Genomic DNA, 230,686 nt, shown 5'->3' on the forward strand with positions numbered 1-230,686 from the left:
ATCACTGGAATAGTCACAATGCCTCAACAATTTCCGTTTGGAATAATTATTGAAAGAAATCAGGAAAATCATCCGTTATGAAATACATACTCAGCCTTTGTGCATTTATATTCTTATTTTCCTGTACAACACAGAAAACGAATTCAAAATATTCTAAAATTGAATATGAAGCAGGTGTATGTTTTGGATCGTGCCCTATTTTCACCATGACGATCAATCCGGACAGGACAGCTGTGCTTGAGGCTGAACATTTCAACTTCTCCAAAGATTTTTCGAAAGGTGAATTTTCCAAGCCCCGTGAAGGGACTTTTAAAGCTACAATCAAAGAAGCAGATTACAATAAACTGGTTACTTTGCTGAACAGCCTTGACGTTAAAAGCCTGAAAGACAAATACGGATCAAGAAACGTAACAGACCTTCCCACTTCATACCTGAGAATTAATTTTACAGACGGAACCTCCAAAAATGTAGAAGATTACGGCAAAAACGGAAGCGAAAAACTGAGAGAAGTCTATACCTTCATTGAAGAACTGAGACACAACCAGCAGTGGACAAAAGTAAAATAATCCGTTTAAAAATATTTAGACTACCTTTGTATCCTATAATTCCTTCACATTGAGGGAATTTTATTTTAAATTAAAAAACAATTCATTTGAATTTTACAGACCTAAACTTAATAGAACCTATTGCCAAAGCAATTCAGGAACAGGGATATACCAATCCAACACCCATTCAGGAGAGATCTATTCCTGAAATCCTAAAAGGAAGTGACTTTTTAGGATGCGCACAGACAGGAACAGGAAAAACAGCGGCGTTTGCAATTCCTATTCTTCAGAACTTATCAAAAAGCAAAACCAAAAATAATCATATAAAAGCCCTGATCTTAACGCCGACAAGAGAACTTGCCATCCAGATCGAGGAAAACATCAATGCCTACGGAAAATACCTTCCGCTTAAACAGCTTGTCATTTTCGGAGGTGTAAAGCAGGGAAATCAGGAAGCAGCCTTAAGAAAAGGCATTGATATCCTGGTAGCTACCCCGGGCAGGCTTCTGGATTTTATTGCCCAGGGGATTATCAGTTTGAAAAACATCGAGATCTTTGTTCTTGATGAAGCAGACAGAATGCTTGATATGGGCTTCGTACATGATGTAAAAAGAGTGATCAAGCTTCTTCCACAGAGAAGACAGACTTTATTCTTTTCAGCAACAATGCCTTCCGAGATCCAGAAACTGGCAGATTCTATCCTGAACAATCCTGTGAAAGTAGAAGTTACCCCGGTTTCTTCCACTGCAGAAACTATCAAGCAGTCGGTTTATTTTGTGGATAAGGAAAATAAGCTGAACCTTCTTTCCCATATTCTGGAAAATGATATTGCAGATTCAGTACTGGTATTCTCCAGAACGAAACACGGTGCTGACAAAATCGCCCGAAAACTTCAGAAAGATAATATCTCAGCGGAAGCCATTCACGGGAACAAATCTCAAAATGCAAGGCAGAATGCCCTAAATAATTTTAAGTCCGGAAAAACAAGGATTCTGGTAGCCACAGACATCGCTGCAAGGGGGATCGATATTGATGAGCTTAAATATGTCATTAATTTTGAACTTTCCGACGTTTCTGAAACCTATGTTCACAGAATCGGAAGAACGGGAAGAGCCGGAGCAGAAGGATCTTCAATCTCTTTTGTAGACAGCCTTGACCTCCTGAACCTGAGAAATACGGAAAAACTGATCGGAAAGAAAATTCCTGTGGTAAAGGACCATCCTTTCCATACCGATAATCTGGTCGCTCAGAAAAGGGACTCCAATAACAAACCTATGGCTGCAGGCGGTGGAGAAAGAAGATCTTCGAGATCTCCAAAACCTCAGAATAACAATAAACCAGCAGGCAGTACACCTACTACAGGATTTAAAAAACCTAAGAATAAAAATTTCACCAGAAAAAAATAAGAAAAAGCTTCTCAATGAGAAGCTTTTTTGATCTATATATCCAAAACTCAAAAGGGTATTTTATTTTCAATATACTTCAGCAGATATTCCTTTGAATTTCCTGAACTGTCATATTGTATATGAAGGAAAAAAACAATGAAGAAAAGAATGTTTATAATGAATAACGAGCTATTGAATTTCCCTTCTACATATGGCATTTTCGAAGTATTATCTGGTAAAGCGATAATTATCAATACAATAAGCAGTAATGCATAAATATGATTCCACCGAAACCAATCTGCTCCCAATATATAAATCGGACTTACCCAAATCAGGGATATCAGAATAAAAATTTTAAAATTCTTAACCTGCTGCGGCAAATATTTTTTTACAAAGACAAAAGATAAGAATATCATAAACAGCAGTTCCAAACCGAACAGAATATAGGACGGATAAGCATTCATCATTCCTCTTCTTTCTTTAATCACATCATAGGTAAAAATATTCAGCCTGGTAAACTGTATTCCTCGCTGCTTTAAAAGCTCTATGGAATTTCCCTGATTAATTTCTCCTCCCCAGAAGTATAATATTAAAATAACTGATGTAGAGACCAGAAACAAAGTGCCCAGATATTTAAAATCAACTTTATTGGTCTTTAAAATATAAGCAGCCATTACAAAAGGCAAATAAAAATAAAACAGCTCGTGCAGGAACAATCCTACTATAAAGCCAACGAAAAGTATATATTTTTTTAATTCACTCTGCTTGCCATAAACAAAAAACAAAACGAGTACTATTAAAACTATTTCTTTCCTCCCGGAATTAAAAATATTAACAGGGATAAATAAAAGGCAAAGCGGTGAGCACAATAAAATCAAAAGGTCCCAGTTCAATTTTTTAGAAATGATTAAGCGGACCAATAAATAAAAAATAAGGATAAAGAAACATGACTGGATAACAAAGATCTGCGTATTAAGCGGAATCTTCAAATTATCCTGAATAAAAAACAAAAAACTTCCTGATAGCCCCCTTCTTTTGAATCCTCCATCCTCATAATTGATCAACCAGTCTGATATTGTCCAGCCCAGTTCTGGAAGATGTGATTTAATGTAAAACTGGGCAATTATATACACTAAAATTACTCCAAGAAATCCTATGTAAGCATAAAACTTTATTTCTTTACCTGTTCTGATCATATTTTAAAGTAATTAATTCAAAACTTCCCTGTCCGCTTCTCTTTTAACCGAGAAACAGTACCCAATTATACAGAAAGGAAGACAAGCTGCCAGATAAGTTGTCGGAAAAAAATTGTCCTGAAAGCCAATCCCAAAATACAGATACTTTTCCAGCACGAAACTAAGCATAATAAAAAATACAATATATGACGAAAAATAAAATACTTCATTTATCTTTTTAGCATAAAAAGACAAGAAAATGGCAGCTGCCAGAAAAAACAACATGACCAATTTATTACTTTGCCCCTGAAGTTTCAGCGGATTATGTTGGAAAATATAATCAAAGTTATTGGCAGGAAAGAAAATAGTCACAAGAAGTATCGCTACAGTGATCAGAAAAGTTAGTACTGTTCTTATCTGAAGTGTTTTATTAGCGGCCAGAAAAGGTTTCAGCAAAAATATGATCAAGGGAATAACAGCTACACTCCTGGTTAAGAATAAAACACCAAGGCAAACTCCTAATAGTACAGGCTTTTGAAAATAATTATCTTTAAATTTACTGTGCCAGAAAAGAATAAATGCAGCCGAAAATATAAAAGAAGAAATAAAATCACTCTTGCAGACTGCTTCATAAATATAAGACAAAGATATTCCCAACATGAGTATTGCTGTAAACCTGATCAGATTACTTTTAAATTCCTTCAAAACTGCCCCGGCAAACAACAAAAAAGCCATCACCTGTACATATCCAAGATTTCCTAACAGGTAAGAAGGAAGAGATAACAAAAGCTGGCCCGGAAGATAAGAGGACAGATTCCCCATGAAATTACGCTTGGTATAAATATATTGGCCATGAATCCAGTAATCCATTGAAAAATCGAGAGTCTGCCAGCGGTCTATATTCATTTTATAAGGATCTTTCATAATATGACATAATGCAATATAGAAAACAGTAAAAGCACATGCCAGCAGATAAACAGATTTTTGATTCAGATTTTTTGACAAAAACCGGTTTTTTCTAAAAAAAAATATTAAAAAGTGTACAATAATAAATCCAACAATCAAAATACTGATGGGAACAACCGACTGTCGGATACCGTATTTTGTAAGAAATAAAAAATTAATTACGAAATAAATAATAAATAGCATCAAGCTGGTCGCTGTGCTATATTTTGTAAGGTTTAAATTTTTATTCATCTAAAAAGAATTAACTGCTAAAAATCTTCTTTGCGTTTTGTGTAGTAATTTTATCTATTTCGGAAAAGTCTTTACCATAAATATCCACCAGTTTTCCTGCAACCAGATCAAGATAGGAGCTTTCATTTCTCTTTCCTCTGTGTGGAACCGGGGCAAGATATGGAGAATCTGTTTCCAGAACGATCTTATCCAAAGGGATTTCTTTTAAAAATTGATCTATTTTTCCGTTCTTAAAGGTCACAACCCCTCCTATTCCCAATATAAAATTGAGATCAATGGCATGTTTGGCCTGCTCCAGATTTCCTGAAAAGCAGTGAAAAATCCCACGGAGTTTCGGATGTTTTTTTCTTTCCAGTACTTCAAATGTTTCATCAAAGCTTTCTCTTGTATGGATAACAATAGGAAGGTCCATTGCTATGGCCCAGTCGATTTGCTGCTCAAAAGCTTTTACCTGAATATCAAGCGTTGTCTTATCCCAGTAAAGATCGATACCGATCTCTCCTATTGCAGGAAAATTTCTCTGATCGAGATAATTTTTAACAATTTCCAGCTCTTTTTCCCATGATTCCGGCTTTACATAGCATGGATGAAGTCCCATCATAGAAAGGATCTGTCCCGGATATTCATTTTCCAGCTGAAGCATTTTTTCATGAGACTCCGAATCGATGGCAGGAAGATAAAACTTTGTAACTCCTTTATCCAGGGCTCGCTGAATAGCTTCTCTTCTGTCTTCATCAAATTCTTCTGCGTATAAGTGGGTATGTGTATCAATCATTTTCTTAAAATTTTAACAGATCTTTATACGGGTTTTTCAAGTCCATCAATAAACCGAATGCCGGCTCAGTCTTGATTCCCTTTTTCTTAAGTTCTATTATTTTATATTTGAAATCTTCTCCTTTTTCTTTTAATATTCTGTATTCAGCCATCATATGCTGATAAGCATTCTGGGCGAGCACCGGTTTATTCTGTCCGAAAATTTCTATTGGAAATTCTTCCAGCATAAAATTAATAACAATACTTTTTTCGCCATCTATGGTAACGTTTTCAACCTTTACCTCTGCATCTGCAGGAATTAGACGGCTAAACATAATATCATCCAGAAAATCTTCTTCAAAACTAAGATCTACTTCGCAAATAATGTCCAGGTCACTGCTTTCAATATCGATCCCGATAGGAATAGTTCCTGCCAGCACCGGGGAATAAGGCTTCAGCTTTTCAAAGACCTTATACTTCGTAAGAACTTCATACACTCTTTTCTGCTTTTCATTTCCAGACCTTAGATAGTCAAGGGTAGTGAAATCAATCATCTGAAAATATTTTATGCCTTACTTTTCCTCTCTGAATTTCAATTCTCTGGCTTAATTTTTCTCTGAATTCAATATATTTAGGATCCTTTTCATCATCCGTCCTGTGCTCCAGTGCTCTATTGATTTTAAAATTTTCTTTGATAAAGCTTTTCGTATCTTCTGAAAAATAGGCTTCACCGAATTTATCAAAGATATAGCTGACCGCCTGAGAAGTAGGATGAAGCATATCTTCCTTGTAAAAACGGTAATCACGCAGATCATCCATCATTATTTCATAAACAGGAAGATAATGGCAGTTTTCTAGTTGTGAAACAGCCTCATGAACTGCTGTGATCAGCTTGGATTTACTTAATTGATTCTCAACCATTCCATCTTTTGTGTGGCGGACCGGTGAGACGGTAAACAGGATCTGGACATCATCACGGCAGATATCTTTCAGGTTTAAAACCGTATTGTAAATGGAATCTGTAAGCTCCTGATGAGAAAGCAGTCTTTTTTCAAAAAACTTCTGAGGAATTTTATGACAGTTCGCTGCCAGCTTTTTTTTCGGAATAAATTCATAAATAAATGAAGTCCCGTAAGTAATAATGACCCAGCCTGCATCCTGAAGAAATCTGTTTCCCACCTCTATCCCGGCATTGATTACATCCAGGGTCTGATGAATATATCTTCTGTCGAAGCTGCTGTGATGATCCAGGGAGATAAATTCGTCATTAAAAGTGATCAGCTCGTCTTCTGTATAGAACTCTGAATCATGGAGCCTTTTAACGGCATTACTGATCGAAAAAGGATTAAAAATAGTTCCAAAGGGATTATTAACGGTCTGAAGCTGGCCCTGTCCCAGCAAATCTGTCATTTCCGAAGCAAAACAGGATCCTATTGAAAATATTTTATCTTCAACTTCAATCTTTTTCTCCGACTTCGGAATGTCAACTTCAGTTCTGAATTTCATTGGTAAGGGATTAGGATTTAGGAATTAGGGCTAAGATAACTGCTACAAACAACTAATCCCTAAGCCCTAAGTCCTTTTACCTTTAATTAGCTCTCTCTTCTCAACAGATAATTAGCCAGTTCTATAAAAGGCTTTTTCTTTTCTTCAGGAATATTGATCTTTTCCAGGTAGCTCTGCCCTATTTCGTTATGCTTTTCGATCAGGCGTAATGCTTTTTCATCTACTTTGGTTCTTCTGAAAATCTTTTCAACACCGTATACTTTGTCGATGTTATCTGTTTTTTTACTATACCAGTGGTCCAGTTCTTTTCTTTCTTCCTCTGTAGCGTGTTCCCTCGCTAAAAGATAAAGTACGGTCTTTTTGTTCTCATAAATGTCTCCGGCATGCTTTTTACCAAACTGGGCCTGATCTCCAAATACATCCAGGTAATCATCCATAATCTGGAAAGCAATACCAATATGTTTTCCGAAATTGAAGATCGCTTTGGCATCTTTAAAATTGGCTTTGGCAATAAGAGCTCCTATTTCAAAGGAAGAGGCACTTAAAACACCTGTTTTATAGGTAATCATTCGAATGTAGTCATCATAGGTAACATCCTCCTGAGTTTCAAAATTAATATCGTACTGCTGTCCTTCGCACAAAAGAAGTCCTGTATGGGTAAAGATCCTGATACATGCCTTGAAAATTTCAGGTTCAAGATCTTCAAAGAATTTATAAGCCTTAAGCATTAATCCGTCCCCTGAAAGGATTCCAACATTAATCCCGTGAAGGGTATGAATGGTAGGCTTGTTTCTTCTTAACGGAGCTTCATCCATAATATCGTCATGGATCAGGGTAAAATTATGGAAAAATTCAATAGCCAGCGCCGGTTTTATAGCCTGTTTAAGATCTCCTCCGAACAGGTCGCAGGCCATCAGTACCATAATAGGACGAAGGCGCTTTCCACCGTGTGAAATGATGTAGTTCATAGGGTCATAAAGTTCCGCAGGCTTGTCTTTAAAAGTATACTTCGTGATGGCATCAGCAACGATCTGCTGGTATCTGTCTAAAAATTCCATAAAATCTTTTAATTTGAACAAAAATACAATTTTTCGAGGCTTTATAAAACAAAAAACTTTGCCCGGAAGGACAAAGTTTATATATGTATTCTAATCTTTTAATTAAGTTAGAAAAGTTACAATAAGATAAGTAGCTCCTGCCACAACAGCCGAAATCGGAATGGTAAGTACCCACGCCCAAAGAAGGCTTACTGTAATTCCCCATCTTACGGCAGAAACTCTTTTCGTTAACCCTACTCCAATAATAGACCCTGTGATCGTATGGGTAGTAGATACAGGAATACCGAAGTGGTCCGTGATGAATAATGTAATAGCTCCTGCTGTTTCAGCACTTACTCCCTCAAGAGAAGTTACTTTCGTAATTTTGGTTCCCATCGTTTTGATGATCTTCCATCCTCCACTCATGGTACCTAAACCGATGGCTAAGAAAGAAACTAACGGAACCCAAAGGTAATGTTCTGCAAAATAATCAAAACGTCCTGCAGAAGGAATATTCAGGTAAATAGGGTCCTGCAGCATTTCTACGTGATAGTAGATCAAAGCTGCTCCAATGATTCCCATTACTTTCTGGGCATCATTCAGACCGTGTCCCAAGCTGAATAAAGCTGATGAAGCCAGCTGTAATCTTTTGAAAGACTGATCTGCCTTATGCGGATTGGATCTTTTGTATAAATGAACGATGATCAGTGTAATAATGATCGAAATGATCATCCCTATTATCGGAGCCATAAAAATGAACAGGAAAATAGGAATTACTTTATCAAATTTTACAACACTTTGTGTCGTTACCTGATGAAAAGCATGTTTACAGGTTTCAATAAAACCTAAATTGGGTTGTGTTGCTACTATATCATGGTAATCCATCATGAAGGCATGCATAAGAGCTGCACCTAAAAACCCTCCGATCAGGGTATGTGATGATGAAGAAGGAATCCCAAACCACCATGTTAAAAGATTCCATGCAATAGCGGCTACAAGACCTGAAAATATAACTTCAAGATTGATAAAGTTTTCATTAACAGTCTTTGCAATGGTATTACCAATTTTAAATTCACCAATAATGTATGCGGCGATAAAAAAAGCGGCAAAGTTCCATAATGCTGCCCAAAGTACCGCCTGAAAAGGGGTTAAAACCTTGGTAGAAACAATGGTTGCAATTGAATTGGCTGCGTCATGAAAACCATTGATATAGTCGAAAATTAAAGCTAACGCAATAATAACCGTAAGTAAAATCGGAAATTCCATTTCTGTGAGTTATAATTGTATTAAGCGTATTTAATCATGATGTTCTCAATCGTGTTGGCAACATCTTCTGCTTTATCAGTTACTATTTCAAGATAATTAAGTACGGATGAAACTTTGATGATGTTAATTGCATCATTGGTTTCAAACAGATCCACCATTGAGTTGGATAGCAGGTCATCTGCAATGTTTTCAATAGAGTTTACTTTGATACATGCTTCCTTTACCTGATCCATATTTTTGAATCCTTTAAGGTTTTTCATCGCATTCTGGATCTCAAGACAAGCTTTGTGGATCAGCAATGAAAAATCTGAATAGGCTTTCATTTCAGGCGATTTGTACAGGAAGATGTATTTTGTGGAAGCGTAGATATAATCTGCAATATCATCAAGGCCGGTAGCCAGTGTGTGGATATCCTCACGGTCGAACGGTGTAATGAAGTTTTTTCCTAATTCAACGAAGATCTCATGGGTAAGTTCATCATTTTTATGCTCATAGTCGCTCATTCTTTTCAGCATTGTATCATCGTTAAGATCGAAATCTTTGATACCGTTGTTAAAGTCTTCAGACATTGCAACTAGGTTTTCAGTTACTTTTTCAAAAAGTACAAAGAAAATTTTATCTTTTGGTTGAAAAGCGTGGAAAATATTACCAATTCCCATTTTTATGTATTTATAATTTTGTGCAAATTTCCTAAAAAAGGATTTGCCCTGAAACAATCTAACGTTAAGTTTTGTTAACATTCGGTTAACACTTGATTATCAAATAAAAAAACCGGCCAAAAGCCGGTTTTATATATTCTGAGAGATCTTAGTTTGCCACTTCAGCTCTCATTTCTTTCCCTCTGAATTTCATTGAAGGAATATTGCTCATTACATTTTCCTGGAAAGATTTTTCCACTTCAAAGAAAGAGAATTTTTCTAAAATTTCAATATCACCGATTTCTGCTCTTTTTTTGCTTTTTCCGGCTGTCGCTTTATTGATGATATCTAAAACATCAAGCTTTTTCAACTGATCTTTTTTCCCCAGATTGAAGAAGAATCTTACCATATTCTCATCTTTTCTTCTAGGTTTTCCGCCACGGTCTCTTCCATCTCTGCTTCTGCTGTCACGGTCGCGGTCTCTTCCTCTGTCCCTGTCTCTGTCACGACCTCTGTCTCTTCTTGAATAGTCGTCATCTCTGCTGCTTAGTTTCTGCTCAACAAGATCATGCTTGTCTTTGTAATAAAGGGCAAGATCTTTCAGCTGGAACTGCAATAGCTTATGAACCAATTCTTCTTTGGTGAACGCACTCAGATCCGGGATCAGGCTGTCATCAAATTCAAAGATATCTTCTTCGTGTTCTGTAAATAATTTTTCGAAAACACCTCCCACCTGGGCTTTGATGATATCATTACCGGTTGGTATTGTTTTCTCTACGATCTCAATCTTCGTTGCAGATTTAATCTGTTTCAGCTTTCTGCTTTCTTCAGGCTTAATCAATGCCATTGAAACTCCATCTTTTCCAGCTCTACCGGTTCTTCCGCTTCTGTGAACGAATACTTCCGGATCATCAGGTAAAGAATAGTGGATCACGTGTGTCAGGGAATTTACATCCAATCCTCTTGCTGCAACGTCTGTTGCTACAAGGATGTCGATGTTTTTCAGTCTGAATTTCTTCATTACCGTATCTCTCTGCGCCTGGGAAAGGTCACCGTGGAGCGCATCTGCGGCATAACCATTCTGCATTAAGAAATCTGCCACTTCCTGGGTTTCCATTCTTGTTCTGCAGAAAAGAATAGAATACTGGTTTGGATTGGCGTCAATTAATCTCTTAAGAGCTTCTTTTTTCTGACGGTATCCTACCACATAGTATTCATGTTTAATGTTCTTCTTAACCTCGTTAATAGAACCTACAGAAATACGGTGCGGGTTGGTAAGATAATTTTTGGAAATTCTTTCCACTTCTTTATTCATCGTAGCCGAGAATAAGAAAGTCTGCTTTGTGTCCGGTGTTTCGCTCAGAATTGTTTCCAACTCATCTTTGAAACCCATAGAAAGCATTTCATCAGCTTCGTCCAAAACTAACCAATGAATCGCAGAAAAATCAAGCGCTTTTCTGTTGATAAGGTCGATTACTCTTCCAGGAGTACCTACAATGATTTGCGGTTTATCCTTTAAAGAACGAATCTGATCCATAATACTGCTTCCACCGTAAACCGCTGTGGTTTTGATGTCTTTCATGTACTTGGAGTAATTTTTTATGTCTTTAGAAATCTGAAGACATAATTCCCGTGTCGGACAAAGCACCAATAATTGGATTTTGCGACTCGTATCGTCAATCATATCCAAAATCGGAAGCGAAAACGCTGCTGTTTTGCCTGTCCCTGTCTGCGCAAGTGCGATCAAATCGCGAATATCTGAAAGAATGAAAGGGATAGTCTGTTTTTGGATTTCTGTCGGGCTTTCGTAACCCAGTTCGCCAATTGCCTTAAGAATGTCAGGACTTAAATTGGACTCCGTAAATAAATTCATTAAATATTTTAAAATTTTTGCAAAGATACAATAAATATTTGATTTGTTTTTGAATAAAGTTTTAAATATGTAAACTTTAATTCAGAATCCTTTAATATTTTTTTATTTTTTTAAAAATTAAATCCAAAAAAACGTGCCTCGCGTTAAAAAGATGTTAAACATTATTTTTTTTTATTAAATTGGATTGATTTTTTCGGTATTATTTATGAATTTTCAAAAATAACATGATTCAACATAAAATTTTTATTTTAAAACGTCACATGTTTTAACCGGGTTCATCCCTTACTATCACTAGATTTAACAGCCATTCATTAATCCGGAAGCTGTGTATCATAAACGGTGTGTCTTTAAGGTATTTAACTCTCAAAAATTCTTTCTAAATTTTTAATACATTCGTTATATTGTATAATTTTGGTCAGCCTAAGTTTATTTTTTAACTTGGTTAAATAAATAAACAACACACCTTATTAAATTTTAAAAACATGAATAGCATCAAGCCGGAAACCCTGAAATTTCTACAAAATCTTACTGTCAACAACAACCGTGACTGGTTTAATGAAAACAAATCCGCTTATACGGAAGCCCAGGAAAATGTTATTACTTTCCTTGACGGCCTGATCAAAGAAATGTCCGGTTTTGATGAGGAACTGGGGAAAATCGACGGCAAAAAATCATTGTTCAGAATTTACAGAGACACACGGTTTTCAAAAGACAAATCACCCTATAAAACTAATTTTGGCGCCTCCCTGGGAATGGGTAAAGGCAGTCAGAAAGGTGGCTATTATCTTCATCTGGAACCTGGGAAATCTTTCCTGGCGGGTGGTATTTATATGCCGGAATCTTCGGTCCTGAAAGAAGTAAGAAAGGAAATTTCTTTATACAGCGAGGATTTTCTTAAAATTATTAATCAGAAAGACTTTAAAAAACATTTTCCAGAGCTTGACCAGGATGATAAACTGAAAAAAATTCCCCAGGGATTTGAAAAGGAAGATCCAATGGGAGAATATCTGAAACTCAAGAATTTCATTGTAGTATATCCCCTGAAAGATGAAGAAATCCTGGACAAAAATGCTATAAAAAACTTAACGAAAATCTTTAAACTGATGAAACCGTTTAATGATTTCCTGAATGCTCCTTTTCAGTAAAACATTCAATATTTTGAACTAAAAGATCATTGCAGAAGTTTTTCTTAAACTGACTTTTTAACTTGAAGTTCAAAAAGAATCTGCGTGATCTGCGAGCGAAAAAACTCTCGCAGATTTAGCAGATCACGCAGATGTTTGTGTCATATTTTTTTAAAACCTCATTACATCCTTCACTACTCCATTTTTCTGAGTGTGTTGCAGCAATTCGGTTTCGATGAATGCTTTGATCTTATCTTCGGTTCCGTTGTTGGGGAACAGAAGATGAACGTTGGCACCGGCGTCCAGCGTGAAGAACAACGGCAGGCCAGTTTCTTTTCTAAAATCCCAGATTTTATTGATTACCTCCAGTGTTCCGGTTTTCATCAGAATAAAGGCAGGATCACTCATCATCATCATGGCATGAAGGGTAAGTGCCTCATGTTCTACCAATTTGATAAATTCTTCCAGGTTGCCGTTTTTAAGAATTCCCTTCATGGGAACAAAGTTTTCTCTTGCTTCCTGAAATCTTCTTTCCGCATACGGATTGGTATTCATCAGGCCATGCCCTACGGTTGAGGATACACTTTTCTGGCCTTCATGAATTAATAAAACCCAGTCATTAAAGTTTTTAAATATTTCATGAATTTCATTATCGGGGTATTTCACAGCAAACAGATCTGAGCTTCCTTGTACCTCATCCGACTCTCCCCACACTACAAGCCCGTTATACAAACTTCTGCAGGCACTTCCACTGCCCAATCTGGCCAGAAATGAGGCTTTTCTTAATGATTCTTCCTCAGATGATTTTCCTGAAAAAGTTTCATCCAGCTTCATCAGGCACTTTGCAATGGCTCCAAATCCGGAAGCAGAACTTGCAATCCCGGAACTGTGCGGAAAGGTATTTTCTGTTCTGATGATATATTTTCCTTTCAATATCCACGGAAGGTATTGTTCAATATTTTTAAAGTATTTTTCTATTTTTTCAGCAAATTTCGTTTCTTCATTGCCCGCCAGGAAAGTTTGCACAGAAAAGGCTTCATTGGCAAAAAACTCTATGGACGTATTGGTTTTGCAATGATTTAAAGTAAAACTGATGCTTGGGTTTGCAGGGATCTGATCAGCATATTTGCCCCAATATTTAATCAGGGCGATATTGGAAGGACAGCTTTCTGAAACTGTCTGATTATTGATGGTGAAATTTTGTTTTCCCAGAAATTCTTGTGTTGTCATAATCTGATTTAAAATAAAAAACGGTACATCTGTCGTAAGGCATTAAGGTCTGTGTTTAATACATACTCTCAATAATATCCGCATATTTTTTAAGAACCACATTTCTCTTGACTTTCAGTGTCGGAGTTATTTCTCCGGTATTGATATCAAACTCTGCAGGCATTAGTGTAAATTTTTTCACTTTTTCATAATCTGCAAGATGCACCTGTAATTCTTTAATTTTTTCTTTATACAAAGCAATAACTTTCTCGTCCTTCACTGCTTCTTCCCAGCTGGTAAAAGGAATATTATTTTTTTTGATAAAATCCTGCAGAAATTCAAAATTCGGAACGATAAGCGCGGAAACAAACTGTCTTCCCTCTGCCACCAGCATGATCTGCTGGATAAAGTTATTATTGGTAAGAAGGTTCTCGATCTGCTGTGGTGCCACATACTTCCCGTTGGAGGTTTTCATCAAATCTTTGATCCTGTCCGTGATAATCAGGTTGCCTTTATCATCGAATTTTCCGGCATCTCCGGTTTTAAACCATCCGTCTTCTGTAAAGACTTTCTGTGTTTCTTCAGGCTTGTTGTAATATCCTTTCATAATGCCGTTTCCTTTAGCCTGGATCTCATCACCTTCACCAATACGGATTTCTACACCTGGTAAAGGTTTTCCGCTGGTTCCATGCTCAAAATGGGTCAATGGGAAAAGGGTCAGTGTAGCGGTTGTTTCAGTCAGTCCGTATCCTACTGTGATGTGAATTCCCACTGAATCAAAGAATTTGGTGACTTCCGGCGAAAGCGATGCTCCTCCACAAGGTAAAAACCACAGCCTGCCGCCCATTCTCTCTTTAATTTTACTGAAAACCAGCATATCTGCAACGGATTCCTTCAGTTTCAATCCAAAAGGAACCGGTTTTTCATTTCTTCTCAGCTCTGCAGTCTGCCAGCCTGTTGCCAGCGCCCAATCGAAGATCTTTTTCTTCAGTGAAGAGCCTTCTTCGGCTTTCTCGAGAACTCCGGCATATACTTTCTGAAAAAATCTCGGCACAGCACACATTGTGGTAGGCTTTACTTCCTCCAGAGCCTTTGCAATATTTTTAGGATCTTCCAGGAAATATACTCTTGCACCGCCATACAGGCAAAGCAGGCTCCAGCTTCTTTCAAAAACATGGCTTAATGGAAGAAAGGCCAGCGACAGTTCTTCTTCAAAGTTTTTAAATTTAAAAAACTCAAAATGGGAATCGAAAGCTTTGATGAAATTCCCATGAGTAAGCATAACGCCTTTAGGAGTTCCCGTTGTTCCTGAAGTATAGATCAGGGTAGCTGTATCGTCATATTCTTTTTTACAGATTTCCAGCTTGGGGGATGATTTTGCAATAAAATCCTCAAGGTAAAAACTGTTGAATTCTTTTTTAATCCAAACCGATTTTTTAGAAACAATAATGGTTTCCAACTCGTTTTCTTCTTTCTGTAAGATCTCCAGACAGGCATCATACTGTTCCTGGCTGCCGACAAGCACAGCTTTTGCTGAAGAATCACTGATGATATATTCTGCCTGTTCTGCATTATTCGTAGAATATACAGGTACAGTAACGGCACCAATGGCCATTGAAGCAAGATCAACGGTCATCCATTCGGAAGAGTTATCCGAGTAGATGGCTACTTTATCATTTTCCTGAATTCCTGCATTTTTCAGTGCATTAGCTGTTTTAAAAACGATCTCACCGAATTTTTTCCAGCTCAGCTCTTTCCATACTTCATCTTTCTTTTTAAAGCCTATTGCTGATTTTACCGGATGTTTTTCTACATTTTTAAGGATAATTGCTGCTGCAAGATTCATGAATTCAGCTTTTTGTCGTTAATATAATTTTTAAGATGAAAATCAACACTTTCCTTTACAGGAATAAACTGATAATCAAGCTCTTTTTTAATTTTCTGATTGGAAATGGTATTGAGCGATGATATGGCTTCAATATTTGATTTTGTAATGATTCTCAGCTTTGGAATCAGCCAGCCTAAAAGAATATTGGCTAACCGTCCCAGGTTCAGTTGAGATTTTGTAAGGATTTTTGCTTCTTTCAGTCCAAGCTGAGACCTGATCTGTTTTCCGAGCTCTGCATATTTCTGATTTTCGGAAATAAGAATAAAACGTTCCCCGAAAGCATTTTTTTCCATCAGCTGAATGGCAATCCGGGCTGCATCTCGGACGTCTACATAACTGGTTCCACCGGAAAAAGTAAAGCCATTATTTTCAAAAGTGGGAAATATATCGCCACTGCTTTGACCCCAGTTTCCGCTTCCGATGATCATTCCGGGATTCACGATAATGGTATTCATCCCTTCCGCAGAGGCTCTCCACACCTCCATTTCTGCAAGATGTTTAGAAATGGCATAAGCAGAATGCTCTTCTTTGGGATTAAACTCTGAATTTTCGTCTAATTCTCCTTTTTCATTAAAAATATCCAAAACAGCAATACTACTCACATGAAGAAATTTTTTCACTCCCGAACCCTCACAGGCAAACAGTAAATTTTCTGTACCTTTTACATTGGTATGGTACATTTCTTTTTCGTCTTTAGGATGGAAACCTACTTTTGCGGCACAGTGATACACCTCATCCACATCTTTTAACGCCTCCTGAAGAGCATCAATATCATCAAAATCTACATCTACCCAATTGATCTTATTAAAAAAATCATCAGGATTATCTGTATAGAAGCTGTAAGAATGCCTTACATCGTTTAAATTGCTGCCCGGTCTTTTGGAGGCACGAACGTTTTTCCCTTTTTTCAGAAGTTCCAAAACAATCACCCTTCCCAGGATTCCGGTTGCACCCGTTACAAAAATCATTAATTATGTACTTGATTGCTGACTAAAATATAACAATATTTCCTATCCGGCAATTCTTCATTTTTCCAGTAAAGTTTATGAAAAACCGCGTATGCAAATTTGCGATTTTTAAAGCAGAATTCCACTTTATTTAACCAATATTATCATTTTACAGGGAAAATCATTAAGCATTTTTTGGAAAATAAAGATTTCAATCGACAGATATTTGTCGGATCATAATTCCCCTCCCCTGGAGGGGTGGCGAAATTCATAGAATTTTTGACGGGGTGGTTAAGCACAACCCCACACCGCTACTAAACACAAAAAAAGGCACAAAAGCTAAATACCAACCTTTTGTGCCTTTTATATTTAAATTGTATTTCTATTTAAGCCATAACCATATTGTTTCTTCTCGGAGCCTTATCACAAAGAACATCCGCAATACTCTTGGAGATCTGATTTTCTTCCGTCAGATTATCCAGCCAGAAAAACTCACCTGCAGCATTGATCTCAATGAAATAATATTCATCTTCAGGGGAAACAATGATGTCTATAGCGCCATAATCCACATTGTATACATCTAAAAGTTCCAGAAGCTTCGATTCAACATCTGCCGGAAGTTCTGTTCTCACCCATTTTGTAAGCAGGTTTACCCCGTCTTTTCTCCAATCGACTTTCGCATCCTCGGACTGTTGGGAATCTATTTCAAAAGCATAAACATCCCTTCCTACAATGGTAACGCGAAGTTCTTTTTTCTTTTCAATTTTTTTCTGAAACTGCATTGGGCAATACACCAACGAGTCCAATTCCTCCAGCTTGTCTTCGTTGACGACATTGGTAAAGACCACACTTTCCACTCCGTCTTCATAAATCGCAAAACCGGTCTGCATTTTAGCGATCACATTCTGATGTTTAAGGATGAACTGCCTTGCTTCTTCCGGATTGTTCGTCAGACAGGTTTCAGGAATCTTAAGTCCTAATTTAACTGCAATTTTAAGCTGCTCTTCTTTACTATCCAGCCTTCTGTAAATGCCGGGTTTCCCCAATGCATAAGCATCCACAGATTCTATAAATCCGAAAAGCGTATTGCGGATCTCCCCCATTGCAGCACCATAGAATTTTTTATCCATTTCTTCTTTTACTCCGCTTCCGATATTATAGGCTCTCCTGTACCATACGGCAGCAATATCATCCAGACGGTATTTTGCCTCTTTTGTTTCAAGAACACTGATCCACTCTCCATCCTGATATACTGTTGAAAGTTTATTTTGTATCGGGTACAGGTCCACATCGAAACGGATGACCTCGCAGCCATTTTTTTCTATATATTCCGTTACTTTTTCAATTGAAAAGTTATCTGCTGTATGCGTAATGATTAATATTTTATTCATGGGTTATTGATTCTTTTTATAAGGTTATCGGCGATTTTTTCTGCGATGGGAAATCCCAGCTCTTTCTGCAGCATTCCCCATTCTCCCTGCGGGTTTACTTCCAGGAAATAATATTCCCCGTCTTTTCCTCTGATCATATCTATTGCTCCTATATAAAGCCCCATTTCCTCCATCATGGAAGCAAGACCGGCTTTGATATTTTCCGGCAGTTCATAGGCTGACCAGACATAGTTTCCCTGTGCCAGTCTCCAGTCTGCATTTTCACTGTTATTGATCTTTCCGGTAAAAAACTCTCCGGCAATATAAACAATCCTCAATTCATATTCTTTGTCAATATAGGGCTGAAAGATCATCGGACAATATGTAATATCCGCAATATGCTCCAGGGTATCTTCTTCAATGATCATTGTTGAAATAAGATTCTCCCCGCTCATAGTTTTTGCAGTCAGGCTGTGCAGTTTTGCCACTGCCTTTCCATTACAGAACTTATGAAAAAAGGCTGTGATCTTTTCTTCATCATTGGAGAAAATAGTTTCAGGAACAGTTAATTGATGTTCTTTGGCGGTTTTCAGCTGAAGCATTTTATTTCCATCAATTTTTCTTTCATTTTCATAAGGATTGATCCATGGAATATTTTCTAAAACAGTAATAAGGTTATAACGGAGGTTAGCGTAACCGCTGAGGAATATTTTTTTGTAATCTTCATCCAGTTCTTCAGGAACGGGGATTCCCCAGGCTTTTCTGTGCCATACTCCTTTGATATCTTTTGAATGAATGGTATTTCCGGATTCATCGGTCAGTTCAAATGAATCTTCATTCACACTGATCTTCTGGAGGTGATTCATGCGGTCAGAATTCAGCCTGAAGTACGGAATATTTTTAGAGGCCAGATATTCAAAAAAAAGATCAATATTGTAAAAATCTTGGGAATGGGTAATACAGAGAATCATTTGCCGGTTTTTATTAAAAAAGGAAACTTAATGGTAAGTTTCCTTTGGGTATGTGATGATTGTATTAATACGATTAGTATTTCATTTTTTTAATCCAGTGGAATAGTTGGTGCATCATCATCTCCGTCAGACGGATATTTCAGCGTGTGCATCATATCATCTTTAGGGGAAGTTACCACATCAACAGATGGCTTGGTGATGGAATCTTTTAAAGTGTCGGTGATAATCCCTGTGTCTCCTCCTTTAATGGTTTCAGGATCTTTAAGCTGCTTTTCCAGGAATGACGCAAAGAACGGCTTCTTTTTTGAATTCTTGTCTTTCATAATAATTTAGTTTTGGTTGAAAATATACTTGTAATTGTGTATTCTGTAGAAATTTAAACCACGTCATCATCACCGTCTGAAGGATACTTCATTGTTACCAAAAGATCTTTGCTCGGATGGGTAACATGATCAAAAATCTGTGCGGTAACGTTATCAATAGAAGGTGCGGTAACGACGTCATTATCTGTGTTTGAAATAATGCCGCCTCCCTGAATGGTTTCCGGATCTTTAACCTGCTTCTCCAGGAATGAGGCAAAAAACGGCTTCTTTTTTGAATTTTCGTCTTTCATAATCTTGAGTTTGGTTATTGTTTTTTATTCCGGTTTAAAGAATATCTAATTCTCCAGACTCATCACTGTCAGACGGATACTTCATGGTTACCACCTGATCCTTTAACGGCGTTGTAGCATTGTCGAGAAACGGTGATGTTGTAACATTATCCCTTTCAGGTATAGTAACAATATCTGTAGTAGGTGTAGTAACTGCCCCACCCTGAATTTTTTCAGGATCGCTGATTTGTTTTTCTAAAAATGAAGCGAAGAACGGTTTTTTTGAATTTTTCTTTTCCATAAGTTATTATATTTAGTTTTTATATAAAACTAAAGTACAAAAAATTTCAACACACAGGGAAATAATATTTTTATTTTAAGAAAAATTTAACTAAATCAATAAAAAGACGGAAATAAATTAATCCAAATTCAAAAACTCTTTGACAACTTTCGCAAAATCTACCGGATTTTCAGCCTGAACCCAATGCCCGGCGTTTTTAACCGTCACTATTTTAGCTTTTGGAAACTGCTGTTTGATTCCGTATTCATCCTGCGGAAGAATATAATTTGATTTTTCTCCTGCAATGAATAAGGATTCGCCTTCAAAAACCCCAAATTTAACGGCATTGGAAACAAATTCGTTATATTTTTCAGATAAGGTTTTGAGATTAAATCTCCAGTTCAGCTTTTTGTTGTCATCCCAATACAGATTCTTTGCTAAAAACTGGATGGTAGATTTTTCAGGAATATACTGGCTCAATACAGCTTCTACTTCGCCTCTTGAGTTTACAGTATTGAAATCTACAGTCTCAAGGGCTTTGATAATTCCCTGGTGATGCGGTGGATAGGCTTTTGGTGAAATGTCTACCACAATGAGTTTTTCTACCCTTTCAGGATATTTCAGGACAAACTGCATGACTGCTTTTCCGCCTAGAGAATGGCCCAGGACATGCGCTTTCTGAATCCCATAATGATCCATATAGCGGGCAATGTCATCAGCCAGATCGTCATGCGACATACTTTCGGAATGAAAACTTCTTCCGTGATTTCTAAGGTCGATCAGATGTACGGGAAGGTATTCACCAAGGTCTTTCCCGAAACTTCCCCAGTTATCCAGCATTCCAAATAGTCCGTGAAATACAAGAAGCGGCGTTACCGTAAGGTTTTCGCCAAATATTTTTGAGTTTAAGATGTCCATTTTTTTGATTTAGAAATTAGAAGTTAGGGGTTAGAAATTAGGGATTAGGGATTAGGGATTAATTAAATAAATTTTTATTATTAGTTTCTAATCTCTAATTTCCAACTTCTTTTACCACACTGCCAGTCTTTTCAGATATGCCTGAACCGTATTTTCAAGCCCCATATACAGTGCTTCAGAAATCAAAGCATGTCCTATGGAAACTTCCAGAAGATTCGGAATATGATCAGCAAAATATTTTAAGTTTTCAAGGCTTAAATCGTGTCCGGCATTGATTCCCAGGCCAAACTCCGTTGCTGCCAGTGCCGTTTCATAATAAGGTTTTATAGCCTGTTCTTTGTTCGTAAGGTAATTTTTTGCGTAAGCTTCAGTATACAGCTCTATTCTGTCGGCTCCGGATTTTGCAGCATATTCTACAAGTTCCGGCAAAGGATCAAGAAAAACAGAGGTACGGATTCCTGCATTCTTAAATTCTGCAATAATTTCTGTCAGGAAATCCAAATGCTTTTTAGTATCCCAGCCTGCATTGGATGTAATAGCATCGTCTGCATCAGGAACCAGCGTTACCTGCTCCGGCTTTACCTCGAGAACCATATCAATAAAAGAGCGGTGAGGGTTTCCTTCAATGTTGAATTCAGTGGTAACCAAAGGTTTCAGATCGTACACATCTTTCCTTGTGATGTGTCTTTCATCAGGTCTTGGGTGGATGGTGATTCCCTGTGCACCAAATTCCTGTATTTTCACTGCCGCTTCTGTTACACTTGGTGTTTCGCCTCCTCTTGCATTTCTTATCGTCGCAATTTTATTAATGTTTACGCTTAGTTTTGTCATTTTTTTATTGAGATGTTAGATAATAAGGATGGAAGTTCGAATTCAATCATTCCATACCGGACTTTTGTTTCCTTAATTATCATAATTTAATTAATTTTAAAGATCTGATGAGTGGGTTTCATCAGACTTTTACACTTATCTGCATAACCTGAAGATCAAATTCCTTGGAAGCAACCAGCAAATGGTCAAAAATATCTGCCTGAATCTGTTCGAAATGCTCCCACTTGGAATCATTCGAGAAGCAGTACACTTCCAACGGAAGCCCCTGCGGAGTAATGTCCAGCTGGCGGACCATTTTTGCTCCCTTCTGATCTATATCAGGATCATTTTCTATATATTTCTGTGCATAATACCTGAAAACTCCGATATTGGTAAGCTGTCTTCCGTTGATGGTTTTATCATTATGCTGCAGATTTTGTTTTTCCCTTTCAATTTCCTTTGTTTTCTCTTCCAGATAATCTGAAATCAGGTTGATTTCTTTCAGCCTCTCAATATCTTCTTCATTCAAAAATTTAAAAGAATTGATATTGAAATAAATAGATTTCTTGATCCTTCTGGTATTGGATTCAGACATCACCTGAAGGTTTTTAATTTCCGTGGTCAGGAGGTCATAAGTAGGAATGGTTGAAACTGTTTTATCGAAATTGGTGATCTTCGTGGTCAGAAGGCTTATATCAGTAATATTTCCTTCAATGCTGTATTTTGGAATACTTACCCAGTCCCCTACTTTGAGGTTTTTAGAAGTTGCTACATGGATCCCGGTGACAAAACCTAAAATGGTATCCCTGAAAACAAGAACCAAAACAGCAGTAATGGCTCCCAAACTTCCCACAATAGTTGTTCCTTTGATTCCGAATATTACGCAGAGCCCTACCACCGAAAAAATAAAGATTCCCAGGATCTTGACGGTTTCTGAAATGGCATTCAGTGCCATGATCTTATAAAAATCCTGCTTTATGGTGAAGAAATACCTGAAGCCCGTTAATGACCTGTAAAGCATACCTGCCAGAATCATAACCAAACCTAAATTGATAGATCTGTTAATAAAAATATTGGTTTTAGGAAGTGCTGTGGCAGGGAATATGGAAGGATGGACGGCTCCTACAACCAGAAGTGCTGCAAAATGAGCAACAGAATTAGAAATCTTAGACTGATAAACAGAGCGTATAACCGGATATTTTTCATCACTTTTAAAAAATCTGAAAACAAAATTAATAATGAATTTAAAAATAAAATCCACTACTAAAAACACGGCACACAAAAGCCCCAGCTTAACAATAATATGAACGACCCAATCCATACCGCCGGGTGTCACCTGACTGATATAAATATAAAGCTGATCGCTTATTTCCTGCAAAAAGCTTTTTGTATCCTGTATTTCGTCTTTCATTACAGCAAATTTATAAATAAAGAATGATGATGTAACTATTGACAATCAATTTTCATCCCAAATTTGAAAAAGACTCCTGCAAATTTTCTTTTTCCTATCTTGCATAGATAATTTTAAAGAATGGATACAGCCTTAATTAATATTCTCTGTCTTATTTTACTTGTTTTAGGAATACTTGGGACTTTCCTACCTGTACTTCCGGGACTTGTACTGAGTATCTGCGGTCTTCTGATCTATAAATTCGGGACAGATGCGGACCTGCCTATGATCTATATCTGGGCTTTTGTGATCCTGACACTTATCTCTGTAGTACTCAGCTATGTAATTCCTGCGAAAACGAACAGGAAATACGGAGGAACGCGCTGGGGAAGTATCGGGTCGATCATTGGGACCATTGTCGGAATTTTTATTCCTATTCCCTTGGGATTCCTGGTAGGAATGTTTGCAGGCGTATTTATCGGGGAACTTCTTCATGACAGCAAGGATATGAATAAAGCTCTGCAATCGACAAAAGGTGCATTTATCGGCTTCATTTACGGAACAGGTTTCAGTCTTGTGGTAGGTGTGGCAATGTTTTTGGTAGTAGTATTGAATATGCTTGGTATTATTTAAACAATATAGCATGAAAGTTTAGACGGATGCTGGAAAAGATGGATGGAATTTAATGCAGGATGCCAGATTTCCGGCATTGCAATTTGACAGATTAATTATAAATAAATTCACATCAAAAAAAGAAAAATATGTTTCATAAAGCCATTATATTAAGTTTGGGAATGCTGACCTTAGCCGGCTGCAATGCCCAAAAGAAAACAAAAACCCCTGAAATAAAAGCAGGAACAGCTTCCGATATGAAAAACACCAAGGCTTCAGAAAAAGAAGGTATCATTTATTTTAACCAGGGAGAAAATAAATTTCTTCCAAAATATCAAATGAATGTAACATTCAAAGGGATTTCCGAAGACAGCCGCTGTCCTGAAGGGGTCAACTGCATCTGGGCAGGCGTTGCCATAGCACAGGTAGAAGTAATGAGCACTACTTCCAGACCTGTCACTTTAAACCTTGCCACGATGGATAATACCGGAAGAAATTACCACAAATCCGAAGGATTCAATGGATATACCATTTCACTGGAAGAGGTAAGCCCATTCCCGAAATCTGACGGAGGGGCAAAAGCTTTGGAAGGAAAATATAGAATAGGAATCAAATTCACCAAAACCGGAGCAACAAGATCCGAAACTACCAGGAAATAGGTTTCTTTCCTTTTGAAATAAGGTACTCGTTAATTTTCGAGAAGGGTTTGCTTCCGTAAAAACCTCTATACACAGAAAAAGGTGACGGGTGCGCTGATTTTAAGATAAAATGCTTGGCCGGATCAATGAGTTCGGCTTTTTTTTGTGCAAAAGCTCCCCAAAGAACGAAAACAACATTTTCTTTTTTATCTGAAATTTCTTTGATGATAAAATCTGTGAATTTTTCCCATCCTAAATCCTTGTGGGAATTGGGTGAATGGGCACGTACCGTTAAAGTGGCATTCAGCAGTAAAACGCCCTGCCTGCCCCAGTCGTCCAGTTCTTTGGAAGTTCTTTCAATGCCAAGGTCATCTTTTAATTCTGTAAAGATATTTTTAAGGGAAGGCGGCGCCGCTACCTGTTCTGAAACGGAAAAACACAAACCATTGGCCTGATAATCATTGTGATAAGGGTCCTGCCCAAGGATCACCACCTCAACATCTTCAAAGGGAGTAATTTCCAACGCTCTGAATATCTGATTTTTTGGCGGAAAAACTTTGGTTGTTGCATATTCCTGCTTTACTTTTTCCCAAAGGTTTTTAAAATATTCCGTATTTTTTATCGGGGCTAAAACTTCTGTCCAGGTCATTTTTTATCTATTTATTACAATATTCGTACACTCTGTCTTTGGCTAAAACAATATGGTTGATGGCTGCCATCTGGTAATCAAGATGTACCTGTCTTGAAGCTACAATTCCGCTGTTTTTACCTTCCAGCTGATGATCAATCATCCCTACCGGCCGCGAATAATTTTTATTGATTATAAAAAGTGTAGCATTCTGATCATCGCTAAGCTCAGTTTCATCATATTTTACATAGTCTCCTTTGACATATTTTTCATTACAGTCGATACTGTTAATATCAAAATCAACAACTTGCTGGTACTGCTTAAAGGGCGCAGGCTGAACGGGAAGATTACAGACAATCATATGATTATCTTTATCGTACGTACCTTTTTCCACTCCAAAATACTCGTCCATATCTTCATCTTTTACGTCCATATAGATTTTGAAAACAGCCTGATTACTCATGATATTATTTCCATTGTACCAGGTGAAAACCTGAAGAACAACAAAGAAAACTGCGGCCAATGCCACAATACCTATTACAACTTTTTTCATGGTTAGTCTGATAAAAAATCAAATATAAAATTAAATATCTGCAATATCAAATTTCGCCTGTCTCTGGCTGTAAAGTTTAATGGTTTAAATTCTCAAACTGAAAACAATATTATCAGGAAAGTCTTCATCTTTTCTCTCCTCTTCCAAAACAAAATGATGCTTCAGCAGAAGATTTTTCGAGCTTTCATTAGACTTGTGAGTCATTGCCACTACTTCCTGAAGATGCAGTTCATTAAATCCGAATTCTAAAACCGCTTCTAAGGCTTCCGACATGATGCCTTTTCTGTGGTAATCAGGTAAGAGCTCATACCCTACTTCGGCAGTTTTCCTGTCTTCAGAAAAGTTCCAGAGGCAGATCGTTCCGATAAGATTAGGCTGATCTTTTAGAGAAATTCCCAAATAAATGGTTTGGTTATTTTGAGTCCTTTCCTTAATGGTTAAGATAAACTGAAGCGCATCATAATTGTTTTTGGGTGGATTTCTCGCCAAAAACTGGTTGATGACTTCATTACTGCGAATCCTCAGGATATCTTCAACATCGGTTTCATTGATGTTTTTTAAAATTAAGCGTTCGGTTTTAATCATTTTTATAATGTGACATTTGATATTCTATTTTCTCAGGCGAATGATATTTTTCTTTATAGGATTTCCCTGCATTGTAGCTTTCCTGATTAAAACAGCTTATGACAGCCTCAATTAAAGCTCTTCCATAAGTATTTTTCCGGAAACTGTCAATAATGTGAAAACCTGCAAAAGTTATTTCAAAAATAAAATTTAAATGTTTCCCTTTAAGTGCTGAAATATAAGAAGCAATAAAATCAGCATAATCTTTTATTTCTTCAAGATGAAGATGGTAAAGTTCTTTTGGAAATATATTTTCATCTACTTTCCAATCAATATTTGAACAGTAATCAGACGGAAATCCTTTATTTATTTTATTCTTATAATTTTCTAATTCATAAAGATTCAGCTCAATGAAACCATAGCGATCGTGTGCTCTCCATTTCTGCATACCATGGCGCTTTTCTAAGTTCCAGTCAATTATTTCGCTATTTATTACCAATAATTTTTCTGAATTATAAATTTTCCTATCAATTCTTTCCATCTAATTCTAGAATGTTTCGGGGTCAAAATTTGTAAATATCTCAAATATACATAATAATCACATTTTCTCACTAAATTTGCAATGTGTATATAAATAAAGAAGATTTAAACGAATTAGAGTTTCCGCAATTGCTCGCGGAGATCTCTCCATTTGCGTATTCTCCGAAAACGAGAGAAAAAATTCTTCAACTTCGTCCCATGGAAATTGACGAGGCGGAACTTTCCCTGAAAAAAACGTCGGAATATCTTTCGAGTTTTGAGAGTTCAAATGCAATTCCGTTCGATGAATACGAAGATATCGAAAGTGAGCTGAAATTAATGCTGATCGAGAATTACCGTCTGGAAAACAGTGCTTTCATCAAAATAAAAACCTTAACTGAACAGATAGGAAAGCTTCAGAAGTTTTTCCCAACCATGCCCGACACTTTTCCTAACCTGATAAAAGATGTTTCTGAGCTGGAATTCAAAAAAGAGATTATTGATAAGATAGATAAGGTCTTTAACCGTTTTGGGGAAGTAAAAAGTGATGCTTCTCCTGCTCTGAAGGAGCTTCGTTCTGAAATTCAGGTGGCTAAAAAAGCCATTCAGGAGAATTTCAACCGTGCTCTTTTCAATTACGGGCAAAGTGAATTTCTGGATGATATTCGGGAAACGATTATTGAGGATCAAAGGGTTTTAGCAGTAAAATCCGGATTCAAGAAAAGGGTGGCCGGAAGGGTCCTTGGAATTTCAAAAACCGGCTCTATTACTTACATCCAGCCGGACAGTGTGGTAAAACATTACTTCAAGCTTCGTGAAAATGAAGAGGAAGAGAAAAAAGAGATCGACAAGATCTTAAGAAAGCTTACTGCTGAACTGGCAGAGTTTCAACCCCAGCTGTGGAGATACCAGGTCTATATTTTTGACCTTGACCTTACGAGGGCAAAAGCAAAATTTGCTGAAATGGTTAACGGAATCCTTCCCAAGATCAACCGTCACAGAACATTAAAGCTTAAAGACGCATTCCATCCGCTGTTATGGCTGAGAAATAAGGCAGAAAATAAGACTATCTTCCCACAAACTCTGAGTTTAACGGATCAAAACAGAATCATCTGTATTTCCGGACCGAATGCAGGAGGAAAATCTATCACCCTGAAAACCGTTGGACTGCTTCAGCTGATGATCCAGAGCGGAATTCTGGTACCGGTACATCCAAGATCTGAAATGTTCTTTTTTGAAAAGATCATGACGGATATCGGTGACAACCAGTCGATTGAAAACCATCTTTCAACTTATTCTTCTAGACTGAAGAAAATGGCCGGAATTATCCGAGAAGCTGATGGCAATACCCTGCTTCTTATTGATGAATTTGGTACGGGATCTGATCCCGAGCTTGGTGGTGCGCTGGCGGAAAGTTTCATGGAATATTTCTATGATAAAAAGAGCTTTGCGATCATTACCACACACTATACAAACATCAAGCTTGTGATAGAACAGCTTCCGCATGCTGAAAATGCAGCGATGCTTTTTGATGAAGAAACACTGGAGCCCATGTACAAACTGGAAGTGGGACAGGCAGGAAGCTCATTTACTTTTGAAGTGGCCGAGAAAAACAGAATTCCAAGGTTTATCATCCATGCTGCGAAAAAGAAGGTGGAACACGACATTGTGAACCTGGACAAAACCATTGTAAAACTTCAGCAGGAAAAATTCGAGGTTGAAAAACTGAAAACTGATCTTGCTGAAAGAAAGGAGTCCGTAGAAGACAAACGGGATAATCTTCAGAAGCTGAACGAGCAGCTGCAGCAGAAACTTTTCAATTTCCAGAAACTGTATGAAGAGGAACACCGTAAGCTTCAGTTCGGGAACAAAATTGAAACCTTCATCGACAGTTATGTGAAAGGAAAATCGAGAAAAGATGTGGTGAAAGATTTTGTGAAACTTCTTGAACAGGAGAAATTCAGGAAAATAGGTGCTGATAAAGATGAATCAAAACGTCTTCAGGTGGTAAAAAGAAAAATTACGCAGCAGCTGAAAAAGGAAGAAGTGATCGAAAAGATTGCCGAAACCAATGAAAAACTGGAAGAAAAACGCAAAACCGACCGTGCCGTCTGGATGAAAGAAGGTCAGCGCGTACGTATTGCAGGAAGCACCAGCGTAGGAACCATTGAAAAAATTTCAAAAAATAAAGTGATCGTGAATTACGGAACTTTCAAGACGACGATCAATGCGGATGAGCTGGAAAGGATCTAATTATTTGCAATTTTATAGTTTTTAAACTAAAAAATAGTGCTGAAAACATCAGCGCTATTTTTATTTTCATGAAACATTAATTATACAACCGGAATTTTATTTTTATTTTTGATTTATGGGTAAAAATTTATCGGTTCTGTGGATTTTTTACAGGAAGCTAATCATTCCTGCTGTTTTATTTTCACTTTTGATCTCTTTCTTAAGTCAGTTCAGTATTGAAAATTTTGGACTATGTTTTTTCCTGATTTTTCCACTTCTTCATTTCTTTATTTATGATATAAGGCTTAAAAGTGAATATTATTTTATGCTCATTTCGGTTTCTCAAAACTTTTTTTGTGGGTGGTCACTTTGTCGTTAGGTTTAATTATTAAAATCATGACCAAATTTTTATGAACAGGCTTCATGTTGACAGTATTACCAAATCCTTTGGCCAGAGAAAAATCTTGCAGGATGTCTATTTAAGTTGTGAAACAGGAAAAATATCGGCACTTTTTGGTTCATCCGGCAATGGAAAATCTACGCTGCTGGAAATTATTTTCGGAACTGTAAAAGGAGATACACAGTTTATTAAGTTTAATGATTCCATTCTTAAAAATCAGTCTGACAGAAAAAACAAAATTGCCTATCTGCCGCAACGGTCCTCCTTTCTTCCCAAAGAATGCAGCATACGAAAGCTTATCCCTTTATTCTGCACCCAAGAAAATACAGAACTTCTATGTGGTTTAAAAATGATGCAGCCATTTCTGGATAAAACTTCCAGAAATCTTTCAGGTGGCGAGAAAAGAATTGTTGAAACATTGATCATTATTTATTGCGATTCCGCATTTATTCTTCTGGATGAGCCTTTCAGCGGTGTTTCTCCAAAAGCCGTAGAGGAATTGAAATTAATCATTAAATCCCAATCGAAAAATAAAGGAATCATTATCTCTGATCATAATTATAGTGTAATTTTAGATATGGCTGATGATATTTACCTTCTGTCCGGAACTTATCTGAGGAAGATAAAAGATGTTAAAGAGCTGCAGCAGTTTCATTATCTTCCCAAAAGCTGAAACCGTTTAAAATATTTTAAAAATTGCCTGCGAAATAATTCAGACGAAGTTCCTGATGAAGAATTTCATACAATTTTCAGGAAATATTGATAATTTTAATCAAATCCCTTTATATTTTACAGATCAAAAAAGCATTTAATTTATATATTTGAAGGATCAAAAATTTCATAGAATGATTTCCGTAAACAAAGCATTGTACTTATCCGCTTTCAGTCTATTTTCCTTATCATTTGTGAAAGGACAGAATAAAGTTCCTTTCGGCGTTGTAAAAGCTGAAGAGGGCTACGCCAATGTGCGTGTTCATAAGGACGACTACAGAAAAATTGTAGACAAGATCCGGATGCGTAAAGGGGATGTATTTGTTTATGTAAAACCTGCACCGGGAGAAACGGAATGGATATGGATCAAATATCCTGAAAAGCAGGATGAAGAAAAGCCTTTTGTAAGATACGAGAATCTTGATAAGGAAGGAATGGTCAACAAGGGACGTGTTGCCTTCATCGATCAGCTTCCTCAGTTTACGCCTTCAAAATCTAAAAACGGGAAATCACTTATCTTCACAGACAACAGCAATCCAAAAATCCCGACTGCCCAAAGAACGAAGGTTGTTATCGATATTTATCCTTCCAATGCCGGTTACAGAAAGCAGGAAAAAGATGCGGACGGAAAAATTCTTACCATCGATAAAATAAAGCCGTGGGGAATTAAAGATGCGCTTCCTGAAGGAATGACGGAAATTAAATCCATCAGGGTTCAGCAACCGGGAAGAGGTTCTGTTTTTGTAAGAGAAGCCATTAAAAATATGTTCCAGCCCACCATGGATTTCAACAATATCGGCGTAACTGCCCTTGACAATGACCATATCTATCTTTACATGATCAATGGTTCCGGTGAAAACAGGTATACCACACTCTGGACGATCAAGGAAGGCAAGGTTATGAGCCAGATTATTTACAATAGTCCGGAATAATTGCCATTTTTTTCTGTAATATTCTTATTTTTGCCCTGAAAAAGTTTTAACGCTAATTCATCACAGAAACTGGTTCTGCTTAACGCAGATTAAAAGGGAACCGTGTGAGAATCACGGACTGTCGCGCAACTGTAAGTAACTTAAGTCTTTATCAAAGGATCCACTGTGCAGGGCACGGGAAGGAGATAAAAGATGTTACAAGTCAGGAGACCTGCCTATTTCTTTAAACAAGAAACTTTCGCGATCTGAAGTTTATTGATCTGATGGACTGTTTTCAGGGATTCCTTTGATTCCTGTATCTGCTCTGTTATTTTAATAATATTTCATTTCGCATTAATTAATAATGAAATATGACTACAGAAGAAAGAATTGCAGCATCCGAAACCAGAATTTTTAAAGCGGTTTTCCCGAATACCACCAACCACTACGATACTCTTTTCGGAGGTACAGCCATGCAGCTGATGGATGAAGTTGCTTTTATCACCGCAACACGTTTTGCAAGAAAAAGAGTGGTAACCGTAAGCAGCGATAAGATCGATTTCAAAAAACCTATTCCTGCCGGAACAATTGTTGAGCTGATCGGAAAGGTTGCCTATGTGGGAAAAACCAGTATGAAAGTGAATGTTGAGATCTATACGGAACAGATGTACTCTTATGAAAGAGAAAGAGCTATTGTAGGCGATTTTACGTTTGTAGCCATTGATGAATTTAAAAAGCCGATCAGGATCATGTAATGATGATTATAAAAAAAAGTTTTCGGGCGGCCTGCGGCCGCCCGAAACTTTTTTTAACTTTATCAGAGGTCTATCTGATCACTTTTTCTGTCTCCAGACTTCTACTCAGCAACATTTCAAAGGCCTCTCCCATTTCATCTGATGCTCTTGTGATGGCATTTTCAAGCATATTTCTGATCTGTTTTTCGGTAACACCAGCTTCCGTCCAGCTTTTCCCTGAAGTATGGGAATTCAGGATAAAGGGCATAATACGGTCAATAGAACAGGCAAAAATAGCATCAGGGGTCTTTTCTTCCTCAAATTCAAGCCAAAGCTCAAAAAATTCAGTACGTAAAGGCTCGTCCAGGATTCCAAAAATTTTCTGGGCTGAAACTTTCTCTCTCTCGAATTTTCCTACCATTGCTTTTTCATCGAAAAGAAAAGTATCACCCGCCTCTATTTCCACCAGATCATGAATGGAAAGCATTCTTATAACCCGTAAAAGATCAATATCTACACGGTTTTTGGCGTATGGATAAAGAATCTGAGCCAGAATAATGATCTGCCATGAGTGTTCGGCCGTATTTTCCCTTCTGGAATCGTCGGCATTATAATTTCTTCTTTGTACGTTTTTCAGGGCATCCACTGCCAGGATAAAATCGATTTCCTTCTGTATCTTCATTGTTAATTTTTGTAATATTCGTTAATGGGATAGGTTTTAATATTCTTTGTCCATTGATCGTTGATGAATTCTTTTTTGGTCACCTTTACTGTTTCGCCTCCGGTTGCATCTTCTTCCAGCTCATATACTTTAAACAATCCCCGTTGCGGAACTACCGTATATTCCGTTGTGAGGTGCCAGCAGCAGCCTGATTTAGAATAGGTAATCAGTCTTTTTCTCTCAGAATCCGTATTGAACATTCCCAGGTTTTCGTGGGCCAAAGCAGTTAATTCGTCACTCGGAACAAATTGCTTTTTCGTAATATTAAATACATAAACGTCATAAGAAGGACCTCCATAGCCGCTTTCATTTCCGTTTCTGATGGCTACATCTTCTGTTCCGTCAAAATTGAAATCATCAAAAATCAGCGGACTTTGTTCGTTGTATAACTGAATGATATTCGCAGTAGGCTTCTGATCCTCGTTCAAATAGAAGTTTAAATTGTCTGAAGTTAGGGTCTGGAATTTTCCGGAAGTCTTTTTATCCCAAAGCTCAACGGTTGATTTTCCACTGCATTCATTGTTTTCGCAGGTTTCCACATTGATTTTTACATTGTAATTCTTGGAGGCATCTTTTAACTCAAACTGATTCTGAGCCAAATAAAAGTTTCCGAAAAGGATAATAGGCAATATTATTTTGTGATTCATCTGAGTTGTGCTTGTTTTAAATAATTTCACTGAATTCTTTCTGTAAAATCTTTCTCAAAAGTACAAAAAATTAAAATCTCAAAGCCGATTTTAACTGATTTCAAATTCATGACAAATTGCAACTAAAATTTATACAACTGAATATCAATAAGTTAATGTAAAATTCAAAATAATTTCACTACTTTGTATTGCATAATACCATTTTATTTACATATCTTTGTAATGTAAAATCGGAATAGGTTTATCTAGCTAGGAACATTATTCTGAAAATATAACTAATTAACAAAACTTATTAAAGATGAATACTGAAAATACCAAAGCGCAAATGCGTAAAGGAATTCTGGAATTCTGTATTTTAAGTCTCATCAATCATCGTGAAATGTATGTTTCCGACCTTATCGATGAACTTAAAAAAGGAAAACTGGATGTAGTGGAAGGAACCCTCTATCCTCTCCTTACAAGACTGAAAAATGGCGAGTTCCTTTCCTACAGATGGGAAGAGTCTACCGGAGGACCACCAAGAAAATATTACCAGATCACAGAAAAAGGAAAACTCTTCTTGGACGAACTTCAAAATACCTGGGCAGAACTGACAGATTCAGTAAACCAAATCACACAAAAAAATTAAAAAACAAAGCTATGAACAAGACACTCTCAATAGGACTCGCAGGTTTTTCTTTCACTATAGAAGAACACGCATATATAAAGCTCAGCGATTACCTGAATGCTCTTAGAAGCTCGTTGGACGCTTCGGAAGCAGAAGAGGTAATGCACGACATAGAAATCAGAATGGTTGAAATCTTCAAAGATTCTTTAGGTAAAAGAGAAGTCATCAACGATGGAGACGTAGAAAGAGTAATTGCTCAGATCGGTACTCCTGAAAAGATCGAAGAGCAGGAAGAAGCTTACTATTCTGAAAAAAACAGTAACAGACAGAATACTACAGGAACTACATATTCCGATAAAAAGCAATTGTTCCGTGACCCTGAAAAACAAAAGATCGCAGGAGTTTGTGCCGGTTTAGCTGCCTACTCTGGTATGGACATTACCTGGATGAGATTAATTTGGGTGGGTGCATTTCTTTTTCTTTGGGTTGCTCCCGGGTCTTCGTTTTTAGTTGTCCTTTTATATTTTATTCTCTGGGCAGTATTACCTAAAGCAGAAACTGCATCAGACTTTTTGAAAATGAAGGGAAAACCATTGAATTTTGATAATTTAAAGGAAGAATCCAGTAAAATTGTGCAATTCGCCAACGAGACAACAACCAGAGCTGGTGAAATTTACACTGAAAATAAGCCTTACATCAGCAATGCTGGAAGCGGAGTCTGGAATGTTTTAAAATATATCATTGGAATCTTTTTCGCATTTATGGCTTTAAGCAGCATTATAGGAGTATTTGTAGTCTTTGGTCTTTTCGGAATTGACTCAAACTTTCCCGGAGCCGATGAAATGAAATTCCTTCTTGATAACGATGGGCTTTACAATGTATTTTTAGCATTAATTATTGTTGGATCTTTAATTCCTGCAGTTCTTTTCAGCCTGCTAAGTATTAAGATCTTTTCACCAAAAACCAAGTTGAGAAATATCGGTTGGGTTTTAGGAGCATTATTCCTGGCAGTAATATGTTTGGGAACCTTCTTTGGAGTAAGCATGGCTAAAAAAGAAATGTTCCTGAAAGGACACAAGGAAGATACAGAAGAAGTTTCTATCAATACAACTTCAGATACTCTATATGTGGATGTAAAACAGGTGGCAATTCCTCAAAACTTCACTGGGTATGATGATGATCTTTACTCCGACAAGGTTTCGGTTTACAAAAAAGACTGGATCCATGTAGAGGTGACAAGAAAAGTTGACATTAAAACTCCATATCTGATCATTAAAAAAGAGGCAAAAGGATACAACCTTCCATTGAACGTCAATGTTCCGGTAGAGATCATCAACAATAAGATCATTCTTCCCAACTATGTAAAATATCCTTATGAACACAGATTCAGAGATTACAGCATTGATTATGAGTTGGTGGTTCCTGCAAAATCAGTAGTAATCCCATTAAAAAATGACAGAATGGATTTCGACGGGGATTTAAACGGAGACGGCATCAATGATAACGACCAGGAGCATGACGAAGACGGTAAAATCAGAATAGAAAAGAATAAAATTTCTGTAAATGGTTCTACCATAGAATATAACTCTGATGATAAAGACAGCCTGATCATCAACGGGAAAAAAGTTCCGAAAGCACAGGCAGACCAGGTCATCGATTCCATGAAGTCTACCATCAAAAAGATGAACAAAAACGTAGACATCAAAATCAAAGACGGAAAAGACGAAATTTCCATACAAACTAAATAATTAACTTCAGAGAGTGCAGGAGGTGTGAATGGAAGGCAACCGTTTGAAATTCACACTCTTCTTCTCTCAGAGATTGGAAAAAAAACTTATTATTTAGTTCGCTATGTTAAAAAAATGTCATACATTCGTATAGTTAAAAAATAATTAACCAAATCATTAAAAAACACCTTAACCATGGTACAAGTTGCATTAGAAATTGTTATGAAGATCGTAGATTTAATCAGCGGTTTGTTTTAAGAGCGATAATATTTCAATATATTTGTAAAGTATAACCAAATAGGTTATACTTTTTTGTTTTTAATCTGAAGATATATGAAAAAACTGATAGGTAAACTGATGTTAAAGATGCTGGGCTGGAAAGTCGTCCTGCAGGGCGATGCAAAAAGCCTGAACCGATGTATCCTTGTGGTAGCCCCCCATACCCACAACATGGAATATCTGTTAGGAAATCTTGCCTACTGGTCTTTAGAAAAGCCTTTGAAAATCATCATTAAAGATGCCCACACCAAAGCATGGTATGGAAGTGTGGTAAAAGGGCTTGGGGGCATTGGTATCGACAGAAGCCAGAAAAATGACCTGGTGAATTTTGTTGCCAGACAATTTGAAAAGGAAGATTTCAGTCTTGTTATTACTCCTGAAGGAACACGAAGCTGGGTACCGAAGTGGAGAAAAGGGTTTTATCATATGGCCCTGGCTGCAAAAGTTCCCATCGTCCTGGCAGCAGGTGATTTCAAAAGAAAAATTGTTTATCTGGGCTATACCATCCCTTATGAAAGAATTGCTTCAGTTCCGTTTTCCGAGATTATGGCAGAAATCCAGGATTACTATGTAAAATACGACATCGTTCCTAAAATTCCTGCAAACTGGAATCCGAATATCATAGGCAACGGCAGCGAAGAAGAAGTTAAAAGATAACGGAATTACTTTTTCATCCATTTATTATTCATCATTAATCAATCATCATTCATCATTTATACAATGAAAGGTCAGACCAAAGAAGAGCTCCTTACGTTCCTAAACAACTGGGGAAACGGGGTAACACTAGCCAAAACACTTGAAATACAATTCATAGATATTGACGTTGAAAATGAAACTCTGACTGCTACCATGCCGGTACAACCAAAAGTACACCAGCCATTCGGGATCCTTCACGGAGGAGCAAGCTGTGTGCTGGCGGAAACTTTAGGTTCAAGCCTGTCCAATATTTTCATCGACGGCAGTAAGTATTACGGAGTGGGAACGAATATCAATTCCAACCATCTTAAGAGTAAAAAAGACGGCATTGTAACAGCTACGGCACGCTTTATCAGAAAAGGAAAAACAATGCATGTTTCTGAAATCGAGATCAGGGATGAAAAAGGAGTGCTCATCAACCATACAACGATGACGAACAATATCCTTCTCAGATAATCCTAAAAATATCAACTACAATAAAGACTCAAGAAAAATTGGGTCTTTTTTTATTTCCGGAATATAATATGAGAAATGTTTCGTTAAAAAACAGTCTTTATATTTTGACATTTTTAAGACTAGTAATACCTTTGCTGAAAGGAAAATTACCCCGGAACTTTTCTGTTATATTTCAGCAGGAACGATTTTCAAAACCTATCCACAGCGCATGATTTACTTCAAACTTCCCTTCGACGAAACATTATATTCAACAGATCAGAACCAAAACGGAGAATCCGTTCAGTTTCATTCTTTTGACCTTTTAAGGCAGATCGGTTTTGAAGGTGGTATTATCAATGCTTCCGAAAAGTTTGAACGGGAAATCATTACCAATGAGACTCTATTGAAAGACGAAAGCTTTTTCAATGCAGAAACCAAGGAAGAATATATTGACAGTCTTCATCAGGTTATTTCGGTGATTAAAGATCATAAGCTTCCAAAGCTGGTGTATTCGAGAAGAAATATCTTCAGGGATTTTAATCAGATTGATTTTAAAGAGAGCTTTAAAAAACTTTGTACTTCTTACCCTAATGCCTTCAGATATCTATTTAATGACGGACAAAATGCCTGGATGGGAGCTTTTTCAGAAACTTTAGGAAAATTCAACAAAACAACTCATGAATTTGAAACCATGAGCCTTGCAGGAACACTTCCTGTGTCTGAAGAATGGACAGAAAAGGAAATCGAGGAACAGAAACCTGTAACTTCCTATATTCAGGATACACTTAAAAATTATTCCGGAAATATAGAAATATCAGAGACTTACGACCATATTTCGGGAAATATCAAACATTTGCGAACAGATTTTAAAGCGCAAATAAATCCTGAAGATCTGGACAGCCTTATTAACGACCTTCATCCTACTCCTGCCGTGTGCGGTATTCCAAAGGATTTCTGTAAAAAAAGCATTCAGGAACTGGAAAAATTTCCGCGTGAATTGTATTCCGGCTTCATTAAAGTAGAAACAGAGGAAAGTGTAATGTATTTTGTTAATCTCAGATGTGCAAAGCTTTACAAGGATTCTGTACATGTATTCATAGGTGGTGGCATCACAGCCCAGAGCAGCCCGGAAAAAGAATGGAGAGAAACGGAGCTGAAATCGGAAGCAATCTTAAAAAATCTGGTTGTTTTTTAAGGTAAGGTGGCTTCGAGAACCTCAGCCACCTTCCATCAGAAAACAAAAAAGCCTCCTTCCAAAGAAAGAGGCCTGTTATATAGAATAATGTAATTCTGAATTATTTCTTAGCTCCGATCCTGCTCCATGTATCCAGTACAAAAAGCAAAATAAGGCCAATAACCGCTGAAGCAATTGAAAATACAAACTTCAGGTTATCTTCTGATAAAAGATCCGTCTGCCAGTCTAATGCATAAAGATTGATGGCAATAAACACGATAAACACAACTAGAAATACTTTATAAAACTTCTGCATGATACTTAAAAATTAATATAGTTTTGCACCAATTGGGCAAAGTTAGCGGTGAATAATTTAATTGAAATCGCTAAAAGGATAATCCCGAAAACTTTCTGAAGAATAGACAGGGTAGCCTCCCCCATTCTGTTTTCCAGCCACTTCGCTGATTTCAGCACCAAATATACGAAAATTGTATTGAGAACAATTCCTAAAATAATATTAATATCGTGAAATTCAGCTCTGAGCGATAGCGTAGTCGTCAGGGTTCCCGCTCCTGCAACCAGCGGAAACGCAATAGGGACGATGGATGCAGCTTTAGCTTCTGTCGTTTTGTTGATCTCAATTCCAAGGATCATTTCCAGGGCTATGATAAAAATCACAAAAGCACCGGCAATCGCAAAGGAATTCACATCCACTCCTATCAGTTTAAGGATTTTATTTCCTACAAAAAGAAAAACAATCATGATCAGTCCGGCAGTAATCGATGCTTTTCCTGCTTCTATCTGTCCAAACTTCTGCTGAAGGCTTACGATGATAGGAACAGAACCGATAATATCAATTACGGCAAAAAGAACCATAAAGCAGGTAACAATCTCTTTAATAGAGAAATCATTAAGTATTTCCATCTCTTTGTAATTAAAAATTTCGCAAAAATATGAAAAAAAATTGATTATTTGCTAATCTGTGAATACAAATTAACAACTGCTTTTAAAAGATCTTCCATTCCTTCTGCAGATTTCAAAGGAGAGTATTTCTCTACCTGAATCCTTTGTAAGAGATTCCTGTATTCTTCAGCAACAGCCAAACCTTTATAGCTTTCCAGGAAGAGTCTGAAATCCTGGGAAGAACTCTGGAAATACTGTTTTCTCACATCAATATCCATCTCTTCCAGGGTATCGAAAAATTTCTGATAATCTTCATTATCTTTAAGATTTTCCAAATAGCTGAAATAATCATTAATATCTGTTTTCAGCGTTTCTCTGATCTCTTTTTCTGTTTCAGCCACAGATCCCAGCGGTTTCGGGGTTGCTGTTTCTTTAACTAACGCTCGTTTTTTTTGCCATGTCTTAAATAACAGATACATGATAAATAACCCGACAAGAATAGAAATGTTGGTTAAAAGGATATTCCAGTGGAATTTACTTTTCTCTTTTACTTTAAACGTCGTTGTTTTCAGAACCGGAGTATCCACCGTTTCAAGAAGCGTGTTGGTATATTCGTTTACCTTCTCAACGGTAGTACGCGATTCCAGGATCTGGTCATGGGAAAATGCATTCAGGTCAAGCGTTTTCTGGCCAAGGTCTACATATTCGCGGCTGGCCGGATCAAAGAATGCAAATTTCTCAGTCTGAATCGAAATAGGTCCTGCCTTTTTAGGAATCACAACATAACTGGCCAAAATTTCCCCTTTCATTCCCGTAGTTCCAGGAACTACCTTAGAGGTAATCTTAGGAGCAAACACTTCATAATCAGGTGAGGAAACAATCTTAGGCAAGTGCATATCCGGAAGATTGCCTTCGCCTGAAACTTTAACCACTACATTAATCGGTTTTTTAACTTCTATTTTCTCTTTTGATGCATTGTAAACACTTACATTGAAGTTCCCAACCGCATTTTTAAAGTAATCGGGTGATCCTTCAGGGAGTCTTTTTACATTAAGCTTTACCTTATTGGAAACAATTTTATTCTTATTGGAATAGGTGCTTACCGATGCCGACACAGACGGAACCTCAACATACCCTGCTTCATTAGGAAATACCATAAATACAGCCAGAACCTGCGAAGCCATATTATTTGATCCCGAAGGATCTATTTCCGATTTGCTGAAGCTGATAGGATGCACATTGATATTATTCTGACGGGGAAGATGAACGTCCTTTACTTTTCTTAGGTTGTCCATATTCTTAGAATACACCTTCAATACAGCTACTGTAGGCTGATCCTGATAAACCTCACGGTCTTCTATCTCCATATTAAGATAGACTTCATTGGAAAGATTACTGGCAAGAGATCTTTTATCAATAATATCCTTAATATTTACATCAAAAGGCTCAGTCTTGTAAATTTTATTATTGACGGTTACCAAAACAGATCCGATCTTGATTTTACCTCTTTTCTTCGGCTCAAGGGCAATTCTTGAAATCTTCTGGGTAATCAGTGTATTGGTGGCAGGATCGATCAACGTATTGGTCATTGATCCGCTTCCTATAATATTAAACTTTGAGAGATCAGGAAGCTGAAAGCGGGTTTGAGGTTCAAGATCAATCCCGTTAAGCTCCAGAACTATGGTAAGGTTTACAATATCCTTTCCGTTGTATTCTGATTTATCAGATTCCATAAAAAGATTAACCTGTCCGTAAGAAATCACGGAGGTCAAAAGGAATAATATGTAAATCAGTTTTTGCTGCATCACCAATCTTTTTCGTTGCTCTGCGGCACCGAATAAGAATTCTTATTTAAGATTTTTCTGGCGGTTTCTTTTTCTTTTTCGTTGACTTTATCTAATATCGCATTTTCAAGGTTCTTAGGCATTTTTCCCTCATCATCCTGGTTTTGCTTAGGAGTATTTCCCTGTTCGCTTTTTCCTTCATTCTGCTGGCCGCTGCCCTGATCCTGCTTCTGATCTTTCTGGTCTCCTTTCTGATCATCATTTTTATTCTGATCATTTCCACCGCCGCCTTTTCCTGAATTGTTCTGTTCGTTTTTCTGCTTCTGCTGTTTTTCTTTTTCTTTCAGCTTGGCAATTTCATAGTTCTTCCGGGTTGCTTCATTATAAGGATCCTGTTTCAGGGCCTGCTTATAATAATCAGCTGCTTTTTCCGGCTGGTTCATCTGCATGTATGCATTCCCCAGGTTATGAAGGGCAGCCGTTTTATCCGGTAGCGTCTGCGAAAGCTTCTGGGCTTTGTCAAACTCTGCTTTAGCCTCTTCATACTTCTTACTTTTATATAAGGCATTTCCCAGGTTATAATGCGCGGTAAAGTCTTTTTCATTCACTTTTACGGCTTCCATATATTTGGAAGACGCTCCGTCATAGTCTTTTCCGTTAAATTTCTGATTACCTTCATAGACTAAAGTTCTATAGTTTTCCTGCCCAGACAATACGTTTGAGAATGTAAAAACAATAAGAAACGATAAAAAAATGATTTTAGTATTCATTACCTGCAAAATTATTCCTTTATATGTTAATAAACAGACTTCTATTTGTTAAAGTTCGGTTAAAGTACTTATTTAAAATCTTGATAAACAAAGTATAAAAACTAAATATTGAAATCTTTTTTCGGATTCAAGATATAAATTAAAAAGAAAAAGAAAATAGAAACTATTAAAAAGTACTGATAGTAATGATTGGCATTCTGAGATTTCACCAGCGTCTGTGCAGATGAAGATTTCCTTTTCATGGCATCAATGATCTTATCCGGAGCTTCATTAATGTTATTTCCGTCTATATAATCTCCTCCTGTAGATTCCGCCATTTTTTTAAGGGCTTCCGTCTGTCTTTTGGAAATTACCGTTCCTCCGTCCATATCGGTTTTATAGCCCATCAGCTGTCCGAAAACGTATTCCGGAACCGGAGCGCCTTCATCTGTCCCTATTCCTACCGATGTTATGGATATTCCTTCTTTATTGGCCAGTCGTATCGCCGCATTATCATTGCCTTCGTTATCTTCCCCGTCACTCAGCAGAACAACTTTTCTTGAGCCTTTGCTTACATTTTTAAATTTCTCTACAGCAGCCTGCATTCCTTTCAGGAAATCGGTCCCCTGAATCTTCATTGAGCCTGTTTCCACAGCACTTATGTAAGTTTCCGCAGAACCGTAATCTGTGGTAAGCGGCATAATAGAAACGGCTTCCCCTGCAAAAATGACGATTCCAATCTTATCATTCTTAAGCTTCTGCATCATGGCAGTCATCAGATTCTTTGCTTCCGAAAGGCGGCTGGGATCAATATCTTCCGCATTCATTGAATTGGAAACATCAAGCATAAAGATGACATTATTAAGCTTCTGGTTGGTTTTTACTTCCTCGGAACCATTCAACAGATCTATGATCGAAAATATCAGGAAAAGTGTTCCCAAAAGGTATAAAGCCGGAAAGAATTTTGTAAACCCGGATCTTTTTTCAAACAGACTGTCATGAAAGCGGCTGTCTGCAAAGATCTCCCTTCTTTTCTTTTTCCATTTCAAAAAACGGATCAAAAAGAAAGAGAGCAGCGGCAAAAGCAGCAGCAATAATAAATACCAGTAATTTCCTAACGACCAATTCATCAGCTTAAAAATTTATATAACACCCATCGCAGCAGTGCATCAAAAAACAGCATTCCCAATGCGATCCAAAGGAAAATTTTAAAATATTCATCATAATTATACAGCTTGGAAACCTTGATATCTGTTTTTTCCAATTGGTTGATTTCATCATACACCTCTTCTAGACTGCTGTTGGAAGTAGCCCTGAAGTATCTTCCTCCCGTTGTCTGTGCAACTTCTCTCAATGTATTCTCATCAATCGTTACTGCCGTTTCCGTAAAGATCAGGTCACCAAAAATATCCTGTGAGGTAGGCATCAGCGCAAAACCGTTGGTTCCGATCCCGATGGTATATACTTTTATATTATTATTTTTGGCAAGTTCTGCGGCCATCTGCGGAGGAATTGCATTCTGGATATTGCTTACCCCGTCCGTCATTAAAATCACCACTTTACTTTTAGCCTTGCTTTTAATCAGGTGGTTTACCGCTACGGAAAGCCCTTCTCCAATAGCTGTTCCGGGTTCAAGACCTGCGGAATTCAGATTTTTAATTTCATCTATAACGACCTGATGATCGGAAGTCACCGGAACTTTTGTGAAGGCTTCCGCAGCATAAGCTACGACCCCTATCCTGTCGTTCGGACGTTTTTGAACAAATTTTACAGCGATATCTTTTAATGCTGTAATACGGTCCGGATTGAGGTCTTTGGCAAGCATACTCAGGGAAACGTCTATGGAAAGCATAATATCGACTCCTTTGGTATCGTCCCTGTCCTGGGAAACTGTAAATGTTCTCGGTCTGGCCATTGCAATAATCAGCGCAGAGAGAATAATATATTTTGAAACTTTAAGCAGAGCAAGCACAGCACGGATTCCTCCACTGTCATCCATATTCCGGACGGTAGGAACTTTGATCCCTTTCTTTCGTTTTCCACCCGCATCTTTTATAAAAAGAGGAATGAACAGCAGGAAAAGCAGCAGGAACCACGGACTGTAAAATTCAAAATCAAGCATCCTTTCTTAAGTTTTCAAATTCTAAATCTTTTGATGATCTCTTCACAAAATCTCGGATATCAGCAAAATCTTTCTCCATCGTGGTCTGATCAGGGAAGGTTTTGGCAAACTTTACCAGATCGCCTCTTAAAAAGACATCTTCCACTATCCTTTCGTTTTCCTGGGAGATGGTATTATTCTTTTTCAGGACGTCGATAAGATCATCTGTAAGAAGAACGTCTGCAGGAAGCTGATACTGTCTGCTAATGAATTTTCTTGATATATCTATTAATTCAACATAGAACGAACGGAAATCGCCTCCTTCTATATATTTTTTCTTTTTCAGGGAATCCAGTTCCTTTAAAGTCTGGTTGGTGGCAACAACAGGCGAACTTTTTGATTTTCTGCCCCATTTGACAAACATAATGATTGCTATAATCAAGGCAATAACCGCTAAAGCTGCAAGAATATAAAACTTGTAAAGCTCCCAGTAATCCTTGGTTTCAAGCTTCACCTCCTTATTCTTCATAATGTCATTGATCTGGTCTCCCTTTTGGGCAGTATTCACAACATCAATTTCGTAAGGAATGGTTTTTAAGATCTTTCCTCCGACATTGAATTCCAGCTCGGGAATGGTAAATTTTCCTTCTTCATAGACTGAAAATTCAATTTTCCTTTCATAAGAATTCTGGTTTTGTCCGATGCTGTCTTTAATTTCTTCAAAATGGAAGGGAAGCAGCTCATTTTTGGGAGCTGAAACCACCTGTAGCTCGTGAATATTGTCTATTTTAATCACCAGACGGTTAACTTCACCTAAAGCAAGGGTCTTCTTCTCCAAATTGGAAGACAGTATCTGTGAAAAAGCGTTTCCACAGATTAAAAAAGAAAGTATTAAAAGTATTTTTTTCAATTTCAACTGATTGTAATTGCGGCCGGAGCCTTCATTTATTTTAAATTTACTTTTTCTGGAAATAATTATACAGCAGCTTTGAATAATCAGCGCCTGTGTTGATATTCATAAAACTGGCCGAACTGGTGGCAAAATCTTCTTCCAGAGCCCGGACTTTCTGTTTCTGAGCTTCAGCAAATGTGTATCTCCATCTTGCACTGGAAGTATTCGCCCAGATTTCTTTACCTGTTTCGGCATCATACAAAAGGGCATAGCCTATATCAGGTATTTCATTGTCTTTCTCGTCATAGATCCTCATCCCCAAAAGCTGGTGTTTTTTTGAAGCCACGCGCAGCATTTTAGAATCATAATCATCTTCAAAATCTGAGAACAGGAACACCAGTGATTTTCTTTTGAATATTCCCATCATATATTCCATTGCCTTGTCGATCTTCGATACGGCCGGGACATAATCTGCCATCAGAATATTGCTGATGATGGAAAGAATATGCTTTCTGCCTTTCTGAGGTGGTATTACTTTATATACTTTATCGGCAAACAGGATCAGGCCTACTTTATCATTGTTTCCGGCTGCGGAAAATCCAAGGCTGGCTGCAATTTCTGCAACATATTCTCTTTTGAGCTGGCCTTTGGTACCGTAATCCATAGAGGCAGAAATATCTACCAGCAGCATCATCGTCAGCTCCCTTTCCTCTTCCATTACCTTTACGAACGGTTCGCGGAAACGGGCTGTTTTGTTCCAGTCGATTCTGCGGATTTCATCTCCGAACTGGTATGGGCGGACTTCCGAAAACGTCATCCCCTGCCCTTTAAAAGCACTGTGATACTGTCCCATAAGTGAAGCTTCCGTCTTCTTTCTGGTACGGATCTCTATCTGCTTTACTTTTTTTACAATATCTTTTATTTCCATATGTGTTGCGGAATTCGGGTTACGAAATTCGGGTTGTGGGGTAACGTTCTACTCTTCTATCTTCTAATCTCTCAATTCAATCGAAACATTCAGCCATTCATCATCGAATTTCGGGCTGTATTTCTTATAAAAATTAATGGCGGGTTCGTTCCAGTTCAATACCTGGAAAACCATTCCGCTATACTGGTTTGCTTTTCCATATTCCAGAGTGGCATCAAACAGAAGTTTTCCTATCTGTTTGCCTCTCATTCTTTCGGTCACTACAAGATCTTCAAGATACAGCCTTCTTCCTTTCCAGGTTGAAAATCTGTCATAATATAGGGAAATCCCTACAATTTCGTCATTAACTTCAGCAACAAACGCTCCCCAGACCGGAGATTTTCCGAATCCGTCCTCTGTAAATTCATCCAGCGTTATGGTTACCTCATGAAGAGCCTTTTCATATTCTGCAAGCTCACGGATGAGCTCCAGCATCGAAGCGCAGTCTTCCTGAACAGCTTTTCGGATAATAACCTCACTCATTAGGGTGCCTGTATTTTTGCCAGAATCCTGTTGATAATCTCTTCCGATGAAATTTCTTCTGCTTCAGCCTCGAAGGTAAGACCAATTCTATGTCTTAGAACATCCTGTGCCAAAGCTTTTACATCTTCAGGAATTACAAAAGCTCTTCCTTTCAGGAATGCATAAGTTCTGGACGCAATAGCAAGGTTAATAGATGCCCTTGGAGAAGCTCCGAAACCAATATAGTTTTTAAGCTCAGAAAGTCCATAATTTTCAGGATAACGGGTTGCAAAAACCATATCCAGAATATATTTCTCAATCTTCTCATCCAGGTAAATCTGGTTGATCAGTTCTTTAGCATCTACAATATCCTGCAGGGATATCACCGGTTTGATGACAGGTTGGTGAGAGGTAGAAACCATTCTCATGACCGTTCTTTCGTCTTCAAAATTAGGATAGTCTATCTTACATTTCAGCATAAAACGGTCGCTTTGTGCTTCCGGCAGCAAATAGGTTCCTTCCTGATCGATTGGGTTCTGGGTAGCCAGTACCAAAAACGGTTTTGGAAGTTTCATGGTTTCATCACCAATGGTTACCTGCTTCTCCTGCATCACTTCCAGCAATGCCGACTGTACTTTTGCCGGCGCACGGTTGATCTCATCTGCCAGAACAAAATTGGCAAAAACAGGACCTTTTTTTATTGAAAAATCGTTGTCTTTGATATTGAAGATCATTGTTCCCACTACATCTGCCGGAAGCAGATCGGGAGTAAACTGAATCCTTGAAAATTCACCGTGAACAGCTTCTGCCAGGGTTTTGATCGCTAAAGTTTTTGCCAGTCCCGGTACTCCTTCCAAAAGGACATGCCCGTTACCTAAAAGACCTACCAAAAGGCGGTCTATCATATATTCCTGGCCAATAATCACTTTATTGATTTCCTGTCTGAGAAGGGAAAATAAGTAATTCTTTTCTTTTACTTTTTCCGTCAACTGGCGGATATCTTCAGCTTGATATGTATCTGACATAGCTTTAATTAAAATAGGTGGTAAATTTCTGATAAATACTGGCATTAATCAACATAATGAATGCCATATTAGAGTTAAAGTTTGTTAAATATTCCTTTATTAATAATGTATCCAAATAAGGAGCAGGAATTTGTGGTACTGATTTCTTTTAAAACAGTTTGATTCTCTGAAGACATATTGATTTAATGACAACTCGTGTTATCATTGAAAGTATGGCAATAAATGTTTAAAAACTAAAGTTTAGTAATGCTGATGGTAAAAACATTTTCCGGCATATCAACTGTTTCTTCATAAGCCCCGACATTTATAAAATAATCGGTTCCCGCAGTTGTTGTAAAGGTATAGGTTTCTGCTGCGCCACCTCCGCCGTTATCTACCGCATTTACACAGGTCAGACTGCCGCATGCTCCGCTGTAGATATCCATCTGAGGGTCATAGGTACTACCTGAAGGCATGGTTATTTTTACAGTAAACTGGCCACCGTCTCCGGTAAATTTAAACCAGGTTCCATCATTCATTGCATCAGGACACGTGGTTATAAATCCGCTGTTGTTAGTGGCAGACATGGCATCACTCTGGGTATAGGTATAAGGAAATGCTGACGCTGCAAAAGCTCCGGAACATGCATCGTTGAGGGGTACAGGAGGAACCGTACTAAAAACAACATCCGAACAGCCTGAAGATTGAAGGTTTCCCGTAACGGAAGTAACTTTCAGATAATAACTGGTATTCGGGTTAAGAGGTATTGACGGAGAAAACTCGGTAGCATTCACTGTCTGCTGGTTAATAACATCAGTTCCTCCCGCGCTTGTTCCCAGTGAAACTTTATAAGAATCTGCTCCGGAAACAGGAAGCCATTTAAAATTTGGAGTTAAAGATATAAACTGGGCATTATTAACCGGGAAATTAACAAAAGGACATGCAGGAGTAGGCTTAGGCGTTAATCCTGAAATGGTAACAGAAGATTTGTAATCCGCCCTTATTCCTCCGGGAGGAGATGCCGGGTCGATAACTGCACGGTCACCTTTATAATACAGGGTAGAATTGGGAACGTGGGGATACACATGGAAAGCTTCGTCAAAATTATTAATATCAATACTCTGAGAATTTTCTTTTGCCGCAATGACCAGATTATCCGTGTTATTATAAGCAAATGGCGTTGCCAATGTAATTTCAACCTTATTATTGGTCTTGGTCACTGTACCGGCAAACACCTGAGTGAGCTGAGAAGCGGGAATCCAGTCTGTTCCTGATGCAAAGGCTGTTTTTGAAGTATGCCCTATATAGACAGTCCAGTCCGAAGAATCATTGATAGTAGCCGAAGGATCTACATAAAATGTAAGGCCTGTGATATTTCCTGCAGCCGAAGCATTCAATTCCTGTTTAGGATAAATCTGCTGAACATAAGAATACGAAAAAAAACTACTTACCGGTGCCGTTCCGACAGCCGGGCTTCCAATGTTTAAACTGATCTGGGCCTTAAGTACTGATATTATTGACAACAAAGATAAAAGTAGAATTTTTTTCATTATTAATAATTTAAATTGAACGATTCGCTAATTTAATGATTAAATTTTAATTTTATCATTAAATTGTGAATTTTAATCAATACATAACAACACCTTATACTAATATTTAATATATTTGTAATAAACACCACCATATGTATCAAAAACTACTTTTTCTGAGTATCCTTTTTGCAGGCCTTATGAAATCACAGACCACCAACAGAATGAATCTGATTTCAGATGCAGTTTATTACGACGGGTATGCAGCCACAGTATCGAACCCTGTTCCTACAGGTCTCATCAGACTATCAAATACAAGATATACAAGAAAACTTACAGACGCTGAGCTTAACTCTTTTAAAGCTAAAATTGCCATGAGAGTGACCATAGGTGCTCTGTGCGATAATTACGACCGTTTGGGAAGTGTTTTTTTAACCATGGTCCCTAAAAGTCAGCCTACTTATACCATTGATGATACCAATGTGAAAAGAATTGAAGTGGGCAGATACATTACTCCCTTCATGAGTAAAAACCGTTCGCCTCTGGAGGTTCCTTATACATATGATTTAAGCAATCTGTACAGCATATTCCATGATGCTGCATTGCGTACCGCTTATGACATGTATATGGAACTGGATGTTTTTGGTGTTCCTTATGCAGCTCAGACTCAGGTCGCAGGATGTGCTGGCAGAATTGATGTTTTTTCCGGTTCACTTACTTTCTTTTCTACAGATACAGGGGCTACTCCTACAGATTACAATGCGGTGGTTCCAATATTAAGTTATAACAGATTAAATAATTACAACAGCACTGATGTTCCGGGTGAAACCGTAAGAATTGTCAGCTTCAATCTTCCCAATACCGTTACCAACGCCAATTTTTTCGTCATCTCTACTCCTCATGGAGCCAACAGTGGCGGTGAAGAATATGTCAGAAGGCAGAACTATACGTATATAGATGATGTACAAATGCTTACCTATACACCCGGAGGAATTTCCTGCGAACCATTTAGGGTTTACAATACACAAGGCAATGGAATTTATGGGGCAACCCCAAGATCACTTACAGAGTGGACTTCCTGGAATAACTGGTGCCCGGGCAATTCAGTCCCTATCAGAGGGTTTACAATGCCAAGCATCACGGCCGGAAATCACACACTGAAGCATACGATACCCACAGCCGTTTTTAACCAGCAGCAAGGCGATGTATATTTATCTGTTTACATGCAGGGAAAAAGCAATGCCGCTCTGGATGTAAAAGACATTAAGACCGTAGATGTAAGCATATATCCCAATCCCACTTCTGACTTTGTGAATATAAGATCCAAGGCAGATGTAGCGTCAATCAGCCTTTTCAGCATCGATGGAAAAAAACTGGCTGAAATCCATGGTGAAAACAGGATAGATATTTCCGCTTACAGTACAGGAGTTTATTTTCTGAATATTGTTCTGAAAGATGGAATAACGTTTAAGCATAAGATCATTAAAAAATAAAATAACCGGTGGCTGAGGATTTCGTTCAGCTGTCTATAATAATACAGAACTCCCTTGATATTTTCTAGGGAGTTTTTTTATGTTTTACAAAAAAAACGTCATCATTAACATTTTTTTTCACGGTTTAAGAACATTTAATTCAATCCTCTCTTCAAAAAATTGTCACTTCCAGTTTATTAAACTATTTTTGGTGATTAAAATTTTTGCAAAATGAATTATCATTTTCAAGCACACAGACAAGTGAGAAAGAACCTTTTAAGTATTCTGCAGAACACTTCCCACGAAGATCTTCTGCTGATTCCTGACGGTTTCAACAACAATATATACTGGAATATTGCCCATACAGTGGCTACCCAGCAGCTGTTACATTATTATCTGAGCGGAAATCCTTTCAGAATTGATAAATATTGGATCGAAACCTACAAAAAAGGCACTCTGCCCAACCTGAATGTACAAAAATCTGAAGTTGAGGATCTTGAGTTTTTACTCACTGAAACTTCAAAGATTTTAATGAAAGATTATGACAGCGATTTCTTTTCAGATTACACACCCTACACGACAAGTTTCGGGATGGACCTGAAAAGCATCCAGGATGCCATCATCTTCAATAATATGCATGAAAGCCTTCATTACGGCTACATCATGGCACAGAAAAGAGCAATACTCGGAGAGAAAGGAAGATAATTAAGGTTTAAAGTTTAAGGGTTTAAAGTTTAAAGTTATGGGAACAATAAGGAGATTTGAGGATTTAGAAATCTGGCAATTGTCCCGTGAACTTTGTAAAGAAATATATAATATTATTCAAGCGACCGATCTTAAAAATAATTTTAAACTTTGCAGTCAGATTGACAGTTCATCAGGTTCAATTATGGATAATATTGCTGAAGGATTTGAAAGAAACGGCACCAGAGAATTCATTCAATTTCTTTCCATTGCCAAAGCTTCTTGCGGTGAAACAAGATCACAGCTATACCGTGTTTTTGACAGAAACTTTATAAGTCAGGAATTATTTGAAACTTTACTTGAACGAACAGAAACTTTAAGCAAAAAGATTAGCTCTTTTATAAAATATTTAAAAATAACAGATTTAAAAGGAACAAAGTACAAACCTTGAAATTCAGTATAATCTCTGGACTTTAAACATTTGAACATTGAACCTTAAACATACAAACATAGACATTTCAATGAAAGACGATTTTATTTTCGGGCTGCGTCCCGTAATTGAAGCTATAGAAGCAGGAAAAACGATTGACAAGATCTTTGTGCAGAATGCACTTCAAGGTCCTATTTATGCTGAGCTGAAAACAATTTTAGCTAAAAATAAAATTCGTCCCAACTATGTTCCTATTGAAAAGCTGAACCGTTTTACAAGAAAAAACCACCAGGGTGTAGTTGCCTTCATTTCAGACGTTCCTTTTCACAGAGTGGAAGATATTGTCCCGCAGTTATTTGAAGAAGGGAAAACACCTTTCCTACTGATCCTGGACAGGCTTACAGATGTAAGAAACTTCGGGGCGATCTGCAGGACAGCAGAATGTGTAGGCGTAGATGCTATTATTCTCCCTGAAAAAGGTGCGGCACCGATCAATTCAGACGCGATCAAAACATCTGCCGGAGCACTGTATAATATTAAGATCTGTAAGGAGCCGAATCTTGCCCATGCAGTAGATTTCCTTCAGCAAAGCGGTATTTCAGTATTTGCAGCTACCGAAAAAGCCCAGAAACTGATCTATGATGTAAATTTCACAGAGCCTTGCGCCATCGTAATGGGTAATGAGGAAACCGGAATTTCTAAAGAAGTAATGCATCATTCGGATGAAAAAATAAAGCTTCCTATTGAAGGAAAAACGCAGTCACTTAACGTTTCTGTAGCATGCGGAGCCATCCTTTATGAAGCAGTAAGACAAAAAATGATAGCAGCTCCAAATCTTTAATCAGTCGGAACAGAAGTATTTTTGTGATGTTTTATGGTATCGTTATTGATGCAAAGAACAGAATCAATACAATTTAATTTAAAAAAAATCAAATGAAAAACGTAGCAGCAGCAATGCTTATCTCATCTATAGCCCTTATATCTTGTAAAAAGGAAACGGCAACCATCACTAAAGTAGATCCTAAAACAGGAAAAACAGTTACTGTAGAAGTTCCTGCCGATTCTGTTGCTAAAGTGGCGGAAAACCCTGCGATTAAAGATTCTGCGGGAGTTTTCACCCAGACATTCAAGCTGGAAAAAGGTAAGACCTACCCTCTTACCACTTACCAGAGAGATGTAAAAACAATGGAGGACCCTCAGGGAAAAACCATTACCGCAACCAGCGAATCTACGGATGAAATGAATATCACAGTCAATGATATCAAAGGTAATGTATATGATATGACGCTTAATCTGGTAGCTAAAAGAAACTCTCAAAGTGCCCAGGGAAAAACCGTGATCGTGGATACAAAACAGGCTATTCCGAAAGAAGACGACCTGAAAATGATCTGGAACATCAATAAAGCCCTTACCAGCAATAAGCTTAACATGAAAATGGACACTAAAGGAAATGTGATCTCCATTACAGGTTTTGATCCTGTCTATGCTAAAGTTACAGCAGCCGTAGGAACACTTATTAAAGATGCCAACCAGAAAGCCAGCGTTGTAGCCAGCCTTAAAGAAACTTTCAATGAAAAAGTGCTGAAAGACCAGCTGAATAAAAATTTAACGATTATTCCTAAAAAAGGAGTGAAAATCGGTGAAAAATGGAGTACTTCTGAAAATGCCGACCCAAGCGGAAGCATTAAGGTAAATTCAAACTATGTATTGAAAAGCGTAGGAAACGGTACTGCGGAAATCTCCGTAACAGGAGGAATTCCTAAAAAAACGGAAAAGAAAACGCAGGGACCAATCACCCACAGCCTTAGCAGCGAGCTTTCCCAGAACGGAACCATTAAGTTTGACCAAAGTACAGGATGGATCGCCAACCAGAACATCGATGTAAAAACTACACAGATCGAGACTATTTCAGACGGAAAGCAGTCGCAGTCTATGAAAAGTACATCCAAATCTTCTGTAATGGTAAATCCTTCTTCAAAATAATTGAATTAAAAAAGTTTCCGGGTCAGAATGTTTATATCAATGATCCGGAAACTTTGAATTTAAATCAGAAATTATGAAGTACATTCTTGAGTTAGTACTCACGGCTATTATTATTTTCTTTGTCTGGAATATCCTGAAAAGGATTTTTTTTAAAACCTTTTACAGCTACAGGTTCAATAATCCTAAAGAAAATAGTAAGCAGCAGGATATACACAACTTGAATAAGAATAAACAGAACCTCAACTGGGACGCAGAGACAGTTGACTATGAAGAGGTAAAAGAAACTAAAGACAAAAGGTAATTCCAAGAAATAAAAGATAATAACCCACATGGCTAAAAATAAAAACTTAATTTATATTGCAATTTCATTAGTTGTATTTATAGTTTTAGCATTTTTATACTCCACCCCTGTTTTTTCAGGGAAACAGCTTTTTCAGCACGATATCGTACAGTACAGAGGAGGCGCCAAAGAGCTTCTGGACTACAGAGCTGATACCGGAAACGAAACCTACTGGAGTGATTCCATGTTTGGCGGGATGCCCACTTATCAGATGGGAAGCCAGTTCAAAGGCGATATCATCAAAAAGATAGACAGCAATCTGAACTTCCTGCCAAGACCAGTTAACTATCTTTTTCTTCTTTTTGCAGGATTCTTTTTCCTGGGAATGGTAGCTGTCAGAAACTGGAAGTATGCACTGTTGGGCGCCACTTTCTTCGGGCTATCCACCTATTTTTATATCATTATTGCGGCCGGGCACAACGGTAAAGTAAATACCATCGAGTATTTTGCACCGCTGCTTGCCGGAATCCTGTTGGTTTACATCAGGAAAAACTATATCTGGGGATTTATTACCACTACCCTGTTTATGGGGCTTCAGATTGCGGCTAACCACCCGCAGATGACCTATTACCTGTTTTTGGCGTTAGGATTTTTATTCCTGTCTGAGTTAATCAGGGCGATCCAGAAAAAAACTCCGATGAAGCATTTCCTTATTTCATCCGCCATCATTGCAGCTTCGTGTGCAATAGGTGTCGGGATGAACTCCCAAAGGATTATGGCCAATTCCGAATACATTAAAGAAACCGTACGTGGAAAACAGATTTTAACGAACGACAGCCATACCTCAGGGCAATCAGGTCTGGATAAAACCAGCATCCTGATGTGGAGCTACGGGAAACTGGAAACACTGAATCTTTTCATTCCAAGACTAATGGGAGGCGGAAGCCAGGAACCGGAAGCTAAAGAAATGATGAACAGGGTTCAGGAACTTATCCAGGAAAATGTAGGATCACAGGCCGAAATGGACCGGATTTCAAAAGGATTCAATGGGGTAACCTATTGGGGAGACCAGCCCGGAACTTCGGGTCCTGCTTATCAGGGAGCTGTTGTATGTTTTCTTGCTTTATTAGGCTTCTTTTTTGCCTGGAAAAAATACCGTTACTGGATCCTTGGAGCATCTGTTTTAACTGTTTTGCTCGCATGGGGAAGCAACTTTATGCCGCTGTCTGATTTCTTTATCGACTACGTTCCTTTTTACAGCAAATTCAGGGCACCATCCTCTATATTGGTCGTAGTAGAATTATTGTTACCGTTAATCGCTATTATCGGGATCTACAGGTTCTTTACAGATGAAAAACTGACGGAAGAATACAAAAAGAAAATCCTTCTGTATGTAAGCGGGGGAACTTTGGGACTGTTACTGATTCTCCTGATTTTTGGAAAATCACTCCTTGGCTTTTATACAGAAGGCGAAAAAACCTATTTCCCGCCTTTCCTTTTGGATTATCTTACTGAAGAAAGATTTAAATTATTCAGAATTGATGCTATCAAAGCCTTGATTTATGTTGCTATAACGGCAGCTGTCCTTTTTATGACCATGAAAAAGAAGCTGAGCCAGAATATTGCTCTCATCATTATCGGGGCGGTAAGTTTATTTGATCTCTGGACCGTAAACAAACGTTACCTGAATGATTCCAACTACGTAGACAAAGTTTTTGCTGAAAACCCATTCCAGACAGAAAGTTCAGATCTTCTGGCTGAAAAGGTTCAGGGAAATCCGAATTTAGAATCTATTTTAGCTAACGTCAACGTTAATAAAACACTTGAAACTATTGCTGAAAGAGACAAGACCCATTACAGGATCTTCAATAATATTTTAGGCACATTCAGCGAAACCAATACGTCTTATTTCAAATCTTCAATCGGAGGGTATCATGCCGTAAAACTGAGAAGATATGATGACGTGATCAATGAATATTTCCAGATCATGGACTCTGTAAAAGTGCCGAATGTCCTTAATCTCCTTAATGCAAAATACTGGGTAATGGGCGGACCGGAACAGCCACAGGCCATGCCGAATCCTAAAGCCAACGGAAATGCATGGTTTGTAAGCGACCTGAAATTCGTCAATACTCCGGATGAAGAAATAAAATCTATCGGAGTGATCGACAGTAAGAAAACAGCTGTCATCGCTGCATCAGACAAGTCATATTTCAACAGTAAACCTGTACAGGCAGATTCTACAGCATTCATCAACCTGACGAAATATCAGCCGAACGAACTGGAATTCAAATCCCAGTCGAAAACACCTCAGCTTGCTGTATTTTCCGAAATCTACTATCCTCACGGCTGGAAAATGTTTGTAGACGAAAAAGAAGTTCCTTACATCAAAGCGGATTATCTGCTCCGTGCCGTACACGTTCCTGCAGGAAACCACAACATCAGGATGGTCTTTGAACCTGAAGTGATTGAAAAAGGGAAATGGCTGTCGCTGTTATGCTTCGGATTATTTATTGCACTGGCTGCCTTCGGGATCTTCTGGATGAATAAGAATAAGAAAAAAGAACAGCCTGTTGAGAAAACAGCTTAACATTTTAAAGTTTATTGTTCAAGATTAATGGAACAAAAAAAAATACTGATCATCACCTATTACTGGCCTCCTGCGGGAGGTCCTGGTGTTCAGAGATGGCTGAAGTTTGCCAAATATCTGCCGGAATCTGGCTGGAAACCCGTGATCTACACCCCGGAAAATCCAAGTTATCCCTTACTCGATGAAAGTCTTCTGAAAGACGTTCCTCAAAACTTAGAGATCATAAAAACCAAAATCTGGGAGCCTTACCAGCTGGCAGAAAAACTCAATAAAAGCAACAAAAAATTCAAAGCCGGACAGTTTGATGTGGGCAAAAACCAAAGCTGGAAATCTAAGCTTTCGATCTGGGTAAGAGGAAATTTCTTTATTCCGGATGCAAGGGTATTTTGGGTAAAACCCTCCGTTAAATTTTTAGAACAGTATTTAAAAGAAAACAAAATAGACGTGGTGGTAACCTCCGGGCCGCCCCACTCTCTTCATATGATAGGTCTTGGGTTGAAAGAAAAGTTCCCCAACCTGAAATGGATTGCCGATTTCCGTGACCCATGGACTGAAATCTCCTACTATAAACATTTAAAGCTCACTAAAAGCTCGGACAGAAAGCACCGTCAGCTTGAAAGTGCCGTTTTCAAAAAGGCTGATATTACACTGGCTACCAGCTATACGGATGCGGAAAATTTCAGGAAAGCAGGAGCTAATGCGGTTTGTATCACGAATGGATTTGATGAGGAGGCCAAAAAGCAAAAAAGTGAAATAGTAAAAGGGCAAAAAAACGAAACGTTTACTTTGAGCTATATCGGTGTTCTTGAGCAACTAAGAAATCCTGAAAATCTCTGGAAAGTTTTAGATGAACTTATTAAAGAAAATAAGGACTTTGCCAATAGCTTTACTTTAAAATTTGCAGGAAGAGTGGATGATAAAATTCTTCAGTTTATAGAAAATTCAAGCCTGAAAGATCACCTCCTGAATCTGGGCTATATTGCCCATGATAAAGCTGTGGAAGAAATGGCCAATTCCAGTCTTCTGCTGATTACCAATTTTCCGAATGAATCTTCCAAAGGGATTATTCCCGGAAAAATATTTGAATATCTCGCCACCGGAAAGCAGATTATTTCTTTTGGACCGGATGAAGCTGATGTCTCGAGAATACTTACGGAAACGGGAGCAGGAAAGCATTTCAACTATCAGGATTCTAAGGCAGTTAAAGAATTTATCCTTCATAAATTTGAGTTATGGAAAGACGGAAGCCTCCTCGAAAATACTCAGAATATTGAACAGTTCTCAAGAAAAAATTTAACCAAAAAGCTTGTTGAGATCTTATAGTTAGTAATTACATTATGCTAAAAAATCAATAGACAATATTATAGATGCTTCGACTCCGCTCAGCATGACAATGGGTAACTTTCAGTTACAATATTAATGATGTCATGCTGAGCGGAGTCGAAGCATTCGTTTTTAAATGTATTAACCAGATGTTTTAAATCGTCCACTGATCGCTCACAACCGCTACCAGATATTGTTTTCCCTGGAATTCCTCAAACACAAAACGAAGTGTTTTCCAATCCATTTTTCCATTTTCTTCAGTGCCTTTTATAAAATTTTCCGTGAAATCTTTACCGGGATATATTTCCTTTAAATTATTAAGTGAATTTCCTTTCCCCTGAAATGTATTCAATGAATAGTGGGAGGTTGTAAAATCTTTGGAAAATACCCATTTAGACAGATAATCGTTGATTGTCGCCTTATACGGATCCCCTGAACCATCTTGCGCTCCCCAGCTGAACACCGTTTTTGTAGGCTGGTATTTTTCAAAATCTTCTTTTGAGAAATGACGGTCCTCTTTTGGGTCCACAAAGCCGTACATGGAGAAAGTAATTCCTTTTTCCGGATGAATATAGGATGCAAAAGTTTTATAATCCTTACTTTTCAAGGCCTGCAGGATTTGGTCGTTAGCAGCCTTTACAGCTACCTCATCCGTTTTTTTCTTCTGAGCTGCTTCCTCAATATTTTTCTCTTTGGCCTGTGCCATAGAATCGATTACATTCGGAACCGGTTTCTCAGGATTTTTTTTACAGGCTGTTACTAAGGTCAATGCTAAAATTGGAATAATCAGTTTTCTCATCTTTCAATTTTTTAACTGTAAAAAACACCAAAACTGATGCCAATGCAATACTTTTAATAGATAAGTTCTGTTGCTAATTTTTCAACTCATATTACCGTTTTCAGTACATTTGTCTTATGGAAATTTTAGACATCCTCATCATCGGAGGCGGACCTATCGGTCTCAACTGTGCTCTTGAAGCTCAGAAAAATAACCTGACTTATCTGATCATAGAAAAAGGAACCATCGTGAATTCCTTATATCACTATCCTTTATACATGCGTTTTTTTTCATCAGCAGAAAAACTGGAAATAGATGGCATTCCCTTCATTTCAACGGCTCCTAAACCCGGACGGCAGGAAGCTCTTGAGTATTACCAGGGAATTGCCCGGCAAAAAGAACTGAATATCAATCTGTATGAAAAGGTCCTGAAAGTTTCCAAGACGGGTAATATTTTTGATATTGAGACCTCAAAAGCAGTGTATAAAGCAAAAAATGTGATTATCTCCACAGGGTTTTATGATATTCCGAACCTGATGAACATTACCGGGGAAAACCTGCCGAAGGTTAAACATTATTACACGGAACCCTATCCTTACGCCAAGCAGAAAGTGGTTGTGGTAGGATCAAGCAATTCCGCAGTGGATGCTGCCCTGGAAACCTATCGGAAAGGTGCTGATGTAACGATGATCATCCGCCACTCCGGAATTTCAGAAAATGTGAAATACTGGGTAAAACCGGATATCGAAAACAGGATTGCAGAAGGAAGTATTAAGGCTTACTTTAACTCAGAAATGATGGAAATTACTGAAAATACAGTCGTTTTCAAAGTTGGTAATGGTGAAGTCAGAGAAATTGAAAATGATTTTGTTCTGGCACTGACAGGTTATCTTCCCGATTTCGAATTTTTAAGAAATTCAGGAATAGAACTACAAGGGGACTGTCTGAATCCGCTGTATCATCCTGAAACCATGGAAACCAACGTCCCAGGTTTGTATCTGGCCGGCGTGGTCTGCGGAGGAAAAGACACCCATCTTTGGTTTATAGAAAACTCACGTGTTCATGCGCAGATGATCGTGAGTAACATACTTTCAAGATAATATTCATTGCTTGGAAGTAATTGGAATCTGTTAAAATTCAACATTTGCCCCAAACATAAAGTTCCTTTTTGCAGCAGGATTGTAAAATCTGTTTCCAAAAGCATTGATATCAAAACCGGCAACGTACTCTGTGTTGTAAAGGTTCTGAATCTGAAGGTGTATATTCAGTTGGGCACGGTCAATCTGTACCGGGAAACCCAGCCGGATATTTCCTACCAGGCTTGATTCCGACCATACAGAGTTGGCATCATTCAGAGGTATTTTTGAGGTATAGTAATGAGAATAATCTATACTAAGCTTTTTAAAAAAAACAAAATTAAATAAACTGCTTAACGATGTTTTCGGGACCCCTGTCACTTCATTTTCTGAAAAATCATTATCCAGCTGTTTGTAATTTTTGAATTTAAAATCATAAAAACTTCCGGACAGCCGGAACTTAAAGCTGCTGAACAGGTCATTTTTAAGATTAAAGCTTTTAGACTCCAAAAGAATTTCCACGCCTTTTTGGGCAATATTTCCCTGATTGGCAAAATACTCCTGCCCGCTTTCATTTTGTCTCCGTACGATGGCATCTTTCATCCTGAAATCAAAATAGCTTCCTTCAATAAAAACAGCATTTCCAAACTCTTTCCTTATACCAATTTCTTTGTTCCAGCCGTATTCAGGGACAAGATCAGCATTAAATTCCTGATTGGAAGACCGGATCTCTTCACTTGTAGGAGCTGAATTTCCTTTTCCTGCTTTTCCTCTTACCGAAAAACCTCTTCCCAGCAGATAAGTAATCCCGATGTTCGGAAGCCACTGTTTTTTAAATTTCACCCTGCCTTCTTCTGAAACGGGATAGATTCTCTCCCATTCGTAAGAATTCGAGTTTAAGCTTACCGAAATATCTGTAAAAAGCTTTTCATTAAAATTCAGTTTTTGTGACAGGAAATAAAAGCCTGAGTTATTTTTTAACTGATCAAAATTCTGAGGGTTCCCCTGTATTCCCTTATTGTTATTGTAATTTTTAACCAGAATATTTTGAGTTCCTCCCTCAAATCCCAATCTCCAGGCAAGAGATATATGGTCCCAGTTTTTTTCAAAATTAAAATGAGTCCTCAGGGCAAAATTCCTTTCAAACCTGTTTTCAAAATTCGTGATGAAAGGATTCTTAAAATCTACATAGGAGCCCTGCACCAAAAGGAAGTGAGAAAAATGTGAGTTAATAGCAGTTTCATGGGAGATTCCTGCCAAGACCATTTTATTACGGATTCCCGCATGCTGTTCCTTTGCACCTGGAAGGCTACCGGCAGAGGGTCTGGCCTGTTTTCTGTCAGATTCCATCTGTTTTAGGGTTAATCCGCCCGGAGTTTCATAATCCAGATCAGAAAGCAGCAGGATTGCATTGAGTGAAGCTCCCGGAGTGTAGGTAAAACGGTCTTTGAGATAGATCTGCTTCCTTTTCACAGCTGACTGCTCACGGTAAGAGTCTGCCTGGTAATAGTTTTGGAAAAGCTCAAAGAAATGTTTTCCTTCCTGACGGGCAATGTCAAAATTCTGTTCAAAAGTTCCATAACTTCCTATTGAAATTCCGGCAGATAAATGATCAGAGCTTCTGGTCTGCAAAAGCACCGTCCCACCTGTTACAGCACCATAATCTCCACTCTCTGGTCCTTTATAGATTTCCATCCTGTCGATAAGCCTGGGGGAAATCACATTAAAATAAGTATTCCCTGAAGCATCAGACAAAATGAAATCATCGAGATAAACTTTAATATTCCGCACTCCAAAGGGAGATCTCAGGGTGCTTCCCCGTATTGATATCCTGTAGCTGGCCGGAGAACGTTCTTCCATTCTGGCCCCTGCTATCTGATTAACGGCTTCCAATAGTCTTTCCGGAGGATTCAGCCCCAGAAGGTTTTCAGATACAACGGCCACGGATTTCGTAGATGCCATAAAGGGAACCTGTTTCTTATAGGCATCAATTCTGACCTCAGATATCAAAACGGCAGTATCCTTTTTCTGAGAAAAGAAAAAAGACATAGTGAGAATAAAAAAGAATGCTGATAATCTCGTCATCAGCACAAAGCTAGCAAAGTTTTACTGTAAATTGTATGGACAAGGTAAAAACCACAACTTTTAGCTTTTAATTTCTCTTTTTTTAAGCATCCATGGAATCACAAAATAAAACCCGGCAGCAATAGCTACAGCTACCAGTCCGGTTCCTATCCAGAGCATATTGAATCCGAACCGGTCCGCAGTCATTGTCCCGACATATGGAGTAATGATAAAAGCCAGGGCAACCGATATTCCGTTCAATCCCATATAAGCTCCTTTGTTATTCTCGCCTGAGCGCAAAGCAGTTATTGTAGATATAAACGGAAGGGTCCAGATTTCCCCGATACATAAAAGGGTCATGGAAACTACAAGAGTCAGAATAGAATAATCAAAAGCCAGCATAGCATAAGATATTCCACACAAAACAGTTCCAATAAACAAGGTAAAGGCAAGGCTGAAATATTTTTCAGCAACCTGTACAAAGCCCATTTCCAGCAGTACGATCAGAAATCCGCTGTACCCCAGGATATATCCGATACTTTGCTGACTTAAATGTGCCGTGTCCTTATAAAAGATAGTCAGTGTACTGAACAGCTGGAAGAAACAGATCGAAAAAAGCATACAGAAAAAGCTGTACAGCAGGAACTTTCCATCGCGGTAAGGGGAATTTTCTTTTCTAACAGCAACAGCTTCTTTCACTTTTTTAGGCTTTAATGAAGCCTGTTTGTTCCGTTTTCCGAAGAATCTGATGTACATTAAACCTGCCAACAATGCCGCCAATGCATTGGTAAAGAATAAAAATTCATAGGAAATGGCAGACAATATCCCTCCCAAAGCAGGGCCGATTGAAAAACCAAGATTGACAGCCATTCGGTTTAAGGAAAAAGCCCGTGTAATATTTTCCGGCTTGGCATATTTAGTAATCGCTACTGAATTGGCGGGACGGAAAGTTTCACTGACAATACTCTGGATTAAAATAATAGCCGCCAGCCCCGCTTCTGTTTTGAAAAGCGGGATTAAGCAAAATAAAGGCACACTGAGAAGTAAACTCAGACTTTGTACCCGGTATTCCCCAATTTTATCAGTGATCAGCCCTCCCAGCCATGAACCCAATACGGACCCTATCCCGAAAAAGCTAAGGATAATTCCTGAGTTTTCTATACTGAAATGAAGATAACCCGTCATGTATACTCCTAAAAACGGAAGTACCATAGAACCTGCCCGGTTGATAAGCATAACCAAGGCCAGCATCCAGCTCTCTTCCGAAAGTCCTTTGAAAGAACTCGTATATATGCTAATTAATTTCACAATATTATTTTTTTGAAAAACCAAGTAAGGCATAAAATTAGGAAAACAGCCTGCACTGTTTTTTCCAAATCCACTTCTTTTTATCGATATTGTTGATAGAAAGAAAATGATATCCCTTTACAAGGAATTGATACTTAAACATTTATTAAAACAAAAAAGGCAGGACTTTGGGAAGTCCTGCCTTTTATATCCAAATCATTAAGATTATTCGGGTTTAAAAGAGTCCTTCAATGTTACGGTACGGTTAAACACCAAGTTATCAGCCGTAGAATCCTGATCTTTGGTAAAATATCCGATTCTCTGGAACTGAAGCGGTTCTCCTACTGCTACATCTTTCAGACTTGGTTCTGCAAAACCTTTAACAACATTTACAGATTCCGGATTGATGAAGTTCAGGAAATCCACATCTTTTTCAGCATCAGGCTGCTCAACAGTAAAGAGTTTGTCATAGATTCTTACATCTACCGGGATCGCATGAGTGGCAGATACCCAGTGAAGCGTACCTTTTACCTTTCTTAAACTTTCTTCCGTTCCGCTTCCTGACTTGCTTTTTTCATCATAAGTGGCATAGATCGTAGTGATCTCGCCGTTCTCATCCTTCTCTACTCTTTCTGCCTTGATGATGTAAGCCGATTTTAAACGAACTTCGCCGCCTAATTTCAGTCTGAAGAATTTATTGTTTGCTTCTTCTTTAAAGTCTTCCCTTTCAATATATAATTCTCTTGAGAAAGGAATTTCTCTTGTCCCTGCATTTTCCTGTTCAGGATTATTTTCAGTTTCAAGCCATTCTTCCTTACCTTCAGGGTAATTTTCAATAACCAGTTTTACAGGATCCACCACTGCCATTACGCGTTTTGCAACCTTGTTCAGATCTTCACGCACGCAGAAATCCAGTAGCTGAATCTCGATCAGGTTTTCTCTCTTCGCAACTCCTACTTTTTCAATGAAGTTCTTGATAGATTCCGGTGTGAAACCTTTTCTTCTCATTCCTGATATAGTAGGCATTCTCGGATCGTCCCAACCTGTCACTACTTTCTCAGCAACGAGTCTTTGAAGCTTTCTTTTGGAAGTAATCATGTAAGAAACATTCATCCTTGCAAATTCTCTCTGTTTGTTTCTTACTTTGGTTTCATCATATACCTGATCAAGATACCAATCATAAAGCGGTCTATGGTTTTCAAATTCCAAAGAACACAGCGAATGCGAAATTTGTTCAATATAATCAGATTCCCCATGCGCCCAGTCATACATAGGGTAGATTTTCCATGCAGTTCCGGTTCTGTGGTGGGGCTTATTCAGAATTCTGTACATGACAGGGTCACGCATGTTCATATTCGGCGAAGTCATGTCGATTTTTGCACGAAGAGACATTGAACCGCTCTCAAATTCACCGTTTTTCATCCTTTCGAATAAATCTAAAGACTCTTCAACGGGACGGTTTCTGTACGGAGACTCTATTCCAGGTTCTGCCGGATTTTTTCTCTGCTCGGTAATCACTTCAGACGGCTGCTCATCTACATAAGCTTTTCGTTCTTTGATCATCTGTACGGCCCATTCATAAAGCTGCTGGAAGTAGTCGGATGCATACAGCTCTTTATCCCATTTAAAACCAAGCCATTCAACGTCTTTCTTGATAGAATCTACGAATTCCTGCTCTTCTTTTTCAGGGTTCGTATCGTCGAAACGAAGATTTACGGGAGCGTTGTATTTTTCGCCCAATCCAAAGTTGATGCAAATGGCTTTTGTATGGCCTATATGCAGATATCCATTGGGTTCAGGGGGAAAACGGAAACGGATCTGGTCTTGTTTCAGCCCGTTTGCCATATCATCTTCAATAATTTGCTCAATAAAATTGAGTGATTTTTTTTCTTCTTCCATTTAAATTAGCTTTTATAAAAAAAGTTTCACAAAGTTACGGAAAATTTGGGGCTTACGGAAATGATAATTTAGTGGTAAATTGATGATAATTCAATCTTTTTTGATTAATTTAGATAAAACTAAAAACCGTTTCTAAAAATTACCGACTATGGCTGTTTATATTTTAAGCAATCGTAAGATCGTCCGGCATAAGGGCGAAAAAGCAGATTCATTTTCCAATGATGAATACTCTATTCCCAATTTCAGAATCGCCAAATGTAATTTTGACACCTATAAAGAGCCCACTGCCGCTGCCAAAAAGAAGAAAGATTATACTAACCGCAACATATTAGATTACAAATTATTTTCCGAGCCTGAAAAGCAGGGTTATGAGGAAGTTCTGGAAGTCTTACGAAATGAAAAAGGCATTAAAAAATCTACACTGACAGCGAATAATCTTGGCGGGACACAAAGAATGTTTTATGAGCTGTATAAAAACATGTCCTCCACAAAAGACAGAAGTGATGTCCTGATTTTTATTCATGGATATGCCTATGATTTTGATGATGAACTCAAAGCCATCATTGACCTTAAAAAACTGTACATAGACCATCCTGAATCGCCTGTAGAGCACATTCTTTTTGTAAGCTGGCCTGCTTCGAGCAGCCTTGTACCACTAACTTATTTCGACGATAAGGCTTCAAGCATTAATTCAGGATCATCGCTGATGAGGCTTTTCTATTTTTACACCCAGTTTTTAAAGGACATTTTTTCAAACCGGGATCTGGCTCCTTGCAATCAAAGAATTCATCTTATGGCTCATTCCCTAGGGAACAGAGTTCTTCAAAGCATGCTGTACAGCCTTAAGAGGGAAAATATTCTGCGTGTTATTGATCAGGTTCTGCTATTAAATGCCGATGTTACGTATAAGGTTTTTGAAGATTCTGAAGATTCATATAATAAACTTCCACTGCTGGCCAATCGCATTTCCATTTATCTGAACAGGAAAGATACGATCCTTGGAATTTCACAATTTACCAAGAATATTCTTACGCCAAGATTAGGCAAGAACGGTCCAAGTGATATTGAAAAATTGAAGGATATTGTTTCTGTTATCGACTGCACTTTTGTAGAAGATGATATTCTAAACAGTTTTAAATATGAAGTGGGAAACCATTGGGGATATCTTTCCAGCTCTATGGTACAAAAAGATATTTTTCAGAATTTATATGGAATTGACAGAAATTTAATCACAGGAAGATTAAAAAATAACGAAAATATTTTCACAATTATTTCTTAATTATTAATTAAAAAAATGTTATGAAATTAATCATATGTTAAACTTTAATCACTATGCTTAAGTTGGCATAAAGATTGTAAATTTCATTATAACGAGAAATACACTTTTATCATGAAAAGAATTAAAAACAAGTTTTCTTATATAGTGAGATATATTAAGGAAGCAATTTTCGTAAAAGACGTAATTTAAAATGAATGTTAACCCATAGCCAAGAAAATATCCGAGCCTAATATTACTTTACCACAAATTTGATCTACAATCATAACTTCTATTATACTTTAGAAGTAGTTTTTCATGCTTATACTTCGAAATTGTGCTCGTAAATAAGAATTCAGCTACGGAATTAAATCCTTATGGGGTGATTTTAGTTAATTTAAGTTAAAATCTTGTGCAATACAAAAAAGAGATTGATATTTACTGTACCAAACAAATTAAAATCTTTACTATGAAAAACATGAGAAAGCTTAACAAATCAGATTTAAGAGTTATCAAAGGAGGAATTATACCTATTGGATGCAACAGTTGGGACCCAAAAGTTAGATGTTGCAGATCCTGGGATGCTGAGCATGCAGGTAACCCAACCTGTGCAGATTCTCCTCCTTCATTTGCATAGCTAATCAAGGCTATATTTTGAACCATAACAGCTCATTTCTGAGTTCCAGGTTTGATTCAAAATTATTTACAAATAAAGATCCGGTGCCCAAACCTTGCGGCATCGGATTTTTCTTTGTGTAGGTATATTGTGCAATAGCATTGAGCCCTATATTACTTTCCAGAGCGGAGGTGATCCACCAGCCGATATTTTGCTCCTCCGCAAGAGAAATCCATTCGTCTGAACCAGAAAAACCTCCTGCCAGAGCAGGCTTTAAAATAATATACTGTGGCTTAATACTTTCTAAAAGCTTTTTCTTTTCGAAAGGATCAGTAATCCCGATCAGTTCTTCGTCCAAAGCAATCGGTGTCGGAGTTCCGGCACACAATAATGCCATGGCATCCCAATTCCCGGCTTTTATCGGCTGTTCGATAGAATGAATATGAAGGTCTGCAAGCTGCTGCAAGACAATTTCCGCTTCTTCCCTGCTGAATCCGCCATTGGCATCTACCCGAAGTTCAAGCTCATCCTTTGAAAATTTTGATCTTAATTCCTGAAGGATTCTGTGCTCAGATTTCCAGTCAACTCCAATTTTCAGCTTAATACAGTGAAATCCCAGTTGAAGCTTTTCCCTGATCTGCTCCTCCATGTAATGAATATCTCCCATCCAGATCAGCCCATTGATCATAATGGAAGCTTTTCCTTCGGTAAATTCACTTGGGAAATACAGATTACCTCCGTGCTTCAAATTTAAAATGGCCTGTTCGTATCCAAACCATATTGAGGGAAATTCCATCAGCTGTTCTTTCAGATACTGGTCGTCCTGACTGATATTGTCACAAAGCCATTGCAGCTTTTCTTCATAATCCGGTCTGTCGTCAAAACTTAATCCTCTGAATATCGCACATTCACCCGTACCTTTTTTCCCGTTTTCTTCAACTTCAAAAATAAAGGTCTCTTTTTCATGCAAAACGCCGCGAGATGTTCCGCTCGGGCGTTTGAATTCTAATAAATATCTGAAATATTTTGCTGTCATTATTTTACGCTGTCGATCCTCATAAATTCCTCTGCTTTTTCTACCATCTGAATACTTCCGCAGAAAAACGGGATTCTCTGGTGGAGTTCCGTAGGTTCTACTTCAAGGATTCTTCTGAAACCGTCTGTAGCTTTCCCTCCCGCCTGTTCTGCAAGGAATGCCATAGGATTACACTCGTAAAGCAGCCTTAGTTTTCCGTTCGGAGCCTGGGAATAAGACGGATAAATGTAAATTCCTCCTTTCAGCATATTTCTGTGAAAATCTGCTACTAAAGAACCGATGTACCTTGAGGTATAAGGTCTGTCTCCTTCTTCCATCTGGCAATATTTAAGGTAATTTTTCACACCCTGCGGGAATTTGATATAATTTCCTTCGTTGATGGAATAGATTTTTCCATTTGTAGGAAACGTCATGTTCGGATGAGAAAGATAATAGGTTCCCAGAGATGGATCCAGCGTAAAACCGTTCACCCCGTTTCCTGTAGTATAAACAATCATGGTGGAAGAACCGTAAATTACATATCCGGCAGCAATCTGGTTGATTCCTTTCTGAAGAAAATCTTCTAACTGAACCGGAGTTCCGGGCTCTGTTACTCTCCTGTAAATAGAAAAAATGGTTCCTACGGAAACATTTACATCAATATTGGAAGATCCGTCAAGAGGATCAATCAGAACAACATATTTGCTCAGATGGCCGTTTTCTCCGCATTTAATGTCAATAAAATCATCATTTTCCTCGGAAGCAATACCGCAAACAACCTCTCTCTGAGACAAAGCCGTAATAAAAATCTCATTGGCAATCACATCAAGTTTCTGCTGCTCTTCTCCCTGAATATTCTGATTTCCGGCAGCTCCTGTTATATCTACAATTCCGGCTTTATTTACTTCTCTGTTTACCACTTTTGAAGCCAATCTTATCGCACTTAGCAGACGGGAAAATTCACCCGTAGAATACTGAAAGTCGTCCTGTTTATCAATAAGAAATTCTCCTAAAGTCTGTAATGGTTGATTTGACATATTTTTCTTTTTACGTTTTCCCCAAATTTCGGAAAATTTATCGGAGAAAGAAAGCTTTTATTAGAAAAGACCTTATACATTGTATTTCAGAACAATACAAAGCCAACAAAGGTATATCCTTAAAATTATCAGGGCATAATTAATCCCCATTTGATGACAATAAATCAATGAAATTATGATAATATTCATCAAGTCTCAATTTTAATAAAATCTTAATTCCTTCCAAGCGGGAGACACTTTCATATCTCGTTGTAAATTTATAATTTTGACGTCCGTAAAAAACTCATGTAATTTTTAATCTAACAATTTTATTTTAAACAAATTAATGAAAATTTTCAAGTTTGGTGGTGCATCTGTGAAAGATGCCGAAAGTGTAAAAAATGTGTCCATGGTTTTGCAAAGCCAGGGGTTTGCCAAATGTCTGCTGGTGATATCAGCAATGGGCAAAACGACGAATGAGTTGGAAAAGGTTGTAGAACTTTATTTCAAGAAAGATAACTATCAAACTGAGATTGAAAAGATAAAACGAAAACACATCGAGATTGCGGAAGGTCTGTTTCCTGAAAACCATGCAGTTTTTGCTGAGATCAATTTATTTTTTGACGATATCGATTCTTTCTTAAGAAGAAACAAATCTCCGAATTACAGCTTCGTCTATGACCAGGTGGTAAGCTGCGGGGAAATGATCTCTACTAAAATCTTAAGCGAATACCTTAACGAAATTCAGTTTACCAATCAATGGTTGGATGCCAGGGATTTTATCAAAACCGACAGTTCTTACAGGGAAGGTGTGGTAGACTGGGCAAAAACAGAGGAATTCATTTCAACCCTGAATAAGGATATCTGCTACGTAACACAGGGATTCATCGGTTCTGATGACAATAATTTCACGGTAACTTTAGGAAGAGAAGGTTCTGACTATTCTGCCGCTATTTTTGCATATTGCCTGAATGCAGAAGCCATGACCATCTGGAAGGATGTACCGGGTGTAATGACCGGAGATCCTAGAAAATTCAGTGATGTTTCTCTTCTTTCCAACATTTCTTATGAAGAGGCTATTGAAATGGCTTATTACGGGGCAAGTGTAATTCACCCGAAAACTTTGCAGCCATTACAGCAGAAAAACATTCCTTTTTATGTAAAATCTTTCGTAGATCCTACTAAACCAGGAACAAAGGTGGGAGGATCAGACAAAAACCAGCATGAGGAATCTTATATATTAAAGGAGAATCAGGTTCTTTTAAAAATATCAACCAGAGACTTTTCTTTCATTGCGGAAGACCATATGAGCCTTATTTTCGGATACCTTTCCAAATACAAGATCAAAGTGTCTCTTATGCAGAATTCTGCTATTTCCCTGGCGCTATGCCTGGAAGACAAATTCGACAATGTGGATGAATTTAATGAGGAACTTCAAAAAATATTTAAAACCGAAGCGGTTAAAAATGTATCTTTATTTACAGTAAGAAATGCAAATATGGATCATATTGATAAATTTTACCAGGAAAAAAATGTATTATTGGAGCAGATTTCCAAAAATACGGTTCAAATGGTAACACAATAATTTTAACTGCGACTAAACACATATGAGTTTAATTTCGAAAAACGATCTTATCACAGCTTCCGGCTTAAGCAAAATCGGGTTCCTCAAGAACCCGGTTGCTGCTGCCGTGATGAGCATTGCCAAAATAAATGAAGTAAATAAATTATACGACAAATTAAAGGACAAAGAAGGCAAAGATTTTTTCGACTCATTTGTAAGAGAAAGAAACCTAAGCTATATCGCTTTTGAAGAGGATCTGGCAAAGGTTCCAAAAACAGGACCGTTTATTCTGGTTTCTAATCATCCGCTGGGAGCTATTGACGGGATATTAATGTGCAAAATTCTTTCAGAGGTACGTCCGGATTTTAAGGTTATGGGAAATTTCCTTCTGGAAAAGATCAAACCGATGGCACCGTACGTAATTTCCGTAAATCCTTTTGAAAACAGAAAAGATGCATACAGCAGTACTTCCGGAATGCGGGAAACCCTGAAACATCTCCAGGAAGGAGGCTGTGTAGGCATTTTCCCTGCAGGAGAAGTATCGAATAAAAATAATCCTTACGGGGAAATTCTCGACAGAGACTGGGAGAAACCTGCCCTAAAGCTGATCAGAATGGCTAAAGTACCGGTAGTTCCCTTATATTTTCATGCTAAAAACAGCCGCTTATTCTATCAGGTGGCCAAACTTCATCCAAGCTTACAGACTTTGATGCTTCCTGCCGAAATGATGAACGACAGAGAAAAGCCGATCAGAATAAGAATAGGAAAACCCATCACGGTAAAAGCAATGGATGAAATGGAAACCATTGAAGAACTGGGTGAATTCCTGAAACGCAAAGTGTACATGATGAAATCTTATTATGAAAAGAGAAAATCATTGGCACAGAGCATCAATCTTAAAAATTTAACGGTCAAATTTCCTCTTTTAAAAGAAGAAAATATTGTACAGAATATCATTGATGAGACACCGAAGGAAGATATTCTTAAAGATATCATCAAACTGAAAGGTACAGATAAAATGCTGTTCAGTAACGGGAATTATGAGATTTATTTCACGACTTACGAAGAAATTCCTTCTGTCATGAGAGAAATCGGGCGCCAGAGGGAGCTTACTTTCCGTGCTGTGGGTGAAGGAAGTAACCTTCCGTTTGACCTTGATGAGTATGACAAGCATTACCATCATCTCTTCCTTTGGGACAACAGCGCTGAGAAACTTGCCGGTGCCTATAGAATGGCTTTGGGTAAGGAGGTGATGAAGAAATACGGCATCAAAGGATTCTACACCAGCTCTTTATTTGAATTTGAACAGGACATCCATCCGTTCTTTAAAAAGGTAATTGAAATGGGTCGCGCCTACATCTGTGAGGAATACCAGCAGAAGCCGCTTCCGCTTTTCCTTTTGTGGAGAGGAATTGTACATGTTTGCTTAAGAAACTCGGATCATAAGTTCCTGATGGGCGGAGTAAGTATTTCCAATAAATTTTCTGAGTTTTCCAAATCTCTGATGATTGAATTCATGCGTTCAAATTATTTCGATTCAGCAGTGGCACAGTACATTACACCAAGAAACGAGTACAAAGTAAAGCTGCGGGACAGGGATAAAAATATTTTCTTTGAGGAAATGGAGTCTGATCTGAACAAGCTTGACAAAATCATTGATGATCTTGAACCTGAATTGAGGCTCCCTGTTCTGATCAAAAAATACATTAAACAGAACGCTAAAGTAATTGCTTTTAATGTAGATCCGAATTTTAATGATGCCATCGACGGATTGATGTATATCCGTATCAGCGATCTTCCTGAAAGTACGATAAAACCAGTACTGGAGGAGATGAGTGACCATATCAGAAAAGAACAGGAAAATAATTCGGCTGAAAATCAGTAAGTTTTATTTTTATTAAAAAAAAGTACCGTTAATACTTGCTTCATATAAGAAAACTTACTACTTTTGCATCACTTTAAAACAACGAAGTAAGTCAACAAAAATATAATGGTTTCTTAGCTCAGTTGGTAGAGCAATGGATTGAAAATCCATGTGTCCCTGGTTCGATTCCTGGAGAAACCACTAGAAATTAAATAATTTCTGTAAACCCCACAAATTGTACAATTTGTGGGGTTATTTTTTATTGTATAAAAAGACGGCTTGACTTGAAATTTCACCTCTTCACCGGAATCATCAATTTTTTTCTGAAAATTTATAATCTTTCAAATAAAAGATCCTTAAGACTAAAACTATCCCTAACCGGATATTGAAAAAATATATATTCATTTGTGAATTTAGAATTTTATGTTTTGGTTAGGGATATGGAGTAATTACAGCGTTAAGTATTGTTAGTCCAATTGGATTATTGTAAACGCTGAATAGTTATTCTTATATGGTGGTAATCTGACGGAGTGGGTACCGTTTGCGAATCAGATACACTGTAAAATTCAATCCTGTACCAACGGGCTTTATTGATGACAACATTCATTTTGAGTACTCTGGCCGTAGATGGATTCCAGCTTCCCGTATTTCCCTGCCCTACATCAAGATAGCTGTTTGCTGCGATATTTCCTGCTGCTGACACTGTAGTTCCTGATGAATATCCTTCTACCTGCCAGTTAAGCCCCATTGCATTTGATGATGTGTTATATAAATAAGGTGTGTAAGTGAATCCTCCGGTTATTTTTCTGATATCAATTCTAAGTCCTTCTATCACCGGAAGATCTGATGTAAATGTACTGGCATACTGCCCATCTGCCATTGCCGACTGCAGGATTCTGGTATAATATCCGTATACCTCCCCCACTCTCAATATGTCTCCTGTAAGCTTTGCCACACAGTTTTGATTCAGAAAGCTTATATTAAAAATGGCCGGATTGGGAGAGGATTGGGATGGAATCCCTGTCAGATCATAAATCAGCTCACCATTTCCATTGGAAAGATATCCGGGACGTAATTTTGCGCTTAATCCTGTATTTCCTGTAGAAGCAACGGGCGTTCCTGCGCCATAAGCCCCACCATTACCTCCGGAGTATGGAATGACCATCACCCCGTTATAGGGTGCTCCTGATATAAAAGTAGGCGGATTGAAAGTAGCGTCCGAGCAATTAAGTCCCTGCACTGACGGAGTAATGGTGGAGGAAGAATTAAAAACCCTCCATTCACTTCCATTCCAGTAATGATATCCTTCCGTCTGAAGTCCGCCTGTTCCTAAATTATAAACCAGCAATCCTGTTGCGGGATTAGGAATGGTAATTTGATCAACTGATGTTTTAAGGGCAACTTTTGGTCCTAAAAAACCTTTCTTGCCATCAAGAGGCAAGGAAGTAACATCAAGATGTAAGATTGAAGAATTATCCGGCGTTGGTGTACCAATACCAACTTGTCCATAAAAGCCTGCAGAAAATAAAGTAAGAAGTAGAAAGGAATAGTTTTTCATGCGAAATAATTATTGGTTTGAATGCACAAAAAAATAAAACCGACAGGATTTTAAACTAACAAACTGTCAAAAACAGGAATGACAAATTGTAAATTGAAAAACAACAGGTTGAATATTAACAAAATATTTTATATTTTAGAGAATAATAATAAAACAGTGCACCCTATCGCTAATACTTTTTTTCTCTCCTTCTATTTGATTTCCGCTTTGGTATGTTGCACCCTTTTGATCTATTCCTATAACAGAAAAGAAGGCAATAGAGAGAGTAGTATCAAAAAAGTTTTAATACTGTATTTTGGTATTATACTAATATTCGGATTGTTTACCGGGCTTCGGGAAACCAAGGTGATACAGCCAATGGGTAGAGCTTATCCTTTTATAGCTTTGTATTCAGCAGCCATTAGTGTATTATTTTTTCATTTTATCTTTCTTTTAACGAATAAAAAACAAAAAATCGCTATACCTACCTTCAACTATACGCTTCCGGGTGTCATATTTATTGTTACCGCATTTTTCTTTTATTTGCTTTATCCCAGAATTGGGTCTCAAAAAGAGCTGAATCAGTATATGTTACCCTACTTTTCACTCTACACCTTATTGTATCAGATGTATTATGGCATCCTGTCGTTAAAATATATCCTTTCATACAAAAAAGAAATAGAAAGAAGGAATATTGAAATTGATAAAAACATTAACTGGCTTTATTCTTTAATAGTAATTAAGGCCTGTTTTATTCTACTTATTATTTTCCAGATAATATTGGGTTATTCTTTTCTTATGCTTTCTGCATCGTACATTCTCAGTAGTTTTTTGTTTATTATTGTTTTATTTAATGTATTGGAAAAAAATTATTATTTTCTGCCTCATTTAAAAAATAATACGGTGCTTGCCCCTACCGGACATATTTTCCATGAATCTTATCTGAATGAAGATGTACCACAAAGTGATCAAAAAAATGTCATATTCAGCCAAAAGGATTTTGAAAATTATTTTCATGAGCAAAAGCCTTATCTCAACCCTATTTTTAAAATTGATGATCTTAGTTTAATTTTTAATACAAACAGAACCTATATGTCGAAATTTATAAACGGTACCTATGACATGAATTTCAATCAGTTTGTTAACTCATGGAGGTTAAATGAGGTAAAAGAGCTTAAATTATTAACCCTACATAAAAATAAATCTATCGAAGAACTTGCCCGGCTGGCAGGCTTTGGAAGTCTGAGAAGCTATTTAAGAGCTGTAAAAGCTGCCTCTGAAAAACAAACAACAGATTTTAACGGATGATCCCCTACCTGCTTTTCCTGTCTTCTTTTGCTTGTGTTTCTGGAAGTATATTCTGTATTTTTATGTTTCCCGGAAAATTAATGGGTCAGAAGCATGCTTTTAGAACAAAAATAGTATTCGTTATCGGTATTTGCTTTTTGCTGATACTGGGAATGCTGCATACAACTCATATTATTTATTCTGTTTATAACAATCTGCCAATCAAAAGCATTAGAGCTGTTAATTTATTTTGCCTGACTTTACTCCCTATCCTGCTGAACCTATTTATTTCCGTATTAACCGGAAGAAATCTGAAGGATAAGAGTTTTTTAATCAAAAACTATATATTTCCTATCAGTCTTATTTTAACAATAGGATTGGGAATAGCATTAGCCTTGCAGAACACTGATTATCAACCGGATATAGAAAAGACATATCCTGAGAACAGTATAATCTGGTTCCGGAAACCCGGCCATGTAGATTTATATATGAGCTTATTCACTATTCTGTTCTATCAATATCTGTCTGTAAGATCAATTGCTGTTTTCCGTAATAATAGGGCTGACCGATCTATACTTTCTAAAACTTCTCCGGCACGATCGGTTTTAAATATCGTTTTCCTGTTAACAGTTATGAACATACTCTACTTTTTGCTGAGTTTGATTTCCATAAACATACCGATTCTTTATAACGCCGGTATTTTTTCATTCAACATAATATCTTTTATTCTTCTTACTACTTTCAGTTATAATTTATTCACTTATAATTACCTAACCTCATCCGTTCCGCATAAAGCCGAAGCAAAGAAAAAGATCAATAATTCTGAAGTAATCAGTAAAGAAAAATTTGAAAGATATCTGCAGGAGCACAAGCCCTTTCTGAATTGCGAGCTTAAATTATCTGATGTAACCCAGTATATGGGAACCAACAGAACCTATTTATCCCTTTTTATCAATGAGAACTATGGAATGAGTTTCAGCCATTTCATCAATAGTTTAAGAATTGAAGAACTGAAACAGCTTAAGCTATCTCCCCATTATAAAGGTACTCCTGAAGAAGAATTAATATATATCGTAGGATTCAAGAGTTATAAAAGTTATCAGAAAACTATTGAGAATGTAAGTAATAACATCCCTTTAAGTTAATTACCTTGTTCTTTACCTTACAATTCCTGTAATAACTTTTCTGAATTCCAAACGGAAGCAAATTCTTCATTCAGATTAGCCAGAGCAGTCAAATGGATCAGTTCGGCATTATATTTCTCTCCATTAATTCCAATTCTGTCAAAAGCAGCTGTGGCATCAGAAATCAAATAGGTTTCATATCCAAAATTCCCGGCCATTCTTACCGTCGTTGATACACAGTGGTTCGTGGTTATTCCTACAATTACCAGAGTATTTATGCCGTGTTTATCTATTCTTTCTTTTAAATCGGTTCCGATAAAAGCACTGTTCACATTTTTTGTAATAACAGGCTCATCATTTTGAGGGAGAACATAGTCATTAAACTGAAAGCCCGGATCAGCCTCATGCAGTTTAGATTTCGGGTTAACCGAACTGTGTCTGATATGAAAAATGGGAAGCTCCAATTCCCTCCACTTTGTCAATAAGATTCCGCTGGTCTTTTCAGCTTCTTTATTATTCCTGTTCCCGCCCCAGTAGTCTTCGTCCAAAAATCCTTTTTGAATATCGATCAGTAGCAGAGCCGGTCTCCTATCCCTTAATTTCGTCATTTTATATTTTTAATAATTGAACATACGGCTGTAAAGAAACTCTTTATATCTGTCATTTAAAGGAGAATCAAACAAATCAAATACATGCAACGCGCCGGGTATCACCCACAATTCGGTCCTGACGCCTGCCTGATATAAAAGACTGGCATATTCTATATTTTCGTCCCTTAAAGGATCCAGTTCACACGCTACAATTGTGGTTCCGGGAAGATTACCGAAATCATCGTAATAGGTCAGGTCCGCATATCTAATGCTTTTATCCTTATCATTGTTTCCTAAAAAATGAAGCCAGGCGATCTCTGCATATTTTTTATTCCATAAAGGAGCATCTGTGAATTCATTCATGGAAGGCGTATTAAGCTTGTTGTGGATCACCGGATATAATAAAAACTGGTGCTTTATATTCTTTATCCCGTTATCATTTGCCATTTGAGTAACAGATGCGGCTAAATGCCCACCGGCACTTGCTCCGAAAACAACGATCTGCCCCGGGTCAATTTCCAGTTGTTCTTCTCCGTTTCTGATAATCCACTGAAGCGAATCAAATCCGTCTTGTATCGGAATGGGAAACTTATATTGTGGGGAAAGCCTGTAATCAACCGAAATTATTGTTGCATTTAGTTTTTCTGCCAATTCAAACATCTGTGGATCTACCTGTTCCGGAAGGCCGAAGACATATCCTCCTCCATGAAAATAAAGGATCGTCCTGGTTTTATCAAATTTTTTCGACTGATAGATATGAAGCCTTATTTGATGATTATCAAAAGAGCTTTCTATGAAGATATCTTTCACCTTAATATCATCCGCTCCTTTAAACGGGTTTTCCTTTGCAAACTGTATTTTTTCTTTCTGAATGATCTCAGGATGGCTGAGAAATTCTGTTTCATTAATTTCCAATGAAAATGGAAAACGGTCTATACTTTCCCTCAGACCTTTATCAATTCTATTTAAATCCATTATTTGTATAATTTTTTGGATGACAACCATAAGCTTTCACCCATTATTTTTATTTTGTAAATTTATATGATGAATATCGTGCCTGCAAAAACTCCATCAATTGTGCGGAACGAACAAAATTGTAAGTATGAGTATTAAAGAGTCCTCGACGAATAATGAGAATAAAAAAAAATTAGAACAAAGCTGCTCGGAAATTTATGCCGTCAATCTTATCAGCGGAAGATGGATACTTTCTATCTGCTATTGCCTGAAGCAAGGAAAATTGAGGTTTTCAGAACTGAAAAATAAGATCCCGAATATCACGGAAAGAATGCTCACGATGCAACTGAAGAAAATGGAGGAAGAACAATTGATCGTAAAAAAAGTATATGCTGAAGTCCCTCCCAGAGTAGAATATGAATTAACACAAATAGGGACACAATTGATTCCTGTTCTGGATGAACTGGAAATGTGGGGTAAGGAACACAAAAAAATAAAAAACAGCTCAAATTAAAACAACACTGGCATTCAGCAATATATACCCTGTTCAAAAATTTAAAATAGTATTCTTTTAAAACATTATCTATATTTATCAAAAAAACTTGCACAATATTGCAAAAAGTTCTATTTTTGCACCCACGTTAAACAACGAAACAATTGGTTTCTTAGCTCAGTTGGTAGAGCAATGGATTGAAAATCCATGTGTCCCTGGTTCGATTCCTGGAGAAACCACTTAAAACCTCTAATTTATTTAGAGGTTTTTTTGTTTTTAAAGGGTACTTGAAAAATTATTAACGTTGTTTTCCAAGAATGATAACAATCTTAAAGTTTCGTTAATAAAGAGCCTCCTGGAGTAAATTCACCGTCTATTTTTTGGAAAATACCTATCTTCGCCTATAAATTTAATTTGAAAATGAGGAAGATCATCTCCGGAATATTTGTTTTCTGCTCCGTTGCTATATTGGCTCAGGAATCCATACAATTTCAGGAATTACCGTTCAAAGACTTAATAGCGAAGGCAAAAAAAGAAAAAAAACTGGTTTTTGTCGATGCCTATGCTTCCTGGTGCGGGCCCTGCAAAATGATGGAAAGAAATGTATTTACCCAGAAAACTGTTGGAGATTATTTCAATACAAATTTCGTTAATGCCAGATTTGATATGGAAAAAGGAGAAGGAAGGGAAATTGCTGCCAAATATGGGGTACGCTCCTATCCTACTTATCTGTTCCTGAATGGAGAGGGTGAGCTTGTCTCTCAGAATTCCGGGTATATGGATGAAAGTCTTTTTGTAGCCATGGCCCAGAACATTAATTCCCCTGGCAATAACAAAGGTTCCTTAAAAGAGCGTTTCGCAAAAGGAGAAAAAGATCCTGAATTCCTGATCAATATTATGAAATTGAACTCTTCTTCAGATTATGATTTTGCCAAAAAAGCTTCCGAACGGTATTTTGAAAACAAAAAGAAGACAGAAGAAATCACCAAAGAAGAAATAGGCTTTCTCCTGTTCTTTGTAAAATCAACAGAAGACAGCAATTATAATACATTTGCTTCAAGAAAGGCCGAAATTATTAAATATCTGCCTGAAGAAACTTATAACGAGTTTAATAATCAGTTGAAACTGTCAAAAATCGTAGAGCAGTCTATTGATGATAAGAATAAAAGGATCAACGACGAATATTTCATGAAAACAGCTGAGCCATTAGTAGGAAAACAGCTTGCCCAATCAAAACTGAATCAAACAAAGCTAAGCTATTACGAACAAAACGCTAATTTCCCTGAATTTGAAAAAGCTGCTTTGGAATATTATAAAAATTCTGATGCCTTCGAACCTAACGAACTGCTGAGGGCAGCCTGGGTATTCAGTGACCATATCAAAAATCCTGCATCCTTGAAAAAAGCTACGGAATGGGCAGAAAAATCTGTCATGCGCAGCGAAACGCCAGAAAATACATACATTCTTGCAAAACTTTATTTTCTGACCGGAAATAAAGAAATGGCAAAAAACTATGCAGAAATGTCTAAAAATATGGCCGTTCAAACCAACAAGGATTCCAAACTTGCAGAAGAATTATTGAAACAAATAAAATAAATGCTAAAACACAAATTTCTTACCACATCCATCACACTCCTTTCCGCAGCTTTGCTTACTGCGCAAGAGCAGCAACAGGAAAAAGGACTATATATTAAAGGAAATGCCCTTCTGGCCCCAATCGGACTCATCAATATTGGTTTGGAAAAACAACTGAGTCAAAAAATTACTCTGCAGGGTGATGTTTTGGTATCTCCCTGGAAATCTTTTGCCGGACATGAATTTCAGTATTATTCTGCATCCTTCGAAGGCAGATATTATTTCAATGAAGCCTTCAGCCATTGGTATGTAGGGGCAAACGTAGGAGTATCATCATTTGTTTTACAAAAATGGAACTATTGGAAAAGTATTCCTTATACCAATAGCAATAATGAAGTATTTGTTAAATCTAATTTATACCAAAAAGGATATTCTTTTTTAGTGGGTATTACCGGTGGATATCAGTTTAAGGTATCTGACCGCTGGAATATTGATGTATATGCAACCGTTGGTTCATCAACAGATTTCTATAAAGGATATGACCGAACTACCGGTAAGCGGTATGAAACTGCTCAGAAATATAATAAAAGCGGAGAAATCCTTCCTTACAGAGGAGGCGTAATGATCTCTTATAAACTAAAATAACAGCATGAAACTGTTCGGAAAAAATCATATTATTATTTCAGTCATCACTTTTGTGATTCTTTTTTTAATGAATTATATCGGAAATGATTTGCCTGATAAGCTGGAAAGAGCATTAATGACAGCTTTTGCCGGAGTTATAGGCTTATCGCTGGGGCTCTTCATTCTTAATAAGGGAAAGAATGACAACAAGCCACCACAGAATTTTGACTGATAAAAAGTAAATGGTCAATAGTCAATTTAGCTTCCAGTGAATTTTATCATGACACATGGTTACTCTTGACCAGCGAAGCGAAATTGACTATTGACTTTTAAAATCAGTTCTCGTAAATAACATATTTGCTGCGGATTTTTTCAAATTTCTCTAAATCGTTTTTCCATGAAGCTTTGATTTCCTGAATTGATTTTCCGGCTATAATCTGCTTTCTGAATTCATCCGTTCCGGCCAGCTTATCAAAAAATAAATTTTCAAGGAAAAAGCCCTGGCCAGGATTTTTATATGCTTTATAAGATTTGATCAGCCATTCAAGGTTCAGTTCCCTGAGATCTTTCGGATAAGCTGAAAGATCTTCACCGTAGCAAAGTTTCCCATTCAGGAAAGGGTCTTTTGCTCCAAAATTAGGTTTTGGTGTAAACTGATAAGGCAGTTCCTGCGTCCAGGGAGAACCGTAAATCTGAAATGGAAGATTGGTCCCTCTTCCTACAGAAACCTGAGTTCCTTCAAAGAAGCATAAACTGGGATACAGATTAATAGACTTATCGTTGGGAAGGTTTGGAGAAGGCTTATCCAAAACAGAATAACGCTGTTTTTTATGATAATTTTTCATTGGAATCAGGGTGTATTTTGCCTGAACTCCATTTTTCAGCCATTTTTCGCCGTTGACCATTTTTCCGTATTCTCCGATTGTCAGTCCATACACTACAGGAACTTCATGCATTCCTACAAAGCTTGACCATTTCTTTTTCAAAACCGGTCCGTCAATATATCCATCATGTGGATTAGGGCGGTCGAGTACCATGATTTCCACATTATTTTCTGCTCCGGCCTCCATTAAATAAGTTAAAGTTGAAATGTAGGTATAAAATCTTACTCCCACATCCTGAATGTCGAAGATTACAATATCCAATCCTTTTAATTGTTCCGGTTTTGGTTTTTTATTGTTTCCGTATAAAGAAATAATAGGGATACCGGTTTTGGTATCAACTCCGTTTTTTACTTTCTCCCCGGCATCTGCATCTCCCCTGAAACCATGCTCAGGAGCAAAGATTGTTTTAATTTTAATATTGTTCTTCACCAGAAAGTCTACCACATAGTTTTTATCGCTCATCAAACCGGTTTGGTTGGTCACTACCCCTATTGTTTTGTTCTTCAGCAGAGGCAGATAAAGTTCAGGCTGGTCTGCTCCGGTTTTGAAATCCGGTTGAACTTGAGTCTGAGAATAATATTGATTGAATACTCCTAAAAAAATTAGGCAAATAAGAAGTAAATTTTTAATTTTGAAATCTAAATTCATAAGCTTGAAATTTCCTTTATATTTCTCTAGAAAAATAGCGTTTTCCAAAGATAACAAAAATAACCTTTCAAGAGTTATCATCTTCATCGGCAGGCTTTCTGTAGCTTTGGGGATTATTGTTTCTTTAATTACCGTAGCTACCGGCTTCGGTTCTAAGAAAGCAATTAAGGAAAGACTCGCGGATTTCAGCGGACACATTACCGTAAGATCTACCAGATCCAACTCTTCTTACAACACCTCTGTTTTAGATAATCAGGGACTGGATATTCAGAAGATTAAAAAGCTTCCGGATGTGGAAAGTGTCCAGAAATATGCAACAGTGACCGGAATCATGCGTAATGAGCACAATTTTTCAGGGATCATATTTAAAGGAATCGGAAAAGATTTTGACAGCCTGAGATTCAAAAAATTCCTGGTTGCCGGCACAACTCCAAAAGTAACAGAGAAGGGCTTCAATAATGACATTACTATTTCCCAGAAAATAGCAAATGATCTTCATCTGAAAGTCAATGACAGTATAGTTACCGTATTTTCAAAAGCGGATCAGAAACCTATTTACCGTAATTTCAGGGTTATAGGGATCTATAAAACAGATATTAAAATGATTGATGAGCAGTTTGTTATAGGCGGCATCAATCATGTAAGAAAAATCCTGGAAATGAAGCCTGATGAAATAGGCGGCCTTGATATTTTCTTCAAGAATGTGAATGATATTGACAAAGATTTTCCGGAAGTTGAAAAACTGATCGGCTACAAAAATTATGCAGAAAAGGCAACGGAAAAATTCCCTCAGATCAACGACTGGATCAGTATTTTTGATACTAATATTGCCCTGATCATCATTATTATGCTTATTGTGGTGGTGATCAACATTATTATGGTCCTTTTAATTCTCATCATTGAAAGAACCAATTCCATCGGACTTCTGAAAACCCTCGGAGCCAGCAATTCACAGATAAGAGCTACTTTCATCAATTATACACTGATCATCATGATCCCCGGACTTCTCTACGGAAATGCAATAGGCCTGGGTTTGATCCTGATCCAGAAATTCTTCGGTATTATTAAGCTTAATCCTGAAAATTATTATGTAAGTACAGTGCCTGTAGACCTTAATCCTGTTGCCATTATTTCCATCTCAGTAGGAATTCTGATTATTTCGGGACTGGCGCTGATTGTTCCGAGTTACCTGATCAGCAAAATATCTCCGGTGAAAGCGATTAAGTATAATTAAACGTGAATGGTGAAAATTCATCTTTTACTATTCACCATTCAGACTATAAATTAATCTTAAATTACGCAGCTAATTTTTAAAGCCTTATCTTTGCACCGCTTATAAAACATTTATGAAATACGCAAAAAATATTCTTGAAACTATAGGAAATACACCTCTTGTAAAGCTCAACAAAGTATTGGGTGAAGATTTTCCTGCATTAGTTTTAGCAAAAGTGGAGACATTCAACCCAGGAAATTCTGTAAAGGATAGAATGGCTCTTAAAATGATAGAAGATGCCGAAAAAGACGGTAGACTAAAACCAGGAGGTACCATTATTGAAGGAACTTCTGGAAACACAGGGATGGGACTTGCTCTTGCAGCTATCATCAAAGGCTACAAATGTATTTTTGTAACCAATTCTAAACAGTCAAAAGAAAAATGTGATATTCTTCGTGCTGTAGGTGCTGAAGTAATCGTATGCCCTACCGATGTGAAGCCTACGGATCCACGTTCTTATTATTCAGTTTCCAAAAGACTGGCTAAGGAAACGGAAAACGGATGGTATGTGAATCAATATGATAACCTATCCAACAGGGCTGCTCATTACGAATCCACTGCTCCTGAGATCTGGGAGCAGACGGAAGGTAAACTTACGCATTTTGTAGTAGGTGCCGGAACCGGAGGTACGATCACCGGTTGCGGAACATTCTTCAAAGAAAAAAATCCGGATATCAAAGTAATAGGAGTTGACACTTACGGTTCTATTCTGAAAGAGTTCCATGAGACAGGGGAACTTCATTATGACCATGCTTATACCTATATCACAGAAGGAATCGGGGAAGATATTATTCCTGAGAATTACGACATGTCTGTGATTGATCATTTTGAAAAAGTAACAGATAAGGACGGTGCCATCTATGCAAGAAAACTGGCTAAAGAAGAAGGGATTTTCTGCGGATATTCTGCGGGAAGCGCTATTGCTTCTTTAATCCAGATGAAAGACCAGTTCACTAAAGATGATGTGATTGTTGTTCTTCTTCACGACCACGGTTCAAGATATGTAGGAAAAATCTACAATGACGAGTGGATGAAGGAAATGGGTTGGTTAGATTAATCAGAACAAAAATCAATTATCTCTTCATATAAACAAAAATCAGAGGAAATGCTCTGATTTTTTTATTCTTTGATATTTTTCTTTATAGTTTGTTTGAGGCTATCATAATCCGCCTTGCTCATTGATTTTTTGGGGAACATATAATTGAACTTTCCTTCCAGGGAAATAAATTCATTATTAACATCAAAGTCTTTAAAATCTTCCCATTTACTTAATTCTTCCTGATGATTAAGGTTGACGTTAAAAATTTCATTGTTAAACCTGATCTCATATATTTTGGAATCTTCCAGTGATTTCAAATACTTATTCACCTCTTTCTTCCACCGGGAAACTTTGTTAATGCTTAAAGAAAGATAAACTGTGCACAGCAGAAACAGAAAACTCACAAAATACAGAATCCCGAATTTTTCTTTGCTTAAATCATCTTTAAAGAAAAAAAGGATCAGCAGAATTAATCCTACCACCGCTGTCGTAATGGTTTTCCCTCTCGTAGTAGGTGAAAAAAATAAGCTTGTCTGGTTCCCGCTGAAATAAATTTCCTCGAAATCTTTTCTGTTTACATGCAATCTGATGACTTTCTCTCCATCCATTTCTTAGAAAATATTTGAATTCGTTTTTAAAGATTACAAAACTAAATCAAATATCTTCATATTGATCATTTATTGCAGAAAGTTTATTCATCAGGTCACGATTTTCTTTCTTCAGGCTCTTTATTCTTAGAAGCATATCATTAATAACTTCCAGACCCGGCAGATTGATTTCCAGATCATAATGCCAGTTGGTAAACCTTTCGAATACAGGCAGATCATCATACAGTAAATAACGGATTTCGTTCTCCGTTTCTACATTCAGCAGACCTACATCCACCAATTCGTCAAAAAAAGTAATCTCTACATTATATATTTTTACGAGTTCTTCCCGCGATATTCTTTCACTCATGGCTTAGGAATTTTTAAGTTGTTCAAAAAGTTCTTTCTGTTTGTCCGTTAAACCAGTAGGTAATTTCACCTCGTACGTTACAAAAAGATCTCCGGACTGTCCTTCTTTTTTATACACCGGAAATCCTTTTCCTTTCAGCCTTACGGTTGTTCCGTTCTGTGTTTCGGGTTTTACTTTCAGATTAACACTTCCATCCAGTGTATTTACTTTTACATCGCCCCCCAAAACTGCGGTATACAGATCTATTGAAACTTTTGTCTTAAGATCATCGCCTATTCTTTCAAAATTAGGATCAACAGGAATATTGAAGGTGATGTACAGGTCTCCGTTCGGGCCTCCGTTAAAACCGGGATTTCCATGACCTTTCAGCTTGATCTGCTGGCCATCATAAACCCCTGCAGGAATCGTGATTCTTACTTTTTTGCCATTGATCTCAAAAGTCTGCGGGTGGGTATGTGCCGCGTCTTTTAAGTTTAAATTCAATTCAGCATGAACGTCCTGTCCTTTAAATTTACCTGAAGAACTTCCTCTTGAACTTCTGCCAAAGCCACCGCCTGCACCGCCAAACATGCTCTGGAAAAAATCCGAAAAATCTTCTCCTTCCCCGAAATCAGCACCGGAGAACCCTCCTCCGCCATAGCTCTGCTGCTGGTATTGTCTTTGTTGCTGCTGCCGGGCTTTTTCATATTCTTCACCATGCTTCCAGTTTTCCCCATACTTATCATATTTGGTACGGTTCTCAGGATTGCTGAGGACTTCATTAGCTTCATTCAGTTCCTTGAATTTTCTCTCCGCTTCTTTGTCGTCGGGATTAAGATCAGGATGGAGTTTTCTTGCCAGTTTTCGATAAGCTTTTTTAATGTCATCCTGGGTTGCGCTTTTATCTACGCCTAGAATTTTATAGTAATCTATATAAGCCATAGAAACGATATTTACTCAAATTTATGAAATTTGTCCCTGAAAAATATATAAGAGAGTGTTAAAAATAACCCTATCTTTGATAAAAAGCGTTGAATGAAAGAGGTTCTTAAAAACTACTCGGGAATTATACTTTTACTATTTGGGATTATTGCAGGAAGCATTATAGGCATTACTGCTCCAGGCATTGTAGAATATATTAAGCCTCTGGGAGATATATTCCTGAATTTGCTTTTTGTAAGTGTGGTGCCTCTCGTATTTTTTGCCGTGTCCAATTCTATTGCGTCTCTTGAACAGCAATCTAAGTTTGGAAAAATCATTCTCGTGATGGCTTTTACTTTCCTCTTTTTTATTTTAACGGCGGCTGTTTTTACCATTTGTGCGGTCTATCTATTTCCTGTTTCAGGAGTTTCCGGTAGTTCAGAGGTGATTGCAGAGACAGCTTCTGAGGAAAGTTGGGGTAACAGGATAGTCAGCTTTTTCACTGTTGGAGAGTTTACTCAGCTTTTTTCAAGACAAAATATGCTGGCTCTTCTTATTTTTGCCTTCATGACCGGCTTTGCTGCCAGAAAATCAGGAGAAAAAGGATTGCCGTTCCGGGTTTTTATTTCTTCGGGGTATGAAGTGATGAAGGAATTGCTTTTATTAATCATGAAACTTGCGCCTATCGGGCTTGGAGCATATTTTGCCTATCAGGTAGCGACTTTGGGCCCTCAGTTGTTTGGATTCTATGCTAAACCTCTCGGGCTTTATTATATTGCAGGAATCATTTATTTCTTCGTGTTCTTTTCACTGTATGCTTTTATGGCAAACGGACAAAAGGGAATCAAAAGTTTCTGGACCAATGCGGTATACCCTACCCTTACCGCTTTAAGTACCTGCAGCAGCTTTGCCACTATGCCGGCAAATCTTCAGGCTGCTTCTAAGATCGGTATTCCAAACTCCATTGCCAATCTGGTTATTCCTATCGGGACAACACTTCATAAAAACGGGTCTTCGATGTCTTCGATCATTAAAATATATGTGGCTTTCCTGATCATTGGAAGAGATTTTTTTGATCCTTCCAATTTGCTTCTCGCTCTGGGAATCACAGTTTTCGTAAGTATCGTGGCAGGTGGTATTCCCAATGGTGGTTATATTGGGGAAATGCTGATGATTTCGGTGTATAAATTACCTCAGGAAGCCATTCCGGCAGTAATGATAATCGGGACTTTAGTAGATCCGCTGGCCACCGTTCTGAATGCTGTGGGAGATATTGTTGCGGCCATGTTTGTGAACCGCTTTGTGAAGGTCTGACTTAACATTATTTATAACAGGAGAAGTTTAATTTAACCTACTCGCTTCGTTTTACAGGCTCTAGGTTTTTATATTCTTCAGGAGTAAAAAGCCTGTAATGAACTTTGAATGTTTTGCCTAAAGGGGTTTCCAGGGAGAAACCTCCGGGACCGAAACCCTCTGTAACATCGAGTGTAAAATGGGAATATTTCCAGTATTCAAATAAATCGCGGTCGATCCAGAATTCATGTCCGTTAATGGTACCAATCATGGCGTCATTCATACGGGGAAAAAATCCACCTTTTTCGAAACATTGCGGCTGAGTGCCTTCGCAGCATCCTCCTGCCTGGTAAAACATCAGCGCACCATATTTGTTTTCCAGTTCGAAAATAACATCCAGTGCTTTTTCTGTAGCCGATAGCCTTGATATTGTGGTTTCCATTTTTGTTCTTTTTACATCAACAAGTTTACTTCTAAGTTACGAAGATTTTACCTATTGGATTTTTATCTTTTAAAAAGCCCGGCAGAAAATCCGCCGGGCACATTAATCCATCATCATTTAATTTGAGCCGGCAATATCCAGCACGATTCTTCCATCAATCTGACCTTTCTTCATTTTATCAAAAACATCATTAATATCTTCAAGCTTTGCAGAGGTTACCGTTGCTTTTACCAGTCCTTCATTCGCAAAATCCAGTGCTTCCTGAAGGTCTTTTCTTGTTCCGACAATAGAACCTCTCACCGTTATTCTTTTTAATACAGTTTCAAAAATCGGAAGCTCAAAAGATCCCGGAGGAAGACCGTTAAGAGCTATCGTTCCTTTTCTTCTGAGTACATCTATTCCCTGCTTGAAAGCAATCGGAGAAACAGCTGTAATTAAAGCACCATGCATTCCGCCCACTTCTTTATGCAGATATTCTCCCGGATCTGTATTTTTTGCATTTACTACAAGGTCTGCTCCTAATTTCTTTGCCAGTTCGAGTTTATCATCGGCTACGTCAATAGCTGCTACATGCATTCCCATTGCTTTGGCATACTGGACTGCAACATGCCCCAATCCTCCGATTCCTGAAATAGCTACCCACTCCCCAGGTCTTGTTTCCGTTTCTTTTAAACCTTTATAAACAGTTACTCCTGCACACAAAATAGGAGCAATCTCCAGGAAATTAACATCAGATTTCAGATGCCCTACATATCTTGAATCTGCAATAACATATTCCGCAAAGCCTCCATCTACGCTATAACCTCCATTTTTTTGTGCTTCACAAAGGGTTTCCCAGCCGGTGATACAGTAATCGCAGCATCCGCAGGCACTGTATAACCATGGAACACCTACCGCATCTCCTTCTTTCACCTGGGCTTCAGGGCCGCATGCCACAACAATACCTACTCCTTCATGGCCGGGAATCAGGGGCATTTTGGGTTTTGCAGGCCAGTCACCATCTACTGCATGGAGATCTGTATGACACACCCCACAGGCAATAACTTTTACCAGTACTTCATATCTTCCGGGCTCTCTTACCGGAACTTCTTCTATTTTTAATGGTTGCCCGTAGCCTTGAACTACAGCGGCTTTCATTGTTTTTGGAATCATATGATTTGAGTTTAGTTTTTATTAGTTTGATGATAGCAGTGAAGCGTCAATCGTGGATCTTACTATCAATCTGTCATTAACTATTGACTTACGAAGCAAAACTGACTTTTCACCATCATAACTGTGAATTTCTTAAGGGTAATAGATTTCCTACCTACCTGAATATTTCAGATAAGGAATACGTTTTTTCGCGTGAGGGATGGGAAGGGCGGCGAGGAACGAGCCGGTGCGAAATGAAATGGAGCACCGAAACGTAGTGAAGCCCTGGAACAGCCCGACCGTTTTGCCCCGGCTCTGCCGGGGCAAACGGGCACGCCCTAATATTTAAAAATTAAAAGAAACCTAATTTGTTTTTGTTGTAAGAGATCAGCATATTTTTGGTCTGACGGTAGTGATCCAGCATCATTTTATGGTTTTCTCTCCCTATCCCCGATTGCTTGTATCCTCCAAAAGGCGCTCCTGCAGGATATGAATGGTATTGGTTTACCCAGACTCTTCCAGCCTGAATCTGGCGTGGAACATTGTATAGCTGGTGAGCATCTCTGGTCCAGACTCCGGCTCCAAGTCCATAAATGGTATCATTGGCTATTTTTATACCTTCTTCTTCGTCCTTAAAGGTTGTAAAGGCCAGTACCGGTCCAAAAATCTCTTCCTGGAAGATTCTCATTCTGTTATTTCCTTTAAAAATGGTCGGCTGGATATAGAAACCATCCTCTAAGTCTTCTCCGACATTGTTTACATCTCCACCTACAAGAACCTCTGCCCCCTCTTCTTTTCCAAGCTGAATATAGGACAGAATTTTGTCTTTCTGAATCTGTGAAGCCTGGGCCCCCATCATCACCGTTTTATCAAGCGGATTCCCTACTTTAATGGCTTTTACTCTTTCAATTACTTTTTCGATGAATGCATCTGCAATATCTTCCTGAACCAGAAGTCTGGAAGGACAAGTACAGATCTCTCCCTGGTTGAGTGCAAAGAGAACTGCCCCTTCAATGGCTTTATCCAGGAATTCATCATCTGCATCCATTACCGAGCTGAAGAAAACATTCGGAGATTTTCCGCCCAGCTCAAGGGTTACAGGAATAATATTTTCCGTTGCATACTGCATAACAAGACGCCCAGTAGCAGTAGATCCAGTGAATGCAGCCTTTGACACTTTCGGATTGGTTACCAAAGCTCTTCCTAATTCAGCACCGAAGCCATTCACTATATTAACTACGCCGGCAGGTAAAAGGTCACCGATGATTTCCATTAAAACCATGATGGAAACTGGGGTGCTTTCTGCAGGTTTTAATACGACACAGTTTCCTGCAGCCAGGGCAGGAGCTAATTTCCATACGGCCATAAGGATAGGAAAATTCCAGGGAATGATCTGTGCGATTACGCCTAGAGGTTCATGAACAATGAGGGACACCGTGTCTTTATCAAGTTCATTGTGAGAACCTTCTTCTGCACGGATCACAGAGGCAAAATACCTGAAATGGTCTATGGCAAGAGGTAGATCTGCCGCTAATGTTTCTCTTACAGCTTTTCCGTTGTCTATGGTTTCAACAATGGCAAGGTATTCAAGATTCTGCTCTATCCTGTCTGCTATTTTATTGAGTATGATACTTCTTTCTGTAGATGAAGTATTTTTCCAGGTTTGGAATGCTTTGTCTGCGGCATTTACAGCCAGCTCCAGATCTTCTTTGGAAGAATGGGCTACCTGGGTGAAATTTTTACCGTTCACCGGGGAAACTACATTGAAGTACTGTCCGTTTACGGGAGGTGTAAACTTCCCGTCAATATAATTATCGTATTTGTTTTTGAATTCAGGCCACTGAAAAGCGGTCTCTGATTTCGGTTCTGTCATAGTGCTCATATTAGTATCATTTTATTTTTTCGTAATGCCAAATTACATTTACCCATGAAAAAGTGATAGCACAATCGTATAAAAAAACATCAAAATAGTGCAGATGTTCAATTTTATAATTTTATTAACAACAGTGAAGAGTTAAAATTTATATATTTGAGTGATTGGGTCTTATAAAATGTTTAGAAATGAATAACAATAATAAATTTTTATTAAATACTCCTGAATTAAAGAAGGAGAATCAGTTATTGAACCTTGTGGAAAACCAGACAAAATTCAATCTAAACAACTGTGAGTTTAGCATTTATGAGACCCACAAGGCCGCTTTCGGGGTTAAACTTCATTTTGAAAATATAGCATTTACCGCTATGCTGAGAGGCAAAAAACATATGAAGCTGGATAATAAAACAAATTACTTCGATTATTTCCCGGGAGAAAGCGTTCTTGTTGCCCCAGGTGAAACTATGGTGATCGATTTCCCTGAAGCAGATGTAGCACCCACCCAATGCATTTCTTTAAGTCTTAATCCTGAGTTTATAGAGAATTCTCTTAATTACCTGAATTACAGTCTTCCCAAAGCAGATGAAACATCCCAGTGGAATATCCAGCTGGATGAGTTTTTCCTTTTTAACAATCAATCTTTGGCTTCTGCTACCAATAATATCATGAGAATTGCCATGGATGACAATTCCCAGAAGGATATCATGGCAGACTTCGCATTGAAGGAACTGCTAATCAGGCTGATGCAAACCCAGGCCAGAAGCATGGTGGAAAAGAATATTGCCAAAAACAAATCAAGGATAGGTTTTGCCGTAGATTATATCAGGAAAAATCTTCATCAGAAATTGTCTATTGAAAGCATTGCGAAGTTAGCTTATGTAAGCAAATCTAATTTTTTTAAGATGTTCAAAGATGAGCTGGGAACTTCACCTAATGATTTTATCCTGCAGGAAAGAATCAATAAGGCTAAAGAGTTATTGGCCGGCCAGATCAGTATAAAGGAAACTGCCTACCAGACAGGATTTTCGGATACAAATTATTTTACGCGTGTATTTAAGCAGCTGGTAGGGGTTACACCGAAGAGCTATCAGAACGGAATGATCTATCTTGATTAGACCTTTCGATCATGAAATTCCTGCTCTCTTTTGCTTTTGTATGGTTTACTTTAATGCTATGCCATGCCCAATCAGGCAAAAAATATCAGATTTCTCCAGCACTGGAGCAAATTCCTTTATGGCCTCACAGCATGCCGGATAATTTGGGATCAAGAGAGCCTGAAAAATCAGTGATAAAGGATCTGTCACCAATGTTTCAAATCCCAGACTTATTGTTCATCAACCGAAAAATCCCAATGGTACTGCTATTTTAGTGATCAGCGGAGGCGGATATGCACATATTGAACTGGGAAAAGAAAGTACCCCTGCGGCCAATTGGCTTAAATCAGAAGGAATAACTGCATTTGAACTGGTTTATAGATTGCCACAGGAAAACTGGAAAAGTACAAATGTTCCTTTTGAAGATGCACAGCGCGCTATAAGAATAATTCGCAGTCTTGCCAAAAATTACGGTATTGATCCCAATAAAATAGGAATTCTGGGGTTTTCAGCAGGCGGACATCTTGCAGGTTTTACTACCTCCAAGTCAGATGAAAAGCTTTATACATCCATTGACCAAACAGATACTTTATCAGCCAGACCTGATTTTGTGGGGTTAATTTATCCTGTGATCTCAATGCTTCCACCTCATAATAAAACCCATTCTTACAAAAGTATTCTTGGGGGAAGTTCTTCAACAGAACAAGAGATTGCTTACTCAGTGGAAAAACAGGTGAATGAAAGTATGCCTGTAACTTTTATTACCCAAGCCGCTGATGATCCAATTTCACCTGTTGACAACAGTTTTTTGATATATTCAGCTTTAAGCAATGTTCATGTACCGGCGGAAATGCATATTTTCCAGACCGGAGGACATGGCTGGGGATTGGGTAGAAAAGGAAGTCCTGTCAGCAGCTGGCCGGGTCTTTTTAAAAACTGGGCACAGCATAACGGGTTTTGGAAATAAAAAAACATTCCGGTAACGGAATGCTTTGTTGTATTGATTAGATTGATAAACTTAATCTTTGTAATGATAATATCTCGCCCCTTTCAAAACAGGGTTTTCAAATACAAATTATTTTACAAGGATATTTAAACAGCTTTTAGGAGTAACTCCGAAGAATTATCAAAACACAAAGATATTTTTTGAATGAACTAAAAAAGAGCAGAATAATCTGCCCTTATACTACTTTATATTTTAAAGAATTATTTCTTTTCTGCAAGAATCTGCTCTAATTTCTTTTCTAATCTATCAATTTTTCCAGATTGAGACTTCAAAGTTTTATTTTCTTCTTGGAGGCTTTTGATCTGTTTATTCTGCTCTATAGAATAAAGGGTAAGTTCTTCGATTTTTTGTAAAAGTTTAATTTGAAATTCTCCGATATTCACTCCATCTTTGTCCATAACTTTTGCTGAAGCAATTTCAGGCAAATGCTTCTTTTCCTTTATAAACTTTTCAACATCTTCCAGTTTTGGAAGATCATATTCATTTTCAAATACAAAGTCTGCGGTTGGCGTCTGGGTTACTTTCACTTCTTTTGCTTCAAATTTACCGTGTATTAGAGCATTTCCATTTTCTCCATTTATAATAAGCCCTTTCCCCCAATCCCAATCAGTATTCGCAGCATTTTTTGGGGAAAGATGTATTGACTTCCTACCATCATCAGGAGTATGGAAAATCCAGGAATTTGACCCGCCACTTATAATATCCTGAAATTGAGCATTCCCAACAACATCCAATTTATATGCAGGAGCATCGGTACCAATTCCAACATCTCCATTAGGTGTAAATCTTACTTTTTCTCCGCCATTAAACCTGATTCCAAGTCCTACAATATTATATCCACCTCCTCTAATAATGCCTATATCTGCATGATTATCATACCATGTAAACATCAGAGAAGAAACCAATGTATTAATAGGATTTAATGTTGTAGAAGGCTGAAAGAACCTAATGGCCTTATCTTCGTTTCCAAAATTAACATCAAATTTAGCTAAAGGAGTTGATGTCCCAACTCCAACGTTCCCGTTTTCTAGCAATTGAAAACCTACTCCTTTAGAAGTCCGAAGTCTTACCCCGCCATACCAATTGATATCTAATCCGGCAGATCCGGTCACAGGATAACTACCTAAATAATAATTTACAGGATCTCCATAACCATATAATTTGCTGAATGGGATATCTTGAGAGAATAATAGTCCACAAATAGCCAAACCAAGAACTGATAATGTTTTTTTCATAAAATATGTGCTTAGAAATTATTTTATTTCTATCAAATTAAAACAATTCAATAAAAAGTGAGCAAATTTAAATATTTTTTTAAGAATGCCAACATAATTTTTTTATCACATATAAACAAAAATTTTAATCCTTATAAGCATAATATCTCGCCCCTTTCAGTACAGGATTTTCAGTTTCTACTGATTGTAATCCGAAACCTTTGTAGTTTTCATTAACAGAACTTTCAAGCTGTTTTCTGTGTAATTTTTCGTAGGTTTCAAAATCAATGGCTGTTCGGTTTTTCAGATTTTCAAACAAATTCCATTTGGATGCAGCAGTTTTCCAGTTTTCAGATATTTTTCCTGCAAAAACTTTGGATTTCGAACCGCTTCCATATCCTAAAAAGCCGATTTCAGCACCAGTAAGGTCTTCTCCTTCATCAAATGAAACCTGTATTGCTGAAAGTAATGCCATAAAAATGGAAGCTGTATACATATTCCCTATTTCCGAAGATGCACGCTGTGATCTTTCAATCTTTTCATTAATAAAATTCAGATAATTTTCAGATTTCGCAACCGCTTTCTGTTCATCCGGAGTTCCGTAAGCAAGTCCGTTTTCAATGCTGTAAATTTCTGTGAATACCCTTTTACCGTGGAATGCATAGGGCAAATGAAAAATAAGATACTTCCAGGCTTCATAAGGCTTATCTTTTCCTGTAATTTCCTTATAATGCTGATAAGCTTCCCTGATCCTGTCCTGATAACACTGGTTTGAGTACTGCCCGTCAAAAACAGGTTCATCCGTAAAAATTTCAATTTTATCCGGGAAAGTTTCAGGTGCTGAACTTAAATCTTTTTTGCTATAGTTTCTTCTTGGTTTAAAAAAGTCAAAAACACTTTCTGTAGCTATGCCCCAGTTGTTTTCAATTTCCAGAAGGTCGGGTTTTGATGAAATCAGTAATGCAACGGCACCGCCTCCCTGTGTATATTCTCCGGAAGAAGCCAGTTCGTATTTAGCATAATCGCTGGCGATAACTACTGCTTTTTTATCCGGGTTTATCCTTACAAAATCGAGGGAGTTGTGTAAAGCATCTACTGCTCCGATACAGGCAAAAGTCATATCTACCACATCACAGTTCCTGAAGCATCTTTCGCCAAATTCTTTTTCCAGCACTTTCTCTACCATCTGCATGGCATAGGAAGCTGTAGGTTTGGCAGCATCCAGAGCACTTTCCGTTCCAAGGTAAATTCTGGCTATTTCTTTGGGATTGAGATCATAATCTCTTATCATTTTCAATAAAGCTTCCGCTGCAAATGTAGCCGCATCTTCATGCACATCCGGAAAGCCCATTTTATGCAGTCCTAATCCTTTTTCCAGTTTTGCGGGTTCAATTCCTCTTTTCTCCGCCAGGTCTTTGATTTCCAAATACAAAGACGGCACATAATAGCCCGCTGCCTCAATTCCAAAAGTCATTTATTCTAAATTTTTATACGAATTTATAAAATGATGTTTGAATAATCCCTCAGTTCTTAGCTATAATTTTCCTTTTTAATGTAAAAATCATAAAAAAACCGCTGTTGAGTACAGCGGTTTTATATTCTCAGCAATTTTACTGAGCTGTTTATTTAAAATCAGCAATAGCTTTGTTGATAGCATCAATCTGTTTGTTGATACTTGCAGCATTCTGAGGATTCTGTTTTAACAGTTCCATTTTTTTACTCAAACCGTCTTTAAGCATTTGGGAAATCATCATTTTTACCTGTGGGTTATCTCCCATCTGACTTTTTGCATGGCTAATGATCTTCGTAATGTTTTCAGTGGCTTTCAGATTATCTGAGCTCATGATCCAATTGTAGCCTTCTTCTGCGGATTTACCCAACTCAGGATTCTGGAATTTAATAAAAGGATAAAATGCTACCAGCGAAGTGATATTCGCCATTTGTGAGGTTATTTTGTTCTTTACGATAACCGGAAGCATCTGTGCCAGCAATTCGTCTGAAGCACCTTCAAGATCAATTTTATCTGCCAGTGCACTGGCTTTTGATGGATCCAGGGCTAAAACAGCGTTTAATGAGTTCCCTTTTACAGCATTGGAAACAGCATTTACACCTTTTTCAAAAAGTGGAAGGTATTTCTTGTCTTTGGTTTTAGCCAATGCAGCAATAGCAGCAGCCTGAACCAATGTTTTAGGGTCATTGGTAGCTAATTTTTCAACATCTGCACCTAAAGCTTTCATCTGCTCAGGATTGGAAAGATCCATCAATTTAAGAGCTTTCATTCTTGTTCTGAAATACGGATCTTTTAATGCAGCAGCCAATAATTTTGTAGCAGCCGGATTTTTTCCTACCTGGTCTTTTATATCGGATAATGCATTGTATCTGCTCTTAAATTCTTTGGAATTGGTAAACTGCATCAGGTTCTGCTCCGGAGTTTTAGAATCCGTGATGTCTGCCAGTAGAACTCCGTCTGCATTGATATTTACTAAATCTGCATTTTTAGAAACATCAAAATTAAAGGTATTTTTTGCTGTTGCGTTTACCCAAACGTTGTACCTTTTAGGCTTTCCGTTGTCATAAACATCAATTGCCAAAGGAAACTGGAAAGGCTGTTCCTGGGTTTGCTCGATGACAACAGCAATTTGTTTTTTAACAGGTTCGAAAGTGTAAGAATATTTAATTTTCGGATTCCCGTTTCCAAAATACCATTGATTAAAGAACCAGTTCAGGTCTTTTCCTGAAACTTTTTCTAAAGATAGTCTTAGCTGATGGGCTTCTCCGTTCTGATATTCATAGGTTTTCAAATAATCATTCAAACCTGCAAAGAAGGCATCATCACCCAGATAATTTCTTAGCATGTGAAGAATTCCGCCTCCTTTCTGATAGGTAACCAGATCGAAAACATCTTCACGGGAATCATAATTAAACCTTACCAGGTTTTTTTCGAAATTCCCGGGCGTTGTAAGGTACATGTTTACATCTTTCATCTGATGATAATCTGCCTGGTCTTTTCCGTATTTATATTCGTTCCAAAGATATTCTGAATAGTTCGCAAAAGATTCATTTACAGTCAGGTTACTCCAGCTTTCCGCTGTCACCAGATCTCCAAACCACTGGTGGAATAATTCGTGGGCAATGGTATCTTCCCAGGTGTTTTCATCGATTAACTGTCCCGGTTTCTGCAAAATATCACTTCCATGAAGTGTTGCGGTCGTATTTTCCATTGCACCACTCACATAATCTCTTCCGGAGATCTGAGCATATTTCGCCCATGGATAATCGTAACCTAATTTTTTAGAGAAAAACTCGATCATTTCGGGAGTGTTTCCATAGATCTGTTTTGCGTAAGGCTCGTATTCTTTTTCAATATAATAATCAACTGCAATATTTCTCCATTTGTCTTTTACAATAGCATATTCGCCTACACCCATGAAGAAAAGATACGTTGAATGCCTCTTATCCATTACCCAGTGATCTGTTCTCAAGCCGTTCGCTTCTTTTTGTGAATCTTTTAATAATCCATTGGAAAGGGTAACATATTTATCAGGAACGGTCATATAGATTTCCTGAGTTGTTTTTTGGTTAGATTTATCAATGGTCGGGAACCAGGCAGAAGAAGATTCGGTTTCTCCCTGTGTCCAGATCTGAGTAGGCATGTCGGGGTCCTTTCCCTGGGCATTAATGAAATACAGTCCTTTAGCATCATTAATTGCGGCACTTCCTTCCTGTTTTACTTCATTCGGGCGTGCCGTATACTTGATATAGACCGTATAATCCTGGTTTTTCTGATATGTTTTATCTAAAGTAATTTTTAAAACATCATCTTTATAATCGTATTTTAAAGGAGATTTCTTACCATTGGTTTCCAATGCCACTTCATGAATCAGCATTCCTTTTGCATCAAGCGTCAGTTCGTTGGTAGGATAGAAAAAAGGTGAGGCAGTAAGCCATTCTTCTCCATTCATTTGTTCCTTCTGGTAATCGAAATTTACTTTCAGCTTGGTATGTTTTAGTTCCGTTACTTTCGTGTGAGTGGCTCTGTATACCTTTTCCCTGCCTGAAGTTTCGGTTTGTGCTGATACGTTTGCGGAGAATAAAATTCCGAGTACAGCAATGGACAAAATCGCCTTTTTCATTTATTACTTTATTATTTTTTAGAATTATTTTTCGTTATTATATCAAAAATATCATTAACTAAAGTTTCGTAGTCTCCTTTTTTGAGCTGTTCTTTGGTTTTGGCAAAAGCTTTTTTCAGTTCGCTTTCAGGGTTTTCATCGTCAATGATGTCTACAGAAACAACTCCTTTCATTTGAAGAATTGCATTTTTCAAAGCTTCGGGATCAGCTTTTTCTTCAGTATTTATTTTTAAATATTTCATATTATTCTTTTGTAAAGGTATTTTTTGTTCCTCCCTGGATGATGATGAACTGTTTTTTCGCAGGATAAAAGTCGATGACAATTCCGGCCATATCAAATTTAAAGCTTGTCTCAGAAGTTGCTTCCAGAGGAAATGCTCCTTGCCCCGTCGCCTGAGCCATCAATTTTTTATCCTTGATAAAGATATTAATTTTTAAAGGGACATCCGGACTTGCATAATTTCCTACGAATTTCTGCAAATCAGCTTCCGGAATTTCAAGAGTTTTAAAACTTGGCATTTTAAAATCTTTTCCTATCGCCGTTTCTACCATTTTGATAGAAATTTCGTTGGTATCCATATCTGCCTGATTTGTTGTGAAACTCACCGCAGTTTTCAAATCAGGAAAATAAAACAATGCCGATCTGAAATTGTCGATTCCGCCTGTATGACCAAATCCGGAATATTTATCGAAAGGAACTTTCACCAAGCCATATCCGTAATTATCAATAAAATTTTTCATTTTATCAACATTTTCTTTTTTGATTAATTTTCCGCTTTCAAGGCCGAGAATGAATTCCAGCAAATCTCTTGGCGTTGAGATGATATTCCCTGCCCCGATCGGAATACTCATATCTGTTTCATTGGAAACCTCATATTTTCCATTGGTAAACTGGTAAGATTTTGCCTGATCTTTTGAAGTGTCGATTTTTCCTCCGACTTCCGTTAAGGTTAATTTTAACGGTTTTGTAATTTTAGCTTTAATTAATTCAGCGTAAGACTTTTTGTATACTTTTTCAAGAATAAAACCCAGCAAAATATAATTTGAATTACTGTATTCATACTTTGAACCCGGGTCAAAATCACTTTTATATTTTTTAATGATATTAACCAGGCTGCTTTCTGTCTGAGGTTTTGTATTGTATTGCCAGTATTCAGCTTCGTTCGTCAGATTGTGAATTCCTGTTCTGTGCTGCAATAAATTTTCAATTGTAATTTTGTCCGCATTGGGAATTTCAGGATAAAATTCAGAAAGTTTCTGATCTAAAGACATCTTCTTTTCCTCAGCAGCCTTCATGACCAAAACTGCTGTAAACGTCTTACTGATAGAGCCAATTCTATATTGCGTATTTACATTGGCTTTCTGGTTTTTTTCAACATCAGCAAACCCTATTACTTTCACAAAAGTCGGGCGTTCATTTTCTGCAAATGCAAAACTTCCCATCACTTTATGATGAACAAACAGAGAATCGAAATAATTCCCCAGTTTTTCCTTTAGATTTTGTTGAGAAAAAGCGGTACCCGAAATAGCGATCGCGGAAATAAAAAGTAACTTTTTTAACATACTTTTGAGATTTAATCAATAAGTAGTAAAAGTCAAAATTTTGTTACATATTTTAATATCCTTTTTGCGGGAATTTCATACGCTTAAATAGCTACCGGTGCTTTAATTCCCGGATGCGGATCATAATTTTCCAGGGTAAAGTCTTCAAAACTGAAGCTGAAAATATCTTTCACTTCCGGATTTAATTTCATGGTCGGAAGTGGTCTCGGCTCTCTGGAAAGCTGCTTTTTTACCTGTTCAAAATGGTTATTGTAGATGTGAACATCCCCGAAACTGTGGATATAGTCTCCTACTTCAAGGTCACAAACCTGGGCAACCATCATCAGTAGCAATGCATAGCTTGCAATATTGAACGGTACTCCCAGAAATACATCAGCGCTTCTCTGGTACAGCTGCAGGGAAAGTTTTCCATCCGCTACATAAAACTGAAAAAGGGCGTGGCATGGTGCAAGGGCCATATTTGGAATTTCTGCGGCGTTCCATGCGGAAACGATCAGTCTTCTTGAATCCGGATTTTTTTTAATCTGATCTATCACCTCGGTGATCTGATCTACCACTTTTCCGTCAGCTCCCTGCCAGCTTCTCCACTGGGCTCCGTAAACAGGTCCCAAGTCTCCGTTCTCATCAGCCCATTCGTCCCAGATGCTTACTCCGTTTTCGTTGAGGTATTTGATGTTGGTATCACCATTCAGAAACCACAGCAATTCGTAGATAATGGATTTCAGGTGTACCTTTTTGGTGGTCACCATCGGAAATCCTTTTGACAGGTCATATCTTAGCTGGTACCCGAAAACACTTCTGGTTCCGGTCCCGGTTCTATCCGTCTTATCTGTTCCATTGTCTAAAATATGCTGTAAAAGTTCGAGGTAGTTCTGCATTTCTGAAAGTGGTTTTTATGGTTCAAATTTAGAAAAATCTAACCGATTTCCACTTATCACAGATCATAAAAAAGCATTCATTTTCATGAATGCTTTGTATAGGGCTGATGTTATTTTTCTATTAAACAGCAGTATATCCACCGTCTATGAGATAATATCCTCCTGTTATAAATGAAGATTTATCTGAACTCAGGAACAGAACTAATTCTGCAACTTCCTGAGCAGTACCGAGACGTCCTATGGGGTGTTTTCCTATCAATAATTCTTTCTTGTCTTCATCCAATTCCTGCAAAAGCGGGGTATCAATATACCCAGGACCTACTGCATTGCAACGGATTCCTTTTTGTCCGTACTCTGCTCCTATATTTTTGGTAAGCCCTACCACTGCATGTTTTGCCGTTGTATATGCCGAAGAAAGTGGTGCCGCCACACTCCCATGGATAGAAGCCATATTGACAATCACTCCACCTCCGTTCTTCTCCATTTCCAGGATTTCATATTTGCAGCCATAAAATACACCATCAAGATTAATACTTAAGACTTTTCTCCAGCTATCCAGGCTGTAATCTCCGGTTAAAGCTGCTTCGCCGCCAATTCCTGCATTATTGCATGCAATATCAAGTTTTCCATAAATCTCGGCAGTTTTTCTGACAAGGTTTTCTACATCTTCTGCGTTTGCGGTGTCAGCCTTTATAAATGAAGCTTCCCCTCCTTCCGACTTTATCTTTTCTACAGCTTCTTTACCATGTTCTTCATTGATATCCGATACGATAACTTTTGCTCCTTCTTTAGCATACAGCTGAGCCACTGCTAAACCGATTCCTGAACCTGCACCTGTTACCAGTGCAACTTTGTTTTCTAAAATTCCCATATTGATAAAATTTAATATGTTTTTTGTTTAAATAACTATCTTCAATTTACTACAAAAACCAATAAAATTCTAAATTTTAACAATAAAGTTTTCTTAATTTTACACCAATAATACCAAATTATTTAAAAATCAATTCAATTTATTAAAATAATTTGTAATTTAATAACAATAGAACATTACATCTTATTGGATTTTGTTCAATGCTTAATATGAAAACGGAAAACTATTTCGTTTGCGGATCAGACGAAATAATACTATTCTATGGACCAAATAGTTTGAGAGACCGCATTAACTGAAAACGTCTCACCTGCTTTTTTTCCTGACATTGCTTTAATAAGTGGTGATTCTGCAGAAACCGTCATGATTTTCTGATTTTCTAAGATGATTTCACCCACTGATACGGCAACATAAAAAAGTCCTTTATCTGTTTTTACCAAAGCTCCGGTCTGAACTTTGCCTGAGGCTTCTGCTGATATCTTTTGGATAATGGATTGCTGATTCAAAGCTTCATTAAGCTGTCGCTGGAGGTTATTGATTTCCTGCTGAAGCATTTCGCGGCCGGTTTCATATTTATCACCCATGGAACTTTTGGTATCATTGTTAGAAGCCCTGGTTTCTGCAATCAGGTTTTCAAAAGACTGAATCTTGTCATTGATCTTTGCTTTGATGATGTTTAATAATTCCTGTTTGTTCATATCGTGATATTCCGGTGAAATGATTCCTACAAATTAAATAAATTTTGGCTAAAGCCTATTACAAATGTATATAAAAAGCGGGCTAAAGCCCGCTCCTGTTGAGTATTTTTAAAAGGTTGAAAATTCATCTTAACAAAATTCCTATCTGAGATGTTTTTCAAACTTATAATTTGTTCATATTTATTTTTCAAAAACTGCATAATCTGAAACTTTGAAGTTGAAGTCTTTTTCGCCGTCAAAATTTCGTTTTGTCTTATCAAAAACATTTTTAAAAGTTCCTGAAAGGTTCTGATCTTCTATGGTAAAGCTTACAGGTTCTTTTGACATATTCAGGACTACCAGAACCTCATCTTTTCCATTTTTTCTGACGTAAGCCAGTATTTTATCATTGGCTGTAGTATTCAGAAGATACGTCGAAACATTGGTATCTCCTCCTCTTAATGCGGGATTGGATGTTTTCAGCTCCAGCAAGGTTTTGTAGAATTCTGCCATCTGGTAGTTGTTTGTCCATTTGATAGCATCTTTTTCAAAGAACTCAAGTCTTTTCGTATTCGGAAGTTCCTGCCCTGAATACAGCAGAGGAACACCATTCCAGGTTGCCGAGAATACAGCTATAGGCTTGGTAATCACCCCATATTTTTCGTATTCTGTTCCGTTCCAGGAATTTTCGTCGTGGTTGGTGGTAAACCAGGCTCTCATAGAAGTATCTCCGATATTGGAATACTGCTTCAAAAGATCTTTAAGTTCCTGCAAAGGTTCATTTTTCTTGTAATAATCTGCTGATTTGTGCATCCATTTCCATGAATAGCTTGCATCAAATACTTTTCCATATTCCGGGCTTTCGATTTCATCAAATTCTCCCAACCAGAAAAGGGGCTTTATTTTTTCAACTTCGGGACGTGCCTGTTGCCAGAAATCCACCTCTACCCATGAAGCAAGATCACATCTGAAGCCATCAATACCGGTTTCTTTTACCCAGAACTTCATGGCATCAATCATGGCCAGCCTCATTTCCTGATTTTTATAATCCAGCTCAATGATGTCATCCATTCCTGAGGCAATATGGAATTTCCCGTCAGGGTCTTTCAGATAAAATTCAGGGTGTGTTTTTGTCCAGATATGATCCCAGCCCGTATGGTTGGCCACCCAGTCTATGATTACTTTGAATCCTAAACGGTGGGCTTCGTTTACCATATGTTTGAAATCATTCATTGTTCCGAACTCGGGATTAATGGATGTATAATCCGAGGCTGCATAAGGACTTCCAAGGCTTCCTTTTTTGTTTTGCTGAGCAATAGGGGTAATTGGCATGAACCACAGGGTTCTGACTCCCATGTTTTTCAGGCGGGGCATTTCTTTTTCAAATGCTTTAAATGTTCCTTCCTGTGTATATTGTCTTATGTTTACTTCATAAATATTGGTCGTATGCTTCCATTCCTTCGGCAGATCCATAGTGTTTTTCGTATTTTGAGTAGCGCAGGAAACCATTCCCAGGCCAATTATTGCTAATAGAATTAATTTCTTCATTCATCTATTTTTAGCAAAAGTAAGGAATGTTTTTTTGTTGATGAAAGGAAAAAGGGAATTGACTATAATGGATTTTTACTTCGAAGGTTTTTTTTAGGCTTGAATAAGAAAATAGTGGATGTTTAATTTTGAATTTATCGGAGCTATGGAAAATTGGAGCTTTTTTCACGCAAAGTTTATGTTCTTAGCTGTTGTATATTCTGTCCGAGCAAAATCCACTTTGATACAAAAAAGCCCCGGACAAAAATCCAGGGCTTTATATTGTTTCAGATGTTGTTATCTTTCATCATCGTTATCATCATCATCTTCGAAAACATCATCGTTGTAGTTTTCTTCTTCCTCGTCATCGAAGCTGTCGTCATCTTCATCTTCGAAACTGGTGTTTCCTCCAAAGTCATCATCAAAGCTGAAATCGTCGTCCATAAGCGGCATTGCCGATCTTTTTTTGGATCCACCTGCATTTCCGCTTCTGCTTGGCGCCTTTAATGGAACGTTTCCGAATCTGTATACAGTAATAGGGTAATTAACTCCTTTTGTTTCTTCGATGATTTCCACCAACTCACAGTATAGCTCCCAAAGATCAAGAAGCCCGTACTGAAACTGTGCCTTGTCGCCTATTTTTTCAAAAGCTTCATCAATGTAAACATCCGACATAATCTCGCCATCACCATCGTCACTCATATCTTCCAGAGGAACGCTTTTAACTATCGTCCCGTCATCTTCCAGCATATTAAAAGTGGAAAGCTCGTCTCCCTGCAGACTGAACGCACTTTTAATTCCCAAATGTAAGTTCCATAGCGATTGTTTTCCCTTCACTTCAATATCTCGGAAAATATCCTCTTTCGCATCTAATATTACGCGGATCTTGTAAACCATATCAGTTTCTTAAATTACTTTTTTTGCCTTAATTATTATGATAAATCTCTGTTGCAAATATATAATAAATGACATGTGACAAAAAAATATTTCAGGATTTTTTAAAATATTTTTTTTTCTTACATTTTACCAAAATTATTTACTTTTTTCAAGCATAAAACTGAATTTAGTGCCTTCAAGATAGACACTTTCTACGGTAATATTTTCGTTGTGGGCCTCCAGGATGTGCTTCACGATGGCCAGTCCTAGCCCGGAACCTCCTTCTCTTCTGCTTCTGCTGGTTTCCACACGGTAGAACCTTTCGAAGATCCTGGGAAGGGCTTCCGCTTTAATTCCCATACCATTATCTATTACTTCAATGAGTACTTTATTTTTGAGGACACTGGTTTTTACGGCTACTTTGGCTTCCTGCCTGTTGGCATAATGAATGGCATTGGAAATAAGGTTAATGAAAACCTGTGAAATTTTTTGTTTGTCGGCATCTACAAAGATCTGGGGATGAAGGGTCTGAATCTGGAGAGTGGCATTATGTTTTTCTGCTTCAAATTCAAGAAGCTCAAAAATTTCCTTAATCAAAAGGTTAACATCAAATTTTGAAACGGTAATACTGATTTCTCCTGCTTCAAGCCTGTTGATCATATCAAGATCCGTAACGATGGCTATTAATCTTTCTACGGACTTATCTATTCTTTCCAGGTATTTGTCACGGATGGTAAGGTTATCTACCCCGCCGTCTCTTAGGGTTTCCACATATCCCTGAATGGAAAACAGGGGTGTTTTGAGCTCATGGGAAACGTTTCCTATATATTCTTTACGGTAGCTTTCCATTTCTTTCATCATATCGATCTCCGTTACCTGCTGCTGGTTAAGATCAGAGAATCTTTCGCCCAGTTCTTTAATGGTGATATTTTCGTTATTGTCGTGAACAATTTCCTGGGGAAGCATTTGTGAAAGTCCGCGGACCTGTTTTTTCCCGTAATAGTTGAAAAGAAGCTCCAGAACCACATAGTTGATCATAAAGATGAGAACCAGGCAGGTGAAAAGACCGATTTTAAAAAATGGGGTCTGGTAATAGATGTCCTTCAGCGAATCGAAGATGATCACTAAAAGAAACATCACCAGTGTCAGAAGACACGAGGCGACGAGTGTAAGTCTGTAAAATTTCAATTTTACAAGTTTTTATAGGTTTATGTAAAGATAGGAATTTAAGTTATTAAACGATAAGCTTATAACCGATCCCTTTTAATGTCTGGATAGTATTGATTCCCAGTTTTTCTCTCAGTCTTCTGATGTGTACATCAATGGTTCTTTCTCCCACAATCACATCATTTCCCCACACTTTTTCAAGAATTTCTTCTCTTTTGAATACTTTTTCCGTGTTTGAGGCAAGAAGGTAAAGTAAATCGAACTCTTTTTTAGGAAGAAGGAACTGCTGTCCGCTTTTGGAAACCCTGAAATTGTCCTTATCAATGACCAGATCCCCTATTTCAATAAGCTTGGCATTATCTGAAACCTGAGACGTCAGCTGTAATAATGCATTTACTTTAGAGATAAGAATTTTCGGTTTGATCAGCTTTACAATGTAGTCGTTGGCTCCGGCCTGAAATCCTGCTAACTGGGAAAATTCTTCGCTTCTGGCAGAAAGAAATACAATAAGTGTTTTCTGGAGTTCTTTTACCTTGCGAAGTTCCTGGCAGGTTTCGATACCGTCTTTTTCAGGCATCATCACATCTAAAAGGATAAGATCGGGAATAATCTCTTTGGCTTTATCTATACCTTCGCTACCGTTTGTGGCTGTATAGATATCATAACCTTCTTTTTCCAGGTTGTAAGACAGAATCTCTAAAATATCCAGTTCATCGTCTATTAAGAGTATTTTCTTTTGGTTCATTTTAAATTTTTACTGAGTCAAAGTTAATAAATTTTAAAGCACAGATGAACAAATGTATTATCGTTCACATAAAGTTAACAATAATATTCTTTTCTTAATGTTTAGTTAAAAAAAAATTAAAATTCACTAAACCACTTACCCCATTTATCTTTTATTCCTTTGCACCGAAAGAATCTAGTAAATAAAGTAAGTAAGATAATGAAAATTAATAAACTTAGCATTGCAGTCGTATTTTTATCCGGATCAATGTTTTACGCTCAGGAAACGAAGCAGGACACGATCATCAAGGAGAAAAAAATTGATGGCGTAGTCATCCAGGGAAGCAGCAACAAGAAAACTGAAACTGCCGTATTGGGAGAACAAAAGAAAGCGGTTATTCAAAAGCAGGCTGTAAGTGCTGAAGAGATTTCCAGAAAAGGAATTTCCAACGTAGAACAAGGACTTACGAAAGTAACGGGAATCACTACAGTAGAAGGAAGAGGACTTTTCGTAAGAGGACTTGAAGAGCGATACAATTATTTATTGATCAACGGTCTTGGTTCACCTTCCAACAACCCGTTCCAAAAGATCATTGCTCTAAAGCAGTTTCCAACGGATGTAGTAGGAAAATTAAATATCTATAAAACTTTCAACTCTAACCTTTACGGGGATTTTGCGGGTGCTACGTTTGATATTGAGACACTTACGATTGATAAACCTTTTACCAAGGTAGAATTCAGTGTTGGGATAAATACCTTGAGTACATTCAGAAATAATTTCAAAGTAGCTGAAGGTGCAGATGGAATGAATGGATATCTGGGGCTGAACTCAAGAGACAGAAGACTTCCTGATGAAATCAGAAACGCAAGACCAGATAACTATAAATTTACTCCTGATCAGGCTTTAAATTCATTCAAGGATTCATGGAATGTGGACAATGTAAAATCAATGCCAAATACCAGCATAGGGTTTACTACTGCTCAGAAGGTGAAAATGGGTGAAACCGGGAATTTAGGAATTTTATTCTCTTTAAACCAGGGAAGTAAATTTGAGTATAAGGATGGTGATAATAATCAGTTCAAAGGGCAAGGAAAAGGTTCATTCATCGAAAACATGAACTTTCTTAACCGTAAACAGTACAATTACGAGATAGAATCTTCAGTTTTATTAGGTTTAGGATATAAGAACAAAGGAACCAATGTTAACCTAAACGCTATTTATCTGCAAAATGTCAATAATATCATAGAAGATAATTATGGATATAAGGACGGGCAGGTTCTTAATAAAACTACTTTCTTCAGAACTAACCAATTAGATGTTTCAAGATTTTTAGATTTACAACTAACTGCTTCTCAAAAAATAAATGAAAGGCATCAGATAAAAGCCGGAGCCAGTTATGTAATCAATAATTATCAACAGCCGGACAGAAAAATCATTGAAGGTAACCGTATTGATCCTACTACAGGAACCTATCTTACAGGCAGTAATATCGCGATGCGTTATGGAGGAAATAACATCATCCGACAGTATCTGGATGTAGATTCCAGATTCTACGGTTCAGCTTTCGCGGAATATCAGTTGTCTCTGGGAGAGAAAGGAGACAGAAAAGATTTCCCTATTCAGATTGCATTGGGTTATAATGGTTTCTCAGATTTCAGAAAAACGTCTTACCGATTTATTTTCGGACGTACTGCTACTTCTTCAAATCCTTTTGTTATTAATATTGATACTCCTCAGGATACCTTTAATGCATCCCTAAGAAATGGAGATTTATATTATCAGGAAGGATCTGATATTTCACAGTTTTACTCAAGTTTCTATCAGATCATTAACGGAGGATATGCCAACGTTAATTTAAAGCCTAATGATTCATGGGACATCTTATTGGGGGCAAGATATGAAAATGACATGACGCTGATCCGATATTCCAAACAAAGTGAAGATTTCAAACAGAATTTAGAAAAAACTAAAGATTTCTTCCTACCGTCATTATCGGTAAAAAAAGCTCTTAATAATAAGAATAATTTAAGATTCTCTTTCAGTAAGACTGTTACACGTCCTATTCTTATTGAAACAATGCCTATCACCTATATCAATCCGGATAACGTAAATATTGTTGGTAATCCTGCAATTAAAAACAGTGAGAACTACAACTTCGATTTGAAATGGGAATATTTTCCAACCAATAAAGAAATGTTTGCTGTAAACCTGTTTGCGAAAAGAATTGATAATGCGATCGAACGCTCATTGGTAGCTTCAGGAAATGCAACCGGTTCTACCATTACTTTCTTTAATGCAAAAAAAGCAGATTTATTCGGGATAGAATTGGAAGGAATCTTAAGTCTGGGCAGAATCTCAGAAGCTTTAAGAAGCTTTACTTTAGGAGCTAACGCAACTATTATGCACTCCGATGTAGAAAGAAGCCAGGACCAATTAAATATGGAAAGACCTGACTGGTTTGACCAGACAGGGGAAACATTACGCAAAAGAGGATTACAGGGGGCAGCTCCATACACTATCAATGCCGATCTAAAGTATGAACTTAAAGATCGCAACAACTTAGCTCATACATTCTCTCTTGTTTATAATGTATCAGGAAGTAAAATTTATGCTACAGGAGGTGCAGGTACTGACAATTACTATGAAAAACCATTCAACCAGATAGATTTTGTATACCAAGGACAACTAACAAAGAACTGGAATGTAAAGTTTGCGGTACAGAATATCCTGGACAGCAAATATAAAATCCTGATTGGCGACAAAAATTATCTTCCAACCAATTTTGAACAGGGTAATAATACACTTACAAACTATTACAGAGGAACTACATTCAACCTTACTGTAGGCTATACATTCTAAAAAATAATTAATAAAAAATAAAATAAAGTATATAAAAATGAAAAGAAGAGTTTTATCATTATTATCGTTAACAGCCGTGTTAACATTGGCCTTAAATTCATGTACTATCGAGGTAAATGATGGCTTGGGAGACGGTACGGTTACAACTCCTACCACTCCGGGAACTACTGAAGGTGTATTAAGCGGAAGCGGAACATTATCAGGTACTATTTCAAAAGATCTCCTTATTAAAAAAGGAAACTATACATTAGACGGGATTGTAAAAATTACAAATAACGCTACCATTACTATCGAGGCAGGTGCTACTTTCAATGTAGTAACTTCCAAAACAAGTGGTTTGGTAATTCTTCAGGACGGGAAAATCAATGCTGTAGGTACAGCTTCTGAACCAATTGTATTCACAACTTCTACCAAAACTCCTGGTGACTGGGGTGGTATTACTATCTATGGAAATGCTCCGATCAAAGCAATTAACGGAAATACCCAGGCTCTATCTGAAGATGGGAACAATGTTTACTACGGAGGAACTGATGCTAATTCAAACTCAGGTACTATGAAGTTTGTGAGAGTGGAATATGCCGGTAAAAAGATCGGTGATGGTACTTCGGAAACAAACTCTATGACATTCTACGCTGTAGGAGCCGGTACTACTTTAGAAAATCTTGTAACCTATAAAGGAACAGATGACGGCTATGAATTCTTCGGAGGTACTGTAAGTGCAAAAAATATTGTTTCTTACGGTAACTACGATGACTCTTTCGACTGGCAGGATGCATGGAGCGGACAAAACAACACAAACTGGTACGCTTTCCAGACAGGAACAGGAAACTTCGGAATGGAGATTGAATCTTCCGGTAATGTTGATAATACTGCCCCAAAAATATCAAACATCACCCTGATCAGAGATACAAACACACTACCTGAAACAGCTAACTCTCCCGAGATTACTGCTATCCAGTTCAAAAAGCAGGGAACAGGAATTTTCTCAAATGTTTATATCAGCGGTTATAAAAATATCGGGACTCAAAAAGCCTATGCTGTGCTAATCCAGGATGCAGCTACAGAAACAAGCCAGGTAAATACAGGGAAAGTAGTGGTTGCTCCTCTTACTTATTTAAACTCTGATAACGCAGGAGTTTGGGGATATGCATTTACTCCGAACGGTGGAAAAACTTTCACCAACGCTGCTACCGTTACAAAAGTATCTCTAACTCCTGGAGCTTGGGCTACAGTAGACGGAGTAAACCTTTTGGCAGGACTACAATAAGTCACTAGTTTCTTCATATCAAATTTAAAAGGCCATCGGAAGTTTTTCGGTGGCTTTTTCTATGAATGATTATTTAAACTGCGACGGAGTCATTCCTGTCTGTGCTTTGAAAAATTTAGAAAAGCTGGCATGATCATAAAACCCAAGATCATACACAATATCTTTTACAGACATTTCTGATACCTTTAAAAGTCGTTTTGCCTCCAACAGAATGCGATCCTGGATAAGAGAAGAAGCAGAAGCATTCAGATTCTTTTTGCAGACGATATTTAAATAATTGGCGGAAATACTTAATTGATCGGCATAGAAGGAAACTGATCTTTCCGTTTTGAAATGCTTATCAATAAGCTGCAGAAACTTAGAAATAATAGGATTGGAATGATACCTTTCGAAATCTTTGAAAGCCCCTTCCACGGATTTGCTGATCAGCAGCCCGATCAGTTCACTTCGTTTTTGGATGACTTCCCAAAATATATTTTCACTGCTGATCTCTTTTTGAATCGCCTGAAATTCATGACGAAAAGTTTCAAGCCCTTCCTGTGAAAGATGGATAACCGGATGATTCTGATAATACGATGCCGAAAATCTCAGTGAAGGAAGAAAACTTTCAAACCAATCCCTGCTGATCATCAGCTGATAACCTACAGTTTCTTTCTCAATTACCCACAGATGTACCTGATCCGGAAAAACAAGATGAATCTGACTGTTTCCTACTTCATAATCCGTAAAATCGATGGTGTGGCTGCCTTTCCCCTGTTCAAAAAGATTAATGATGAAAAAATCATGTTTGTGAGGCTCATCAATGGAGCGCTCGCCATGAAGCTCGTTAAACAGCAGATGACACCCCTGAAGTTGATTTTCACTGAACTCCTGAATTCCTAAAATCGGAAAATGATCTGTACGATGCCCCACCCCGTCTGATTTTCTCCTAAAAGTAATAAAATTTACACAGGAAATTTGAACAGATGGAGATATTTTCATCGTAAAACCGGTTTTGATTTTCTTAGATCCAAAAGTTTTTACACTTAAGTTCTCTAAATTCTTAAATACTTATGCCTAACCCTCCTCGGATCCAAATTCCCCTCCTCTAGAGAGATGACAAAAATTCAGTAAACTTTTAACGGGGTGGTCTAATAAACCACATTTCCCTGATAAACCAACGATTTCACATCCGAAACCCTTGACACTGCCTCCGCAGAACAGCTTGCATTCATCAGTACAAAATCCGCCTGATCTCCTGCTTTGGGCCATTGCAGGTTTCCCTTATCATCCAGTGGAAGAATATTGGCTGTTGCCAGCTTCAGGCTCCTTGACAGTAAAAACTCTGTAGAATAACCGTAAAGCTGTGCCATCAGGTTGGCCTTTTGCAATACACTTCCGGTCCCGAAAGTATTCCAGTGGTCTACAATACTGTCATTACCTGTCAATACTGTTACATTATGTTTATACAAGGTAGGAATCGGCATGATCAGACTTCCGAAAGGGATGGTAGAGACAATCCCGATCTGGGCTTGTGCTAATTTTTCAGCAATTTCTTCCTGTTTCGCTTTATCTAACTTTGCAAGAATAAAGCAGTGACTCAGATATGTTTTTCCTTTCAGGGAAGGATTTTCATTGACTTTTTTAATTAAATATTCAACTGTTTGTAATCCGGATTCCCCGGTTTCATGAAGATGAATATCAATTCCTTTTTTATGGTCTAAAGCTAACTGAACTGTAAAATCAACTGTTTTTTCAATGGCACCGTCAATGTTAAATGGATCTACTCCGCCAATAAAATCTATATCCATTTGGGCCGCTTCTTTGAGATAAGGCACAGAATCCGTATAAAATACACCGTGCTGTGGGAAGGCCACCAGCTCTGCTCCAAAGTTTTTCTTTTTATTTTCTAAGGCTTTCTGGAGGTTTTTTAAGGATTGTAATTTTGAAGTCGGTTCAATATTGACATGGCTTCTGGCAAAAGATGTTCCCTTTGATTGCAGCAATTCAATCATCTTTTCTGCTTTGAATGTTGAGTTTTTCAGCATTTCAGGAAGTATTTTCTGTTCCAGCTCAATCATTCCTTTTACGCCGCCGGTTCTTTTTCTTACTGCCTGCCATTTATCGCCGTAAAAAGTTTTATCCAGGTGAATATGCATATCCTTAAAAGCAGGAAGCATCAGCAATCCCTTTGCATCAATAGCTTTTCCATTCGGCTGGTTCGGGCTTACTTTAATGATCTTTCCGTTTTCAATTTCGATATTAAACAGATCGGTTTTAGTGGCGATCACTTCTCCTTCTTCATATTCAAAACCTGTTTCCAGGCGGACGTTCTTAAGGCTTAATTTTCCTTTTTCAGAAATATTCTTCGGATCAAATAATGGGGATGCTGCCATAATATTGGGGATTAAAGTGAGTCCGGCTGCTGCCAGAGCTGAGTTTCTTATAAAATCTTTGCGGGATATGGTATTTCCAGAGGTCTTCATTGCCAATCTATTTATAACAAAAATAGAAAGAACAGGATTGATTGAAGTGTATGGTTTATTACAATATCTGTATGATTTATTGTGTCTTTTATGGTAAAAACAAAAAAGACCGGATCATAAAATCCGGCCTTATACTAGTGTATCTTGTATATTTTAAGAATATTCAAATTTCCTTACCGCTTCAAGCGTCATATCAATTTCTTTATCACTGATCGCATCACTGATAAAATAGGTTTCGTAACCACTTGGCGGAAGGTATATCCCGCTCTGAAGCATCTGGTGAAAGAAATTATTGAAAAGGGAATGATTGGAAGCTGCTGCTTCATCAAAATCAGACACTCTGTTGGTATGGAAAAACACTGACATCATGGATCCTTTTCTGTTAATCTTATGAGGAATTCCTTTTTCGTTCAGGATTTTCCCGATCCCGAAATCAAGCGTTTCAGTTGTTTTATTGATCCTGTTAAAGAATTCCGGATCGTTTTTAATAAGCTGCAAAGTTTTCAATCCGGCTCTCATAGCCAATGGATTCCCACTTAATGTCCCGGCCTGGTAAACTCCGCCTTTTGGAGCTAAATGGTCCATAATTTCGTTTCTTCCTGCAAAAGCGCCTACCGGAAGACCACCGCCGATTACTTTTCCGTAAGTAACAAGGTCAGCTTTTACGTTAAATAATTCCTGTGCACCTCCGAACGCCAGCCTGAAACCAGTCATTACCTCATCAAAAATCAATAAAGCACCGTTTTCATCACAGATTTTTCTTAAGTTCTGAAGAAAGTTATTTTCAGGAAGGACGCATCCCATATTCCCGGCAACCGGCTCAATAATAACAGCTGCAATTTCTCCCTGGTTGTGACGGAAAAGGTCTTGCACCTGCTCAAAATCGTTGTAACGGGCCAGCAGAGTATCTTTAGCTGTTCCTTCCGTAACTCCCGGAGAATTCGGGTTTCCAAAAGTGGCAGCACCACTTCCTGCTTTAATAAGGAATGAGTCTGAATGACCGTGATAACAGCCTTCAAACTTAATAATCTTATCTCTTTTTGTAAATCCTCTTGCTAATCTTACAGCACTCATACAGGCTTCCGTTCCTGAAGAAACCATTCTGATCTGATCGATATTCGGTACGTTTTCTACGATGAATTTTGCAATTTCTGTTTCCAGTTCTGTAGGTGCTCCGAAAGAGAAACCTTTTTCAGCCTGGATCTTCAGTTCTTCCAAAACTTCAGGATGGGTGTGCCCTAAAATAGCCGGTCCCCATGAGTTGATGTAATCGATATATGTGTTGTCATCAGCATCGGTAAGATAAGCTCCTTTTGCAGATTTCATAAATACAGGCACTCCTCCCACGGATTTGAAAGCACGCACGGGAGAATTTACCCCGCCCGGGATGTATTTGTAGGCTTCATCAAATAAAGCCGAACTTCTTTGGTATTTCATTTATTGTTGATCGTTGATGGCTGCTGATTGATAGTCTATCGGTAAACATTACATTGTCAACCCATAAACAACAAGAGCAACTATTGAATTAGTTTCTTGGTTTTTTATCAATCAAATAAATCAGCTGGCCGGCAGAAGGTTTCTGTCCTTCGTCCATTCTGTTTTTTGCGTATAATTTATTTAATTTGATTCCGAATTTCTGGGCAATATCGTGCATATCTTCCCCGCTTCCGGCTGTATAAGTGGCCGTATTTCCTGCTGAGTTTTTGGATTCGAGGAAAACAATGTCATTTTTCTTCAGAACATCACTGTCAAGCTCATTCCATTTCGCCAACCTGCTTTCGCTTATTTTGAATTTATTTGCAATGAATTTTACCGTGGTATCTTCAGGAATAACAATGTATTTTAAGCCTTCATTCGGGTGACTTTTGATTAGAATTGAATTGAGAATCTCGGCTTTTGTTTTGATTCTTTCCACTCTTTTCTGCTGCTGGGCATAAGAGGTTTGTTTGTAAGGAACCTCAACAGTAACAGGATCTTTAGATTTCTTAACTGTCATTTTGGAAGGTTCCAGCTGCGCCATAAATGTTCTGTCGTCTTTCAGATCAGGATACATTTTAAGAACGGCATACAGTACTTCTTTGGAATTGGTATTGTCATATTCATAAAGCCTGTATCTCTCAATTTTACCAATAAGAATTGAAGCATAACGTGGATTGGTGGCATAACCTGCTTTTTTAAGTCCGTAAGCCCACGCTTTGTAATCTTTCATATCCAGATTGAAAAGATTTGTATAATATTTTCTTGTGGATAAAAATATGGAGTGGTCCTCATAAGACTGTCTTGGATCGTCATAAACACGAAAACACTCATTGGGAGCATCATCCGTATGCTTCATGGTTTTTCCGGTCCAGTCTTCCTTACATTTTATACCGAAGTGATTTTTACCTTCCTGAGCCAGTCTGCTCTGCCCTCCTCCCGTTTCCAGGAGCCCCTGGGCCAATGTGATAGAGGCCGGAATTTTGTATTTTTCCATTTCTTCTACCGCATATTTAGCGAATTTCTGAATGTACTGGTCTTCAGTAGCCCAAGTCTGGGCTGAGAATGTTGATAAAACTAAAAGGCTTACGATTGAGAAAAGTCTTTTCATGTTTTTCAATTTTTACTTATATAATTAAATTTCTATTCTGTTTTTCCAAAAGCAGATTGGCTCCTTCAATACCCTGCAAGCCACCGGTATGAAAGCACAACACCCTACTGTTCTCAGGAAAATAACCCTCATCAATCAGTTCGAAAACTTTCTGCATCATTTTCCCTGTATACACCGGTTCCAAAGGAATACCGTACTTCTCTTTAAATTCATTGATAAAACGGATGTTTTCATCTATTATTTTACCATAACCTCCAAAACATGAATCTATTAGATTAAAATTCCGCCCTGAAGTTAATTCTGAGATTTTATCTTCCAGTGAAGCATCATCAACTACCTTAAATCCTATAACATTCTGATCTTCTTCACAAAACTTTGCAATTCCGGCAACTGTTCCACCGGTTCCCACTGCGGTGCAAAGATAATCAAAATCTTTTGTTTGATCGTTGAGCATCATTTTCACTCCTTCTACAGCATCTTTATTGGTACCTCCTTCGGGAACAATCAGCGCATCAGGAAATTCTCTGGATAAAAATTCGGTTAGTTTTTCTTTGTGTCTGTATTCTTCACGGGTCACAAATTTCAGATTCATTCCGTTTCTTTTTGCCAAAAGAAGCGTTGGATTATCCCTCCATTTATCCTGCAGCTCCTCTCCCCTGATAATTCCCAATGTTGAAATACCGGACAAATTTCCGACCGCAGAAACGGCAGCAATATGATTGGAAAATGCTCCACCGAAAGTAATGATGTAAGGATTTTCGGGATTTTTCTCAAGATAAGTGTTGATGTTATAAAATAATTTCCAGTATTTATTTCCTGAGATCTGGGGATGAATCAGGTCTTCCCTTTTGATAAAGAGTTTTATATTCTTATGAGGAATGGATATTTCCTGAATAGGAATGGATTCTGCCGGAGCTTTTAATAGCATTTTTATGATTTAACTATCATCTGCAAAATTAGTGATTTGTTTTTAGTGAATTATATGATTTTTTTCGGGTTTTAGATAGAAGAATTTAAAATTAGCCACGGATGAAACGGATTTACACAGATTTTGGAAAATAATATTTCTAAATCATTCTTTTTAGTCTCTAAATATTTTCGTGGAAATATTCGTGAAATTTGTATTTTATTTTAGGTTTTGGCTAAAGCCGGATGAATGATGATTTATTTTTTTATCAGGCGGGCTAAAACCCACCCCTATTGAATTTTAATAAAAATCTTCAATCTTTTACAAATATCTCCTGAAGTTCCAGAATTTCCTTTTTTTCAGGTAACGCAAGTCTGCTTCATGGGCATAGGCTTCTCTTTCAAAAGAGATTCTTTTATAAGCCAGAAAACCGTCTTTCAGCTTGAAAAACCAATAATAGTATTCGATAACATAAAAAATGTAAAAGAAAATAACGAGCATTTCGAGTTGCTGTCTCAAATGGATTTTTTCGTGATTGATAAGTACTTTATTTTCCTTATCTTCGGGTTTCCTAATGAAGATAAAGGGAAAAAGAGCAATGCCATTGATTTTTAATCTTTTTAATGGCTTTTGGCATATAATTATCATACTAACAAATATAAAGTTTTTTTGACTTAGCGATTTAACTTATGGCCCAATATGACATCAAAGAAGGTGAAGACTTTTACTATAATGAACAGGGGTACAAGGTTTTTACGGAAAAATTCCACCTGAAAAGGGGATATTGCTGTAAAAGCGGCTGCAGACACTGTCCTTACGGGTACGATAAAAAGACTGATACATTTATTAAAAACGATAAAAAAAATAAATAAAATGAAAAAATATATTTTTATTTTGTTGGCATCGGCTGCATTAGGCCTTACATCGTGCAGTCCATTTCAGGTACGTTCAGATTATGCTGAAACAGCTAATTTTACGACTTACAAAACATACAAAATCAGAATTGACGATCTGAAACTGAATGATATTGATAAAGACAGGGTTTTAAATGAATTGTCGAGACAACTTCAGAGCAAAGGACTTCAGTCCGGTGAAAATCCTGATCTGATCGTTAATGTAAAAGCCAATCATAAAAAAATTACGGATATCACCAACAATTCTCCTTACGGAATGTGGGGATGGGGCGGCCCTTTCGGATGGGGTGTAGGCATGAGCAGAACATGGACCAGCAATTATAATGAAGGTGCACTGATCGTAGACCTTATTGATTCTAAAACCAATAAACTGGTTTGGCAGGGTATCGGAAGCGGAATTTCTGTAGATTCTCCTAAAGCTAAACAGAGACAGATTCCTGAGATCATGGCTGAGATCATGAAAAATTATCCTCCTCAGAGAAAATAAATTTATTTAAATCAATTATCTATATATTTTCCGGTACGGTTTTCTGTGCCGGATTTTTTATGGCTGAAAAATATTAACCATTAAATTCATTCATCTTAAATCCTTATCCTTTCTTCAGCTTATTTAATCAAATAAATATGGTCCATTCCCGATATTGGTTAAACTGCATGCGCTACATTTCAAAATTAACAATAATGTAATTTTTTATTCGTGAAAATATAGTATTCTTACAGAAATTTTATTAGTATGAAAAAACTTATCTTATGTACTGTAATAGCGGGGTTCGCTAATGCCCAGGCTCCTGCAGGTTATTACAATTCGGCAAACGGATTGAGCGGTGCTGCGCTGAAAACGGCATTAAGTACTATTATTACCAACGGACACCAGGACAAAGGTTACAACGGGCTTTGGACAGGTTATAAAACCACTGATATCGATAAGACCTACGAAAATGACGGTTCAATTATGGATATTTATTCAGAGAAACCTTCAGGAACCGATCCTTACAAATATACACCAGGCACTAACCAGTGTGGAACCTACTCTACGGAAGGCAATTGCTATAACAGGGAGCATATTGTTCCTCAAAGTTTATTCAGTCAGGCTGCTCCAATGGTTTCGGATATTCATTTTATCAGAGCTACAGACGGAAAGGTAAATGGAATGAGAAGTAATTACCCATTCGGAAAAGTAGGTTCGGCAACATTTACTTCCCTGAACGGCTCAAAACTGGGCAGTTCTTCGTCTTCCGGATATGCAGGAACTGTTTTTGAACCGATCGATGAGTTTAAAGGTGATGTGGCAAGAATGATCTTTTATTTCGTAACCCGTTATCAGAGCAAACTGTCTACTTTTTCTTCAGGAAATATGCTGGGCAATTCAACGTTTCCGGGACTTCAGACCTGGGAGCTGAATGTTCTTCTGGCATGGCACGCTCAGGATCCTGTATCACAGGCTGAAATTAACAGAAACAATGCATCTTATGCTTATCAGGGAAATAGAAATCCATTCATAGACAATCCTAATTATGTCAATCAGATCTGGGGTTCAAGCCCGGGAACTACTGATCCGGGAACACCTACCAACCCGGGAACGAACTGTGTAAATGAAACTTTTGAAACGATTCCTGCTGCAGAAGCTTCTTATACCACAAGAACATGGTCGGCAAACGGTATTTCATGGACAGCCACAGATGCAAGAACAGACCAGACCATCAACACAAAGGCTATTACGGTAAGAAACGGTTCTCTAACTTCCGGAAGTTCAGCTAACGGTATCGGATCACTGACTGTGACTACCCAGCTTAAGTTCTCCGGAAGCAACGGTACATTTGATGTGAAGGTAAACGGAACAACAGTAGGAACTATACCTTACGGAGCTACTGCTGCCACAACGACGATCAATAACATCAATATTGCAGGCAATGTTACCGTAAGCCTTGTGAACACTTCATCAAGCAACAGAGTGGCTATAGACGATCTTAAATGGACGTGCTATTCGGGAACAGCCAGACAGACTCAGGGAACCTCAGCCGATGAAATTACGATTCAGGAACTTCAGGTTTATCCTAACCCGATCTCCGGACAGGAAATTTTTGTAAAGGGTAACACTCAGAATATCCAAAAGGCAGAAATTTACAATCTTCAGGGTAAAGCACTTCAGACGATTAACAGTCCTTTTAAAAACGGAAATTCTATTAAGGTCCGAAATCTTGAACAGGGAATTTATATTTTAAAACTTGATCAGACTACTTTGAAGTTTATTGTGAAATAATAATTATAATACCAATAAAAAATCCGGCTCAATTCTTGAGCCGGATTTTTTTATTTCATGTAATTATACCATGGAGATCCCTGGGGAGTCGGGTATTTTAATCCAAAAACAGCATTGTTCCTGTATGCATCTTTGGTAACGGTTACATATTTATTTCTGATCGTTCCATCATCTTCAATGGAAATACTCAGGATTGAATAGTTTTTCCCGTCATCCCAGAAAAAAGAAGTGGGATAGGTAAATGAGTTTTTTTCACCCTGGTTCCATGACACTTTATCGGGTGAAATTTTTTTAAGTTTTTCAAAAATTGGTTTTACAAGTTTAGCATCTACGGTTGCTTTGTCTGTTACTGTTGCTGTAGGTTTGCCATGTTTAGCGGTTATTTTTTCAACGAATTCTAAAGAATATTTTTCGGCGGCATTGGTATCAATTGCTCCTACTTTTCCTTTAAATATGGTAATTCTTGTCCCCATTGTATTATCCAAAGGAATGCTGCTATATGTAAGGCCTTTATTTTCGTCTGCATAATACTGTACAACATCGGGGTTGCTTCCACTATCTTTCAGAAAAAGGTTTTTATTTTCAAAATCATATTTTTTTGCATCTTCTCCCAAAGATACGGACGAAAGGTCAAATGATTTATTTCCGCAGCATATATTGATCAATACAGCAAAAATCAATATTAAAAACTTTCCTTTTTTCATAATACGTTATATTTTGATTTATTAATGTCATCAACCTGCTGACATACAGGCCAGCTGTTTTACTGTTTCAAATATATGAATATCAGACAGAATACGTTGATCAAAGTGAGTGTCAGTGCTGCTCCGAAAGACCACATGATTCTTTTCTTCATCCCGTATGAAGAACTGTATGTAGCGAGCAATACAGCAAAAAATGCAGCAACACCTGTAAAAATACCCCCGACTCCCAACATGATCCAATCCAGTTCCAGAGCATTTGTGCTGTTTTGATTATCAGCATCTGTAATTTTTATTTTTTCGCCCAGAGCGGGAGGATTATTGCTGGTAATATCGAGTGTCTTTACTATTTTTTTCCCGTTGGCATTTGTATATTCCACCTTTGGGAAAAAAATGACCCTGTCGCTGTATGAGGAATTTGAAAAGTTTTTGCCTTTGGTGATTTCTTTCTTATATCCTATTACTGTGGCTATATACTGCGGCTCATCATAGGTTCTGTATGCTTTCTCCCAAAAAAAAGAGTAGGATAAAATAAACGCCAGAGCATTGATAGAAACCATGATCAACGAAATAATAAGAAAGAGAAAGGTCTTCTCCATAACCCCTCCTGTTTTTCCGGAATAATTCCTTTTATCCGAAATTTTTGAAAAGATTCTGTATCCCAGGAATACGGAAAGCAAAACAACCACCGCAATTAAACCTCCAAAAAAAGTCATTATCAGGATAATTTAAATAATACTAAATCCTTTTTCTTTTGTTCTCATATGAAGCTTGACTTCCAATTCGATGTTGCCCTGCTTTTCAAGGTCCGGACTTTTGAACTGAAGCGGCTGGGATCCGTCTTTTCTCATGAGTCTTACCAATTTACCATACCCCATGATCTCCAGTTGCAGATCTGCTTCATTAAGCTCTTCCACAGCTAAATTCTGACCAAACAACTGTCCGGCGCTGTCTAAAAATCTTTTTTTCCGGTCTTCGGTATAGTATAGAGCCTGCTCCTGAAGCTTCATTTTGTCCTGGGACATTTCCAGGTATTTCCCTGCATCATGCTCAACAAGTACTGCACGTATCTGCCTGTAATATTTCAAAACATCACTGAAGAGGTCTTCTTTTTTCATGTCCTTAAAATCTACGGAATGCTGCCAGCCGTCCAATACAAAAGGAAGTTCTACTTCTATTTCGCCGGCAACCGTAAAAGTGGGGTGACTGACGTTTTCCGTAAGTCCGTCCCACGGGGATTCCATTTTAGGGTGAAAGGCAAAACGGGAGGCTTTCCAGTTGTCCAAATCTGCACAAAAGAAATCTACCGACAGGGTATCATCTTCATCCAGAACATTTTTTCCCAAACGCGGATACATTTTACCAACCACCTGGTATTTCCCGCTTTGAAGCAGAGCCTGATTGATCATGGTATCTCCTCCGAATCCTCCTTCTTTTGTCTCATCTCCGTACCAGTCTATAACGGGAACATCATTCACATAAATGGTTCCTGAACAATACATTCTGGGATATACGGAGTATAATGGTTTTTTAAAATTATGCATACCTGAATTTAAGTTAAATATTTTTTATCCATATAGTAAGTTTCTTCTTTCATCACCTTTTCTTCTACTTTGAAATTACTTTTCCACCAGCCTACTTCGCCTTCTATCTCTACGGAAAGAACAACTCCGGAAAACTTCAGAACAGGCTGGATAAATAATCCTGTGGTATCTGAATCGATCACAAAATCTCCTCCAAAATAGGAATCTGCTTTGGCGGCAGCTTTAAATGTGGCAATAGGTTTCACTTTTGTCCCTTTTACGGTTCCTACCTCAACACTGATACTGAGTTCTATGGTAGCTCCCATTTTTCCTCCAATAGTGGTTTTACCCTGCATATTGATTCCATTGATGCTGTCTATTTTCAAGGCATCCACCATCATTTCCAGCTCGCCGTAGAATGTAGCTGTAAAGGTAACTGAAGCGCCTAGTTTTTCCAATCCGCCTCTGAATTTATTAATAATTCTTGCGGCGGCAGGGTTTCCTGTTGCCCCGTAAGAAGCTACGGCAATTGCTGCCCCGATGATGTCAATAACAACTTCTGCTCCTATCAGGGGCTTGAAGCCAAAGCCAACTTCCCCTATCACACTCAGGTTTGCCCGCTCATTGACTCTCTCCAGATACCACTTCCCTACTACTGTAAACTTAGGATATCTTACATTAAAACCGACAGGAATTGCTGTTTCTTTAGCGGCACTCTGAGCGTAATTGATCGCATTTTGAACGATATTTACAGCAGTGGCAATCATCTTTGCAACGATCTCTATCTTATCTGAAAACTCGTTGGTGAAGCTTCTTTTTTCTCTGCCGGCATCCCATTCTGCGGATAGCCCTACGCCTATGGAAATCGGAACTTTTCCGGTTTCGTTCAGCCGGTATCTTTTGTAACCTGCCTGTCTGGCTTTCTCCTGATGTTTGGCATAGATATTTCCCGGCGGCATATTGGCCGCTTTATAATTGGATACATTGACCTGGAATTCCAATGCCAGTTCCCATTTGATATCGGGATATGCTTTGATTAAAACTGTAGTTCTTTTTTCATTGCTGAAATATCTGCAGCTGTGAACATGCATATGGAACTGGTTCGGATTGGTAGCCGAAGGCCAGATATACTGTATAGGAGCCACATTCAATCTTGATATATTAGAATAGACTTTGTACCGGAAAGACGGTGTGCCAAAGGTTTGTTTGGTATCTCCGGCATCAATGGCCTGCCCCACATCAACCATAAGGGTCTGCTTTTTATGCTTGTTTTTGCTGTCGCGGAAACATTCATTAGTCTCGAATCCTGCAATATCAATTGTAAGCTCTTTCTTGGTGGATTCGGTAGGCGCCACCACTTCATAATTTACCGTCTGGGCATCATGGGCATTGAATACAAAAGAAATATCTACTCTTCTGTTATTCTCGTAATCTTTTTCATTTTTATATTTTATGTTGTCCCTGCCCATTTTATCATCGGTAGGGTCTATTTCTCCTTTCCCTACAGAAATGATCCTTCGGGGATCAAGACCTCCGTCTGCAAAAAATTTTTTTACCACATCTGCTCTTCTCTGGGACAGTCCTTTATTGTAATTCTGCTTTCCTATCACACAGGCATATCCGCTAAGGTTCATGGTAGAATCTTTATGCTCGAGAAGAAATTTAAGCACATTATTGAGAATAGTTTCTCCGTTCTTATCTATTACCGTTGAATCAAATTTATAATAGATGGTTCTCTCGATCCTTTCCTGAAGAGCGACAGACTGTACTTTTCTTATTCCTTTACCGTTGTCGAAAATCTTGACAGTCGTATTGCTTGCTTTTCCATCCTTCACTTCACTTTCTGTGATTTTGATGACTTCGAATTTACAAGGTTCCTGACGAACGGAATTTACGTCCGGTTTATAAACTTTGGTAGGAGTCTGGTTCTTGCTGACATTGGCATTGGTGGTGATTACTTTATTTTTTACATTCAGATAAATACCGTGAAGCTCATCACCGAGATTGTCTTTAATGTATTTTTTTGATGCGGAATCTTTTACTTTTATATAAAATTCTTCTACATTCTGGATGTTGTCTACATGAGCCATCCAGGAATAGGTATTTTCTATTTTTAAATTGACCTCACCGTCTATAACCTGTACATTATTGTATACATGGATCAGCTTATCGGCTTTTGCAGTCTGCTGGTTCCAAAGTTCAACTGTCAGGGTATTTCCGTTAAGACCTTCCGTTGTAAGGTTAAGGTAAACAATATGGCCGTAGGAAATAAACTTGGTTTTATTCTGGTTTTTGATGCTGTTTTTGCTTCCCCGCTGGGTAGTCCATTTACTGGTAATGATTTTAGGTTCGCACCAGCCCTTTACATAAAGACCTGTATTGTTTTTGGCATCTCTTTTACCGGAAAAACTGGCCTCGATGTAGAACTGATAGCTTCCACAGTACTGTTTGTCAATCCTGAATGTATAGCCTGTAGCAGATGGTGCCTGGTAGATGATAATTTTGCGGTCATTGGTCTGCCTCATCCAGATGACAGGTTTCTTTTTATCTTCAGCGGTTGTGCCCGGCAGCCATTCATCGACCTGAAAAGTCACATCCTGATTGGGTACAATGGTGACTCTCTGCCCCGGAACAGACATTTTCGGATAATAATTGCCTTTTATAACCTTTATTTTTTTTACGCCTTTTGCCATTTGTTTATCATTTAGATTACACCATCCTGCCCACCGTAATCAGGCTGTTCTTTATACATTTCTTCAGCATCAACCAACGGATTGATCTGCTGCTGTACATCTTTATCAGCATTTTTAAAATTCTGCGGACTGCCTTCGGTCCTTTGCCCATGATCTATGATCTCAATACAAGGTGTTCCGGCAATGGCACAGACAGCTTTGCTTGTTTCCACGATGATATATCCGCCGTTGTTAAGCTGTACTTTTTCGTAATAATCTTTCCATTCCGTTACCATAATCTTGCAGGGCGGCGGCGGAGTTCCCATTTTTATACAGTTTCCGAACGTATTTTTTTCAAATGTGGCGGCTCCTATTTCTTTCGTGGTAACGATCAGTTTTTTGGAAGCATCCTTATCGTTGGCGTATTCTTTCTGGTGTGAGAGCACTTTGAGCTTGTCGGGCATCTGCCCGAACTGGCATTTGCATAGAGCACCCTGTACTACAATATGTTTTTCTGCCATGGTTAAAATTCTTTATTTGAAATTACAAGTCTGGTTAAATATTGATTCCCGAATTCCAGACGGACAAAAGAGGAGTTCATCTTGAAGGCAACAACCGTTAATGCACTGGATGTCATTTCATCGGTATCAACCGTAGTTTGGTAGAGCTTAGCATTGTACCGTGCAAATTTCTGCTTACATTCAGATGGTGAACTGTCGTTGAATACAAGCCCATAAGGTAATCCGGAAACCATATCGCTGCCATAATACTGAATGGCATAATATTCCCGTCCATCGTTCATATTGGCGTAGATCATATTGAAATCGTCAAAATCCCAACTGGAATATTTGCCGTTTTTACAGTCTTTACATTCCAGCTCGCTGGGATCTGTCTGTAAAAGCTTTGTAAACACAGCAGATGTGGCAGGCAGCGCAATAAACTGTTTTTTACCGAATAAATTCTGGAGGTATTTGGAAGTCTTTTTCTGCTTTGGAGTTCCCTCTTCCGTGGGAAGGGTCGGAACATCCGAATAGGTGGTAGCCGCTTCAGATGCATCTGCTACTTCCGCTCCTGCTGCGGCCTCAGACGGTTTGTAGGTGGTAAGAAACTCTTTGATTTCCTGTTCCACTTTTCCTGTGGATTTGGTGAGCTTTGTATCCACCTCTTTTTTTGACCAGCTGTCCGGAATCAGTTTTTCGAGATAAACCGTGACTTTTGTATTTTTTGAGGACACTTTTTTCATATTTACGGTCCAGGTCGCCTGTTGGATGAATTGCTTGGATTTGGCTCCGCTTTTCAATGCCAGATCCAGGTAAGGATTTTTGGCAGCTACGTCGTATTTCAGATCATAGAGATCGACAGTAGTTGAAAAATCCTTGTCCGATGCAGCGGCTGCTTTGGGTTCATCTTTGGTATAATCATTCTGAAAATAGAAGATGGTGTTTTGTAAGGTCTCGATGTCCTTAGGGATGTTAAACTCTGTTTTCTGTGCGAAACAGAGGCCAAAGCTTAATATAAAAACAAGTATGGAAAATTTATGATTTGGTTTAATTTTCATTGTGTTAGTTTTTTAATTACTCAGTCAGTGCCGCAATGACTACTGATATTTTCTTTTTCTTCTCAAGTTGTATATCACATTCTAAATACATTGATTTTATAAGTAAGTTTTGTCCGTTCAGGTAATATACCAGCCTGAAGTTGCCTTCATTATTCATCACCGGACTGTCTTCAATAATCATGGAAAAAGGGGCTTTGTTGATAAAATCATAAATGTTTCTTTCATCATTCAACTTTCCTTCTCCTTCTATATTAACCAGGCCTGTCTCTCCTTTTAGCGGATCTACTTCCAGTCTTATTTTATATTTTGGCTCTACCGGATTGTCTACCACAGGAAAACTTTCTGTTATTTCCGTTTCATAATCCTGTCCGAAACTCTGATAGGCCCCGAAAAACAATGTTCTGATGAAATAATCGTTTTTCAGATAAAGGTTCATCGCATCAGGTTCGTTGATTACTTTTTCTATCTTTTCGCAATAGGTATCTACCGTTTCGCCGTCAAATTCTTTATACACCTCCTCTTTTACGGCAGGCCATCTTTCTTTGAATACGGAAAGATTTTCTATGTCATTAAATTTTCCTTTCTCGTCTACGCTGATCTGTAGCGGGTATAAGACTTTTGAGGTTTTATATGCCAGAAGATCGGCTATTTCATTGACTTCTTCTTCGTTCAGATACAGATTGGAAGTCCTGTCTATTTCAAAAAAATGAAGCTGCTTCTCCTTTTTCAGCCAGCGTACTGACGTTTCATATTTCAGTTCGTTTTTATGATCATCATTTTCAATAGTTATGGTTGTTCCATATCTGATGAATGAGTTTTCCGGCTGAAAGATCAGGCTGTTACCCCTTCCGAACTTTACCAACCTGCTTTTATCAGTCACCACAGTTCTCGGCAGAAAGAGCTCTTTCTGTGTTGTAAGCTCAATCAGGATCATATCTTTTACGTCGCAGTGGTTATTGTGGAATAACTTTAAAGCATTGGCGTCTATGCTGTACAGCTGGCTTATACTTTTCAAGCTTTCTCCTTTCTGGACGGTATGTATGTTAAATTTCTGCATAAGCAATCCGGCATCAGTATTCTTTATCAGAATGTCTTATTTAATGTTTTGTATATTTAAGCCTGATGGATCACTCTTACCCTGTCGGAGGTAGGATCCATTCCTATCCCTTCTCTTCTTGCCGACCAGTGCAGGTATTTGTTTCTAAGTGTTCTCAGGTCTTCCTGTTCTTTCATTTCTCTCTGATAGTCTGCATATTTCTGTTCCGGTATAGATGCACCACCATAAGCAACCCTAAGATCATGATATCTTTTAAAGGTATATTGTTTTCCATCTCCCATCGCATAAGGTCTTAAACGGTTTTTCACCCTTACCAGCAATTCATCTGATGAAATGGAATAGGTTTCGTCGGTGAGTTTTTTTATTTTAAGGGGAACGGTCTTCTGCACGCCGTGCTCTGCCATAAAATGCAAGGGAATATAGCTGTATGCTTTTTTCAGAAATTTACGCTCTCCTCTCAGTGACAGGTAAAATCCCGGGGTAATGGTAAGCTCTTCATCGGTATACCAGGCATCATTGATGAGCTGCTGCCGTAATGCTTTTAATTTTGTACTGGTGGTCCATGATGTTTCCACCTCTTCCCATATTTCCGGACCGTCTTCATAAGCTCCACCTACATCACAGTGTACTCCGGGAAATATTTTTTCTATTCCTACGCTTACATTGGTAAGGTCGAAGTTTTCGCGGTGTTCGTTTTCTGCCACAAAATGGATAACGGTCTGTGCCCTTCCGATATCATCCAGTCCCAGTTCTGCTACGTCATTGTGGAAATTGGGTTTTGGAGAAAAGTTTTTGGAATAGGAAGAAACGGTATCGTAAATTCCCAGGAATCTTATCTTCAGGACATCGACAGTAATTCCTGCCTCCTGAAGCTTAAGTCCCAGATGTCCCCATTTTGGAAGCTCCTGACCTTCTACAGCATCTCCGTCACTGTCTGAATAGGATGTTACGGTCATCCCTTCATGGGAGACCGTTGTAGCTCTGGCTTTATATTTTGATTTTCCTATTTCGTGGGCAAAATTACGGGCAGCCGCAGCACCACGGCTGAAACCGAAAACATCAAAAGTAAGAACAGCTATTTTATCTGCTTTTTTTGAGTTTTTGATCGTTTTTACTTTTTTTACGATCTCTTCACAGCCTTTTCTTACTTTTCCTCTGATTCCGGTGGCTCCTGTTCCAAAGGCATAGCCAAGCATGGAATCTTCTTCTTTATCTTCCGTTCCTATTCCTTCTATATAGATTCCAAAATTTTTATCGTAATTATCCCATAACCGTGCTACATTACTCCAGTCATTATTATAACTGTTATTATCACTGGGTTTGCCCCCGTTTTTTTTATAGTCTGCGGTCTTGTTCCTTCTTTCTGTAGTGTTGGTTTTATTATTCAAAGTTCCGTCAAAAAATATCCCAAGAGTAATGTCTAATACTTCCTCTTTGGATATTTCCGGTGTATAATCTCCAAATTTATTATTGTGCATGGTTCTTATTTTATTTATTGACAGATGGTTTGTAAACTTTTGACAGCCGGAATCTACTCTATTTTACCAGAAAGTCTGATCTTTGCTTTCGTAACCGGCAGTTCTTCGTTTCCGCTCTTTAAGGAAAGAACAGCTCCTGTATTATCTGCACGGACCTTAATGGTAAGGTCTATATTTTTTTCTTTTCCCAGCTTACGGAATAATTCAAATATTTCTTTCTCATCAAACGAGTCTATCCAGACTGCATATCTGTTTTTATTTTTATCTCTCCAGTAGAAACCGCAGAATTTCGGAACAGCTCTTTTTTTATAGGTATCTGCTTTCAGGCTTTCTCCGAAAAGGTTTTCCTGCTCACCATTATAATTATTAAATCCGAAATCGATCCATTCGCTGCCCTCAGGCAAAATCACTGAAGGTTTCCAGTTATATTTTTCCCTGTATACTTCATAAATACCCGGATCAGGATAGCCTTCTTTTTCTATTTTAGCTCTGATTTCTGGCTTAAATGTTTCATAGGACGGATCTTTCAGCATTCTGTCTGCAAAACCATCTTTCAGCATGTACTGTGCGTTTTCGTATGCCTTTTCTTTGGTAATAACAGTATCATGAGCCTGAAAGACACCTACTTCTTTCTGATTTCCCGGACCGCTGATCCATAAAACCACTCGTCCTTTGGGTGCAAGACCAACAATAAAATTGCTGTACGTGGTTTTCTTACCATTATCCTGATCTATAAAACCTTTATCAAAGAGATCTTTTATTTTTTGTTTATCCAGATCCCATTCTCCGGTATAGAATTTATTTTCCACCAGGGAATACCATGTAAATTCCAGTTTGTTGGGAATATCCATCTGGCTGGTTTCTACACTCATGGTTCCGCCTTCATTTCCCCATCCCGTATTCTGTGTACCCCAGATGGCATCAAAACCATAAGTGAAATCGTCTGCAATGATGGCTCCCTTGTAAATTTCCATCGGGTATTCCTCCGGTGCCGAAAGGGTTCCCAGCCAGCTGTATTTCTGTTCCATTTTTTTATTTTGACAATTGATTAATGAGAAACTACTAAGAATAAAAAGAATAAGAATTCTTACTTTACTTGTTCCCATGAGACATTATTTTCTTGTTGCTTGCCAAAACAAGGTTATTTTTCTGTGCCTCTACATTAATTTTCTGAGCAATTTTTTCAACTTTTTTGCCTACACTCAGATGATAAGAGTCTGTGACTTTTATCTGTATATTTTTAGCTGTTTTGATGATGGCCATATCAGAAAAGTTTTGATTTTTCAGCACTGTTGAATTCCACAATCTTGCCACTCTGCATTGTCATGTTTTCAAGCTCGCTGAACATGGATATTTCTCCGGCTATTTCATTGGAGGTTTCAGACTGTCTTCTGAATTCTTTTTCCACCATTTCAGTTCTGGTATCCGAAGATTCGCGGATATCACCGGAAGCTGTCTGTACAATATCCTTTCCTGCTGTAGAAATGATACTGTTATTGGCAGAACTGTTGATTCCTTCTCCTGCACTGATCGAAATTTCTTTTCCTGCGGTGATATTGATATTATCTCCGGCATTCAGCGTGAAGTTTTTAGGAGCTTTCATGCTTATGTTCCCTGCACCATCCATGAAGTAGATATTCCCGCTCGGATCCATGATTTTCACACTTCCTTCTTCATCATTCATTAAAATTCTGATTCCGCTTCTGGTCTGGATAGATTTCAGGTGATTGTTGACACCTCCGCCCAAGGCTACTCCACCATGGAACATTCCTCCCATTACAAAAGGCCTGTCCGGATGGCTGTGGACAAAGTTCACCATCACCTGGTCTCCCACTTCCGGAATGGCTACATATCCTCTGTTTTGTGTGATCTGATCTGTTCCGCCCGCATCAGGACTCATCATTCTGATAAAATGTGTGGTATCGCTGGTCTGCCAGTCAAACTGAACCTGTATTCTGCCTTGTCCTTCGGGATCTGTATTGGATATTACCACCGCAGTTTGCGGTTCCGCTTTAGGAATTTTATATTCCGGTCTGGGAAGAAATCCGGTATCTGCCGCAATTCCTGCAAAGCTTCCTTTATAATGACCTATAGTGTCAATCTCATGTTCAGCTTCCGTGATCATGATTCTTGTAAAATATGAGGTTTCATTGGAGTCCTGCTTACGCATCTGAACATCTGCAATACATCCGGGATGAAGAAATGGAACCGTTGTGTTCCCTGAAATGGAAAAAACGTTCACAGCCGCACTTCCCGAGGCACTTTTCTGCGAGTATTCCACATCCAGATGAGTGGAAGCTTTGATAGGTGCTATCTGAAGCGCAGGAGTTTTGTAAATATTGTTATTATGCTCATAAGCTGTTTTTGCCATATCACTTACGTGCTGAATCGGTGTAGAGCCTGAAGTGAGCTTTTCATTTTTATTGCTGTTGTACCCATAAAACTGGGGTTTGGTATGGATGGCCTTCAGTTCAACTTTAATATCGTTGGCACTGCTTCCGTACGTAAGGATAATAGGTTTGTTCTGGGGCGGGAGTTTCCCGAAATGAAGTACTTCACCGTCATAAAAAAACTGTTCTCCGTAAGCTTCAGCCATTCTTGCCAGGTAATTATAGTGAGTCTCATCATACTGACTGCTGTAGATAATCTGCGAGAAATTATTGGCATCGACCCTGATATCAAAACGGCTTTTATCAATTCCCTGCTTGATAACTTCTTCTGCAATAATTCCTATATTCACCGGCTGGCTTCCTCCAAAGCTCTGGATATGGGAAGCACCGTCCAGAAGAATGGTAGGGCTGCATCCTGTAAGCACAATATTTCCCAGGCTCATCTTTTCCTGGCTGAAAGCTACTCCGGTAATGATACCCACAAATGTTCTTTCAGGACTGTTATCTATATCTTTATAGGAAATGACTGCTGTGAGACGTTTTCCTAAGAATTTATTGGCTTCTTCCAGCGAATGGGTCTGGCGGTCTCCCAAAGTATCATGAGCCAGGGTAAGGGTAAATTCATGATGACGCTGGGTACTTTGCTTAAGTTTAAAATGCTTATAAAATTTGATAATCTTTCCTTCTATAACCAGGGAAAGTTTTACCAGACGGTTGATACCGGCATGATGATTTTCGGACACTCCGTCTGCATTTTGTGACGGTCGAAAAGCTTTTCCGTTTGAATTTTCTGGTGTAGTAGACATATTTTATAAAGTGATTTGTGTTAAAATGTGTATATTATTCATCCAATCGGGAATTTTTGAGAATAAACAAAGATTCCTTATTAGAAAATAGCGTTCACAACAGGTAAAAAAAGACCGTCTTGAGGGACAGTCTCTTTGTATTTTGTACTATTCCGGGTCTAGCTTAATGGCCAGAATCCGTCATATAGTGAATTTCCATAGGTAATGCTTTCTGCACTTACTACGAAGCTTACCAGCATATTGTTGCTGTCAATAGCATCAAAATCCACTTCGTGGTGGATTACGTATCCGTTTTCCCATTTCAGGGTGATCAATGTTCCCTCTTCGTGAGACTTATTGAATGTAACTTCACCGCTGGTCGGTTTATATTTACTGTTCAAAAGACTTTCCAGAATATCCGATTTTTCGGTTGCTTCAACGGTTATTTTGATCAAAGCATTAGAAGGGTCAGATGCTACACGTCCTGAAACATCGGTAGACCTTGATACGTTATAGTTAAGTTTTAACAATTTTTGTCCTTCGCCTCCATTGAATTTTAAAATTCCTCTTGAATTTCCTGCCATATTCTTACATTTTAATCATTAATGATTATACGATTCTTAAAGTTTGTCTAACAAAGATAAACTTCACGCTCTAATTTAAAAAATTTTCACCTGAGAGATTTACATTTTGTAGTAATTCTACGACTTTTTTTCTACTCATCCCGGATAAGAATTAAAAAAATATAGTTTCTGCCTGGTCTATAAATGAGAATGAATATAAAAGTGCTTATAATAATAGGATATGACCATAATCACCAGATTAACAGCAATCATGATCATCAGAATACCTCCATATTTCCTTTTTTTATCCAGAAAACTTATGCCTAAGGTTAAAAAAAACAGCAATAGGGTGTAGACTGCCGGATACATATGAAAAGCTTCTGAAAATCTCCCTTCAAACACCAGCATAACCGCCCTCTGGGCACCACATCCCAGACATTCTATTCCCAGAAACTTCTTGCTGGGACAAGTGAGCATAAAGTCTTCAATTTTCATTTTTTATATTACGATGAAATTTTTGCTCTTGTATATTGATGAGGAAAAAAGCAGTCAGCCTTCATTTCAAAAGAGCCCTGAACAGCAATATAAGGATTCCTTAAGATTTCTCTCGCTATAAATATAAGGTCTGCGTCTTCTTTTTCCAATATTTCTTCGGCCTGCTCAACCTTAGTGATCAATCCCACTGCTCCGGTTCTTACTCCGGCTTCTTTTCTGACCTGGGATGAAAAAGGAACCTGATAACCGTCAAACACAGGTATTTTTGCTCCATGAATGTTGCCTCCACTTGATACATCAACCAGATCTACGGAATGTTCTTTTAACACTTTGGCAAGTTCTGCACTGTCATCGATGTTCCAGCCGTTTTCGGCATACTCAGTACCGGAAATCCTTACAAAAAGGGCTGTATTTTCATTCAGTACCTCATTAACGGCATCAACAATTTCCACAAGAAATCGGGACCTGTTTTCAAAACTCCCTCCATATTCATCCGTTCTGATGTTGGAAAGTGGTGATAAAAACTGATGGATGAGGTACCCGTGTGCACCATGAATTTCTACAATATCGAATCCTGCCTTTACTGCTCTCCGGGCTGCGTCTTTAAAATTCTGAACCTGTTCCCGGATCTCATCAACAGTCAGTACATGGGGAATCCTTTCGGAGGGATGATAAGGAATACCGCTGGGAGCAACTGTTTCCCAGCCTTCTTCTACGGGAATCTGTATATTGTTCCAGGTGGATCCTTTTCTTCCTGCATGTGCAAGCTGAATTCCTATTTTACTTTCTGAACGGGCATGGACAAAATCAACGATTTTTTTCAGTTCCTCTGCCTGCTGATCGTTCCAGATTCCCATACAGTGGTTGGTGATCCTTCCCTGTGGCTCTACGCCTGTAGCTTCTACCATAATCAGTCCGGTTCCTCCTTGTGACCGGCTTCCGTAGTGTACAAAATGGAAATCATTGGCCATGCCATTTTCACAGGAATACATACACATAGGGGACATTACCCATCTGTTTTTCAGTTCTACATTTCTAAATTTTATTGGTGTATACAGCATTTTATTTTTTTGATTTTTCAATTTAATGGATGAATAAAAAAACATTGTTCAATTGGCGAAAAAGGAGTACTTTTAGCCCCCCTTTTTTAGTCATAACTAATATATGAAAAAAGACATACAGATCAGTTACGAGCACTTTAAAAACAGCAGCGAACTGAGCGATATAGAAAAAAAACTGTTCGAAACTGCCAAACAGGCCCGTGAAAATGCCTATGCGCCTTATTCGAACTTCCTTGTAGGATGTGCTGTTCTGCTGGAAAACGGTGAAATTTATTCGGGTAACAACCAGGAGAATGCAGCCTATCCATCGGGACTATGTGCAGAAAGAACGACTCTTTTCTGGGTGGCTGCTAATTTTCCTGATGTAAAGGTTAAGAAAATTTTTGTAGTGGGAGGACCAAAGGAATTTCATGAGAAAAACCCTCCGATTCCTCCTTGTGGAGCCTGCAGGCAAAGTTTAATAGAGTATGAAACGAAACAGAGCGAAAATATAGACCTCTACTTTTCAAGTATGAATGACGAAGTTGTGAAGGTGCATTCTATTAAAGATCTGCTGCCTTTTTATTTTGATTCATCGTTTTTATAGGGCAAAATGGTGAGAATGCCGATTAAAGCTGATTAGACTGGTCAGCTATTTTACCTTTTTGCTCTTTTACCTTTTTGCCATTTTACTTTCCATTTTTTCCTTTTTTGTGAAATACATATAAAAAGTTATCTTTGCAAAAATTTTGGTTTCCAGCATATTGGAAATAATAGGGAATTGGGTGCGATGCCCAAACTGTCCCCGCAACTGTAGATCGCAATAAGATTTTCTGCAAAAACCACTGTTCATACGGGAAGGTGCAGAAAAGCGAAAGTCAGGAGACCTGCCAGAATTATAACTAAAAACGCATTACTTTCGGAGGAAAAGTAAAATAGTATGGATATAAAAAGGTCTTTATTACTTCTTTGTTCGTCTTTTGGCGGTTTTCTTTTCGGACAGGAGAAAGCTGTTGATACTGTTTATATTTTCGACAGCCAGATGAAAAAGGTAAAGCTTTTTCACCCGGTCCGTACCATTACTCCAAAAGATATCGAGAAAAACTCAACGAATCTTTCTGAACTTTTACGCTTCCAATCTTCAATTTATATTAAAGAAAATGGCCGGGGTGCTGTTTCTTCACCATCGTTCCGGGGGACAACGGCTCAACAGACTGCTTTTGTTTGGAACGGAATCAATATCAACTCAAGTTTTTTGGGACAAGGGGATGTGAATAATATTCCTCTCTTCGGATATGACCAGATTGATATAAAAGCCGGCGGAGGAAGTGTTGTATATGGAAGCGGTGCTATCGGGGGAAGTATTCATTTGAATAATATACTAGATTTCAACAGTGGCTTTAAAGCTTCAGTATATTCGGAGGCGGCTTCTTTTGATACGTATAATAATTTTGCACAGGCTGCTTTCAGCAATGAAAAATTAAGTGTAAAGGTTTCAGGAAGCTATATAACCAGCCAAAATGATTATAAGGTTCCTGAATTTGTAGTAGGCAATACAGGATTTCACAATACTAACGGAAGGTATTATAATACTTCGGTTAATATTGGTGTAGCCTATAAGATTGCTGACCACCAGACCATTTCATGGCAGAACCAGACGTTTGATGCTTCCCAGCATTATCCAATTTTCGAACTGAACGGTAATAAAACGAAATATAAAGCGCAGACTTTAAGAAGCCTGATTGCATGGGACATTAACAAAAATAACCTTTCCAACAGCCTGAAAATGGCTTACACAGAGGATAATTTCCAGTATTTTGCAGATCTTAACCAACCTAAAGCAAGCGGAGCAGACGGAAAGAATTACATTTTTAAAAATGATTTCAATTATTTCATCACTCCGAAGATCAACATTAATGCTATTGGAGAATTTCAGGTGAATAAGGGCAAAGGCTATGGATCCGGATTGGAAACTGTCAGCAGGAATGTAGGCTCTTTATCGGGACTGATCAGATATTTTGCCACCAAAGATCTACGTTTCGAGGCAGGAATTAAGAAGGATTTTGTAGAAGACATCTCTTCTCCCCTTCTGTATTCTTTTTCCGGAAAATGGAATGCTGTGAAATGGTATCATGTAGGAATTAATTTTTCAAAAAACTTCAGATATCCTTCTTTTAATGATCTTTACTGGCAGCCGGGAGGAAATCTGGATCTGGTTCCGGAAACCTCTGTAAATATTGACATGAACCATGAGTTCAGCTTTGGAGATTTTAAAATCGCTCTAAGCCCTTATTATATGGATATCAAAAACCTGATCAACTGGCTTCCGACTTCTTTGGGATACTGGGCACCATTTAATACGTACAGGGTTGAATCTTACGGTCTGGAATCGCAGGTTACCTGGAATAAAACCTTCGGTAAACATGCTTTGAGGCTGGACGGAGGCTATACTTATTCAAAATCGGTCAACAAAGACACTGATTTGCAGAGGATGTATGTTCCGATGCACAAGGCAGTCGGAAATATAGAGTATGGGTATTCTTTATTTAAAGTATATGCTCAGGGAATGTTCAACGGCCTTACGTATACAACATCCGACGAAAAAAGATCTGCAGCCATTGACCCATATTTTATTCTGAATGCCGGAATTTCCGCATCGCTTTTCAAGAAATACACTTTAGGATTTAAAGTAAATAATTTAACCGATACTTATTACCAGACAGTATCTCTTTACCCGATGCCTAAGAGAAATTACAGTGTTTATGCAACAATTAATTTTTAAACTTAAAAATATTATGAAACTGACAAAACTTCTACATCTTCTTTTTGCTTTTACACTTCTTCTGGGCATTGTGTCCTGTAGCAGTGACAATACTATTGAGGAGCAGGAAATATTCTACGGTAACGGCTTTTTAATTGCCAATGAAGGGTCTTATGGAAAGCCCGAAGCAGACGTAACATTTGTAAGCGCAGACCTAAGCCTTAAACAGGATAATATTTTTGCATTTAATAACAGTGGTTCAAAGCTGGGGGATGTTCTACAGATGATTGCCTTCAATGGTGAAAATGCTTACCTATTGTTGAATAATTCTAATAGAATCCAAATTGCCAACCGCTCCAATTTTAAAGCAAACGGCCAAATTACCGCTGAACTTAATTCTCCCCGCTATATGGCTTTTGCCAACAATAATATTTATGTAACGAATGATAAATATATGGGTGATAAGTATGTAAGCATTTACAGGGTTTCAGACCGTTCTTTCATCAAAAAAATTGCGTTCACGGATGCTGCCGAGAGAATTGTGGAAGCCGGAAACAATATCTTCGTACAGAATGCTTCTTTCGGTTTCGGAAATAAGATCACTTACATCAATACTTCTACTAACGAGGTTCAGTCGACGATCACTCTTCCTGCCGGAAACATCAACAAAATCATCTCCAGCAATCAAAATGTTTACGCAATTGCTGCAGATGCCGCTAATTCTTATATCTACCAGATATCAAGCACAGGAAGCATCACCAAAACAACTACTTTAACGGGAATTGCCGATGCAAAAAATCTTGAAATTTCCAACGGTAAATTCTATTTTACTTCAGGAAAGAAAGTATACGGAATGGATATGAGCGCTACAACGGCTCCTTCATCACCATTATTCACTGTGGCGAACAGTGTTGATGACTATTCTGCCCTATACGGATTCAGCGTAATCAACGATAAAATTTTCACGTCTGATTCCAACGGATTTACCCAGGACAGTAAAATTGTAATTTACAACACTTCAGGAGCTGTTATCAAATCATTTACTTCGGGTATAGGTTCAAACTCTGTTTACCCTAACTAAGAATTATACTTCGGTATTATCACATAATTTTTTATTTTTTTTCATCATTTGTGTTTTTTTTCCGGTCTCTTCTGCAAAGAAGCGACCGGATTTTATTTTATAAAACGTTTACGGCGGGACTTTGTCCCGCCGTAAACGTTTTATGTATATATTTTAGAGCTTAATTATGCTTTCAATCCCAGTTTCTCGGCTTCGGCAATCACAAATTTTTCAGCTTCTTCCTTGTCATTCGGGATCTCACCTTCCAGGATCGCTTCTTTTACTTTTTCTTTGAGAATTCCTATTTCTTTTCCAGGTTTAAGGTTGAACATCTGCATGATCTCTTCTCCTGTAATCGGTGGCTGGAAATTGCGGACCTGGTCTTTTTCTTCCACTTCTTTAATCTTCACGGCCACATATTCGAAGTTCTTTTTGAACCTGTCCTGTTTTCTGGAGTTTTTGGTCGTGATATCTGCTTTGCACAGGGTAAAAAGATCTTCCAGATCTTCACCGGCATCAAACAGAAGTCTCCTCAACGCAGAATCTGAGGCATCATCTGTGATCAGAGCAATAGGTCGTGATGAAAGTTTCACCATTTTCTGGACATACTTCATATCACTTCCCAATGGCAGTTTTAGCCTGTTGAAAAGAGTTTTTACCATTTTTGAGCCTAAAAACTCATGCCCGTGGAAAGTCCATCCGGTTCCCTCAACGAATTTTTTGGTTGGTGCTTTACCTATATCATGCAAAAGTGCTGACCAGCGTAACCACAAATTATCTGTATTTTCAGAGATATTATCCACCACTTCAAGAGTGTGATAGAAATTATCTTTATGCGTCTGCCCTTCTACCTCTTCTACTCCTTTCAGTTCTATCAGTTCGGGAATAATCAGCTTTAAAAGTCCTGTTTCTTCCATTAATCCCAGTCCTACAGAAGGTTTTTTGGACATCATGATTTTATTGAACTCCACCATGATCCTTTCCATAGAAACAATCTTGATTCTTTCTGCTTCCTGCTTAATAGCATTCAGGGATTTTTCTTCAATCACAAAGTTTAGTGTTGAAGCAAAACGAACAGCTCTCATCATTCTCAAAGGATCATCAGAATAGGTCTGAGCCGGTTCCAAAGGAGTTCTTAAAATTCCCTTCTCCAGATCTTCAACTCCGTTGAAAGGGTCAACAAGCTCTCCGAAATTAGCTTTATTTAAAGAAATCGCCATTGCATTGATGGTGAAATCTCTTCTTTTCTGGTCATCTTCCAATGTTCCGCCTTCTACTTCAGGCTTGCGGCTGTTCTCGGTATAGCTTTCCTTTCTGGCACCTACAAATTCGAGCTCAAGGTCTTTATATTTGATCATGGCTGTACCGTAAGTTTTGAAGACCGAAACTTTCAATTTAGGATCAATATCACGGGCCACGGTTTGTGCAAGCTCAATACCGCTTTGCTCTGTCACAAAATCAATATCTGTGGAAGCCGTTCTCTTCATAAGAAGGTCACGGACATATCCGCCGACAATATATACCGACTGGCCGTTTTTTTCCGCTGCTTCAGCAATGATCTTGAACAGTTTTAAATTTTTATTTTGGGTAAGATTAATTTTCATCGTTAATAAATAGGTCGTCTTTTTCTAGCAATGCATATCCATCAATCATAATGGGCGTACATTTTATTAATTTTTTCATCATCATCAAAGAACATGACTTCTACAGCATGCTTATCCATAATAGATCTGTAGAGCAACGCCACCGAATTTACACCTGCCGTTGAGTTTATAATCTCGAAATGCAGATCAGGAAATTTATCCAGTGCTTTTTTCCAATATTCCCGGACGGCATCTTTGCCTTTCAATGTACTTTCTTTCCCGCCTGTAGCCATTACAATCATGGGAGTTGTGATCTCTATATCCTCCGCATAATGGGACAAGATATCTTCAAGGTCATGGGAATTCCAGGAACGGATCCATTCTTCAGCAAACTTCTGGTGATTCATGGTATGTCTTTTATCAGTTGAAGAATGCAAAGATAGAAATTAAAAAAAAGAAATCCTGCCGATATGCATGGGCAAGATTTAAATTGAATTTTGAATTACGGGATTTTATTCACGAAGAACCTTAATCCTGTTGTCGTTCCATATTTTTATCACCGAAGAACCTGAATATTTTGAAACTTTTTCCCTGTCTTCTTCCACTGCATAATCTACCAACTTAATGATTTCGGGTGAAATATCAGAGAACTTCAACGGACTTTTATCACCACTGAAATTGGCTGAAGTAGAAACTAAAGGTCTGTTCAGTTTAGTAATCAGTTTTTTACAGAAATCATTTTTCACCAACCTGATTCCAATGCTTCCGTCCTCAGCGAGCAATTCTTTCGGAAGCCCGCGGGGATTTTCATACACAATGGTTACCGGTTTTTCGCTAAGATCAATAATTTCCCACGCCATTTCCGGAACATCCACAAGATCCTGGAGTCTTTTTTCAGATTCCACAAGAATGATCATGGACTTATTTTTTTCTCTTTTCTTGATGTCGAAAATTTTATTGACAGCTTCTATATTCGTGGCATCGCAACCTATTCCCCAAATAGTGTCTGTAGGATAAAGGATGGTTCCGCCGGATTTTAATATTTCGATAATGTTTTCCATAATTTTCAGGTTTCAAACCTGGGTATAAAGGTAAAGAAATGGTGAATTTCAGCCAAAAATATGAGGGTAAATGTTTTGTTTTGATGGTTATTAGGTTTTGGCTAAAGCCATATTTTGATAACATTCTGTGCGAACGGGCTAAAGCCCGTTCCTATTGAATCTTACAATTACACTATTCTGCTCTTGGGAAAATATAAATCTGAATTTTATTATGGCAGGTAAAAATATTATAATTCACGGGCATTTAAATTGAGTAAAAGAAAATATCTATTATTCATCTCTTTAATTGTCTGCAAGCATTATATATTCAATAGGAATGGGCTTTAGCCCATTTAACAAAATCAATAGAATCATCAAGGCTTTAGCCGAAATTTATTTAAAATTATTTTTCTCAAGAAATTCCTGATATTCTTCTGTAAAACTTTTTCTCTGATGGTGTTTCTCTTGATTTCTAATATATTCTCTCACAGCTTCCACCTTCGATTCAGAAACAGATATTGCAAAATATTCGTCCTGCCACGAAAACTTATCTGTTGTAAGTTGATTTTTATTAATCCAGAAAGAAGATTCTCCTTTTAGCAGTTGCACTACTTTTTCTACATTCTGACCGGATCCCAGAGAAATCAGACAGTGACAATGATCGGAATAACCATTTACCATATCTAAAAATATCCCTTTTTCCGAGGCATTTTCCTTAATATGTTTCCATACCTTAATTCTCAGGTCGAATGTATTCAAATATGGAACCCTGTTTTTTGTAGAAAAAACAAGATGAATATAGATTTTAATAAAAGACATTTGTGTTGTTTTAACCAAAAATAAATATTTTTTATTCATGTTTTGGCTAAAGACATATTTAAATAATTTTCCATAAAAAAACGGGCTAAATCCCGTTCCTGTTGATTGTATAATATTTTTAAAATCTAATCCAAGGTTATTTCAATCCCGGCAGATATCTCTCCTGAATAATATTCAAATGGTGATAATTGTGTCCTACGATCAGTTTCCCGACTGTTTCTGCCGTCAATTCATTTCCATTAGCCGTTCCAATGTTCTTCATAGCAGATGGCTCGAGGCTTTCGATCAGGATTTGGGAAGATTTCCGCACGGTTTTATATTCTTCCAGTAAAGATTCCAGAGATCTTTTATTTGCAAAAGAATGGGCAGCATATTCTTCTTCATCAAAACCCGGTAATGCTGCTTTGTCCCCTCTGGCAAAAACCAGTAATCTGTACTGAAATACTCTTTCAGTATCCGATAAATGAAGTAAAAGTTCTTTCAAGGTCCATTTCCCATCAGCGTAAGCGAAAAGAGATTGACCTTCGGTAAGATCCGAATAAACAGCTATTGTTTTCTCTCCTGATTTCTTCAATTCTTCAATCCAGCTTCCGGAAGGAATCTGATCAAGATATCTTTGTATGTATTTTTGAAAATCTGACATATTATTTAATTATAAGTGATGAGTAATAAGCAATGAGTGATCATCAATATTTAAAATGTAATTACTGTTGATCATTCACATTTTAATTCTCTCTGTTTGTCCATTCATAAAAATTCACAGAATCATAGAGTTCAAAGCCACATGCGGGATAGAGTTGATTTCCTACATCATTGCTTTTTCCGGTTTCGAGAAGAATTCCACAGGCATTGGATGATCTGCAGAGATTTTTTGCTTCTTCAATCAGCTCTTTGGAATACCCTTTTCCCCTGTAATTTTCGTTGACGTAGAGATCGTTCAACAACCAATAGCGTTGCATCCTTGTAGATGAAAATATAGGATATAGCTGAACAAATCCAGTCAGTTGCCCATCATTTTCTGCTACAAAAATTTCAGAATCCTGATTCTCTATTCTTTCTCTGAGAAAACGTTCAGCGGAAGGAATATCGGATTCTTTGTGATAAAAAATCCTGTATTGATCAAATAATTCTGCTAATTGATTTAAATCTTCAAACGTAACTTTCCTGGTATTTTTCATATTGATTATAAATGGTGATCATAGCTCAGTACCCTCTTCATTTTCCATTGCTTATCTTCCAAGACCCATAAAATATTGAATTTTGCACGGCTTCCCTGAACCCATTTTCCGTTGGAAAATTCGAAAAATTCATGTTCACCCTCCTGTACAAAAGCATACAGCACATTATTGTTGTATAAAGGATACACTTTCATGCTGTTGGGAACAAGATCCCGTCTTACCTTATTCGGGCCTCCGCAGATATTATTTTTGATGGAAGCGGTAAAGGCTTTTTCTCCTGAAGTAATCCCGCCTTTATCGTGGTAAAATTCCAGATCGTTACTGACTATAGATTTATAATGAGAAAGATCACATTTATTAAATCCTACGTCAAATATCAAACTGTCCAGCTTCTTGGCCGTTTTATACAAATCATCGGTAGTTTTTACCTGGGAATAGGTAATCTGACTGAAAAAAATCAAAATCAGAAAAAACAGGATCTTTCTCATTATTATTTATTTAAAAAGGTTAAGAAAAAGCTCTTTCAAGATCTGCAATAAGATCTTCTGCATCTTCAATACCAACACTTAAACGAACCAGATCGTCCGTAATACCCAATTCCTCACGTTTGTCTGCAGGAATGGAAGCGTGCGTCATTAACGCAGGATGGTTGGCTAAAGATTCAACTCCTCCTAAAGATTCTGCCAAAGTGAACACCTTAACTTTTTCAAGGAATTTCACAGCATCTTCTTTTTTCCCTGATTTAAAGGTAAAAGAAACCATTCCTCCCGGTTCTTTCATCTGGGATTTGGCAAGTTCGTACTGAGGGTGAGATTCCAGTCCAGGGTAGATTACTCTGTCTACTGCAGGATGTGTTTCAAGATATTTTGCCACAGCTAGTCCGTTATCTGAATGGCGCTGCATTCTTAGAGCTAAAGTTTTGATTCCTCTTAAAACCAGGTAAGAATCGTGAGGTCCCAGGATACCGCCGCTTGCAAACTGGATAAAATGAAGTTTTTCTCCTAATTCAGCATCTTTTGCAATTAATGCACCGGCAATAACATCAGAATGTCCTCCCAGGTATTTAGTAGCTGAATGCATTACGATATCTGCTCCAAGGTCAATCGGTCTCTGGATATATGGGGTTGCAAAAGTATTATCAACAGCTACAAGAATATTTTTTCCTTTAGCTATTTCAACGACTGCTTTGATATCTACAAGCTTCATCAATGGGTTAGTTGGAGTTTCCAGCCAGATCAGTTTTGTTTTGTCTGTAAGAACTTCAGCAATTTTGGAAACATCGTCGAAATTCACGAACGTAAATTTCAGCTGGTATTTTTCAAAAAGTCTGGTAAACATTCTGTAAGTTCCCCCATAAAGGTCATCTACAGCAACTACTTCATCACCCGGATTTAATAATTTCAAAACACAGTCGATGGCCGCAAGTCCAGAACCGAAAGCAAGTCCTCTCGCTCCGTTCTCAATGCTTGCCAGGGAGTCTTCCAAAGCCTGTCTTGTAGGGTTGGCAGCTCTTGAATATTCGTATCCTGAATGTACTCCCGGACTTTTTTGTGCAAATGTAGACGTTAAAAATACAGGAACATTTACAGAACCTGTTGCAGACTCGTGGTGCTGCCCTCCGTGAATTACTTTTGTATTAAAGTTCATATTATTTTTATTTTTTATAAGCCTGCCATGAAAAAGTCAAGGCTCTTTGAAATGTTATCAGATTTTCTTTTCACCTCAAGCTTTCCGTTAAAAGCATAAGCCACAACATTTATCTCTTCCGGAAGTTTATCAGGAACAGTTGTTGTATATGAAACCAGATATTCACTGTTTTCATACTGATCTTTGCCTGTTTCCTTAAGTTCTTCAAACTTTCCGTTGATCCTGAGAATGATTTTCTTCAGGGAATCATCTATATAAGCAATATCCGAGCCGTTTCCTTTAATGAAATCATCCATACTGGGAACAAGCTCCATGACAGATTCACCTTCCATATCATGCGGATGAAGACTTCCTTTTAACATAGCTGCCGGAATATCTTTCTCTTTAAATAAAGCAACATCCAATATAGCATTTTCGGGAACTTTTTCTGTTTCTGAAGTTGCTGTGGTTTTAGCGGCCGGGAGTTTATCTGCCTGAAGGATAGAGTCAGAGGTTGTTGTTTCCTTTACCTCAGTTTTTTTATTGCAAGAGGCCAACAATATCATTGTCCCGATAAGTAAAAGTGTTTTCTTCATGTATTTTGTGATTGGTGTAGTGGGTTTTACATTTTTATCGCAGACTTCACAGCAAATTCTTCTGCAATCTCCTCAAGCCACTGGGCAACATCTTCCTCTCCCGTTGCTCTCTGGTAAGTATTTCCTAAAGATACCAGGATCTGGTGGATAAACATTTTCATCTGATCCACAGGCATTTCTTTTGTCCAAAGATCGATTCTTAAAGCCTCCATTGTTTTGTCGTCCCAAACCGAGATCATGGTAGCTTTTGTTTCCTCCTTTTCCACACCACCATCCTGAGCGTTCCATGTAATATTTTCAGGAATGTGGTTCTCATCCAGCTCTACATCTATTGTAATCTGAGTTTTTCTCATATCAATCTAAAATTTTTCCGCAAAGTTAATACTTCTTCAGCTTATCTAAAATTCTGCAGAGTTATCTTCATCACGAAACAGGGTATTAAATTAAAAAAAATAACCTTCAAATTGCTTTGAAAGTTATCATTTATTTTAACTATTATGGTGTTTTAGGTTTATATACTGCTTCATTAAAGATATTGGTAGCATCCAGCTTTAAAAAATCAACCAGTTTCGTTTCCGGCTTTTGCCTGAAATAGGCTTTACAAATTTGCCAGCCTGTAAAGATTCCGATCTGGGGAGAAGACTCATTGTCGATCTCCGTATAGAATTTTGAGAAGGGACCGGGAGAAATAAAACGCTCCACAAGTCTTGGATCGTCCCCGAAAATCAGGTTGCTTTCCACAAAATAGTTCCAGATATTGGCCTCATTGGCTACAGCCCAGTCGTACTGTTTCTTGGTATAGTTCATTTTCAGGTAATCCGGTGTATCGGGAAGAAAGGCATCCTGGAGCATCATGATTTTTCCGTTCAGAATAATTTTATCGATAAATTTCTGATGGTCCGGAGATTCTGTTACGATATTTTCAGCAAAGATCTGAGACACCTTGGGAACAATATTCTGAGGATTCATAGATTTTTGAAAATACAGTTCGAGTCCTTTGTAATTGGCATTCCCATCTCCCATAAATCCTGTGATGTCTATAAAAAGAAGATTTCCCTTTGAATCATAAAAAATAGGGTCCTGAACCATCTGCAATGCTGATGAGAAAAGGTAAACCTTAGGACTTTTAAATTGTGGGAAATAATATTTGATATGAGAAAACAGGTCCTGAAGCTCATTCTGAAGCTTTGCCTGATCTATTTTACCGGCAGCTTCTTTATAGATTTTGATCTCCTCCGCATCTGCTCTTCTTTTTCCAAAATCTGCATCGGAAACTGTCCCCTGAAACCAGGGAAACTTAGCTTTAAACTGATCCAAAGGAATATTCTGATCATAAAATTCTTTGGAAATATCCGTTACCTCAACTTTTTCAGCAGGAGTTTTCACTTCTACTTTCCATTGGTTCTCCGGTTCTTTTTTACAGGAATCCAAAGCGAGAACTAAAATGGAAGAAAGCGCAATAATTCTAAAAATCTTCATTATTTTTACATGAAATTTAAGTGAACAAAAATAAGGATTTAAAACACAATCCATGATGAAAATTAAAATATTTGTAACCTTAAGCCTTATTATTTCAGGATTTTCTCTGTTATGTGCCCAAAAACTTAATTTTAAGGATAAGAACTTTGAAAAAGCGGTTCTCGAAAATTTTGATGTTAATAAAAACGGTTCGCTGGAAAAGCTGGAAGCGGATATGGTTATCAATCTGTTCCTTGTTCAGAAAGGCATTACAGCGGCGGATGACGTGCTCCTTTTCAGCAATGCGAAGATGATTATACTTGATGACAATACGATTTCGGAAATATCTGTGAAAAATCTGCCGCATCTTGAACTGTTTTCCTGTACGGGATGCAAAATTGCTTCTTTCAAGGCTGAAGGTCTTAAAAATCTGGCTTCTTTATATCTGGATAATAATCTTTTGGAAAATATTTGGCTCTTGGAAACTCCAAAAATTGACCAATTAACATTATCTTTAAATCAGTTAAAAACAATTGATATCACTTCGCTTAAAAATTTAAGAAAATTAAATATAGAGCACAATAAGATCCTGAAACTTGATATTTCCGGAAATCCAGCTCTTCAAACGCTGAATGTAGGTGGAAATCCCATGAAGGAAGCCAATATTAAGAAGGGAATGAAAACTGATATCACTATTTTCGGATTTGAACAATAACTCAAGCTATGAAAATTGAAACACAACGACTCATATTAAGGAAATTTGAAGAAAAAGATGCTGAACGTATGTTTCTGCTGGATTCCAACCCCGAAGTTATGAAATACATTGGCGTTCCGGTACTGACGGACCCCGCTGAATCATTAAAAATCATTAGGATGATTCAGAAGCAATATGAAGAAAACGGAACGGGAAGACTGGCCGTAATTGAAAAGGAAACCGGACTCCTGATCGGCTGGAGCGGCCTGAAATTACTTACTGAAGAAATCAACGGTTATAAAAATGTCCTTGATCTCGGTTACCGTTATCTGCCTGAATCATGGGGAAAAGGTTATGCCCTGGAAGCTGCGAAAGCATCTCTGGAACTGGGTTTCCACCAGATGAAAGCGGAAGTGATTTATGCTCATGCCCATTCGGAAAATCAGGGTTCCAATCATATTTTAAAAAAATTAGGTTTTGAGAAAACCGGTGAATTTACAGAACCCGACGGTATTTGTAACTGGTATGAGCTCACACATGAAAAATATCTTCAATAGGATGCTTAAGACAAGAATGAAGCTTTCAGAACTTAAGTTATTATCCTAAGTATGGTTACAAAAAAACCAGTAATTTTGCAATTTCTTAGTAAAGACAAATTAAAAATATAACAGGAGTAAAAAGAGATTTTAATAATTAGATTAAAAATATAAATAAATGCAGACTCAGAAAGTAATAGATCATATTGTAAACTGGCTAAAAGATTATGCCGTAAAAGCTAACGTAAAAGGCTATGTAATTGGAGTATCAGGGGGTGTGGATTCCGGAGTGGTTTCTACTCTCTGCGCCATGACCGGACTTGAAGTACTTCTTCTTGAAATGCCGATCCGCCAGAAAGAAGACCAGGTAAACCGCGCCCAGGATCACATTGAAGATCTTAAGAAAAGATTTCCAAACGTTCAAGGAAAAACAATCAATCTGACCCCTACTTTTGAGGCTTTTGAAGATATTGTTGAAAACCATGTTGAAGGAAGATGGAGCAATAATTTAGCTCTTGCCAATACCAGATCGCGTTTCAGAATGGTTACTTTATACTATTTTGGACAGCTTCACGGTTTATTGGTTTGCGGAACGGGAAATAAAGTGGAAGATTTCGGAATTGGTTTTTATACAAAATATGGTGACGGAGGTGTAGATGTTTCGCCAATTGCCGATCTTTATAAAACTGAGGTTTACAAGCTTGCCAAAGAATTAAATCTTATCGAAAGTATCCAAAATGCAATTCCAACAGATGGGCTTTGGGATTCCGACAGAACGGATGAAGACCAAATAGGGGCAACTTATCCTGAACTTGAAAAAATTCAGAAAGAGTATGATACTAAAACTGTTGATGATTATGAGGGACGAGACAAGGAAGTATTTATCATTTTTGACAGAATGCATAAAGCGGCAAAGCATAAAATGACCCCTATCCCAATTTGTGATATTCCGGAGGAATGGAGAAATGATTAATTTTAAGTAATAAAATGATACGTTTTATATGAACGGTAAAATAAGATCGGTATTTTTTATTTGCCTGGGGCTTCTTTTCGGAATGTCTGTGATGTATGTCTACAATAATTTTATTGCTGACAAAAAAGGAAATGCAGAGACCGCAAATACAGAAATTACCAGCTATGGAAGTACTCCTTCAGGTTCCCAAAGTACGGATGGAAATTCTTCCCCACAGTCCGTAGATCAGCTCACGGCTGAAAAAACAGTCATTAATTATGTAAAGCAGAACCACAGGCTTCCTGATTATTATATCACTAAAAATGAAGCAAGAAAACTGGGCTGGAATGCTTCAAAGGGTAATCTCTGCGAAGTGCTTCCAGGAAGAGCCATTGGCGGGGATAAATTCGGAAACAGGGAAAATCAACTTCCCCAGGGCGAAAAATATTACGAAGCTGATGTCAATTACAGTTGTGGAAACCGAAATGCAGACCGGATTATATTCACCCGAAACGGGGATGTTTACCTGACTAAAAACCATTATAAAAGCTTTGAGAAGCAGTAATTGAAGTCATTGCGAGGAGCAAAGCGACGAAGCAATCTTTAAATAACTTGAACATACGTGAAACCAGGTTTTGTTTACATTATGACCAACAGGCATCATACAACTCTTTATACAGGAGTTACCTCAAACCTGCCCCAACGTGTTCTGCAGCATAAAGAAAGGTTTTTCGAACAAAGCTTCACCTCAAGATATAATCTATACCTACTGGTCTACTGGGAGTCTTTCCAGGAAATAGGAGATGCTATTTCCCGGGAAAAACAGATTAAAGCGGGCTCAAGACAGAAAAAACTGGATTTGATCAATTCATTAAATCCTGAATGGAGAGATTTGACGGAAGATATCGAAAATATCATGGATGTTTTTTGAGATTGCTTCGTCGCTGCGCTCCTCGCAATGACAAACCTTAAATAATAAAAGAAAAATATGAAGACAATATATATCGATTTTACAGACATAGGCGATTATGAGGATTTTTATGTCCAATTAAAGGAAAAACTAACCCTTCCTGAATATTTTGGAGATAACCTTGATGCACTTTCCGATGTCATTACCGGAGAGCTGGAATTACCGCTCCACATTGAATTTGTGAATATGACGGTAGACCAGCTGGAGATCTTTGAAGATCTTCTGACGACTCTTGAAGATGCAGAAGATGAAACGGAAGATTTCAGTTTCACTTATTATCTGGAGCAGTACGAGGATGAAGATGAGGATACACCGCAAGACTAAGAATAATTCTATACAAAACAAAACTCGCAGAAATTCTGCGAGTTTTTTGATCAGGTCTTTTTTAAGTGTTTCTAATTTTATTTTTACTGTCTGATAAACTTAAAGCTTTGTGAAGTTTCCCCCTTCACGAAAATCTGCAGAATATAATTCCCTTTTGATAAAGAAGATACATCTATTCTGTTTTCCACAGCATTATCTGTTTTTACTTTCTGACCGACCATATTGTAAATTTCCACTTTATCAATCCTGCTGATTCCTTTGATATGAAGAATATCTTTTACAGGATTCGGATAAATGGATATAGTATTGTTGTGTTGCGTACTTTCATGGGTAGAAAGCAATGTTTTTGAAAGATCCAGAAAAAAAGCAACCATCTGGTTGGAAGCATTGGTTCCCATTCCTGCAATTCTTTTTCCATCCTTTGAAATAGCTAAGGGAAGTCCCATATTAACTCCCTGGGTATTAATTCCCATGCTTACCGCATAATCATTCAGGTTCACCCGTCCTCCTGCTTCAGTCCATATAAAGCCTTCTCCAGACATGGGAGGTGCACCAAAAGCCCTGAAAAACCCGACTACTTTTTTACCGTCGGCAGAAATCCCGGTTGCTCCCCCTCTGAAAAAGGCTGAGGAATTTGGATGGGTTATGTATGTAAGGCCGTTTACGCTGTTCCATACGTATGGATTAGGCATTGCAGAACCTATGATGGTAGTTCCGTCAGCTGAAACATCTCCAGCTTCACCTACGTAATTGCCGTTGGTATCTGTAATAAAGCTTTCAACTCCGTTTACCCATTTGGCTCCGCTTCTAGTACCATTGTCCTGGTCCTGCCAGCCAACAATTACAGATCCGTCAGAATTAATTGCATTGGCCCTGGAGCTTCTGTTGGGAACTATACTGCCAAGATCGGTTACTCCGGTTGCAGCATCCCATTTCACGGCATGCGCCGTTCCTGCAGTAAGCCATCCCAATCCTACAATGGTACTTCCATCAGAAGTCATTCCCCAGGTAGAACTTACATGGCCGTCCCAGCCTGTAGGAACCAGTCCTCCGAGATTGGTCCATGAACCTGTCGCCGTATTATAGGTTGAAATTTCATTAAAACCAGTTGCGGTATTGGTGGTGGAAGAACCTATTTTGGTTCCGTCAGCTGTGATCAGCGTTCTTCCGGCAGCGGGATATCCGTTGGATATAGAGCCTATCTGAACCAAACCATTCAGCTCATCCCACTTATAGATCTGACCGGCACTTGTGTGCATGCTGACAATTCCGCCATCCGAAATACCGCCAACTGTATAATTTCCTACTGTCATCACTGTTAATTGGGCATTAGTTATTGTAAACCCCAAAATACAGCAAGCATATAAAGCTTTCTTTGTAATCTTGTAAATATTTTTCATAGTTGTTTAAGTTTAATATTTTGAATTGGCTTAAACAATATTAATATTATATTTACCTTTTTAAAAGATTTTGACTTGCATAATTCGTGAAATTTAAAAGAGCAAAAAACGTAAAACACTAAAAGTCAACTATATAACAAAAATCTACTTTGAGGACAGATCATAAAGAAGCTGTAAGAAAAAAAACATTATTTTGCCGGAATGCTTTACTTCGAGGCATTCTATTTCTGTTCATCGTTCTGGGCTCAGTTTTTACCAAAGGACAGTCGGGTCCGGATTTCAGTATTTTGGCCGACAAAGCTTTTCAGAAATTATATCAGAATCCTGATGAATGCATCAACTATTCCCAGAGCCTGCTGATCAGTGATCAGAACCCGGAACATAGGATTGTACTGCAAAATATTATTTCCCAGGCCTATGCCATGAAGGGGGATTATGTACAGTCGGTAAACATCTACAGTCAGAAAGAAGACTCAAGGGAAAAGGAAAAGCTGTCTTATTTTCTTCAGATTGCCGGTGATTATAATCTGGCTGACCAGTATCAGAATCTGGGTCTTTACAACCAGTCGCAACAGATTATTACCAGCCTTTTATCCGATCAGAAGCTTCTAAAAGGTGACAATCCCAGGATGAATGTCATTGCAGGCAAACTTTACCAGCTTCAGGCTATTAACTTCGGGATCAACAGGAGTTATGACAATGCCCGGGAAAACCTCAATAAAAGTGACCATTATCTCGGCTTTAATAATCAGGAAAACCTAATTCTGAAGATGGAGAACAGAATCTTCAGGGCTTCTTATTTAATGAAACAAAATAAACCGGAAGAAGCCAAAAATATTCTGGAAACTACGCTTGTAATAACTGAAAAGAATGAGAATTACCCTTTTCTTCAGGCATTCGCTTATGAAAATCTGTCGCGGTATTATTTTTTAAAGGAAGATTATCATACTGCTGTTGAAATGCTTGAAAAAGGCCTTTCCAGGATAGAAAACATTCCTTATAACAGTTTAAAGGCAAAAATTTATGAATCGTTATCCAAGAATTATTTTGCCCTTCGAAATGATGAAAAGTACCATCAGTACAATAAGCTTTACAGTGAACTCCGGACGAAATCAGATTCAAATACCAAGGAAGGGATACGTTATATTGTAAAGCTGGTGGAAACCAATCAGAACAATAATCTGGAATTTCAAAACCAAAAACAGCTGAAAAAGATAACCTGGCTTTCTACAGGATCGCTGGTTATTATTTTAGGGCTTCTGATTTACTTTCTGATCCTGAAAAACAGTCATAAAGACCTCAAGAAACAGTTTGATTTTTTTGAAAAACAGAAACAACAGGAATTGGCTGTACAGAAAGACCTACCTGCCATTGCGGAGGAAGCGCCGCCTACTGTTAAAACCAACGAGAAGGACCTGAATAAAATCTCCAAGGAAAAGGAAGATGAAATCCTTCAGAAACTGGAAGAATGGGAAAAACAGCAGCGTTATCTCGACAAAAACATGACCCTTTCCATGCTGTCTTCCCAAATGGGCGTCAATACAAAATATCTTTCTGAAGTAATTAACAGCAGTAAGGGTAAAAATTTCAACGGGTATATTAATGAATTAAGGATTAACCACATTGCCCTCCTGCTGAGAACGGATCCTGTTTATCTTAACTATAAGGTCAGTTATCTGGCAGAATATTCAGGGTTCTCTTCACACAGTGCCTTTACTACAATTTTTAAATCGGTGACCGGAATGTCTCCTAATGTTTATATCCAGGAAATTAGTAAAAGCAGAGCGTTATGAAAGTTGCATTAAAAATCATTATGGCAATTCTATTATGTTTCCGGATTTCAGCTTACGGGCAGAACGTCCCGTTTGATTCCCTGATGAAAAAAGCCCGCCTTGAGATTTACGATAATCCGGATAATGCCATCAGAATTGCCAAAGACCTTCTTGGGAAGGAACATGACATCCATAAGAAAATAGGTATTTATCAGCTGCTTTCTACAGCCAATATTGCTAAAAGAGATTTTGACCAGTCCCTGCTCTATCTTTTGAAAGCTAAAGAAACAGCTCAAAAAACCAATGATCTGAAAATACGAACCAGCGTCCTGATTTCAGCTGCCATACAGTACCAACAGATGGAACTTTTCAACAAAAGTCTTGAAACCCTTAACGAAGCAGAGCCACTTCTTGCCAAACTGCCCGATGACCTGCCTGAAAAGCATATTGAAACGGCAAGAAGCTACGCCATCCGTGGAATGATTTATAAAAGCCAGTCGAATCCGGAAATTGCCCTAGAAAAGTTCCTGATCTCTATTCAGAATTTTGAAAAGATAAAATATAAGCAGACCACTTATTCCAATATGAGTGTGGTTTATTACAACATCGGTTATTGTTACCTTAACCTGTCTCAGCTTGAAAAAGCCCACCAGGCATTTCTCAGATCCGCAGAATATGCCCGGAAAAATAAGGCAAAAAGCCTGGAAGCCTTTGCATTGAAAGGAATGGCTGAAATGTACAAGCAGAAAAAAGAGAATGAAACAGCCCTTCTGCTGCTGATAAAAGCCGAAGAACTCAGCAAAAATACCGGCGACCTTATCCTGAATGAAGGTATTTACAAAGAAATGTCCGACAACTATCTGGCCTTGGGAAAGCCGGATCTTTATCAGAATTACAGTAAAAAATACTTTGAGATGCGTTTTCAGCGGGAACAGAATGAATTAAGCTCTATCAACCATTCAATCAACGATCATAATCTGGAAACTCTCAAAAAAAGCAGTACAATGAAAACCCGATATAATTATCTGACGGCAATTATCGGGGGCGTCAGCATCTTTACCATTGCTCTATTACTTTCTTTAATTTTAAAGATCAGAAGACAAAACCTGAAGTACAGAAAGGAGATTCAGAAACTGATAAGATCGTGATAATGAAAATAAAAAAAGCACTCCTTTCGGGAATGCTTTTTTGTGATTTTTTATCTTCCAATAGCTTCTGTAATTGGATTTCCTATGTTTCCGCTCGGGAACTGAATTTTCAGCAGTGATGAAACAGTCGGAGCAATATCAGTCATATTATAAGGCTTGTTGCTTTCTCCTTTCTGAATTCCCCACCCCATAAAAATCAATGGAATGTGCGAATCATAAGAATTCCAAACGCTGTGCGTGGTTCCTGTCTTAGAATACGGAGGAAGCATGGAATCGTGAGAGACCAATTGAATATCACCGCTTCTCTGCCTGTTAATTCCGTTAATAATCCTCTGTTTGATTGGTTCCGGAATGGTCGCTTCCTGAACTTCATCTACAGATACGGCATATAAAACTGTAGGATCTTTCTGGAGTTCTTTGATCGTGAAGTCTCTCAGGTCATCCAGTTCAATTTTATTGTCCTGCATCAGTTTTCTGTCGAAATAGATCTGATAATTGTCTACTGCATTGATCAGTTTATCTACTCCGAATTTATCTTTCAGCTTCTGATTGATATCTTTTTCCATTCCTTCGCCGAAGAATCCTGTAGTAAGTTTATGCTCCTTCAGGAATCCTACTGAATGTGCTCCACCATGGTCGGCAGAAAGGAAAACAGTATATTCCCCTTTTCCTACTTTTGAATCCAGATAGTTGAAAAATTCTGCCAGATCCTGATCAAGTCTTAAATAGACATCTTCTACCTCAATAGAATTCGGTCCAAATTTGTGACCTGCATAATCTGTAGAGGCTAAATTGATCGCTAAAAAGTCGGTTATCTGATCTCCTCCTAACTTTTCTCCTTCCACAGAAGCCTCCGCCAGTTTCAATGTCAGCGTGTTTCCAAAAGGCGTATAACGGATATTATCTTTTTTAGCCTGATAATCCTGTGCTAAATTGCTGTAAGGGAAAACCGGTGTTTTGGCACTGCCTAATAATCCTTCCCATGAAGAATTATCCGGTGAACTTTCCGTATACTGATTAATAGGAAGTAATGTATTCCAGCCATTCGCTACTAATTTCTCAGGAAGGTTCTGGGAATTGAAAGATTTCACCCACTGAGGCAAATCGTTCATATACCATGTACTCGTAATGAAGTTTCCAGTGCTGTCATCAAACCAGAAAGCACCATTCGGTGTATGGCCCGCAGGAAGGATAGAAGCACGGTCTTTCAAAGAAACTCCGATCACTTTTCCCTGGAAATTCGTTGCCAGCCTTAGTTCGTCCGTTACCGTTGTAGACCAAAGGTTTTTAGGAGAGTGGCTTCCTGTTTTCGTATTCGATGTTCCTACCGGCTGCACGCTTTCATCTGTTGTACAGTAAACATTTTTCCCGGTTTCTTTATCTGTCCAGTCGTTTCCTGCAATACCGTGGATGGCAGGCACAGAGCCTGTATAGATGCAGGTATGTCCCAAAGCTGTAACAGTAGGGACGTAGTTGATATGAACATTATTTAAAGAATATCCTGTATTCAGTAATCTTTTGAAGCCATCATTCCCGTATTTATTGTAAAAACGGTACAGATAATCCCACCTCATCTGGTCTACCACCAGTCCTACGACTAATTTGGGTCTTTCTAACTGAGTGTTTTTGTTCTTCTGAGCATTGATTGTCATTACGGACAAAAGGGCAGCTGCCGCAATTGAAATTTTCCTAAGCATCTGGTAAATTTTTGTTGACGACAAATTTACGGGTTTTGAAAGTTTTGGAGTGTGAAATTTTATTTAAATTTGATGACAATCCATTAAACCAACAAGTTCGGTAATGATTTTAGGTGTATACTGGTATTTTAAATTTCCTGAAAACCTATACAGTTTTCATTTTTTTAAATTTTCTCAAGGATTAGGAGGCCACGCCAACAATCCGGCAGAGCTTATAGCCAAAGTTTCTGTGAATCATCCCGAAAATTTACTAAATAAGCTAAAAGAACTTCACCTCAGGTTCAGCGGTTCCTATCTGAATATTAAGGTCAATGAAAACCAATGTATGATTTCCATAGGTGATTATCAGCTTTTCGATTATCATTTTCAGTTGGTTTCAGAAATAGAAAAATTATTGATTGATGAAAATGCTGTTTCGTTAGACATTTCTTTCGAGGCGAAATCAACTGTAAATTTCACCCCTGAACAGAAAAAATTTGAAAATATAGAATATCGCTTCATCCAGCTCACAGGCTCAGATTTTAAAAAGAATAACGCTGAAAATTTTTCCATAAGGATTGACTTTAATCTCCCTTCAGCCCATAAAAAAGATTTCATCAATGATTTGATTGAAATATGTATAGAAGAGAATATCCATGTGCTTTATTATTTTGACCGCGATTTTGATAATCATTGTAATCTGATGGTCTTTTTTACCAACGGCAGGCAGACGGAGAATACAGTTCAACAGGTCGCCATCAACTCATTTGGAAAAAAAATCAATCACCTGAATCAGAAATATCCGTTTCATTTCGGTTTTTTTGGAGGAATGGAGCATTATCCTTTCAATGATCCTCATCCGGTGCTGATGATGGATGAAGAATATATTTTAAACAAAAAGTAAAATCAAATATGATCAAATTCAAATATGTCATTCTGTACGTTGAAGATGTAGAAAAATCTATGGCTTTTTACCAGAACACTTTTAATATTCCTTTAAAATTCATCACTCCTGAAAAGGATTATGGAGAATTGCTTACAGGGGAAACCAGTCTTTCTTTTGCTTCGGCAGCTCTTGCCAACTCCAATATAAAACAGGGGTTCCTATCTTCTCAATCTGCAGAAAAACCTTTCGGGATTGAAATGGGATTCACAACAGACAGTGTTGAAGATCTTTTGGAAAAAGCTATTAAAAACGGAGCGGTTTTGTATGAGGATATTTCAGTAAAACCCTGGGGACAGAAGGTAGCGTATATTAAAGATCCCAACAATTATCTTGTAGAAATCTGCACAGAAATTCAATAAACCGAAATAACAATCTTGTTTCCATGGAAATAAAAAAACTAGAAAAACTGAATAACAATCCCAGCTTAGATTGGGGAATGAACGGTTACACCACAGATAAGATACTTGCTGTTTCTGCCGTTGAATTTTCCGGTTCTTTTGAATTTATTTTAAAAGAAAAATCCATACCCTACACCAAGATCTGGAAAACCAGTTCAGATGAAATCAGGGAGCTCAATGAAATCATTGAAAAAGGACATTCTTTCGGGGTTTTTGAGGAGGAAAAACTATTGGGCTGGATCATCTGTGAGCACAGAACATGGAACAACAGTTTTTATATTGAGAATATTCTGATCAGTGAAAATTTAAGGAGACAGGGAGCCGGGGCTCAACTGATTAAAAATGCTGTCCGGGAAGCCCGGAGTTTAAAATGCAGGATTATTGAACTGGAAACACAGAACACTAATTATCCTGCCATACAGTTTTACAGGAGGCTGGGCTTCAGCATTACCGGACTGAATACGAGACTTTATGAGAATACTGACGAAACTGCCGTATTTATGACCCTGGATTTATAAAGCAATTGACAGATCCTATAAAAGCTATTGATATTTTAATTTTGTACCAAATGGTACAATTATATATCTTTGCTTCATCAATTCATCTCTTATGGCAGGCAGACCTAAAATATTCGACGAACAACAAGCAATATCAAAAGCAACTGAAGTTTTCAGGGAAAAAGGATACGATACGGCTTCGGCTGAAGAACTTCTTTGTGCAATGGGCATTGGGAAAGGCAGTTTTTACCTGGCATTCAAAGGGGGAAAGCAGGAACTTTACATCCGTTCTATTACCCAGTTTGCAGATCATTTCTATCAAAAATTTTCGGACAGTATCTCTTCTGCTGAAAATAAAATACAATTCATCAGACAGTTTTTTTTAAGTCTTTCTGATGCTTCAGACTGTGATAAGGAACGGGGCTGTTATTTAGGAAATGCTCTGGTACAGCTTTCTGAAAAAGATCAAAATATAAAAAGTATTACTGCGCAGCTTTTAAAAAAATTACAGGTCCTGTTTGCAGAAACTGTAAGAAATGCACAGGAAAACGGACAAATTTCAAGTACTGAAGATCCTGAAATTGTTGGCTGGCACCTGAGCAATCTGTGGAACGGAATCCATGTTACAAGAAGGATGGAGACTTCACCGGAAATTCTTAAAAGCATTATTGAAATTAACCTTAGAATACTCAATTAAAATTTTTTAATCAATTTTGTACCATTTGGTACAATATAAAATACTTTATAAATTTAATACCCAAAAATGTCATGAACATTACAAACAACACTATCCTGATTACCGGTGGAGGCTCAGGAATCGGATTAGAAATTGCAAAAGCACTGAACAAAAGCAACAAAATTATTATTGCAGGAAGAAATAAAGAAAAACTTGATGCCGCAGCAAATGGTCTTGAAAACGTCTTTACTATTCAGGCTGATATCACCAGTAAAGAGGATGTAAATTCCCTGGTAGAAGAAATTAAAGTGAACTTTGGGGATCTTAATATTCTCATCAACAATGCAGGGCACGCTTATACTTACACGCTTTCCGACAATTCAGACACTTACAGCAAGGCTTCTGCTGAATTTGAAACGAATTATTTCGCTCCAATACGTCTCACTGAAAAACTTCTTCCCTTACTGAAAAATCAGGAAAATGCCGCAGTTGTTAACGTTTCTTCTATTGTTGCATTCGTTCCGGGTTCACACATTCCGACATATTCTGATTCGAAAGCAGCCCTTCATTCCTATACGCAATTATTGAGGTATGAACTGGCTAAAAATACTGCCGTTAAAGTATTTGAACTGATGCCGCCTCTTGTTAATACAGATTTTTCTGCAGAAATCGGAGGCAAAGAGAATGGTATTCCGCCTTCGGAGGTAGCAGACAGTTTAGTAAACGGGCTTATCAATGACACCTATGAGATCAGAGTGGGAAATACGGAAGTCTTGTACAGCAACTTTTTTACAGGCTCGGAAGGTGCCTTTAATGTAATGAATCAATAAGCTGGATTTAAGAATTATTTCCCGGCAATGTATTACTTGCATCAAGTAATGATTAAATAATGAGAGTGGTTGATACCGCTCTTTTTTTATAGCAAATTTTAAAATATTGTTTCATTTAAAATAGTGAAACTTCGCTGGAAAATCCATTTATATCTTAAACAACAAATATTCATTATTAATTGATTTTAATCATCAAATTTGAAAATAATAAGTATTTTTATCACATATAATTGAATTACTATTTATTTTTTATATATTTATCAAACTAAAACAATATTAATTACTATGAAAAAAACATTCTTGTTTGCTATTGCATGCAGTCTATTCCTGACGTCATGCAATAATGAAAGTATTCCGACTGTAACTCAGGAAAATCAAAGAACAGAAGCTTCTCAGAATTTCAAACGTGCGATCACCACCATGAATACTTCTAAAAATCTTCCTATGAGTGATGAGAAGCAAAGTACTGAATATCAGTTTCCACAATTAAGCGAAAAGAGGAAAGACGCCCTTCTCCCTGCAGCCAGATCTCTTATAAAATCTACAGGTATAAAAGATGAACAAATTGAAAAGGCTACCCATGGTGATAAAACCAAAATCATATTATGGGCCATGGAAATTTTCCAGGATCATTACACTAATTCTTCTCTATAATCTTAAGCTTAATTTTTAAATCAATATGAAAAATATTTCCCTATTCCTTTTATTATTAATCGGAACTCTCGCATATTCCCAGATAGGAAGCATGACCATTTATAATTTTTCGACGCAGAGTGTTACCTACAACCTGATCGGCACCAATGACAACAGCTATCCTATAGACTGCCAGCCTATCGTTGAAGGTAATTCTGCAACAGCACTTCCTCCATCTTCCACTGTCGTTTATTCACAATATAATTCGAGTCATCTGGTAACCCCTGCCATCAACCAATGGGCTGTTATTTCGGATGCAATAAACATTCCCAGCCAGACCTATAACGTTTCTGCCGGGGTAACTGTTCCGTCGGTAATCAGCACTCCTACATCATGGCAATCACTACGCCTTACTTTTTCAAATGGTGAAATGATCCACCTTGGAAGAGACTGCGGATATGTTGACAGCCACCACGGAGCTTTTAGCGGCTCTACTCCAAGCGGCATTACGGCTACCTGGAACTATTTAGGAAATAATGTTGTAGTATTTATCAACTAACACAATTCATCAACGACAATATAAGGCAGATCCTTCATTGGATCTGCCTTTTTTTAAATCATTTTCTTTCAATATCTAAAAACAGTTTTTTTAAAGTAATAAACCTGCCTTTTTACTTGTTATTATTGTATGAAAACAATCCCATTATTTATTTTCTTTGTGATCTCCGTCATTTCCGTTTCAGCGCAGACCAACGGTACAGAAGCTTTTTTTGAAACTTCCGACCATGTTAAAATCAATTATAAGATTTCAGGAAAAGGAGAAGCCTGCATCTATGTTCCGGGAGGTCCGGGACAAGGATTTCCTTCCTTTGAACTTTTGGGTGGCAACAATCTTGAAAAAAACCTGCAGATGATTTATATGGATCAACGCGGATCAGGCAGTTCCGGAACTTCAGATAATTATCACCTGAATGCGATGGTTCGGGACATCGAAGAACTGAGACAGCACCTGAAGCTTGATAAAGTTTTTCTACTGGCTCATTCTTTCGGAGGGATTATAGCGGTTAATTATGCAAAACAATATCCTCAGCATACAAAGGGATTAATTCTGGCCAATATTACACTTCATTTCCTCAACGATAAAACACTGAAAGAGCAGATAGCATATGGAAACAGCCTTCTTCAGCTACAGAATAAAGTAGTTCCAAAGGACAGCCTTTCTACTGAGCTATCAAAAATCAGTGCTGCCTTAAGAAAGAAAAGAATCGGATATAAATTCCTTACCGAAGATATTGAAACCATCAGACAAACCGATAAAATAGATTCTCTTCACCCAAGGATTATAGATTTTGGAATGGCCGTAATTTCAAAACCCAAAGAGTTCCCTGAATATTATGCTGATTATGCTCCGCTCACAAAAAACATTCATGTTCCGGTCCTGGTTATTACCGGAAAAAAAGATAAGGCCGTAGGAACACAGCATTACAAAACATTCCGTTTTCCGGATCAAAAGGTGGTTGCCATTGATGGTGGACATCTTCTGTATTATGAGAAAAACAGGGAGTTTGTGGATGCAGTGAGAGAGTTTATGGAAAAACATCGTTAAGTTTCAGATTTTTTATTAGCCCCTCCGACTTAAAAATCAAGGCTTAGGCTTAAACAATAATTTAAATTCATTAATTTCGGGGCCATTAAAAAAAATTATAAAACACCATGGAAAATAATTTATTCTTATCCAAATTCTGGTCAAGAGTCTGGGCCTTATTAATTGATTCTCTTATTCTCGGAATTTTTGGGTATATATTGGGATCAGTCTTCGAAAATTTCCTTATTTCCCTGCGAGAAGAAGCCAAATTAATCGGATGGTTTATTTCTCTGGCCTATTTTTCAATTTTAAATTCCAAACTGAATAATGGCCAGACTATTGGTAAAAAAATAATGAAAATCCAGGTGACGGATATTGAGGGAAGAACGGTTAGCTTAAAAACATCATTCATCAGATCTTTAATTCTCACAGCGCCATTTTTCCTGAATGGATTTAAAATTACAGGATCAGAAACATTCTCAATAGTCAATATTATTCAATCGATGATTATTTTCACTTTAGGTCTGGGAATTATGGTGTTTTATATCTTCAATAAAGAAACAAGGCAATCCCTTCATGATATCGTGGCAAAAACATATGTTGTTCAGGATCGCAGAAACAATACGGTCACTATGATGCCCCAGCCAAAGAAGCTACCTTTCTATATCACGGGTGCTCTTCTATTACTTGTAGTTATAACATCAGTTTATAGTTACAGCAGCAATAGCGAAATAAAAAAACTGCTCCCGGTTTATGAAAAGGTTTCGCAACAGGACCATGTTTTAAGGGCATCTATATCAATGAATCATTTTTCAGGAAACAAACAGCACGTTTACACCATATCTATTAAAACCGATAAGAAACAGCAGTATGACGGCCACATGGAGACTGATCCGGTCATTAAAGAAGCGGTTGAAACATTTTTGAACAGTAAAGTTTATGATAGTGATCAGGATGTATTAAACGTAGTGATCGGCTCAGGATTCGATATTGGTATCGCAAGACAAAATTATTCTTACAATATTTTCAAACCTATTTTTAAATGGAAGGAAACATATAAACGATAACCTCATTGCCATAATAATTAATATAAATAAGCTTCGGCGCGGCCGGAGGCCGCGCCGAAGCTTATTTACTTCTTACCATGTATAACTGATTATGATGATTTCCAACATGAATTATAAGTAAGTATTCTTTGAAATATTGGAATTTCAAAATAAATAAACCGTTGTAAAACAGCTCAGCGCGGCCTTCGGCCGCGCTGAGTCTTTATTTAAAGCTTAAATCAATTAAAATTTAAGATCTCCGTTTACTTCTCTTACTGCATTAGCCGCTTCAGCAAACTTCAACTGCTCATCTGCAGTTAATGTTATGTTGACGATCTTTTCTACTCCGTTTGCTCCGATAATAGCCGGAACACCAAGGCAGATATCATTTTGTCCGTATTCACCTTCAAGCATCAGAGAGCAAGGGATCATTTTTTTCTGGTCGCAAGCGATGGCCTGAACCATTACAGAAACTGCTGCACCAGGAGCATACCAGGCAGATGTTCCTAATAATTTAGTTAATGTAGCACCTCCTACTTTAGTTTCTTCAATTACATATTTTTGTTGCTCATCACTTAAGAATTCAGTTACAGGAACACCGTTTCTTGTAGCTTTGCTTAATAATGGAAGCATTCCGGTGTCACTGTGAGCAGCGATTACCATACCGTCTACGTCAGAAATCGGGCTTTCCAATGCTTCAGCCAATCTGTATTTGAATCTTGCAGAATCCAGTGCACCACCCATTCCGATGATTTTGTGCTTAGGAAGACCTGAAGTTTTGTGTACCAAATAAGCCATAGTATCCATTGGGTTGGAAACCACAATGATGATCACTTCCGGAGAATGTTTTACAAGGTTGGCAGTAACATCTTTTACAATTCCTGCATTGATGCCGATCAGCTCTTCTCTTGTCATCCCAGGTTTTCTCGGGATACCTGAAGTGATTACTGCTACGTGAGAACCTGCAGTTTTGCTGTAATCTCCTGTTGTTCCGGTAATTTTTGTATCAAATCCGTTAAGAGATGCAGTCTGCATCAAATCCATTGCTTTACCTTCAGCAAACCCTTCTTTAATGTCTACCAAAACTACTTCTGAACAGAAGTTTTTCATTGCGATGTATTCTGCACAGCTTGCTCCTACAGCGCCTGCACCTACTACAGTTACTTTCATATTGTATACTTTTTTTAAATTATTTTTTTAGTTGAGTCTAAAAATTGAAACGCCCAAATTTAACAATTCCTGAAAAAGTGGGCAATTTTTCAGGAATTTAATTAGGCTTCGGTAAAATTAATTGACGTTCAATAAAAACGTATATAGTTTTTTCGCTCCGGAAAGGACTTCGTTGTAGTTTTCCTCGGTAACTTCAGTATCCAGAACCTCTTTGAAATTCTTCCACATAGGACCTGTATTCTCCTGATAGCATCCGAAGAAATTGAAGGTTACATTATCAAAACCTTCTGTTTTAGAAAGCTGTTTAGCGATCACATTTCCACCTAATGTAGAACCTTCGATCACGTACATGGCGCCCAAAGCTTCATGCTCATTATCAAATTCAAGGTGATGGGAAGCCGGCTGGTTTTCCAGGGAAAGACTTTTAAGATCTTTTTCAATAAGGGAAAGCTTCTTTCTTTCGTTCAGCTGAAGTTTTTCCGAATATTTATCAGAAAGGTTCCTGAATATCTTGTCTTCACTGTGAAGAAGCATCAGATAATTGGTATTGATCATTTTTTTATAATCTTCTAACGTGAAGGTCTTATTAAAAATTTTTTCAGAATTGAAAAGTTTCTCCGCAGCATCGTGATATTCCGCCGTATTTTGTTTAAGATACTCTGATACCATACAATAAGGTTTTAAAGTTTCTCAAATTTACGGTTTTTTAAACGTTAAAATAAAACAAGTTCCCTCTTTATTGCTCTCATAATCCACATTTCCCCCGATCCGGGTCATAATCCGGTGTACAATGGACAACCCTACTCCATTTCCTTTAAATGTTTTGGCATTATCCATCCTGTTAAAGATTTTGAACATCTTATGCTTTTCCTGCTCGGGAATTCCGATACCGTTGTCTGAAATCCTGTATACAACAGTTTCGTTTTCCACAGTTCCCCAGATTTCCACTCGGGGTTCATCCTGATGGGAAGTATATTTTACAGCATTATTAATGACATTCAAAAAAACCTGATTAAGCATTGTTTTATCTGCAAGCACATCAGGACATTCCTTAATAACGATTACAGTTTTTGGAGTATCGAAAGTAATTTTAGCATTTTCAGATATCTTTTGGATGGTAGTCAGAGGCTGGAGACGTTCCAGTTCTATTTCGCTGTGTTTGGCACGGCTCAGCTGCAGTACATCATGCATCATTTCTGCCATACTGTCGATTTCTTCAACAATGGAGGTCAGTTTATTTCTATTCTTTTCCGTTTTTTCAAAATTGGCAAGCAGCATCTGGGCATTCAGCTTCATCACCGTAAGAGGAGTTCCCAGGTCATGTGAAATTGTGTATGAAAAACTGTCAAGCTCTTCATTTACTTTTCTCAGCTCATTATTCAGGGCTTTAATCGCATTATACTGTTTGTGGGAAGTTTCCAGTATCACATCACGGATGGCATGCACCGCATGGATATCTCTGGAATTCCATCTTTTTGAATTTCCTTTGATATTTTCTGTAAAAATATGGAAAGAAGTCCTTGGCGAAACCATTTGCTTTTCCTCACCATTCTGGACGAACACCTCTACTTTCTTTTCAGGATTTCCTGCCCAGTTGATATGCTCATCAAACTCTTTGCGGAACCAGATCAGCATTTCTTTCTTACTCCTTTCGATAAAATAAATAATAATACCTGCAGCATTTTCATCAAGCTTCAATTCCTGCCCGTAATCTTTAAGGAAACTCCGGCTTACAAAAATACTTTCCGAGGTGTTCTCAAGAGCCCAATGGGCAATGCTGTCAATGATATCATAATCCGGAACGATCCCCACAGTAATTATATTTCCTTCAGAAATAATGGCAAGACCATCCGATTCAGGCAGTTTCCTGATTTTTCCCTTATTATCTGCAAGGGAATCGAAAAGATTATTATGTTTTAAAAACTCCGATTTCAGCTGAGATGCTTTTTCATTCAGCTCCAGACGGTATTTCAACTCATTTTTAGACTTGAATGAAGAATAGGCATTGGAGGCCAGAGCCGTAAAAATTCCTGCCTGTACCCTGTCTTCAAGGTCAATATGCTTAAACTCCGAATTCTGGCAGGTAACCAGTCCCCAGAGATGATCATCAATAATAATGGATATGCTGAAGCTTGAAGTTGCCCCCGAATTTTTAATGTACTGACCATGGATAGGTGACATTCCGCGGGAAGCTACAAAAGTAAGATCTATGTTTTCTTCAGACCTGCTCATAAGCGGAACGGTTTCCTCATATACATTGCTGAATATTCTCTTTCTTTTCTTTAAATAAAGTGCCCTCGCCTGTCTTGGAATATCAGATTCAGGATAATGAAGTCCCAGATAGCTCTCCATATTACCGTCTCTTCTTTCTGCAATCACCTTTCCTGAACCGTCCATCATGAATTTATAGACCATCATCCGGTCATAATTTACAATTTTGGAAAGTGTGCTCAACAATTGATCCCACAGCTCCTGTTCATTATCTATGACATAAAAATTATCATACTTATTGGAAATCCGCTTATTAGGATTTTCCAACACCGCTTCAAATTCCAGAAAAATATGTTTTCCGCTTCTGAAAACAGAAAAATGATACTCTTTTTCGCCAAGAAATATCTTATCAAAATGGGTTTCATTTTCTCTTTTTGTAAAGCTGGGCAGAGAAGCGTACAGATCGGATTCAATAACAGACCGGAAAGTCTCAGGAAAGTCCATAAGGCTTTTTTCAAAAAGCTGTTCCGCATTTTCGATTCTGAATATATCCGCAATATTCCGGCTGAAAAAAGTGATGGAATGAGATTCTGCATCAATGCCAATCAGGTAACCAAAACTTTGTATATACCCAGGAATGTGGATGGGTTCCTCATGACACTCTACAAAATTCATATATTTCTTTGATCTATCAAATATAACGATTTTTTTACCGTCATGTTGTTTTGTGGTATTAAATCATTAATCCTTTACAACACTGTAATCCTATAAATTTAACTGTATTTCGGCTTTAGGTATTTGTTTTCGATATTAATCAGGGCTTTAATTTAAAATATACTAAAAATTTATAAAAAATGCAAATTTAATTTTTCAATTATGATTCATCCCATAAATCCTATATGGCACTTAAAATAATTATTTTAATTAAATAAAATTTATTAAATTTATATCACCAAATAATGAATATAACAAAAATTCATTGAATTATTCTCAATAAATTCAATGCAAAATTTAAATTCAAATAATACTATTATGAAAAAGTTCCCATTAATTTTATTTTCCCTTATCCTTTCTGTAGGATTATGGAATCCATCAGAAGCATGTACAAGGGTAGTTTACAAAGGTCCTCAAAATACCGTTATCACAGCCCGTTCTATGGATTGGCGTGATGAGATCCCTGGTAACTTATGGGTTTTACCCAAAGGAATAGACCGCAATGGATTGGTAGGTCCGAAATCTGTGAAATGGACTGCAAAGTATGGAAGTCTTATAAGTTCTTCCTGGGATATTGCTTCAGCCGACGGTATGAACGAAAAAGGATTAGTGGCCAATCTGCTTTGGCTGGGAGAATCCCAATACCCAAAATTTGATGGTAAAGGAAATAAAAAGGGAATTGCAATTTCATTGTGGGCACAATACTATCTTGATAATTTTGCTACAGTAAAAGAAGCTGTAGAATTCTCACGAAAAGAGCCATTCGTTATTGTAAGTGATTATATTCCGGGAACAGAAAGATTTACAACCGTCCATCTTTCCATTTCGGATGCTTCAGGAGACAACGCCGTATTTGAATATATTGACGGAAAACTGGTTATTCATCATGATCCATCTTATACGGTAATGACCAACTCTCCTGTTTTTGAGGAACAGCTGGCGTTAAACAATTACTGGAAAGGGATTCCGGGAACCGTAATGCTTCCGGGAACAAACCGAGCTGCAGACCGCTTCGTTCGAGCTTCTTACTACATCAATGCAATTCCTCAGACTGCAGATACTCGTACAGCAATAGCCAGTGTTTTCAGCGTCATCAGAAACTGCTCTGTTCCTTACGGAATCACTTCTGCCACAGAACCCAATATTTCGTCAACAAGATGGCGTTCTGTTTCTGATCAGAAAAACCTGGTATATTATTTTGAAACGGTTTTCACGCCAAATACCTTTTGGGTGGATCTTAAAGATTTTGATCTTAGTTCTAAGGGTAAAGTAATGAAACTGGATCTGAGTAATAATAATACTTACAACGGGAAATCCAATGCGAATTTCAAAGAATCTGTACCGTTCACTTTCTTAGGATTAAAATAAATATTTCATAACAACCACTCTTACACTTATCAAAATAACACTCTGAATACAAACAGATTATGATTAAATACGAAGCTATGCAAATCATACAAAGTGGTATCAAATCAAAGATTTGACAGGAGGTTAATCAGTTGTGGTTAGAATAATATTCACAGTAAAAAACAAAAATAGATATGGCCTTTTTTTCAATTAAAAAGAAAAGCCTGATCCTTTGCATGCTAGCCTGCGGGTTATCTGCTTATGCACAAAATCAGGATTCTCTGAAGACCACACCTCCTCCACAGGAGGAAGACCATGTAAAATATCCTGTACTACAGATTAAAGGCCTTTTCCAGGCACGCTATCTCGTGGGAATGGCAAAAGATGTAGACGTAAACGGGCTTCATCACGCAGACGGATCAGGGACCAGCAACAATTTTATGCTTAAATACATGCGGGTCCAGGTACGCGCACAGATCAGTAAGAGAACGGAAGTCGTGGCTCTTGCCAATCTTGCCGATTTTAAAAATGATCCTAAAAGCAGGGTTCTTGAGAACGCCTATCTGAAATACACATTCAACCCTAAACTTGCTTTCACCGTGGGGCAGTTCAGACCATGGTTCGGTATTGAAGAAACTTATCCTATAGACATCATCAAGTCTCTGGACTGGTCCAATCAGTATACAGAATTTGGAAAACTGGGCTGGACGAGCTTCCAGATCGGGCTTTCTGCTACAGGGCAGCTTCAGTTGGGGGAAATACCATTTCAGTATGCCGTTTCAGTCGTTAATGGAAATGGGAAAAACCAGATCAATGATAACGACAACGGAAAGCAATATTCTACAAGACTGGTTTTCGGGCTGTCAAAAAAATACAATTTCAATGTAGGCTTAAATGGAGGTATTGGCGAAGTCTTAAGCAAAAAAGTATATGCAGTAGGAATTGACCTGAGCTCATTAATCCAGTTTGACCCGAAATGGAGCCTGGATATGCAGCTGGAAGCCAAACAGGCAACCAATCATGTATTGTACAATACCATAGATCCGGAAGTGAGACCTGACAATCCTGACCAGTACCTCATCCGGGGCGCTTATTTTCTTCCTAATCTGAGGTACGAGATCAATCATAAAAACCTCAGCGCTTTCGAGCTCTCTTGCCGGTATGAATATCTGGACACCAATTTCCGCTTGAATTCCAATCCCAGACAAACCATCACTCCTATGTTCGGCCTTGAATTCCTGAAAAATTATGGCGCAAGGATTCAGTTAGGCGTACAGTTCGACCGTTACAAACATCAGGTGGAAAACACATCACAATACAACAATAATCTATTCATTGTTCAGGTGCAAAGTAGATTTTAACGCTTAAATATTTATAGACATGAAAGAAATTAATATTACCAATACAGCAATAACATTTGCCGTTGCGCTGATCATATGGTTTATTCCAGCTCCGGAAGGCGTCGCTGAAAATGCCTGGCACCTGTTTGCCATCTTTGCGGCAACTATTCTGGGAATTATCCTTAAAGCCGCTCCAATGGGTACCATGTGTATGATGGCTATTGCTTTTACAGCCCTTACCCAGGTTGTAGCCCCGGGAGATGCAGGAAAATCAATCACCAAAGCACTTTCCGGATTCGGGGATAAGGTGATCTGGCTCATCGGGATCTCATTTTTTATTGCCAGAGGATTTATCAAAACCGGGCTGGGCAACCGTATTGCCTTTTTATTTATCAGAATATTCGGGAAAAGTTCATTGGGACTTGCCTACGGACTTGGACTGGCGGATGTTTGTTTAGCTCCTGCCATTCCCAGCAACACAGCAAGAGGAGGCGGAATTATTTATCCCATCATGAAATCTATGGCTATCAGCTTTGATTCGGTTCCCGAAAAGCCGGAAACCCACAGAAAACTGGGATCATTTCTTACCCTGAACAGCTATTATATGAACCTCATCGCTTCGTCTATGTTTCTTACCGGAACTGCAAGTAACCCGATGTGTCAGAAATTTGCAGCCAATTTAGGAATCAATATCACATGGATGTCTTGGGCTGCTGCAGGATTTGTTCCGGGGTTAGTGGCATTCTTTGTCGTTCCTTTGGTTTTATACAAACTCTACCCGCCTGAATTGAAAAAAACTGGGGATGCGCCAAAAATGGCAGCTCAGAAATTAAAAGAAATGGGACCTATTTCCAGAAACGAATGGCTGATGCTATTGGCATTCTTTATCCTTTTAGCATTATGGATATTCGGTGGAGCATTGTCTATTGATGCAACTACAACAGCTTTTATCGGACTTACAATGCTGCTTCTTACTTCTGTGCTCACATGGGAAGATATTAAAGGTGAAAAAGGGGCATGGGATACCATCGTATGGTTTGCGGTTCTGGTGATGATGGCCAGCTCTCTGAATGAACTTGGCTTCATCGGATGGTTCAGTGATCTGATCAAGGTAAAAATAGGCGGATTAAGCTGGCAGGTAGCCTTCCCCGTGATTATTGTCGTTTACTTTTTCAGTCACTATATTTTTGCAAGTGCAACAGCTCATGTGGCGGCCATGTATGCAGCCCTGCTTGGAGTTGGAGTTTCTTTAGGAATTCCACCAATGTTACTGGCTATGATGCTTGGTTTCTTAGGTTCAATTTATGGGGTACTTACCCATTACGGTCATGGTCCGGCCCCGGTATTCTACGGAAGCGGATATGTCGAACTGAAAGCCTGGTGGCTGAGAGGTCTTGAAATAGGAATTGTATTGCTGATCATCTACATGGTAATCGGAGGACTGTGGATGAAAGTTTTAGGATATTATTAATCATTAAATCAAAAATATGCTGTCAACCTTGTCAAGAAAAATGCTGATGTGCCTTACGGGACTTTTCCTGAGTTTTTTCCTGCTGATTCATTTTCTGGGAAACCTTCAGCTGTTTCTTCCGCCGGAGCAGGCCCAACTTCAGTTTAATGCCTATTCGCATTTCCTGTCCGGAAATATTCTGATCAAAATGGTTTCATATGTTCTGTATGCAAGTATTATTATGCATGCCCTGGACGGACTCATTATTACTTTAAAAAATAAAAAAACGAGAGGAAATTATCAATCGGACAGACGCGGGCGGGCCAGTACCTGGTCATCCAGGAATATGGGGATTCTCGGCACGCTGATCCTGATCTTTCTGGTAATCCATTTTCAGAATTTCTGGTATGTGTACAAGTTCGGAAACCCTCCGCTGGACAGCAACGGAAACAAAGACCTGTACACTCTGGTAGTAACGGTCTTCAAAGAGTGGTGGTATGTCATTATTTATGTGATTTCAATGGTTGCATTATGTTATCATCTGATTCACGGGATCTACAGTGCTACGAGGACATTGGGATTATACCATCCGAAATTTGTACAATGGTTCAAAACTGCCGGAATTGTTTATTCAGTGGTCATCTGTGCCGGTTTCGCACTAATGCCTGTTTATGTATTCTTTACTGCCAATTAAACAAAAAAGTCATGATCTTAAATTCAAAAATACCGGAAGGTCCGCTGGAAAAGAAATGGGACAACTATAAAAAGAAAGCCAGGCTCGTTAATCCTGCCAACCGTAAAAAACTGGACGTTATAGTAGTGGGTACAGGACTGGCAGGAAGCTCTGTTGCAGCTTCTCTGGGCGAAATGGGTTACAATGTAAAATCATTCTGCTTCCAGGACAGCCCGAGGAGAGCTCATTCTGTAGCCGCACAAGGCGGTGTGAATGCGGCTAAAAATTATAAAAATGACGGCGACAGTGTCTACAGAATGTTCGCAGATACTTTAAAAGGCGGAGATTTCAGAGCCCGTGAAGCCAATGTGTACCGTATGGCAGAATGTTCTTTAAATCTCATCGACCAGGCTGTAGCGCAGGGAGTTCCCTTCGGACGAGAATACGGAGGTTATCTTAACAACCGTTCTTTCGGAGGAGTCCAGGTGAGCCGGACGTTTTATGCAAGAGGACAGACAGGACAGCAGCTGCTTCTGGGCGCATATCAGGCATTGATGAGACAGGTCGGTAAAGGAACCGTACAGCTGTATTCCCGGCATGAAATGCTTGATCTCGTCATGATCGATGGTAAAGCGAGAGGAATTATCGTAAGAAATCTTGACACCGGAGAAATTGAAAGACATGCAGCACATGCAGTGGTGCTGGCAACCGGAGGTTATGGAAAAATTTACTATCTCTCTACCCTGGCAATGGGGTGTAATGGTTCGGCCATATGGCGTGCCCACAAAAAAGGAGCATTAATGGCTTCCCCGAGCTGGATTCAGGTACATCCTACCTCTCTTCCCCAGTCAGGAGATTATCAGTCTAAATTAACCCTGATGTCAGAATCATTGCGGAATGACGGAAGAATCTGGGTTCCTTCAAAAGCGGATGAAACCAGACCTCCTAATGAAATTCCTGAAGATGAAAGAGATTATTATCTGGAACGCCGGTACCCCGCTTTTGGAAATCTTGCCCCGAGGGATATTTCTTCCCGTGCTGCCAAAGAAAGAATTGATGCCGGTTACGGAATCGGGCCTTTAAAGAATGCGGTTTATCTTGATTTTTCCAAAGCGATCAGAGAGCAGGGAAAAGAAAAGATTCAGGAGAAGTACGGGAATTTATTTGACATGTATCTCAAAATCACAGGATATAACGCCTATAACGAACCGATGATGATCTCCCCTTCTGCCCACTTTTCAATGGGCGGTCTCTGGGTAGATTATGAACTGATGACTACCATTCCAGGACTTTTCGCTTTGGGAGAGGCTAATTTTGCAGATCACGGAGCCAACAGATTAGGGGCCAACTCGCTTCTTCAGGCTTCCGTAGACGGATACTTCATTGCACCTTATACAATTGCCAACTATTTAGCTGAGGAAATTCACACCGGAAAAATCTCACCTGAAAGTCCGGAATTTGAAACCGCAGAAAATAATGTGAAACAGCAGATTCAGGGACTTATAAACATCAAAGGAACCAAAACCGTTGACTATTTTCATAAGACTTTAGGAAAACTGTTGTATGATTACTGCGGGCTGGCCAGGAACGAAGAAGGCCTGAAATACGCTATCGGAGAAATCAAGAAATTAAAGCAGGAATTTTACAGAGAGGTCAGGGTTTCAGGGCAGGGAGACCAAATGAATTCGGAACTTGAAAAAGCAGGCCGTGTAGCTGATTATTTCGAGATCGGCGAATTGATGTGTTACGACGCCTTAACCCGGAATGAATCCTGCGGCGCCCACTTCAGGGAAGAATTCCAAACTCCGGATGGTGAAGCACTGAGAAATGATACCGAATACCAGTTTATCTCCGCATGGGCATGGACAGGAGAAAACAGAGAACCTGAACTGATTAAAGAACCGCTGGTTTTTGAAGAAATGCAGCCTACGGTAAGAAGTTATAAATAACAAAAGGCGAAGAAGGCTAAGGAAGCATAAGGCAAAACAGCGAATATGGAATTTGCTTCATAAGCTTTCTTTACTTTCTTTGCCTCAATTCAAACATAAAATATCATGGATTTACATCTTAAAATATGGAGACAGAAAGATAAGCAGAGCGAGGGAAAACTGGTCAGCTATGATCTGAAAGAACTGAATCCCCACATGTCTTTCCTGGAAATGCTGGATACTTTAAATGAGAAACTAATTACTGAAGGCGATGAGCCTGTAGAATTCGATCACGACTGCCGTGAGGGAATCTGTGGACAGTGCGGCATGATGATCAACGGAATTGCCCACGGTCCTTTAAAAAATACAACCACATGCCAGCTTCATTTACGATCTTTCAAAGATGGCGAAACTGTTTTGATAGAACCTTTCCGTTCCGAAGCTTTCCCCGTTAAGAAGGACCTTAAAGTAGACCGGTCAGCGTTTGACAGAATTATTTCTTCCGGCGGATTCGTATCAGTCAACACAGGCCAGGCTCCTGATGCCACGGCCACTGCAGTTACCCATCAGACCGCTGAAGAAGCTTTTGATTCCGCAGCCTGCATCGGATGCGGAGCCTGCGTTGCCACCTGCAAAAATGGAAGTGCTGCTTTATTCACGTCTGCCAAAATCACTCATATGGTTCTTCTTCCGCAAGGTAAAGAGGAAAGAAATAAACGGGTCCTTGATATGGTTACCCAGATGGATAAAGAATTATTCGGGCACTGTTCCAATACGGAAGCCTGTGAAGTGGAATGTCCGCAGGGAATTTCTGTATTGAATATCGCAAGAATGAATTACGAATATAGCAGGGCATTATTCTTTAGGCGAAAGGGCTAAAGGCTAAATGGCGAAAAAGTAAAAAGGAAGAATGAGTCAATTGACAAATCCTTCCTTTTATTTTTTATCATTAAAATCCTTTCGGGATTATAATTTTTTTAGGATCATTCTCGTCATACATAATCTCAATGGTTCCGTATTTAGGAACAGATGAGAGATTCAGGAGGCTGACAATTTTTTTGTAAACAGCAATATGTTCAGTTCCTTTAAAATCTTTAAAACTTACCTGAAACATAATCTCCGGCTGATCATTCACAAGAAGGCCTGTCTGGCTTACACTGATAATATTTGCTTCGGCATTTCTTCCTGAAAAGAGGATCCGTTCTTCTTTTTTATTTTTGAAAAACTTTGCGAAAATCAACTGAAAAACCAATACATAAATCATCGTCATCACACCGCTGAAAATAATCGGGTGCATTAAGGTCAGAAACCTCCAACCGAAATCAAAGGATTCCCGACTGTAGAAATAAAAATATAAGCCGATAACATAAGAAATCAATAATACAAGAAATACGATCCTTAGAATCATTCCGGAAGTATTGAATCCGACTTTCTGATCACTTAAAATGAAGTAGGGTTCCTGTGATACCTTAGGATTCAGCAATACTTTTATTTTGTTTCCTATAGCAAATCTTTTTTCGCGAGGTTTAGAATCATGAAACATCATTTTATGTTCTATCACCGTATTGCTGAGGTTAGGAAAAGAAAATTTAACCTCAATGAGATTCATGTTTTCTTTAGGAATATATTTGAGAAGTTTATAATCAATAATATTGGCGTCTCTTGGAATTCCGTTCTGTAAAATGGACTGAATAGTATTCTTCTCTTTAAAAGTTTTAATGAAAAGCTTATTGATAAAGAAAATAATCACATATGCCCATATTAACAAAGAAAAACCGAGATACCCATAGCTCACCGCTAATGAATTTCTCGGTTCTGTTGCGAGTTCCTCACTCACCATATAAATGAAAATCGGAAAAGGAATACAGAAAAAAAAGAGAAGAATCCCCCAGAAAATGATCATAAATTTCATAACTGCTATTTTGTAATCAGCAATAAAGTTATGATATTATTATGGAACGGGAGATATCTTTTACACCTCTTTATCGAAGTAAAGTCTGTAGTATTTTCCTTTGTCGTCCTCTCCCATTTCCAATTTCTGCCTGTCACCGTGAATATAGATATGGAAGTTTTTGTCCAGTTTGATAATGCTTTTGAAATGACGCTGAGTTTTCTTTACAGCTGCTTCACTGATCGGGAATTCCTCGGCAATATTCACCTGCATATCCTGCTCATAATCCGTCTTGAAGTTTACGAAGCTTTCAATCACGTGCTGATCTCCCAATACTTCATTGGCAAAATCATCCAGCTTAAATTCTTCCTTTTCTTTGAAGAAATTGATGGATTTATTTAAAAAGTCAGCCTGATCTGCTTTTGAAACCTCAAATTCCTGCGGAAGCTGCTTGGTGATATAATCTTTGTAAACCATAAGGGCTTCCTGGGTGTGGAAATATTCATCGTCCCGTTGCTTTACTTTCAGGAAGTCCTCGAACCAGTAGTACATATCTCCGTTTTTATTGTTATCAACCACGGAAAGTACATATCCTGTCTCTTTGTTATTGTTATAGATTAAGGCTGCTTTATCAATTTTAGACAAGCCGATCCCCTGGTCTTTTTCAATGTCAAAAGTTTCTTCCTGAGGTGAAATTTTCAGGAAAGATTCTCTTTTTTCTGTTTTAAAGATTCCTATCTTATCAACTTTATCAGGACGGTCGCTTTCTTCTTCAAACAGAACAATAAACAGTTCTCCACCCTGAACTCTTGGATTTTCAGCGGCTTCAAAAAGATGTTTTGCAATATTTTCAGATTCCCAAACGAATTTTGCCTTATCTTCAAAGATCTCGGACACGGAGCTGTAAACCGGATTATTAACCAGATAGGTGTCGCTGTAAAAATTGAAGGTTTCCTCCGATTTAAAAGAGCCTAAAAAATAATCTTCAAGCAGCTCTGCCATTCCTTCTTCCAGCTTCAGCTCTTCCTGAGACAGTGTTAAAGATTCTCCGTTGATTTTATTTCCTACTCTGTGTACTATTATTTTTGAAAACATCTTATCATTTTTGAGCTGCAAAGATAATGTTTGAAACCCCAAATAAAAAATACACAAAAAGTATTTACAGGATCCCGGAACATTTATGAAAAAATGGAATCAGCCTGTTATCCATTTTAAATCATCACATTCCGTAGCTAAACAAGAATATTAAATATCAAATAGTTATATTTTTTATCCAAAATATACAATGGGTAGAATAATTGTTTTTTAATAGATATCTCACTTTTTTATTAAATTATAGTTCAATTATTAGCTGCCTTGAAAAAAAACATTAAAAATATAAGATTCGATCAGGAGAAGGCGCCTTATGGCTGCGAACTGCTGGAACTGGAAGCTTTGTTTAAAAGGCTGACTACCTGGACGTATTTTGGCAAAACAGAAAGGATTCATTTCTTTAGTGTGATGGTTATTACAGAAGGAAAAGGCAGACATTTTGTAGATTTTAAGGAATATAAACTTGAAAAGGGAACCGTTTTATTTATTGCTCCGGGACAGATTCAGCAATATGAAAGCAATCCCCAATACAAAGGCTACATGCTGATATTTACGGAATATTTCTTCCATAAGCAGGTGAATGAGCTTACTTTTCTCAACCAGTCATCTATATTTGATATTACCCTCCCAAATGCCCTGGTAAAGCCCGATATAGAAACATTTTCCAAGATCATGCAGCTTCTGTTTCTGCTTCAGCAAGAATTTTCATCATCGTATGAACTTTCCAAAAAAGAAAGCTTACAGAAACTGGCCAGTCTCTTTCTTATTTATTTGGAACGCCAAAAACAGAGAGACAGCAATGTCGTTTCCAATAATCACTATTTGTCCCAATATTATCACTTCAAGCAATTGCTTGAGACGTTTTTTTCAAAGGACCGGAGTGTAGATTTTTATGCTTCCCTCATGGCTATTACTCCTAAAACATTAAACAGGATCACCCGCTCAACTATTCAGAAATCTGCAAAAGAGTTCATCGACAGCAGAGTTATCATTGAAATAAAACGGCTTTTGTTATTTGAAGAATTAAGTATAAAAGAGATTGCGTATTCCCTGAATTTTAATGAACCTACCAATCTTGTTAAGTATTTTAAAAAACATACAGGAGAAACCCCCACTTCATACAAAGGGTAGCAATGTCCGTTTTTTACCATTTTTTGTCTGCTTTAAACCTTTTTGGAATCACTCTAAAAGTACATCTTTGCATATAGTAATATTTTCAAAAAATTATTTCAAATTCAAAAACACAAATGCATTGATACAAAACCGGCTTCTGCCGGTACAATGAACCTGTAAGAAGGTAAAAACACAAATGGAGCTGCCTAATAAGGCAGCTTTGTTGTTTCAAGGAAATACATTGAGCCGGCAATTTAACAGGCAGCTATTAATCCCCAATAAAATAATTTCAATTTCTGATTCATTTTGAGAAAAACCTTATCATTTTGACAGGATTTTCAGGAGGCCCTATCTTTCCAAAAAATAATTAACTTACTGAATAAAAGCATATTAAATAAAATCCATACTCATAGGAACAGCTTTCGCTTCATTATTTTCAAAACATACAATATGGACCTTAAGACCTTAAACTGCATTGATAAGTTAAGAAGATTAAAAAGCCGAGGACCTGAAACTCCAAAGTGGCTGAAACCTTACCACCTGCTTCTTATTGCTTTCTGGGCTGTTTTCATTTTGGGAGCCATGATCAAATTTTTAGAACAAAATCATTAACCTATGAACTATTCGGAAGCCGTTCAGGAAATTACAGAGGTGATTCCTGACTTTGAAAATGAACTTACAAAAAGTACCCAGCAGAACCCTTACAGTGTGATCAGGAATTTCACAGAGCGGATCAAAAGTATGGTCCGACAGAATGACAGAAATATTTTATTCAAAAGTCTTCAAAAAATGGACAAAATTTACACGAACGGAGATACCGATTTAAAAAATGCCGTAGAAGGAATTTTCGTTTATTCCCTGGATAATTTCACGGTTTTCTGCAGCAGGGAATACAGAACAATGATTTTCAGCCATCTATCCAAGGAATTACGACAGATGTATTCCAGACAGATTTACAGTCATGGGAACTAGGTTTTTATTACATTATTCATCTGTTTCATTACAAAAGTACATTTTAACTTAAAATTAAATCGACTCAAATTCAATACGTTATGAAAACAAAAATCAGAAGAACATCCGACTGGAAAACGCTTAAAACAACGACGAACAGGCACAATACAGAGATATTGGCTACTCACATTGCTGTGATTATAGGAGTTTTTATTTTTGCAGCCATGCTGTAAATTTTGGTATACATTTCGCTGCAAGATAGATACTGAAAAATATTAATTATGATGAAAGTACAAATGCAGGCTATTAATAAAAAAATAGCCGTTGAATACTTAAAATTTTTCTATCCGCCACTCCGAAGTGAGATCACACAGCTGTCTGTTCAGGAAAACTTTGCCGGCGTTATTCAGGCCACAATCAATTATCTGAAGGATATGCTTCAGGAATCGAAAATTTATATTGTGGCCCATCACATTAAGCTGATGGACTGGATTTACAGAAACGGGGACTCTTATGTAAGAACCATCATAGAAAACCTGTTTGTAAGATCTCTTGAAAGTTTTAAAAAACATGCTAAAGATCAGCATTGGAAGCTCCTTTACCAGTATATGCCTGACAGTTTTCAGGTCATTTACAATGAGCAGCAGAAGCAGGACCAGCTGTTTTTCGGGAAATAAGAAATAATTTAATTTGTCAATAGGCTCTTCAGGCACTGTGTCTGGGGAGCTTTTATTTTTATGTAAAAGTGGATGAAAACGCCTTTAAAGTTGTTTATTATGCTTAGCAGATTTTTTATTGAATAATATTTCACTATATGGTGTAAAAAATATATTTTTGCAAAAATTTTCTGATGAAACACCCTTTTCTATGTGCTCTTATAATCTTGCCAATGCTGTCATGCAGCGGGAATGAAGACAGTATAGCTGAATCTCCCAATCCTGCAGTAAAGCAAGTATACCAGTTTCAGTACAAAGATTATAAGGTGCAGAATATTTCGTTGTACAAGGGTCCTTCAGGCCATAAAACCAATCCTGCGGAATCTTATCTGAATACTTATTGGAGCACTTACAAAGAGCCGACATGGAAAAGCATCGGCATGGATCTGAAAAATAATTCCCTGAAGCTTGTTTCGGGAACATCCGCAGAGATAAATTACCCTATGAAAATCGAAAAGGATTCGGTATTCGTAAATGAAAACGATGGGAAGAGTTTTATTGGAATTTTTAACAAAACTGAAGCTTCATTTACCCTTAAAAGATCTTTAAGATACATCAAAAAGATGCCGAGAGAAAATGTAAATGCTTTGTTTATTTCTCAGAAAGTCACTTTCGGGGTTACCGGATATCAGGATATCTTCGGGAACAGTATTTTCGGTAGTCCCTCTGACATGAATGAGGCCGGAGATGATATCATTTGGAGTAATATAGATTATCATTACAGCTCTTTATAAATTTTGACGATGTGTTATCAGATTATAGAAATATCCTTTCATACATTACTTGATCTGAAAACAGCCTCCCCCAACAACTTATTGGGGGAGTTTTTATTGTTTTTTCATAAGTTTTAAACATGATTTTTATCACTAACAAGAGAACTACATTAAATAAAATCAAGGCATTACATTAAATTAATCTTTTATTAATAGTGGTTTACAATTATTTAATCTATATATATTTCACCAATACGTGTAAAAATAATACTTTTGGGTTCTCAAATTTAACTCATGAAAAGAATCATTTTACCCATGGCATTACTGGTTGTAGCCAGTATCACTTCTGTATCTTGTCGTCAGGATATCAATGAAGAATCACCAACCGTTTTAGATGGCGCAAAGGCCTCGAAAGGACTTAATCCTGTAGTTACTTTACCATCCAAGTATTTAAATTACGATGAAGTTTCCGTAGGAGGACAGCCAATTACTTCCAAAACAACCACCGTTACGCTAAACAGTGATCAGATGGTAGTAACTGCTCCCAACAAAACGTTTATCGGAGGGGTTTACAACTCAACTACTCTTGATAATCTTTCGTACACTCCCATTTCCTATCCTGTAAAGCCGATTACGGTTTCTTACTCGTTCCCGTCCGATTTTATTGTGGACACCATTGAAAAACCTTCGCTCTCCAGCATGAGATCTTCCATATTCAAAGCGATGCAGAGTGCTAATTTCAGCGGACAGCAATCCCTTGCCTTTGATTATAACATCAAACAGTTCTCTTATTACAGCGAACTTAAAATTGCATTTGGAGCTAACGTTAATATTGGAAGCATTTTCAGTATTGATGTAAGCGGAAGCAACAATAAGGTGAAAAAAAATACCGGCATCTTTGCTAAATTCACTCAGAAGAATTTTACCATCGATATGGATATTCCGGATAACGGAAATATTTTCAAAAATGAATCTGACCTGAATCTGGCAGCCTCTAAAAATCCGGTTTATATCAATTCCATCACTTATGGAAGACTGGGAATTATCTCCCTGGAATCTGATTATTCTTATAACGAAACAGCGTTTGCCTTAAAGGCAGCATTAAATGCCAAAATGGTAAACGGCTCTATCAGCATTGATGTTCAGAGTAAGAAAATCCTTGAAGAATCTGATCTGAAAGTATACATTCTGGGAGGGATAGGTTCTGATGCCGTTCAAGTGGTTCAGGGTTATACAGGTTTCATTAATTTTATCGTGAACGGAGGCCAGTTTACAGCTAACGCTCCGGGAGTTCCGATTAACTTTACAGCAGCCCATGCAGAAGACAATTCTGTATACTACACAACATTTACTGTAGAAAAATAATCATGAAAAAACTGATGTATGTAATGGCAGCCATTTCTATGGCTGCTTTATCAAGTTGTGCCACAGAACTGGACAGAACCGAAGCCCAGGAAATGACCCGCGCTCCTCAGATTGTGAATATCACTTCATTTGGGACATATCCGTCGGCATTATCCGGAAAAATAAGAAGTATGTCTGCCAAAGGAGGCAATCTGGAAGAGTTCACGGAAACCAAAGAATTCGAATCTTCAGAATCTATCGTCCTTCCTCATCTTCAGATGTACATTTTCCCAGGTTCCCTGTTGAAAGGAAATTCTATACAGGATATGAATTTCAAGCCGATTACCGCTTCCGTAAAGCCTGTGACCGTTTCAATGTCTATCCCGGCTTTGAATAAAAAAACGGCTTTCACGATTGACCAGCCTTCTTTATCCAAAACCAGGCAGCTGGTCCAGGATTATATCCAGTCGGCCGACTTTACACAAAACGGAACACTGAGCTACAGTGTTGAGCAGTTTACGTCATACGATGAATTGAAAGTAGCTTTCGGGTCTAATGTGAACACAAGATCCCTGTTTGGAAAAAACTCTTCATCCACGAATATTGAGGAAGGAATGATTGCCAAAAGAACAGGATTCTATGTAAAGTTTTACCAGACTTCTTTCACCCTGGATATGGATATTCCTGCCGGCTCGCTGGTTAATGATACCAATCTGGATACAGGCGGTGTAGAGCCGGTGTATGTGAATTCTATATCTTACGGAAGAATGGGGGTATTAACAATTGAGACGAACGAACTGACAGAAACAGCCAGAACAACAATTAATGAATCTTTCAGCAAACTATTTGTAAAAGGAGAAAGCTATCTGACAGAAGATGAAAAAAATTTCCTGAACGGAGCAGATTTCAATCTTTATTTAATAGGCGGAAGCGGGGTAACGGCAGCTCAATCTTTCAAAGGATATGAAGCTTTTGTGAATCACATTTCAAAAGGAACTTTTTCCAAGAGCCAGCCGGGCGTTCCTATTTTCTGCTCCTATTCTTACCTGAAAGATAATTCGCCGGTGAAAACTACCTTTAAATTTGATATTAAAAATCCACCGGTATACGTAAAACTCGTGAAAGAAAATATTACCAGTGGCCGTAACAGGAATGTGGATTTAAAGCTGTATTTCTATTCTAGCAAAAGCCAGACTAATACAATCGCCCACCCTGCCATTCGTTTTGTAATCAACAAAATATCTAAAAAGGGAGTGAAAAACAGCGGAATGTACGGACCATGGACATATACTACCACCAATGAACCTATTGTTCTTCAAAATGCAGGAATGAACATTAATATGAGCCTTCCCAACCAGGTACTGTCCCGAGAGAGCGGACCATGCGTGCCAAGGGGAAGATTCGGGTGTGAAGTGGTTCCTACCTACACAGAAGAGGTGGAATACAGCATAGCACCTAGTGAAAAGTACAATTATATTGTTATTGACTAAAAAGCAACTTTACAGATGCATGATCAGATTATAAAATATTTTTTGGTTTAATCTGAACAAAACTTCCCCGGATCAAAGATCCGGGGAAGTTTGCATGCTTAATAACATTCAATTAATTAGAATTTTAGCAAAAAATTAAGGAGCTATCCAATAATAATCAATTAAATGTTTAAGATTATTCATCTCTTTATTATCTGGGCTTGTTTTTAAATATTTGCCATCCGAATCGTTAGCTACTACTACATTCTGACCACTATTCCATTTAGAATCCTTATAATTCCAGATCCAGGTTATAGCTGTGTTCCCTGAAGTTTCTAATAGTTTAATTGCTTCGCTTTTAGATTTTTTAACTGCCCTAAAATTACCTTCTTCATTCATCTCATGAAATGCATAATGAGTGATTACATCATCACCATTTTTCCAAACGCCTGAAATTGCATATTTTGCCATAATTATAAAATTTAAATTATTTTAAGCAATTTATAACCTCATTTTAAATACTCATTACGGAAATCCTCAATTTTATCAGATAATTCTTCAAGCTGTTACATCAATTGATATTGGCTGTTGAAGTGAAATAATTGGCCTTTTATCTATCAGTTTCTGGTTTGAAAACGTCATAATAACCATACATCCAAAGTACAAGCACAACAATAAAAAACCGCAATAAACATGGGGTTTACTGCGGTTGTATAATAAAGTGTAAGGTTTACTTACGGCTTCTTATTTTACTTCTTCAAAGTCTGCATCCTGTACATCATCTGCACCTCCTGCATTACCTCCAGGATTCTGAGCTCCTGCATCAGCACCTTGAGCCTGTTGCCCTGCTGCATACAATTCTTCTGAAGCTGCCATCCAGGCTGCATCTAAAGCTTCTGTTTTAGCTTTTACATCGTCAGCATTTTTAGCTTCGAAAGCGGTTTTCAATTCTCCGTGAGCTGCTTCAATAGCTGATTTTTTGTCAGCAGAAAGCTTTTCTCCGAATTCTTTTAACTGCTTTTCAGTCTGGAAAATCAATCCGTCTGCTTTGTTGAAGATTTCAACTTCTTCTTTTTTCTTAGCATCGGCTGCAGAGTTTTCCTGAGCTTCTTTCTTCATTCTTTCGATTTCTTCGTCAGAAAGACCTGAAGAAGCCTGGATCTTGATTGTCTGTTCTTTACCAGTTCCTTTATCTTTAGCAGATACGCTTAGAATACCGTTAGCATCAATATCGAAAGTTACTTCAATCTGAGGAACTCCTCTTGGTGCCGGTGGAATATCTGTAAGGTCGAATCTACCGATTTCCTTGTTATCGTTGAACATTGGTCTTTCACCCTGTCCTACTCTGATGCTTACGGCCGGCTGGTTGTCAGAAGCTGTAGAGAATACTTCAGATTTTTTAGTTGGGATCGTAGTGTTCGCTTCAATTAATTTAGTGAATACAGAACCCATAGTTTCGATACCTAAAGAAAGTGGTGTAACGTCAAGAAGCAATACATCTTTTACATCACCTGTCAATACACCTCCCTGGATTGCTGCACCAATTGCTACAACCTCATCCGGGTTAACTCCTTTTGAAGGCTTTTTACCGAAGAATTTTTCTACTTCTTCCTGGATGATCGGGATTCTTGTAGAACCTCCTACCAAGATTACTTCGTCAATATCAGAAGTTGATAAACCTGCATCTTTCAATGCCTTAGCAACCGGCTCCATAGATCTTCTTACAAGATCTGCGGATAACTGCTCGAATTTAGCTTTAGTTAAAGTCTTCACTAAGTGTTTAGGACCTGTAGCCGTAGCTGTAATATATGGAAGGTTGATTTCAGTCTGAGGAGAAGAAGATAACTCGATTTTTGCTTTTTCAGCAGCTTCTTTCAATCTTTGTAATGCAATTGCATCAGATTTTAAGTCAACACCTTCTTCAGCTTTGAATTCATCTGCCATCCAGTTGATGATCACATCATCAAAGTCATCACCTCCTAAGTGCGTATCTCCGTTTGTAGACAATACTTCAAATACACCGTCTCCCAAATCAAGGATAGAGATATCGAAAGTACCTCCACCAAGGTCATATACAGCAATCTTCTGATCTTTGTGGTTTTTATCCAAACCGTAAGCTAAAGCTGCAGCCGTAGGCTCGTTGATGATTCTTTCTACTTTAAGACCTGCAATTTCACCAGCTTCTTTAGTAGCCTGTCTCTGTGCATCGTTGAAGTAAGCCGGAACAGTAATTACCGCTCTTGTTACTTCCTGTCCAAGATAATCTTCAGCAGTTTTCTTCATTTTCTGAAGCGTCATAGCTGAAATTTCCTGTGGTGTATATTCTCTGTCGTCAATTTTAACTTTTACAGTATCATTTGGTCCTGCTACAACTTCATAAGGTACTCTTGAAATTTCTTTAGCATCTTCCTTAAAATGAGTACCGATAAATCTTTTGATAGAGTATACAGTTTTCTTTGGATTCGTTACAGCCTGTCTTTTTGCAGGATCCCCTACTTTTCTTTCACCATCCTCTGTGAATGCCACGATAGACGGAGTCGTTCTTTTACCTTCTGCGTTAGGGATAACAACAGGGTCTTTCCCCTCCATTACAGCAACACAAGAGTTGGTTGTTCCTAGGTCAATTCCAATTATTTTACTCATAATATTTATATTTTTTCTAATTTTTATATTTTAATTTACACTCTCAATTTCTCAATATCTGTACCATCTCCTATTTTGTGACAAAATGACAGAGTCAAGAATAATCAGAGGAAATAAGACTTGCCAGATTATGTTAAATTGCAGTATTCAGGACAGTTTGAACATGAGGAATTTTAAAAAATTAATTAAAGTTTAACCTTGGAAATGTGAATTAAACTTCACGAATTGCTATTTTTGATAAAATATACACATTTAAAATGTCAGTACACTTCAATCCGCGAGATATTACATGGCTTGCTTTCAATGAAAGGGTTTTACAGGAAGCTATGGATGAAAATGTCCCTTTACACTTAAGAATACGTTTCCTGGGAATCTTTTCCAACAATTTAGATGAATTTTTCAGGGTACGGGTAGCCGGATTAAAGCGTGCAATGGATTTTAAAGAAAAAGTAATTGCGGAATCTTTCTACCAGCCGCCTTCCAAAATTCTTCAGCGGATCAATGAAATTGTGATCAGGCAACAGCAGAATTTTGATAAGACATGGAAGCACATTCAGGCTGAAATGGCCGATCTCAAAGTATCGATTAAGACCTCTAAGAACCTGACAGCCAAACAAAAGGAATTTGTAAGGCAATATTTTGATGAAGTGGTGGAATCCAATGTTATCCCCATCCTGCTTCATGAAAACACGCCAATGCCGTATATGAGGGATAAAAGTCTTTATCTTGGGGTGGCTATGAGGAAAAAAGACTGGCAGTATTCCAGTAATTATGCGATTATTGAAATTCCGTCACGTTTTGTAGGAAGATTTGTCCTGTTACCTACGGAAGATCCTGAAGAGAAGAATGTCATGCTGCTTGAAGATGTCATCACCTTTAACCTTCCCCATATATTTTCTTATTTCGGCTATGATGAATTTTCTGCGAATTCTTTTAAGGTGACAAAAGATGCAGAGCTGGAACTTGATAATGACATCCGTACCAATTTTGCTGAAAAAATAGAAAAAGGGCTCAAGAACAGAAGAAAAGGGAAGCCTACCCGTTTTGCTTTTGATAAAGATATGGATAAGGCCCTGCTGGAACTTCTGATCAGGAAATTGAACTTAACAAAAAAAGACAGCATTATTCCAGGGGGAAAAATTCATAATTTCAAACACTTCATGGATTTCCCGGATGTTTTTGAAGCCTACGAAAGACCTGTGGAAAGAACTTCTTTCACCCATCAGGCTTTTGAAAACGGTGAAAGGGTAACTGATGTTATCTTAAAGGAAGATGTTCTTCTTACTTTCCCTTACCACAAGTATAACCCGGTTATTGACCTTCTGCGTGAAGCAGCAATGGATCCTGATGTAAAATCCATACAGATCACCGCCTACCGTCTTGCCAGCAGCTCAAAGATCAGTAATGCCCTGATTTATGCGGCGAGAAACGGTAAAGAAGTGACGGTAATGCTGGAGCTTCAGGCCAGATTCGATGAAGAATCCAACCTGCAGTGGAAAGAAATGTTTGAACCTGAGGGAATCACAGTCCTTATAGGCCTTCCCAATAAAAAGGTACATGCCAAGCTATGTGTGATCAAGAAAAGATCACATAATAAAACCATTCAGTATGGTTTTGTAAGTACCGGAAATTTTAACGAAAAAACAGCAAAGATCTATGGAGATCATTTGCTGATGACCGCAGACCGTGGCATTATGGCAGATATTAATAAAGTATTTAATGTCCTTAAAAAGCCGAAAGATGATTTCCTTCCGGTCCTGAAAACCTGCAAAAATCTAATGATCTGCCCGCAGTTTATGCGTGAAAAAATCGTACATCATATTGACAGGGAAATTGAAGAAGCGAAAGCAGGAAGAAAGGCTGAAATTATTGTTAAAGTTAATTCCATGAGCGACAGGGCTCTTATCGAAAAACTCTATGAAGCTGCCAAAGCCGGAGTGGTTACAAAAGCCATCGTAAGAGGGATCTACTGTGCTGTGAATCAAAAAGAATTCAAGGAAAAAATAAAAGCGATAAGCATTGTTGATGAATACCTGGAACATGCAAGGGTAATGTATTTCTACAATAAAGGAGCAGAAGACCTATATATTTCCTCCGCAGACTGGATGACGCGTAACCTGGACTACAGAATTGAAGCTGCGGCAAAGATTACGGATAAGGAACTTAAGAAGGAATTGAAAGATATTCTCGACATTCAGTTGAGAGATAACGTAAAAGCTCGTATTTTAGACAAAAAATTGAGCAACGAGTATGTAAGGAATGATAAAAAGGAATGCCGTTCTCAAATAGAAACCTACAAGTATTTAAAAGCTAAAACAAGCAAAAAATGAAGATCGCAGCGATAGATATAGGAAGCAACGCCGCCAGACTTCTGATCAATGAAGTAAAGATCAGCAACAGAAAACCTGAATTTATAAAACTTAATCTTTTAAGAATTCCTTTGAGGCTGGGGATGGATGTATTCACCATGGGAATGATCGGGGAAGAAAGAGAAAAAATGGTCATTGACTCTATGAGGATTTTCAGCGATCTTATGAAGATCTATAAAGTAGAGCATTACCGTGCCTGTGCCACCAGTGCGATGCGTGATGCCTCCAACGGAAACGAAATCATCAGGCAGGTTCAGGAAACTTCGGGAATCAATATAGAAATTATTTCCGGAGACGAAGAAGCCACTCTTATTTATGAAAACCATGTTGCAGAAGGACTCGACAAAGAGTTTGCCTATCTGTACATTGATGTGGGAGGAGGTTCCACAGAGCTTACTTTTTACGAAAACGGAAAAATGGTTTATGAAAAATCCTTCAATATCGGAACAATCAGACTTCTAAATAATCTGGTATCTGCAGATAACTGGCAGGAAATGAAGGAAGAAATTAAAAAAAATATCGTCAGTAAAAAACCTATTGTGGCTATTGGCTCCGGAGGAAATATCAATAAAGTTTTCTCAATGAGCAAAACAAAAGACGGAAAACCTATGACACTTTCCCATCTTAAAAAGGTATATAAAGAATTTAACGAACTTTCTGTAGAGGAAAGAATGAGCAAACATAACCTCAGGGAAGACCGGGCGGATGTTCTGGTACATGCTTTGAGAATCTTTAACAATGTCATGTCCTGGTCAGATATCAACAGGATATTTGTTCCTAAAATTTCCGTGGCTGACGGATTGATCCATAATATTTACAGTCAGCTGCATGAAAAAAAGTAAATTTCTCACACTATATTAGAAACCGGCCAGAATCTGGCCGGTTTTTATTTTATATAACGTCATTGCGAGCAAAGCGAAGCAATCTCAATTAAACATTAAGAAACATTTAGAATTATTAAGGGATTACTTCGCTTCGCTCGTAATGACAGAAGCGGTGGATCCCTACTCCAAAACAAAAATGTTAAAATCTAAAATTTTTGCAGTAAATTTAAAGTAAAGCGAAAAGTGGTACGTCTCACATAATATTAACAGAAAAAATGAACCCAATCAAAATAATTCTTACAGGAGCAACCGGTATGGTAGGTGAAGGTATTTTAATGGAATGCCTTGAAAATCCTAATATCTCTGAAATTCTAAGTGTAAGCAGAAAACCTTCCGGGAAAACACATGCCAAGCTCAGGGAATATCTGATTCCTGATTTCTTATCCATAGATCTGAATGATGAAAATCTTAAAGGTTATGACGCCTGTTTTTTCTGTGCCGGAATCAGCAGTGTGGGGATGAATGAGGAAGATTATACAAAGATTACCTATGATACTACAATTCACTTTGCCAAAGCCGTTCTGAACCAAAACCCAGACATGGTTTTCAATTATGTTTCCGGAGCATCTACAGACAGCACAGAAAGTGGAAAGATGATGTGGGCAAGGGTAAAAGGAAGAACAGAAAACACTTTGAAAAAAATGGGCTTCAGGAATGCATTCAATTTCCGCCCAGGATTCATGAAACCCGTTGAGGGTCAAACCAATGTAAAATGGTTCTTTAAACCATTTATTTGGATTTTTCCTATTTTGTTACCATCAAAATCGTTAACTTTACATGAAGTGGGCAGAGCTATGATCAACGCTGTGCATAAAGGATATCCTACCTCTACTTTAGAAATTAGGGACATTAAAAATTTAGCAATATGAGAGACATGTTAAAAAGAATAGTTCTTGTGGTTTTTATACTTCTTGTTCTGATGGCTGTTTCAGGCTATTTTTATATGCAGAAACACCCAATGGAAGGGAAATCTTCCGCAGACAAAACACTGAATATCTCAGGAAACCAGATCAGTAAGTGAAAATACTTAAAAAGGCAAAACTACAAAACTGCTGATTTGCTTTACTGCTGAGCATATGTTATCATTTGCCTGATATAATTTACCTTCATCACTTCTCCGAATCTTATTTCTACTCACAATTTAATTTTGCTTTTTGGCATTTTGTCTAATCCTGTAATTAAAGAGTTCAGGACTATGAATTATAAAAAGACTCGGGCGGAAAGCTTTGCTTTCCGCCCGAGTCTTTTTATAATATCTTAATATTAAGCTTTCGGAGCCTCAGTTTCCGGTTTTTCCGGAGTCATGTCATCAAAATTCTTCTTTTCTTTCTTCTCCGGAACCGTGATGATCTCTTTTTTAACCTCATCCGGCTTACCTTTTAAATAATCCGGTAAATTAAGACCTGCCATATTAAACAGATCATTCAGCGGCGGAACTGTTTTCATCATTCCGGAAACAAAATTAGCGGTAGAACTATTTCCATCCTGCCCGTTTCCACTGTCCCAAACCGTCACTTTGTCGATCTTAATATTTTTAACAGCTTCAACCTGCGTTTTAACCAATTCAGGAAGCTTTTCAATTAACAGTAACTGGAAGGCACTGTTGGTATCGCCGCCAGCGGCCTGTACCACTTTATCGTAACCTTCAGCCTGCTTGGTCAGAATTTCATAAAGCCCTTTTGCTTCAGCTTCCATTTTCGCGAAAATAGCATCTGCCTCTCCTTTGGCTTGTAATCTTAGTTTTTCAGCTTCTGCCTGGGCATCAATGATCGCTTTTTGTTTGGCAATTTCTGCGTGTACTACAACGTTGGCCTGTTGCGTAGCACGTTCTCTTTCAGCCCTTGCTGCTTCTGCTTTCTGCTCGGCCAGATAAGATTCTTCCAAAGACCTTGCAGCCTGTACTTTTTCCGCAGCCGTTGCAATTCTTAATGCTTCTGCTTCTTTTTCCCTTCTTTCGGCATCGGAATTGGCAATGGTAATTTTGGCTTCGTTTTCTCCTTTTACGGCGATGGAATTGGCCAATGAAGTCGCAATTCTGGACTCTTTTTCAGCTTCTGCCTTACCAATCGACTCATCTTTTAACGCTGCAGCAATGCTTACTTCTTTATCTTTTCTCGTAATTGCAATCTTTACGTCCCTGTCTCTTTGTGTTTCTGCAATCTGGGTATCTTTTTCCCTGTCTGCAATCGCTTTTCCGGTTTCCCCGATCTTGGTCTGCTCTGCAACGCTGATGATCGCTTCATTGATCGCTTTTGCAGCCGCTTCTTTACCCAAAGCTTCAATATATCCGGATTCGTCCCTGATATCGGTAACGTTAACGTTGATCAGCTTTAAACCGATTTTCTTTAATTCAGTATCTACGTTTTTAGAAATATTATCTAAAAATTTATCCCGGTCTGAGTTGATCTCTTCAATCGTCATGGTGGCTATAACCAAACGCAGCTGTCCGAAAAGAATATCTTTGGAAAGCTCCTGGATCTGTTCCTGTGACAATCCCAATAATCTTTCAGCAGCATTTCCCATAGAATCAGGTTCCGTAGAAATGGCAATGGTAAATCTACACGGCACATCTACCCGGATATTCTGCCTGGATAAGGCATTGGTAAGATTGGCTTCAATAGAGATAGGTTTAAGGTCGAGATAAGCATAATCCTGAATTACAGGCCATACAAATGCACCACCACCGTGAATACATTTTGCAGAGCTGCCTCCGGTTTTGCCGTAAATAACCAAAATTTTATCCGACGGACATCTCTTATACCTCGAAATAAGGGCTAAAAATGTGACGAATAATACAAGTACAATGACTAATGTAAGAATAAGAGTTCCTGGTATTGCCATAAATAGTTTTTATAAAATGGTTGATAATGATTAAATTTTTGAAACGACAAGGATTTTGTCATAGATGTAAGTTACCCTTACCGAATCTCCGGAAGGAATATTTTCTTTTTCTTCTGTCATCGCAGGGAGTTCATGACTCGTTCCGTTTACGGAAATCGTGATTTTCCCCTTGCCGCTCATATTGGCAGGAATAGTAAGATAAACTTCTCCTGCTCTTCCGATGAGGTTTTCCTGTTTAAATGTATTGTCTTCGGTAAGTTTAAGAATCTGCATAATAAGGATAAAGAACAGAAATATAAATCCGGCACCTATAAGCACAGCCACAAAGATCAGCAGTAATTTGTTTCCTATTGAGCCATAAAACGCTACCCCGCTCCATCCGAATCCCAAGAGGAAATTAATGAGATTTCTGAAAGAAAATAACTGAAATGGGCTGTCAGCATGGCTGTCTCCGCTAAAATCAGCATGTGTTACATCTCCGTGACTGCCTCCGGCAAAAGTAAGAACCGTTTGAATTAAGAAAATAAAGCTGGCTGCTATAGCTGTATACCAGAAGCCCTGATGAAGCGGTTCCAGGTTTTGTAAAAATTCAAACATAAGATGCGTTTTTCACAAATATAATGAAAAAAAACCAACAGAACTAACAAAAAACACTATAAAACAGAGTGTTAATTTATCAAACAGCAGATTGAAATAATGAAATAATGATCTGTTTAAACAAAAAAAAGACAGGCTGAAAAACCTGTCTTTAAAAAATATTTCGTGTAATTTTTTACTCTACATTGATTACTTTTTCAATCTCCGGAGCATGTTGCTTGATTGTATTTTCAACGCCCAGTTTCAGGGTTGAAAAATTCAGCGAACACCCGGAACAGTTCCCCAGAAGTTTTACAAAAACCTGGTTATCCTTCACGTCAATAAGCTCAATATCGCCTCCATCCTTGTTCAGGAACGGCCTGATGCTTTCCAGAGCTTCCATTACTCTCGTTACTGTATCTTCGTGTGTTATATTTGTTTCCATATTTTTCATCGTTCAATTCGGTTCTTTTCAAACTTAATTGAAAATAATTATTTTTTAGCTTTCGGCGAGCATCCTGCCATAGTCGAAATCTTTACCGCTTCTGTAGGCGGAAGGTTTTTGTTTCTTTCTACAAGGCTTTCTACCATATTTCTTGCCGTTTCTGTGTAGATTTCTGCAATTTTAGAGCCTTCCTGAAGCGCTGCAGGTCTTCCGACATCTCCGGCTTCTCTTATACTCTGAATCAACGGAATCTCTCCCAGCACCGGAATCCCCAGATCCTCAGCAAGATACTGAGCGCCCTGCTGTCCAAAGATATAGTATTTGTTATCAGGAAGTTCTGCCGGTGTAAAATACGCCATATTTTCGATTAATCCAAGAACAGGAATATTAATGCTTTCCATCTGGAACATAGCGATCCCTTTTCTTACGTCTGCCAACGCTACATGCTGAGGTGTACTTACAATCACAGCACCTGTTACCGGAACTTCCTGGATAATAGACAAATGGATATCTCCGGTTCCCGGAGGAAGATCGATCAACAAGAAATCAAGTTCTCCCCATGCTGCATCTCTGATCATCTGATTTAAAGCTTTTGAAGCCATAGGACCTCTCCACACCACAGCCTGATTAGCTCCTGAGAAATATCCTATAGAAAGCATTTTTACCCCATAGTTTTCTATAGGCTTCATCATACTCTTCCCGTTAACTTCTACAGAGAGAGGTTTTTCACCTTCTGTATCAAACATTGTAGGAACAGATGGCCCGTAGATATCGGCATCAAGTAATCCTACTTTGAAGCCCATTTTAGCCAAAGTAACTGCCATATTCGCAGCCACAGTAGATTTTCCCACCCCTCCTTTTCCGGAAGCAATAGCAATAATATTCTGAATTCCCGGAATCTGCTTGCCTTTGATCTGGCTTTGCTGAATCTCGCTAGGCTCCGGAGAAACAATTTTAAGTTTTAGCTGGATCTCTTCACCAAACTCACTGGCAAAAGCCTGTTTCATGGCAGCTTCCAGTTTTTTCTTTTCGTGCATGGCTGGTGAATGAGCTGTCATGTCAATATAAACATCATTGCCCATAATCTGAAAATTACTCACCAAATCATCTACTTCTATCTCTTTAAGGAAATCTTGAACCTTTTCTTTCGTCAACATATAAATATAAATTGTTCACAAATTTACGGATTTTTTCGATAATTTAGAATCAATAAAATCTATAACCTGATGTGATAAATAAGATGATAAAAATACACCCTCCCATTTCTTATCTCCCTCCTTATCATATCGTTTCACTTTTATAAAACAGAATCTATGAACGCAACTAACTATCCCTCTAAATATGCATCTCCCAAAGGTATTTTCACTCTTGGCAGAACCAGGTTCAAATGGTATAATCTGGCAGAAGATCCGGCTGTAATTTCTCCTCAGGATATTATTAATGCCAAGACGTGTATTGAAAATGCTGATGAAAATTTCCAGGACAAAGATGACCTTGGATTTGTTATCATGCACAGATGCGGCGAAAATTATCTGTTGCTGATCTGTACCTGGAGAAGCGAAAACGAGTTATGGGAAAGCGTTTATTATAACGATTCCGGAACATTTGAGGTCTGGGACCGAAAAAACATCCACATTCCCACCTACTGCGTCTGGGAAATGGGAATTGTTTATCATGAATCCAAAGCGTGGAAAAAATTTCTGGGAACAGACCGTACAGATGTCCATCAGCAAAACTATTTGAATGATTTTTTCGAAGGAGAAGTGTAGGGTTTTGAGATTAAAAGATTAAAAAATTGAAAGATTTAAATAGCTGACTATTCAATAGGAACGGGCTTTAGCCCGTTTTATGGATATTAAACATCCGCCTGGGCTTCAGCCAAAACATAAATTCGTCATTTTTAAGCCTTATTATTTGTGTCCATCTGTGAAATCTGTGGGCAATAAAAACTTAAGCACCAAGCTTTTAAACACTTTAGTTTTTGAGTTTAAATGTAATTGGATAAAAAGAGCACTTTTGTTTATAAGTTCTCATTTAAAATAATTCCTCCCTATCTTTTTTAATTTGCCCTGCTTTTCTCATCAAATCTCACATTACGGTCCGTTCCTTTTACTTTTTTGTTTCCAAAAGTATAGGTTGCAGATAAGGTAAGCCTTCTTGCATCATAATAATTATTGTAATAATGAGTTCCGGTCGTATAATAGATCTCTCCCCTGCTCCTCGACTGTTTGAAAATATCGGAAACAAACAAATTCATCTGAAGACTTTTTTCCATAAGGTTCAGCTTAAGTCCTGATGTAAAATTTCCGGCAAAATCCATATACACATTCCCGGAATTGGATGGTAAGCGGAACCAGTAATTGAAAATAAGCTGTACTGTTTTACTTTTATTGAGTGACAAGTTGTTCTGGAAATTAAAATCATAACTGCTTCCTTTTCTGGATGCGGCATCGGTAGAAAAGACTTTTGTTTCCATATAGGACAGATCCGCAGCATAATTGGCTTCCCAGAATTTAAAGAAAGTATCTGAATAATTGATGGTAACTCCCATACTGTTCTGGTTATAAAAATTCTCAAATGTGCTGATACGGTTCTCCCCCTGAAGGTTCACCAGCTGGTCAAATGCTTCTACTGTTCTCTGGAAATAGGCTGAAGTAGATAATTTTCCTTTGTAAACATGGGACAATTCAAAATTATGATTAATAGAAGGTTTTAACAGAGGATTTCCCGTAAAATATGAGTTAACATTGATGTACCAGCGATAAGGGTTAATCGCCCGGAATCCTGGTCTGTTGATCCTTTTTGAATAATTTAAGCTGAATGTATTATTCTCATTGCTTTTATAGGTTATATAAGCCGTTGGAAAGAATTTTCCGTAGGAATTTTCTGTCTGCTGACCTGAGGTTACAGAGTTCCCGTTCACTGTAGAATATTCATAGCGGATGCCTGCTTTTGCCGACCATTTTTCATTGAAATCTTTCTCGAAGCTCAGATAGGCAGCGTAATTCTTTTCGTTATATTCAAATACGTTGCTTTTTACAGGATCTGTGACAAAGTTTCCACCGGTAAAATTCTGATAAGAAATATCTGAATTGTTATCAAAATTGGTAAACTTTATTCCCGTTTCCGTCTTCGCAAACTGAAAAGGTAATGTAAGATCCGCCTGCCCTGAATAAATTTTATAATTAACTGTAGAAGGTGTTCTTACTATAAAACTGTCGCCGGAACTTTCTGTTGTGGTAAAATCGATAAGGCTCTTCGGAATATTGGAAAAATAATTTCCGGTGATGCTTAGTTTATTGTCTCTTTTCCCGAATTTAAGATCATAATAGGCACTTACCGTTTGCTGTTGGTTCCTGGCCCGGTGTTCCGCATAGGTAGACAGTGTATTGGTATAATTTCCATTCTGAAAATAATCTGAAGTATTCGTAATATCCATATTGGAATGCCCCACTCCATACTCATAAATAAATCCAACATTCGATTTAGGATTAAGTTGATAATCTACACTTAAGCCTCCTCCCAGCCCGTTTCCGAAATCTCTTCTGTCGTCAGAGCTTTTAAGTCCGTCGGTTCCTTCGATGGTATAATTTTCATAAGAATGTTTTTCACTTTTATTTTGCCTCAGCTTCAGGGATGCCCGCAGTTTTTCATTCTGGTAATTGATCGTGGCGCTATTGGAGGTTCCTGTATAAGTCTGCTGCTGAAGTCCGGTAGTAAGGCTCCCGCTCCAGCCCAGGTTCTGGTTTTTCTTTAAAACAATATTGATCAGGCCGCTGTTTCCCTGAGCTTCATATTTTGCCGGCGGTGTGGTAATCACTTCAATTTTTTCAATATTCTCGGATCTTAAATTTTTAAGATAAGCTACCAGCTCATTTCCCGAAAGGCTCAGCATTCTTTCATTGATCATCACGGCAACTCCGTTTTTCCCGGCAATAGAAATTCCTGAGTTATCGTCTACTTTAAGCAGTGGTGTGGTTGCCAGAGCTTCGGCTCCATCCATTCCCTGTGAAGCAACAGAATTGGATACATTGAAGACCAGTCTGTCAGCTTTTCTTTCAATCAGCTTTTTTCTGGCGGTAATCGTAACTCCTTCAATCTGTTTTTCCTGTTTTCTCTCAACAAAAAAATCCTGCTTCATATCGCCATTTACCGTAATATCTGATGCGGATATTTCTGCTCCGTCCTGTATTAATCTGATATGATAAGTTCCGTTTTCAGGAAGTTTAAGTGTATAGTTTCCCTTTTCATCCGAAATGGCAGACTGCCTCTTCTGATCTTTAGCAGCTATGATTTCTATATATGGACCTGAATTCCCTGATTGTGTAATTTTTCCTGTTATACGCTGTGAAAAGGCAAGCAACGGCATCAGCATAACCACCGAAAGTAGTATTTTCTTCATTTATTTTGTAGTAATAGTTTTTAATAAGACAGTCCTTATCATTTTTTTGTTACATAGTATTCTGTAGTTTTTTCAATATATTCGTTGGTATAAATTGATGTTATGAAAAACAGACTGGCCATTTTCTCATTATTCATTGCCCAGATGATCTATTCTCAGAATGAAGCCCAATATGTGAATCCTTTCATAGGTACGGGAGGCCATGGCCACACGTTTCCGGGAGCTATTGTCCCTTTCGGAATGGTGCAGCTTTCACCGGACACCAGGATAGACGGCAGCTGGGATGGCTGCAGCGGATACCATTATTCGGATAATGTGATCTATGGTTTTTCCCACACTCATTTAAACGGTACCGGAGTTTCGGATTACGGTGATATTATGCTGATGCCTACAATGGGAAATGTGAGCCTGAACAGCAAAGATTATTCGTCTAAATTTTCGCACAAAAATGAGAAGGCATCTGCCGGATTTTATTCCGTTAAATTGGACAAAAATAATATTGATGTCCGTCTTACCACCACAAAAAGAGTGGGTTATCACGAATATACTTTTAACAATTCCGGCAAAGCGAATATCATTCTGAATCTCAACCACAGGGATAAACTGCTGGAAGGTGAAGTAAAGATCATTGATGATAAAACCATTGAGGTTTTCAGGAGAAGCGAAGCCTGGGCAGCCAATCAATATATCTACGCCAGAATTGAGTTTTCAAAACCGATGAAAATTTCAAAAAAAGATGTTAACGGAAAGCAGGAGGATAAGCTTTTTACAGGTACAAAACTGGCTCTGGCTTTCTCATCTGATGTTAAGAAAGGAGAAAAGATCAGTGTAAAAGTAGCTATTTCCCCAACAGGCTATGAAGGAACGGAAAAAAATATGCTTGCAGAAGGAAAATCAGGTGATTTTGAATCTGTAAGAAAACAGGCTGAATCCGAATGGAACAAGGAACTCTCAAAAATTCAGGTTAAATCTGATGATAAGGATAAGCTTTCTGTTTTTTACACGGCTTTATACCATGTATTCACCCAGCCGAACATCAATATGGATGTTGACGGGAGATACAGAGGCAGGGATAATAAGCTTTATACAACAAACGGATTCGATTATTATTCTGTATTCTCACTTTGGGATACGTTCAGAGCTGCTCACCCGCTGATGACGCTGATCGACAGAAAAAGAACCGCTGATTTCATCAACACCTTCATCAAGCAATACGAACAGGGTGGAAAACTTCCGGTCTGGGAACTTGCATCCAACGAAACAGAATGTATGATCGGTTACCACTCCGTTTCTGTAATTGCGGATGCTATGGCCAAAGGAATCAAAGGATTTGATTATGAAAAGGCATTTGAAGCTTCAAAAAATTCTGCCATGCTGGATGTTTTCGGTTTAAATGCATACAAGCAGAATCATTACATCAGCATGGATGATGAGCCTGAAAGTGTTTCCAAAACAGTGGAATATGCTTATGATGACTGGTGTATTGCACAAATGGCCAAGATTTTGGGCAAGAAAGAAGATTATCAGTATTTCATGAAACGCTCACAGAATTGGAAAAACCTTTATAATCCAATCACAGGCTTTATCCAACCCAGGAAAAACGGAAACTGGTATGAACCTTTTGACCCAAGGGAGGTAAATAATAATTATACGGAAGGTAATTCGTGGCATTATTCCTATTCCGCACAGCAGGACATTCCCGGATTGATCGCAGCGCATGGTGGAAAGGAAAAGTTTGAACAGTTTATTGATGCTATTTTTACGGCACCGGATAAAACCACAGGCCGTGAGCAGGCAGATATTACAGGTTTAATGGGACAGTATGCACAAGGTAATGAGCCGAGCCATCACATCGCTTATCTGTACAATTATGTAGGAAAACCGGAAAAAACAGATGCCAAGATCAAATATATCCTCGACAATTTCTATAAAAATACGCCGGACGGTCTTATTGGAAATGAAGACTGCGGCCAGATGAGTGCATGGTATATTTTAAGTTCGCTGGGAATTTACTCAGTTACTCCAGGGCTTCCGGAATGGCAGACGACAATTCCTTATTTTGATGAAGTTAAAATTCACCTGGAAGACGGCACTACAAGACTGATTACAAAGAATACCGGCAGAGCTGAACTTCAGAAATTAGGCTTTGAAAACATCAAACCTGTGAAGGATTATAAATATCCGCAACTGACTGCTGCACCGGTGATTGCTTCCGACAGGATTTTCGATTTCTCGGCAAAAGTTCAGATCACCCCATTAAATCCGGATGATAAAGTATATTATATGACCTTAAGTGACAGTGATGCTAATGTAAGAAAAACTTTCACTGCCTATAAAGGACCATTCACCATCAGTAAAACGACACAGGTTCACGCTTATTCGGAAAGAAACGGTGAGAAAAGTTCGGTAACAGTAGCCAATTTCAGCAGAAGACCTAATTACTGGGACATCACCGTCCATTCAAAAGTAAATCCACAATATACCGCGGGTGGAAAACTGGCACTTATCGACGGAATCAATGGTGATGTGAATTGGAGAAAAGGAGACTGGCAGGGTTATCAGGGTCAGGATTTTGAAGCCGTTATTGACCTGAAATCACCACAGCAGATCACAAAACTGTCATCCACCTATCTTCAGGACAGCAAAGCATGGATTCTAATGCCTAAAAAAGTGGAATATTATGCATCCATGAACGGTAAAGATTTTATTCTTCTCAAAAGCATCGACAATACGATTGATGCTAAAGATGAAAAAGTGCAGATCAAAGATTTCGGAGCAGAAATTCTACCTACTGAAGCCCGTTATATCAAAGTAAAAGCTTATTATTTCGGGAAACTTCCGGAATGGCACCAGGGTGCTGGCGGTGAAGCGCATATTTTTGTGGATGAAATTTCTGTGAAATAGTTCCACGGCTAAATGCTATGAAATACCCCCCTTGAAAATATCAAAGGGGGTATTTTTATTGAATGCTTCGACTCCGCTCAGCATGACATCTCTAATATTAACTATTCGTGTTGAATGTTGTCATGCTGAGCGGATTCGAAGCATTTAAGTTATATATTTTAATTGATTCTCTCAGACCAATTCAGTTCTTCCGGCAGCTCCATATCAGAAAATTCTATATGAATCACTCTTCTTCTCCTTCCATCTGTGGTTCTGTTGGAACCATGAAGTGTCAAGGGTTTCATAATCATAATTCCGCCTTTTTCTACCTTGCAGATCTCTTCGGTTTCCACATTCCAATCAATAGTTTCGGGTCTGTAAATTCCTTTAGCGTGTGATCCCGGAACGACTTTAAGCGCTCCATTATTTTCATCAGTATCATCCAGATGGATTCTTATGGTGTAGATATTTTCAAGAACAGGCAGAGGTGGCTGCACAGCAAACTGGTTTTTCTTTGTCGTCCATGGTCCAAAACCCTGCATTTTAAGTTTTTTATCTACCGATATGGTAAGATCCTGATGATAGGCAACATACCAGTTCGAGGTTTCCGGCTTATCAAAATAAATACTTTTTACTACAAAATATTTTTCTCCGAAAAGTTCTCTGATAATAGCTTTGACATTACCATTAAACACAAGACTTTTAATTTCCGGAACTTCCTTCAAAAACTGTCTCACAGCGAAAAGGTCATCAGATTTTCTGAAGTTTTCTGCGGATGTATCTGCATTCTGAATAACCTCAATTATCTTTTTGATCTCATCATCAGTAAAAACAGAATCTATTACTGTAAAGCCGTTTTTGAGAACAACCTTTTTATGATTGTCTAAATACTGTTCTGTCATTACACTTCCTGAGGAGTATTTTCCAGCTGCCCTTCCCACTTGGAAACAGCTGAAGTAGCCAGAGCATTTCCTAATACATTCGTCATACTTCTACCCATATCGCAGAAGTGGTCAATTGGCAGGATCAATGCGATACCTTCCGGTGGAATTCCGAACATGGAACATGTCGCAACGATGATCACCAGAGAAGCTCTCGGAACACCCGCAATTCCTTTTGAGGTTAACATAAGTACTAAAAGCATTGTAATTTGCTGCCCCAGTTCCATTTCAATTCCGTAGATCTGGGCTATAAAGATGGAAGCAAACGTCATATACATCATACTTCCGTCAAGATTGAATGAATATCCTAATGGCAAAATGAAAGATACTACCCTGTTATTACATCCGAATTTTTCAAGCTCTTCCACCAGTTTCGGGAAAACAGCCTCAGAACTTGTTGTAGAGAACGCTATCAGTAACGGAGCCTTGATTCTTTTTAATAATTCGAAAAGACGGTTTCCTAAAATCAGGTAACCCACCAGGAGAAGTACAAGCCAAAGTACACCTAACGCAAAGAAAAAGTCCCTCAGATAAATGGCATATACTTTAAATATTTCAAACCCGTTGACAGCAACTACAGCGGCAATAGCTCCCAAAACACCAAGTGGGGCAAACCACATAATATAGCCTACCATCTTAAGAATGGCATGGGCAATAATATCGAAAAGTTTTACCACAGGTTTTGAATATTCTTCCCCTAAATTGGCTAACGCCACACCAAACATGATGGAAAACACTACAATCTGTAGTACTTCATTGGTGGCAAAGGCCTCAAATAAACTTTTAGGAATCATGTGCTTTACGAAGTCTTCCAGAGAGAAGCTCTTACTGGTTTTTAAAAGATCTTCCGCGGCGGCGGCATCCTGGATCGGCAGTTTGGTTACATGCCCAGGCTCAAGCCAGTTCACCAGCATCAATCCTATAAAAAGGGAAACCAGGGAAGCTGTAATAAACCACAACATTGCTTTCGTTCCCACTCTTCCGATCATTTTGATATCGCTCATTTTGGCAATTCCCACTACCAGGGTTGTAAAAACCAGCGGTGCAATGATCATCTGTACAAGCCTGATGAAAACCGTTCCCAGCAGTTTGATGTTTTTGGAAAAGGGTTCTGCACTCTCAGGATACTGTACGTGTACCATACCTCCGATTCCTACTCCCAGGATAAGTGCAACGATAATGGCAATAAAAAGTTTATTTTGTCCTTTCATATAAATAGTTCAATTCCCACAAATATAATAGTTTTTCAATTGGTACAAGATTTTGTCTGAATCCGGTTAACTCCAGATTAAGTTTATAATACATTAAAATTAAATCGCTGATTTCGAAAATATTGTAAAAAATTTAAGAAACATTTATTGAGTTTTTATTCTTTTGGTACAAATTTTATTATTACATTTGATTGTATTAACAACATTAATAAATATACAACTATGAAAAAAACTATCGCAATGGCTGCATTAGCTCTAGCTATATCCTTTGGAGCGGTTTCTTGTAAAAAGAAAGTCTCTGATGCTGATCTTCAGACTCAGGCTACAACTGTGGTAACTTCTAATCCCAATGCTTCTGTGGAAGTAAAAGAAGGAGTGGCTCATTTAAGCGGAACTTTTGCAGACCAGCAATCGAAGGATGCCATGATCGCCAAATTAAAAGCTATCAACGGAGTAAAAGACGTAATGGATATGTCTACTATTGCTGCTCCAGTTGAAACGGCACCGGTAGAAACGGCATCTGCTGTAGATCCTGCAGTTCAGAAAAAAGTTCAGGATGCTGTTAAAGATTTCCCTTCTGTAAAAGTTGAGGTTGTAAACGGGCAGCTTACCCTTACAGGAAATGTTTCAAGCCTTCAGGCAAGAAAGATCAAAGAATCTGTGGATGCTTTGAAAATCGGAAAATATAACAATAACCTAGTGGTAAAATAATTTTTTAAGATGAGCACATTACAAGATAAATATTCAAGCGTAGTTTCAGCAGCACAGTCTGCAGGAATTTCCAACCTTCAGGTTCAGGAGCAGGACGGTATCCTATACGTTACAGGAAGTGCTTCCAATACAGCAGCAAAAGATGCGGTATGGAACGCTTTAGGAGCTATTGATTCCACGTATTCAGCTTCAGACATCAACATTGATGTACAGGTAGCAGGATTAACTTCTGGGGCTTCTTTAACAGTAGCTACTGAAGATTCTAATCTGAACATCAGACAGGAGCCTTCTACTGAAGCTGCTGTAGTAGGAAAAGCTGCAAAAGGTTCATCGGTAACTTTAATCGAGCAGACTTCTGATGACTGGTGGAAAGTTAAGACAGATGATGGTCAGGAAGGATATGCTTATTCAAGATATTTAAGAGCATAATTTTTCAGAAACTGATTTCAAAAACAATACAGACATCCCCGCTTGGGGATGTTTTTTTATTTACCTACGGCTTCACCTTTTCAACAGCAGACTGATTCTCAGAATGATTTTGAATAATCTAAGTAAGAAGTTTAATAAATTTATTGGAAAAAGGACATTAAAGAATCTACGCCATCTGCTAAATCTGCGAGCAAAAAATACTCTCTCTCTCAAATTTAGCAGATCAAACGGATGTTTGTGTTTTATTGGCATTTAATGAAGATGGATTTATTTTTTATTTTAGTTAAAGATTGAAGATATACTATGGATCGGAAACGATTTATTTCTAAATTAGCCGTAAATTTTATTTATGAAGATCCATATTTCAATTTTATTTATTTTCTTTTTCATCCTTGGGCATACTCAGAACGCAGACCAGAAGGATACTTTTGTAAAAGACAATTTCACCAAAAAGGAAGTCTACATTCCGATGCGTGACGGAGTAAAGCTTTTCACAGCGATATATATTCCAAAGGATATTTCGAACAAAAACAAATATCCTTTCCTGATGCAGAGAACCTGTTACAGTATTGCTCCTTATGGCGAAAACGAATATAGAACCAAACTGGGACCCAATGCTTACCTGATGAAGGATAAATACATTTTTGTATTCCAGGATGTACGTGGAAGGTATATGAGCGAAGGCACTTTCACCAATATGACTCCCCAGGTGGACCGAAAGACCAAAAAGGATGTAGATGAAAGTACAGATACCTATGACACGATAGAATGGCTTCTGAAAAATGTGAAAGATAACAATGGCAAGGCGGGTCAGTACGGAACTTCATATCCCGGGTTTTACACTGCAGCAGGAATATTGGCGCAGCACCCTGCCTTGGTAGCTTCGTCTCCGCAGGCTCCGATTTCCGATTTCTGGAATGATGATTTTCTTCATAACGGAAGATTTATGCTGGGATATTTCAGAACATTCCCTGTTTTCGGAGTTCAGAAAACAAAGCCTGAAAACAAAGCCTGGTATATGGATAGTTTTGTAAAGCAGACTTCGGAAGACGGTCTTAAGTTTTACAGAGACATGGGAACTTTGAAAGACGGCTATGAAAAATACTATCAGAACAATTTCTTCATGACCGAGATTATGAACCATCCGAACTATGATGAGTTCTGGCAGAAAAGAAGCCTCCTTCCCCATTTGAAAAATGTAAATCATGCCGTAATGACTGTTGGCGGCTGGTTTGATGCCGAAGACCTTTCCGGGCCTCTGAATATTTACAAAACCATAGAAAAAACAAGTCCGAAGGCCAAAAATACGATCGTCATGGGACCTTTCTCTCACGGAGCCTGGGCTCAGGAACAAGGTAAACACTTCCACAACCAGATTTATTTCGGGGACAGTATTGCAACGTATTATCAGAAGAATATTGAAACTAAGTTTTTTAATCATTATTTAAAAGGAAATATAAAAGAAGATGCCGGGCTTCCGGAAGCCCTGATGTACGACACAGGGTCTAAAGAATGGAGAGAATTTGCTTCTTATCCTCCAAAAAATGCCCAGAAAGTTAATTTCTATTTAGCAGGTGGCACTTTAAAAAATACAGCAGGACAAGGATTTTCAGAGTATTACAGCGATCCGAACAATCCTGTTTTAAGCTCGGACAACCTGAAAGATTTCAACGGCTTTACGCCTAAAAATTATATGTCCGAAGATCAGAGGTTTGCAGTGGGAAGACCTGATGTTTTAACGTTTACAACGGATGTTTTAACGGAAGATATAAGTTTTGCAGGAGAAATTATGGCTAAACTGAATATTGCCTCCAGCTCTACTGATGCAGATTTTGCCGTAAAGCTGATTGATGTTTATCCTGAAGATTTTAAGCCTTTAGAAAAGAAAGACGGAGTGATCTATCCCAACTATCACCAAATGGTAAGAAGTGAGATTATGCCGGCAAGGTTCAGAAATTCCAGGGAAAAAGGAGAAGCTTTGGTACCTGAACAGAAAACAGCAGTGAATTTCAGGCTGCAGGATGTCATGCATACTTTCAAGAAAGGTCACAGGATCCAGATTCAAATCAGCAGCACATGGTGGCCGCTTTTTGCCATCAATCCTCAGAAATTCATGGAGAACCCGAATTTTGCCACGAAAAAAGATTATACAAAGGCATTTATCAAAGTATATGATGACAGTTCCATTGAAGCTGACGTGTTGAAATAATAAATACGGTTTAAAAAGTATAAACCCCGGTCGCTGAGGAACCTCAGCGACCGGGGTTTTTTATGGTTTCAGATGGCTTCTGGCCTAAGCCACCTTATTTTATTCCTCAATTGTTCTGAACGTCAGATTCACCCTTGGTGTTTTCACTTTTGTCGTCGGGGGAAGCCTGTGCAGCCAGTTTTCCTGCGTCGTTCCTTTCATGATGAGTAAGCTTCCGTTTTCCAGGAATATTTCCACCTTTTCTTTGGTTGTTTTATGTTTAAATAAAAACTTTCTTTCTGCCCCGAAAGTAAGGGAGGCAATGGCGCCATGTTTTTTAAGATCGGTTTCGCCGTCGCTGTGATAGGCCATCCCTTCACTTCCGTCATGATATAAGTTGAGAAGGCACGAATTGTAGGTTTCTCCTGAGACTTCTTCACATTTTCTTTTTAGTTCCAGCAGCTCTGGTGTCCAGAATCTGGCCAGTTTTGTACGCTTTGAATAAGTGTATTCAAAGGCTTTTTCTCCAAACCAGGCCACTTTTCTTTTCGTTAGAATTAACTTCCCGAAGATCATCGCTTCATCATTTTCCCAGGGAATCTGATGCAGCAGATAGTCATAAAAGAACTGAGACTTTTCTTTATTAAAAACCTTTCCGTAATAATGTACAGTGCCGTCGTGCGGAAGAATATTTAAAGGGAATTCTGACATTTCCTCAAACAGATTCATCATAATTAATTAAGTTTTATAAAAATAAATAACAATTACCACAATAATGACCATCACCAGCAATATCTTCAGCCATTCATATATTTTTTCCTGTTTCCTGATTTTTGCTAACTGAAGATCCCTTTCCTCTTTTTCAAGTTTTTTTTTAATTTCATCTTCTTTCCTCTGTTTGAGGATATTTTTATAGCTTTCACTGGAATACTCCCAAACAACCTGCTCCGTTAATGGAGTCTGTTTGATGCTTTTGGGTTCATGAACAGCAATGGATTCTATCTTCCCTTCTCTGTTCCAGTTTTTTGTGATCCTGAGATCTCCGTCTTTATAGATAAATTCATAGCCCTTATTTCCATAATTTTCAGCATCAACAGCTACATCATCATGATAGTACACCGACTTCCTGACAGGTTTTCCGAAAGAAAAGCTTTTGACATTACTTATTTTTCCATTTTCATACCAGTATTTAAAATCGCCGTCGGGGATATCATTTATATAAAAACCTTCCCCTCTTTTTCTTCCATCAGGATAAAGAAAGGTAATCCATCCGTTTTTAATATGCTTTTTGAGCATGCTATGGGGGTTATTCTTAAAATATTCTTCCTTTCCATCCCAGTTATTATAAAAGTGGTTAAACTGCCACGGAAAAATCAGCTCGGAAATGCGTTCCAAATCCAATCCAAGCTGCCCTTTTTCTTCTGCAATAAATTTAATTACAGCACATGGCGGGTCAATTCCCAAGTTTTTGTAGGCACAGAGCTTATGATGACCGTCCAGAATATATTCGTGCAGATAGTTATCCTCCAGAAATTCAGAAGTAAAAATAATGGCAAACGGCCTTGCCCCGGAAGAAATCAGACTTTCATAATGCTGTATAAGGTTAATGTTGGTTTCTTGCCTGGATTTCCATGCTACGAAAGGCAGTTCATATTCGTTGAAACGATAAGTGCTGTCGTACTGGCCGCGATAAGTATAGTCATAGATATTATTCTGATATAATTTCCCGTTATACTTTTCTATTTCTTTTTCTACTTCTTCCCTGTTAAGCCTTTCTTCCGCAAAAGCAGCTATGGGACCAAAGCTTTTATGCAATCTATGTTCTGAAAAGCTAAGATGATATTTTCCGTTTTTTAATAACCGCAGCAAAGGCTTTAAAACATCAAATAAATCTTCAATCCGGTCTGTATAATCTACATCCAGATCAATATTCTGTAATGTATTATTGATTAAATATTTACTTTCCTCATCAACAGGAAGCAATACTAAATTTTCATCACCGGGATCATCACAGTCATCCCAAAGAAAAAGTACGGGACTTTTTCCTATCGTAAGGCTTTCACTGTAATATCGGGGTTCATAGTTAATAGAAAGCAGACCTTTCCCATACTTAATTTCAAAGTTCATTGATGAGATGTTATCAGTTCGAAATCTATATTTTAAAATCTAAAGGTAATATAAAACATAAACCGAACAAATAAATTTCAAAGGTAGTATCAATAGGAACGGGCTTTAGCCCGTTTCATCCATCAACAACATACAGTCAGGCTTTAGCCAAAACCTAATTGATTGAGTTATCTGCCCAATACATTACAATACAATAGAATTTCCGGAATAAATCTTGGAACTTTCCCAGCCTATAATAGCATGCTTCCGGGTACTTCCCCACCTGTAACCGCCGAGATTCCCGGTAGACTGAATAACGCGGTGGCACGGGATAAGAAATGCAACAGGATTACTGCCAATAGCCGTCCCAACTGCTCTGGAAGCATTAGGATTTCCTATTTTCTCTGCCAGATTGCCATAAGTGGAAAGTTTCCCCATTGGGATAGACAGAAGACTTTCCCAGACTTTAAGCTGAAAATCTGTACCTTTTAAATGTAATTTAATCGTGTTGAGCTTTGTCCAGTCCTGACCGAATATGGAGAGGGCATTTTTCTGAAGAGCATCCTGTTTTTCAAAAAAAGAAGCATTGGGAAACTTAGCATATAAATTTCCCAATGCAGTTTCTTTATCGTCTTCAAAAGCCATGTAGCAGATCCCTTTTTCTGTAGATGCTGCCATTACATATCCAAAAGGACTTCTGGAAAAACTGTAATTGATGCTCAGGCTTTTTCCGCCGTTTTTATATTCCGCCGGAGACATGCCTTCTATTTTCACAAAGAGGTCATGAAGCCTGCTTGTGCTGGAAAGCCCCGTCTCGTAAGCGGTATCAAATAAACTCGCTTTTTCTTCTTTCAGTAAATTTTTAGCATGTTCAAGACTGATGAACTGTAAAAATTTCTTCGGACTTGTTCCCGCCCAATCCGTAAATATTTTCTGAAAATGGGCCGGGCTCAAATGTATATTTTCTGCCACTTCCTCCAAACTCGGCTGAAGCCTGAAATTGCCCCGGATATATTCTATCGCTTTGGCAATTCTGTTATAATCTATTTGATTTTGTGTGGACATAGTATTTCTTTTTTACCTCACAAATTTCCAAAGAATATACGGCAGAAAAAATCCGATTCTTGCGGAATTTAGTTATTGTTATAAATATGATTGTAAGCAAGCATCTTGTAATATAACTTGGCAGCAAGGAAAGCAGTTGGCTTAGCCATCGGAGAATCCATTAATTCTACGATATCAAAAGCTACAACGTTACATTTTTCAAATACTTTTCTCAATAATTCCAATGTCGGATACCACTGAAGTCCACCCGGCTCCGGAGTTCCCGTAGAAGGAGCAATAGACGGGTCAAATGCATCAAGATCGATGGTGATATAAACGTTTCCAGAAACTTTTTCCAGAACATCATTGATCCAGTTGTCATTATTGGCAATCTCATGGGCAAAAAATACTCTTCCTTCCGGCAGGTACTGAGCTTCTTCCGCATCCATAGAACGGATTCCCACCTGAACCAGGTTGTGTTTCTGGTTGGCTTCAAAAACCGCACATGCATGGTTTGAAGTAGACCCATGAAATTCAGGACGTAAGTCTGTGTGGGCATCAAGCTGAAGAACGGTAAGATTTTCAAACTTCTCTCCTACGGCACGGATAGAACCGATAGAAACAGAATGCTCACCTCCGAAAAGGGTAAATACCTTCCCTTCATTATTTAAAAGCTCTTTTGTTTTCTGATACACTGCTTCCGTCATTGCCTCAGGAGTAGAATTTTCGGAAACTTCTCCCGCCAGGTATACCCCGTCAAGATAAGGTTCAGTACCTGTTTCAATGTCGTAAAGCTCCATGTTTTCAGAAGCATCAAGGAATAATTCCGGGCCTTTATCCGCTCCTTTTCCCCATGTTGATGTTCCATCGTAAGGAACGGTTACCAGCATTACTTTAGAGTTTTCTAATGTTGCATTTTCTTCAGGAATTCCTGCGTATGTTCTCATGTTTTATTTAAAAAATTAAATGTTTTAAAGATTGAATGATTCCGCAAAGATACAAAGAAGTTGGAAGCAGGATGCAAGAGGCCGGAAGTTTTTGGAAGGCAACCCAAAAGACCTATGTTGAAAAAAACAAGTTATCTTATAAATTTTAATATCCTATTGCCATCTTCAGGCTTCCACTCCTCTTTACCATTTAAATATTAAACCTTATTTTTGCAAAAAACAAAATATGTCTTTAAAAGCTGTTCTTTTCGACATGGACGGGGTTATTGTAGATACGGAACCACTGCACAGAAAAGCTTATTTTAAAACCTTCGATGAACTGGAAATTGCCGTTTCCGAAGAACTGTACAGCTCTTTCACCGGAGCCTCTACCAAAAAAGTATTTGAAACGCTGATCGGGAAATTTGGTTTAAAGCAGACGCATGAAGCCGCTTCGGGTATCAAAAGATCTCATTTCAAAAATTACTTCGATACTGATGAGGAATTCGATCTGATTCCTGGTGTGAGAGAGCTCATCCAACATTATCATGAAAACGGGATCAAACTTATTCTTGCTTCTTCAGCTACGATGACGACCATTAATATGGTTTTTGATAAGTTCGGACTTGAACAATATTTCAGCGGAAAAATCAGCGGTGCAGACCTGAAAGAATCCAAACCTCATCCTGAAGTTTTTCTTCTGGCTGCAGAAATGGCAGGAGAACCTGTAAAAAACTGCATGGTTATCGAAGATTCCACCAATGGAATTCTTGCGGCACACAGAGCCGGGATTTTTTGCGCTGCTTACCGGAGTCCCCATTCTAAAAATCAGGATTATACTTTAGCGGATATTGTTGTTTCAGATTATGAAGAGCTGGAACTTGAAAAGCTTTCAAAATATTTTTAAATGATAAAAGCTCTCAAAATTGAGAGCTTTATTTTTTATAGCTGGTCTTAATGATTCTTAAGCCTTAATAAAAATCTTAATGGTTAAAAAATTGAAACATTAAGAACAATTAAGTTGAGATTGCTCCGTCACTTTCGTTCCTCGCAATGACAGGTTAAGATTTTATTAGTAACCTAAGATTTTCAAAATATCTTCAGGTTCCTGCTTTTCACGGAAAATTTCATACTGAAGCTCACCGTTTTCATCTTTCTGGATGAGGACGTGCCTAGGCTGCGGCATCAGACAGTGGTGAACACCTCCATACCCTCCAATCGTTTCCTGATAGGCTCCTGTATGGAAAAAACCAATATAAAGAGGCTTGGTATCACTGAAAACCGGCAGGTAGATGGCATTGGTATGCTGCTCAGAATTATAATAATCATCCGAATCACAGGTTAACCCTCCTAAAAACACTCTTTCGTATGTATCCTCCCATCTGTTCAGCGGAAGCATGATGAAGTGTCTTGAGATGGCCCAGGTATCGGGAAGTGTGGTCATGAATGAAGAATCGATCATATTCCACTTTTCTCTGTCATTCTGACGTTTCTGGGAAATGATCTTATAAAGGTTGGCACCGCTCTCTCCTACGGTAAAGCTTCCGAACTCTGTATAGATATTAGGTTCTTCCACTCCTTCCTCTTCACAGAATTTTTTGATCTGTGAAACGATCTCCTCCACCATATACTGGTAATCGTACTCAAAGTTTAAAGAAGTTTTGATCGGGAAACCTCCACCGATATTCAGTGAATCCACTTCCGGGGCAATTTTCTTCAAACGTGCATACACACGAAGACATTTATACAATTCATTCCAGTAATAAGCCGTGTCTTTGATCCCTGTATTGATGAAGAAGTGAAGCATTTTCAGTCTTGCGTTCGGGTGCTCGGCAATTTTCTGACTGTAGTAAGGAATGATATCTCTGTATCCGATCCCTAATCTTGAAGTATAAAATTCGAATTTCGGCTCTTCCTCTGAAGCGATTCTGATTCCGATGTCGAAGGTGGTATCAATGCTTTCTGTAAGCTTATCCAGCTCGCGGTAGTTATCCAGGATCGGGGTAATATTTTCAAAACCACTGTTGATCATTTCTGAAATTTTCACCAGATAATCATCGGTCTTGAATCCATTACAGATCACTTCAATATTTTTATCTACTTTTCCTTTCTCATAAAGAGATTTTACAATATCCATATCATAGGCGGAAGAGGTTTCTATAGAAATGTCATTCTTAAGAGCTTCTTCAAGCACAAAATTGAAATGGCTGGATTTTGTACAGTAGCAGTAGGTATAATTCTTTTTATAATCGGCTTTCTCAAAAGCTTCCCTAAACCAGTTTTTCGCCTTCTGGATGTTTTGAGAAATTCTTGGCAGGTAGCTAATTTTTAGCGGGGTGCCAAATTTTTCAACGACTTCCATTAAAGGAACATCGTGAAATAACAAATTGTTCTCAGAAACATTAAATTCCTCTGTAGGAAAATATAATGTCTGATCAATAAGTTCCGAGTACTTTATTTTCATTTCTTGACAAGTGAATTACGAAATGCAAAATTGCTAAAAAAGTTTGATTTTTAAGCGTTAAATTTATTATAAATTTCAAAAGGGAAACCTGCAAAAATCCAGACAGATTATCAATTTGTAAACTTCTTAATATATTCCTCCCTTTTATTCTCTGAAATCCCCAGAACCTGTTGAATATAAGTATCGATCGAACCGTATTTCTTAGAGATTTCATTAAAAGCAGCATCAAGATATGCCGTTTCCACCCAACTCAGTTTTTCAAGGACTTTTACATCCATTTTGGGATAGAGAAAATGTAAGTTATTTGCCAGACGGAGCCTTTTATGAACGAGTTTTTCCCTGTAATTGTTTGATAAGAGATAATCATTATAAATTGTTTCTTTATCAAATTTCAAAATGGTTAAAATCAAAGCGGTGGTAATTCCTGTTCTGTCTTTCCCTGCCGTACAGTGATAAAGAACGGGTTGATCAGATTCCAGGATTTCAGTGATTATTTTTCTGATCGTCTCCGGGTTTTCGGTTACATATTCCCGGTAGAAATCTATCATTCTTTTGTCGGCATCAGAACCATTTACCTTTCCCCTTAAAACCAGTTTTTTAGCCTGTGACAGCTGATCTCCCTTATCTTCAAAGGCTGAATATTTTTTATAAATGATATCATCCGGAAGCCGGTCCGGCTTATCTGCAATTTCCTTTGAATTCCTCAGGTCGATCACTTCTTTTATCCCTAAATTTTCCAGTTCTCTGAACGATCTTTTTTTCAGGTGATGAAGATGGGCACTTCTGTAAAATATCCCTTCCTTTAAAGTTCTCCCTTCCGAATTCCGGATGTTTCCTGGTGTACGGAAATTATGTACTTTTTTAATCTGAATGGGCATTCCGTTTTCTGTTTTTCCGTATTCGGGCGCAGAAAAATGCTGTGTTTTGCATGAGAAAATACATAATAATGAAATGATGAGAAATGATATTTTGGCTAGATTTTTCATTTTAATCCCACAGATTCTCGGGTTTCACGGATAAATGTGGTTTTTGATTTGGAGTTTATGTTTTGGCTAAAGCCAATTGATTTTATATTTTAATGGGCTAAAGCCCATTCCTATTGATATGCTTTTCGTAAAAATTTCGTTATCGATACTTCAATTACAAATATTTTTTCCCGATAAAAATTAATAAATCTCCTTTTTCATATTCAATGGAAACTTCATCTTCAACGGCAAAATTACGGGTCCCGATCCTTGAGGTGATGCTTAGGCTGCCATTCGTTAAAGGCCAGTTAACTCCTTTGGTCGTAATATTTTCAACATACGGAAAAGGATATAAAGAGATCATTTTATTATTCACTCCTTTTACAGAAAAGCTTGGGGGAATAAAATAATACTCGGAGAACTCGTCATAAAATTTCAGATTCATTTTATCTTTAAAAGTATAGGCGACCGTCAGATTTCCCAGGAAATGATCCTGTTCACCACCACTTCCTCCGAATACATCGACCGTACTAAAACCCTGTTGCAGAATCAGGTCCAGCGCCTTATGAAAATCCGTTTTGTCCTGATCGGGTGTATGAATAAACTTTTTGTGATAAATATTTTCATCCGACCCAGAATGAGAATCAAAATCACCTGAAATAAAATCCAGTTTTTCCAAAGGAAATCCCATATTCTTCAAGTAGTGGAAAGCACCATCCGTACAGGCAATAAGTTCATATTGACCCGCATCCGGAAGCATTTTCGGTGCGTCTCCGTTGATAAAAAGCAATACTTTACCTCTCATTCGGATTCCAGTATTCTTCCGGTTCGTTATTGATTTTTGAAATATATCTCGCCAAGACGAAAAGATAATCTGAAAGTCTGTTCAGGTACTTAATCAGTTCCGGACGTACTTCTTCAGACTCATTTAAGAAAACAAGCGAGCGTTCTGCTCTTCTGCAAATGGTTCTCGCCGCATGTAAAAAAGTTGCAGGTTTTCCACCGCCCGGAAGAATAAAATATTGAAGCGGCTCCAGTTTATCATCAAAAGCATCCATCCACTGTTCCAGCTCTTCAATCTCCGTATCTGAAATGATCAGAGGTAAACGTGATTTCCCGTTGGCCAGCATTAATTTATCAACCGGTGTTGCTGCTTCTGAGCCTACTGTAAACAGGTCAAACTGAATTTTTTTTAACTGCTTCAAAACTCCCTCATCCTCAATATGGCTTTTTGCGATCCCGATGAATGAATTCAGCTCGTCTATATTTCCATAGCTGTCCACTCTTGCACTGGCTTTGGAAACTCTTGTACCGCCATATAATGCAGTCTGTCCTTTATCTCCTGTTTTCGTATAAATTTTCATAGTACTAAATTACTTTATTTTGTACAATGTAAAAAGTAAAATCTATTAATGATTTTTAGTTTTATCTCTTCAGGATGATCTTTCTAACAATCCGGAGTTTCGCATACTGTCATCCTGAGCGGAGTCGAAGGATGTCATTTACAAGATAGTTGATTTTTATTCCCGCAGATATCTCAGATTGACGGATTTTGAATTCCAGATTTACATTTTGGCTAAAGCCGGATTGTGAATTTTATTTTAAACGGGCTAATTGAATGTGTTCATATATAGGTCAAGTCTCTTCAGAACTTTATCACTTCTATGCCTTTTCAAAAAAAATGACCGGATAAATCCGGTCACTTACAAATTATTTATTTACCTCTACGTATTGTATGATGGTCTGGTTTTTAGGGTTATAGATTATTGTGCTGTTGTTGGGAAACCTTTTCAGCTTATAATATTCTATATTTTTATCGTTTTTGATATCTTCCAGGAAGCTGGTATCAATCGTATTTTCAGGAAGGAATTTAGAGACAAAACTTATTTTGTCAATAATACTTTGCCCGTCTATCTTACGGGCTGTTTTATCAGATTTATTTTCGTCGGTAGATGGCTGTTTTTCCAGGAAAGGAAGCAGGACGGCGATATCAGACTTATATTTGAAGATATATCCTTCAGAACCATTAGGGAATTTAAATTTCTTTCCGGTATCCTCAGTCACTATTGGTTTTCCTTCAGCTGGAAATACCTGGTTAAACTTTACATCCTGGGAATTTGTTAAAGAATTAATGGATTCACTGACAGTTTTCTTTACGGTTTCTTCCACTGCCTGCTGAGCTTTTTGCTGTACAGTTTCGGCTGTTTTCTGGACGGTCTGGTCTATTTTCTCTTCAATTTTATTACATGAGATTAGTAAAAAAACAGGAATAACAGGCAAAATATACTTCTTCATTTCGAGATTTTAATAGCGTTGCATTTTCTTAATTCATGCAATTTACATCTAAACGGAGAAATGACCTTTTATATTTTAATAAAGAAATAAAATATTTTTTTTAAAACTCATAAATCCTACTGACAAACTGTTGTCATAACCCTGTCATACCTTTGTATCATTAATAACAAACTAAACAATACAATTATGACAACTACAGCAACAGCCACTAAGCAATTCATGACATCTGATCAATTATTAGAGCACTGGCAGGGACATAGAAACCTGACAAGAAGAGTGATCGAAGCTTTTCCGGAAAAAGAATTATTTGAATTTTCCGTAGGCGGAATGAGACCTTTCGCAAAACTGGCAGGAGAGCTGATCAGTATTGGCGGACCCGCTTTGAAAGGAATTATTAACAAAAACATGGAAGCTTACGATGAGGAAGGATTCAACCCGAAAACCAAGGAAGATATCCTGAAAAAATGGGACGAGGAAACAGAAGTGATCAATCATTACTTCAACCAGATTACTGAAGAACGTTTCCAGGAAACTTTCAATTTATTCGGTCAGTACGAATTTCCGGTATACCAGAACATTCTTTACTTCATAGATAATGAAATTCACCACAGAGGACAGGGATATACCTACCTGAGAGCTTTAGGAATTGAGCCCCCTTTTTTTTGGGAGAGATTTTAGGATCATTAATGCCTTTGTTCAAGCTGAAAATGATGATTCAATCCAGACAAAAAGATGAAACAGCAGGATCAAATTTATTCAAATTATCCATTCATTAAATATAGACACCCCCGATTTTGTTGTTTTTGATTTTTGTCTTGGTTTAAAATCTCTTTATTTAAATTTATATGAATTTCTAAAAATCCGGCTTCACATTCGTGAAGCCGGATTTATATGGTTTTATCAAGATAAATATTTATACCACTCTGCTATTGTTTCTGATTCAATTTTCTTAGTCTATTTTTTTTGAAATATTTTCTACCAGGTTTTTAAGCTTGACTTTTAAGGATTCCGGTTCTAAAATGGTTGCATAATCTGCAAAAGTGATCAGCCAGCGCGGGAAACCTTCTTTTATCCATTCCGTATCAAAAGTCATTTCAATTCCATCCTCAGTCTCCTTTTCTTCAATAAAACCGTAATACCTTTTTGAATTAACAATATGCCCTACTATTTTCTTATCCACTAAAAGTCGCACCCTTGTTTTCTCTCCGTTTGAATATCTTCTGTAATCATTGATCTGTCCGTATTCCTGGGAAAAAGGATTCTGGGTTTTGAAAATCTGCTGGATCCTGTCCACCCGAAACTGTCTGAAGTCTTTTCTCATGGTACAGAAAGCCATTATGTACCAGTAATTGAATTCAAAGAAAATACCGACCGCTTCGATGGTCCTGTTGGTTACCCGGGAATCAACTGTCTTGTATTCAATGATCAGCTGGGTTTTATCTGCAATACTTTCCAGGATGGTAGGAATCACATTCTTGATACTGTTATCCGATTGTGTATGATGATTATAAACATCAATCTGTTTTTCAATATTCTGTATCAGGTTTTTATCTGAATTCCGAAGTACAGAACGTACTTTTTCCATGGCGATCTGATAATGTGCTCCCAGACTTTGATGGGAGAATTTCTGCATCAGCTTTTCGGCAGTGATAAAACTCAGTACCTCTTCTTTTGTAAACATAATGGGCGGAAGCTTATAGCCATCCATCAGTGAATATCCGTTTCCTGCTTCACCTATAATGGGAATTCCAGCATTTTCCAGGGTTTTTACATCCCGGTAGATGGTGCGGATGCTTACATCAAATTTGGCAGCAAGATCCTGTGCCCTTACTGTCGGCTTCGACTGTAATTGCGTGAGAATAGCTGTTACCCTGTCCAGTTTTTTAAGATAGTGATCGTTCATATTTGATATAGCAAATCTATCAATCTTTTTTGGGTCATCACATAAATTGACCTTGTTTTTATTTATATTTAAATCTTTATTCATTCTATTTATTTGAGTATGAATCCTACCAGCTTTATCCAAACCATCGAAAGTATAAGTAAGCCTGAACAGCCTGTTATGGATGTTTTGGTTTCAAATCTAGAATTAAAAACTTACCGGAAAGGCGATTTTCTTCTAAAAGGCGACGAGACCTGCCGGTACTTTTATTTCCTTGAAAAAGGCCTGGTAAAACTGTTTTTTGATAATGGTGACAAAGATTTCATTATGACTTTCTTTTCTGAAAATTCTTTTTTCACTGAGCTGAGCGGCTTTTTAACGGGTAATCCATCAAAATATATGATTGTTGCCCTTGAACCCTGTAAAGTTTTCCGCATTCATAAAAATGTTATTGAAGATGTATGCAAGAAATACCATAGTGCAGAAACTCTCTTCAGCAAACTTTACCGAAAAGCTCCTGTCAATATGATGGGAAGAATCAGTGAAATGCTTGAAGATGAAGGCAAGAAGCGGTATAATAATTTTCTGAAACAAAGGCCTGACCTTATCCAGCGTATCAGCTTGGGAGATCTGGCAGATTATATCGGGATCACTCAGGTTTCTCTAAGCAGAATCCGGGCACAAAAATAGTTTTTTATCATATGTAAAAAAATTCCGGAAAATTGCAGTCTACATTTGTGACATAATTAATCAAAAACAATTTATTATGTCACAAAGAATTAATGCATTTGCAATGGGAAACAAAGCTGTAAACGCCCTTCATCATCTGGGATCTCAGCTACAGCATTCATCACTGGACCGTTCGTTCCTGGAACTTCTGTATTTCCGTGTTTCCCAGATGAACGGATGTGCTTTCTGCCTGGATATGCACTCCAAAGAATTAAGAGCCAGCGGCGAAACCGAGCAGCGAATATTTTTGGTGAGCGCCTGGAGGGAATGTTCTTTTTACACGGACAGAGAAAAAGCAGGACTGCTATGGGCAGAAACCTTAACTTCTTTAAACGGGAAAGAGGTTTCCGATGAAATTTATTCTGAAGTTACTCAACATTTTTCTGAAACTGAAATACTGGATCTCACTATGGCTGTGATTGCGATCAACAGCTATAACAGAATCAATATTGCTTTTGGAGCAGATGTAGGGACTTATCAGGTTGCTGAGAAGGCACAGTAAAATCATTTTTTAACGCAAAGTTTTATCATGACTGCTTTTGATTAGGCTGATGATAGAACTTTGCATTTAATCTCGTGTGGGAAGCTTTAAAATGGTCTTGTAAAATGAAGATTATTAGTTATCCTTAAAAGTACTTACCAGCTTATCCAGATTTAAACTTCTGGCAGAGGCATCAAAGATCTCACGGTAAGTTCCGTTCAGCTGAACCAGCTCATCATGAGTTCCGCTTTCTACAACCCTTCCTTTTTTCATCACATAAATAGTATCAGAATCAAGAATCTGTGACAGTGAGTGAGAAATAATAACCACCGTACGTCCTTCTTTGATGGCATCCAGGGAGTTTTTAATCTGTTCGGTAGCAATAGCATCCAGGCTGGCAGTGGGTTCATCCAGGAAAATAATCGGTGGATTTTTCAGGAATAATCTGGCAATGGCAATTCTCTGCTGCTGCCCTCCTGAAAGCTGGGTGGCATCATGCTGATAACCATCCGGAAGATCAAGGATCTGGTCATGCAGGTATGCTTTTTTGGAAGCTTCCTGAATTTCCTCAAAGCTGGCGTTCATATCACCATAACGGATATTATCCTCAATACTTCCCTGAAAAATATGGTTCTTCTGAAGCACCAATCCTAAATCGTCCCTCAGAAAAGTATTGTCATACTCATCTAAATTGACTCCGTCCAGCAGGATTTCTCCTGAATCGGGAAGATAAAATTTACACAAAAGGTTAATGACCGTAGACTTTCCGGCCCCACTTAATCCTACCAATGCCGTGGTTTTCCCATTCTCTATCTTCATGGAAACATTATGTAAAGCCTGGGTTCCGTTCGGGTAACTGAAATCTACATTTTTTAATTCAAAATTACCTTTGATCTCCTTTTCTACAAAGGTTCCGTTCGGTTCTTTCTCGTCATCGGCATTGAGGATTTCAAAATAGCCTTCCGCATAGATCATGGCATCATTCATATCATCGTAAATTCTGTGTAGCTGACGTATAGGAGCTGAAATATTGTTAAAAAGCATAATATGAAGCATAATAGCTCCAATCGTCATCTGTTGATCGAGTACCAGATAAACCGTTAGAAGAATGATTAAAACCACTCCAAACTGTTCTATAAAAGTTTTCAGGCCATCATAGATAAAGTTGGTTTTTCTCGTGAACATCTGACTTTCCATCAGTTCCATCTGCAAATCATACTGTTTTTTTCCTTCAAATTTTTCACGGACAAAACTTTTGATTACCATAATGGAATTAATCAGATTCAAAAGTCCGGAAGTCTTCCTTTCCCGCTGATTTCTAAGCTGGCGGCGTACTCCTCCAAGCTTTTTCGCCTGTAACGAACTGATATAAAAATAGATGGGAACAATGATCGTAGAAACCATCCCTACATACACATTCTGCATGTACATAATGATGAGAGCGATAATGGCATTGGAAAAAAGCGGAAGTATATCGATGAAAAAATTCTGTACAAGTCTTGTCAGACTTTCTATCCCACGGTCTATCCTGATCTGAAGTTTTCCGGATTCATGGTTTTCATCATTGAAATAAGCAACTCTGTACATCAGGATTTTGTCAATAGCTGATTGTGCAAGAACGGAGCTTACATTGATCCTTATTTTTTCACCATAAAATTTTTGTCCGAAATTGATAAAAATATTAAGCAGTTCCTTCCCCAGCAAAATGATAGAAATGACGATCAGAATATGAATACCCTCAGACATAGGATGCGGAAGATGGGTAAGTTTGGTCACCTCATCTACCGTATATTTTAAGACAATTGGATTGACCTGTGCCGCAAGAGCCCCTAAGAAGGTCAGAAACAACGTCCCGTAAATCATTAAACGGTAAGGTTTTATAAATGGAACAAGCTGTTTATAGATCCCGAATAAAGTGACTGTTCTGTTAAAAGGTTTTGCCATAGAAGTTATTTTAACTAAAAAACGTACCGTTTCAGAGAGAAAAGGTACGAATCATTATTAATTGACATTTTAAGATTTATTTAAAAATCTTCAATGTGCCATCATCATTTATATACTTGAATTGATAGTTTGAATCAATAATCTTTCCACCTATTTGCACAAAAACTCCCCACATTCCTGACCAATCTTCAAAATCTTTTTCATCAGATGTATCCCAACGGATCATTGTTGAAAATTTATGGAGTTTTAAATTCACTATAACTCCGTATTCATTTTCCAAAAAAACTTTGGTCCCAACTTGAAAGTCTTCATATTTATAATCATCCATTTTATCCCTCGTAAAAATAGGTTGTCAGGTAATGCAGTTCTGGTTTGCTTGCTGCTTTGGATTCAGCTTCTGCCTGTTCCAGGGTGTACTGCGTGGTCAGTTCTTTTCTTTGAAAGATAAATGAATTATTAGCATTTTTGTCCACCACATCATTGAAGATATGCTCAATTTCAGAGTTGGCAAGCGATGCAAAGCTAATGTCTTCAAAACCGTACATCAGTCTCAAATCATCAAACTGACTGAAATTTTCATCTACAAACCCCTGAAACTGTGCTTTTGAATCAAAATTACCTGCCCAGATGTTATAAATATATTTTTTCTTTTTCGGTTTGTCTAAAATACTCTGGTAGACAAAGTTTTCACCAAGATAGGCTTCTCTCACCTGAGGATCGTTAGCAAGGTCTTCCGGAAGTCCTTCTTTCAGGATATTTCCTTCAAACATAATGTATGTTTTGTTGGTAATTGCCAAGGTCTGCTGCACATTGTGATCCGTGATCAGGATTCCGATATTTTTGTCTACAAGACTTCTTACGATTTTCTGAATATCTTCTACCGCAATGGGGTCTACTCCCGCAAAAGGCTCATCCAAAAGGATAAAATTTGGGCTCGTGGCAAGACATCGCGCGATTTCCGTTCTACGTCTTTCTCCTCCTGACAAAAGATCTCCCCTGTTTTTACGTACATGCTGCAGGGAAAACTCTTCGATCAGTTCATCACACTTAATCTGCTGCTCACGTTTTGACAATTTTGTAAGCTGTAAAACACCCATAATATTCTCTTCTACAGAGAGTTTTCTGAAAATGGATGCTTCCTGCGCAAGATATCCGATTCCCTTTTGGGCCCTGCGGTACATGGCATCAGTGGTGATCTCCTGTTTATCGAGAAAAATCTTTCCTGAAGTAGGTTTAACCAATCCAACGATCATATAGAATGAAGTGGTCTTTCCTGCCCCATTCGGGCCCAGCAAGCCAACAATTTCTCCCTGTTCTACCTGTACAGAAACGCCTTTTACTACTTTTTTAGGACCGTATTCCTTGATTAAGTTTTCTCCTCGTAAAATCATAGGAGCAAAGATAAAGTTTTTTTGAATTCAAATTTTAGATTATAAACGGTAAACGTTTTTTTGAATGGTCATTTTATTTTCCAATAATTCGGAGATATTTAAATTTTGGTTAAAGCCATGAATCCCGACATTTTTTATTGTAAACGGGCTAAAGCACGTTCCTATTGATTACATCCTTCTACTACACTCAGGATGGCAGATTTACTACTCATTGCTAAATTCATGATCATATTTCGTTAAAAATTAAACATTTATAGTATTATTTTGTAACTCTATGAAATTTTATCCGACCTATTGCAAAAGCATTTATAATCATCACAATACATTAACAATGGAAAATTACGGTTATACAAAAACAGAAGGCACGCAGAATCCTAATCCTCAAAATAATATGCCTTACCGATCGGAGAAGAAAATTCCGGCAGCGATACTGGGAATCCTTGTCGGCTGGCTGGCTTTAAATAAATTCTATCTGGGCTATACGAAAGAAGGCGTGATCCAGCTTGTTCTGAATATCATCACTTTTGGAGCCGCTTCTATTATTCCTTTTATTGAAGGGATTTTGTACCTGTTCATGAGCGATAAGCAGTTTGATGACACCTATGTATACGGGAGAAAAGGATGGCTTTAGGAAGAGGATAGGTAAAGGCAGCTAAGAAAGCTGATAAAGCTAAGAAGGGGAAGGCTAATAAAGCAAATTCCCCTTTTCACTCTTTTGCCTTTCTACGCTTTCGCCTATTATTTTATTTCCCTATTTTTATGTTACCAAATCAAGACTTAAATTATATGGAAAATAATAAAGACCTTACAGATCTTCTTGCCCTGGATCTGGGTATTAATATTGTAGACAGAAGGCCTTATGCCAAAGAAGTTTTCAAATGGCAGGATATGGATCTTCTTCCCCACTCGTCTACCGATACGCTTCTTTGCGAAATCTTCGAATGGAACGGAAGAAACTGGAGAACGACGGGAAATAACCTCATCGGATACCTGTTTTCCGGAGATCTTCTTAATACAGTCAAACAGCAGCTGATCAACACACCCAAGCACCCTGCATTGATCCCTGACTTTGAATTCACAAAAGAAAGCATGGTGGAATACGGTCTCTCCCTACCTTCCCTCTTTAATATCGGAGTGAATGGAGATATTAAAAATACCAAGAGTTTCTCTGTAAGAGTGAATGGGGTAACCAAATCCAGGATTACCAATATTGATACTCCGGGAATTGAAATTCTGAAAAATTACTCTTTGTTTACCCAAAGTAAATCCAAGACTTACAGAAAAAATATTAAATTCAATTATCTGAGTACTTCTCTTTTCTATGCAGAAAGTGTAGAGATCTTTCTTGAAAAGGAATCTGGGGTTGGAGTAGATGTGAGCTTCCAGACTGAGAATGTAGAAGTGGATGCTAAAATAGATACAGACACAAAGAAACATTTTGTTTTGAAATATTCCGGGAATCAGGCTCCTTTTGCTGCAAAATTTACCAAAGGAAAAGATTTCAACATCATGTGATAAATTTTCACTATTTTAGTTTCACTAACCTATAAATATTTGTCATGAAAAAGTTAACAAAAAAAGAACTGAAGAACATTAACGGTGGAAGTATCAGATTTCCTGATGCCAATGGTAATTGTCCTGCAGGATGGTATTTGTGTCCCACCAATGTATGCGTAAATGATAATGGGGGTGAAAATCCTATTCAACCGGGAGATCGCGATTATTTCGCCTGCTTCGGTCACAACTAATAATATTTCTTTATGATATAGAAACTGCGCCTAAAATTTCATTTTAGGCGCAGATCATTTGTTTAGTGATTATTTGTTAAGAATCATTGCTGCTTCTTTTGCAAAATAAGTAAAGATCATATCTGCTCCGGCTCTTTTGAAGCAGGTAAGGCTTTCAATGATTGTTTTGTCATTATCCAGCCAGCCGTTCTGTGCTGCTGCCTTTACCATCGCATATTCTCCGCTTACGTTATAAACCGCTATGGGAAGATCAATGGCTTCACGAACTTTGGAAACAATATCAAGGTAAGGAAGTCCCGGTTTGATCATAATAATATCTGCCCCTTCGTCAATATCTTTAAATACTTCATTCATAGCTTCACGGGAATTGTGGAAGTCCATCTGATAGGTTTTTTTATCTTTCGGAATCTCCATATTATCCTTTGGTGCGCTGTCCAGAGCACTTCTGAAAGGTCCGTAGAACGAACTTGCGTATTTTGCGGAATAGCTCAAAATTCCAACATCGGTAAATCCGCTTTCTTCCAAAGCTTCACGAATGGTAAGAACTCTTCCATCCATCATATCGCTTGGTGCCACAATGTCAGCCCCGGCTTCAGCATGGGATACGGACATTCTTGCCAGTGCATCATTGGTAGCATCATTTACAATCTTTCCGTTTTCGATGATTCCGTCGTGTCCGTAGATAGAATAAGGATCCAAAGCTACATCAGGCATCACAATCATTTCCGGAACTGCATCTTTAATCGCTTTGATCGTCTGCTGCATTAAACCGTCTTTGTTCCAGGCTTCTTTTCCGGTATTGTCTTTCAAATGTTCTGACACTTTCATGTACAGGTTGACTGATTTTACACCCAAGGAAAAAAGCTCCTTACATTCTTTCACCGTCAGATCTATGCTCCGCCTGAAAATTCCCGGCATCGACGGGATCGCTTCCTGCTGGTTTTCGCCCTCCATTACGAAGATAGGCATTACAAAATCATCAGTCGTAAGGATATTTTCTCTTACTAAACTTCTGATAGATTCATTAACTCTAAGCCTTCTATTTCTTGAATGTATCATTTTGGAATACTTTTTGAATAAGTTTCCACAAATTTACTACAACTTATATAAAAAACTATTGTATAGAATTGTAGAATTGTTTATTTTTGTTTTAATACATTCGAGAAATTATAATTTGATGAAAAAACTTTTACTTTTATTTATCTTTATCGGCGCTTTCGTTGGATTTTCCAACAATATGCAAGCACAGCTAAGAGAGCCGGGATCTCCTTCACAGAAGTCTGATGACGGGGTATTGGTAGCTTACCCAAATCCAGCAAAAGATTTCCTTCTGATCAAAGCGAAAGATTCTGCTTTAAAGATCAAAAGTGTAACCTTTTATTCAATATTAGGAACACAGGTAGCTAATTATTCTGTCAATATGAACTCCGGTGAAATCAATATTGAAAAACTGAAACCCGGAAAATATCTGATTCGCTATATTTTAAGCGATAATACCCAAAAGGTTACTCAAATTGTAAAACAATAAAATTAAATCCTGATAATCATCAGGATTTTTTCTTTTATCACTGTTCTGCCTTAATAATTCCGTAACTTTCAGAACTTTTTTAGACTCATTGTAAAAACAATTTAATGCTTAAAGCTGAACATATCAGAAAGACCTATAGCTCCGGAAAGAAAATAGCATTGGATGATTTCAGCATCCATGTTCCTCAAGGCAGTATTTATGGTCTTCTAGGCCCGAACGGAGCCGGGAAAACATCCTTTATCCGTATCATCAACCAAATTACCCAAGCCGATTCCGGAGACGTCTTCATCAATGGAAACAAGCTTAACCCCAGCCATATCCGGGACATTGGTTATATGCCGGAAGAAAGGGGACTTTATAAAAATATGAGTGTGGGTGATCAGATCCTTTATTTTGGGGAGCTGAAAGGAATGAGTAAAAACGATGCTTTAAATGAAGCTAAGAAATGGTTTGAAAAACTTCACATCGACCAGTGGTGGAAAAAGAAACTTTCCGAACTCTCGAAAGGGATGGCCCAGAAGATTCAGTTTGTAGTTACTGTTCTGCACCGTCCGCACCTTCTTATTCTTGATGAGCCTTTTTCAGGTTTTGATCCGGTAAATGCCAATTTAATTAAAGATCAGATTATTGATCTTAAAAATAACGGAACTACGATTATCCTTTCAACGCACAGAATGGAAAGCGTTGAGGAAATGTGCGATTATGTAGCCTTGATCAACAACTCTAAAAAAATCATCGACGGAAGGGTTTTTGACGTGAGGGAAAAATTTAAGAAAAATATTTTCGGGGTTACTCTTTCCGAGGTGGATGAGGCTAAATTTGAGAATTTTAAAACCAGCTATGATATTTTTAATTTCTCTAATGAAAACAACCTGATTTCTTTTGATCTTAAAAATGAAAGCGGACAGAATGATATTCTCCTGGACCTTATACATGTAGGAAAAGTAAGATCATTTGATGAGAAGATACCGAGTATGAACGAAGTGTTTATTAATGCTGTAAGCAATCATTCTTAATTTTTATGAATAATATTTTTTTAATTACAAAAAGGGAATTTCTTACACAGGTTAAGAAAAAATCCTTCATTATATTAACATTACTTGCTCCTCTTTTAGTGGTTGGATTTGGAGCGGTAATCGGACTGATGTTTAAAGCAAACGAATCCCACAGCATCATTGAGGTTGTGGATAAAAGCGGACTTTTCAGGAATCAGCTGAAATCCAATGACAAACTTGAGTATGTGTTTGTTTCAGCCGCTGATGAAAAAGCAAAGATCAATAATCTTAAAGACAATGAGTCAATGGACGGCATTCTGATCCTTCCCGAACTGAAAAATCAGAATTACAATGAGCTTGAAAACAGCACAAGGCTTATTATAAACGCCAAAATGGGCTTTGATACCAAACAGAAGATCGTTTCTGACATTACAGATGTGATCAAAAAGGAAAAGATCAAGCAACTTGGTATTGAAGAAACTCAACTCAACAGTCTTGATAAAGGCTTTACGTTAAAAACGATTAATGTTTCTGATAACAGCAAGGAAGATTCTGACCTTGCCTTCGGTGTAAAAAGCGGTTTGAGCATCCTTTTAATGTATGTGACGTTCATGTTCATCATTATTTATGGAGTAAGGGTAATGAGAAGTGTTCTTGAAGAGAAGAACAACCGTGTGGTGGAAATCATTATTTCATCAGTCAAGCCTTTTGAACTGATGATGGGTAAAATATTGGGGGTAACCCTGGTGGCCCTGACCCAATTTCTGATCTGGATCTCAATGTCTGTTATAGGAGCATTAGTCTTGAATACCGGATTTTCATCTTTCCAGAAAAATATTCCGGGAGGAAATGAGGAACTGGCCAATAAGCTGGATATTACACAGATTGCTACTCAGGTTTCACACAGCCTGCTGGAACTGAATTTCCCTCTGATCATCTTTGTATTCATTATATTTTTTCTTTTGGGATATATCTTTTACAGTTCTATTTATGCAGCCATTGGTTCTGCAGTAGATAATGAGACAGAGACCCAGCAGTTCACTTTATTTGCTATTTTACCGCTTACCGTAGGGATGTACGGGAGTTTTTCTTTAATGAACAATCCTGACGGTCCATTGGGCTTCTGGCTGTCTATTATCCCGTTTACTTCACCAGTTGCGATGATTGCAAGAATACCTTTTGGTGTTCCGGCATGGCAGATTGCCCTGTCTATTGCATTATTACTGGGAACTACTATTTTCATGATATTCTTAGCAGGTAAGATTTACCGAGTAGGGATTTTAATGTACGGAAATAAGGCTACTTTGAAGGAGATCTGGAAGTGGATTAAAGGGTAGTTTTCGTTGTTCTTTTGTCTTCGATAAATGAGCCAACAAAAACTACTGTATAAAACAAAAAATCCCGGAAATTTTAATTTCCGGGATTTTTTTATCATTGAATAACTTATTATTCTATTTAAAGATATAGCTTAAGCTCAGGCTGACTACCTGCTCAGACTTTTTCTTATCAGTTCCTCCTTTTTCTTTTGCAAGATCAGGATAAGTATCTGAAAGACCAAGGTCATATTTAAGAGCCAGTTCCAGCTGTCTTTTATAGCTGTATCCTACTCCTAATCCTAAAGCAAAGTTAAAGCTTGAAGCTTTTCCACTTACGGACGGATATAAAGGATCGGTAACATCCGGGTCATAATATGGTCTCCCTATCGGAGCATTTTTAACATTCTGACTCATCAGAAAGTTAAATCTTGGACCGATCATTCCAAAGAATTCTGATTGTGCTTCAGAAAAATATGCTTTAAAATAAACCGGAACGCTCAGATAATTGTTCCCATATACTGCATCATAACCATCTTTTCCTTTGGCATCTTTGTCTTTTCCGGTTTCACCTGCACCGTAATATACGACTTCAGGCTGTAAAAAGAACTGGTTTGCTTTTCCGATCGGGATCAGCGCCAAAACTCCGCCCTGAAATGCATATCTGGGACCGGAAGGGTTATGGGCATTTCTTACTCTGGAATAGTTACCTCCTGCCGTGACACCAAATCTTGTATTTGCAAAGTCGATCTGGGCAAAAGACAGGGTTGAAAGGGCTAATGCTGAGGTTAATAAAAGTTTTTTCATATGTTTTGTTTTGTATTTGTTATCCTAGAATTTTTGCAACAGTAGCACCAATATCTGCAGGAGAATCTACAACGTTGATTCCGTTGTCTCTCATGATCTGCATTTTTGCCTGAGCTGTATCTTCATCACCTCCTACAATAGCACCGGCGTGTCCCATAGTTCTTCCTTTAGGAGCAGTTTGTCCGGCAATAAATCCTACAACCGGCTTAGTAGATCCGCTTGCTTTGTACCATCTTGCAGCTTCAGCCTCTAATCCACCACCAATTTCACCGATCATTACTACTGCTTCAGTTTCAGGGTCGTTGATGAATAATTCCAACGCTTCTCTTGTTGTTGTTCCAATGATTGGGTCACCACCAATACCAATTGCTGTAGAAACACCGTAACCTGCTTTTACAACCTGATCAGCAGCTTCGTAAGTAAGGGTACCTGATTTTGAAACGATACCTACTTTACCTTTTTTGAAAACGAAACCTGGCATAATACCAATTTTAGCTTCTTCAGAAGTAATGATTCCCGGACAGTTAGGACCGATCAATCTGCAGTCTCTGTCGGCGATGTAAGATTTTACTTTTACCATATCCGCTACAGGAATACCTTCAGTAATACATACGATAACTTTGATACCAGCTTCAGCAGCTTCCATAATCGCGTCAGCAGCGAATGCAGGTGGTACGAAAATGATACTTACGTTAGCTCCAGCTTTTTGAACAGCATCAGCCACTGTATTAAATACAGGCTTTCCTAAGTGCTCAGATCCTCCTTTTCCCGGAGTAACCCCTCCTACTACGTTGGTTCCGTATTCAATCATCTGGCCCGCGTGGAAAGTACCTTCGTTCCCTGTAAATCCTTGTACAATTACTTTAGAATCTTTGTTTACTAAAATTGACATTTTATTGATGTTTTAATTTATTTAAATATTTTATTAATGCTCACAAATTTACTTATTTTTCTTTGATTTTGGACAAAACCAAGTGAATAGTTTATTTGAGATTTCTCAGCTTTACTTCTTTTTTCAAATAGCCTTTGAAATCTTCTGCGAACATTCCAATGTAGGTTCCTTTTTTAAGGTCTCTGTTCACTCCTGTTTTACCAAGAATAACAGATCCGGCTTCAATTTTGTTGCCGGAAGCGATGCCTACCTGCCCCCAGAGGGTAACCTCATCTCCTATGACACAGCAGCCTGCAATTCCCACCTGTGATGCGATCAGACATTTCTTTCCTATGACAGTGTCGTGCCCGATCTGAATCTGGTTATCCAAAACAGAACCTTCCCCGATTACCGTAGAATCCGTAACGCCTCTGTCGATCGTACAGCCATTTCCAATTTCTACATTGTTTTCGATGACCACATTCCCAACCGAAATAAGACGGTCAAAATTCCCATTCAGCTTTCTGTAATAAAACGCATCACCTCCTAAAACCGTGTTTGACTGAATGACAACATTATCCCCAATCACCGTTCTGTCTCCAATAACAACGTTTGGAAAAATTAAAGTATTTTTTCCGATGACAACATTATTTCCGATCACAGCGGTACGATGGATTTTTGTACCCTCCCCGATTTCTACATCGTGAAGTTCCTCAGTGAAATTGTATATTCTTGTAAAGTGGGTATTGATTTTATTGAAATCTCTGAAAGGGTCATCGGAAACCAAAAGTGCTTTCCCTTCCGGACATTCTACTTTTTTGTCGATCAGAATAATTGTAGCCGCAGAATTTAAGGCTTTATCATAATATTTCGGGTGATTCACGAAAACGATGTCTCCCGGTTTTACCATATGGATCTCGTTGGTTCCCAATACTTCAAAGTCTTCGGGACCTACGAATTCCGAGCCTATTAAATCGGCAATAGTTTTGAGCTTTTGTGGAGAGTGGAATCTCATAACAACTGGTTTTCTTATAAAAACAAAATTCGGTATGCTGGTGCAAACCGAATTGATGTAAATTTTATTATTATTTTACTCTTTCTAAGTAGCTGCCGTCTTCTGTACTTACTTTAATTTTGTCTCCCGGCTCGATGAATAGAGGAACCATCACTCTGGCCCCGGTTTCAACGATTGCATTTTTAAGAGCGTTGGTAGCCGTATTTCCTTTTACTCCCGGATCTGCCTCAACTACTTCCAGGTAAACAGACTGAGGAAGTTCAGCAGAAAGTGGAGTTTCGTCAGCCTCTTTCAAAATGATCGTTACTTCTTCTCCTGCTTTCATGAACTGTGAATTTTCAATCATTTCTTTATTCAGATATAACTGAGAGAAATCGTCATTATTCATGAAGTGGAAGCCATTCTCGTCATCGTAAAGATACTGGAACTTTCTGGTGATTACTTTTACTTCGTCTATTTTGTGTCCTGCAGAGAAGGTATTATCAATTACTTTCCCGTTAGTCACAGACTTTAATTTGGTTCTTACGAAAGCTGGTCCTTTTCCAGGTTTTACGTGAAGAAACTCTATTACTTTAAAAATATCGTTACTGTACTCAATGCAAAGTCCCTTTCTGATATCGTTACTTGTTGCCATTAATTTATGTTATCTTTTTATTTATTATTCTCTTTATTTACCAAATCAATTATATCCTCTAAGTAATACTGATTTGTTTTTAGCTTTGAAATGACTTCAGGATCATTATCTGTAAGCTTAACAATAAGTTTTGTATCCACTACCAATCCGAAGCTGACATCTCTTTTATCAGAGGTATTATTTGATTTTTCAATATCAATCAATAGAACCTTATAAGAGTTTCCTTTTTTATCCTTCCACGCAAACTTAGGTGTCAGGCCTGCATTTAAAGCACCTCCCAGCAAACCTCCTCCATAAGGATTATTGTATGAAATTGCTTTTTTATCTTTTACTTCATCCAGATAGACCAAAAAATATTTCTTCCCAATTACCTTAACTTTTGCAAATGTATCAAAAGAATAGATATACGCTGCATAGGTCATGCTAAAATACAGGTTATCCTGATACTTCATCAGCCATGCTCTATTCTCCTTCTTTGCTTTTTGATCAGTATCTGTATATCTGAATGGTGACATTTTAATGTAATCTTCATTCTGACTTTTTACTTCTGCATAAACATTAGGTTTGGCAAGGCTATCTTTTTTATAGTCCGAGAAGCCGTAATAGAAATCCATGCCTGTTATTCTTTGGTTCTGGGACAGATAAAAATTGGAAATTGCCAGTACAAAAAGGAAAGACAATTTTTTCATTAGTTGCTTTCTTTACCTGTTCCGTATCCTTTTACAATACCTCTCGGTGAGTTTTGGATAAACTGAAGGATCTCATCTCTTTCAGCGGTTGGAAGCATTTCTTTTTCAATATAAGCTACAGCCTGGGAAACGTTCATTTTCATCTGGAAAATAGTTCTGTAGATTTTCTGGATCTCGAAAATTTTCTCGTTGGTGAATCCTCTCCTTCTTAATCCTACTGAATTGATTCCCGCATAAGACATTGGTTCTCTTGCTACTTTTACATACGGAGGAATATCTTTCCTTACCAGGGTCCCTCCTGAAATCATCACATGTTTTCCGATTTTACCAAACTGATGAACAGCACTGAGGCCTCCCATTACGGTATAATCACCAATTTCTACGTGTCCCGCAATACCACAGCCGTTTACAATGATCACGTGATCTCCGATAACGCAGTCGTGTGCAATGTGGGAAGTGGCCATGATCAGGCAGTTTTTACCAATTTTAGTAAATCCCAGAGCTTTTGTTCCCCTGTTTACGGTAACACACTCCCTGATTGTAGTTTCATCACCAATAATTACCTGAGTATCTTCACCATCAAATTTTAAATCCTGAGGGATCGCAGAAATTACCGTTCCGGGGAAAATTCTACAGTTCTTACCTATTCTGGCTCCATCCATGATGGTAACGTTAGGACCAATCCAAGTTCCTTCTCCGATCTCTACGTCCCCTGCAATTGTAGTAAAAGGTTCTACGATTACATTTTTGCTGATTTTCGCACGTTTATCTACGGCTGCTAATTGATGAATCATTTAATCAACTTTATTTTTTGCAACTTGAGCCATTAGCTCTGCTTCTACTGCTACAGTATCCCCTACATATCCGTATCCCTGCATATGAACAATAC

The 230,686-nt window shown here is 38.0% G+C and carries 230 protein-coding genes, 2 tRNA genes, 2 pseudogenes and 2 riboswitches (2 of these 236 running past the window's edge); of the genes and pseudogenes, 101 read left to right on the top strand and 133 right to left on the bottom strand.

Going from position 1 to position 230,686, the window contains the following annotated elements:
• The 3 genes from BUB03_RS04455 to BUB03_RS04465 all read left to right on the top strand — a co-directional run.
• Positions 1-13, top strand: the 3' end of a protein-coding gene (locus BUB03_RS04455; protein WP_139258759.1) for a hypothetical protein. The gene continues 779 nt to the left of window position 1, outside the view; 13 of the gene's 792 nt are visible here — the last part of the coding sequence; its start codon lies beyond the left edge, outside the window; the stop codon is at positions 11-13.
• Between the two features lie 64 nt (positions 14-77).
• The gene (locus BUB03_RS04460; protein WP_073060525.1) at positions 78-566 is read left to right on the top strand and encodes a DUF6438 domain-containing protein; all 489 of its coding nucleotides are present in this window, start codon (positions 78-80) and stop codon (positions 564-566) included.
• Positions 567-652: 86 nt separating this feature from the next.
• On the top strand, positions 653-1,951 hold the full coding sequence (locus tag BUB03_RS04465; RefSeq protein WP_040998766.1) for a DEAD/DEAH box helicase: 1,299 nt from the start codon (positions 653-655) through the stop codon (positions 1,949-1,951).
• Positions 1,952-1,998: 47 nt separating this feature from the next.
• Here the strand turns inward: BUB03_RS04465 and BUB03_RS04470 are convergent, their stop codons facing one another.
• From BUB03_RS04470 to BUB03_RS04510, 9 genes are all read right to left on the bottom strand, one after another.
• Positions 1,999-3,126: a hypothetical protein gene (locus BUB03_RS04470; protein WP_073060528.1), complete on the bottom strand. Its 1,128-nt coding sequence runs from the start codon at positions 3,124-3,126 to the stop codon at positions 1,999-2,001.
• A gap of 12 nt (positions 3,127-3,138) precedes the next feature.
• Complete coding sequence (locus BUB03_RS04475; RefSeq protein ID WP_139258761.1) at positions 3,139-4,110, bottom strand: hypothetical protein; 972 nt, start codon at positions 4,108-4,110, stop codon at positions 3,139-3,141.
• A gap of 202 nt (positions 4,111-4,312) precedes the next feature.
• On the bottom strand, positions 4,313-5,077 hold the full coding sequence (locus BUB03_RS04480; RefSeq protein WP_073060533.1) for a TatD family hydrolase: 765 nt from the start codon (positions 5,075-5,077) through the stop codon (positions 4,313-4,315).
• A 4-nt stretch (positions 5,078-5,081) separates the two neighbouring features.
• Entirely contained in the window at positions 5,082-5,609 is a 528-nt protein-coding gene (locus tag BUB03_RS04485; protein WP_073060536.1) for a DUF4269 domain-containing protein, read from the bottom strand.
• Positions 5,602-6,561, bottom strand: coding sequence for a GSCFA domain-containing protein (locus tag BUB03_RS04490; RefSeq protein WP_073060539.1), 960 nt, complete (start codon positions 6,559-6,561; stop codon positions 5,602-5,604). The genes BUB03_RS04485 and BUB03_RS04490 overlap by 8 nt, the downstream gene beginning before the upstream one ends.
• A gap of 86 nt (positions 6,562-6,647) precedes the next feature.
• Complete coding sequence (locus tag BUB03_RS04495) at positions 6,648-7,619, bottom strand: polyprenyl synthetase family protein (RefSeq protein ID WP_040998754.1); 972 nt, start codon at positions 7,617-7,619, stop codon at positions 6,648-6,650.
• Between the two features lie 102 nt (positions 7,620-7,721).
• The gene (locus BUB03_RS04500; protein ID WP_040998752.1) at positions 7,722-8,864 is read right to left on the bottom strand and encodes an inorganic phosphate transporter; all 1,143 of its coding nucleotides are present in this window, start codon (positions 8,862-8,864) and stop codon (positions 7,722-7,724) included.
• Between the two features lie 20 nt (positions 8,865-8,884).
• Positions 8,885-9,523: a DUF47 domain-containing protein gene (locus BUB03_RS04505; RefSeq protein WP_040998750.1), complete on the bottom strand. Its 639-nt coding sequence runs from the start codon at positions 9,521-9,523 to the stop codon at positions 8,885-8,887.
• 148 nt (positions 9,524-9,671) lie between these two features.
• Positions 9,672-11,375, bottom strand: coding sequence for a DEAD/DEAH box helicase (locus BUB03_RS04510; protein ID WP_040998747.1), 1,704 nt, complete (start codon positions 11,373-11,375; stop codon positions 9,672-9,674).
• 482 nt (positions 11,376-11,857) lie between these two features.
• Here BUB03_RS04510 and BUB03_RS04515 point away from each other — a divergent pair, with 482 nt between their 5' ends.
• Entirely contained in the window at positions 11,858-12,520 is a 663-nt protein-coding gene (locus BUB03_RS04515) for a DUF2461 domain-containing protein (RefSeq protein WP_073060542.1), read from the top strand.
• Between the two features lie 150 nt (positions 12,521-12,670).
• Here BUB03_RS04515 and BUB03_RS04520 read toward each other — a convergent pair whose 3' ends face one another.
• From BUB03_RS04520 to BUB03_RS04570, 11 genes are all read right to left on the bottom strand, one after another.
• Positions 12,671-13,729, bottom strand: a complete 1,059-nt coding sequence (locus BUB03_RS04520; RefSeq protein ID WP_073060545.1) for a diphosphomevalonate decarboxylase — start codon at positions 13,727-13,729, stop codon at positions 12,671-12,673.
• A gap of 55 nt (positions 13,730-13,784) precedes the next feature.
• Positions 13,785-15,554, bottom strand: coding sequence for an AMP-dependent synthetase/ligase (locus BUB03_RS04525; RefSeq protein WP_040998742.1), 1,770 nt, complete (start codon positions 15,552-15,554; stop codon positions 13,785-13,787).
• Positions 15,551-16,564, bottom strand: a complete 1,014-nt coding sequence (locus BUB03_RS04530; protein WP_073060548.1) for an NAD-dependent epimerase/dehydratase family protein — start codon at positions 16,562-16,564, stop codon at positions 15,551-15,553. Before BUB03_RS04530 ends, BUB03_RS04525 begins: the two co-directional genes overlap by 4 nt.
• A 365-nt stretch (positions 16,565-16,929) precedes the next feature.
• On the bottom strand, positions 16,930-17,934 hold the full coding sequence (locus tag BUB03_RS04535) for an MvdD family ATP-grasp ribosomal peptide maturase (protein WP_073060551.1): 1,005 nt from the start codon (positions 17,932-17,934) through the stop codon (positions 16,930-16,932).
• Complete coding sequence (locus tag BUB03_RS04540; RefSeq protein WP_073060554.1) at positions 17,931-18,884, bottom strand: MvdC/MvdD family ATP grasp protein; 954 nt, start codon at positions 18,882-18,884, stop codon at positions 17,931-17,933. Before BUB03_RS04540 ends, BUB03_RS04535 begins: the two co-directional genes overlap by 4 nt.
• An 89-nt stretch (positions 18,885-18,973) precedes the next feature.
• Positions 18,974-19,207, bottom strand: a complete 234-nt coding sequence (locus BUB03_RS04545; RefSeq protein WP_040998737.1) for a microviridin/marinostatin family tricyclic proteinase inhibitor — start codon at positions 19,205-19,207, stop codon at positions 18,974-18,976.
• A 53-nt stretch (positions 19,208-19,260) separates the two neighbouring features.
• The gene (locus tag BUB03_RS04550; protein WP_073060556.1) at positions 19,261-19,497 is read right to left on the bottom strand and encodes a microviridin/marinostatin family tricyclic proteinase inhibitor; all 237 of its coding nucleotides are present in this window, start codon (positions 19,495-19,497) and stop codon (positions 19,261-19,263) included.
• A 34-nt stretch (positions 19,498-19,531) separates the two neighbouring features.
• On the bottom strand, positions 19,532-19,777 hold the full coding sequence (locus BUB03_RS04555) for a microviridin/marinostatin family tricyclic proteinase inhibitor (protein ID WP_040998734.1): 246 nt from the start codon (positions 19,775-19,777) through the stop codon (positions 19,532-19,534).
• Positions 19,778-19,894: 117 nt separating this feature from the next.
• Positions 19,895-20,674 carry an alpha/beta fold hydrolase gene (locus tag BUB03_RS04560; protein WP_073060559.1) on the bottom strand — a complete coding sequence of 260 codons (780 nt, stop codon included), beginning with the start codon at positions 20,672-20,674 and terminating at the stop codon, positions 19,895-19,897.
• 111 nt (positions 20,675-20,785) lie between these two features.
• Entirely contained in the window at positions 20,786-21,505 is a 720-nt protein-coding gene (locus BUB03_RS04565; protein WP_040998730.1) for a pyridoxine 5'-phosphate synthase, read from the bottom strand.
• A 121-nt stretch (positions 21,506-21,626) separates the two neighbouring features.
• A complete protein-coding gene (locus BUB03_RS04570) occupies positions 21,627-22,895 on the bottom strand; it encodes a mechanosensitive ion channel family protein (RefSeq protein WP_073060562.1) in 1,269 nt (422 codons plus the stop codon).
• A gap of 120 nt (positions 22,896-23,015) precedes the next feature.
• On the opposite strand from BUB03_RS04570, the gene BUB03_RS04575 reads away from it, so the two are divergent.
• Together BUB03_RS04575 and BUB03_RS04580 are read left to right on the top strand one after the other, a co-directional pair.
• The gene (locus BUB03_RS04575) at positions 23,016-23,507 is read left to right on the top strand and encodes a DUF456 domain-containing protein (protein ID WP_073060565.1); all 492 of its coding nucleotides are present in this window, start codon (positions 23,016-23,018) and stop codon (positions 23,505-23,507) included.
• Positions 23,508-23,635: 128 nt separating this feature from the next.
• Positions 23,636-24,145, top strand: coding sequence for a hypothetical protein (locus BUB03_RS04580; RefSeq protein WP_073060568.1), 510 nt, complete (start codon positions 23,636-23,638; stop codon positions 24,143-24,145).
• On the opposite strand, the gene BUB03_RS04585 is transcribed toward BUB03_RS04580, so the two are convergent.
• The 4 genes from BUB03_RS04585 to BUB03_RS04600 form a co-directional block, all read right to left on the bottom strand.
• A complete protein-coding gene (locus tag BUB03_RS04585; protein ID WP_073060571.1) occupies positions 24,132-24,773 on the bottom strand; it encodes a uracil-DNA glycosylase in 642 nt (213 codons plus the stop codon). The genes BUB03_RS04580 and BUB03_RS04585 overlap by 14 nt on opposite strands.
• Before the next feature lie 7 nt (positions 24,774-24,780).
• Complete coding sequence (locus tag BUB03_RS04590; RefSeq protein ID WP_040998725.1) at positions 24,781-25,305, bottom strand: hypothetical protein; 525 nt, start codon at positions 25,303-25,305, stop codon at positions 24,781-24,783.
• Positions 25,306-25,389: 84 nt separating this feature from the next.
• Positions 25,390-25,890 carry a GNAT family N-acetyltransferase gene (locus tag BUB03_RS04595; protein ID WP_073060573.1) on the bottom strand — a complete coding sequence of 167 codons (501 nt, stop codon included), beginning with the start codon at positions 25,888-25,890 and terminating at the stop codon, positions 25,390-25,392.
• Positions 25,883-26,410, bottom strand: coding sequence for a hypothetical protein (locus BUB03_RS04600; RefSeq protein WP_073060576.1), 528 nt, complete (start codon positions 26,408-26,410; stop codon positions 25,883-25,885). Before BUB03_RS04600 ends, BUB03_RS04595 begins: the two co-directional genes overlap by 8 nt.
• 83 nt (positions 26,411-26,493) lie before the next feature.
• On the opposite strand from BUB03_RS04600, the gene BUB03_RS04605 reads away from it, so the two are divergent.
• The 4 genes from BUB03_RS04605 (at position 26,494) to BUB03_RS04620 (ending at position 31,397) form a co-directional block, all read left to right on the top strand.
• Positions 26,494-28,641, top strand: a complete 2,148-nt coding sequence (locus BUB03_RS04605) for an endonuclease MutS2 (protein ID WP_073060579.1) — start codon at positions 26,494-26,496, stop codon at positions 28,639-28,641.
• A gap of 389 nt (positions 28,642-29,030) precedes the next feature.
• On the top strand, positions 29,031-29,693 hold the full coding sequence (locus tag BUB03_RS04610; protein WP_073060582.1) for an ATP-binding cassette domain-containing protein: 663 nt from the start codon (positions 29,031-29,033) through the stop codon (positions 29,691-29,693).
• A gap of 172 nt (positions 29,694-29,865) precedes the next feature.
• Positions 29,866-30,663, top strand: coding sequence for a hypothetical protein (locus BUB03_RS04615; protein ID WP_073060585.1), 798 nt, complete (start codon positions 29,866-29,868; stop codon positions 30,661-30,663).
• Positions 30,664-30,716: 53 nt separating this feature from the next.
• A riboswitch (cobalamin riboswitch) is annotated at positions 30,717-30,896 on the top strand.
• A gap of 117 nt (positions 30,897-31,013) precedes the next feature.
• Positions 31,014-31,397 carry an acyl-CoA thioesterase gene (locus tag BUB03_RS04620; protein WP_040998710.1) on the top strand — a complete coding sequence of 128 codons (384 nt, stop codon included), beginning with the start codon at positions 31,014-31,016 and terminating at the stop codon, positions 31,395-31,397.
• A 70-nt stretch (positions 31,398-31,467) separates the two neighbouring features.
• Here the strand turns inward: BUB03_RS04620 and BUB03_RS04625 are convergent, their stop codons facing one another.
• Together BUB03_RS04625 and BUB03_RS04630 are read right to left on the bottom strand one after the other, a co-directional pair.
• A complete protein-coding gene (locus BUB03_RS04625) occupies positions 31,468-32,058 on the bottom strand; it encodes an HD domain-containing protein (protein ID WP_040998708.1) in 591 nt (196 codons plus the stop codon).
• A 2-nt stretch (positions 32,059-32,060) separates the two neighbouring features.
• Positions 32,061-32,744, bottom strand: coding sequence for an XAC2610-related protein (locus BUB03_RS04630; RefSeq protein WP_040998705.1), 684 nt, complete (start codon positions 32,742-32,744; stop codon positions 32,061-32,063).
• A gap of 298 nt (positions 32,745-33,042) precedes the next feature.
• Between BUB03_RS04630 and BUB03_RS04635 the strand changes: the two genes are divergently transcribed.
• From BUB03_RS04635 to BUB03_RS04655, 5 genes are all read left to right on the top strand, one after another.
• Positions 33,043-33,372: a PadR family transcriptional regulator gene (locus tag BUB03_RS04635; protein ID WP_040998703.1), complete on the top strand. Its 330-nt coding sequence runs from the start codon at positions 33,043-33,045 to the stop codon at positions 33,370-33,372.
• Between the two features lie 11 nt (positions 33,373-33,383).
• Positions 33,384-35,099, top strand: coding sequence for a PspC domain-containing protein (locus BUB03_RS04640; RefSeq protein ID WP_040998701.1), 1,716 nt, complete (start codon positions 33,384-33,386; stop codon positions 35,097-35,099).
• A 312-nt stretch (positions 35,100-35,411) separates the two neighbouring features.
• Positions 35,412-36,014: a 1-acyl-sn-glycerol-3-phosphate acyltransferase gene (locus tag BUB03_RS04645; protein WP_073060588.1), complete on the top strand. Its 603-nt coding sequence runs from the start codon at positions 35,412-35,414 to the stop codon at positions 36,012-36,014.
• Between the two features lie 63 nt (positions 36,015-36,077).
• A complete protein-coding gene (locus tag BUB03_RS04650) occupies positions 36,078-36,509 on the top strand; it encodes a PaaI family thioesterase (protein ID WP_073060589.1) in 432 nt (143 codons plus the stop codon).
• Positions 36,510-36,717: 208 nt separating this feature from the next.
• A complete protein-coding gene (locus BUB03_RS04655) occupies positions 36,718-37,683 on the top strand; it encodes a chorismate-binding protein (RefSeq protein ID WP_073060592.1) in 966 nt (321 codons plus the stop codon).
• A 100-nt stretch (positions 37,684-37,783) separates the two neighbouring features.
• Here the strand turns inward: BUB03_RS04655 and BUB03_RS04660 are convergent, their stop codons facing one another.
• From BUB03_RS04660 to BUB03_RS21785, 11 genes are all read right to left on the bottom strand, one after another.
• On the bottom strand, positions 37,784-37,978 hold the full coding sequence (locus tag BUB03_RS04660) for a hypothetical protein (protein WP_040998697.1): 195 nt from the start codon (positions 37,976-37,978) through the stop codon (positions 37,784-37,786).
• A gap of 5 nt (positions 37,979-37,983) precedes the next feature.
• Positions 37,984-38,586 carry a MarC family protein gene (locus tag BUB03_RS04665; RefSeq protein ID WP_040998694.1) on the bottom strand — a complete coding sequence of 201 codons (603 nt, stop codon included), beginning with the start codon at positions 38,584-38,586 and terminating at the stop codon, positions 37,984-37,986.
• Between the two features lie 44 nt (positions 38,587-38,630).
• Positions 38,631-40,370, bottom strand: coding sequence for a BatD family protein (locus BUB03_RS04670; protein WP_040998692.1), 1,740 nt, complete (start codon positions 40,368-40,370; stop codon positions 38,631-38,633).
• The gene (locus BUB03_RS04675) at positions 40,370-41,119 is read right to left on the bottom strand and encodes a tetratricopeptide repeat protein (RefSeq protein ID WP_052352682.1); all 750 of its coding nucleotides are present in this window, start codon (positions 41,117-41,119) and stop codon (positions 40,370-40,372) included. Before BUB03_RS04675 ends, BUB03_RS04670 begins: the two co-directional genes overlap by 1 nt.
• Positions 41,120-41,220: 101 nt before the next feature.
• A complete protein-coding gene (locus BUB03_RS04680; RefSeq protein ID WP_073060594.1) occupies positions 41,221-42,228 on the bottom strand; it encodes a vWA domain-containing protein in 1,008 nt (335 codons plus the stop codon).
• Positions 42,228-43,220: a VWA domain-containing protein gene (locus tag BUB03_RS04685; RefSeq protein ID WP_073060596.1), complete on the bottom strand. Its 993-nt coding sequence runs from the start codon at positions 43,218-43,220 to the stop codon at positions 42,228-42,230. The genes BUB03_RS04680 and BUB03_RS04685 overlap by 1 nt, the downstream gene beginning before the upstream one ends.
• Positions 43,213-44,109, bottom strand: coding sequence for a BatD family protein (locus tag BUB03_RS04690; RefSeq protein ID WP_139258763.1), 897 nt, complete (start codon positions 44,107-44,109; stop codon positions 43,213-43,215). Before BUB03_RS04690 ends, BUB03_RS04685 begins: the two co-directional genes overlap by 8 nt.
• Before the next feature lie 46 nt (positions 44,110-44,155).
• The gene (locus BUB03_RS04695; RefSeq protein WP_073060598.1) at positions 44,156-45,019 is read right to left on the bottom strand and encodes a DUF58 domain-containing protein; all 864 of its coding nucleotides are present in this window, start codon (positions 45,017-45,019) and stop codon (positions 44,156-44,158) included.
• Between the two features lie 63 nt (positions 45,020-45,082).
• Positions 45,083-45,541, bottom strand: a complete 459-nt coding sequence (locus tag BUB03_RS04700; protein ID WP_073060600.1) for a GNAT family N-acetyltransferase — start codon at positions 45,539-45,541, stop codon at positions 45,083-45,085.
• Positions 45,541-46,545: an AAA family ATPase gene (locus BUB03_RS04705; RefSeq protein WP_073060603.1), complete on the bottom strand. Its 1,005-nt coding sequence runs from the start codon at positions 46,543-46,545 to the stop codon at positions 45,541-45,543. Before BUB03_RS04705 ends, BUB03_RS04700 begins: the two co-directional genes overlap by 1 nt.
• 233 nt (positions 46,546-46,778) lie before the next feature.
• Positions 46,779-48,074: a hypothetical protein gene (locus BUB03_RS21785; protein ID WP_073060606.1), complete on the bottom strand. Its 1,296-nt coding sequence runs from the start codon at positions 48,072-48,074 to the stop codon at positions 46,779-46,781.
• Between the two features lie 134 nt (positions 48,075-48,208).
• On the opposite strand from BUB03_RS21785, the gene BUB03_RS04715 reads away from it, so the two are divergent.
• The 8 genes from BUB03_RS04715 to BUB03_RS04750 all read left to right on the top strand — a co-directional run bounded on the left by BUB03_RS04715 (position 48,209) and on the right by BUB03_RS04750 (position 56,815).
• Positions 48,209-49,546, top strand: coding sequence for a peptide-N-glycosidase F-related protein (locus BUB03_RS04715; RefSeq protein WP_073060609.1), 1,338 nt, complete (start codon positions 48,209-48,211; stop codon positions 49,544-49,546).
• 210 nt (positions 49,547-49,756) lie between these two features.
• Entirely contained in the window at positions 49,757-50,230 is a 474-nt protein-coding gene (locus BUB03_RS04720; protein WP_040998679.1) for a DinB family protein, read from the top strand.
• A 37-nt stretch (positions 50,231-50,267) separates the two neighbouring features.
• Complete coding sequence (locus BUB03_RS04725) at positions 50,268-50,660, top strand: four helix bundle protein (RefSeq protein WP_073060611.1); 393 nt, start codon at positions 50,268-50,270, stop codon at positions 50,658-50,660.
• Between the two features lie 70 nt (positions 50,661-50,730).
• Positions 50,731-51,480 (top strand): 23S rRNA (guanosine(2251)-2'-O)-methyltransferase RlmB, encoded by a 750-nt coding sequence (gene rlmB / locus BUB03_RS04730; RefSeq protein WP_073060614.1) that lies wholly within the window; start codon positions 50,731-50,733, stop codon positions 51,478-51,480.
• 92 nt (positions 51,481-51,572) lie between these two features.
• Positions 51,573-52,622 (top strand): DUF6263 family protein, encoded by a 1,050-nt coding sequence (locus BUB03_RS04735; protein ID WP_040998675.1) that lies wholly within the window; start codon positions 51,573-51,575, stop codon positions 52,620-52,622.
• Positions 52,623-52,695: 73 nt separating this feature from the next.
• Positions 52,696-52,923 (top strand): hypothetical protein, encoded by a 228-nt coding sequence (locus BUB03_RS04740; protein WP_040998673.1) that lies wholly within the window; start codon positions 52,696-52,698, stop codon positions 52,921-52,923.
• A gap of 28 nt (positions 52,924-52,951) precedes the next feature.
• A complete protein-coding gene (locus BUB03_RS04745; protein ID WP_073060617.1) occupies positions 52,952-55,492 on the top strand; it encodes a YfhO family protein in 2,541 nt (846 codons plus the stop codon).
• 27 nt (positions 55,493-55,519) lie between these two features.
• Positions 55,520-56,815, top strand: a complete 1,296-nt coding sequence (locus BUB03_RS04750; protein WP_073060619.1) for a glycosyltransferase family 4 protein — start codon at positions 55,520-55,522, stop codon at positions 56,813-56,815.
• Positions 56,816-56,969: 154 nt separating this feature from the next.
• Here the strand turns inward: BUB03_RS04750 and BUB03_RS04755 are convergent, their stop codons facing one another.
• Positions 56,970-57,614 (bottom strand): hypothetical protein, encoded by a 645-nt coding sequence (locus BUB03_RS04755; RefSeq protein WP_073060622.1) that lies wholly within the window; start codon positions 57,612-57,614, stop codon positions 56,970-56,972.
• 116 nt (positions 57,615-57,730) lie between these two features.
• On the opposite strand from BUB03_RS04755, the gene BUB03_RS04760 reads away from it, so the two are divergent.
• Complete coding sequence (locus tag BUB03_RS04760) at positions 57,731-58,693, top strand: YpdA family putative bacillithiol disulfide reductase (RefSeq protein ID WP_073060641.1); 963 nt, start codon at positions 57,731-57,733, stop codon at positions 58,691-58,693.
• Positions 58,694-58,723: 30 nt separating this feature from the next.
• Here BUB03_RS04760 and BUB03_RS04765 read toward each other — a convergent pair whose 3' ends face one another.
• The 3 genes from BUB03_RS04765 to BUB03_RS04775 form a co-directional block, all read right to left on the bottom strand.
• Positions 58,724-60,718 (bottom strand): TonB-dependent receptor, encoded by a 1,995-nt coding sequence (locus BUB03_RS04765; protein ID WP_228417764.1) that lies wholly within the window; start codon positions 60,716-60,718, stop codon positions 58,724-58,726.
• A 96-nt stretch (positions 60,719-60,814) separates the two neighbouring features.
• Entirely contained in the window at positions 60,815-61,984 is a 1,170-nt protein-coding gene (locus tag BUB03_RS04770; protein ID WP_083538869.1) for an MFS transporter, read from the bottom strand.
• 261 nt (positions 61,985-62,245) lie between these two features.
• Positions 62,246-63,919 (bottom strand): glutamine--tRNA ligase/YqeY domain fusion protein, encoded by a 1,674-nt coding sequence (locus tag BUB03_RS04775; protein WP_040998662.1) that lies wholly within the window; start codon positions 63,917-63,919, stop codon positions 62,246-62,248.
• A gap of 148 nt (positions 63,920-64,067) precedes the next feature.
• On the opposite strand from BUB03_RS04775, the gene BUB03_RS04780 reads away from it, so the two are divergent.
• Positions 64,068-65,198, top strand: a complete 1,131-nt coding sequence (locus tag BUB03_RS04780) for an alpha/beta hydrolase (protein ID WP_073060646.1) — start codon at positions 64,068-64,070, stop codon at positions 65,196-65,198.
• Between the two features lie 445 nt (positions 65,199-65,643).
• Positions 65,644-65,811, top strand: a complete 168-nt coding sequence (locus BUB03_RS21790) for a hypothetical protein (protein WP_155859173.1) — start codon at positions 65,644-65,646, stop codon at positions 65,809-65,811.
• Between the two features lie 10 nt (positions 65,812-65,821).
• On the opposite strand, the gene BUB03_RS04790 is transcribed toward BUB03_RS21790, so the two are convergent.
• On the bottom strand, positions 65,822-66,826 hold the full coding sequence (locus BUB03_RS04790) for an o-succinylbenzoate synthase (RefSeq protein ID WP_073060651.1): 1,005 nt from the start codon (positions 66,824-66,826) through the stop codon (positions 65,822-65,824).
• Positions 66,826-67,842, bottom strand: coding sequence for a class 1 fructose-bisphosphatase (fbp, locus tag BUB03_RS04795; protein WP_040998657.1), 1,017 nt, complete (start codon positions 67,840-67,842; stop codon positions 66,826-66,828). Before fbp ends, BUB03_RS04790 begins: the two co-directional genes overlap by 1 nt.
• Before the next feature lie 325 nt (positions 67,843-68,167).
• Here fbp and BUB03_RS04800 point away from each other — a divergent pair, with 325 nt between their 5' ends.
• From BUB03_RS04800 to BUB03_RS04810, 3 genes are all read left to right on the top strand, one after another.
• Positions 68,168-69,406: an aspartate kinase gene (locus BUB03_RS04800; RefSeq protein ID WP_073060654.1), complete on the top strand. Its 1,239-nt coding sequence runs from the start codon at positions 68,168-68,170 to the stop codon at positions 69,404-69,406.
• A gap of 22 nt (positions 69,407-69,428) precedes the next feature.
• Positions 69,429-71,270 carry a lysophospholipid acyltransferase family protein gene (locus BUB03_RS04805; protein ID WP_073060657.1) on the top strand — a complete coding sequence of 614 codons (1,842 nt, stop codon included), beginning with the start codon at positions 69,429-69,431 and terminating at the stop codon, positions 71,268-71,270.
• 107 nt (positions 71,271-71,377) lie between these two features.
• Positions 71,378-71,450: transfer RNA gene (locus BUB03_RS04810), tRNA-Phe, on the top strand.
• Positions 71,451-71,730: 280 nt separating this feature from the next.
• On the opposite strand, the gene BUB03_RS04815 is transcribed toward BUB03_RS04810, so the two are convergent.
• Positions 71,731-72,807: a hypothetical protein gene (locus tag BUB03_RS04815; RefSeq protein ID WP_073060660.1), complete on the bottom strand. Its 1,077-nt coding sequence runs from the start codon at positions 72,805-72,807 to the stop codon at positions 71,731-71,733.
• A 567-nt stretch (positions 72,808-73,374) separates the two neighbouring features.
• Here BUB03_RS04815 and BUB03_RS21660 point away from each other — a divergent pair.
• Both BUB03_RS21660 and BUB03_RS04825 read left to right on the top strand, forming a co-directional pair.
• Complete coding sequence (locus BUB03_RS21660; protein WP_139258765.1) at positions 73,375-74,094, top strand: helix-turn-helix domain-containing protein; 720 nt, start codon at positions 73,375-73,377, stop codon at positions 74,092-74,094.
• Positions 74,091-75,218 carry a helix-turn-helix domain-containing protein gene (locus tag BUB03_RS04825; RefSeq protein WP_073060666.1) on the top strand — a complete coding sequence of 376 codons (1,128 nt, stop codon included), beginning with the start codon at positions 74,091-74,093 and terminating at the stop codon, positions 75,216-75,218. Before BUB03_RS21660 ends, BUB03_RS04825 begins: the two co-directional genes overlap by 4 nt.
• A 17-nt stretch (positions 75,219-75,235) precedes the next feature.
• Here BUB03_RS04825 and BUB03_RS04830 read toward each other — a convergent pair whose 3' ends face one another.
• Together BUB03_RS04830 and BUB03_RS04835 are read right to left on the bottom strand one after the other, a co-directional pair.
• A complete protein-coding gene (locus BUB03_RS04830) occupies positions 75,236-75,805 on the bottom strand; it encodes a cysteine hydrolase family protein (RefSeq protein WP_073060669.1) in 570 nt (189 codons plus the stop codon).
• Between the two features lie 9 nt (positions 75,806-75,814).
• Positions 75,815-76,762, bottom strand: coding sequence for an alpha/beta hydrolase (locus tag BUB03_RS04835; RefSeq protein WP_073061312.1), 948 nt, complete (start codon positions 76,760-76,762; stop codon positions 75,815-75,817).
• A gap of 127 nt (positions 76,763-76,889) precedes the next feature.
• Between BUB03_RS04835 and BUB03_RS04840 the strand changes: the two genes are divergently transcribed.
• The 5 genes from BUB03_RS04840 (at position 76,890) to BUB03_RS04860 (ending at position 79,665) form a co-directional block, all read left to right on the top strand.
• Positions 76,890-77,255: a winged helix-turn-helix transcriptional regulator gene (locus BUB03_RS04840; protein WP_073060671.1), complete on the top strand. Its 366-nt coding sequence runs from the start codon at positions 76,890-76,892 to the stop codon at positions 77,253-77,255.
• A 145-nt stretch (positions 77,256-77,400) separates the two neighbouring features.
• Positions 77,401-77,473 (top strand) — tRNA-Phe (locus BUB03_RS04845).
• Positions 77,474-77,654: 181 nt separating this feature from the next.
• The gene (locus BUB03_RS04850) at positions 77,655-78,830 is read left to right on the top strand and encodes a thioredoxin family protein (RefSeq protein ID WP_073060674.1); all 1,176 of its coding nucleotides are present in this window, start codon (positions 77,655-77,657) and stop codon (positions 78,828-78,830) included.
• Positions 78,831-79,454 carry a DUF3575 domain-containing protein gene (locus BUB03_RS04855; RefSeq protein ID WP_073060677.1) on the top strand — a complete coding sequence of 208 codons (624 nt, stop codon included), beginning with the start codon at positions 78,831-78,833 and terminating at the stop codon, positions 79,452-79,454.
• 4 nt (positions 79,455-79,458) lie between these two features.
• On the top strand, positions 79,459-79,665 hold the full coding sequence (locus tag BUB03_RS04860) for a hypothetical protein (RefSeq protein ID WP_040998643.1): 207 nt from the start codon (positions 79,459-79,461) through the stop codon (positions 79,663-79,665).
• 103 nt (positions 79,666-79,768) lie between these two features.
• Here the strand turns inward: BUB03_RS04860 and BUB03_RS04865 are convergent, their stop codons facing one another.
• Positions 79,769-80,965 (bottom strand): exo-beta-N-acetylmuramidase NamZ family protein, encoded by a 1,197-nt coding sequence (locus tag BUB03_RS04865; RefSeq protein WP_073061314.1) that lies wholly within the window; start codon positions 80,963-80,965, stop codon positions 79,769-79,771.
• Between the two features lie 4 nt (positions 80,966-80,969).
• Between BUB03_RS04865 and BUB03_RS04870 the strand changes: the two genes are divergently transcribed.
• Together BUB03_RS04870 and BUB03_RS04875 are read left to right on the top strand one after the other, a co-directional pair.
• The gene (locus BUB03_RS04870) at positions 80,970-82,199 is read left to right on the top strand and encodes an ABC transporter permease (RefSeq protein WP_073060680.1); all 1,230 of its coding nucleotides are present in this window, start codon (positions 80,970-80,972) and stop codon (positions 82,197-82,199) included.
• A 112-nt stretch (positions 82,200-82,311) separates the two neighbouring features.
• The gene (locus BUB03_RS04875; protein ID WP_040998638.1) at positions 82,312-83,295 is read left to right on the top strand and encodes a PLP-dependent cysteine synthase family protein; all 984 of its coding nucleotides are present in this window, start codon (positions 82,312-82,314) and stop codon (positions 83,293-83,295) included.
• 62 nt (positions 83,296-83,357) lie between these two features.
• Here the strand turns inward: BUB03_RS04875 and BUB03_RS04880 are convergent, their stop codons facing one another.
• Genes BUB03_RS04880 through BUB03_RS04890 form a run of 3 tightly spaced genes read right to left on the bottom strand, consistent with a single transcriptional unit; the run spans position 83,358 to position 85,155 of the window.
• Positions 83,358-83,885, bottom strand: coding sequence for a hypothetical protein (locus BUB03_RS04880; RefSeq protein ID WP_073060681.1), 528 nt, complete (start codon positions 83,883-83,885; stop codon positions 83,358-83,360).
• A 46-nt stretch (positions 83,886-83,931) separates the two neighbouring features.
• Positions 83,932-84,234 (bottom strand): chaperone modulator CbpM, encoded by a 303-nt coding sequence (locus BUB03_RS04885; RefSeq protein WP_073060683.1) that lies wholly within the window; start codon positions 84,232-84,234, stop codon positions 83,932-83,934.
• Positions 84,235-84,237: 3 nt separating this feature from the next.
• Complete coding sequence (locus BUB03_RS04890; RefSeq protein ID WP_073060685.1) at positions 84,238-85,155, bottom strand: DnaJ C-terminal domain-containing protein; 918 nt, start codon at positions 85,153-85,155, stop codon at positions 84,238-84,240.
• Positions 85,156-85,248: 93 nt separating this feature from the next.
• Here BUB03_RS04890 and BUB03_RS04895 point away from each other — a divergent pair, with 93 nt between their 5' ends.
• Complete coding sequence (locus tag BUB03_RS04895; RefSeq protein WP_040998632.1) at positions 85,249-86,448, top strand: dicarboxylate/amino acid:cation symporter; 1,200 nt, start codon at positions 85,249-85,251, stop codon at positions 86,446-86,448.
• A 37-nt stretch (positions 86,449-86,485) separates the two neighbouring features.
• Here the strand turns inward: BUB03_RS04895 and BUB03_RS04900 are convergent, their stop codons facing one another.
• The 3 genes from BUB03_RS04900 to BUB03_RS04910 form a co-directional block, all read right to left on the bottom strand.
• The gene (locus BUB03_RS04900) at positions 86,486-86,869 is read right to left on the bottom strand and encodes a DUF779 domain-containing protein (protein WP_073060686.1); all 384 of its coding nucleotides are present in this window, start codon (positions 86,867-86,869) and stop codon (positions 86,486-86,488) included.
• Between the two features lie 117 nt (positions 86,870-86,986).
• Entirely contained in the window at positions 86,987-88,021 is a 1,035-nt protein-coding gene (gene adhP, locus BUB03_RS04905; protein WP_040998628.1) for an alcohol dehydrogenase AdhP, read from the bottom strand.
• A gap of 331 nt (positions 88,022-88,352) precedes the next feature.
• Positions 88,353-89,882: an aldehyde dehydrogenase family protein gene (locus tag BUB03_RS04910; protein WP_073060688.1), complete on the bottom strand. Its 1,530-nt coding sequence runs from the start codon at positions 89,880-89,882 to the stop codon at positions 88,353-88,355.
• Positions 89,883-90,061: 179 nt separating this feature from the next.
• Here BUB03_RS04910 and BUB03_RS04915 point away from each other — a divergent pair, with 179 nt between their 5' ends.
• The 4 genes and pseudogenes from BUB03_RS04915 to BUB03_RS21665 form a co-directional block, all read left to right on the top strand.
• Positions 90,062-90,988, top strand: a complete 927-nt coding sequence (locus tag BUB03_RS04915; RefSeq protein ID WP_073060690.1) for an AraC family transcriptional regulator — start codon at positions 90,062-90,064, stop codon at positions 90,986-90,988.
• Positions 90,989-90,999: 11 nt separating this feature from the next.
• Complete coding sequence (locus BUB03_RS04920; RefSeq protein WP_139258767.1) at positions 91,000-91,242, top strand: hypothetical protein; 243 nt, start codon at positions 91,000-91,002, stop codon at positions 91,240-91,242.
• The gene (locus tag BUB03_RS04925) at positions 91,242-91,934 is read left to right on the top strand and encodes an alpha/beta hydrolase (protein WP_073060693.1); all 693 of its coding nucleotides are present in this window, start codon (positions 91,242-91,244) and stop codon (positions 91,932-91,934) included. Before BUB03_RS04920 ends, BUB03_RS04925 begins: the two co-directional genes overlap by 1 nt.
• A 97-nt stretch (positions 91,935-92,031) precedes the next feature.
• A pseudogene (locus BUB03_RS21665) lies at positions 92,032-92,121 on the top strand (AraC family transcriptional regulator); the annotation flags it as partial.
• Positions 92,122-92,173: 52 nt separating this feature from the next.
• Here BUB03_RS21665 and BUB03_RS22050 read toward each other — a convergent pair.
• The 12 genes from BUB03_RS22050 to BUB03_RS04990 all read right to left on the bottom strand — a co-directional run bounded on the left by BUB03_RS22050 (position 92,174) and on the right by BUB03_RS04990 (position 105,621).
• Complete coding sequence (locus BUB03_RS22050) at positions 92,174-93,208, bottom strand: hypothetical protein (protein WP_228417768.1); 1,035 nt, start codon at positions 93,206-93,208, stop codon at positions 92,174-92,176.
• A gap of 124 nt (positions 93,209-93,332) precedes the next feature.
• Entirely contained in the window at positions 93,333-94,661 is a 1,329-nt protein-coding gene (locus tag BUB03_RS04940; RefSeq protein ID WP_073060695.1) for a hydroxymethylglutaryl-CoA synthase family protein, read from the bottom strand.
• Between the two features lie 148 nt (positions 94,662-94,809).
• On the bottom strand, positions 94,810-97,320 hold the full coding sequence (locus BUB03_RS04945; RefSeq protein ID WP_073060698.1) for a M1 family metallopeptidase: 2,511 nt from the start codon (positions 97,318-97,320) through the stop codon (positions 94,810-94,812).
• A gap of 11 nt (positions 97,321-97,331) precedes the next feature.
• Positions 97,332-97,562, bottom strand: a complete 231-nt coding sequence (locus tag BUB03_RS04950) for a hypothetical protein (protein WP_040998619.1) — start codon at positions 97,560-97,562, stop codon at positions 97,332-97,334.
• A gap of 1 nt (position 97,563) precedes the next feature.
• Positions 97,564-98,883: a serine hydrolase domain-containing protein gene (locus BUB03_RS04955; protein WP_073060701.1), complete on the bottom strand. Its 1,320-nt coding sequence runs from the start codon at positions 98,881-98,883 to the stop codon at positions 97,564-97,566.
• A gap of 83 nt (positions 98,884-98,966) precedes the next feature.
• On the bottom strand, positions 98,967-99,761 hold the full coding sequence (locus tag BUB03_RS04960; protein WP_073060703.1) for a thymidylate synthase: 795 nt from the start codon (positions 99,759-99,761) through the stop codon (positions 98,967-98,969).
• Positions 99,762-99,882: 121 nt separating this feature from the next.
• Positions 99,883-100,632, bottom strand: coding sequence for an SDR family NAD(P)-dependent oxidoreductase (locus BUB03_RS04965; protein WP_040998614.1), 750 nt, complete (start codon positions 100,630-100,632; stop codon positions 99,883-99,885).
• Positions 100,633-100,886: 254 nt separating this feature from the next.
• A complete protein-coding gene (locus BUB03_RS04970) occupies positions 100,887-101,327 on the bottom strand; it encodes a GreA/GreB family elongation factor (RefSeq protein ID WP_073060705.1) in 441 nt (146 codons plus the stop codon).
• Between the two features lie 180 nt (positions 101,328-101,507).
• Positions 101,508-102,854, bottom strand: a complete 1,347-nt coding sequence (locus BUB03_RS04975; protein WP_073060708.1) for an alpha-amylase family glycosyl hydrolase — start codon at positions 102,852-102,854, stop codon at positions 101,508-101,510.
• Positions 102,855-103,130: 276 nt separating this feature from the next.
• On the bottom strand, positions 103,131-103,730 hold the full coding sequence (locus BUB03_RS04980) for an IS1096 element passenger TnpR family protein (protein ID WP_073060710.1): 600 nt from the start codon (positions 103,728-103,730) through the stop codon (positions 103,131-103,133).
• A gap of 135 nt (positions 103,731-103,865) precedes the next feature.
• Positions 103,866-104,897, bottom strand: coding sequence for a sensor histidine kinase (locus BUB03_RS04985; protein WP_040998606.1), 1,032 nt, complete (start codon positions 104,895-104,897; stop codon positions 103,866-103,868).
• 46 nt (positions 104,898-104,943) lie between these two features.
• Positions 104,944-105,621 (bottom strand): response regulator transcription factor, encoded by a 678-nt coding sequence (locus BUB03_RS04990; RefSeq protein ID WP_040998604.1) that lies wholly within the window; start codon positions 105,619-105,621, stop codon positions 104,944-104,946.
• A gap of 198 nt (positions 105,622-105,819) precedes the next feature.
• Between BUB03_RS04990 and BUB03_RS04995 the strand changes: the two genes are divergently transcribed.
• Together BUB03_RS04995 and BUB03_RS05000 are read left to right on the top strand one after the other, a co-directional pair.
• Positions 105,820-108,459: a TonB-dependent receptor plug domain-containing protein gene (locus BUB03_RS04995; protein ID WP_073060713.1), complete on the top strand. Its 2,640-nt coding sequence runs from the start codon at positions 105,820-105,822 to the stop codon at positions 108,457-108,459.
• Between the two features lie 37 nt (positions 108,460-108,496).
• A complete protein-coding gene (locus BUB03_RS05000) occupies positions 108,497-109,726 on the top strand; it encodes a hypothetical protein (RefSeq protein ID WP_040998600.1) in 1,230 nt (409 codons plus the stop codon).
• A gap of 69 nt (positions 109,727-109,795) precedes the next feature.
• On the opposite strand, the gene BUB03_RS05005 is transcribed toward BUB03_RS05000, so the two are convergent.
• From BUB03_RS05005 to BUB03_RS05030, 6 genes are all read right to left on the bottom strand, one after another.
• Positions 109,796-110,707, bottom strand: coding sequence for an AraC family transcriptional regulator (locus BUB03_RS05005; RefSeq protein ID WP_228417769.1), 912 nt, complete (start codon positions 110,705-110,707; stop codon positions 109,796-109,798).
• 149 nt (positions 110,708-110,856) lie between these two features.
• Positions 110,857-112,191, bottom strand: coding sequence for an amidohydrolase (locus tag BUB03_RS05010; protein WP_073060716.1), 1,335 nt, complete (start codon positions 112,189-112,191; stop codon positions 110,857-110,859).
• 153 nt (positions 112,192-112,344) lie between these two features.
• Complete coding sequence (hemL, locus tag BUB03_RS05015) at positions 112,345-113,628, bottom strand: glutamate-1-semialdehyde 2,1-aminomutase (RefSeq protein WP_073060719.1); 1,284 nt, start codon at positions 113,626-113,628, stop codon at positions 112,345-112,347.
• Positions 113,629-113,716: 88 nt separating this feature from the next.
• Positions 113,717-114,778: a glucosaminidase domain-containing protein gene (locus tag BUB03_RS05020; protein WP_040998590.1), complete on the bottom strand. Its 1,062-nt coding sequence runs from the start codon at positions 114,776-114,778 to the stop codon at positions 113,717-113,719.
• A 16-nt stretch (positions 114,779-114,794) separates the two neighbouring features.
• Positions 114,795-115,706 (bottom strand): 1-aminocyclopropane-1-carboxylate deaminase/D-cysteine desulfhydrase, encoded by a 912-nt coding sequence (locus tag BUB03_RS05025; RefSeq protein ID WP_073060721.1) that lies wholly within the window; start codon positions 115,704-115,706, stop codon positions 114,795-114,797.
• A gap of 300 nt (positions 115,707-116,006) precedes the next feature.
• On the bottom strand, positions 116,007-116,333 hold the full coding sequence (locus BUB03_RS05030) for a hypothetical protein (protein WP_073060723.1): 327 nt from the start codon (positions 116,331-116,333) through the stop codon (positions 116,007-116,009).
• A gap of 41 nt (positions 116,334-116,374) precedes the next feature.
• Here BUB03_RS05030 and BUB03_RS05035 point away from each other — a divergent pair, with 41 nt between their 5' ends.
• The 3 genes from BUB03_RS05035 to BUB03_RS05045 all read left to right on the top strand — a co-directional run bounded on the left by BUB03_RS05035 (position 116,375) and on the right by BUB03_RS05045 (position 118,859).
• The gene (locus BUB03_RS05035; protein ID WP_048502239.1) at positions 116,375-116,557 is read left to right on the top strand and encodes a DUF5522 domain-containing protein; all 183 of its coding nucleotides are present in this window, start codon (positions 116,375-116,377) and stop codon (positions 116,555-116,557) included.
• Position 116,558: 1 nt separating this feature from the next.
• Positions 116,559-117,086: a DUF4136 domain-containing protein gene (locus tag BUB03_RS05040; RefSeq protein ID WP_040998582.1), complete on the top strand. Its 528-nt coding sequence runs from the start codon at positions 116,559-116,561 to the stop codon at positions 117,084-117,086.
• A gap of 246 nt (positions 117,087-117,332) precedes the next feature.
• On the top strand, positions 117,333-118,859 hold the full coding sequence (locus BUB03_RS05045; RefSeq protein WP_073060726.1) for an endonuclease: 1,527 nt from the start codon (positions 117,333-117,335) through the stop codon (positions 118,857-118,859).
• Between the two features lie 50 nt (positions 118,860-118,909).
• Here the strand turns inward: BUB03_RS05045 and BUB03_RS05050 are convergent, their stop codons facing one another.
• The 14 genes from BUB03_RS05050 to namA form a co-directional block, all read right to left on the bottom strand.
• Positions 118,910-119,563 carry a hypothetical protein gene (locus BUB03_RS05050; RefSeq protein WP_073060729.1) on the bottom strand — a complete coding sequence of 218 codons (654 nt, stop codon included), beginning with the start codon at positions 119,561-119,563 and terminating at the stop codon, positions 118,910-118,912.
• Positions 119,564-119,622: 59 nt separating this feature from the next.
• Positions 119,623-120,276 (bottom strand): hypothetical protein, encoded by a 654-nt coding sequence (locus BUB03_RS05055; protein WP_073060731.1) that lies wholly within the window; start codon positions 120,274-120,276, stop codon positions 119,623-119,625.
• 12 nt (positions 120,277-120,288) lie between these two features.
• On the bottom strand, positions 120,289-121,104 hold the full coding sequence (locus BUB03_RS05060) for a hypothetical protein (protein WP_228417771.1): 816 nt from the start codon (positions 121,102-121,104) through the stop codon (positions 120,289-120,291).
• Between the two features lie 8 nt (positions 121,105-121,112).
• Positions 121,113-123,776 (bottom strand): OmpA family protein, encoded by a 2,664-nt coding sequence (locus BUB03_RS05065; RefSeq protein WP_073060737.1) that lies wholly within the window; start codon positions 123,774-123,776, stop codon positions 121,113-121,115.
• An 11-nt stretch (positions 123,777-123,787) separates the two neighbouring features.
• Positions 123,788-124,276, bottom strand: a complete 489-nt coding sequence (locus tag BUB03_RS05070; protein WP_073060739.1) for a DUF4280 domain-containing protein — start codon at positions 124,274-124,276, stop codon at positions 123,788-123,790.
• Between the two features lie 2 nt (positions 124,277-124,278).
• Positions 124,279-125,313 (bottom strand): hypothetical protein, encoded by a 1,035-nt coding sequence (locus BUB03_RS05075; protein WP_073060750.1) that lies wholly within the window; start codon positions 125,311-125,313, stop codon positions 124,279-124,281.
• Between the two features lie 16 nt (positions 125,314-125,329).
• Positions 125,330-126,370, bottom strand: a complete 1,041-nt coding sequence (locus tag BUB03_RS05080; protein WP_073060753.1) for a hypothetical protein — start codon at positions 126,368-126,370, stop codon at positions 125,330-125,332.
• Between the two features lie 56 nt (positions 126,371-126,426).
• A complete protein-coding gene (locus tag BUB03_RS05085) occupies positions 126,427-127,848 on the bottom strand; it encodes a T6SS phospholipase effector Tle1-like catalytic domain-containing protein (protein ID WP_040998565.1) in 1,422 nt (473 codons plus the stop codon).
• 53 nt (positions 127,849-127,901) lie between these two features.
• Complete coding sequence (locus BUB03_RS05090; RefSeq protein ID WP_262484327.1) at positions 127,902-128,876, bottom strand: DUF2931 family protein; 975 nt, start codon at positions 128,874-128,876, stop codon at positions 127,902-127,904.
• Positions 128,877-128,940: 64 nt separating this feature from the next.
• Positions 128,941-129,111, bottom strand: coding sequence for a hypothetical protein (locus BUB03_RS21795; RefSeq protein ID WP_155859170.1), 171 nt, complete (start codon positions 129,109-129,111; stop codon positions 128,941-128,943).
• 1 nt (position 129,112) lies between these two features.
• Positions 129,113-131,044, bottom strand: a complete 1,932-nt coding sequence (locus BUB03_RS05095) for a type VI secretion system Vgr family protein (RefSeq protein ID WP_073060759.1) — start codon at positions 131,042-131,044, stop codon at positions 129,113-129,115.
• Positions 131,045-131,202: 158 nt separating this feature from the next.
• Entirely contained in the window at positions 131,203-131,607 is a 405-nt protein-coding gene (gene tssD, locus BUB03_RS05100) for a type VI secretion system tube protein TssD (RefSeq protein WP_040998559.1), read from the bottom strand.
• 177 nt (positions 131,608-131,784) lie between these two features.
• Positions 131,785-132,081 carry a DUF2752 domain-containing protein gene (locus tag BUB03_RS05105; RefSeq protein WP_073060761.1) on the bottom strand — a complete coding sequence of 99 codons (297 nt, stop codon included), beginning with the start codon at positions 132,079-132,081 and terminating at the stop codon, positions 131,785-131,787.
• 8 nt (positions 132,082-132,089) lie between these two features.
• Positions 132,090-133,142, bottom strand: coding sequence for an NADPH dehydrogenase NamA (gene namA / locus BUB03_RS05110; RefSeq protein ID WP_073061320.1), 1,053 nt, complete (start codon positions 133,140-133,142; stop codon positions 132,090-132,092).
• Between the two features lie 103 nt (positions 133,143-133,245).
• Here namA and cdd point away from each other — a divergent pair, with 103 nt between their 5' ends.
• The 3 genes from cdd to BUB03_RS05125 all read left to right on the top strand — a co-directional run bounded on the left by cdd (position 133,246) and on the right by BUB03_RS05125 (position 136,963).
• The gene (gene cdd, locus BUB03_RS05115; protein ID WP_040998553.1) at positions 133,246-133,728 is read left to right on the top strand and encodes a cytidine deaminase; all 483 of its coding nucleotides are present in this window, start codon (positions 133,246-133,248) and stop codon (positions 133,726-133,728) included.
• A 126-nt stretch (positions 133,729-133,854) separates the two neighbouring features.
• A riboswitch (cobalamin riboswitch) is annotated at positions 133,855-134,030 on the top strand.
• A gap of 31 nt (positions 134,031-134,061) precedes the next feature.
• Positions 134,062-135,903, top strand: a complete 1,842-nt coding sequence (locus tag BUB03_RS05120; protein ID WP_073060764.1) for a TonB-dependent receptor plug domain-containing protein — start codon at positions 134,062-134,064, stop codon at positions 135,901-135,903.
• A 13-nt stretch (positions 135,904-135,916) separates the two neighbouring features.
• On the top strand, positions 135,917-136,963 hold the full coding sequence (locus tag BUB03_RS05125; protein ID WP_073061323.1) for a YncE family protein: 1,047 nt from the start codon (positions 135,917-135,919) through the stop codon (positions 136,961-136,963).
• Positions 136,964-137,127: 164 nt separating this feature from the next.
• Here the strand turns inward: BUB03_RS05125 and BUB03_RS05130 are convergent, their stop codons facing one another.
• The 11 genes from BUB03_RS05130 to gldB all read right to left on the bottom strand — a co-directional run bounded on the left by BUB03_RS05130 (position 137,128) and on the right by gldB (position 145,263).
• Positions 137,128-138,546, bottom strand: a complete 1,419-nt coding sequence (locus BUB03_RS05130; RefSeq protein WP_073060767.1) for a CCA tRNA nucleotidyltransferase — start codon at positions 138,544-138,546, stop codon at positions 137,128-137,130.
• Between the two features lie 41 nt (positions 138,547-138,587).
• Complete coding sequence (locus tag BUB03_RS05135; protein ID WP_073060771.1) at positions 138,588-138,932, bottom strand: nuclear transport factor 2 family protein; 345 nt, start codon at positions 138,930-138,932, stop codon at positions 138,588-138,590.
• Between the two features lie 105 nt (positions 138,933-139,037).
• Positions 139,038-139,586, bottom strand: coding sequence for an L-threonylcarbamoyladenylate synthase (locus BUB03_RS05140; RefSeq protein WP_040998545.1), 549 nt, complete (start codon positions 139,584-139,586; stop codon positions 139,038-139,040).
• A gap of 372 nt (positions 139,587-139,958) precedes the next feature.
• A complete protein-coding gene (tnpA, locus tag BUB03_RS05145; protein WP_073061325.1) occupies positions 139,959-140,384 on the bottom strand; it encodes an IS200/IS605 family transposase in 426 nt (141 codons plus the stop codon).
• 136 nt (positions 140,385-140,520) lie between these two features.
• Complete coding sequence (locus BUB03_RS05150; protein WP_073060773.1) at positions 140,521-141,027, bottom strand: DinB family protein; 507 nt, start codon at positions 141,025-141,027, stop codon at positions 140,521-140,523.
• 82 nt (positions 141,028-141,109) lie between these two features.
• Positions 141,110-141,562 (bottom strand): GNAT family N-acetyltransferase, encoded by a 453-nt coding sequence (locus BUB03_RS05155; RefSeq protein WP_073060776.1) that lies wholly within the window; start codon positions 141,560-141,562, stop codon positions 141,110-141,112.
• A 5-nt stretch (positions 141,563-141,567) separates the two neighbouring features.
• Positions 141,568-142,050, bottom strand: a complete 483-nt coding sequence (locus BUB03_RS05160) for a nuclear transport factor 2 family protein (protein WP_040998537.1) — start codon at positions 142,048-142,050, stop codon at positions 141,568-141,570.
• Positions 142,051-142,069: 19 nt separating this feature from the next.
• Positions 142,070-143,227 (bottom strand): cystathionine gamma-synthase, encoded by a 1,158-nt coding sequence (locus BUB03_RS05165; RefSeq protein ID WP_262484331.1) that lies wholly within the window; start codon positions 143,225-143,227, stop codon positions 142,070-142,072.
• Entirely contained in the window at positions 143,224-143,784 is a 561-nt protein-coding gene (locus BUB03_RS05170) for a hypothetical protein (protein WP_073060781.1), read from the bottom strand. The genes BUB03_RS05165 and BUB03_RS05170 overlap by 4 nt, the downstream gene beginning before the upstream one ends.
• Before the next feature lie 26 nt (positions 143,785-143,810).
• A complete protein-coding gene (gene gldC / locus BUB03_RS05175; protein ID WP_040998531.1) occupies positions 143,811-144,137 on the bottom strand; it encodes a gliding motility protein GldC in 327 nt (108 codons plus the stop codon).
• A 142-nt stretch (positions 144,138-144,279) separates the two neighbouring features.
• Positions 144,280-145,263, bottom strand: a complete 984-nt coding sequence (gldB, locus tag BUB03_RS05180; RefSeq protein WP_081780230.1) for a gliding motility lipoprotein GldB — start codon at positions 145,261-145,263, stop codon at positions 144,280-144,282.
• 52 nt (positions 145,264-145,315) lie between these two features.
• Here gldB and BUB03_RS05185 point away from each other — a divergent pair, with 52 nt between their 5' ends.
• The 6 genes from BUB03_RS05185 to BUB03_RS05210 all read left to right on the top strand — a co-directional run bounded on the left by BUB03_RS05185 (position 145,316) and on the right by BUB03_RS05210 (position 148,718).
• Positions 145,316-145,957: a leucine-rich repeat domain-containing protein gene (locus tag BUB03_RS05185; RefSeq protein ID WP_073060783.1), complete on the top strand. Its 642-nt coding sequence runs from the start codon at positions 145,316-145,318 to the stop codon at positions 145,955-145,957.
• 8 nt (positions 145,958-145,965) lie between these two features.
• A complete protein-coding gene (locus tag BUB03_RS05190) occupies positions 145,966-146,493 on the top strand; it encodes a GNAT family N-acetyltransferase (protein WP_073060786.1) in 528 nt (175 codons plus the stop codon).
• Positions 146,494-146,650: 157 nt separating this feature from the next.
• On the top strand, positions 146,651-147,445 hold the full coding sequence (gene nadE / locus BUB03_RS05195; protein ID WP_040998526.1) for an NAD(+) synthase: 795 nt from the start codon (positions 146,651-146,653) through the stop codon (positions 147,443-147,445).
• Positions 147,446-147,473: 28 nt separating this feature from the next.
• A complete protein-coding gene (locus tag BUB03_RS05200) occupies positions 147,474-147,989 on the top strand; it encodes a ribonuclease domain-containing protein (protein WP_073060792.1) in 516 nt (171 codons plus the stop codon).
• Positions 147,990-148,046: 57 nt separating this feature from the next.
• Entirely contained in the window at positions 148,047-148,355 is a 309-nt protein-coding gene (locus tag BUB03_RS05205) for a GIY-YIG nuclease family protein (protein ID WP_073060795.1), read from the top strand.
• Positions 148,356-148,412: 57 nt separating this feature from the next.
• Positions 148,413-148,718 carry a barstar family protein gene (locus tag BUB03_RS05210; RefSeq protein ID WP_073060797.1) on the top strand — a complete coding sequence of 102 codons (306 nt, stop codon included), beginning with the start codon at positions 148,413-148,415 and terminating at the stop codon, positions 148,716-148,718.
• Positions 148,719-148,801: 83 nt separating this feature from the next.
• Here the strand turns inward: BUB03_RS05210 and BUB03_RS05215 are convergent, their stop codons facing one another.
• Positions 148,802-150,118 (bottom strand): T9SS type A sorting domain-containing protein, encoded by a 1,317-nt coding sequence (locus BUB03_RS05215; RefSeq protein ID WP_073060800.1) that lies wholly within the window; start codon positions 150,116-150,118, stop codon positions 148,802-148,804.
• Positions 150,119-150,267: 149 nt separating this feature from the next.
• On the opposite strand from BUB03_RS05215, the gene BUB03_RS05220 reads away from it, so the two are divergent.
• Together BUB03_RS05220 and BUB03_RS05225 are read left to right on the top strand one after the other, a co-directional pair.
• Positions 150,268-151,911: a helix-turn-helix domain-containing protein gene (locus BUB03_RS05220; protein WP_073060802.1), complete on the top strand. Its 1,644-nt coding sequence runs from the start codon at positions 150,268-150,270 to the stop codon at positions 151,909-151,911.
• On the top strand, positions 151,908-153,038 hold the full coding sequence (locus tag BUB03_RS05225; protein WP_073060805.1) for a tetratricopeptide repeat protein: 1,131 nt from the start codon (positions 151,908-151,910) through the stop codon (positions 153,036-153,038). Before BUB03_RS05220 ends, BUB03_RS05225 begins: the two co-directional genes overlap by 4 nt.
• 50 nt (positions 153,039-153,088) lie before the next feature.
• Here BUB03_RS05225 and pafA read toward each other — a convergent pair whose 3' ends face one another.
• The gene (gene pafA, locus BUB03_RS05230) at positions 153,089-154,735 is read right to left on the bottom strand and encodes an alkaline phosphatase PafA (protein ID WP_139258769.1); all 1,647 of its coding nucleotides are present in this window, start codon (positions 154,733-154,735) and stop codon (positions 153,089-153,091) included.
• Between the two features lie 103 nt (positions 154,736-154,838).
• On the opposite strand from pafA, the gene BUB03_RS05235 reads away from it, so the two are divergent.
• The 9 genes from BUB03_RS05235 (at position 154,839) to BUB03_RS05275 (ending at position 161,346) form a co-directional block, all read left to right on the top strand.
• On the top strand, positions 154,839-155,618 hold the full coding sequence (locus BUB03_RS05235; RefSeq protein WP_073060807.1) for a hypothetical protein: 780 nt from the start codon (positions 154,839-154,841) through the stop codon (positions 155,616-155,618).
• 8 nt (positions 155,619-155,626) lie between these two features.
• Complete coding sequence (locus tag BUB03_RS05240; RefSeq protein ID WP_073060810.1) at positions 155,627-156,019, top strand: VOC family protein; 393 nt, start codon at positions 155,627-155,629, stop codon at positions 156,017-156,019.
• 23 nt (positions 156,020-156,042) lie between these two features.
• A complete protein-coding gene (locus tag BUB03_RS05245; protein WP_073060813.1) occupies positions 156,043-156,576 on the top strand; it encodes a GNAT family N-acetyltransferase in 534 nt (177 codons plus the stop codon).
• A 91-nt stretch (positions 156,577-156,667) separates the two neighbouring features.
• Positions 156,668-157,252: a TetR/AcrR family transcriptional regulator gene (locus BUB03_RS05250; protein ID WP_073060816.1), complete on the top strand. Its 585-nt coding sequence runs from the start codon at positions 156,668-156,670 to the stop codon at positions 157,250-157,252.
• Positions 157,253-157,323: 71 nt separating this feature from the next.
• The gene (locus tag BUB03_RS05255) at positions 157,324-158,061 is read left to right on the top strand and encodes an SDR family oxidoreductase (RefSeq protein ID WP_073060818.1); all 738 of its coding nucleotides are present in this window, start codon (positions 157,324-157,326) and stop codon (positions 158,059-158,061) included.
• 285 nt (positions 158,062-158,346) lie between these two features.
• Positions 158,347-158,715, top strand: a complete 369-nt coding sequence (locus BUB03_RS05260) for a hypothetical protein (protein ID WP_073060821.1) — start codon at positions 158,347-158,349, stop codon at positions 158,713-158,715.
• A gap of 25 nt (positions 158,716-158,740) precedes the next feature.
• Entirely contained in the window at positions 158,741-159,253 is a 513-nt protein-coding gene (locus tag BUB03_RS05265; protein ID WP_040998502.1) for a hypothetical protein, read from the top strand.
• Positions 159,254-159,382: 129 nt separating this feature from the next.
• Positions 159,383-160,300, top strand: a complete 918-nt coding sequence (locus BUB03_RS05270; protein ID WP_073060823.1) for an alpha/beta fold hydrolase — start codon at positions 159,383-159,385, stop codon at positions 160,298-160,300.
• Between the two features lie 107 nt (positions 160,301-160,407).
• Entirely contained in the window at positions 160,408-161,346 is a 939-nt protein-coding gene (locus tag BUB03_RS05275) for an RDD family protein (protein WP_073060826.1), read from the top strand.
• A 222-nt stretch (positions 161,347-161,568) separates the two neighbouring features.
• Here BUB03_RS05275 and BUB03_RS05280 read toward each other — a convergent pair whose 3' ends face one another.
• The 3 genes from BUB03_RS05280 to BUB03_RS05290 form a co-directional block, all read right to left on the bottom strand.
• Positions 161,569-162,495 (bottom strand): malate dehydrogenase, encoded by a 927-nt coding sequence (locus tag BUB03_RS05280; RefSeq protein ID WP_040998498.1) that lies wholly within the window; start codon positions 162,493-162,495, stop codon positions 161,569-161,571.
• 117 nt (positions 162,496-162,612) lie between these two features.
• Positions 162,613-163,164, bottom strand: coding sequence for a biliverdin-producing heme oxygenase (locus BUB03_RS05285; RefSeq protein WP_073060828.1), 552 nt, complete (start codon positions 163,162-163,164; stop codon positions 162,613-162,615).
• A gap of 27 nt (positions 163,165-163,191) precedes the next feature.
• Entirely contained in the window at positions 163,192-165,381 is a 2,190-nt protein-coding gene (locus BUB03_RS05290) for an ATP-binding protein (protein ID WP_073060831.1), read from the bottom strand.
• Positions 165,382-165,738: 357 nt separating this feature from the next.
• Between BUB03_RS05290 and BUB03_RS05295 the strand changes: the two genes are divergently transcribed.
• The 6 genes from BUB03_RS05295 (at position 165,739) to BUB03_RS05320 (ending at position 173,037) form a co-directional block, all read left to right on the top strand.
• Positions 165,739-166,788 carry a linear amide C-N hydrolase gene (locus BUB03_RS05295; protein ID WP_073060834.1) on the top strand — a complete coding sequence of 350 codons (1,050 nt, stop codon included), beginning with the start codon at positions 165,739-165,741 and terminating at the stop codon, positions 166,786-166,788.
• A 173-nt stretch (positions 166,789-166,961) separates the two neighbouring features.
• Positions 166,962-168,128 carry a porin gene (locus tag BUB03_RS05300; RefSeq protein WP_073060837.1) on the top strand — a complete coding sequence of 389 codons (1,167 nt, stop codon included), beginning with the start codon at positions 166,962-166,964 and terminating at the stop codon, positions 168,126-168,128.
• A gap of 19 nt (positions 168,129-168,147) precedes the next feature.
• A complete protein-coding gene (locus BUB03_RS05305; RefSeq protein WP_040998492.1) occupies positions 168,148-169,578 on the top strand; it encodes an anion permease in 1,431 nt (476 codons plus the stop codon).
• A 16-nt stretch (positions 169,579-169,594) separates the two neighbouring features.
• Positions 169,595-170,251 (top strand): succinate dehydrogenase cytochrome b subunit, encoded by a 657-nt coding sequence (locus BUB03_RS05310; RefSeq protein ID WP_073060839.1) that lies wholly within the window; start codon positions 169,595-169,597, stop codon positions 170,249-170,251.
• 11 nt (positions 170,252-170,262) lie between these two features.
• A complete protein-coding gene (locus BUB03_RS05315; RefSeq protein ID WP_073060842.1) occupies positions 170,263-172,179 on the top strand; it encodes a fumarate reductase/succinate dehydrogenase flavoprotein subunit in 1,917 nt (638 codons plus the stop codon).
• Between the two features lie 105 nt (positions 172,180-172,284).
• Positions 172,285-173,037 carry a succinate dehydrogenase/fumarate reductase iron-sulfur subunit gene (locus tag BUB03_RS05320; protein WP_073060845.1) on the top strand — a complete coding sequence of 251 codons (753 nt, stop codon included), beginning with the start codon at positions 172,285-172,287 and terminating at the stop codon, positions 173,035-173,037.
• A 70-nt stretch (positions 173,038-173,107) separates the two neighbouring features.
• Here BUB03_RS05320 and BUB03_RS05325 read toward each other — a convergent pair whose 3' ends face one another.
• A complete protein-coding gene (locus BUB03_RS05325) occupies positions 173,108-174,070 on the bottom strand; it encodes a hypothetical protein (protein ID WP_073060847.1) in 963 nt (320 codons plus the stop codon).
• Between the two features lie 60 nt (positions 174,071-174,130).
• Positions 174,131-175,144 (bottom strand): nucleoid-associated protein, encoded by a 1,014-nt coding sequence (locus BUB03_RS05330; protein WP_040998481.1) that lies wholly within the window; start codon positions 175,142-175,144, stop codon positions 174,131-174,133.
• A gap of 261 nt (positions 175,145-175,405) precedes the next feature.
• On the opposite strand from BUB03_RS05330, the gene BUB03_RS05335 reads away from it, so the two are divergent.
• The 8 genes from BUB03_RS05335 (at position 175,406) to BUB03_RS05365 (ending at position 181,468) form a co-directional block, all read left to right on the top strand.
• Positions 175,406-176,272, top strand: coding sequence for an AraC family transcriptional regulator (locus BUB03_RS05335; protein WP_073060850.1), 867 nt, complete (start codon positions 175,406-175,408; stop codon positions 176,270-176,272).
• 432 nt (positions 176,273-176,704) lie between these two features.
• Positions 176,705-176,866: a hypothetical protein gene (locus BUB03_RS21800; RefSeq protein WP_175547480.1), complete on the top strand. Its 162-nt coding sequence runs from the start codon at positions 176,705-176,707 to the stop codon at positions 176,864-176,866.
• A gap of 3 nt (positions 176,867-176,869) precedes the next feature.
• Positions 176,870-177,226, top strand: a complete 357-nt coding sequence (locus BUB03_RS05345) for a DUF7674 family protein (RefSeq protein WP_073060854.1) — start codon at positions 176,870-176,872, stop codon at positions 177,224-177,226.
• Between the two features lie 80 nt (positions 177,227-177,306).
• Positions 177,307-177,438 carry a hypothetical protein gene (locus BUB03_RS22180; RefSeq protein ID WP_262484328.1) on the top strand — a complete coding sequence of 44 codons (132 nt, stop codon included), beginning with the start codon at positions 177,307-177,309 and terminating at the stop codon, positions 177,436-177,438.
• 48 nt (positions 177,439-177,486) lie between these two features.
• Positions 177,487-177,882, top strand: coding sequence for a DUF7674 family protein (locus tag BUB03_RS05350; RefSeq protein WP_040998473.1), 396 nt, complete (start codon positions 177,487-177,489; stop codon positions 177,880-177,882).
• Between the two features lie 173 nt (positions 177,883-178,055).
• Positions 178,056-178,655: a hypothetical protein gene (locus tag BUB03_RS05355; RefSeq protein WP_139258771.1), complete on the top strand. Its 600-nt coding sequence runs from the start codon at positions 178,056-178,058 to the stop codon at positions 178,653-178,655.
• A gap of 273 nt (positions 178,656-178,928) precedes the next feature.
• Complete coding sequence (locus tag BUB03_RS05360) at positions 178,929-179,999, top strand: thiol-activated cytolysin family protein (RefSeq protein WP_040998469.1); 1,071 nt, start codon at positions 178,929-178,931, stop codon at positions 179,997-179,999.
• 2 nt (positions 180,000-180,001) lie between these two features.
• A complete protein-coding gene (locus tag BUB03_RS05365) occupies positions 180,002-181,468 on the top strand; it encodes a thiol-activated cytolysin family protein (RefSeq protein WP_073060861.1) in 1,467 nt (488 codons plus the stop codon).
• Positions 181,469-181,603: 135 nt separating this feature from the next.
• Here BUB03_RS05365 and BUB03_RS05370 read toward each other — a convergent pair whose 3' ends face one another.
• The gene (locus BUB03_RS05370) at positions 181,604-181,918 is read right to left on the bottom strand and encodes a DUF3892 domain-containing protein (RefSeq protein ID WP_073060864.1); all 315 of its coding nucleotides are present in this window, start codon (positions 181,916-181,918) and stop codon (positions 181,604-181,606) included.
• Positions 181,919-182,191: 273 nt separating this feature from the next.
• Complete coding sequence (gene dnaK / locus BUB03_RS05375) at positions 182,192-184,090, bottom strand: molecular chaperone DnaK (protein WP_073060867.1); 1,899 nt, start codon at positions 184,088-184,090, stop codon at positions 182,192-182,194.
• Between the two features lie 257 nt (positions 184,091-184,347).
• Here dnaK and ppk1 point away from each other — a divergent pair, with 257 nt between their 5' ends.
• From ppk1 to BUB03_RS21805, 4 genes are all read left to right on the top strand, one after another.
• Positions 184,348-186,420, top strand: a complete 2,073-nt coding sequence (gene ppk1 / locus BUB03_RS05380; protein WP_040997824.1) for a polyphosphate kinase 1 — start codon at positions 184,348-184,350, stop codon at positions 186,418-186,420.
• Entirely contained in the window at positions 186,417-187,301 is an 885-nt protein-coding gene (locus BUB03_RS05385; protein ID WP_073060870.1) for a Ppx/GppA phosphatase family protein, read from the top strand. The genes ppk1 and BUB03_RS05385 overlap by 4 nt, the downstream gene beginning before the upstream one ends.
• A gap of 257 nt (positions 187,302-187,558) precedes the next feature.
• A complete protein-coding gene (locus BUB03_RS05390) occupies positions 187,559-188,212 on the top strand; it encodes an NAD-dependent epimerase/dehydratase family protein (RefSeq protein WP_073060873.1) in 654 nt (217 codons plus the stop codon).
• Complete coding sequence (locus BUB03_RS21805) at positions 188,209-188,364, top strand: hypothetical protein (protein WP_175547481.1); 156 nt, start codon at positions 188,209-188,211, stop codon at positions 188,362-188,364. Before BUB03_RS05390 ends, BUB03_RS21805 begins: the two co-directional genes overlap by 4 nt.
• Before the next feature lie 242 nt (positions 188,365-188,606).
• Here the strand turns inward: BUB03_RS21805 and BUB03_RS05395 are convergent, their stop codons facing one another.
• From BUB03_RS05395 to BUB03_RS05410, 4 genes are all read right to left on the bottom strand, one after another.
• Positions 188,607-190,184, bottom strand: a complete 1,578-nt coding sequence (locus BUB03_RS05395) for a flotillin family protein (RefSeq protein WP_073060876.1) — start codon at positions 190,182-190,184, stop codon at positions 188,607-188,609.
• 30 nt (positions 190,185-190,214) lie between these two features.
• The gene (locus BUB03_RS05400; RefSeq protein ID WP_040997830.1) at positions 190,215-190,781 is read right to left on the bottom strand and encodes an NfeD family protein; all 567 of its coding nucleotides are present in this window, start codon (positions 190,779-190,781) and stop codon (positions 190,215-190,217) included.
• Between the two features lie 175 nt (positions 190,782-190,956).
• The gene (locus tag BUB03_RS05405; RefSeq protein ID WP_002977212.1) at positions 190,957-191,205 is read right to left on the bottom strand and encodes a NifU family protein; all 249 of its coding nucleotides are present in this window, start codon (positions 191,203-191,205) and stop codon (positions 190,957-190,959) included.
• A 47-nt stretch (positions 191,206-191,252) separates the two neighbouring features.
• The gene (locus BUB03_RS05410; protein WP_040997833.1) at positions 191,253-192,362 is read right to left on the bottom strand and encodes an Mrp/NBP35 family ATP-binding protein; all 1,110 of its coding nucleotides are present in this window, start codon (positions 192,360-192,362) and stop codon (positions 191,253-191,255) included.
• A 156-nt stretch (positions 192,363-192,518) separates the two neighbouring features.
• On the opposite strand from BUB03_RS05410, the gene BUB03_RS05415 reads away from it, so the two are divergent.
• Complete coding sequence (locus tag BUB03_RS05415; RefSeq protein WP_073060879.1) at positions 192,519-192,974, top strand: hypothetical protein; 456 nt, start codon at positions 192,519-192,521, stop codon at positions 192,972-192,974.
• 290 nt (positions 192,975-193,264) lie between these two features.
• On the opposite strand, the gene BUB03_RS05420 is transcribed toward BUB03_RS05415, so the two are convergent.
• Positions 193,265-195,607 (bottom strand): TonB-dependent receptor domain-containing protein, encoded by a 2,343-nt coding sequence (locus BUB03_RS05420; protein ID WP_073060882.1) that lies wholly within the window; start codon positions 195,605-195,607, stop codon positions 193,265-193,267.
• A gap of 102 nt (positions 195,608-195,709) precedes the next feature.
• Here BUB03_RS05420 and BUB03_RS05425 point away from each other — a divergent pair, with 102 nt between their 5' ends.
• A complete protein-coding gene (locus BUB03_RS05425) occupies positions 195,710-198,511 on the top strand; it encodes a GH92 family glycosyl hydrolase (protein ID WP_073060885.1) in 2,802 nt (933 codons plus the stop codon).
• A gap of 158 nt (positions 198,512-198,669) precedes the next feature.
• On the opposite strand, the gene BUB03_RS05430 is transcribed toward BUB03_RS05425, so the two are convergent.
• Both BUB03_RS05430 and BUB03_RS05435 read right to left on the bottom strand, forming a co-directional pair.
• On the bottom strand, positions 198,670-199,392 hold the full coding sequence (locus tag BUB03_RS05430) for a phytanoyl-CoA dioxygenase family protein (protein ID WP_073060887.1): 723 nt from the start codon (positions 199,390-199,392) through the stop codon (positions 198,670-198,672).
• Positions 199,392-200,642, bottom strand: coding sequence for a dicarboxylate/amino acid:cation symporter (locus BUB03_RS05435; protein WP_040997841.1), 1,251 nt, complete (start codon positions 200,640-200,642; stop codon positions 199,392-199,394). The genes BUB03_RS05430 and BUB03_RS05435 overlap by 1 nt, the downstream gene beginning before the upstream one ends.
• A 222-nt stretch (positions 200,643-200,864) precedes the next feature.
• Here BUB03_RS05435 and BUB03_RS05440 point away from each other — a divergent pair, with 222 nt between their 5' ends.
• From BUB03_RS05440 to BUB03_RS05450, 3 genes are all read left to right on the top strand, one after another.
• Positions 200,865-201,353: a BON domain-containing protein gene (locus BUB03_RS05440; protein WP_040997843.1), complete on the top strand. Its 489-nt coding sequence runs from the start codon at positions 200,865-200,867 to the stop codon at positions 201,351-201,353.
• 9 nt (positions 201,354-201,362) lie between these two features.
• The gene (locus BUB03_RS05445) at positions 201,363-201,782 is read left to right on the top strand and encodes an SH3 domain-containing protein (RefSeq protein ID WP_040997845.1); all 420 of its coding nucleotides are present in this window, start codon (positions 201,363-201,365) and stop codon (positions 201,780-201,782) included.
• Positions 201,783-202,131: 349 nt separating this feature from the next.
• On the top strand, positions 202,132-203,991 hold the full coding sequence (locus tag BUB03_RS05450; RefSeq protein WP_073060890.1) for a CocE/NonD family hydrolase: 1,860 nt from the start codon (positions 202,132-202,134) through the stop codon (positions 203,989-203,991).
• Between the two features lie 99 nt (positions 203,992-204,090).
• On the opposite strand, the gene BUB03_RS05455 is transcribed toward BUB03_RS05450, so the two are convergent.
• The 4 genes from BUB03_RS05455 to speB form a co-directional block, all read right to left on the bottom strand.
• Positions 204,091-204,699, bottom strand: coding sequence for an alpha-ketoglutarate-dependent dioxygenase AlkB family protein (locus BUB03_RS05455; RefSeq protein WP_040998376.1), 609 nt, complete (start codon positions 204,697-204,699; stop codon positions 204,091-204,093).
• Between the two features lie 9 nt (positions 204,700-204,708).
• A complete protein-coding gene (locus BUB03_RS05460) occupies positions 204,709-206,097 on the bottom strand; it encodes a toxin-antitoxin system YwqK family antitoxin (protein WP_073060893.1) in 1,389 nt (462 codons plus the stop codon).
• A gap of 183 nt (positions 206,098-206,280) precedes the next feature.
• Positions 206,281-207,141, bottom strand: coding sequence for a bifunctional helix-turn-helix domain-containing protein/methylated-DNA--[protein]-cysteine S-methyltransferase (locus tag BUB03_RS05465; RefSeq protein ID WP_073060896.1), 861 nt, complete (start codon positions 207,139-207,141; stop codon positions 206,281-206,283).
• A gap of 68 nt (positions 207,142-207,209) precedes the next feature.
• Positions 207,210-208,067 (bottom strand): agmatinase, encoded by an 858-nt coding sequence (gene speB, locus BUB03_RS05470; RefSeq protein ID WP_073060898.1) that lies wholly within the window; start codon positions 208,065-208,067, stop codon positions 207,210-207,212.
• A gap of 226 nt (positions 208,068-208,293) precedes the next feature.
• Between speB and BUB03_RS05475 the strand changes: the two genes are divergently transcribed.
• Positions 208,294-208,953, top strand: coding sequence for an HAD family hydrolase (locus BUB03_RS05475; protein ID WP_073060901.1), 660 nt, complete (start codon positions 208,294-208,296; stop codon positions 208,951-208,953).
• A gap of 165 nt (positions 208,954-209,118) precedes the next feature.
• Here BUB03_RS05475 and BUB03_RS05480 read toward each other — a convergent pair whose 3' ends face one another.
• The 5 genes from BUB03_RS05480 to BUB03_RS05500 all read right to left on the bottom strand — a co-directional run bounded on the left by BUB03_RS05480 (position 209,119) and on the right by BUB03_RS05500 (position 213,770).
• Positions 209,119-210,510 carry a type III PLP-dependent enzyme domain-containing protein gene (locus BUB03_RS05480; RefSeq protein ID WP_040997853.1) on the bottom strand — a complete coding sequence of 464 codons (1,392 nt, stop codon included), beginning with the start codon at positions 210,508-210,510 and terminating at the stop codon, positions 209,119-209,121.
• A 110-nt stretch (positions 210,511-210,620) separates the two neighbouring features.
• Positions 210,621-211,496 (bottom strand): tyrosine-protein phosphatase, encoded by an 876-nt coding sequence (locus BUB03_RS05485; RefSeq protein WP_073060904.1) that lies wholly within the window; start codon positions 211,494-211,496, stop codon positions 210,621-210,623.
• Positions 211,497-211,650: 154 nt separating this feature from the next.
• A complete protein-coding gene (locus BUB03_RS05490) occupies positions 211,651-212,280 on the bottom strand; it encodes a thiamine diphosphokinase (RefSeq protein ID WP_073060907.1) in 630 nt (209 codons plus the stop codon).
• On the bottom strand, positions 212,270-212,839 hold the full coding sequence (locus BUB03_RS05495) for a cob(I)yrinic acid a,c-diamide adenosyltransferase (RefSeq protein WP_073060908.1): 570 nt from the start codon (positions 212,837-212,839) through the stop codon (positions 212,270-212,272). The genes BUB03_RS05490 and BUB03_RS05495 overlap by 11 nt, the downstream gene beginning before the upstream one ends.
• 346 nt (positions 212,840-213,185) lie before the next feature.
• The gene (locus BUB03_RS05500) at positions 213,186-213,770 is read right to left on the bottom strand and encodes a hypothetical protein (RefSeq protein ID WP_073060910.1); all 585 of its coding nucleotides are present in this window, start codon (positions 213,768-213,770) and stop codon (positions 213,186-213,188) included.
• A 186-nt stretch (positions 213,771-213,956) separates the two neighbouring features.
• Here BUB03_RS05500 and BUB03_RS05505 point away from each other — a divergent pair, with 186 nt between their 5' ends.
• The gene (locus BUB03_RS05505) at positions 213,957-214,448 is read left to right on the top strand and encodes a DinB family protein (RefSeq protein ID WP_040997862.1); all 492 of its coding nucleotides are present in this window, start codon (positions 213,957-213,959) and stop codon (positions 214,446-214,448) included.
• A gap of 271 nt (positions 214,449-214,719) precedes the next feature.
• Here BUB03_RS05505 and BUB03_RS05510 read toward each other — a convergent pair whose 3' ends face one another.
• Positions 214,720-215,673: a helix-turn-helix transcriptional regulator gene (locus BUB03_RS05510; RefSeq protein WP_073060911.1), complete on the bottom strand. Its 954-nt coding sequence runs from the start codon at positions 215,671-215,673 to the stop codon at positions 214,720-214,722.
• Between the two features lie 99 nt (positions 215,674-215,772).
• Between BUB03_RS05510 and BUB03_RS05515 the strand changes: the two genes are divergently transcribed.
• Both BUB03_RS05515 and BUB03_RS05520 read left to right on the top strand, forming a co-directional pair.
• A complete protein-coding gene (locus tag BUB03_RS05515; RefSeq protein WP_073060912.1) occupies positions 215,773-216,342 on the top strand; it encodes a Crp/Fnr family transcriptional regulator in 570 nt (189 codons plus the stop codon).
• A 76-nt stretch (positions 216,343-216,418) separates the two neighbouring features.
• Positions 216,419-216,883 (top strand): carboxymuconolactone decarboxylase family protein, encoded by a 465-nt coding sequence (locus tag BUB03_RS05520; protein ID WP_073060913.1) that lies wholly within the window; start codon positions 216,419-216,421, stop codon positions 216,881-216,883.
• Positions 216,884-216,997: 114 nt separating this feature from the next.
• On the opposite strand, the gene BUB03_RS05525 is transcribed toward BUB03_RS05520, so the two are convergent.
• The 3 genes and pseudogenes from BUB03_RS05525 to lptB form a co-directional block, all read right to left on the bottom strand.
• Complete coding sequence (locus tag BUB03_RS05525) at positions 216,998-218,725, bottom strand: ABC transporter ATP-binding protein (RefSeq protein WP_073061331.1); 1,728 nt, start codon at positions 218,723-218,725, stop codon at positions 216,998-217,000.
• Between the two features lie 157 nt (positions 218,726-218,882).
• On the bottom strand, positions 218,883-219,134 hold the full coding sequence (locus BUB03_RS05530; RefSeq protein ID WP_073060914.1) for a hypothetical protein: 252 nt from the start codon (positions 219,132-219,134) through the stop codon (positions 218,883-218,885).
• Between the two features lie 337 nt (positions 219,135-219,471).
• Positions 219,472-220,197 (bottom strand): annotated as a pseudogene (lptB, locus tag BUB03_RS05535) (LPS export ABC transporter ATP-binding protein); the annotation flags it as partial.
• A gap of 274 nt (positions 220,198-220,471) precedes the next feature.
• Here lptB and BUB03_RS05540 point away from each other — a divergent pair.
• From BUB03_RS05540 to BUB03_RS05550, 3 genes are all read left to right on the top strand, one after another.
• Complete coding sequence (locus BUB03_RS05540; protein WP_317041467.1) at positions 220,472-220,828, top strand: TM2 domain-containing protein; 357 nt, start codon at positions 220,472-220,474, stop codon at positions 220,826-220,828.
• Between the two features lie 155 nt (positions 220,829-220,983).
• Entirely contained in the window at positions 220,984-221,712 is a 729-nt protein-coding gene (locus BUB03_RS05545; RefSeq protein ID WP_073060916.1) for a hypothetical protein, read from the top strand.
• Positions 221,713-221,756: 44 nt separating this feature from the next.
• Complete coding sequence (locus BUB03_RS05550) at positions 221,757-221,945, top strand: bacteriocin (RefSeq protein WP_073060917.1); 189 nt, start codon at positions 221,757-221,759, stop codon at positions 221,943-221,945.
• Between the two features lie 69 nt (positions 221,946-222,014).
• Here BUB03_RS05550 and hemB read toward each other — a convergent pair whose 3' ends face one another.
• Positions 222,015-223,004: a porphobilinogen synthase gene (hemB, locus tag BUB03_RS05555; RefSeq protein ID WP_048502343.1), complete on the bottom strand. Its 990-nt coding sequence runs from the start codon at positions 223,002-223,004 to the stop codon at positions 222,015-222,017.
• 118 nt (positions 223,005-223,122) lie between these two features.
• Between hemB and BUB03_RS05560 the strand changes: the two genes are divergently transcribed.
• From BUB03_RS05560 to BUB03_RS05570, 3 genes are all read left to right on the top strand, one after another.
• On the top strand, positions 223,123-223,473 hold the full coding sequence (locus tag BUB03_RS05560; RefSeq protein ID WP_040997875.1) for a T9SS type A sorting domain-containing protein: 351 nt from the start codon (positions 223,123-223,125) through the stop codon (positions 223,471-223,473).
• Positions 223,474-223,577: 104 nt separating this feature from the next.
• On the top strand, positions 223,578-224,489 hold the full coding sequence (locus BUB03_RS05565; RefSeq protein WP_073060918.1) for an ABC transporter ATP-binding protein: 912 nt from the start codon (positions 223,578-223,580) through the stop codon (positions 224,487-224,489).
• Positions 224,490-224,494: 5 nt separating this feature from the next.
• Positions 224,495-225,805, top strand: coding sequence for an ABC transporter permease (locus tag BUB03_RS05570; RefSeq protein ID WP_073060919.1), 1,311 nt, complete (start codon positions 224,495-224,497; stop codon positions 225,803-225,805).
• Between the two features lie 114 nt (positions 225,806-225,919).
• Here the strand turns inward: BUB03_RS05570 and BUB03_RS05575 are convergent, their stop codons facing one another.
• The 7 genes from BUB03_RS05575 to BUB03_RS05605 form a co-directional block, all read right to left on the bottom strand.
• Positions 225,920-226,588: a porin family protein gene (locus BUB03_RS05575; RefSeq protein WP_040997881.1), complete on the bottom strand. Its 669-nt coding sequence runs from the start codon at positions 226,586-226,588 to the stop codon at positions 225,920-225,922.
• A gap of 19 nt (positions 226,589-226,607) precedes the next feature.
• A complete protein-coding gene (gene sucD / locus BUB03_RS05580; RefSeq protein WP_040997883.1) occupies positions 226,608-227,480 on the bottom strand; it encodes a succinate--CoA ligase subunit alpha in 873 nt (290 codons plus the stop codon).
• A gap of 91 nt (positions 227,481-227,571) precedes the next feature.
• Positions 227,572-228,474 carry a UDP-3-O-(3-hydroxymyristoyl)glucosamine N-acyltransferase gene (locus BUB03_RS05585; protein ID WP_040997885.1) on the bottom strand — a complete coding sequence of 301 codons (903 nt, stop codon included), beginning with the start codon at positions 228,472-228,474 and terminating at the stop codon, positions 227,572-227,574.
• Between the two features lie 70 nt (positions 228,475-228,544).
• Positions 228,545-229,108 carry an elongation factor P gene (gene efp / locus BUB03_RS05590; protein WP_040997887.1) on the bottom strand — a complete coding sequence of 188 codons (564 nt, stop codon included), beginning with the start codon at positions 229,106-229,108 and terminating at the stop codon, positions 228,545-228,547.
• Between the two features lie 17 nt (positions 229,109-229,125).
• Positions 229,126-229,797, bottom strand: coding sequence for a hypothetical protein (locus tag BUB03_RS05595; protein WP_073060920.1), 672 nt, complete (start codon positions 229,795-229,797; stop codon positions 229,126-229,128).
• Positions 229,797-230,591, bottom strand: a complete 795-nt coding sequence (gene lpxA, locus BUB03_RS05600) for an acyl-ACP--UDP-N-acetylglucosamine O-acyltransferase (protein WP_040997889.1) — start codon at positions 230,589-230,591, stop codon at positions 229,797-229,799. The genes BUB03_RS05595 and lpxA overlap by 1 nt, the downstream gene beginning before the upstream one ends.
• Positions 230,592-230,686 carry the 3' portion of a bifunctional UDP-3-O-[3-hydroxymyristoyl] N-acetylglucosamine deacetylase/3-hydroxyacyl-ACP dehydratase gene (locus BUB03_RS05605; protein WP_040997891.1) on the bottom strand. Its footprint extends 1,303 nt past the window's final position, so the window shows 95 of its 1,398 coding nt (coding positions 1,304-1,398); its start codon lies beyond the right edge, outside the window; it ends in the stop codon at positions 230,592-230,594. It abuts the gene before it with no gap.

The sequence above is a fragment of the Chryseobacterium oranimense genome, assembly GCF_900129755.1.
GTDB classification, from domain to species: Bacteria; Bacteroidota; Bacteroidia; order Flavobacteriales; family Weeksellaceae; genus Chryseobacterium; species Chryseobacterium oranimense.

What these genes read in the sequence shown, in the direction of transcription:
- BUB03_RS04725 (WP_073060611.1), top strand. Translation starts at nt 50,268, where the DNA reads ATGGGAACAATAAGGAGATTTGAGGATTTAGAAATCTGGCAATTGTCC.
- BUB03_RS05410 (WP_040997833.1), bottom strand. Translation starts at nt 192,362, where the DNA reads ATGTTGACGAAAGAAAAGGTTCAAGATTTCCTTAAAGAGATAGAAGTA.
- BUB03_RS04990 (WP_040998604.1), bottom strand. Translation starts at nt 105,621, where the DNA reads ATGAACCAAAAGAAAATACTCTTAATAGACGATGAACTGGATATTTTA.
- BUB03_RS04965 (WP_040998614.1), bottom strand. Translation starts at nt 100,632, where the DNA reads ATGGGAATTTTAGAAAACAAAGTTGCACTGGTAACAGGTGCAGGTTCA.
- BUB03_RS04585 (WP_073060571.1), bottom strand. Translation starts at nt 24,773, where the DNA reads ATGACCTGGACAGAAGTTTTAGCCCCGATAAAAAATACGGAATATTTT.
- BUB03_RS04645 (WP_073060588.1), top strand. Translation starts at nt 35,412, where the DNA reads ATGAAAAAACTGATAGGTAAACTGATGTTAAAGATGCTGGGCTGGAAA.
- BUB03_RS04535 (WP_073060551.1), bottom strand. Translation starts at nt 17,934, where the DNA reads ATGAATAAAATATTAATCATTACGCATACAGCAGATAACTTTTCAATT.
- BUB03_RS05050 (WP_073060729.1), bottom strand. Translation starts at nt 119,563, where the DNA reads ATGAAAAAAGGAAAGTTTTTAATATTGATTTTTGCTGTATTGATCAAT.
- ppk1 (WP_040997824.1), top strand. Translation starts at nt 184,348, where the DNA reads ATGTCAGTACACTTCAATCCGCGAGATATTACATGGCTTGCTTTCAAT.
- BUB03_RS04640 (WP_040998701.1), top strand. Translation starts at nt 33,384, where the DNA reads ATGAACAAGACACTCTCAATAGGACTCGCAGGTTTTTCTTTCACTATA.
- BUB03_RS04755 (WP_073060622.1), bottom strand. Translation starts at nt 57,614, where the DNA reads ATGAGAAAACTGATTATTCCAATTTTAGCATTGACCTTAGTAACAGCC.
- BUB03_RS05385 (WP_073060870.1), top strand. Translation starts at nt 186,417, where the DNA reads ATGAAGATCGCAGCGATAGATATAGGAAGCAACGCCGCCAGACTTCTG.
- BUB03_RS05130 (WP_073060767.1), bottom strand. Translation starts at nt 138,546, where the DNA reads ATGAAAATTAATCTTACCCAAAATAAAAATTTAAAACTGTTCAAGATC.
- BUB03_RS04945 (WP_073060698.1), bottom strand. Translation starts at nt 97,320, where the DNA reads ATGAAAAAGGCGATTTTGTCCATTGCTGTACTCGGAATTTTATTCTCC.
- BUB03_RS04515 (WP_073060542.1), top strand. Translation starts at nt 11,858, where the DNA reads ATGAATAGCATCAAGCCGGAAACCCTGAAATTTCTACAAAATCTTACT.
- BUB03_RS04735 (WP_040998675.1), top strand. Translation starts at nt 51,573, where the DNA reads ATGAAAAACGTAGCAGCAGCAATGCTTATCTCATCTATAGCCCTTATA.
- BUB03_RS04850 (WP_073060674.1), top strand. Translation starts at nt 77,655, where the DNA reads ATGAGGAAGATCATCTCCGGAATATTTGTTTTCTGCTCCGTTGCTATA.
- BUB03_RS04520 (WP_073060545.1), bottom strand. Translation starts at nt 13,729, where the DNA reads ATGACAACACAAGAATTTCTGGGAAAACAAAATTTCACCATCAATAAT.
- BUB03_RS04680 (WP_073060594.1), bottom strand. Translation starts at nt 42,228, where the DNA reads ATGAATTGGTCGTTAGGAAATTACTGGTATTTATTATTGCTGCTGCTT.
- BUB03_RS05365 (WP_073060861.1), top strand. Translation starts at nt 180,002, where the DNA reads ATGAAAAAACTGATGTATGTAATGGCAGCCATTTCTATGGCTGCTTTA.
- BUB03_RS05125 (WP_073061323.1), top strand. Translation starts at nt 135,917, where the DNA reads ATGAAACTGACAAAACTTCTACATCTTCTTTTTGCTTTTACACTTCTT.
- BUB03_RS05200 (WP_073060792.1), top strand. Translation starts at nt 147,474, where the DNA reads ATGAACGGTAAAATAAGATCGGTATTTTTTATTTGCCTGGGGCTTCTT.
- BUB03_RS04630 (WP_040998705.1), bottom strand. Translation starts at nt 32,744, where the DNA reads ATGAATCACAAAATAATATTGCCTATTATCCTTTTCGGAAACTTTTAT.
- BUB03_RS05060 (WP_228417771.1), bottom strand. Translation starts at nt 121,104, where the DNA reads ATGCATAATTTTAAAAAACCATTATACTCCGTATATCCCAGAATGTAT.
- BUB03_RS04560 (WP_073060559.1), bottom strand. Translation starts at nt 20,674, where the DNA reads ATGGACATCTTAAACTCAAAAATATTTGGCGAAAACCTTACGGTAACG.
- BUB03_RS05190 (WP_073060786.1), top strand. Translation starts at nt 145,966, where the DNA reads ATGAAAATTGAAACACAACGACTCATATTAAGGAAATTTGAAGAAAAA.
- BUB03_RS21795 (WP_155859170.1), bottom strand. Translation starts at nt 129,111, where the DNA reads ATGGCCATCATCAAAACAGCTAAAAATATACAGATAAAAGTCACAGAC.
- BUB03_RS05040 (WP_040998582.1), top strand. Translation starts at nt 116,559, where the DNA reads ATGAAAAAATATATTTTTATTTTGTTGGCATCGGCTGCATTAGGCCTT.
- BUB03_RS21800 (WP_175547480.1), top strand. Translation starts at nt 176,705, where the DNA reads ATGGACCTTAAGACCTTAAACTGCATTGATAAGTTAAGAAGATTAAAA.
- BUB03_RS21785 (WP_073060606.1), bottom strand. Translation starts at nt 48,074, where the DNA reads ATGAAAAAAATTCTACTTTTATCTTTGTTGTCAATAATATCAGTACTT.
- BUB03_RS04525 (WP_040998742.1), bottom strand. Translation starts at nt 15,554, where the DNA reads ATGAATCTTGCAGCAGCAATTATCCTTAAAAATGTAGAAAAACATCCG.
- BUB03_RS04510 (WP_040998747.1), bottom strand. Translation starts at nt 11,375, where the DNA reads ATGAATTTATTTACGGAGTCCAATTTAAGTCCTGACATTCTTAAGGCA.
- BUB03_RS04880 (WP_073060681.1), bottom strand. Translation starts at nt 83,885, where the DNA reads ATGGATGGAGAGAAAGTCATCAGATTGCATGTAAACAGAAAAGATTTC.
- BUB03_RS04505 (WP_040998750.1), bottom strand. Translation starts at nt 9,523, where the DNA reads ATGGGAATTGGTAATATTTTCCACGCTTTTCAACCAAAAGATAAAATT.
- BUB03_RS21660 (WP_139258765.1), top strand. Translation starts at nt 73,375, where the DNA reads ATGTTACCCTACTTTTCACTCTACACCTTATTGTATCAGATGTATTAT.
- BUB03_RS05495 (WP_073060908.1), bottom strand. Translation starts at nt 212,839, where the DNA reads ATGAAAATTTATACGAAAACAGGAGATAAAGGACAGACTGCATTATAT.
- BUB03_RS04705 (WP_073060603.1), bottom strand. Translation starts at nt 46,545, where the DNA reads ATGTCAGATACATATCAAGCTGAAGATATCCGCCAGTTGACGGAAAAA.
- BUB03_RS05435 (WP_040997841.1), bottom strand. Translation starts at nt 200,642, where the DNA reads ATGAAAGGACAAAATAAACTTTTTATTGCCATTATCGTTGCACTTATC.
- BUB03_RS05210 (WP_073060797.1), top strand. Translation starts at nt 148,413, where the DNA reads ATGAAGACAATATATATCGATTTTACAGACATAGGCGATTATGAGGAT.
- BUB03_RS04655 (WP_073060592.1), top strand. Translation starts at nt 36,718, where the DNA reads ATGATTTACTTCAAACTTCCCTTCGACGAAACATTATATTCAACAGAT.
- pafA (WP_139258769.1), bottom strand. Translation starts at nt 154,735, where the DNA reads ATGCTTAGGAAAATTTCAATTGCGGCAGCTGCCCTTTTGTCCGTAATG.
- cdd (WP_040998553.1), top strand. Translation starts at nt 133,246, where the DNA reads ATGAAAAAAGACATACAGATCAGTTACGAGCACTTTAAAAACAGCAGC.
- BUB03_RS04660 (WP_040998697.1), bottom strand. Translation starts at nt 37,978, where the DNA reads ATGCAGAAGTTTTATAAAGTATTTCTAGTTGTGTTTATCGTGTTTATT.
- BUB03_RS04790 (WP_073060651.1), bottom strand. Translation starts at nt 66,826, where the DNA reads ATGACAGCAAAATATTTCAGATATTTATTAGAATTCAAACGCCCGAGC.
- nadE (WP_040998526.1), top strand. Translation starts at nt 146,651, where the DNA reads ATGCAGACTCAGAAAGTAATAGATCATATTGTAAACTGGCTAAAAGAT.
- BUB03_RS04825 (WP_073060666.1), top strand. Translation starts at nt 74,091, where the DNA reads ATGATCCCCTACCTGCTTTTCCTGTCTTCTTTTGCTTGTGTTTCTGGA.
- BUB03_RS05285 (WP_073060828.1), bottom strand. Translation starts at nt 163,164, where the DNA reads ATGGTATCAGAGTATCTTAAACAAAATACGGCGGAATATCACGATGCT.
- BUB03_RS04500 (WP_040998752.1), bottom strand. Translation starts at nt 8,864, where the DNA reads ATGGAATTTCCGATTTTACTTACGGTTATTATTGCGTTAGCTTTAATT.
- BUB03_RS04835 (WP_073061312.1), bottom strand. Translation starts at nt 76,762, where the DNA reads ATGGATTTAAATAGAATTGATAAAGGTCTGAGGGAAAGTATAGACCGT.
- BUB03_RS04975 (WP_073060708.1), bottom strand. Translation starts at nt 102,854, where the DNA reads ATGAAGAAATTAATTCTATTAGCAATAATTGGCCTGGGAATGGTTTCC.
- BUB03_RS05090 (WP_262484327.1), bottom strand. Translation starts at nt 128,876, where the DNA reads ATGGAACAGAAATACAGCTGGCTGGGAACCCTTTCGGCACCGGAGGAA.
- BUB03_RS04565 (WP_040998730.1), bottom strand. Translation starts at nt 21,505, where the DNA reads ATGACAAAACTAAGCGTAAACATTAATAAAATTGCGACGATAAGAAAT.
- BUB03_RS05515 (WP_073060912.1), top strand. Translation starts at nt 215,773, where the DNA reads ATGAATCCTACCAGCTTTATCCAAACCATCGAAAGTATAAGTAAGCCT.
- hemB (WP_048502343.1), bottom strand. Translation starts at nt 223,004, where the DNA reads ATGATACATTCAAGAAATAGAAGGCTTAGAGTTAATGAATCTATCAGA.
- BUB03_RS05035 (WP_048502239.1), top strand. Translation starts at nt 116,375, where the DNA reads ATGGCCCAATATGACATCAAAGAAGGTGAAGACTTTTACTATAATGAA.
- BUB03_RS05510 (WP_073060911.1), bottom strand. Translation starts at nt 215,673, where the DNA reads ATGAACGATCACTATCTTAAAAAACTGGACAGGGTAACAGCTATTCTC.
- BUB03_RS04915 (WP_073060690.1), top strand. Translation starts at nt 90,062, where the DNA reads ATGAATAACAATAATAAATTTTTATTAAATACTCCTGAATTAAAGAAG.
- BUB03_RS05250 (WP_073060816.1), top strand. Translation starts at nt 156,668, where the DNA reads ATGGCAGGCAGACCTAAAATATTCGACGAACAACAAGCAATATCAAAA.
- BUB03_RS04620 (WP_040998710.1), top strand. Translation starts at nt 31,014, where the DNA reads ATGACTACAGAAGAAAGAATTGCAGCATCCGAAACCAGAATTTTTAAA.
- BUB03_RS05460 (WP_073060893.1), bottom strand. Translation starts at nt 206,097, where the DNA reads ATGAACTTTGAAATTAAGTATGGGAAAGGTCTGCTTTCTATTAACTAT.
- BUB03_RS04920 (WP_139258767.1), top strand. Translation starts at nt 91,000, where the DNA reads ATGAAATTCCTGCTCTCTTTTGCTTTTGTATGGTTTACTTTAATGCTA.
- BUB03_RS04555 (WP_040998734.1), bottom strand. Translation starts at nt 19,777, where the DNA reads ATGGAAAAGAAAAATTCAAAAAAACCGTTCTTCGCTTCATTTTTAGAA.
- BUB03_RS05310 (WP_073060839.1), top strand. Translation starts at nt 169,595, where the DNA reads ATGCTGTCAACCTTGTCAAGAAAAATGCTGATGTGCCTTACGGGACTT.
- BUB03_RS05485 (WP_073060904.1), bottom strand. Translation starts at nt 211,496, where the DNA reads ATGAAAAATCTAGCCAAAATATCATTTCTCATCATTTCATTATTATGT.
- BUB03_RS04815 (WP_073060660.1), bottom strand. Translation starts at nt 72,807, where the DNA reads ATGAAAAACTATTCCTTTCTACTTCTTACTTTATTTTCTGCAGGCTTT.
- tssD (WP_040998559.1), bottom strand. Translation starts at nt 131,607, where the DNA reads ATGGCAGGAAATTCAAGAGGAATTTTAAAATTCAATGGAGGCGAAGGA.
- BUB03_RS04855 (WP_073060677.1), top strand. Translation starts at nt 78,831, where the DNA reads ATGCTAAAACACAAATTTCTTACCACATCCATCACACTCCTTTCCGCA.
- BUB03_RS05575 (WP_040997881.1), bottom strand. Translation starts at nt 226,588, where the DNA reads ATGAAAAAACTTTTATTAACCTCAGCATTAGCCCTTTCAACCCTGTCT.
- BUB03_RS05585 (WP_040997885.1), bottom strand. Translation starts at nt 228,474, where the DNA reads ATGAGATTCCACTCTCCACAAAAGCTCAAAACTATTGCCGATTTAATA.
- BUB03_RS22050 (WP_228417768.1), bottom strand. Translation starts at nt 93,208, where the DNA reads ATGAAAAAAACATTATCAGTTCTTGGTTTGGCTATTTGTGGACTATTA.
- BUB03_RS05155 (WP_073060776.1), bottom strand. Translation starts at nt 141,562, where the DNA reads ATGAAAAATACCAGGAAAGTTACGTTTGAAGATTTAAATCAATTAGCA.
- BUB03_RS04740 (WP_040998673.1), top strand. Translation starts at nt 52,696, where the DNA reads ATGAAGTACATTCTTGAGTTAGTACTCACGGCTATTATTATTTTCTTT.
- BUB03_RS05005 (WP_228417769.1), bottom strand. Translation starts at nt 110,707, where the DNA reads ATGAAAATATCTCCATCTGTTCAAATTTCCTGTGTAAATTTTATTACT.
- BUB03_RS05500 (WP_073060910.1), bottom strand. Translation starts at nt 213,770, where the DNA reads ATGAAGAAGTATATTTTGCCTGTTATTCCTGTTTTTTTACTAATCTCA.
- BUB03_RS04550 (WP_073060556.1), bottom strand. Translation starts at nt 19,497, where the DNA reads ATGAAAGACGAAAATTCAAAAAAGAAGCCGTTTTTTGCCTCATTCCTG.
- BUB03_RS05225 (WP_073060805.1), top strand. Translation starts at nt 151,908, where the DNA reads ATGAAAGTTGCATTAAAAATCATTATGGCAATTCTATTATGTTTCCGG.
- BUB03_RS04980 (WP_073060710.1), bottom strand. Translation starts at nt 103,730, where the DNA reads ATGGTTTACAAGATCCGCGTAATATTAGATGCGAAAGAGGATATTTTC.
- gldB (WP_081780230.1), bottom strand. Translation starts at nt 145,263, where the DNA reads ATGAAGATTTTTAGAATTATTGCGCTTTCTTCCATTTTAGTTCTCGCT.
- BUB03_RS05545 (WP_073060916.1), top strand. Translation starts at nt 220,984, where the DNA reads ATGGAAAATAATAAAGACCTTACAGATCTTCTTGCCCTGGATCTGGGT.
- BUB03_RS05020 (WP_040998590.1), bottom strand. Translation starts at nt 114,778, where the DNA reads ATGAAAAGACTTTTCTCAATCGTAAGCCTTTTAGTTTTATCAACATTC.
- BUB03_RS05430 (WP_073060887.1), bottom strand. Translation starts at nt 199,392, where the DNA reads ATGACAGAACAGTATTTAGACAATCATAAAAAGGTTGTTCTCAAAAAC.
- BUB03_RS04665 (WP_040998694.1), bottom strand. Translation starts at nt 38,586, where the DNA reads ATGGAAATACTTAATGATTTCTCTATTAAAGAGATTGTTACCTGCTTT.
- BUB03_RS05415 (WP_073060879.1), top strand. Translation starts at nt 192,519, where the DNA reads ATGAACGCAACTAACTATCCCTCTAAATATGCATCTCCCAAAGGTATT.
- fbp (WP_040998657.1), bottom strand. Translation starts at nt 67,842, where the DNA reads ATGTCAAATCAACCATTACAGACTTTAGGAGAATTTCTTATTGATAAA.
- BUB03_RS04610 (WP_073060582.1), top strand. Translation starts at nt 29,031, where the DNA reads ATGAACAGGCTTCATGTTGACAGTATTACCAAATCCTTTGGCCAGAGA.
- BUB03_RS04995 (WP_073060713.1), top strand. Translation starts at nt 105,820, where the DNA reads ATGAAAATTAATAAACTTAGCATTGCAGTCGTATTTTTATCCGGATCA.
- BUB03_RS05240 (WP_073060810.1), top strand. Translation starts at nt 155,627, where the DNA reads ATGATCAAATTCAAATATGTCATTCTGTACGTTGAAGATGTAGAAAAA.
- BUB03_RS04615 (WP_073060585.1), top strand. Translation starts at nt 29,866, where the DNA reads ATGATTTCCGTAAACAAAGCATTGTACTTATCCGCTTTCAGTCTATTT.
- BUB03_RS05065 (WP_073060737.1), bottom strand. Translation starts at nt 123,776, where the DNA reads ATGGCAAAAGGCGTAAAAAAAATAAAGGTTATAAAAGGCAATTATTAT.
- BUB03_RS05000 (WP_040998600.1), top strand. Translation starts at nt 108,497, where the DNA reads ATGAAAAGAAGAGTTTTATCATTATTATCGTTAACAGCCGTGTTAACA.
- BUB03_RS05010 (WP_073060716.1), bottom strand. Translation starts at nt 112,191, where the DNA reads ATGAAGACCTCTGGAAATACCATATCCCGCAAAGATTTTATAAGAAAC.
- BUB03_RS05235 (WP_073060807.1), top strand. Translation starts at nt 154,839, where the DNA reads ATGATTTTAGGTGTATACTGGTATTTTAAATTTCCTGAAAACCTATAC.
- BUB03_RS05120 (WP_073060764.1), top strand. Translation starts at nt 134,062, where the DNA reads ATGGATATAAAAAGGTCTTTATTACTTCTTTGTTCGTCTTTTGGCGGT.
- BUB03_RS04545 (WP_040998737.1), bottom strand. Translation starts at nt 19,207, where the DNA reads ATGAAAGACAAGAATTCAAAAAAGAAGCCGTTCTTTGCGTCATTCCTG.
- BUB03_RS05530 (WP_073060914.1), bottom strand. Translation starts at nt 219,134, where the DNA reads ATGGATGATTATAAATATGAAGACTTTCAAGTTGGGACCAAAGTTTTT.
- BUB03_RS05025 (WP_073060721.1), bottom strand. Translation starts at nt 115,706, where the DNA reads ATGCTATTAAAAGCTCCGGCAGAATCCATTCCTATTCAGGAAATATCC.
- BUB03_RS04745 (WP_073060617.1), top strand. Translation starts at nt 52,952, where the DNA reads ATGGCTAAAAATAAAAACTTAATTTATATTGCAATTTCATTAGTTGTA.
- BUB03_RS04495 (WP_040998754.1), bottom strand. Translation starts at nt 7,619, where the DNA reads ATGGAATTTTTAGACAGATACCAGCAGATCGTTGCTGATGCCATCACG.
- BUB03_RS05595 (WP_073060920.1), bottom strand. Translation starts at nt 229,797, where the DNA reads ATGAAAAAATTGTCTTTCCTTTTTGTACTGGCAATTTCCAATTTTTAT.
- speB (WP_073060898.1), bottom strand. Translation starts at nt 208,067, where the DNA reads ATGAGAACATACGCAGGAATTCCTGAAGAAAATGCAACATTAGAAAAC.
- BUB03_RS22180 (WP_262484328.1), top strand. Translation starts at nt 177,307, where the DNA reads ATGAAAACAAAAATCAGAAGAACATCCGACTGGAAAACGCTTAAAACA.
- tnpA (WP_073061325.1), bottom strand. Translation starts at nt 140,384, where the DNA reads ATGTCTTTTATTAAAATCTATATTCATCTTGTTTTTTCTACAAAAAAC.
- BUB03_RS05300 (WP_073060837.1), top strand. Translation starts at nt 166,962, where the DNA reads ATGGCCTTTTTTTCAATTAAAAAGAAAAGCCTGATCCTTTGCATGCTA.
- BUB03_RS05080 (WP_073060753.1), bottom strand. Translation starts at nt 126,370, where the DNA reads ATGCAGAAATTTAACATACATACCGTCCAGAAAGGAGAAAGCTTGAAA.
- BUB03_RS05105 (WP_073060761.1), bottom strand. Translation starts at nt 132,081, where the DNA reads ATGAAAATTGAAGACTTTATGCTCACTTGTCCCAGCAAGAAGTTTCTG.
- BUB03_RS05445 (WP_040997845.1), top strand. Translation starts at nt 201,363, where the DNA reads ATGAGCACATTACAAGATAAATATTCAAGCGTAGTTTCAGCAGCACAG.
- efp (WP_040997887.1), bottom strand. Translation starts at nt 229,108, where the DNA reads ATGGCAACAAGTAACGATATCAGAAAGGGACTTTGCATTGAGTACAGT.
- namA (WP_073061320.1), bottom strand. Translation starts at nt 133,142, where the DNA reads ATGCTGTATACACCAATAAAATTTAGAAATGTAGAACTGAAAAACAGA.
- BUB03_RS05330 (WP_040998481.1), bottom strand. Translation starts at nt 175,144, where the DNA reads ATGTTTTCAAAAATAATAGTACACAGAGTAGGAAATAAAATCAACGGA.
- BUB03_RS05360 (WP_040998469.1), top strand. Translation starts at nt 178,929, where the DNA reads ATGAAAAGAATCATTTTACCCATGGCATTACTGGTTGTAGCCAGTATC.
- BUB03_RS04635 (WP_040998703.1), top strand. Translation starts at nt 33,043, where the DNA reads ATGAATACTGAAAATACCAAAGCGCAAATGCGTAAAGGAATTCTGGAA.
- BUB03_RS04625 (WP_040998708.1), bottom strand. Translation starts at nt 32,058, where the DNA reads ATGAAGATACAGAAGGAAATCGATTTTATCCTGGCAGTGGATGCCCTG.
- BUB03_RS05160 (WP_040998537.1), bottom strand. Translation starts at nt 142,050, where the DNA reads ATGAGAAAGATCCTGTTTTTTCTGATTTTGATTTTTTTCAGTCAGATT.
- BUB03_RS05540 (WP_317041467.1), top strand. Translation starts at nt 220,472, where the DNA reads ATGAAATTTTATCCGACCTATTGCAAAAGCATTTATAATCATCACAAT.
- BUB03_RS05520 (WP_073060913.1), top strand. Translation starts at nt 216,419, where the DNA reads ATGTCACAAAGAATTAATGCATTTGCAATGGGAAACAAAGCTGTAAAC.
- BUB03_RS04675 (WP_052352682.1), bottom strand. Translation starts at nt 41,119, where the DNA reads ATGAATACTAAAATCATTTTTTTATCGTTTCTTATTGTTTTTACATTC.
- BUB03_RS05355 (WP_139258771.1), top strand. Translation starts at nt 178,056, where the DNA reads ATGAAACACCCTTTTCTATGTGCTCTTATAATCTTGCCAATGCTGTCA.
- BUB03_RS05350 (WP_040998473.1), top strand. Translation starts at nt 177,487, where the DNA reads ATGATGAAAGTACAAATGCAGGCTATTAATAAAAAAATAGCCGTTGAA.
- BUB03_RS05505 (WP_040997862.1), top strand. Translation starts at nt 213,957, where the DNA reads ATGACAACTACAGCAACAGCCACTAAGCAATTCATGACATCTGATCAA.
- BUB03_RS05315 (WP_073060842.1), top strand. Translation starts at nt 170,263, where the DNA reads ATGATCTTAAATTCAAAAATACCGGAAGGTCCGCTGGAAAAGAAATGG.
- BUB03_RS04840 (WP_073060671.1), top strand. Translation starts at nt 76,890, where the DNA reads ATGAGTATTAAAGAGTCCTCGACGAATAATGAGAATAAAAAAAAATTA.
- BUB03_RS04900 (WP_073060686.1), bottom strand. Translation starts at nt 86,869, where the DNA reads ATGGAAACCACAATATCAAGGCTATCGGCTACAGAAAAAGCACTGGAT.
- BUB03_RS05405 (WP_002977212.1), bottom strand. Translation starts at nt 191,205, where the DNA reads ATGGAAACAAATATAACACACGAAGATACAGTAACGAGAGTAATGGAA.
- BUB03_RS05245 (WP_073060813.1), top strand. Translation starts at nt 156,043, where the DNA reads ATGGAAATAAAAAAACTAGAAAAACTGAATAACAATCCCAGCTTAGAT.
- BUB03_RS05295 (WP_073060834.1), top strand. Translation starts at nt 165,739, where the DNA reads ATGAAAAAGTTCCCATTAATTTTATTTTCCCTTATCCTTTCTGTAGGA.
- BUB03_RS05055 (WP_073060731.1), bottom strand. Translation starts at nt 120,276, where the DNA reads ATGACTTTTTTTGGAGGTTTAATTGCGGTGGTTGTTTTGCTTTCCGTA.
- BUB03_RS04580 (WP_073060568.1), top strand. Translation starts at nt 23,636, where the DNA reads ATGTTTCATAAAGCCATTATATTAAGTTTGGGAATGCTGACCTTAGCC.
- BUB03_RS05320 (WP_073060845.1), top strand. Translation starts at nt 172,285, where the DNA reads ATGGATTTACATCTTAAAATATGGAGACAGAAAGATAAGCAGAGCGAG.
- BUB03_RS04490 (WP_073060539.1), bottom strand. Translation starts at nt 6,561, where the DNA reads ATGAAATTCAGAACTGAAGTTGACATTCCGAAGTCGGAGAAAAAGATT.
- gldC (WP_040998531.1), bottom strand. Translation starts at nt 144,137, where the DNA reads ATGAGAAAAACTCAGATTACAATAGATGTAGAGCTGGATGAGAACCAC.
- BUB03_RS04760 (WP_073060641.1), top strand. Translation starts at nt 57,731, where the DNA reads ATGGAAATTTTAGACATCCTCATCATCGGAGGCGGACCTATCGGTCTC.
- BUB03_RS05185 (WP_073060783.1), top strand. Translation starts at nt 145,316, where the DNA reads ATGATGAAAATTAAAATATTTGTAACCTTAAGCCTTATTATTTCAGGA.
- BUB03_RS04715 (WP_073060609.1), top strand. Translation starts at nt 48,209, where the DNA reads ATGTATCAAAAACTACTTTTTCTGAGTATCCTTTTTGCAGGCCTTATG.
- BUB03_RS05565 (WP_073060918.1), top strand. Translation starts at nt 223,578, where the DNA reads ATGCTTAAAGCTGAACATATCAGAAAGACCTATAGCTCCGGAAAGAAA.
- BUB03_RS05070 (WP_073060739.1), bottom strand. Translation starts at nt 124,276, where the DNA reads ATGGCAGAAAAACATATTGTAGTACAGGGTGCTCTATGCAAATGCCAG.
- hemL (WP_073060719.1), bottom strand. Translation starts at nt 113,628, where the DNA reads ATGAAATACCAAAGAAGTTCGGCTTTATTTGATGAAGCCTACAAATAC.
- BUB03_RS04720 (WP_040998679.1), top strand. Translation starts at nt 49,757, where the DNA reads ATGAATTATCATTTTCAAGCACACAGACAAGTGAGAAAGAACCTTTTA.
- BUB03_RS04910 (WP_073060688.1), bottom strand. Translation starts at nt 89,882, where the DNA reads ATGAGCACTATGACAGAACCGAAATCAGAGACCGCTTTTCAGTGGCCT.
- BUB03_RS04575 (WP_073060565.1), top strand. Translation starts at nt 23,016, where the DNA reads ATGGATACAGCCTTAATTAATATTCTCTGTCTTATTTTACTTGTTTTA.
- BUB03_RS04685 (WP_073060596.1), bottom strand. Translation starts at nt 43,220, where the DNA reads ATGCTTGATTTTGAATTTTACAGTCCGTGGTTCCTGCTGCTTTTCCTG.
- BUB03_RS04770 (WP_083538869.1), bottom strand. Translation starts at nt 61,984, where the DNA reads ATGCTGGCCTTGGTTATGCTTATCAACCGGGCAGGTTCTATGGTACTT.
- BUB03_RS04750 (WP_073060619.1), top strand. Translation starts at nt 55,520, where the DNA reads ATGGAACAAAAAAAAATACTGATCATCACCTATTACTGGCCTCCTGCG.
- BUB03_RS05480 (WP_040997853.1), bottom strand. Translation starts at nt 210,510, where the DNA reads ATGAAAATAAAGTACTCGGAACTTATTGATCAGACATTATATTTTCCT.
- BUB03_RS04765 (WP_228417764.1), bottom strand. Translation starts at nt 60,718, where the DNA reads ATGTCTTTTTTCTTTTCTCAGAAAAAGGATACTGCCGTTTTGATATCT.
- BUB03_RS21790 (WP_155859173.1), top strand. Translation starts at nt 65,644, where the DNA reads ATGAAAAACATGAGAAAGCTTAACAAATCAGATTTAAGAGTTATCAAA.
- rlmB (WP_073060614.1), top strand. Translation starts at nt 50,731, where the DNA reads ATGAAAGACGATTTTATTTTCGGGCTGCGTCCCGTAATTGAAGCTATA.
- BUB03_RS05280 (WP_040998498.1), bottom strand. Translation starts at nt 162,495, where the DNA reads ATGAAAGTAACTGTAGTAGGTGCAGGCGCTGTAGGAGCAAGCTGTGCA.
- BUB03_RS21805 (WP_175547481.1), top strand. Translation starts at nt 188,209, where the DNA reads ATGAGAGACATGTTAAAAAGAATAGTTCTTGTGGTTTTTATACTTCTT.
- BUB03_RS05135 (WP_073060771.1), bottom strand. Translation starts at nt 138,932, where the DNA reads ATGAATCACCAGAAGTTTGCTGAAGAATGGATCCGTTCCTGGAATTCC.
- BUB03_RS05455 (WP_040998376.1), bottom strand. Translation starts at nt 204,699, where the DNA reads ATGAATCTGTTTGAGGAAATGTCAGAATTCCCTTTAAATATTCTTCCG.
- BUB03_RS04780 (WP_073060646.1), top strand. Translation starts at nt 64,068, where the DNA reads ATGGCTGTTTATATTTTAAGCAATCGTAAGATCGTCCGGCATAAGGGC.
- BUB03_RS05260 (WP_073060821.1), top strand. Translation starts at nt 158,347, where the DNA reads ATGAAAAAAACATTCTTGTTTGCTATTGCATGCAGTCTATTCCTGACG.
- BUB03_RS05290 (WP_073060831.1), bottom strand. Translation starts at nt 165,381, where the DNA reads ATGAATTTTGTAGAGTGTCATGAGGAACCCATCCACATTCCTGGGTAT.
- BUB03_RS04940 (WP_073060695.1), bottom strand. Translation starts at nt 94,661, where the DNA reads ATGACTTTTGGAATTGAGGCAGCGGGCTATTATGTGCCGTCTTTGTAT.
- BUB03_RS04480 (WP_073060533.1), bottom strand. Translation starts at nt 5,077, where the DNA reads ATGATTGATACACATACCCACTTATACGCAGAAGAATTTGATGAAGAC.
- BUB03_RS05045 (WP_073060726.1), top strand. Translation starts at nt 117,333, where the DNA reads ATGAAAAAACTTATCTTATGTACTGTAATAGCGGGGTTCGCTAATGCC.
- BUB03_RS05085 (WP_040998565.1), bottom strand. Translation starts at nt 127,848, where the DNA reads ATGCACAATAATAAATTTGGAGATTATACACCGGAAATATCCAAAGAG.
- BUB03_RS05275 (WP_073060826.1), top strand. Translation starts at nt 160,408, where the DNA reads ATGGAAAATAATTTATTCTTATCCAAATTCTGGTCAAGAGTCTGGGCC.
- BUB03_RS05170 (WP_073060781.1), bottom strand. Translation starts at nt 143,784, where the DNA reads ATGAAGAAAACACTTTTACTTATCGGGACAATGATATTGTTGGCCTCT.
- BUB03_RS04530 (WP_073060548.1), bottom strand. Translation starts at nt 16,564, where the DNA reads ATGATTTTTGTAACGGGTGCAACCGGAATCCTGGGAAGGGTGATTGTT.
- BUB03_RS05475 (WP_073060901.1), top strand. Translation starts at nt 208,294, where the DNA reads ATGTCTTTAAAAGCTGTTCTTTTCGACATGGACGGGGTTATTGTAGAT.
- BUB03_RS04805 (WP_073060657.1), top strand. Translation starts at nt 69,429, where the DNA reads ATGAGTTTAATTTCGAAAAACGATCTTATCACAGCTTCCGGCTTAAGC.
- BUB03_RS05150 (WP_073060773.1), bottom strand. Translation starts at nt 141,027, where the DNA reads ATGTCAGATTTTCAAAAATACATACAAAGATATCTTGATCAGATTCCT.
- BUB03_RS05570 (WP_073060919.1), top strand. Translation starts at nt 224,495, where the DNA reads ATGAATAATATTTTTTTAATTACAAAAAGGGAATTTCTTACACAGGTT.
- BUB03_RS05490 (WP_073060907.1), bottom strand. Translation starts at nt 212,280, where the DNA reads ATGAGAGGTAAAGTATTGCTTTTTATCAACGGAGACGCACCGAAAATG.
- BUB03_RS04540 (WP_073060554.1), bottom strand. Translation starts at nt 18,884, where the DNA reads ATGATTCTCTGTATTACCCATTCCCAAGATTTTTACAATATTGATCTT.
- BUB03_RS04865 (WP_073061314.1), bottom strand. Translation starts at nt 80,965, where the DNA reads ATGAATTTAGATTTCAAAATTAAAAATTTACTTCTTATTTGCCTAATT.
- BUB03_RS05030 (WP_073060723.1), bottom strand. Translation starts at nt 116,333, where the DNA reads ATGATAATTATATGCCAAAAGCCATTAAAAAGATTAAAAATCAATGGC.
- BUB03_RS04860 (WP_040998643.1), top strand. Translation starts at nt 79,459, where the DNA reads ATGAAACTGTTCGGAAAAAATCATATTATTATTTCAGTCATCACTTTT.
- BUB03_RS05345 (WP_073060854.1), top strand. Translation starts at nt 176,870, where the DNA reads ATGAACTATTCGGAAGCCGTTCAGGAAATTACAGAGGTGATTCCTGAC.
- BUB03_RS05550 (WP_073060917.1), top strand. Translation starts at nt 221,757, where the DNA reads ATGAAAAAGTTAACAAAAAAAGAACTGAAGAACATTAACGGTGGAAGT.
- BUB03_RS05075 (WP_073060750.1), bottom strand. Translation starts at nt 125,313, where the DNA reads ATGAAAATTAAACCAAATCATAAATTTTCCATACTTGTTTTTATATTA.
- BUB03_RS04670 (WP_040998692.1), bottom strand. Translation starts at nt 40,370, where the DNA reads ATGCAGCAAAAACTGATTTACATATTATTCCTTTTGACCTCCGTGATT.
- BUB03_RS04885 (WP_073060683.1), bottom strand. Translation starts at nt 84,234, where the DNA reads ATGAGTGAAAGAATATCGCGGGAAGAACTCGTAAAAATATATAATGTA.
- BUB03_RS05370 (WP_073060864.1), bottom strand. Translation starts at nt 181,918, where the DNA reads ATGGCAAAATATGCAATTTCAGGCGTTTGGAAAAATGGTGATGATGTA.
- BUB03_RS05400 (WP_040997830.1), bottom strand. Translation starts at nt 190,781, where the DNA reads ATGTTTGAATTTTTACAAAACCTGGAACCGCTTCATCAGGGCTTCTGG.
- BUB03_RS04800 (WP_073060654.1), top strand. Translation starts at nt 68,168, where the DNA reads ATGAAAATTTTCAAGTTTGGTGGTGCATCTGTGAAAGATGCCGAAAGT.
- BUB03_RS05095 (WP_073060759.1), bottom strand. Translation starts at nt 131,044, where the DNA reads ATGTCTACTACACCAGAAAATTCAAACGGAAAAGCTTTTCGACCGTCA.
- BUB03_RS04590 (WP_040998725.1), bottom strand. Translation starts at nt 25,305, where the DNA reads ATGAAAAAAGTTGTAATAGGTATTGTGGCATTGGCCGCAGTTTTCTTT.
- BUB03_RS05325 (WP_073060847.1), bottom strand. Translation starts at nt 174,070, where the DNA reads ATGAAATTTATGATCATTTTCTGGGGGATTCTTCTCTTTTTTTTCTGT.
- BUB03_RS04595 (WP_073060573.1), bottom strand. Translation starts at nt 25,890, where the DNA reads ATGATTAAAACCGAACGCTTAATTTTAAAAAACATCAATGAAACCGAT.
- BUB03_RS05465 (WP_073060896.1), bottom strand. Translation starts at nt 207,141, where the DNA reads ATGTCCACACAAAATCAAATAGATTATAACAGAATTGCCAAAGCGATA.
- BUB03_RS04875 (WP_040998638.1), top strand. Translation starts at nt 82,312, where the DNA reads ATGAAATACGCAAAAAATATTCTTGAAACTATAGGAAATACACCTCTT.
- BUB03_RS04970 (WP_073060705.1), bottom strand. Translation starts at nt 101,327, where the DNA reads ATGAACAAACAGGAATTATTAAACATCATCAAAGCAAAGATCAATGAC.
- BUB03_RS05140 (WP_040998545.1), bottom strand. Translation starts at nt 139,586, where the DNA reads ATGGAAAACATTATCGAAATATTAAAATCCGGCGGAACCATCCTTTAT.
- BUB03_RS05560 (WP_040997875.1), top strand. Translation starts at nt 223,123, where the DNA reads ATGAAAAAACTTTTACTTTTATTTATCTTTATCGGCGCTTTCGTTGGA.
- BUB03_RS04895 (WP_040998632.1), top strand. Translation starts at nt 85,249, where the DNA reads ATGAAAGAGGTTCTTAAAAACTACTCGGGAATTATACTTTTACTATTT.
- BUB03_RS05420 (WP_073060882.1), bottom strand. Translation starts at nt 195,607, where the DNA reads ATGAAGAAAATACTACTTTCGGTGGTTATGCTGATGCCGTTGCTTGCC.
- BUB03_RS04650 (WP_073060589.1), top strand. Translation starts at nt 36,078, where the DNA reads ATGAAAGGTCAGACCAAAGAAGAGCTCCTTACGTTCCTAAACAACTGG.
- lpxA (WP_040997889.1), bottom strand. Translation starts at nt 230,591, where the DNA reads ATGATTCATCAATTAGCAGCCGTAGATAAACGTGCGAAAATCAGCAAA.
- BUB03_RS04485 (WP_073060536.1), bottom strand. Translation starts at nt 5,609, where the DNA reads ATGATTGATTTCACTACCCTTGACTATCTAAGGTCTGGAAATGAAAAG.
- BUB03_RS05425 (WP_073060885.1), top strand. Translation starts at nt 195,710, where the DNA reads ATGAAAAACAGACTGGCCATTTTCTCATTATTCATTGCCCAGATGATC.
- BUB03_RS05440 (WP_040997843.1), top strand. Translation starts at nt 200,865, where the DNA reads ATGAAAAAAACTATCGCAATGGCTGCATTAGCTCTAGCTATATCCTTT.
- BUB03_RS04700 (WP_073060600.1), bottom strand. Translation starts at nt 45,541, where the DNA reads ATGAGTGAGGTTATTATCCGAAAAGCTGTTCAGGAAGACTGCGCTTCG.
- BUB03_RS05450 (WP_073060890.1), top strand. Translation starts at nt 202,132, where the DNA reads ATGAAGATCCATATTTCAATTTTATTTATTTTCTTTTTCATCCTTGGG.
- BUB03_RS04600 (WP_073060576.1), bottom strand. Translation starts at nt 26,410, where the DNA reads ATGGAAAGAATTGATAGGAAAATTTATAATTCAGAAAAATTATTGGTA.
- dnaK (WP_073060867.1), bottom strand. Translation starts at nt 184,090, where the DNA reads ATGAGTAAAATAATTGGAATTGACCTAGGAACAACCAACTCTTGTGTT.
- BUB03_RS04775 (WP_040998662.1), bottom strand. Translation starts at nt 63,919, where the DNA reads ATGGAAGAAGAAAAAAAATCACTCAATTTTATTGAGCAAATTATTGAA.
- BUB03_RS04470 (WP_073060528.1), bottom strand. Translation starts at nt 3,126, where the DNA reads ATGATCAGAACAGGTAAAGAAATAAAGTTTTATGCTTACATAGGATTT.
- BUB03_RS04960 (WP_073060703.1), bottom strand. Translation starts at nt 99,761, where the DNA reads ATGCAGAACTACCTCGAACTTTTACAGCATATTTTAGACAATGGAACA.
- BUB03_RS05215 (WP_073060800.1), bottom strand. Translation starts at nt 150,118, where the DNA reads ATGAAAAATATTTACAAGATTACAAAGAAAGCTTTATATGCTTGCTGT.
- BUB03_RS05525 (WP_073061331.1), bottom strand. Translation starts at nt 218,725, where the DNA reads ATGATTTACGGGACGTTGTTTCTGACCTTCTTAGGGGCTCTTGCGGCA.
- BUB03_RS05305 (WP_040998492.1), top strand. Translation starts at nt 168,148, where the DNA reads ATGAAAGAAATTAATATTACCAATACAGCAATAACATTTGCCGTTGCG.
- BUB03_RS04460 (WP_073060525.1), top strand. Translation starts at nt 78, where the DNA reads ATGAAATACATACTCAGCCTTTGTGCATTTATATTCTTATTTTCCTGT.
- sucD (WP_040997883.1), bottom strand. Translation starts at nt 227,480, where the DNA reads ATGTCAATTTTAGTAAACAAAGATTCTAAAGTAATTGTACAAGGATTT.
- BUB03_RS04695 (WP_073060598.1), bottom strand. Translation starts at nt 45,019, where the DNA reads ATGGAAATAAAAGATATTGTAAAAAAAGTAAAGCAGATAGAGATCCGT.
- BUB03_RS04570 (WP_073060562.1), bottom strand. Translation starts at nt 22,895, where the DNA reads ATGAAAGACGAAATACAGGATACAAAAAGCTTTTTGCAGGAAATAAGC.
- BUB03_RS05255 (WP_073060818.1), top strand. Translation starts at nt 157,324, where the DNA reads ATGAACATTACAAACAACACTATCCTGATTACCGGTGGAGGCTCAGGA.
- BUB03_RS05390 (WP_073060873.1), top strand. Translation starts at nt 187,559, where the DNA reads ATGAACCCAATCAAAATAATTCTTACAGGAGCAACCGGTATGGTAGGT.
- adhP (WP_040998628.1), bottom strand. Translation starts at nt 88,021, where the DNA reads ATGATTCCAAAAACAATGAAAGCCGCTGTAGTTCAAGGCTACGGGCAA.
- BUB03_RS04950 (WP_040998619.1), bottom strand. Translation starts at nt 97,562, where the DNA reads ATGAAATATTTAAAAATAAATACTGAAGAAAAAGCTGATCCCGAAGCT.
- BUB03_RS05270 (WP_073060823.1), top strand. Translation starts at nt 159,383, where the DNA reads ATGAAAACAATCCCATTATTTATTTTCTTTGTGATCTCCGTCATTTCC.
- BUB03_RS04890 (WP_073060685.1), bottom strand. Translation starts at nt 85,155, where the DNA reads ATGGCTTATATAGATTACTATAAAATTCTAGGCGTAGATAAAAGCGCA.
- BUB03_RS04830 (WP_073060669.1), bottom strand. Translation starts at nt 75,805, where the DNA reads ATGACGAAATTAAGGGATAGGAGACCGGCTCTGCTACTGATCGATATT.
- BUB03_RS05395 (WP_073060876.1), bottom strand. Translation starts at nt 190,184, where the DNA reads ATGGCAATACCAGGAACTCTTATTCTTACATTAGTCATTGTACTTGTA.
- BUB03_RS04955 (WP_073060701.1), bottom strand. Translation starts at nt 98,883, where the DNA reads ATGTTAAAAAAGTTACTTTTTATTTCCGCGATCGCTATTTCGGGTACC.
- BUB03_RS05265 (WP_040998502.1), top strand. Translation starts at nt 158,741, where the DNA reads ATGAAAAATATTTCCCTATTCCTTTTATTATTAATCGGAACTCTCGCA.